The organism is Algoriphagus lutimaris (assembly GCF_017051705.1).
GTDB lineage: Bacteria > Bacteroidota > Bacteroidia > Cytophagales > Cyclobacteriaceae > Algoriphagus > Algoriphagus lutimaris.
Genome location: NZ_JAFIDJ010000002.1, coordinates 57,672 through 268,288 on the forward strand (window position 1 = coordinate 57,672; position 210,617 = coordinate 268,288).

Sequence of the window (210,617 nt, forward strand, 5' to 3'; positions counted from 1 at the left end):
AATATTATTGCCATCCTATTCAAACTGACAATCTGACATTTTAATCCTTATGAATTGCCTGCCAAATCATGTCTTTTAGCTTATCTAAGTTATATTGACTGACAGAAGAAATGAAAACAGAAGGTATTCCTTCCGGTAAATCTTCTTCCATTTCTTTCATTAATTCCTCATCCAACATATCTGCTTTGGAAACTGCCAGTAATCGTTGTTTGTCCAAGAGCTCAGGATTGTACTTCTCCAATTCATTTAATAAAATGGAATACTGTTCTTTAATGCTAGGAGCATCTGCAGGAACCATAAACAGCAAAATTGAATTTCTCTCAATATGTCTCAAAAACCGGATACCAAGCCCTCTTCCTTCAGCTGCCCCTTCAATAATCCCGGGAATATCAGCCATCACAAAGGATTTATCATCCCTATAACCTACTACTCCTAAATTCGGAACTAGTGTAGTAAAAGGGTAATCCCCGATTTCTGGCTTCGCTGCAGAAATAGATGACAGTAATGTACTTTTTCCAGCATTTGGAAAGCCTACCAAACCAACATCAGCGAGTAATTTAAGTTCCAAAATTATCCACTCCTCAATCCCCTCTTCACCTGGTTGGGCATAATGAGGTGCTTGATTGGTAGAGCTTTTAAAGTGATCATTACCTAATCCTCCTCTTCCTCCTCTCGTCAAAATCACTTCCTGACCATCCTCGGTAATTTCAAACCTTTTTTCTCCCGTTTCTGCATCTTTGGCGACTGTACCCAAAGGCACATCGAGAATCATATCTTTTCCATCTGCACCTGACCTTCTACCTCCTTCACCTGCTTTACCTGATTCGGCAATTACATGCTTCTTATATTTCAGGTGAAGCAAAGTCCAGTGCTGAGAATTACCCCTCAAGATAATATGACCTCCTCTTCCTCCATCACCTCCATCAGGACCACCTTTTGGCACATGCTTTTCCCTACGGAAATGAAGTGAACCTGCCCCTCCAGCACCTGACCGGGAACAAAACTTTACGTAGTCTATGAAATTTGAATCTGCCATTGTTTAAAATAAAAAGGCTAAGCATTGAAGCTTAGCCAAATGTGGATTGCAAAATTAGGAAAATTAAGCCAATCAGTAGCTATCAATCACTGAAGTGATTTGATTGAAGATTTCACTGATCTCTCCTACTCCATTGATTTTCTGAAACTTTCCTTGATTTTCGTAATAAGTTGCCACTGGAAGAGTTTCATTCATATATACTTGAATCCTCGTTGTAATCTTCTCGTCATCTTGGTCATCTGCTCTATTAGAGGTCTTTCCTCTTTCTTTAATTCTCTCTCTGAGAATATCCTGAGGCACATCTAAAGCGATCATTCCTGAAATTTCCAATTGATGCTTTGCCAGCATTTTATCCAAAGCCTCTGCTTGAGCGGTAGTTCTAGGAAATCCATCAAAAATAAATCCCTGAGAATCTTTAGTCTCACTTATTTTCTCTTCTACCATCTTAATAACCACCTCATCTGGAACCAAATGTCCCTCATTCATATATTTCTTTGCGAGAAGACCAAGCTCAGTTCCCTCACCGAGGTGTTTTCGGAACAAGTCTCCTGTAGAAAGATGGGTCAGTCCATATTTTTGGATCAATTTTTCACTTTGAGTGCCTTTGCCCGCACCTGGAGGGCCAAATAAAACGATATTGTACATTCCTGATCTTATTAATTAAGGAGTATCAAGTTGATAGATTTCTTTTAAATTTCTGCCTAAACCATCATAATCAAGGCCATAGCCGACCACAAATTTATTGGGAATTTCAAAACAGACATAATCAATCGGGTAATTAAACCGAAAAGCTTCTGGCTTAAACAACAAAGTCACCAAGGAAACACTTGCTGGATTCAAGGCATAAATCTGCTTTAACATGTGATCCATGCTGATTCCTGTATCAATTATATCCTCTACGATAATGACATTTTTATTTTCTAAATTTTCTTGAATACCAAGAAGAGCAGTTACTTTTTCTGAACTTTTAGTTCCTTGATAGGAACTGATTTTAACAAAAGTGCACGAAACTGGTAGATCTATGCTTCGACAGAGATCTGCCATAAACATAAAAGACCCATTCAGTACTCCCAACAAAAGCACCTCTTTTTCCGAAAAATCCTGCGTGATCTGAGCCCCAACTTGGGAAATCTTTTGCTTTAATTGATTCTCATTAATAAAGGGGATAAAAGCTTTGTCTTTAATTTCTACAGTCATGGCTCTTCATTTAAAGTTTCTCCATTAAAATTTTATATAAATCTATCATCGATCTCAAATCAGCCAGTGACACTTTTTCATTAGGGGAATGAACATGATCTTCTGGGGCTCCAATAAAACACCAATCTATTGCATAGGGAGAGAATTGAATTTCTCTTCCGTCACTTCCCCCATAGTTTTCGACCTCTAATTGAAAAGGCAGCTGACTTTCTTTAGCAATCGAAATAATTTTGTCCAAAAACTTTCTTCTTGGGATAAATTTATCGCGAATGGAAATAGCGACACCCTCATGATGCTTTACTCCTTCTGTCACCCAAGTAACATCTGATATCAAAGCTTGCTTGATGGGGGAGTTTTCTTGAATAAATTTTAGTAAAAAGGGCATACTCCCTCCCCCATGCTCTTCATAAGTAGAAAATACAACCCACCCATTTTCAAGGTTTTCGCATAACTTGAGCGCATTATAAACTCCTAGCCTATTATCTAAATAAGCTCCTTCTATAAATTCTGAACCGATACGGATATTCTGTTCAAATGATAAACATGTACCAGGCTCAATACCTCTAGGAAAATCATGGAAAAGACTTTCTTCATCCCCTTGCAGTCTGCACCTGATTGCTCCCAAACTATCTTCGCCCACTAGCCAAGTTCCAGGAATAATTTCAGGGCCACCAACAGGAATCAATTGATTATCGTATCTTGACATAAAACCAATTGTATCTATATGGGCAAAAACAGCAGTCCTTGGGTTGCCAAATTTCAGGAGTAAACAGTCATGAAATTCTTCACCGGAAAATATTTTTGGTGAAACATTCCATATTTTCTTTTGTTTTTCGACATATTTGTATAAGAATTGTGTTGTTGCGGACTCATCTCCAGAAACACCCTTCAACTCTAATAATTGATTTAATAATTTCATTTTGGCATTAAATATGTGCTGTAATTGTCAATAGACTGTAAAAATGTTAAGAATTATTTGATCAGTGGAATTGCGAATTAAATAATTCATCTAGATTTGCAGTAAGTTAAAAGTTTATAAATTTGTAGTCACATCAATCAAACACTTAAAATTTGAACAAAAATTTTTTGTTATGAAAAAACTAATACTCTCAACACTTATGGCTGGAGCTTTGGCATTCAGCGCCAATGCTCAGAAGGAATTCGACAAATGGTCATTGGAAGTTAATGGCGGCTTTAATAAGCCTATGGCGCCTCTATCCCCAGGGTTTCTTTCCCCAACCCTAAATCTTGGTCATGTTGATTTCGGAGCTCGTTACATGTTTAATGAGAAATTCGGCCTTAAGCTTGATTATGGTTTTGGTTCTATGAAAGAGGTTAAGGATGAATCTCCATCGTTCAACACCAAATATTACAGATTGGATCTTCAGGGAGTAGTAAACCTTGGTAGAATTATGAACTTTGAGTCATTCACTAGATCTTTTGGATTGTTATTTCACGGTGGAGCGGGTATTGGTAACGTGAACCCTGAAGAAAATACGTACAATGATTTTACTGACGATGTTTACAATTTCATTTTTGGAGTTACTCCTCAGTTTAAATTAGGCAATGGTGTAGCTTTAGTAGCTGACATCAGTACAATTCTTAATGGTCGTCAGACTGTAACTTGGGATGGTGATGGTGCTTTAAGACCTGCAATTGACAATGGTTTTTATGGAACTAACGGAACTTGGTGGACTGGTACTTTAGGTCTTCAATTCTATTTGGGTTCTGCTGAGCAACATGCTGACTGGTACATCGCAGCTGACAAGTATGCTACTAAAGAGGAATTAGCATCTCAAATCAACGGAATCAAAGATATGTTGAAAGATTCTGACGGTGATGGCATTCCTGATTACTTAGATAAAGAACCAAATACTCCAGCTGGAGCAAGAGTTGATTCTCATGGCGCTACTATGGATTCTGACGGTGATGGTACTCCTGATCATTTGGATAAGTGTCCTTTCCTTCCAGGTCCAGCATCTACCAACGGATGTCCTGTTGAAGAAGTAGTTGAAGAAGTAGATTACCTTAAGAAAGCGATAAATGATGGATATGTAAATGTTTACTATGCATTTGATAGCGCTAAACCACTTGGATATTCTACTAGCTCTGCTAACTATGTAGCTAACTTCATGAAAAAGAATCCAGGAGTTAGTGTTGAAATCAAAGGATATGCTGATGAATTAGGTCCTGAAGATTACAACATGAAACTTTCTGAAAAAAGAGCTAAAGCTGTTTACGACTTATTAATTGCTTCTGGAATTGATGCTTCAAGACTTTCTTACAAAGGTTATGGAGAAGATACTAGCGTTGACAAGTCTTCTGCTGACGCAAGACAAATGGCAAGAAGAGCAAGCTTCGAAGTGAAGTAAGCTTCAATCAATAAAATTTAAAAGCCCGGATGATCCGGGCTTTTTTTTTGCCTTAAAATAATATCAAGAATGGTATGATTTTTTCTAATTTTGTCACACACCCTAAAAATTACACCTTCATGAAAAAACATCTATTGGCTTTCATCCTTTTTAGCCTTGGATTTTCTGCGTTTTCGCAATCAGAATTTAACAAATGGTCTCTTGAAACAAACCTTGGTTTCAATAAACCTATGGCTCCACTTACGCCTGGATTCTACAGCCCAACCTTAAATGTTGGCCATATTGATTTTGGAGTCCGGTATATGATAAATGAAAAATTTGGCTTTAAAGGAGATGTAGGCTTTGGTTCATTTAATGAAGTGAAAAATGAAAGTCCTGAATTCAAAACCAACTATTTGAGAGCCGATGTTCAAGGAGTCGTGAATTGGGGGAGAATTTTGAATTTTGAATCCTTCTCTAGAAGGATAGGCTTATTGGGTCATTTGGGAGCTGGATTTGGTAGAATGAGCTTTAACCAGACGGCTTTAAACCAGGTTCCCGAGTATCAATACAATATAATTACTGGCATTAAACCTCTATTTAAAATTAGTAATCGAGTTGCACTTACTGGTGATGTTTCTGTAATCTATAATGGAAGACAAACCTACACGTTTGATGGGAATGCCTATAATGCCAAAGTTCAGCCTGATGATTTAACCCAAAATCCTTTTGTCCATGCGCCAGGCACATGGTGGACTGGCACATTAGGACTAAATGTTTATTTAGGTTCTGCAGAGGAGCACGCAGATTGGTTTATTGCGGCAGATAAATATGCAACGAAAGAGGAACTTGCTACTCAAATCAACGGAATCAAAGACATGCTAAAAGATTCTGATGGGGACGGTATTCCTGATTATTTGGATAAAGAGCCCAATACTCCTGCCGAAGCTCGAGTTGATTTTCATGGAATCACTTTGGATTCAGATGGGGATGGTACTCCTGACCATCTCGACAAATGTCCTTTCTTGCCAGGCCCTGCTTCAACGAACGGATGCCCTGTGGAGGAAGTAGTTGAACAAATGGATTATCTTAAGAAAGCCATCAATGATGGATATGTAAATATTTATTTTGCTTTCGATAGTGCGACCCCTTTAGCCTATTCTGCTTCTGCCGCGAATTATGTCGCGAATTTTTTAAAGAAAAACCCTGGAGTTTCTCTAGAAGTGAAAGGATATGCGGATGAGTTAGGTCCAGAAGATTATAATATCAAACTTTCTGAAAAAAGAGCAAAAAGTGTTTATGACATTTTAATTTCATCTGGAATAGATGCGAGTCGACTATCCTACAAAGGGTATGGAGAGGATACAAGTGTAAATAAATCCTCTTCTGATGCAAGACAAATGGCAAGAAGAACAAGCTTTGAAATAAAGTAAGTCTAAAAACTTGATAAAGCCCGGTTTCAAAAGAGCCGGGTTTTATTTTATCTTCGTAACATGTTTATACTTTCTGAGACGCCGTCAATTGCAAATCATTTCATCAATGAGCTTCGTGATATTGAAACTCAAAAAGATAGAATGCGATTTAGAAAAAATCTGGAACGGTTAGGAGAATTACTTGCGTATGAAATCTCCAAAGAATTAGAATTTAAAGACATTGAAGTAAAAACCCCATTGGCGATCGCACCATCTAAAACAATCACCTCTGACCTGGTAATCATTACGATATTAAGGGCCTCACTTCCTTTCTACCAAGGTTTTTTAAATTATTTTGATCAGGCAGAAAGTGGTTTTATTGGAGCATTCCGTGAAGAGGAACAGGAAGATGGAGAAATAAAAATCAATCTTGGATATAAAGCGAGTCCCTCTTTGGAAGGCAAAGAAATAATTTTGGCAGATCCCATGCTTGCCACTGGAAAGTCATTTATAAAAACCATCAATGCCCTATTAGTAAATGGCAAACCAAAAAAAATTCACATTGCGGCGGTATTTGCGGCCCCTGAAGGAATTGAATACATTAAAAATAACCTAAAAGAAATTCCATTTTCTATTTGGTTAGGGGTACTAGACCAAAAACTCAACAATTTATCTTATATCGTTCCTGGTTTGGGAGATGCTGGGGACTTAGCATTTGGACCGAAACTTTAAATTCTATGATGGATTACATTCTTTTGGGTCTTGGCCTAGTTATTTTATTATATGGGGGTAAAATTCTTGTAGATGGAGCTGCAGCCATCGCTGTAAAGTTGGGCATGAGCGCAGGGTTGATCGGTCTTACAATTGTTGCTTTTGGAACCTCTGCTCCAGAACTTTTGGTCAGCGTCAATGCAGCATTGAAAGGAAATGGCGATATCTCTATAGGCAATGTAGTAGGCTCAAATATTGCCAACATAGGTATGGTATTAGGCATCAGCGGGTTATTTTACCCAATTTTAATTCGTAAAAGCACGCTAAGATTTGATTATCTCATTACTGTCCTAGTCACTTTATTTTTCTATGCCATAAGCTATAATGGTGAAATCAGCTTATGGGAAGGGATACTTATGTTTTCTCTATTTGTTGGATTCAATATCTATTTATTTAGAAATAGTGACCAAGGAGGCTTAATAGACAGTACGGAAGGTGAAGAGGAAATTGAGCAGGTAAAAGGCTACAGTTGGTTTTTGGCGGTTACCTTATTCCTAGGTGGAATTGTCGGTTTGTATTTTGGGTCGGAATTATTAGTAAACAACGCCATAAAAATTTCTAGAGAATTTGGCGTTTCCGAAAGAGTAATAAGTGTTACAATAATCGCCATTGGCACAAGCTTACCAGAATTAATTACTTCCATCATGGCCGCGCTATCAAAGAAAACCGATATGGCAATTGGAAATATTCTTGGTAGTAACATCATGAATATCCTTTCTATCTTAGGCATCACAGCAATCATTAAACCCATTGCCGTATCTGAAGATTTTTTAAGATCCGATTACCTATGGATGATAGGATTTACTTTGATCCTATTCCCCCTAATTAGAACTAAAATGAGAATCTCATTTATCGAAGGAGCCGTTCTATTTGTTGGATATGGGGCTTATATGTATTTCTTATTATGAGTGACTCTCTGATTACATTTCTTGGAATCTACTTCTTAAGTCTTTTCAAATTCATCGCTGGCCCAGTACTTGGATCAGCAGCTGGATATGGGGTCATAGGATCAATTTTTGTTACCGTAGCAGGAATGATGACAAGCGTGGTCTTATTTACTTTAGTTGGAAATAAGTTTAAAAAATATTTAAAACTCCGTTTTAGTAAAAAGAAACCCATTTTCTCCAAAAAAAACAGAACGCTGGTAAAGATCTGGAAAAAATATGGAGAGGTCGGAATTGCCATCATTACCCCATTAGTATTAACTCCGATAGGAGGCACTTTGATCATGGTTTCTTTTGGGGCAAAAAAAAGGCATATTTATTTAAATATGCTTTTAAGTAGTCTTTTTTGGGCTACGGTATTTTGTTTAAGTATTGATCAATTATTGAATATTCCTTTTTTCAATAAATTACTCGAATGATTCATCGTCAGGAAGGATTTCAATATCTTGAATCAATACCCTTTTGGATATTTCTTGCCCTGTTAAAGTAGCAGCCAAACCTCCCATAGCAGTTTCTTTATACCTACTTTCCATAGATGCTCCAATTTCTCCCATTGCATCTATACATTCATCCACTGGAATTACAGAACTTACATCTGCTATAGCAATCTGGGTAGAGCTGAAGGCAATAGAAGCAGCGCTTGCATTTCTCACCACACAAGGAACCTCCACTAAACCGGCAACAGGATCACAAACTAATCCTAGCATACATTGAATAGTGATGGCAACCGCATTAAAAACCTGATCTGTGGTTCCTCCAAGACAATACACCATGGCTCCAGCCGCCATTGCAGCGGCAGATCCCGTTTCAGCTTGACACCCCCCGACAGCTCCTGCAAGGCTTGCCTTTTCTTCAATAATCAAGGCTATTCCCGCACCTACAAGTAATCCCTCTACTATTTTCTCATCTTCTAACCCATGAATCTCTTGTAATGTCACCAAGGTACCAGGTAAAATCCCAGAAGCACCCGCGGTAGGAGCAGCAACCACTCTACCCATACAGGAATTAACCTCTTTTGCAGCCAAGGCCCGAGCAATTAACTTTTGAAACTCGGGAGAAAGAACTGTCAATGGATGGTTAAAAACTTTTTTCGCTCCATTGTTAATCATGCCAGACCTTGAAGTCATTTCTTCCTCCAAACCGGTCTTTACAGCATCTTTCATTACCTGATAAGCCTTTAGTATTCCTGATTTAATTTGCTGATATTCAGCATTTTTCTGCTCTACTTCATATTCAATTACTGAATCGTGTAGAGTAACTTTTTTTTCTTCACAATAGGCTTTCCAACCTTTGAACGATTCAAAAAGGTAACACATACATCTGTCGGTTAATTTCTAAATTAGTTTACTACCTGCTTAGAAATTGAAATTTATGGTCTGTTTTATCTCAGGATCCAAACTCAATGCTACAGGGCAGGTTCGAGCAGCATTTTTTAACTTTTGGATCATGGCCGGATTAGAAACTGGATTTTCCCAATGAAAATCAATTATTATTTCCTGAATTTTTCTTGGAGAAGCACTCATAATTTTCGTCACCTCCCAAGTTAACCCATTTAATTCCACATTATCCCGGTTCGCTACAATACCCATAATCGTCACCATGCAACTTCCCAAGGCACTAGATACCAAGTCGGTAGGAGAAAACTTTTCCCCTTTCCCATTATTATCAACGGGTGCGTCCGTCATTAAGGTTGTTCCAGATTGAAGATGCTCTGAATTAGTTCTCAAATTTCCTAAATACGAACTTTTTATAGTTGGCATAAACTCTTACTTTTAAAATCAGTTTAAATAATTGTAACCACAAAATAGGGCAATATTTTCGACCTTTTCGAATGACAAAGCTGAAATTACTCCTTCCGCTCCTTTTCATTTTCATTGCGATAGACACTTTCGCACAGAGAGATGATATTGGCAATTATGAATATGACAAAGAATACCTCTTTGGAGTTAACAAGAACACCAATGGTGGGCTTATCGGAGGATTTGTGTTCAAAGTAGGAACAAGGATTACCGACGAACAATTCAGTTTTTGGTCAATTGAGTTATCAAATGTAAAAAACCCAAAAGAAGTCCGGTACAACACGGTTTTGGGCAATAGCTACATTTTCGGTAAATCAAATTACCTCTATTCTATACGTCCCCAATATGGGCGCGAAATAGTTTTATTTAAAAAAGCTCCAAATCAGGGAGTACAGGTTTCTGCCCTGGCAGCAATTGGGCCTTCATTGGGCTTAATAGCTCCCTATTATATTGAATATGCTGTAAATAGGGTAGAAACAGTCTCAGAACAGTATGATCCTGAAGTTCATCAAAGCAGATTTAATATTTTGGGAACCGGTAGATTATTTCAAGGAATTGGACAGTCTGAATTAGCGATTGGAGCCAATGTAAAAGCTGCTTTAAACTTCGAATTCGGAGTTTTTAGAAGTAATGTCACCGGATTGGAACTAGGATACATGCTAGAAGGGTTTACCAAAGAAATACCTTTAATTCCAACAGCAGAAAATAGGCAACTCTTCCAATCTGTTTATTTCACCTTTTATTACGGGTTTAGAAAGTAATACAAATTGGGTTTTACGACCTACTGCTGTAACTTTGCAAAAAATCACAATTCCATGATCGAATTACCTGTTATTTCCGAAGAGGCAACTCGCAGAAAAAAACCTGATTGGTTGAGAGTAAAGCTTCCTATTGGGAAAGAATATGCCAAAGTCAGAAAACTTGTAGACGAACACAAACTTCATACAATTTGTGAAAGTGGTAACTGTCCAAATATGGGAGAATGTTGGGGTGCCGGAACCGCTACTTTTATGATCTTGGGTAATGTATGTACTAGATCATGTTCTTTCTGTGCTGTAGCCACTGGTAGACCACCAGAATACGACACAGACGAACCAAGAAGGGTTGCAGAAGCCATCAAACTGATGGGAGTAAAGCATGCAGTAATTACTTCGGTCAATAGAGATGAACTGAAAGATAAAGGAGCTGAGATATGGTACCAGACTGTAGTTCAGACCAAAGAACTTTCGCCTTCCACCACCATAGAAACCCTAATTCCAGATGTGAAATCTAATTGGGATGCCTTGTATCGAATGATCGATGGTGGTCAGGAAGTAGTTTCCCACAATATGGAAACAGTGGGGAGCCTTTATAGAAGGGTACGTCCTCAAGCCAAATATGACCGTTCTTTGGAGCAGATCAAACTCACCAAGGAGTATGGTAAAAGAACGAAAACCGGCATCATGCTTGGTTTAGGGGAAACCAAAGAAGAGGTCTTTAAAGCTATGGATGATTTGGCCGCCCATGGTTGTGATATCTTAACATTGGGTCAATACCTTCAACCTACCAAGATGCATATTGAAGTAGCTGAATTTATTCATCCAGACATGTTTGACATGTACCGGGAAGAAGGTTTGAAAAGAGGACTTAAATATGTTGAATCAGGTCCTTTGGTGCGTTCATCCTATCATGCAGAAAGACACGTAAACGTTTAATATATATTTTTAAAAACGAATTTATTAAGGCACATTTCTACAATGTGCTTTTTTTTAGACTAACTTTTAAAACTAATTTATTAAAATATTTTTTACGCAAGTAACCAAAAAAATCAGGGTTAACTTCGCAGCGAAAATTAATGGCTTCACATTAGCTGCTATTATTACAATTATAAGAATACCTTATGGGCTTATTGCATTGTCCTTTTTAGTGACAGACCATTCAGAGTTACCTTTTAATAATAGATTCTTTCTTCTTAGCATTATTGCCTCCTATCTTTTTCGGAATCCTTGGATTTCTCTTAGGAGTTCTTTTTACCTGGGTGTACAACCTAGTTGCCAGCAAAGTAGGAAGACTTGAAACGGAATGGATTGAACCCAAGCCTTTCCCTCCTGCTAATTAACAAAAAAAGGCTGCCATTGGCAGCCTTTCCTATAAATTATCAATCTGAACTTATGCTATTTCAGATTCCTCATTTGCATATTCCTCGACAGGGATACAGCTACAAACTAAATTTCTATCCCCGTAAGCAGAGTCAATCCTTCTTACTGTAGGCCAAAATTTATTCTCCTTCACGTTGTCAATTGGGAATACCGCTTTCTCTCTTGAGTAAGGAAGGTCCCATTCTCCTACTAATACCATATTAGCAGTATGAGGAGCGTTTTTAAGCACATTGTTTACCTTATCAGCTTTCCCTTCCTCTATCTCCTTAATTTCAGCTCTAATGGAAATCAAGGCATCACAGAATCTATCCAATTCTGCCTTTGTTTCAGATTCGGTAGGTTCGATCATCAAGGTTCCAGCTACTGGGAAAGATACCGTTGGAGCGTGGAAACCATAGTCCATCAATCTCTTAGCTATATCTTCTACTTCTACTCCAACTTCCTTAAATGCTCTACAATCAACAATCATTTCGTGGGCAGCTCTACCTTTTGTTCCTGTATAAAGGATTGGGTAATGACCACTCAATCTTTCTTTGATATAGTTAGCATTCAAAATTGCCATTTTGGTAGCATTGGTCAAACCATCTCCACCCATCATAGCGATGTAAGCATAAGAAATTGGTAGGATACTGGCACTTCCATAAGGTGCTGCAGAAATAGAAGAAACAGCATCTTTTCCTCCTGTTTTCACCAATGGGTTTCCTGGTAAAAACGGAACTAAATGGCTTGCAACACAAATTGGTCCCATACCTGGTCCTCCTCCTCCATGAGGAATACAGAAAGTCTTGTGTAAATTCAAGTGGCAAACGTCAGCCCCAATGTTTCCAGGGCTGGTTAGTCCAACCTGAGCATTCATGTTTGCTCCATCCATGTATACCTGACCACCATTATCGTGTATGGTAGCACAAATTTCCCTGATCGCTTCTTCGAAAACTCCGTGAGTAGATGGATAGGTCACCATCAAACACGCAAGATCATTTGAGTGAGCTTCTGCTTTTTCTTTTAGATCTTCAAGGTCAATATTTCCTCTTTCATCACACTTCACCAATACTACTTTCATTCCGGCCATCACCGCTGATGCGGGGTTAGTCCCGTGAGCAGATGTCGGAATTAAAGCAATATTTCTATGTGCTTCGCCTCGATCTTGATGGTAGGCTCTGATCACCATCAAACCAGCAAATTCGCCTTGGGCTCCTGAATTTGGCTGAAGGGACGTTCCGGCAAATCCAGTGATTTCAGAAAGCCATCTTTCCAAGTTGGCAAATAGTTCTTGGTAACCTGCTGTTTGTGCCATAGGAGAGAATGGGTGCATCTGACCAAATTCAGGCCAAGTGACAGGAATCATCTCTGCCGTAGCGTTTAATTTCATAGTACATGACCCCAAAGAAATCATGGAGTGAACCAAAGAAAGGTCTTTGGTTTCCAAACGCTTGATATATCGAAGCATTTCATGTTCAGAGTGATAACTATTGAACACTGGGTGAGTCAAGTACTCTGATTTTCTAGTCAAACTTTCAGAGAATTCGACTTCAAGGCTATCAGATTTTTCTTTTAGAGAAACAGGGTCTTTTCCTGCCGCAGAAGCAAATACATTAATTACCTCCTGTGCATCTTTCAATGATTTTGTCTCATCAAAAGCAATATAAACCACATCCTTCGCATATCTGAAGTTCATACCTGCTCCCACTGCTATAGCAGAAAAATGAGCCTGGTCATGAGAGCTTAGTGTTACTTTAATGGTATCAAAAAACTCTTTCTCACTCACTTCAAATCCTAGCTCCTTCAATCCATTTGCAGTAAGTTTTGCAAGACCATGAGTCCTCAATGCAATATTCTGAAGCCCTTTTGGACCATGGTAAACTGCATAAAAGCTTGACATCACAGCAAGCAATACCTGTGCAGTACAAATATTGGAAGTCGCCTTTTCTCTTTTAATATGTTGCTCTCTCGTCTGGAGTGCCATTCTATATGCTTTGTTACCGGCTCTATCCAAAGACACCCCAATAATTCTACCAGGAATCTGTCTTTTGAACTCTTCTTTTGTAGCAAAGAAGGCGGAATGTGGTCCTCCATAACCCATTGGAACGCCAAATCTTTGGGCAGTTCCTACAACCACATCTGCTCCCATTTCTCCCGGAGGAGTTAAAATAGTTAATGCTAATAGATCAGCAGCAAAAGCGGTGTGAACTTTATTTTCTTTGGCTGCAGCTACGATTGCGCTATAATCTCTCACAGTCCCATCAGAATCAGGATATTGGAATAAAACTCCAAATAATTCAGGGTCGGTAACATCTAACTCCTCTACAGAGCCATAGACGATTTCAATACCAATTGGCTCTGCTCTTGTCTCAAGTACCGCTTTCGTCTGAGGGAATACCTTTTCATCTACAAAAAACTTGATGGCAGTTTTTTTCTCTCTTGCTTTTACAGCAAATAGCATCCCCATGGCTTCAGCAGCAGCAGTACCCTCATCCAATAAGGAGGCATTTGCCAATTCCATTCCCGTCAATTCCATTACCACAGTCTGGAAATTAATAAGCGCCTCTAATCTACCCTGAGCAATTTCTGCTTGGTAGGGCGTATAGGCAGTATACCATCCTGGATTTTCCAGTACATTTCTCAAAATCACATTTGGCACAAAAGTGTCATAGTATCCTAAGCCAATAAATGATTTTAGGACTTTGTTTTTGGAAGCAAGCTTTTTGAATTCAACCAAGAAATCTGTCTCTAACTGAGCAGAAGGAAGATTAAGTGGCTTCTCTAACTGGATGGATTTTGGAACAGTCTCGTCGATTAACTCTTCTAATGAGGAAGCTCCGACTTTTTCTAACATCTCGGCGATCTCCGCGTCGGTAGGACCGTTATGCCTGTTTTCGAATTTTACTGCGTTTGAAAGATTGATCTTCATAAAGAACGTAGGGAAGAATGAGTATTTGGGTTAAAACATGCCCTTGTTTTTCAAAGTGCAAAGGTACAATTTATTGAGAGATAAAGCTTTTTAGATTTTCAATATTTTATCAAGCTATTAACTCTTATTTACAGACGGTTGTTTGTAGGGTTAAAAAATTATCTAGTTTTGGATCGAAAAATACTGTAATAAAGGTTTTGGTGGTGATTTTCAGCTTATTTTTGAAATTTCTCGTACCAAAAAAATCTTTTACATAAAACCCTAATTATAATCAAGATGAATAAAAGCTTGTTATTGACTGGTGCTTTAGCTCTCGGGCTTTCGCTTCCGTCTTTGGCTCAAACACCTGTTCAGGTGAAATATGCCAACACCATCACCGTTGCCGACCTTACCAAAAACTTGACTTACCTCGCTTCCGATGAGATGAAGGGCAGAGACACTGGATCAGAGGAACAAAAAATGGCAGCAGATTACATTGTAAATTTCTACAAAAATCTAGGATTGACTGGTCCAGTTGATGGTGGCTACCTTCAAAAAGTGGAATTGGTCAGTACTTCCTTTGAAGAGGTATCCCTAAAAATTGGTAAAAACAAATTGGTCAATAACGAGGACTTTGTTTTTACTGGTGATGGTGACATGAAGAAAGCAGCCAAATCTGAGTTAGTGTTTCTTGGATTAGTGTCTGACGAAAATTTAGCAAAAATAGACGTTACGGATAAATTAGTAGGTATTTGGGCTGTAGGTGTACGCTCAAATGACTTAGTCAAAAAAGTAATGGACGCTGGTGCAGCAGGTATCGTGATCGTATCCATGGAGGGTCAGGCCAACTTTGACCGAATCGCCAATAGATACAAAACATTAGCTAGCAAAGGAAGAATTGGATTTCCTAAAGAAGTAGAGCAAAGACCAATATTCATGGTAAGTTCTGACAAAATGGGAGAGTTATTCGGTACTTCTGTAGAAGAATTGAAAGAAGCTGCTAAATCGAATCCTGAATCCATCAAGTCTCAAAAAGCCAGCTACCAAATCAAAAAGAAAGTAGAAGATGTGGAGTCTTCCAACATCCTAGCTTTCTTGGAAGGAACTGACAAAAAAGATGAAATCGTTGTAATTTCTTCGCACTACGACCACGTTGGGGTTAGTAGCACAGGAGAAGTGTTCAACGGTGCAGATGATGATGGCTCTGGTACTGTTTCTGTGATGGAAATTGCAGAAGCATTTGCTACAGCTGCAAAAGATGGTATCAAACCAAGAAGATCTATTTTATTCTTGAATGTAACTGGAGAAGAAAAGGGGCTTTTGGGATCTGAGTACTATTCCGAAAACCCAATTCTTCCATTAGAAAACACCATTGTAGATATCAATATCGATATGGTGGGTAGAATTGATTACGAATACCAAGATGCAGAAAACAAGGATTTCGTTTATGTAATTGGTTCGGAGATGTTATCTACAGATCTGAAAAAAATCTTGGAATACAATAACATCACTTACAGCAATTTGATCTTGGATTACAGATATGATGCTGAAGACGATCCAAACAGATTCTACTACAGATCTGATCATTACAACTTTGCGAAGCATAACATACCTGTTGCATTCTTCTTTAATGGTGTTCACGATGATTACCACCAAGTGACTGACACAGTGGATAAAATTGAATTCCCTTTGATGGCTAAAAGAGCAAAGCTTATTTTCCATACGGCTTGGGACCTTGCCAATAGGGAAAATAAAATTCGAGTAGACGGTACCAATACAAGAGGAACCAGATAACAAAAAAGCCTCGGGATTAAATTCCGAGGCTTTTTTTTACTTCCCTTTATTGCGTTGATTTTTTTGCTTCAGCTGGTTTCTATTCTTTTTCGCCTTCGAATTTTTATTTCCACGCTTCTTTTCCTCTTTAGCTTTTTCAGTAAAAGGATTCGCTTTTTTTCTTTCCTTCTTTTCGTGAAACGCTCCTTTGTAATTTGGATCATCCCGCTGCTTCAAACGGTCTAATTCCCTTGCATAAGCCTGCTTCTCCTCAAATGGAGTGTTAGTAATATCTACTCCTGAAGGGATCGGTATTTCATCCACCTTCATTCGAATTATTTCTTCAATCCGTTCAAAATGGTACTCTTCAGCAGGATTCACGAATGTGATGGCTTTTCCTTCTTGCTCTGCTCTTCCTGTTCTTCCGATCCGATGTACATAATCCTCATAAATCAAAGGGACATCAAAGTTAATCACATGGGAGACCATACTGATATCCAAGCCTCTGGAAGCTACGTCTGTTGCCACCAAAATCCGAACCTCTCCACCTTTGAAATCTTCCATGGAATTGATCCGGGTATTTTGACCCTTATTGGCATGGATAACACGGATTTCACCAAAATGCCTGCGATCCAAGAAGTGGAAGACTTCTTCCGCATTCTTCCTGGATCTGGTAAAGATGATCGCCCTGTTAACCGTTTCCTCCTCCAAAAGCTTCGCCAAGAGGTTAATTTTGGTTTTGATATTAGGGACATGGTATTTTACCTGACCGATAGTCTCAGCGGTAGTCGCTTGTGGGGTTACTTCCACACGCTCAGGAAATTCTAAAAATTCATGAGCCAATTTCTCAATCCTTCCTCCAAATGTCGCGGAGAAAAGAAGGTTCTGCCTTTTGACAGGAATCACCTCCAAAATAGATCGAATCTGAGGCATAAACCCCATATCCATCATTTTATCTGCTTCATCCAGCACCATGGTTTTTAGATCCTTGGTATAGAGTTCATTTTTTCTATAAATATCCAAGAATCTCCCAGGAGTAGAAATAATGATGTCTACCCCGGCTTTGATGGTTTCGATTTGTGTTTTAGGCCCCAAGCCGCCATACAAACACGCAAGTCGGAGATCAGTATACTTTGCCAACTGCCTTACCACTGATTCTATTTGCATCACCAACTCTCTGGTAGGAGCTAAAATCAGTGCTCTAGGATGCATTCCCTGTGCATATTTTACTTTCATTAAAATAGGAAGTACATACGCTGCAGTTTTACCTGTTCCTGTTTGAGCAATACCCAACACATCATGTCCAGCCAAGGCAAGTGGGATGGATTTCTCTTGAATGGGGGTTGGATTTGTGTATCCAGCCTCAGCAATTGCGTCTAATAATTGACGATTTAGCTTAAATGCTTCAAAACCTAAGGCCTCATTGCTCATGATTCGTTAATTTTAGGGTATAATTTGTAAATGAATCCGATAAATCGATGAAAAGTATTTTAATCACAGGCGCAAATATAGTCAATGAAGGCCGGATAAGTCCGGGTGATGTTTTAGTAATGAATGGAAGAATCGCCAAAATTGGGTCAGACTTAAGCTCTGAGACCGCTGACACCCATATTGATGCACGAGGAAAATATTTGCTTCCAGGATTAATTGATGACCAAGTCCACTTTAGGGAGCCTGGATTAACCCATAAAGCGGAGATATATACGGAAGCAAAAGCGGGAGTTGCTGGTGGAACCACCACCTATATGGAAATGCCCAATACCATCCCTCAATCCACCACAATTGAACTTTTGGAAGAAAAATACAAACGGGCTTCAGAAGTTTCCTTGGCGAATTATTCCTTTTTTTTCGGGGCAACGAATGATAACCTGGAAGAGATCTTAAAAGTTGACCCCACCAACGTCTGCGGTGTCAAAGTCTTTCAAGGTTCCTCTACGGGCAATATGTTGGTGGACAATCCGCATGTACTCGAAAAGATTTTTGAGAAATGTAAAACCTTGATTGCCATTCATAGCGAAAATGACAACATCATTAAAGCCAACCTGGACTCATTCAAAGAAATTTACGGAGAGGATATTCCTGTTAAATTTCACCCAAAAATCAGATCAGAAGAAGCTTGTTACGATGCCTCTAGCAGAGCTGTGGCCATGGCTAAAAAATATGGGACAAAACTCCATATACTTCATATCAGTACTGCCAAGGAATTAGAACTCTTTGATAATTCTATTCCATTGAAAGACAAAAAGATAACCTCTGAAGCATGCATTCACCACATGTGGTTTTCTGAAGAGGATTACGAAGAAAAGGGAAATCTGATCAAGTGGAACCCAGCTGTAAAAACCTCCAAAGACAGAGAGGCAATATTCAATGCCGTTTTAGATGGAACCATCGACGTGATTGCTACAGATCATGCTCCGCATACCTTGGAAGAAAAAGCTCAACTTTATACCAAAGCACCTTCAGGTGGCCCGTTAAATCAACACAGCCTAGTTGCTATGCTGGACTTTTACCATCAAGGTAAAATCAGCTTAGAATTGATTGTTCAGAAAATGTGTCACAACTTGGCCATCCTTTTTGAAATCAAGGATAGAGGATATATTCGTGAAGGATATTTTGCTGATTTAGTATTAGTCGATCTGAATGACCCTTGGACCGTTGAAAAAAGTAATATTCTTTCCAAATGTGGCTGGTCTCCTTTTGAGGGACATACATTCCAATCTAAAGTAACACATACGATCGTTTCTGGACACTTGGCGTACGAAGAAGGAACATTCCATGAAGAGAAAAAAGGGGAGAGAATAAGTTTTTTAAGAAATTATTAACTGTAACCTTGCACTGGAATATCTTAATAATTACTTTTGCAAACCATTTGGAAGACAAGTCTCTCAAATGAAAAATGGTGATTGTAGCTCAGCTGGTTAGAGCGCTGGTTTGTGGCACCAGAGGTCGCCGGTTCGAACCCGGTCTTTCACCCCAAAACCCCTCTTTTCGAGGGGTTTTCTTGTTTTAAGAAGCTCTAACTGGCATAACATTTGTCATTTAGACATTAAACTAAACCAATTTGCTATGTTTACTTTGTTCCAATCTTATCCGAAATTCCCGGTAGTGAAGCGCACCAATGTAAGGATGACTAAAAATTACATTTCAAAATTTGAAGAGTCCCTGAAAAATTTTGAAGAATTCCAAAAAGAGGGGCTTCATTCCTGATTATCTTAAAAAAATCAAAAGGTTATGGAAACATAACCTTTATTTTTTTCTATAATATTTTTCTTATGGATACAAAACTCTATTTTTAAATCTATTCAATGATTTATTATGAGTTACATCCATTTTGATAAAACCCAGCTGATTAATTTAAATTATTCTCTGGACCGTGAAATCATCAGAACCAATAGATCTGGCACCTATACCAGCACTACCATCATAGGGTGCAATACTCGAAAATATCATGGCCTTCTAGTGGTACCCCAACCTCAAATTGATTCCCAGAATCATGTCATGTTGTCTACAGTACACGAAACGGTGATTCAGCATGGGGCTAGCTTCAATTTAGGGATCAGTAAATTTCCTGGCAATTATTCACCCAGAGGCCATAAATATCTGGAAGATTTTGATTCCGAACCGATCCCAAAGCTGACTTACCGAGTTGGAGGCGTTCTACTTCAGAAAGAGCTGATTTTGGACACCAATCGGGATCGCGTAATGATTCGATATACCTTATTGGACGCGCATTCTCCTACCAAGATCCGTGTCGCTCCGTTCCTAGCGTTTAGGCCCTACCATAACTTGATGAAAGCGAATACTTTTATCAACAAAAAGTTCAACAAAGCTCCCAATGGGGTCAAATTTCAATTGTATGAAAAATATGACCCTCTCTACATGCAGCTTTCCAAAAAAGGCGAATTTATACCTGCTCCAGATTGGTATTACAATATAGAATATATCCAGGAACGTGAACGAGGGTATGACTACCAGGAAGATTTATATGTGCCGGGTTACTTTGAGTTTGATATTACCAAAGGAGAGTCTGTAATTCTTTCTGCAGGACTGACAGAAGCTGACCCGAAAACTAGAGAAGCAGCTTTTAAAAAAGAAATTGCAAGAAGAATTCCCAGAAACAACTTTGAAAACTGCCTAAAGAATTCAGCGGGACAATTTATTAGAAAAAGAAATGGAGAAACCAGGATAATAGCCGGATATCCTTGGTTTGGATGGTGGGGAAGAGATACCTTTGTTGCAGCACCTGGCTTAACATTACCCTCAGGTGAATATCAGACATTTTTAGATATTATGGACAGCATGTCCAAAGATCTACATGGACCTCTATTCCCAAATGTTGGAAGCGGAGTTATGACCAATATGAATTCCATCGATGCTCCTATGTGGTACTTCTGGTCATTGCAACAATATGTGATTTACACCAATGACTTAAAGACCATCAAAGATCGGTACTTAGGAAAGATGCAGGGAATCATTGAAGGTTATATTAATGGAACAGATTTCAATATTAAAGTTCAGGAAAATGGATTAGTATATGGTGGGGAGGAAGGAAAAGCACTTACATGGATGGACGCCGTCACCCCTGAGGGCCCCGTTACTCCTCGAATGGGCTGCCCAGTAGAAATCCAAGCACTATGGTACAATGCACTTTGTTTTTACCATGAACTTACTGGAGATGAAAAAATCCTTGCTCTTGCAGAAAAAACGAAAGTCTCTTTTGTGAAAGAGTTTTGGTCAGAAAAACATGGATATTTAGCAGATGTGGTTAATGGAGATCAAAAAGACTGGTCGGTGAGGCCTAATATGGTATTTGCCACCTCACTTCCTTATACCATGCTTAGTGAATCCCAAAATGACCAGGTTTTAGAAATTGTTAAATCCAAATTACTTACCACAAGAGGGCTTAGATCCCTTTCGCCTGACGATTATGCTTACAAGGGATATTATTTTGGTGACCAAATTACAAGAGATCAAGCATACCACAATGGCACTGTGTGGACTTGGCCATTAGGCCATTTTGTAGAAGGATATATAAAACTTCACGGTAAATCTTCTTTTAACTTTATAAAAAAGATAATTAAAGGATTTGATGGGGTAATGACCCAATATGGTGTGGGTACAGTTGCAGAATTATACGATGGAGATCCTCCTCACAGGCCGAAAGGAGCTGTTTCACAAGCTTGGAGTGTAGCAGAATTGCTTCGTATGATGGATTTGGTGAAAAAGATATAATTAGCTTTTTATGAAAGTATTAATGTTTGGGTGGGAATTTCCACCACATATTTCTGGAGGACTTGGAACTGCTTGTTATGGTTTGGTAAAAGGTCTTTGCCACCATAACCAAGATATTATTTTTGTTGTCCCAAAGCTTTGGGGAGATGAAGAACCTATGGCTGATTTTGTTAATGCAAGTGATGTCACCATTGATTATAGAGAAAAGAGGTTCAAATCAATATGGAAGAACTTAACTTATCTAGAAGTCAGCAGTTTTTTGGTCCCTTATTTGGGCCCAGAGGAGTATAAGAAATTCACGGACTATGCCATCCATGATCGAACAGACGTAGATGAAAGTATTTTTTCCACGAAGTACGAATTCAGTGGGAAATATGGCAAAAATCTAATGGAGGAAGTTTCAAGATATGCCTTGACAGGAGCTCAAATTGCCAGAGACAGAAGTGATTTTGAATTAATTCATGCCCACGACTGGCTATCTTTCCCAGCTGGAATTGCTGCTAAGGAAATAAGTGGTAAACCATTAATAGCCCACGTACATGCCACCGAATTTGATAGGTCTGGAGAATCCGTCAATCAAGTGGTTTATGACATTGAGAGAGCTGGAATGCAAGCCGCTGATCATGTGGTCGCCGTAAGTCAGTTAACCAAAAATATCATCATCAGAAAATATGGTATCCCTGCTGAAAAAGTTTCAGTATTGCACAACGCCGTATTGGATGCCAGTATTATTCAATCCACCTTTAAGAAAAAAGTACCTGAAAAGATCGTGACCTTTTTGGGAAGAATTACTTTTCAAAAAGGCCCAGAATACTTTGTGGAAGCTGCCAAGAAAGTCATCGACCGGGACCCAAATGTTCGCTTTGTGATGGCAGGATCAGGGGATTTACTCAATCGAATGATAGATCGCGTAGCTGAATTAAGAATCGCTACCAAATTCAATTTCACGGGGTTCCTTAAAGGAAAAGATGTGGATCACATGTATGCTATCTCAGATGTATATGTCATGCCATCCGTTTCTGAGCCCTTTGGAATCTCCCCTTTGGAGGCCGTGCGACATAATACCCCTGTTATTATTTCAAAACAATCAGGAGTAGCTGAGGTCTTAACCAATGCTATAAAAATTGACTTTTGGGATATTGACGCGATGGCTGACGCCATTTTTGCTCTTTTGCATTATAAGGGTATATCTCAAATGTTTAAAGAGCTCGGAAGTGAAGAATTGAAGAAATTAAAATGGGAACATGTAGCCGCTAAGCTTGTTACCGTATACGAAAAAACTTTATCCCAAAGATCATGAGAACTATTTGCTTTTATTTTCAAGTTCATCAACCCTTTCGCCTTAAACCTTACCGCTTTTTTGACATTGGTGAAGATCATCATTATTGGGATGATTTTAGCAATCGATCCATTATGAGAAAAGTAGCCCAGAAATGCTACTTACCTATGAATGCATTACTTTTGGATTTGATTCATCAGTACAATGGAGCGTTTAAAGTAAGTTTCTCCATTTCAGGTACATTCATGGATCAAATGCAGGCATATGCTCCGGATGTTCTGGAAAGCTTCCAGAAACTTGTCAATACGGGTCACGTAGAACTCCTAAATGAGACGTATTCCCATTCCCTGGCCTCCTTAAAAAGCAAGGATGAATTTAAAGATTTGGTATACAAACATCAGGCAAAAATCAAGGAGTTATTTAATGGCTATACTCCAAGGGTGTTCCGAAATACCGAATTAATCTATTCTGACGAAATCGGAGCCATGGTATCCGAATTAGGTTACGATGCCATGCTAACAGAAGGTGCCAAACATATTCTGGGATGGAAAAGCCCTAATTATGTATATGTGAATAGCATCGAACCAAAACTGAAAATTTTATTGAAAAATTTCCAGCTGAGTGATGACATCGCCTTTAGATTCGGAAATAAATCCTGGGATGATTACCCATTGACTACTGAAAAATTCATCAATTGGATCAATGCGATTCCAAATGAAGAAGAAACTCTAAACCTCTTCATGGATTACGAAACCTTTGGAGAACACCAGTGGGCTGAGACAGGAATTTTTGAATTCATGAAACACCTTCCTGAAGCAGTATTTACGAAAACCAACTTTTCTTTCTCGACTCCTTCAGAAGTAGCTTCGAAAATTCCACCAGTTGGCAAAATCCATGTGCCAATTCCTATTTCCTGGGCAGATGAAGAACGAGATCTAACCGCTTGGCTCGGTAATGATTTACAAGACGAGGCATTTGATCGATTATATGATCTTGAAAAATTGGTCAACACCATAGAGGACGAAGAAATACAAAGGGACTGGAGGTATTTACAGACTTCTGACCATTTCTATTATATGTGTACCAAATTCTTCTCTGATGGAGATATACATTCCTATTTTAGCCCTTATGATTCACCCTATGATGCATTTATCAATTACATGAATGTACTCAGTGACTTTATGATTAGACTAAAAGAGAAATCCGGCGTATCTGTAGAGGCATAAAAGTCCCATTAACCAAAAAAGGCCGGTTAATCCGGCCTTTCATTTTTTCACTCTTAATAACTCTCTGATTCATTGGGGAAATCCCGACTTTTAACATCCTTAATGTAATTGGTAAATGCATCCATCATGACAGATTGCAAATCCGCATATTGTCTCAAAAACCTCGGCTTGAACTCCTGGGTAATCCCTAATAAATCGTGTACCACTAACACTTGACCATCTACATTTCCTCCTGCTCCTATCCCAATGACTGGAATTGACACTGATTCTGCTACTTTTTTAGCCAGAGAGGCAGGTATTTTTTCCAACACAATTGCAAAACACCCACACTCCTCTAATAACTTGGCATCTTCTAGTAATTTTTGAGCTTCTACCGATTCTTTAGCTCGGACACTATAAGTTCCAAACTTATAAATAGACTGTGGAGTCAAACCCAAATGTCCCATTACGGGAACACCGGCACTCAAAATCCGAACTACAGATTCTTTAATCTCAGCGCCGCCTTCAACCTTGATGGCGTGAGCTCCTGATTCCTTCATAATTCGAATTGCAGAACGTAAAGCTTCAGAACTATTCCCCTGATAAGAACCGAAAGGGATATCCACCACCACAAAGGCTCGACTGACAGCCCTCACTACAGAAGAGGCGTGATAGATCATCTGGTCCAATGTAATAGGAAGAGTGGTTTCATGACCTGCCATCACATTGGAAGCAGAGTCTCCTACAAGAATAATATCAATTCCTGCATCATCTACGATTTTTGCCATCGAAAAATCATAGGCAGTAAGCATTGAGATTTTTTCACCACGGTTTTTCATTTCCTGAAGGATATGAGTGGTGATTCTTTTAATATTTGCTGAAGAATGAACAGACATGGTTTAAAGTAAATGGACAGAATATTGCTCACCGGAAAAATCCACCTTGATGTGCTCATTTAGAGTAGTAGAAAGTTCATATCCAGTATAATCCGGTTTGATCGGAAATTGGCCATGGCTTCTATTCACCAACACTGCTATCTCCATCTTATACAATTCTTTGTCTAGAAAAGGTTTCATCGCGTAAGCAAGCGTTTTCCCAGTATTCAACACATCATCTACAAGAATTAATGTTTTTCCGGAAAGCTCGATCTCTTCAGACAACTCAATCTCCTCAGAGTGTAAATTGCTTTTATCCAAGATAACTTCAATTTCCTCAATAGTTAATGGAGAGATAGTTCGTAACTCCTGGGCTAATAAATCAGCTAAAATGGTTCCCATTCCGGTGATTCCCGCAAAAACTACTCCTGCGGAATTGAGATTTCTTTCATAAATCTCAAATGCCATCCGTGTGATTTTTTTCTTGATCTGATGATGATTGAGTACTTCGCTCATAGGATAAAATTGTGATTTGAAAATTAGACCAATTCTCTAAGGTTTCAAAATTAAGAAATGCTTAACGGTAGGAATCCTCCTCATTCAGGATATTGAGATAGCTCTGGTAACGATAAGGATGGATATAACCTTCTTCTACTTTCTTCCGAACGACACAGCCAGGTTCGTTGATGTGTCGACAATTATTGTATTTGCATTCACCGAGGTATTTTCTCATCTCTGGAAAATAATGTGATAACTCGTAGTCCTCCACATCCAAAATGCCAAATTCCTTAATTCCAGGAGTATCGATCAAATCACCTCCCCCCTTCACCGGAAAAAGCTCAGCAAAGGTAGTTGTATGAACTCCTTTAGCACTAAAACCAGAAATCTCTTTGGTGTCTTGTGATGCTTCCGGAACAAGTTTATTCAAAAGCGTTGATTTACCAACCCCAGAATGACCTGCTATCAACGTAGATTTACCTTGAAGTAGGGGGTGAAATTTATCCAATAAATCTTTGTCATTTAAAGCTGAGACCTCTAATACCTGATAACCTAAGGGTTCATAAATCTCATGGATATCAAGCAACCAATCTTCCGCATCCTCCCCTTCCAGAAGATCCACTTTATTCACAACCAAAATAGCCGGAATTCTAAAACTCTCTGTACTAACCAAAAAACGATCAATAAACCCTAAAGAAGTCCGAGGCTTTTTCATGGTAATTACCAGCATCGCCTGATCCAAATTACTGGCAATGATATGCGAGAAATGCTGTTTTCGTGTGGATTTACGAATCACATAATTTTCTCTCGGATGAATCGCTGAAATAATCGCTGTTTCCTGGTTTTCTTCTTTCGACAAAGTAACCCAGTCTCCCACCGCAATAGGGTTAGTTAACTTCAAATCCTCCTGCTTGAACTTGCCCTTCAACCTTGCCGAAATAAATTCCGAATCGGTTTTGACGACATACCAGCTGCCAGTTGACTTTATAACTCTACCTTCCATTGAGTGGATAATTTAACAAAACCCGATTGATTATCTTTTCTGCTGCTCCCAAGTTAGCTGAAACCCACAGATTCGCCGCTTGTATTGCAGACTGATAATACTCCTCTACCTGCATTTTTTCAAATACTTCTTTCAGCTCTTCGGTATTATTTACTGAAAAACCACAACCCTCGTTCACGCTTTGCTCTGATTCAGGGAATTTGGCAGTATTTTTTAAAGAACCGAAAAGTACTGGAATTCCAAATCCCAAAGGTTCTAGAATATTATGCAGCCCTTTTCCAAAAGCTCCTCCCACATAAGCCAAATCTCCATACTGATATAAAGAAGAAAGCATCCCAATATTGTCGATAAACAAGACCTGCTTTCCCCCAAAATTTTTAGTCTCGGAATATTTGATAGAAGGGAGTCGAATGGAATTCGCCCAAGCATCCATTGGTTCAGGTGACAAATCATGGGGAGCTATAATCCATAAATAATCTTCTACCTGATTAATAAGCGGAATGACTATTTTCATATCCTCCTCCCAAACAGATCCCAACACCATGACTTTTTTACCTTGTACCCAAGATTCGATTTCAGGAAAAGTCTTTGGAGAACGGGCCGTTTCCATTACTCTATCAAACCTGGTATCCCCAGCTAAAAGACCTTTAGCGTATCCTATTTGATCTAAAAGATCCAGACTACCTTGATTTTGAGTAAAAATTTGATCCAGTTTGAATAAAATACTTCTGAAGAAACCATCTGACTTAAAATATTCTTGAGTCGGTCTGAAAGAAGCTGAAAAAAGAATGATAGGCACATTATTCTGTGATAACGCTAAAATATGATGATACCAAAGGTCATATTTTGCAAAAAAAGCAATGCTCGGATTCAAAGTTTTTACAAAGTCAAAAGCCCATGATTTTCTATCCAAAGGCAAATAAGTAATATAATCTACATGAACCTGCGTTTTCCTTGTCGCGATGTCATAACCTGATGGGCTAAAGAAACTTACCACAATTAAAACCGAAGGTCTTTCAAGTTTTAATTTGGCAATGACTGGCTTTGCTTGTTCGTATTCTCCCAAAGACGCCACATGAAACCAGGCCAAATTTCCAGAGTTCTTCGATCTAAAAATCAACAGTTTCTTTTGCAGACCCTTTCTACCTTTTAAAAAATGGTTAATCTTTGCACTAAATAAGCCCGCTAAAGGCAATAAATAGGTTATCAGTGCGATCGCTATTCTATACAGCAAATTCATTTGCCAAAAGTAGCCAAACGCTATGACATCTTTAGCATGACACACCAAGGGTTTGAATTAATCCAGTAAAAATGCTTTTATTTTTATTTCGACTAAAAAAAATAAAAAATCTCACGTGCATTTAACCTTAAAATTAAGTACTTTCAAAAGCATCTGTTTTTTAAAAAAAATCGGTCGGAGTTAATAAGATATGATTAGAGTTTTATTTGTTTGTTTAGGTAATATTTGCAGGTCTCCTTTGGCAGAAGCCATATTTGATGCAAAAATCAAAGAGGCGAACCTTCCCGCAACTTTTAAATCAGATAGTGCTGGTACATCAGACTTCCATATTGGTGAGCTTCCTGATGAACGAACTATTTTGATTGGAAAAAAATATGGACTCCCAATTAATCATAGAGGAAGACAAGTCAACCGCACAGATTTTAGGGATTTTGATTATATCCTTGCCATGGATGATAGCAACCTAAGAAACCTTAACAATATGAAAACAAGGTTTGGGTTCCCCGACAAGGAAATTCATCTCATGAGAGATTTTGTCCCTGGATCCGAAGGAAAATCTGTCCCAGACCCCTATTATGGTGGTGAGGAAGGCTTCGAAGAAATCTATAAAATTTTAGATACCGCAATCGATAAGTTTCTTGAGAAAGTAATAGAGACACATCAACTCTATGTATGATTTGAATGATATCTATGAAAAAGTACTTTACCAAAGCCTGGGCCCACAGGTAAAATTAAAATCAGCCTCCTTAGTAGCGGCAGGTAACCACAATCAAGGAATCCGTATTGAAACCAATGATGGAAATTTCTTTCTCAAATTAAACTTTGACCATGAAAAAGACATCCTTAACAAAGAATCTCAAGGCCTAGATTACCTAAGAAAAAACACTTTTCTCCAAATCCCTGAAACATTCGGCTGTGGAAGGGTCGGAGATTACAATTATTTATTATCTGAATTTATCCCCTCTGGAAGATATCAACTCGATTATTGGGAAACCTTAGGCTATGGATTAGCAGATTTACATTTAAAAACCAGCAAATCATTTGGACTCCCAGAGGACAATTACATCGCCACCCTAAGTCAAAGAAATCTACAAACATCCAATTGGGTAGACTTTTACATTGAACAAAGATTGGAGCCCTTACTAGGCAAAGCCTATTTTGACAGGTTAATCCCTCTGGATTTTTTAAAAAAATTCCAATCTATTTACCAAGTAATAGAAAAAATTATTCCCCCTGAAAAACCCTCTTTACTCCATGGAGATTTATGGTCAGGAAATGTTCTATGTAACCCGGAAGGCCAACCATGCTTGATTGATCCCGCAGTTTACTTTGGACATAGAGAAATGGATATTGCTTTTAGCAGACTTTTTGGAGGATTTGATTCTAGGTTTTATCAATCCTATGAGTCTATTATACCATTGGAGCCTGATTTTGAAGCCAGAATGGGCATCTATAATTTATATCCATTGCTCGTTCATTTAAACTTATTCGGAACAGCCTACCTTCCTGGAATTGAAAGAATCATACTGCGATATGTCCGTTGAAAATGAGACAAAGGTTCGTTTTGCCTTGGAAAAAGACTTACTGGCAATCTTGGATATTAATAATCATGAAATCGTCCACTCTACGGTCAATTATGACTATGAGCCAAAAACCCTAGAATTCCAAAACCACTGGTTTCAAGAAAAAGCAAGAGCAGGATTTCCTATTCTGGTTGCAGAACGAGAAAACCAAATTGTAGGCTTCGCGACTTACGGTACATTTAGGCCCAAACCAGCATATCAATTCACCATAGAGCATTCCGTTTATATCCACTCCCAATATAGGGGGAAAGGAATAGGATATTCATTGATGGAAAACCTAATTACCCATGCGAAAGAAAAAGGGTTTCACCTAATGGTTGGAGGAGTAGATGCAAGCAACCTTAACAGTCTCCATTTTCATAGGAAATTAGGCTTTCAGGAAGTGGGGAGATTTAAAGAAGTAGGCCGGAAATTTGATCAATGGCTGGACTTAATATTTATGCAGCGTACGCTTTAATCAATTTATTAGACTAAAGAAATTTTCCTTCCTTCTTTTACTGCTTTATAAATTGCATCAATAATCACCATGTCTTTCAATCCCTCTTCTCCATCAACTGGAACCAAAGGTTTTTTCCCATCCAGAATGATCGCTGCCATTTCATCCATTTGAGTGGTTTGATGCGTGACATGAGGATGGTTTAATGGACCTTTGTGGGTCCTACCTTCTATTGGGCCATAGCCTGTGGAAGGTTGCATTTCTGCAAAACCATTTAAGCCATTCAGGAAAAACTTATCCAAATTATTCATACTATAAGTAGACAGGCAAGACGCTACGGCACCCCCTGGGAACCCCATTTGAAATTGGATCGTTTCATCTACCCCCTCTTTGAATTTTTCTGGATTATTTTTGGTCTCCTGAGCAGTCACCCAAATGGGCTCTTCTCCAATCATGTATCGGGCTCCATTAATGGAATATATACCAATATCCATCATAGCACCTCCCCCAGACAACTCATAATTGAGTCTCCACTGTGTAGGGTCACCAATTATAAAGCCACTAAGTCCTTGAAAAAATAAGATTTTTCCGAATTCCCCATTCATCCTCATCTTAATCACTTCTTGGGTTTTGGCCTCAAAATGCATCCTATATCCAATGAGTAATTTTACACCGGCAGCTTTACATGCGTCCACCATTTCCTTTGCTTCAGAGGCATTCACTGCCATTGGTTTTTCACAAATCACATGTTTACCTGCATTTGCCACCCCAATCGCATGTTTCTTATGGAGTCCATTGGGTGTAATTACATAAACTGCATCAATGTCCGGATTATCTTTAATTTGGGAATAGGTCTCATAATTGTAGCAGTTTTTTGCAGGAATATTGTACTCTTCTTGCCAAGCTTCAATTTTGGAGGGAGTTCCACTGATTACCCCAACTAATTTTGCCCTTTTACAATCTTTCATAGCACGGGCAACACGACTGCCATAACTGCCTAACCCCATGATGGCTACTCTTAAAGGTTTTTCGTCCATTGCATTTATGTTTAATTTTTCATTCGCTCCTAATAGAGGAGAAAAAGGGGAAAGATTCAAAGCTAAAGCTGACATGCCTGCCTTTTGTAGGAAGATTCTTCTGGTTTTCATAAAAATTTGAGGTGGAGGTTATCTTGTTTTTGAAAATACTCAAAATCAGGCAAAAGAACCTGATAAAGACTAATTTTCCACCTTTTTTCTCCTCACTACTTGAATGGTGTTCCGGGTACTTTGTTCTAATAGGACTTCATACCCTTCCAAATGTTCTTTGATGGATATTTGACCTGGATGTAAAATAGTGAGTAATTCCAGTCCCTCATTATACCTGATTTCAAAAAAAGGCTTTAGGTTGGCCAATAACCTCTCAAGCATAAACAATTGAGAATCCATCACCAAAGAAATACTAATTGCAGAAATCTGCAACATATTTACCCTAAGCTTCAGAGCTCTTAACTGCTCATACACCTGATGAATATGCTTCTCTTCAATAAATGTAAAATCTGTCACTTTAAAGCTTACCAGGAGCTGTTTCTCTTTGACAATGTAAGTGGGAACTTGGACCATATGTTCGGTTCGATGAATTTTAGTACCATCAGAATCAGGCTTCAAAAATGATTTGACAAAAAGCGGGATCCCAGCGATCGCCAAAGGCTTGATCGTCTTCGGGTGAATTACCGAAGCCCCATAATAGGTCATTTCAGCAGCCTCTTCATACCCGATTTCCTGAAACAACACCGTATCGGAATACCTCTTTGGATCAGCATTCAACACACCAGGCACATCTTTCCAAATAGTAATTGACTGGGCGTTCAAGGAGGTTGCTAAAATAGCTGCTGAAAAATCAGACCCTTCCCTCCCTAAGGTAGTAGGAAGGCCTTGCTCATTAGACCCAATAAACCCCTGTGTCACGATTGGATACGTTTCCAACAAAGGTTTCAGTTGACTTTGACAGAGAGCTTTCGTCAAAGGCCAATTGATTTTTGCAAATCGATAGTCACTGTTGGTCTTGATAAATTCCCGAGCATCTTTCCATAAAGTAATCATTCCTTCCTGACAGAGATACTCCATTACAATCCTAGAAGACAATAGTTCTCCAAACCCTATTACCGAATCATAATACTCATCATAATTCTCCTTGTTCAAGTCAAATTCAAGTCTTTTCTCCAATGCGATAAATAGGTTTTCTAGCAATAAAAAAACCCGATGTTTATCTGGAAATAATTGAGAACAAATCTGAAAATGGAACCCCTTTAATTTTGTACTATTTAAAGAATAATCATTTCCACTGAGTTTTAATTCTAATATAGACTCTAACGCATTGGTGGTTTTGCCCATGGCAGAAACAACAATTACCATATTTCTTCGCAATCGATTACGGAGAATTTCAGCTAAATTTTTGATTGCTTCAGCATCTTTGACTGAAGCTCCTCCAAATTTATAAACAACCATTTTTGCCATGAATATTTATTCCTAATTTAGTATATGTCAAATCAATTTTTGCACTTTTCTAATACATGAAAATTTCATCATACCAGCCCGATCAAAGCGGCTTAGCTTACTCAGTAGGTACCACACTAGACCGATTTATTAAATTAAAACAAAGTGACTTTCCATTTGCTTCAGGGGAACTCTCTCAGCTATTGAGAGATATCGCCTTAGCCTCAAAGATCGTCAATAGAGAGACCAATAGAGCTGGACTTTCCAACATTGGTGGAGCCTTTGGCCACACCAATGTACAAGGTGAAGAACAGCAGAAACTCGATATCATTGCCAATATTAGATTTATCCGTGCATTAAGTAAAGGAGGCGAAGTCTGTGCCATAGTTTCCGAAGAAGAGGATGCTGTAATAGATTTAAATAATAAATCCGGAAAATATGTGGTTGCGATCGATCCTTTAGATGGCAGCTCCAATATTGATGTCAATATCAGCATCGGTACTATTTTTTCAATCTATCGGAGAAAAACTCCTGTTGGAAGTCCTATTCTTGAGGAAGACATCATGCAGCAAGGGACCGAACAGGTAGCATCTGGATATGTACTTTATGGATCGTCCACCATGTTGGTTTACACCACTGGTTTTGGTGTCAATGGATTTACCTACGAGCACTCACTTGGAGAGTTCTTCCTTTCTCACCCTATGATACAGGCTCCTGAATCAGGTTCTATTTACTCCATCAATGAAGGAACGCAAGAAGATTGGAATCCAGGAATAAAGGAATATATCGACACTTGTAAGACAAAAAAATACTCAGCACGATACATCGGAAGTCTGGTAGCAGATTTTCACCGAAACCTGTTAAAAGGTGGAATTTACATTTATCCTGCCACCAAAAAGAATCCCAATGGAAAATTACGCCTGATGTATGAGGCTAATGCCCTTGCTTTCATCGCCGAACAAGCGGGTGCAGTGGCAACGGATGGGAATAAACGAATTCTTGAAATTCAACCTACCAGCCTTCACCAGAGAACTCCTTTGCTGATCGGATCAAAAAACATGGTAGCTGAGGCCATACGGTTCTCCGAAAAAACCGAATTTTCAACCAATTAAACCAAACCTACGTTTTGAAATCCATTTTAAGATAAACTTATCTTATCTTCATGATTAAATATAAGACTAACTTTATGATCCTTTCAAAATCATTCACCCAAATAGGCGCCTTTGCTTTTGGTACTGCTTTACTTTTTGCTTGCGAACAAAAAGCCACTGTATCAGAAGAAGCCCCCGCTGAACCAATCGATGAAACTTACGCGGTTCAGTCAGATAAATTATTATTCAACGTTGACACGCTTTACACAGAATTTGAAAATCCTTGGGGCATGACCTGGTTAAGTGACGGCACCATGTTGGTCACTGAAAAAAGAGGAGAAATCCTTGTTTTCAAAGATGACCAATTTACTGGTGAAAAGGTCCAAGGTCTTCCAGAGGTATCCACTAAAGGACAAGGTGGGTTATTGGACATTCAAGCTCATCCAAATTATGGTGAAAACGGATGGATCTATATTAGTTATGCCAAGCCAGTAACAGAAGAGGAAACAACTACTGCAATTATGAGATTCAGGCTTGACGGATATAATGCGGTAGATCAGGAAGAATTAACCCAGTCCCAACCTGCTTGGAAAGGTGGCAATCATTATGGAAGTAGAATTGTATTTGACAATAATGGCTATTTATTTTATTCCAGTGGTGACCGGTTTAATCCCGCTATGAATGCCCAGGAATTAACTAACTCTCATGGAAAAATCCATAGAATTCATGATGATGGAAGAATTCCTGAAGACAATCCTTTTGTAGACAGCCCTGGAGCAATTCCTACTATCTGGTCCTATGGAAGCAGAAATCCGCAAGGCCTCTATTTTGACAAAGAAAATAATAGACTTTGGGAATCAGAGCATGGCCCAATGGGTGGTGATGAGTTAAACTTGATCGAAAAAGGTAAAAACTATGGTTGGCCAGTGATCTCTTACGGTAAAAATTATGATGGCTCCATACTAACCGAAATCACCGAAAAAGAAGGAATGGAACAGCCAGTTACTTATTATGTTCCCTCTATCGCAACAGCAGGAATTACCATGGTAACTTCTGACAAATACCCTGCTTGGAAAGGAGATATTTTGATTGGAGCATTAGCGAAAATGCATATCAATAGAGTGGATATGGACGGAGACAAAGCTCTTTCTCAAGAGATCATGCTTCAAGATATAGGTAGAGTAAGACAAGTGAAAGAAAGTCCTGATGGCTATATCTATGCAGTTACTGAAGGCACAGGCTTGATGGTAAAAATTATTCCCATCAGATAACAATTGAAAATCTATCAAAAAAAGTCAATATCGACATTAAAGGGGTATTTCATCAAAAACTGAAGTGCCTCTTTAATATCATAATTTTCAAACAAAACCCGATATAAATATTCGGTGATTGGCGCCCTTAAATCTGCAGTTTCCAAAAATGCTTTTATCACACGAATGGTATTGATCCCCTCTGCCACCTCGTCCATGCTCGCAAGGATTTCATCCAGCTTTTCCCCATTTGCCAATCTAAATCCGACGGTAAAATTCCTGGAATTAACTGAATTACAGGTCGTAACCAAATCCCCTATTCCTGCTAATCCAATCACGGATTTGACACTACCTCCAAGTGCATTGCTGAGATGAACCATCTCCACCATACCTCTTGAAATGAGCAGTCCTTTTGCATTTTCCCCCAGCTTTAAGCCAGCTAAAGCACCAGCAGCAATGGCAATAATGTTTTTCAATACCCCACTTAACTCCACTCCAATAATATCAGAGTTTCCATATACCTGAAACTTCTCAGACCGTAGCAAACTTTGCCCTTCCAAAATTACCTCATTGTATTTACTCGCAATAACTGTGGCCGCAGGTAAACTTTGAGTCAATTCCTTAGAAAGATTTGGACCAGCCAAACAACCTACTCTCACTACCACTGTCTCCTGCAAGATCACTTCGCTCATGGTCAGGATTTGGGACCTTTTTATTTTTTTAACAGAATCCAAAGTCTGACCTTTTTCAAGATTCAGACAAAGCCCCTTTGTTCCATGAATCACCAAATGGTAAGGAAAAAGATAGGGAGCAAAGGACTGGACTACATCTTGAAATCCAGAGGAAGAGATCATCAAAAACAGCACCTCACAAGCTTCGCAGATTTCCTTAGGACTACTTGTTCCTTTGATATTGGGATTTAGTGATTTCCCTTGTGCCGAATGGACGGTGTTTATTTCTAGGACCACCTCCTCTTTTCTAGCATAAACCATGACCTGGTTCTTCTCTGCCAGCATATTGGCTATCACGGTACCGAAGCTCCCCACTCCGATTACCCCAATACATTTTTCTTGAGGTTTAGAAGAGTTTTTCGAGACCATATCCGGTTAATCTATTATGGTAAAAATAAAGTAAGCTCATATCCTCTGTGACGATATCGCCTTCTGAATCCCTAATTAAAGGTCGTTTTGCATGGTACATACCCACGTTATCCAATCCATGAGAAATAATCGCATCCATATCCTGCTGGAGATGTGGAGCTACATTAATCAGTCCTTGACTTTTCAACTCATATACCTGATCCATCACCCGCTGACAATTGACTTTAAACTCTTCATAGGGAATTGTAATATCCTCTTCTGGCAAACGAATCAAATCAAACAAATCCAGTTTATTATTCGAGGCCTTAATCATTTCGAAGGCCGTAAATGCCACTAAATGGGAACTGAAAACCCGGTTGATTTTATGGAATTCCTCCACGATTCTTCTACCAAGCATGTTGGTATACTCCTCTTCCCGCTGATGATCTACGGTTACTTCTCCATCGGAAACAAAATAATCCCGGGTATTGATCTTTCTTCCTTTTTTGTCTAGACTATCCCCGTTTTCATCCACATAATTCCCTAGGACATCCATTGCTTTTCCTATTGAGACAGAAATATCCGATCCTTTGGTAAAGAACTTAAAGAGGAATTTTGAAATCTTATAAGAGTTGGAAAACTCATCATTTTCCTTGTAGTACCGCTCTTGCCCTGTGATACTCAAATAATCCCGGATCAAGCTAGGAGCTTCCAGAACAAAATGATAATTGATCGTGACAGGAACGATGAATACTTTACCGGAAATATCATTTTTCTGCTCTTGGAAATTAGCTCTTTGTGCTTCAATTGCAGTGCTTAGCAGCCCCAGTTTCAAACGCGATTCAATCATTCCACTTCGAGACCTGGTTCCCCCGGGAAAGAATAGGCTATGGCATCCAAACTTAATTGCTTCTTTTGAATAAGTCTTTAAAGTCTCCAGATACAGCAGATTCTTTTTCCGTCGGTCCACTTTATAGGCTCCAAGTGAATCCATAAAATAGGCGAAAATAGAAATGTTGAACAGGTTCAATCCAGCACCATAAATAAAGGGAGGTAAGCCGAGAACTGAAATGGTCCAGCCGATGAGAATACTATCCAAATTGCTGAAATGAGTAGGAACCATCACTACTGTTCCTTTGGTGGCCAAGTCTCTTAACTGGTCTGTTTCTCCAGTGATTTGAATTTTATCCTGAAGGGTGTATTGGTTACTGAAAATAGATTTAAATCCTTTCACCCGTGCTGCATTTAGCAATCTTGAAAAGCCAAAAGTCACCACACTACGGGTAAACTTATAGTGGGTATGTTTGAAATTACTGGCTATTTCTTCAGCATAGCGGGAGGTGATTCTATTTAAAATCGATTTATAACCCTGAAGCCTTTTTTCTTTAGAAAGATCTGTAGAGGTGTTGATTTGGAGTAAAGATGCTTTTACCTCTCCCCAAAAAGACCCTTCATCATCCGGATCAACAACCCAGGAATTTTGCTTAATCCGCAACTTCTCTCTATAAAGAGTTGTTTCCAACTCCTCTTTTAATATATCAGGGTTTTGATCTGCCAGATCGAGAATTCTATCCTCGGCCAAATCTGAAACTTTCTTGACAAACTCTTTACGCTCCCTAGCCAGTTTGACTACCGGCCACTCATTCTTACTAGGAATGATTGGATCGTACTTATGTTTTAGATATTTCTCCTCCAAGTGGAATTCAATTTTAAAAACGCTTCAAAGATAACAAAAGCCCTTAGCTTCAACCCCACTTATTTGTTCATCTCGTCAATGCTTCTTAGATTTTATAAAAATAGCCACAATTGCTGAAGTGATTACCCCCATAATCAAAGCTCCTATGGTAGCTTGAACAATATAACTCTGAAGATTAAACCAATCCTCAGCCTCTTGCTGGGACAACTCACCTGAGCTTACCGAATATTTGATGACATTGGTAAAGTAATCAGGGGTGATGTATTCCAAAGTAATGTATTGAGCAAAAGGCGTCAGTACCATTATAATCACGGAAATAATTAAACCAGACAAGAATGCTTGCAGATATGTAATATCCCCTCTGTAGTAATTCTTCTTCTTATCGCGCAAAGCAAATACAAATACCATGATGGCTGGTATTGCAAAAAAATTTGTGAATACAGCATGCTGATCAATAAGCTCATCATGCCAGCCCAAAGATTTTTCAAGTATCATCCAGGCCAAAGACATGAGAACGAAAATAATCGCCCACTTTATTTCAATGCTTATGTTTTTCATAACAGATAGTATAAAGAGAAGTTATAGCTGTAGTTCAATCTATACAAAATACAAAAAAGTCGAAAAAGTAATACAATCTTCATGAATCTTGGTCTATGCTGAGCATAATCCTTGTCCATGAAAGAAAGGGTATTAATTTTACGACACAATATACCGAATGAAAGCAGACCTCAAACAAATACAAGTTCCCATCGAAGCCGAAATGGCAGAATTCGAACAGAAGTTTCGAGGACTTATGAAAAGTAAGGTCAAACTTCTTGACCATATCATGAATTACATCGTGAAGCGCAAGGGAAAACAGATGCGCCCGATGTTTGTATTTTTAACAGCCGGAGTCACAGGAGACATCAATGAATCCACTCACCGGGGTGCTGCCTTGATTGAACTCTTGCATACTGCTACACTTGTCCATGATGATGTGGTAGATGATGCCAACTACCGAAGAGGCTTTTTCTCGGTGAATGCCTTATGGAAGAATAAAATTGCAGTGCTTGTGGGAGATTACCTGCTCTCAAGAGGACTACTTTTGAGCGTAGACAATGAAGACTTCCACCTTTTGAAAATAGTTTCCAATACGGTCAAGGAAATGTCAGAAGGTGAGCTCCTCCAAATTGCGAAAGCAAGAAAACTTGACATCACGGAAGAAGTTTATTATCAAATCATCAGACAAAAAACTGCGAGCCTTATTGCTTCTTGCTGTGCCGTAGGCGCTTCCAGCAATCAAAGCGATCCCCAAACCATCGAAAAAATGAGAAATTTCGGAGAAAAAGTGGGAATGGCATTTCAGATCAAAGATGACCTTTTTGATTATGGTGAGGATGAAATCGGGAAACCAGTAGGTATAGACATCAAAGAAAAGAAGATGACTTTACCTTTAATTTTTGCTTTGAATCAAAGTGACTGGTTAGAAAAAAGAAGGATTATCAGCTTAATCAGAAACCGAAGTGAGGATAAAAAAGCTGTAAATGAAGTGATCCAATATGTTAAGCAAAGCGGTGGATTGGAATATGCCAAAAAGATCATGAATCAATTTTACCATGAAGCCTTGGACATCTTGAATTCATTCCCTGATTCTGCATACAAAACTTCTCTTGCCAATCTGGTGAGCTATACCATTGAGAGAAAAAAATAATGAGCCTTAATCCAGGCTCATTAGGTACTTTTTAAATTCTTGAAAGTCATTTCCCAAAGGCTCTACTTTCTTTTGACCTGTCATAAATGCTGCCAGTCGTTCCGGTAATTCCAATGATTCTTCTAATGCCTTTTCCACTACATCTCTGAATTTACCAGGATGAGCCGTCTCCAAAAACACACCTTGATAACCCGGGTTTTCAGACATAAAATCCTTTAGCCCCTTGTAACCCACCGCTCCATGTGGATCTAGGGTGTATCCAAGGGTTTTTACTTTTTTCATCACCTCTACTGTTTCTTTATCAGTATAGAAATAACCATTTACTTGTTCTTTCAGGATTTCTTCGCTGTTTCCGTATAAGGCCAATAATCTTGGAAAGTTACTCGGGTTGCCCACATCCATGCTATTGCTAAGGGTTGGAATGGAAGGCATAGCCTCAAATGAATTACCTCTCAAATAGTCAGGAACTACTTTATTTACATTGGTTGCAGCGACAAACTTATCTATAGGCAATCCCATTCTCTGTGCCAAAATACCCGCAGCAATATTTCCGAAATTCCCACTTGGAACTGAGAATACTATTTTTTTATCTGTTTTTGGTAGCCTAGAATAGGCATAGAAATAATATAAAGTTTGGGGAATCCATCTAGCTATATTGATGGAATTGGCAGAGGTCAACAATAATTTCTCATTCAGCTCGGGATCAAGAAAGGCCTCCTTGACCATCTTCTGACAATCATCAAAAACGCCTTCTACTTCCAATGCCTTGATATTCTTTCCAAGGGTAGTAAACTGCTTCTCCTGTAATTCACTCACCTTCCCTTTCGGGAACAAAATAATGACCTCAACCCCATCTACTCCTAAAAACCCATTGGCAACAGCACTCCCAGTATCTCCGGAAGTTGCTACTAACACACGGACTTTTTTATCTGAATCTACCAATAACATGCTCATCAACTTAGAGCAAAACCTAGCTCCAAAGTCTTTGAAAGCCAAAGTTGGCCCATGGAATAATTCCAGACTATATACATCCTCTTCTACTTTGACTATTGGAGCATCAAAAATCAAGGTATGATCCACCAAGTTCTTAATTTCCTCTTTCGCCAGATCTTCGGAAAACAAAGCTTCCATCACCTGATAGCCGATCTCTTGGAAACTCAAGTCTGCAATATGCGCTATAAAATCCTTTGAAAGAGAGGGGATTTTCTCAGGCATATACAAGCCTTGGTCAGGTGCAAGACCTTTGATCACTGCCTTTGCCAAGCTCACCCGGTGCTGCGGATTGTTTGTACTATAAAACTTCATGGTTTAATTCTTTTCTTCGAGCACATAAGCCCCTACTGTATTGATGGCAGAGAAATACACATCCACACCTAGACCTATTCCTTCATAAATTTCTTCTGCAGCTTTGGCCATAGCTGCGGTTTTTTCAGCCCCTTTTGACAAAGCAAAAAGAGTAGGGCCCGAACCGGAAATCCCCATACCAAGAGCTCCTGCTGCTTTCAAGGCTTCTCTAACCTCATAAAATCCCGGAATCAACACTGCCCTGTAAGGCTCAGCAATCACGTCCCGCATAGATCTGGATATTAATTCAAAATCTTCTTGGTATAATCCAGAGACAAATCCAGCTACATTTCCTGATTGGATGGTAGAATGTTTTAAGGGAATAGAATCTCTTAAAACACTTCTTGAATCTGAAGTATTCAACTCAAAATGGGGATGTAATAAAGTGCAAAACAATCCTTCCGGAACATGAAGTTTTATGACATCTAATGGGTGGTAATCACGGATTAACACGAATCCTCCCAATAAACTGGGAGCTACATTATCTGCATGCCCTGCACCACAAGCAGCTTTTTCGGCTACAATTGCAAATGGCAACAAGTCCTTGCGATCAAAAGGGTCTCCTAAAAGCCGATTGGCTGCCACTAAAGCCGCTACTGCACTCGCAGCACTGGAGCCCATTCCAGAGCCTAATGGAAGCCCTTTCCTTAATGCGATATCCATTCCAACTTGCTTTCCGTAGCTTTCGAGCATCGCTTGAATAGCTACGGCACAGGTGTTTTTTTCCACTTCCCAAGGAAGCTTCCCTCCATCATCCTCTATGGAAACCACTCGCAGGCCAGGACGATCTCTCCGAGTCACCTCCACATAATCTCCCATGGCATCGATTGGAAAACCCAAAATATCAAAGCCACAGGAAACATTAGCAACTGTAGCAGGGGCGAAAGCTTTTACAGACCGTATCATTCCCGAGTATAATTTCCGATTCGAATTACATCTGCAAATACACCTGCTGCAGTAACATCCGCACCAGCTCCAGGTCCTCTTATGATCATTGGGAAATCATGATATCTTTCGGTAGTCAACAAAATCATATTGTCACTTCCCTGCAGACTACTAAACGGATGATCTACCTTTAAGGAATTTAATCCTACTTTGGCTGCTCCATTTTCAAGAGTTGCCATAAATCTTAATTTCTCCCCTTTTTCTTGAGCCTCTTTTCTTATCTCTTCAAATTCTTGGTCATGCGCTTTCAACCTCTCAAAAAACTCCTCCACCGAAGCTGTGACCACACAATCGTCAGGTACCATTCCCTCTACTTTCACGGCATCAAACTCTAAAGTTTGCTCAGCTTCTCTACCTAAAATCAATATCTTTCTTGCCACATCCATACCACTCAAATCATCTCTAGGATCTGGTTCGGTGTATCCTTTATCCTTTGCAATTCTTACTACCTCAGAAAAAGAGGCTCCTTTTTCAAACTCGGAAAATATAAAATTCATGGACCCACTCAATACTGCCTCGATTCTGATTACACGGTCACCAGATAGCATTAAGTCCTGAAGCGTGTTGATAACAGGTAAGCCTGCTGCCACATTGGTCTCATAAAGGAATTTTACTCCCCGTTTCTTGGCAATTTTTTTCAATGCCAAATACTGATCCATAGATCCCGAATTGGCTTTTTTATTAGGAGTAACAATTCCAATTTTAGCCTCCAAGATTCTAGAATAGGTATTGGCAACTTCTAGGGAAGCCGTACAATCTACCATCACTGAATTGGAGAAGTTCATGTGTTCCATGGTTTCGATGAATTTATTCAAATCCATCTTTTCGTCACTTTCGCTCAGCTGGTAAGGATTTTTCAAATCAAATCCATCTTCATGGAAAGCCATATATCTGCTATTGGCCAATCCGTGGATTTGGATATCCAGCATACTGTCCTGCTGAAGCTTTTCCTGCTGGGAAGCTATCATTCTGATCAAAGCCTGTCCTATCAAACCTGTTCCAATCAAGAACACGTGCAGCACTTTGTTTTCAGAGAGGAAGAATGCCTCATGCAGTGCGTTTAACGCTTTCTGCAAATCCGCTTGTGGAATCACCGCAGAGATATTCAATTCAGAACTTCCTTGGGCAATTGCAGCAACATTAATGTTATTGCGTCCCAAAGCACGGAACATTCTTCCTGATGCACCTGGGTTATGTTTCATATTTTCACCTACAACCGCCACTGTCGAGAAGCCATGCAGTAAGTTTACTTCCTCCATTTCTCCTGACTTTATCTCATAGTGAAACTCCTTTTCCACGGCCTCTTTTGCCAAAAAGGCCTCGTCTGTTTTGATTGCCAAACAGATACTATGTTCAGAAGAAGCCTGCGAAATCAATACAATATTTACCTCTGCATCTGCTAAGGCTTTGAACACTCTACTGGTTCCAGAAACTGACTCAATCAATCCTGCTCCCTGTACTGTCACAATAGAAATATTGGACATGGAGCTCACTCCTTTGATCAAAGCCTCTTTGGTTACTTCGCTATTGATCTTAGTGCCTGGATTTTCAGGTTCAAAGGTATTTTTGATATAAATCGGAATATTCCGCTTCATGGCAGGTTGCATGGTAGCCGGGAATATTACTTTCGCACCAAAATGAGAAAGTTCCATCGCCTCATTGTAGCTCAATTGAGGAACAGTAAAGGCTGTATAGACCAATCGGGGATCAGAAGTTAACACCCCTGAAACATCAGTCCATATTTCCAAATCTTCAGCTTCTAAAGCTCCTGCAAAAATAGACGCAGTATAATCTGAACCAGACCTTCCCAAAGTAGTGGTTTCACCCTTCGATGTAGAGGCGATAAAGCCAGTAATTACTTTTATACCATCATTTTTACCAAAATAGCTTCTAATCAGCGCATTGGTAGTTTCAAAATCCACCTTTGCTTGACCAAATCGATCGTTGGTCCTAATTACTTCTCTGGCATCTAAAAACTGAGTTTTCAACCCTTTGCCTGCCAATGACTCTGATAAAATAAAGGCAGATAATCGCTCTCCAAAACTGGCTACATAATCCAAAGTTCTGGGAGAATTTTCTTTGATCAAGAAGGTACCATGAAACAAATCTTCCAGTTCTTTGAATCGAACCTTCACATATGTCATGACAGTAGACTGATTTTGGACAGAAATAAGCTGCCTCACCATATCCAAGTGCTTCTCTTCTAAACTTTGAAGCATATCCCTGTATGCTAGATCTCCTTCACGAGCCATTTGGGAAATCTTCAACAGACTCTCCGTGACACCACCAAATGCAGAAAAAACAATGGCTATTTCATGTTTCTTAAGCTTTTCCTGAATAATGGAAAATACTTTCTGGATGTTTTCGGGGTTCGCTACGGATGAACCACCAAACTTGATGACTTTCATAAAGAATCTTGTAATGAGTTATTTTAACTAAAGAGGGCCTATATACGGCCAAGGGGCAGGTACTTATTATTAAAACACGGGATTACCCCGTAATGGTGATGTAAATCCCTGTAGACATGAAAAAAGATGTACGCGCAACTGCTCCACGTAAAATGTACAGGTTGTCTGTTAATGATGTGTTTGCTGCAAATACCATATCCGAAGAATTGACATGACAATCTTAACGCCAAATTTTTGATATGCCAAACAATCCCGTAGAGTTTTTCAAAAAAGTTAATTTTTATTTAAAATTTCGATAAAAAATCAAGCAAGTTGAGCTTTTTTCACTAAGTATTATTTGATTTTTTTAACAAACCCAAAAGAGTATTTGGGCTGAAATTTTTTAAATTGAACATGTAATAATTGAAAATTTTATGAAGGCTTTTAGATCAATCCCCATTTTTTTGTTGGTTTTTATCCTAGTTGAATGCAAGCCAATCCAAAAAACAGCCCTGGACCAGTTAGGAAATGTTACTTGGATTCTTCAAGAGTTAAATGGGAATTCGGCGATTTTAGAATTGTTTCCAGAAGGTCCACCAACTTTGAATTTCAATGATACTGGCACGCTAAGTGGATTCACAGGTTGCAATAATTTTTCTGGAATCTATAGCTTAGAAGAATCAGAGTTGAAATTGGATCCAGGAGCAATGACCAGAAAAGCCTGTTCTGATGTGAAAGAAGACGAATTTTTGCAGGCCTTGGAAATGGTAAATTCCCTTGAGGTGGATCAAAACAAACTTATTTTAAAGAGCCCGGAAGGCGGATTAATGACGTTAGTATCTCAAAATTAGTACACCTCTCCAATCGCTCTTGACTTCCCTCTAAAACTCACCATTTCTCCTTTCGCTTTACCCAGTAAAGCTTGGCCCAAAGGAGAATTTTTACTTAATAGAAACACCTTTTTCCCATCTACCACTAATTCGCCTAAACTGGCGGATATAAATAACAAATCATCTCCCCACTGGAGTAGGGAGCCTTCTATAATTTTATCTGAGTCCTTCGAAGTATTGAGTAAATGTTGAATTTCTTGACGCAATAGCTGGTTCTGCTTGAATTGGTTTTCAACCTTCCCGATTTCTTGCCTCATCATTTCTCTTCCGGTTTCGTATTTATCCCCGGCCGAACTTTTAGTTTCTTCTTTGATGCTTAATTGAAGAGAAGACAACTCATTTGACAACAAGGATTTTCTTTCTTCCAGTAAATCAATAGCGGTCTGGAAAACTTTATTCTTAAAACCCTCCATTTTATTCTACACAGTCTTCTTTTCTTCGAGTATCGATAATGTAGACAATCTTCCATTGTCCTTCAAATTTGACCAATTGAAAAGAGTTCACCCCACAGTGACTGAATTTCTCATTGACATAAAACTGATAGGGTGTCCATGCAGTAGCCATATTTGCATCTACATTGATGATGAAATCCGTCAACCTTTCATCCAAATAGGTTTCTGCTGGCACTGAACCAATACTATTGGCAAATTCGGCTACTGAATTGCTGGCAATCACTGTACCCTCTGGTTTATTTTGTATGGTCTGCATCATCGCATCCTCTGAAAAAGCCGAAATAATCTGCTCCGCATTCTTGTCACGCATGCCGTCAAACAGGGAAATGATCACTTCCTTAACCGCTTCCTCTTCCGATTGTGCCTTGGAAACAAATACAAGTGAAATCAGCAGGCAAAAACTTAATAGTAGCTTCATTTTCATCCATCCAATTATTTAAACTTCTCCGTAGAGCTTGAAGGTCATATTTCGTAAAGCAGATGTATTTACTGCATAATGCATAGCTTCCGCTATTTCATCAGCACGTACCCACTTCGTGAAATCTGCATCTGGCATAGACTTCCTATTCAAAGGAGTATCGATGATGCTTGGTACAAAAACATGGGAACGGATTGGTGAATCTTTAATTTCCTCACCTAGGATTTCGGTAAGGGTGATTACCAGTCTTTTACTCAATGAATAGGCCAGCATATCTGGGGCAGAAGATAGCTCCAAAGCAGGTCTAGCTCCAACAAACAAAAACGTCCCTTTTTGTTGCTTTTTCATGATTGGCAAAAATCCTCTGACCAGATGAAAGGCCGAAAAAAAATTCAGTTGAAACATCTTCTGAATATCTTCCTGACTGGTCTTATCAAACCCTCCCATGGAAAATCCACCAACCAACAAGGCCAAAGCATCTAATTCCCCATATTGAAGTTGAAATTCAGTAACAAATGCCTGTACCTCTTCTTCATTGGTTACATCTACCTCATAGCTATCGTCTGCTTCTTCGATAAATTCATCTTTACTGGGATGGGTCAAAGTAATAATATGGTACCCTTCCCTTTTAAATTTTTCGACCACTGCAGATCCTAGATTCCCGCTTGCGCCTGTAATTATTATATTTCTGCTCATACTTATGAAAATCTCTGTCCGATTATTCCTAAAATTACCCTTAATTTTTAGAATAAGGCATGAATCAACTAAAAACAAGCATTCAGAGTAAAGAGAGCGTAAAAAGGCGAAATTTTGTCTTGAAGCTATTACTGCTGATCTCATTAGACTACATCTACGTGGGTAACACGGTGTTACGCCCATTCTTGGAAAATTATCCAGCCGTTAATAATCTGATTCGAGCGAGTGTTTTTTTACTCAGCGGGAATTTGATCATTTCTCTTGGACGCTTTGCAGCTTTACGTTTTTACCTAAAGAAAACTAAGGATGAAAAAGTACAGCCCAACTTTGTAATTGGAATCGGAAGAATTTCATGGATCCTGAATGTGATCATACTTCTGATTTCACTAATGCTAGCTTTGGGAATTCGCCCCTTGGAATTTTTAACGAGTATTACCATTGTAGCGGCAGCCATCGCCGTACTCACCAAGGATTACATCACCAATATTGCAAACGGGTTAATCATCATGTTCTCGGACCAGCTGGAGATTGGAGACAAAATCCAAATTGGAAAAAATACGGGTTTTATAAGAGATATCACTCTGATCAATCTAGTCCTTAAAAATGAGACCGGAGAAACTATCATTGTCCCTAACTCCATGGTTTTGGCTTCAGAGATTGTCAACTTTAGTAGAAATAATGCACATCAACTGGTTTTTGATTTTGAAGTATCTACTAAATCAGATCTTCCTTTAGAGGAGATTGAAAAGCGATTAATTGGCAAGTTGACACTTTACTCCGATTACATTTACCTCAAAGGGGCTCAGTTAAGCGTTTTGGAGAGGAAATCAGAATACCACTTTATCCGATTTCAATTCCCCATCAAAACAGGAGAAAAGGAAGTAGAATCAAAAGTTAGAAAAACCATCAATCAAGCAATTATTAATTTATTTCATGAAGAACGAGAAGCCTAATTACTTTGACTTGGTGTATCAGGTAGTTCGGGAAATTCCCGCTGGAAGAGCTACCAGTTATGGTACGATTGCCCATTATTTAGGGCTGAAAAGTGGAGCAAGAATGGTGGGGTATGCGATGAATGCGGCCCATTCATTACCCGATGTCCCTGCGCACCGAGTAGTAAACAGGATAGGAATGTTAACAGGCAAACATCATTTCCCTACCCCAACAGCCATGCAAGAGGCTTTGGAAAAAGAGGGAGTGCTAGTCGAAAATGATAAAATCAAGAATTTTGACCAAGTATTTTGGGACCCGGAAAAGGAATTATTAGTCTGATTATTTCTTACGAACCCACCAAAGGCCTAAAAACATCAGCAATCCATTTAAAATCAGGGCTTCAAAGCCAAACTTATATCCCCAGAATAATTTCTCCGAATTGGACGCAATAAGATAGGTCAAAGTAGGAGCAGCTACTGCGATATAAGGCACCCATTTATCATTCACCTGCATTCTTGTAAATAAGCCAAAAGAATACAGACCTAACAAAGGTCCATAAGTATAACCCGCTATTACAAAGACCGAATTAATGACACTTTGATCATTGATCCAATAGAATGCAAGTATCACAAAGTACATGACAAAAGTGAATATAATATGTACTCGCTGTCTTACCCCCACCTGCTTTTCTTTTGGATACTTTTTCTCCAATTCAAGAAAGTCCACACAAAATGAAGTGGTCAATGCAGTTAAGGTAGAATCGGCACTTGAATAGGCCGCTGCCGTAATCCCCAATACAAAAACAATTCCTGCAAATGGAGTAAAATATTGAGTCGCTAATAGAGGGAATAATTCATCTGTTCTTGTAGGCAAAGTAATTCCTTTAGTTTCCGCAAAGAGATATAACATGACTCCCAATCCTAAGAATAGCAAGTTCACAATCACTAAACAGATGGTGAACCAAAACATATTCTTTTGAGCATCTCCAATGTTTTTACAGGTCAAATTCTTCTGCATCATATCCTGATCCAACCCTGTCATGACAATGGTAATGAAAGCTCCTGAAATAAATTGTTTGAAGAAATTGGTACCTTCCTTCCAGTTCCAATTGAAAATAGTGGACCGAGAATCTTCTGAAATCACTTTGAAATATTCGGAAACCCCGGTCAGCTCCAACTCATTCCCAATTAAGATTATACTAACCACCACTGCTGCCAACATAAAAAATGTCTGAAGGGTATCTGTCCAAACAACCGTTTTAATTCCTCCTCGAAATGTATACAGCCAAATCAATCCTACGGTAATCAATACGGAAACCCAGAACGGGATTCCTAAAGAATCGAATAATATCAACTGAAGTACGGAGGCAACCAAGAACACACGCAAAGAAGACCCTACTGTTCTGGAAAGGATAAAGAAGAAAGCGCCTGTTTTATAAGACCAAAAACCAAACCTGTCTTCTAAATATGAGTATATTGAAACGAGATTTAAGCGATAATAAAGAGGCAATAGTACCTTGGCAATCGTGAAATACCCAAGCGTATAACCCAAAACAACTTCGAAATAAAAGAAGTTAGAATTACCTACTTCTCCTGGTACGGAGATAAACGTCACTCCAGAGAGTGAGGCTCCAATCATCCCAAAAGCAACCAAAAACCAAGGAGATTGGCGATCTCCTGTAAAGAAGGTCTCGGCAGTGATTTTGCGGGAAGTAAACCAGGAAATCAAAAAAAGCAGTAAAAAATAGCAGGAAATAACGACTAGAACTACCTGTGAATTCATAAATGCGGTTGGGATTAGCCGCTAATTTGTCCAATATTATTAATTTTGCAAAATGAATCGATTGAACATGACTTATCAATTTGAGGAAGAGACCGATGTATTATTGGAGGAAGCTGTAGATTTAGATTCTTCGGATCTCATCGTTTATAACGACGATGTCAATACATTCGACCATGTAGCTAACATTCTGGTGAAAGTTTGCAAGCATAGCCCAGAGCAGGCTGAACAATGTACTTTGATCATCCATTTCAAAGGAAAGTGTGCAGTAAAAAAAGGAAGTGTAGAAGAGCTTAAGCCGATGTGCGAAGCTATTTTAGACTCTGGAATTCAAGCTGCAATTGTATAATCGAAACTGAGTGAATATCCCTTCCAAATTAATTGAAGATGCTGTCACAGAAATTTCCAGATTACCTGGAATAGGGAAAAAGACAGCTTTGCGATTGGCCCTGCATTTATTAAAACAAAATGAGGTTCATACTGAAGCCCTGACGCTCGCTTTAACTAGAATGAGGCAGGAAATTCAGTATTGTAAAAAATGTCACAACATCGCTGACGCGGAAATCTGCCAGATTTGTGCGAGCATGCGTAGAGACAAAACAGTCATCTGTGTTGTAGAAGACATCAGGGATGTTTTAGCTATAGAAAACACCAATCAGTTTCAAGGAACATACCATGTATTAGGAGGAGTTATTTCTCCAATTCAAGGGATTGGTCCTGAAGAGTTGGCTATTGAATCCCTAATGGTTAGGGTTTCTTCATCCCAAGAAGAAGGTGAAGAACAGATCCAGGAAATCATTTTAGCTCTAAGTGCTACCATGGAAGGGGATACTACCTCCTTTTATTTGGCAAAAAGACTGAAACAAAAAGGAATTAAAGTAAGTACCATCGCAAGGGGAATCCCTGTAGGCGGGGAACTAGAATATACCGATGAGGTAACTTTGGGAAGAAGTATAATGACCAGAATTAATTACTCTACCGAGTAATAATTTATTTGTTCAGTAAAAAGCCCTTTCTATATTTGCAAACCTTTTGGGGGATTAGCTCAGTTGGCTAGAGCGCTACACTGGCAGTGTAGAGGCCACCGGTTCGAATCCGGTATTCTCCACATTAAAGCTTCACAGGAATGTGAGGCTTTTTTGTTTCAAATCCTTTTTATCAACACTATGCCACCGGTTCGTCCCGATAACTATCGCGGACCGGTATTCTCCACATTAAAGCTTCACAGGAATGTGAGGCTTTTTTGTTTCAAATCCTTTTTATCAACACTATGCCACCGGTTCGTTCCGATAACTATCGCGGACCGGTATTCTCCACATTAAAGCTTCACAGGAATGTGAGGCTTTTTTATTTCAAACCCTTTTTATCAACACTATGCCACCGGTTCGTCCCGATAACTATCGCGGACCGGTATTCTCCACATTAAAGCTTCACAGGAATGTGAGGCTTTTTTGTTTCAAACCCTTTTCATCAACACTATGCCACCGGTTCGTCCCGACAACTATCGCGGACCGGCATTCTCCACATTAAAGCTTCACAGGAATGTGAGGCTTTTTTGTTTCAAACCCTTTTCATCAACACTATGCCACCGGTTCGTCCCGATAACTATCGCGGACCGGTATTCTCCACATTAAAGCTTCACAGGAATGTGAGGCTTTTTTATTTCAAACCCTTTTTATCAACACTATGCCACCGGTTCGTCCCGATGAATTTTTAGATTAAAAGCATATTTTTCCAACTTAAAAATTTTTCTATCTCAACAGTTGCTATTCCTTTGCTTTCCACGTAATTAGTTTAAGCATCTGAAAATTCCGTGAAAGCTCATCTCTTTCTATTCATCTGTTCTCTATTCATTTTCTCTTCCTGTCAAAGTGAGTCCCCTTGTGAAACCTTCCAATTGAACCAACCGGTAGGCATTGCCTACCATGAAACCATAACTTTTTGTGAAGTTCCCATTTCTATTACCTTCTCAAAAATCCTGGAAGACTCCCGTTGTCCCGAAAATGTAGTTTGCATTTGGCAGGGCCTGGCCGAATTGGAAGTACTGATTGAAGTAGACGGAAAAGAAGAAGCTTATTTATTAAGTACCTATCCATCTTTTAGAAATATCCCTTCCGAAGTACAAGTGGATGGATATCGCTTCTCTTTAAAAAACGTCAGTCCTTATCCAAACACGACCAAGTCCTATCAAGAAAAAGACTACAACATCCAGCTGCTTGTTGAAAAGGTAAATGAGTAATTGTATCTTGCTCTAAATCTTTTCCCATGAAAAAATCAATTTTCTCGCTTTTTTCGATTTTAATCTGCTTTTGGCTATTTCTTTCATCCTGTTCTTGCAACCCTGAAAACATTGCAAAACTTGCTTTTAAAGGAATGGAAAGTATGATGGGAGAAGGATTTATGCCTTCTGAAGAAATACGCGCAATTGGGGATTTTAGAGGAATGAGTGTAGCACTCAATAGTTCGACAGTCGGTGACCACACAGAATCCACGATTTTTTTAAAACTGGAAAATGGAGATCCTGTGAAATTAGGCAATCAACCTGAAGTGCTTGCAAGAAACTGTGCGGAAATCTACCTACGGGATTTTGAAAACTCTGAAAATTATAGACAGATTACAGTGCAATTTATTCAGACAGACCCCAACAATCCTGAGAATATGGCGATGCAAGAATATACTTTTGATACCAAAGACTTTTAATCTAAACTATTCATCCTATGGAAATGCCACCTGAGTTCAAAAAACCAAAAACCACTTTGGGAGACTGGATCATCTCCGTGATCATCAAAAGGCTTCCATTGATTGGATTTATCATGCTAATTGTTTGGGCCGTGGATAGTAACACGGACCCCGACAAATCAAATTGGGCTAAAGCCGAACTTATCGTGAATCTTATTATTTTCGCAGCTGTCATGTTTTTGATCGCCATTATTGGTTTTGGAGTATTCACCAATTTTGCCGATGAAATAGACTGGTCCCAATTCGATTAACGAAATCGAGCATGTGAATGAAAATTAACCTTACCCAGTGGTATGGTTTGTCAGATTCCATGTGACCTTTCAAAACCGTGCAAAGCCACATGAATATAAAAGCCTTTTGTTCTGATGTTGATGGTACCCTACTCAATTCAGAACGTGACTTATCCCAACGCCTAAAAGCGATAGTAAGTAAATTTCAACCGGAATTCCCTGTCATTCTTGCGAGTTCAAGAATGCCCAACGCCATGCGTCATTTGGTGAAAGATCTTGGAAAGCCTGACCAGCCTTTAGTTAGTTACAACGGAGGTTATGTTTTAAGCGCAGAAGGTGAAATCCTAGATTCTGTCTCCATCACCTTAGGATTGGTAAGTAAGATCTTGGAATTGACCAAAAACACCAACATCCATGTCAGTTTATACCAAGGAGAAAATTGGTATGAAGAAAAAGATGATTATTGGTCTCAGCGAGAGATTAGGAATACCAAAACCAATTGCATTTGGTTACCTACACAAGATGTCCTTGAACTCTGGGCGAAAGACAATTCCGGTGCTCATAAAGTAATGTGCATGGGGGATTCCCAGGAAATCTCATGGCTTTTCGGAGAACTCCATTTCGAGAATTCAGGAGATCTTCATTTGTATCGCTCTAATGACAATTACCTGGAAATAGCCCCCAAAGCAATTTCTAAAGCCACTGGACTGAAAAAAATCCTTGAACATTCTTATGATTTTGGAATGGAATCGGTCATTGCTTTCGGAGACAACTACAATGATATCGACCTATTACAATCAGTAGGCTATGGTGTAGCAGTAGCCAATGCCCGTCCAGAAGTAAAGGCGGTTGCGAAGGAAATCACCCTACACAATAAAGAGGATGGAGTTGCAGTCACTTTGGAAAAATTCTTTTTATAAAATTCCTGAGCCATCTTCCACTTCCTCTACTGCTTTGGAAAGGAATTCCTGAAATGGCCTCATGGTATCAAAAGCAACCAATGCACGTTGGATAAATTGACCATTATTTATTTCCCGGTCTTTTAGGGGAGTTGTCACCGTAAAGCTTTTCAGTTTGAGATACTCAATGAATTCATGATCCGCGTCATAATCGCGCGGGCTGGTTTTCAACTTCTCTCCCTGAATCTCCCCAAATGCTTTCTTAAAAGAAGCCTCATTTTCGATCTTTCTGAGTTCTGTTCCTGAATAATCAATTTCCTTGCGGATTTTTTTCAAGGTTTCTCCCATGGGCATATATATCCCCCCTCCTAAAAATGATTGTCCAGGCTGGATATGCAAGTAATATCCCGGTCCTTCAGACTTTTTCCCCTTGGGTGAAAAATAGGCTGCAAAATTTATTTTATAGGGGTCTTTATTCGCAGAAAAACGCACATCTCGATTTTGCCTAAACACACAATCTTTGGCTTTAAATGCTTCAAAAGCGGGCTCCCATTCTGCCAAACCCTTTAGTATTACAGCTACATCTTCCAAAAACTCCTCCTTGCAAGCCAAATACTGCTTTTTGTGAGCATCCATCCACTCTTTGGAGTTATTTTGAGCAAGTTCTGACAGGAATTCTAAATAAGGTCGCATAGCTTACAAAAGTTTGATTGGTTTATTAACCGAGACTTACAATTTTTGGTTTAGATAAAATCTACCAATCCTTCCAATTTCATTCCTCTACTTCCTTTGATCAGGATCAGATAATCTTCCAATTGACTATCCTGAAGCCAGTTTCTAAAAGAAAAAGGATCTGGAAAGTACAATGCTTTAGGTGCTTTGGTCAAAGCAGACACAATCATTTTCCCGGTAAAACACACTTTATCAATCTGATATTCACTTACGATTTCGCCGAGTTTTGCATGCTCTTCTTCAGAATGATCTCCTAACTCGTACATATCCCCCAAAATGATCATTTTGTGCTTTCTCCCAGTCATCTTCCCGAAAGTGCGGATAGCAACTTCCATACTGGAAGGGTTCGCATTATACGCATCCAGAATGATTAGATTACTACGTTTTTCAATCAATTGAGATCGCATATTGGATGGCTTATAAGCAACCACCGCTTCCACCGCCTGATCCATAGGGACCTCAAAAAACTTTCCTACCGTCAGCGCTGTGGCAATGTTCCCAAAATTATAAGCTCCGATCAAAGAGCTCAAATACTCCTCATTTCCTCCTTCTATAGTAAATTTCACAAACGGGTTGGCCTCCACAAATCCCACCTCACAAAAATCTCCTTTAGCTGGGTATAACACTGGATGATCAAATCGTTTGGCCATATTGGATAAAATCGGATCCTGAGAGTTGATAAAAACCGTCCCTCCATTTACTCTCAAATGCTGGAACAATTCTGTTTTCGTTTTCAATACTCCTTCGGGGCCACCCATCCCCTCCAAATGCGCTTTCCCAATATTAGTGATAAAGCCATGCGTAGGTTCTGCAATATCGCAAAGCTCTGCTATATCCCCCTGCTTGTTGGCACCCATTTCCACAATTGCAATTTCAGCATCTTCTGGAATGGACAGTAAAGTCAAAGGAACCCCAATATGGTTATTCAAATTACCCAACGTGGCTACCGTCTTATACTTTGTTTTCAAGACTGCATTCAACAACTCTTTTGAAGTGGTCTTCCCATTCGAACCAGTCAAACCAATTATTGGGATAGTCAGTTGCTTTCGATGGTAATTGGCAAGATCCTGAAGCATTTTCAAGGCATCCTTTGCCAAAAAGTAACGCTCATCATCCTCCAAAAAATAGGCGGGATCATCTATCACCACCAAAGAAGCTCCCATTTCCAAGGCTTTAGGAGCAAACTCATTGGCATTGAAATTTGGACCTTTCAATGCAAAAAATATATTTCCGGGTTCAATTTTTCGGGTATCGGTACTGACTCCGGTGCTTTTCTTGAATAGCTGATAAAGAATAGAAAGATTCATTTTAAAGGAATTTTGCTCCCAAAATAAACGAATCATTCACATCTTTGAAGTGATACATCCGTATTAATTTTAGATTTCTTTAATTCACGATGCGAAAACCAATATTCTTTCTATTTCTTCTTTTTACCTTTCGTATTCATGCTCAAGAAATTTATTCCTTTGATCATTCTCTGACGGTCAACCAGTCCGGAAATACTTTGGCCTCTCCATTTTCAGGGGGAATTAATTCTGCACAAATCCAAACAATTGACCTGAATGGAGATGAAGTAGAAGAATGGGTGATCTGGGACATCAATTCCCGTCAACTTCAGGTATACAAGAAGTCTGGAGATACTTTTACTCACCTTCCAGAGCTCAGCTATTTCTTTCCATCGGATATTGCTGGGTTTCTAATTTTGGCCGATTTTGATTTCGACGGCAGGAAAGACCTATTCACTTCCACTCCACTAGGTATTAAAGCATATAAAAATACTTCAATAGGGAGTTCTATTTCTTGGGAAGTAGCTCAAAATTTCTTGAAAATTGATAATTCAGGAAATATCCAGGCAAATAATCTGGACACTCCCCTTATTCACGATTTGGATGGGGATGGGGATCTAGATTTGGTCATTTTCAATTTTGCTTCAGGGGACTATTTGGAGTTTTATGAAAATACCAGTGTTGATCGAAAAGGGAATCCTGATATTGATGGGTTTGCATTTCCTAAGACCCACTGGGGCAATTTTGAATTTTGTGGTTGCGGGGACATAGCTTTTGGAGCGACTTGTTCTGGAATTGACTTACGAACCCTTACTGAAGAAAATGACAGAACACAACATGCTGGAGGACATTCTATTCTTTATCGGGATTTTGATGGGGATGACATTTCTGATTTAGTTTTGGGTAGAGACGAATGTAGTACCCTCTACTTCTTACCAAACCAAGGAGATGAAAAAAATGCAGTTTTTACCAATTTCACCAATGAACTCCCTAACTATGGAGGGTTTCCTGAATTTCCCATTTTTCATGCTGCTCAAGAAATAAATGAGGAGTTGATCATTAGCCTGAACACGAATGAATCGGCTATAAATTATGGAATCGACTTCCAGCAATCCATCGTAAAATTGGACCGAAACGGTCAATCAGCGGATGGATTCCTCCAGGATCAAATGATTGATTTGGGAGAAAATAGTAGGCCAATTTATATCGGAAATAAAAACGCAGGTTCCATCTTCGCCTTGTCCAATCAATTGATTAATGGAAAAATTATCAGTAAACAATCCATTTTTGAATTAAATGAAGGCAGTTTTCAAAAACTGGATGTGTTAAATACCCCATTGGATGAATTGGAGCTGATCGATGCCCAAAACATCCTGTTTAATGATTTAGATGGAGTTCATCATAACTTGGTTTCTGGGGTCAGATATATCAATGGAATTCCCTCCCAATCAATCTATGAACTAAACGAAGACCAAAGCCAATTTTTACCAACCGAATGGGAAGGCTATCAACCAAATCGTGGTGATTATTTACAATTTTTCAACTTTGAGGATCAGGACTATCTGCTAGTAGCTGCCCAAAACGGAAGTTTGGATCTCTATCAAATAGATTTTTCAAAAGAAAAAGCAACGCTTATAGAGGAAGATTTTTTAGGTTTTGAAGACAATCCCGCTAATAGAAATTTGACTATTGTAGTGGATGATAAAGCTTTGCCAGACCTGTATGCAGTGGATCAAAACGGCCTGCTAATAAAGATCACCAACTTTATGAACTCCACTGTAAGGGCTGAAATTCTTATCAATATCTCGGGGGAAAACTACCCCACCAGATTAGGCAGAAATACTTGGATAGCCTTGGCACGCCCTATTTTTGATGGAAATCCCGATTTGATCTTAGGCACAAGAGCAGGAGGCCTCATTTATTTACAGGCTGAAGAAAGCTCGAACACACCTGGTGAAAACGAATTCCAAATCAGAATATTCCCCAATCCGAGCGACGGACCAATCAAAATCCTATCCAATTTACCTGCGAAAGGAAGGTTAGTAACCGCTTTAGGGCAAGTACTTTTGGAAAATATTGTGATCATCCCCAATCAAGAGCTGGAAATTCAAAGTAGCTTCCTGACTCCAGCCTTGTACATTTTACAATTAGAAGTGGATGGAAAATTCACTACTTCCAGAAAAATCTGGATGAAGTAATCACTTTGGGTTTTGGTACAAAAAGAGTAGCTTCAGTGTCTTAAAACCCACCCCCTTATGAAACATATTACTTTTTTCATCCTTTTAGGAATTCTAATTCAAGGTTGTTCCAAAAAGGAATCAGCAAATTTGATCATCACCAATGGAAAAATTTACACGGTAAATGAAGCTAATCCCATCGTGGAGGCAGTAGCCATAAAGGATGGTAAAATTCTAGCCTTGGGAAGTAGTGCTGAAATGGCTGATTATATTTCCGAAGAAACCCAACTTGTGGATTTGACGGGAATGACCATGACTCCCGGGTTTATAGAATCCCATGCCCATCTGATGGGAATTGGATACAACAAACTGGAACTGGACCTTATGTACGTTCAATCTTATGATGAATTGGTTGATAAAGTAGCGGAAGCAGTTTCTAAAGCCCAACCTGGAGAATGGATCACAGGACGTGGATGGCATCAGGATAAATGGTTGGAAAAACCTGATAAAATGGTGAAAGGATTCCAAACCAACGATTTGTTGAATCAAGTATCCCCTAACAATCCCGTATTCCTGAGACATGCTTCAGGCCATGCGACTTTTGCTAATGCAAAAGCATTGGAATTGGCGGGTATCAATAACTTGAAAGGAGAAAGACCAGGAGAAGTAGAAGGAGGAGAAATTATTTTAGATGAATTAGGCAACCCAACAGGAGTTTTGACCGAAAGGGCTTCCTCTTTGGTAGGAAAGTTAGTACCGGCAGAAACACCAGAGCGCGCTGAACAAGCCTTAACACTGGCTCTTCAGGAACTGGCAGAAAAAGGAATTACCAGTTTTCATGATGCCGGGAGTGGACAATCTACCATAGACCTGATTGAAAAATTCAAGAAAGAAGGAAAATTAACAGCCAGAATGTATGTGATGCTTGCGGGAAGTGATCCAGAATTATTGGAAAACTGGTATAAACAAGGCCCTAGGATTGATAGTGTGGACCACTTGCTATCGGTAAGATCCATCAAACTATTCTGTGATGGCGCATTGGGATCCAGAGGTGCTTGGTTGTTAGAGGAATATTCGGATCGCCCCGGGCATTTTGGCCATGAAACTCTTCCTATGGAAGTGGTAGGCCAAGTTTCAGAAAAAGCGATCCCAGCAGGCTTTCAAGTAAATTCCCATGCCATTGGAGATCGCGCCAATCGAGAAGTTCTCGACCAATACGAAGGAGCCTTTGGGAAATTCCCCGATAATAATGATCTGAGATTTAGAATTGAACATGCCCAGCATATCGATCCGGAAGACATCCCACGTTTTGGTGAAATGGGGGTCATAGCTGCCATGCAAGCGATTCATTTGAGTTCGGACAGACCTTGGGCCATCGACCGCTTGGGAGAAAAACGAATTGTGGATGGAGCTTATGTTTGGCAAAAACTTCTTCAAACAGGTGCGGTAGTCACCAATGGTACTGATGCTCCTGTAGAGCCTTTAGACCCAATTCCTTCTTTTTATGCTTCCATTACCCGAAAAACACTAGCAGGAACCCCTGAAGGAGGATATGAAGCCAGTCAAAAACTTTCACGGGAAGAAGCCTTAAAAGCCTACACTTTATCTGGTGCTTATGCAGAATTCGAAGAGGGCTTCAAAGGTTCTATTGAGGTGGGCAAAGCCGCTGATTTTACAGTTTTTGATCAAAATATCATGGAGATCCCTGAGGATGAAATCCTAAAAGCAAAAGTCATGATGACTGTAGTCGGAGGAAAAATAGTTTATCAGAAATCAGAATAATAAAATCTGAAGTCTGAATATTTCGACAAAATCGTAAACCTGCTTCGCAAAAAGCAGGTTTTTTTTGTCAAAATTTAAGAACCCCAATAAAATAGAGGTCAAACCTTCCTAGTCCACTAGGCCTACAGGAGAAAAATCATCAATTAAAACTGATAAGCTATTCGACCAAATCAAGCTCGTTCACTTCAGCATTGAAATTCCCTTTTCTTCATTTAACTATTTTAAATCCAAAAAAACTTAAGAACTGCCTCCCATCCACTGGCAACCTCATTACTTCCCATTTTTTTCCTATTTTAACTGCTTAAATATAAATCCAATCCCATGAGAAAAATTTTATCACTTTTTTGGGTGCTGGCTTTTTTGGCTATTAGCACTCATGCCCAAGACCTAAAACCCATCACTTGGAAGGATATCCCCTCCTGGAAGTACCTTAACCGTGGAGGATTTGACGTTTCTCCAGATGGACAATGGGTTGCTTACACCATCGTCCAATTGGAAGGAGATGGAAAACTCCATGTGCAGAAAATCGGAGATGAAGAAAGCAAAAAATCCTATGATATAGGAGGAGTAACCGGGCAACAAGTAGTTTTTAGTAAAGACTCCAAATGGATCGCATTCAAAGAGGCTCCAAAATTTGCGGAAAAGGAAAAAAACAAAAAGTCCAAGGGCAAGCCACTTTCTGACAAATTGCATTTGGTCAAACTTGGAACCGATGAAAAAAAAACCTGGGAAAAAGTCAGTACTTTCTCATTCAACAATGAAGGTTCTTCTTACCTGGCCATCAATCTTCCAAAAGATGGAAATGGAGATGCCAAAGGATCTGATTTATTGATTTACAACCTGAACACGGAAAAAGCTTTAACCTTGGGAAATGTATTGGAATTCTCCTTTAATAAACCAGGAACCTATCTAGCCTATACAGTAGATGCGGCAAATAAGTCTGGAAATGGAATTTACCTATTCAATTTAGCTACAAACAGTACCCAAGTTTTAGACAATGACAAAGCGAGTTACAAGTCTTTAAACTGGACTGAAAAAGGGGATGCATTTGCTGCATTGAAAATGGTCGAGGATAAGAAATATAAGTCTGACCAAGGAAAAGTAATCGGGGTTAAAAATCTTTCCTCCCCACAACTGACGATTTATGATCCGGCAAAAGATTCCACTGGGTTTGATCAGGACTATACTATTAGCCCCAACAGAAGACCCATGTGGTCTGAAGACTTGACGAGATTATTCTATGGAATCCATCCATTAGAATTAGCAAAAAAAGAAGAAGCCAAGAAAGAATTGGATAAGGATTCTGTGGCAAGAGCAGAATCAGAGGCAATGAAAAAGATCATAGCTGACACCTCTATTCATAGCATCAAAGATTTGCAAAAAGCGATTGCCAAGTTGGACACTACCAAAGCCGCTCCAAAAAAAAATGATGCCGACAAACCAGATATGACCATTTGGCACTGGAATGACAGTCGCCTACAATCCAGACAACAAGTGATGGAAAACATGGACAAAAATTACAGTTTTTGGGCCATGTATGATGTAGCTGCGAAAAAACATATAGCACTTCAGGATAGCAGCATGAAGGATCTTAGCATTTTACCAAAAGAACATTATGCGGTCGGCTCTGATATGCAGCAATATGAATTGGACATCAACTTGAACGGTCAAAATTACCGAGACTTTTATCTGGTAAACTTAAAGACAGGAGAAAAGACTACTCTTTTCAAGAACTTCTACTTACCAAGCTATTCTTCCTACCCTAGACCTTCTCCTAATGGTACTAAATTGAATTATGGCTATGATGGCAATTACTATATCTACGACATCGCGAGTGGAGAAGAGAAAAATCTAACTGGTAGCCTACCTGTTACTTTCGTCAATGAGGATGACGACCACAATGTCAAAAAACCTTTGGAAAGCTTTTTGGGCTGGTCCAGTGACAGCAAATATGTGTTCATCAGCGATGGTTGGGACATTTGGCAGATCCCAGTGGAAGATGGTAAAGAACAAGCAATTAATTTAACTCAAGACGGTCGAACTGAAAGTATAAGATACCAATATCGATTCAGACTGGATCCTGAAGAAAAAGGGTTTGACCTAAGTCAGCCACAGTACATCCGTATGTATGGGGAATGGACCAAAAAAAGTGGGATCGCTAAAATCAATCCTGCCAAAAAGAATGGCTTAGCTGCAGGTACTGAAAAACTAATTTGGGAAGACGCCTATATTGCAGGGCTTCAAAAAGCAGACAAAGCGCCTATATATATTTATACCAAAGAAAGATTCAACGAGCCAACGCAATATTATGTAACAGACGCCAGCTTATCGGAAGGAAAGCAGATAACTGAAAACGCTCCAGACTTTGACAAGTATTCTTGGTCTGCAGGTACCAGATTAGTGGATTATGTTTCAGACAAAGGAGTGAAACTTCAAGGCACCCTATTCTTACCAGCTGGCTATGAGGAAGGCAAAAAGTATCCAACCATGATCTACTATTATGAAAAGCTGTCTCAGACCAGACACAATTGGTCCGATCCTAGTTTCAGTGGAACAGGTTGGAACCCTAATGTGTACACCAGCAATGGATTTGCAGTGTTTATTCCAGACATCGTATACACCATGGATGATCCTGGAATGTCTGCGGTATGGTGTGTAATTCCAGGAGTAAAAGCAGCGATTGAAACAGGAGTGATTGATGAAAACAACATAGGAATCCATGGACACTCATGGGGTGGATACCAAACTGCTTTCCTGATTACCCAAACCAATATGTTTAAAGCAGCGGCAGCAGGAGCACCATTGACCAATATGATTTCGATGTATGATTTGATCTACTGGAACTCAGGAGGAGGAAATATGTCCATCTTTGAAGCTTCGCAAGGTAGATTTACCGGAGGTCCTTGGGAAAATTGGGATTCTTATGAACGAAACAGCCCTGTGTACCATGTCAAAAATGTGACTACTCCACTTTTGATGTTACATAATGACAAAGATGGAGCAGTGGACTTTACCCAAGGAATTGAATATTATTCGGCTTTGAGAAGGTTGAAAAAGCCAGTGGTTTTGGTGCAATACAAAGGCGAAAACCATGGTTTAGGTAAACCGGAAAACAGAAAAGACTATGCGGTCAGAATGATGGAGTTCTTTAATCATCACTTGAAAGGTGAAAAAGCTCCCGATTGGCTTTCGAAAGGGATCAACAAATTGGATTTGGATGAACACCTAGAAGAGAGAGCTTTCTAATTTCAACATAATGAAGGAGTCCATTAGGGCTCCTTTTTTTATTATTTCTTGGCAAAACCAGACACAATAACTTTCTTTAAATCCATTTCCAAAAGGATTAAAAATTTCATGAATTCGCCTACCGAGGAGCAAACAGCTTCCTATTCCTCTCCGTACTCTCAACTGCGTTCCATTTGCTATTCAGGGTCAGATCCTAATTACAACGAGCATTTCGAAAAATACATTTATGATCAATCCTTCGATCAGGTTTGGGATACCTATGTTACTATTGATCCAGCCAAGGCTTGGGCAGGCAAGATGATTCATTTCAATCAACTTTATTCTAGAGAAACGGGAGAAGAGGTTTTCCCTGGACAGGAATATTTAGGAGGAATGGGAGTTGGCCAGGTGATTATCCTTAACCTTCACGTATTCTTTGGCGCCATAAAACTCACAGTGGGCCATGAGGTGATGGAAGTGGATAAAAACAAAAAACTGATCCGAATCTGCTATTTGGAAAATTCCAAATCAGAGGGAAGTCAGTTCATTACCTTTAAATCTTTACCAAACGGAAAGACAGAAGTCTCTCATAAAACTTTTTATAGAAGTGGTTCTTGGTTTCGGGACAAAATCATTTACCCATATTTCCATACCAAAGCTATCAATGAATTTCACGGCAATGTGCGGAATGCAATTCCAAAAAAGAAATAGAAACCTTGTACTTCTACCCTTCAAAAAAACAGATTTGGGAGCCAAATTACCATGGCTCCTTTTTTCATGGTCTCATCTTTGTAAATTATAGGAAGATATAATCAGGAAACTGAATCAATTTTTCTATGAAAGACGCAAAAAAACAGACTTTTGATGCCATTATCATCGGTTCAGGCCAGGCCGGAAATCCTCTTGCATTTGCTTTAGCAGAGCAAAATTTGAATGTTGCTCTGGTGGAAAAAGGTAAATTTGGAGGGACTTGTGTCAATACAGGATGTACCCCAACAAAAGCTTATGTGGCAAGTGCTCGGCGCGCCTGGGAACTACAACACGCTTCAGACTTAGGAATTCCAAACCCAAAATTGGATAAAATAGATCTGCGAAAAGTAAAAGAAAGAAAAGACAAAATCGTCACAGGTTCTCATGATGGTTTAGTAGAAGGACTTCGCAAAGAAAATCGGATCAATACTTTTCAAGCAAAAGGATATTTTTTGGATCCAACCACCATTCAGGCTGGATCAGCCATCCTTACTGCCTCAAAAATCTTTATCAATGTGGGTGCAAGGCCTAGAATCCCTGATGGTTTTGAAGATGTAAACTATCTTACCAATGAAAGTCTTCTTGAATTAGAGAAATTACCCGATCATTTAGTAATTGTAGGAGGAAGCTATATCGGACTGGAATTTGCGCAGATCTTCCAAAGGCTTGGTAGCGAAGTTACTGTTATCGAGAAGGGTGATCGGCTGATTTCAAACGAGGATCCTTCCATCTCAGTAAGAATCAGGGAAATTTTGGAATCTGAAGGAATCAAGGTGTTGTGTGATTCCCATTGCCTTGAAGGCAAAAACAACCCCAACGGAGGCATTTCAGTCTTGATGAATTGTGGAGGCGAACAGAAACAGGTATCCGGTTCTCATTTGCTTTTGGCAACAGGGAGACAATCCAATATTGACTTAATCAATCCTTCGGCAGCAGGGATTGAGGTAGAGGAGAAAGGCTTCGTGAAAGTAAATGATATTTTGGAAACGAATGTAAAAGGAATCTATGCATTGGGTGATTGCAATGGGAAAGGGGCATTTACCCATACTTCCTTCCATGATTTTGAAGTGCTCAAGAATCAATTATATGGTGACAAAACAAGAAAAGTGAGTAATCGAATTCTCAATTATGCTTTGTACACCGATCCTCCTCTTGGAAGAGCTGGAATGACCTTGTCAAAAGCCAGAAATTCTGGAAAGAAAATATGGTATGCTGAAATGGAAATGTCGCAAATCAATCGTGCCCGAGAAAAAGGTGAAACCAAGGGGAAAATGGAGGTGATTGTTGATGCATCTACAGAACAAATTCTAGGTGCAACAGTTTTGGGTATAGGAGGAGATGAAATTATAGGTGTTTTTTTAACTGCCATGTATGGGCAATTAAGCTATAAAAACTTGATGAATTCAGTCCAAACTCACCCAACTGTCACGGAGCTAATTCCTACATTACTGAAACAATTGAAACCCTTAAAACCCTAATTATGAAAAAGTCTCATAAACTATATGCTATTCTGAATTTCGTGGTATTACTTTTTGTGATTTTCTGGAATTATTCGGTAGGCGTCAAAGGCTTGAATGGAAATACAGTAGGCTCCTTAAGTTCTGAATATCAAAACTTATTTACTCCTGCCGGATACGCTTTTTCTATCTGGGGAATTATCTTTTTATCGCTTTTGCTTCAATCAATTTTCTTCATTTACAGGGCATTCAATAAAACCAAAGATTCAGATTTCCTTTCGCAAGTTGGACCTTATTTAATTCTGGCAAATATCGGTAATGGGCTATGGATCTACACCTGGTTGATGGAATATACTGGGATCAGTGTGGTCGTCATGTTGGGAATTCTGGCCTCGCTATTGATTGTAGTACTAAATACAAACATGGAAAAATGGGATGCCCCCAGGCCTATCATTTTCTGGCTTTGGTGGCCAATTTGTATTTATAGTGGCTGGATAGGTGTGGCTACTATTGCTAATATATCGGCCTACCTCGCTAAAATGGGATGGACAGGTCCTTTTACTGAGATTACATGGACCATAATCATGATTGGAATAGGAACATTGGTCAACCTATTTATGATCTATGCTAGAAATATGAGGGAATTTGCAATGGTGGGGGTCTGGGCTTTCATTGCTATTGCTGTCAGACATTGGGAAAGTATTCCGGCCATTCAGTGGACAGCCCTGATAGGTGCTAGTGTTTTATTTATTGCAGCAAGTATTCATGGGTACAAAAACAGAGCAACCGCTCCATTCAAACTGAATCAAACTAGATAGGAAGAGTTTTTAAACCAGGAGACTTAAGAAAATCAAAAAGTTTAAAGATTTATAAATCAAAATCCCAGACCTCTTAATTCTGGGATTCCATTTTTAATCCTCACTTACATTCAAGTAAGAATAACCCATCTGGTCTAATGCAATAAACGTAGTTTTAGCAGAGACTGCCATATTTACCATAGAAGTAATACTAGAAGCATCTAGGTTATAGAAGCCCATGCTTTGCCCACATACATAAAACTTCACTCCCACCTCTTCCAAAGCTTTGATGGCTGCTAAATTGGGATTCGGTTGACTATATTTACTCTCATAATTTTCCTCATTTAGGATCGCCTGTACCAAACCTCCATGAACCACCGCAGCAATTTTTATTTTTTCAGAAGGTACTCCATTCGCAATATGGAGATTATAGGTTCTAGCCACTTCCAAAATAACAGGATGAATGGACGTAGAATCCTTGACAGATCCATATAAATCAATTGCTATTTTATAATCCAATGCCGGATTATAGGTCATCACTGGATCTTGAACAGGCATCACTCCTATCCAAGGATGAAAATCCAATACGGGGTAAGTGATCTTTTCCTTAATATGGGGAGGGATATCTCCTTGGGCAAAGCTTTGTAAAGTTGAAACTAGAAACAGGATCAATAATGTGGGGATATACTTTTTCATAAAAATTTGATTTAAAGCTGATTAGAAAAATAGACATAAAAAAGATCAGTTCATCTTATTAAAAACTTCTTTTATAAATTAAATGAAAAATTAATCTAGATTAACTCTATTAAAATTCAAAGAGCCATTGATTTAAATCCATCAATTTAAACCTACTTTTGATCCATAATTCATGTAAAACACCCATTCTAATCATATGATCCTTTCTTTTCTTTTATTGATCATTGGACTACTACTCCTAGTAAAAGGAGCAGATTGGTTAGTGGATGGGGCCTCTGTTTTGGCTAAAAAATACAACGTTTCTGACCTGGCAATAGGCCTGACCATCGTTGCATTTGGAACCTCAGCACCCGAACTAGTCGTAAATTCTGTGGCTGCTTCGGGAGGTTATCCAGACATTGTTTTTGGAAATGTCATTGGTTCAAATAACTTCAATTTGTTCATCATTCTAGGCATTGCGGGATTAATCACGCCACTTTCTGTTCAGTCAAGTACCGTTTGGAAAGAAATTCCTTTTTCGCTATTGGCCGCTATCGTCTTATTGGTATTTGCCAATGATTATTTTTCAAACCCCACCCCTATCTTATCAAGCTTGGATGGATTCATTTTATTGGGATTCTTTGCAGGCTTTCTTTTTTATGTGTTTACACAACTAAAATCTGAAGATTCCATTGAGTCAATTGCACAAAAAGATTACTCAAATCTAAAAATCTGGGGGCTGATTTTTATAGGTCTTGGAGGACTCGTAATTGGAGGAAAACTCGTAGTAGACAATGCTGTCTCCATGGCCCAGTCTTTAGGGGTTAGCGAAAAAATAATCGGATTGACCATTGTTGCTGCAGGAACTTCCCTTCCAGAACTTGCTACTTCAGTGGTAGCATCCATGAAAAAGAATAATGATATCGCCATCGGAAATATTATAGGGTCTAATATTTTCAATCTTTTTTTGATCCTTGGGGTCAGTTCCATTATTAGTCCTCTGGAGTTCAAACAAAGTTTCAATTTGGACATTTACATCCTTTTGGGTGGTACCATTTTTCTTTTTTTAGCAATGTTTACCGGAAAAAGGAAAAACCTTGACAGATGGGAGGCTGCTATCTTGCTTCTAGTTTATTTGGGTTATACGACCTTCCTTGTCTTAAAGGAAATTTCAGGTTCCAATGATCCCCTATTCTAAAATCCTTCTTCATTAGTTTTTCTCAAATTAGAACAGGCTTTCTTTTTATTCTCCTTTCTATCCCTAGTTTTTAGCCTTTGGTCAATTTTTATCTGGAATCCTCACTTATTCAGAATATCTTTTCAACTAAATACCCCAATTCATAATTTGATTTGGGGATACCAAAAACTCAAACCTAGCCTTCTTCTCATGATTACATTCCCAAAATTCAGTTTGGGAAAATCCGGAGCTCTATTTCTCTTTACAATACTTTTAAGCTCAAGCGGGTTTTCTCAACAAAATTTGGCCAAACTCTCAGGAAACATCCAGGAAAAAACTACTGGAAATCCACTTGGGTTTGCCTCAATAGCCATTTATTCAGCTAAAGACAGTTTGGTGGCTGGTGGAATTTCTGAGGAAAATGGAAAATTTTCTATTGAGGTACCGATTGGTGAGTTCTATGCCTTGATTGAATTTATGGGATTTGAATCTTATCAAAGTGAGATGCTAAACTTCTCCATAGAAAACAACAAGATCGATCTGGGAACCATTGAACTAGAAAGTACTGCTGGTGACTTGGATGAAATAGTGGTCCAAGGCGAGAAAACATTGATGGAATTATCCCTCGATAAAAGGATTTTCAACGTAGGAAAGGACCTTGCCAATGCAGGTGGTACTGCAAATGATATTTTGATGAATCTACCTTCTGTGTCAGTGGACCCAGAAGGAAATGTTAGGCTTCGAGGTTCTTCGAATGTCAGAATTCTAATCGATGGCAAACCTTCTGGATTAGTAAGTTTTAAAGGAGGAGCTGGACTTAGGCAGCTTCAAGCCAATATGGTGGAACGAGTAGAAGTAATCACTAATCCCTCCGCTCGTTATGAAGCAGAGGGAATGGCCGGAGTCATCAATATCGTCCTCAAAAAAGATAATAATCAAGGATTCAACGGATCTTTTGAAGTGATTGTAGGTACTCCTCTGAATCTTGGATTTTCAACAAATCTCAATTACCGAAAAAATCGAATCAACTGGTTTATCAATTATAGCCTCGCTCGCAGACACCAGCCAAACGTAAACGAATTATACCAAGAAGTCTACAATGAAGACGGTACAACTTCCATTTTAAATCAAAACAATGCAGGAATTCTTAAAGGATTCAATAACAATATCAGAGGAGGACTTGATTATTATTTTAATGAGAAAAGTATTCTGACTGCATCTTATCTTTGGAGAAGAAGTGATGCGAGACGCATCACCGATATCCGCTATGAAGATTATCTAAATAATTTTGATACTTATTTAGGCTATTCTCTAAGGCAACAAGACGAAACTGAAGCGGAGCCAAATTCAGAAGTGATTGTCAGTTACAAAAAAAGTTTTGAGCAGAAGGGTCATGAGCTCACTACTGCATTTACATATTTGAACTATTGGGAGCGGTCAGATCAGAAATTCACAGAGTCCGCTTACACGCCTGATGATCAACTGATCCCTGGTTCCAATCTCCTTCAGACTTCATTGAACGATGAATATGAAAATCAGTATTTACTTCAATTGGATTATATCAAGCCTTTCGCAAAAGAGGGGAAATTTGAAACCGGTTTGCGTACCAGTTTCCGTGAGATGGAGAATGACTTTGTAGTCTCAGAAGAAAATGAAAGTGGAGAGTTGATCCCACTCCCTGGTTTGGACAATATTTTCCTTTACAATGAAAACATCCTGGCTGCATATGGGATTTTGGGAAATAAAACGGGTAAATGGAGCTACCAAGGAGGCTTGAGAGTAGAACATACCGATGTGGAAACCATCTTAGTGGAAACAAATGAAAAGAACCCAAGGAAATACACCAACCTCTTTCCAAGTGCTCATTTGACTTACAACATTTCCACAGAAAATGCTTTTCAACTGAGTTATAGCAGAAGAGTCCGCAGACCTGTTTACAATGATCTAAGCCCATATGTGACCTTCTCAGATCAACGAAATTTCTTTAGTGGAAATCCGGATTTGAATCCAGAATTCACGGATGCAATTGAATTGGGGCATATCAAATATTTTAAAAAAGGGACACTTTTCTCTACCATTTATTTTAGAAATACAACAGACAAAATCGAACGCATCCGAACCGTAAATGAAGATGGATTTTCTGTTACGGCCCCTTACAATTTAACTGGCGAAAAATCCTTTGGAGTAGAATTCAGTTCAGATTATAGAGTAAACGATTGGTGGAAGCTAGATCTAAATTTAAACTTCTTTCATGCAAATATTGACGGAAGTAATATTGAAGCTGATTTTCAGGCTAAAACCTATAGTTGGCTTTTAAGGCAAACATCCCGATTTACCTTAAGCAATGGACTCGATATTCAAGTTCGCGCAAACTACGATGCAAGGCAGAAAACTGCTCAGGGAATCAGAAAAGGGATTTTCTTTATGGATCTTTCTGCTTCGAAAAGCATCTTTGGGGAGCGGGGTAATCTGATACTGACTGCCAATGATATATTCAATTCTCGCCGAAATCGATATATAATCGAAGGTGAAAACTTCTTTACAGAAGGAAACTCACAGTTTATCCGAAGACAGATAAATCTGACGATGAGCTACCGTTTAAGACAATAAATTAAAAATAAACCCAATACATCTCCCCTGTAAATCATCGATTTACAGGAAAACTATATAACTCATGTGGAAATTCTCATTGTTGGTACTGATACTTTTCATTACCAGTCATTTTCTTCAAGCCCAAAAAATAAACTCCTCCTACCAACTGCATATCCAAAAAGCAAGTTCAGAAATAGTCATTGATGGTGTTTTGGATGAACAGGCTTGGAAAGATGCGGAAGTCGCTACAGACTTTTTTATGATCACTCCTATGGACACTAGTTTTGCCAGAGTGAAAACAGATGTACGAATGACTTATGATGAGGAAACACTCTATCTTATCGTAGTTAATCATCATGCGGTAAAAGGTCCTTACATGGTAGAATCCCTTCGAAGAGATTTCTCATTTGGAAAAAATGATAACTTCCTATTATTCATGGATCCATTTGATGACCAAACCAATGGCTTTTCTTTTGGCGCCAATGCTGCCGGAGCACAATGGGATGGAATAATGTACAATGGTGGAAGCGTGGACTTAAGCTGGGATAATAAATGGAGATCCAAAGTGACGAATTATGAGGATAAATGGATTTTTGAAGCTGCAATTCCATTCAAGTCTATCCGGTACAAAAAAGGAATTACAGAATGGGGTATTAACTTTTCTAGGCTAGATCTAAAAACCACAGAAAAATCAGGATGGGCTCCTGTACCCAGACAATTCCCTTCTGCTTCTTTAGCTTATACTGGTTCGTTAATTTGGGATAAAGCTCCACCACAAACAGGGGCCAATATTTCTGTCATTCCCTATGCTCTGGGAGGATTTAGAACAGATGTAGCTGGTAGTGGAGAAACTGAATACAGAAGAGAAGTAGGGTTAGATGCAAAAATCGGGTTAACCTCTTCGCTCAACCTGGACTTAACGGTCAATCCTGATTTCTCCCAAGTAGAGGTGGATAGGCAGGTCACTAACTTGGATCGATTTGAGCTCTTTTTTCCAGAACGAAGACAATTCTTCCTGGAAAATGGAGACCTTTTCGCAAGTTTTGGCTATGAAACCATTCGCCCTTTCTTTTCTAGAAGAATTGGCTTGAATGCCCCCATTCAATTTGGAGCACGACTTAGCGGAAAAATCAATAAAAACTGGAGAGTGGGTGCCATGAATATGCAAACTGGTGAAGTGAAAGAAGATGCCTTGCCTGCTCAAAACTTTACGGTTCTTTCTGTACAACGACAGGTTGGTGCCAGATCAAATATCACAGGAATGTTTATTAACAAACAGTCCTTGAATTACAATCCTGACCCTGACACCGAAAACCCTATCTATTCTCAATTCAACAGGAATGCCGGAATAGAATATAATTTAGCCTCCTCCAATAATTTATGGACTGGGAAAGCCATGTTTATGAAAAGTTTTGGCCCCGAAAATATAGATAATGGTTTTGTCCATGCGGCCAACCTCAAATATTCCTCTGGTAATTTGACTTGGAACTGGGAACATCAATATGTCTCCAAAAACTATACGGCAGAAGTAGGATATGTACCAAGAAACGGATTTTATAAAATCAATCCGGAAGTCAGCTATTTATTCTTCCCAAAAAGTGATAAGATCCTAAACCATGGGCCAAAGTTTGGAATCAGGTATTTCTTTAATACTGGCGGAGAGAAAACAGATAACACCACTTCTCTTGCCTATAATGTAAAATGGAGAAGTCAAAGTACTTTCCAGGCTTGGGTGGCCACAGATTATGTCAAATTGCAACGCCCTTTTGACCCCACAAATTATAGTGGTGACACCTTGGCTAGAGGTACGGAGCACCAATGGTATGCTGTCGGTGCTGAATTTACTTCCAAACCTCAAAGCGTGTTCACTTATGCATTTACCTCTAGATTTGGAGGATATTATGCAGATGGAAAACGTTACAATGTCACTGCCGATATTGGGTATAGATTCCAGCCTTATGTAAGCATCGCGATGAGTGCCAATTACAATGACATTCATCTTCCAGAACCGTGGAATCGCACCAATTTTTGGTTGGTAGGACCTAGAGTTGATGTCACTATGACCAATACCTTATTTTTCACTGCTTTTGTTCAATACAATGAGCAAATCGAAAATATTAACCTAAATACGCGCTTTCAATGGCGATTTAAACCTGCATCAGATTTATTCTTAGTATACACTGATAATTATCTACCGGCTCCATTTTATACAAAAAACAGATCCTTAGTCCTAAAATTCACCTATTGGTGGAATATATAAGAAAGGATGTATAACATTTGGTTTTCTGGGTATAGCTCGAAAAGAAATGGAAGTAATTTTAAAAGATTTGCCAAAAAGTTATAGTCAAATCAAACTAAAGGACACCGAATTTTAATAGGATAAGGATTTGATTTAGGCAAAAAACAATACTTCTTAAACCAGTAATATTATTTAAAACAGGTCAATCATGACCTGTTTTTCTTTTGGATTAAACTCAAGAGGAAAGTCTACCAATATTATCTTATTTTTAAGACTTCAATTCCACTAAAAAACGCCATGCGATTCTCAAATCAACTCCTTTTCTTAAGTTTTCTATGTTTTATATTCTGCAACCCGGCAATAGCCCAAACCGCTGATTTACTAAACCTGGAAAGAATCTACGCCTCGGGCGAATTTCGCCAGGAGAGCCTACAACCTATTCAATGGATAGAAGATGGAGCCGCCTATGTGACAGTAGAGAACGGAAATGAACTGGCTCGATGGGACAGTAAAACCTTAGAAAAATCTGTCTTTGTCCCTGGGTCTGCTTTAATCTCCAATGGCAATCCAATTCGAATAGAATCTTTTAGCCTTTCGGATGACGGCAGTAAGGTGTTGATTTTTACCAACTCAAGCAGGGTTTGGAGGTCCAATACCAAGGGGGATTATTTTGTTTACGACCTCAATTCCAACTCCCTAAAACAGCTGGGAACTCAATTTGAGCCATCCTCTCTAATGTTTGCAAAATTTTCGGGAGATAATTCACAAGTGGCTTATGTGCAGAAGTTCAATTTGTATCTGGAGGAATTCGAAACCGGAAAAGTCATTCAATTGACAACAGATGGTACCGACAAAATCATTAATGGCACGTTTGATTGGGCCTATGAAGAAGAGTTTGGCAAACGAGATGGCTTTGCCTGGAGTCCAAATGCCAAGTACATTTCTTATTGGCAGATCGATGCTTCTAAAATCGGTACCTTTTATATGATCAATAACACCGACTCGGTTTATTCCAGACCTATTCCTTTGCAATACCCAAAAGTCGGAGAAGAGCCTGCTGGTGCCAAAATCGGATTGATTGATATGGAATCAAAAAAGACCATGTGGATTCCAATCCCTGGAGGTGAAAAAGAAAATTACCTACCTGGAATGCAGTGGATCAATGAAGATTTATTGTTGATCCAACAGATGAACAGGAAGCAAAACCAATTGACCATTTGGACTTATCAGCCATCTAATGCTGATTTGAAAAAGGTTTACGTGGAAACAGAAGAGACTTGGGTTGACTTGGCTTATCCCGATTTGTCTCGATATGGCTGGAGTGATAATAGTTTGCCACTGGTCGATGACGGCAAAGCATTTTTACGCATGACTGAAAATGATGCCTGGAGACATATTTATAAGGTGAATATAGAGTCTGGAGAAAGGACCTTGATTACTCCAGGTGATTTTGATGTAGCCTCTTTTGGAGGGGTTACTGACAAAGAAGTCTATTTCATTGCTTCACCTGATAATCCTACCCAGCGCTATTTATTTGCCATTGACCTTGCAGGAAAAGGAAAGCTTCGGAAAATCACACCTGCTTCTTACTCCGGAGTCAATACCTATAATATTGCTCCAAATGGTCAAGTAGCAGTTCACAACCATCAGAGCACAAAAGATCCACTCACCGTAAGATTAGTAAGCCTTCCAAAACATGAAACCATTAAGACTTTAGTAGAAAACAATGCCTATAAACAAAAGCTCGCATCCCTAGCACTACCGGAAATCAAATTCACTACGGTCACTACATCAGAAGGAGTTACGCTTGATGCACGAGTGATTTACCCTATTGACTTTGATGAAAATAAAAAATACCCAGTGCTTTTCCATGTCTATGGGGAACCTTGGAGTACAGTAGCGACAGATACACAGGTGGGATTATTTAACATCATGCTTGCACAAAAAGGCTATGTGATTATTGACATGGATAATCGTGGTACTCCAACACTTAAAGGAAGTGCTTGGAGAAAAATCATCTATAGAAACATAGGCAAAGTAAATGCTCAAGATCAGGGGTTGGCAGCTAAGGAAATTTTAAAACTTCCTTATTTAGATGAAAACAGAGTAGCTGTTTGGGGTTGGAGCGGCGGAGGCTCAATGACCTTAAACCTGATGTTTAAATTCCCAGAAGTTTATCAAACAGGTATGTCTGTAGCTTCTGTATCAAACCAGTTGATATATGATAATATCTATCAAGAGCGATACATGGGATTACCTCAGGAAAATTTAGAAGATTTTATAGAAGGATCCCCTATCACTTATGCCAAAAACCTAGAAGGTAATCTGTTGCTAGTACATGGAACGGGTGATGACAATGTACATTATCAAAGTGCTGAAATGCTGATCAACGAGCTCATCAAACACAACAAACAATTCCAGGTAATGCCTTACCCGAATAGGTCGCATGGAATCAGGGAAGGAGAGGGAACAAGTCTTCATTTGTATACTTTGCTCACAAATTATTTAATAGAGCATACTCCAGTGAATTAACCAGTCATTAGCTTTTTGGCTAAAAGTTTAGAAGAAGATATCGAATGAATAGTAAAAAAACCTAAAGCGAATGGCTTTAGGTTTTTTATTGTTCTATCGACTTAGTCTCGAAAACTATTATTTTTCCTTCTTCAATTTCAATTCTTAATTCTATTGGATTACAGCAAACCTCGCAATCTTCTATGTATTGTTGTTTGGAAACTGAGGGATCTATCAGCATTGATATTTCAGCGAGACAATAGGGACATTGAAAGAAATGTTCAAGCATTCGAGAAGTTAAAAAAATACTATTGTATCTAAAAACAGTTCTGCTCCATAAAGCAAAAAACCCTCGAAGCCAAAATGCCCGAGGGTTTTTAATCAAATATACTTTCTAATTACACTTCCACAGGAGCATCTATATTTTTAAAATACACCTGCTTATCTGCATCTAAGTCGACCAATACTGCTGAATCATTCTTGACGTAGCCAGAAAGAATCTGCTTTGACAATTCATTCAAAATCAGACGCTGCATGGTTCTTTTCAATGGTCTCGCTCCAAAATTGGGATCAAAACCAACCTCTCCTAAATAATCCAGAACTTCCGTAGTAGCTTCAATTTCAATATTTGCTTCAGCAAGTCGTTTTTGAATCTCTTTCCATTGAATATCCACAATCTTTCGGATGATCTTCTTATTTAATGGCTCGAACATGATTACCTCATCAATTCTATTTAGGAATTCCGGTCGCACAGACTGCTTTAATAAATCAAAAGCCTCCTGTTTGGTTTTTTCCATGATTTCTTCTTTGTTCCATTCCTCAATTTCAGCAAATCGTTCCTGAATCAAGTTGGAACCGATATTGGTAGTCAAAATGATAATGGTATTCTTGAAACTCGCAATTCTACCTTTATTATCTGTCAACCTCCCATCATCCAAGACCTGAAGTAAGATATTGAATACATCTGGGTGTGCTTTCTCAATCTCATCCAACAAGACTACAGAATAAGGCTTTCTCCTAACCGCCTCAGTCAATTGACCACCTTCATCGTATCCCACGTATCCTGGAGGCGCTCCCACCAACCTGCTCACTGCATGTCTTTCTTGGTATTCGGACATGTCAATTCTCACCATGGCATTTTCATCATTGAAGAGGTATTCCGCCAAGGCCTTGGCAAGTTCGGTCTTACCCACTCCTGTAGTACCCATGAAGATGAAGCTTCCAATTGGACGTTTCGGATCCTGTAAGCCTGCTCTACTTCTTCTGACCGCGTCAGACAATGCAGTGATAGCTTCTTTTTGCCCGGCCACTCGCTTGCCTAATTCTTCCTCCAAGTGCAATAATTTCTCTCGTTCAGATTGAATCATTTTTGACAAAGGAATACCAGTCCATTTAGAAACTACTGCGGCAATATCCTCTTGATCTACCTCTTCTTTCAGCAAAGGAGATCCAGATTGCATCTCTGCCAATTGCTTTTTGAAAGACTCTAGTTTTTGCTCTGCTTCGCCAATTTTTCCATATCGGATTTCGGCAACTTTTCCGAAATCACCGGCTCGCTCCGCTTGTTCAGCTTCCAGTTTGTAATTATCGATACGCTCCTTTTCACGTTGGATACCGGTAATCACCGCTTTTTCGCTTTCCCACTTAGCTTTCACACTATCTCGCTTCTCAGAAAGCTCCGCCAATTCCTTACTCAGAACAGTTTCTTTGTCCTTGTTCTTTTCTCTTCGGATCGCTTCACGTTCGATTTCCAGCTGCATGATTCTTCGATTCAGCTCATCGAGCTCTTGAGGCAAAGAATCAATTTCCATCCTCAATTTCGCAGCTGCTTCGTCCATTAAGTCAATAGCCTTATCCGGCAAAAAACGATCAGAAATGTAACGTTGAGACAGCTCTACAGCTGAAATGACTGCATCATCTTTGATTCGAACCCCGTGGTGAACTTCATACTTATCTTTAATTCCCCTTAGAATTGATATTGCATCTGCAGCATCTGGTTCATCAACAATCACAGCTTGGAATCTTCTTTCCAAAGCTTTGTCTTTTTCGATATATTTCTGATACTCTTTCAGAGTCGTTGCACCGATCGCATGCAACTCACCCCTCGCCAAAGCTGGCTTCAACAAGTTGGCTGCATCCATGGCACCTTCTCCTCCTCCACCTGCTCCAATCAGCGTATGAATCTCATCGATGAAAAGAATAATTTCTCCTTCTGCATCTGTCACTTCTTTGATCACAGCTTTCAATCGCTCCTCAAATTCTCCTTTGTATTTAGCCCCAGCTACCAATAAACCCATGTCCAATGAGATCAAGGTTTTGGATTTTAGGTTTTCAGGCACATCACCAGAAACAATTCGCTGAGCCAAACCTTCCACAATGGCAGTTTTACCCACACCAGGCTCACCTAATAAGATGGGGTTATTTTTAGTTCTTCTTGCTAAAATTTGAAGAACCCTTCTAATTTCTTCATCTCGACCAATAACCGGATCTATTTTTCCTTTCTTGGCCATTTCGTTCAGGTTTTTAGAATACTTCTCTAAAGCCTGATATTTACTTTCTGCATTTGGGTCTGTCACTTTGTTACCTTTTCTAAGTTCTTTAATTGCCTCGATCAATGGTTTTTCAGAAATACCCTGATCTTTTAAAATCCTTGAAGCAGGATCCCCTGCCGCCAGAATGCTCAACAGTAAATGCTCAATTGCCACATATTCATCCCCAAAAGTTTTTAAATAATCTTTTGCTTTGGTCAATACTTGGTTGGCGGCATTACTTAAGTAGGGTTGTTGTCCTCCACTTACTTTTGGCAAACGCTCTAATTGTTCATCCAATTTTTGATTGAGCAATTGCTTATTTGCACCGAGTTTTTTGAATAAAAAATCGGTTACATTTTCATCCTCTGAGAAAATTCCTTTCAGTATATGAGCGGGCTCGATATTAGGCTGACCTGCAGCTGATGCCAACTCCACCGCTTTCTGAATCGCCTCTTGGGACTTGATTGTAAATTGTTTGAAATCCATTATAGTTGGTTTTTTTAAGTTTCTAATTTGAACGAGTACCCCAGGAAAATCTCTACATTTCACCTATCCCGGATGTAACACATTTTTTATTTAGCAAATCCAACTCCAAGTATATTTTCAAGTCATTATGACCGATAAATATCCTTTTTATTCAAAAATTCGGATTTTTTGGCAGTAAAATAGGCTAGGTAAATAAAAATGAAGGACAAGTTACCAGCGCCTTATAAACTACTTTTGCTCCTTGGCCACGGTCATGTCTCCAATATCAATTGCTAAGCTAGGATATTCTTCCTCCAATCGACTAACTAACTCCTTGCTCACTTTTGTATTCCACACGTACACACTTTGAAGGCTTTTGATTTGGGCAAGCAAATTCAGTGTAGAATCCCCTATAGATGTATTATAAAGATTGACAGTTTCTAAGTTCTTCAACCCCCCTAATGCAGATGCACCTTGATCAGTAATTGGATTATTATCCAATAATAATTTTGTTAGATTCTGGAAATCCGAGATGACACTTAAGGATTCATCTTTTACATCAGATTCACCCAAGTCTAGCCAAGTGATTTGTTCTCCAATCTCTTTTAACGCCTCAATATTTTCACTTTTCAACTTCCCAATGGCTACTACCTCCAAGAAATTATTTTCTTCGGATAGCGTAGCAATCCTAAACCCTTGCTTCCTCACTTCATTCAAGGTAGCTTCAGGAGCAGCCTCTAACTTCACTTTTTCATAATGAGCCTTTCTTCGCGTAGAAAGTCCATAGGTACTCTCGATCAATTCTTTAATTTCTTTTGGAATCACTTCATCTGTCACACTTAACTTTTGATCAATTCCACTTTCTATCCAATACTTCAATAAGGTTATTTCTCCATAAGAAAGCCCTGCTCCTTTTGGTGGCATAAACTTTTTACTTTCAGGATTCAAGGTCACCCGCTGATACAATTCACTAGTGGACAAAGAGCCCTCCTCAATCGCAGGACCAGTCTCTCCCCCTTCTTTCAAATCCTCTAATGTCATAATGCTCAGTCCTCCCTTTTTTGATTCTCCCTGATGGCATGAGGCACATTTTTGAATTAAAGCTGGCTGGATAATATGTTCGAATACCAAAGTGGAATCTGCATCCTCTGGAAAGGAATAATTGGCTTCTTCTGATTCGCTAATGGAGATAAATCCCTGAATGAAGGACGGGGCATAATCAAAAAGGTATCCTTCACCATGTGTGAGATTTCCTCCCAAATGTCCCGTAATGGAAATACAGATTGCCAGCATCCCCAAACAAAACCCAAGCTGCTTTTTCTGCTTGTTTATTTCTGAATCAAGAAAATGAATATTCAATCTTTCCTTGAGTGGTATTCCAGATGAATCTTTATCAAAAAAGCCTAAGATCAAAAGCAATGAAATTACAGAAATTAAGGCCACCGCAATGCCCATCCATCTGTGCCAGGACAAGGTCCCTTCTGGATACCCTCCTTCGGTGGCAAGAAAAAACCCAAATAACACTGCCAAAATTGCACTTATGGCACTCAATAGTAGGATCAAAGGAAGCGAAGTCATTAAGAATCGAAACTTCTTAAAAAGCGACAAAAGAAAGACAGCAACTCCCAGTAGAATAAAACCAATTGGCAGATGCACTATTAATGAATGAAATCGTCCGAAAAATAAGGTAGAATCTGATTGCAAAAAGATATTGAACATACATTTAAAATTGACTTATTTAAAGATAACATTTGTACCTTACATTTATGTAATACAAATTCTTGTAGATCAAATTAAATTAGGATAATCTTCTTGCCAATGATCAATTTTTTCAAATCATTCATTCTTCTCGGCTCTATTTTTTGTTTTTTAAACTCATGCAATAAGCCAAAGCAAGAGCTAGCATCGAAGTTGTCAGATGATTTTCTTTGGGAAGACCAAACTGATATCTACTTACCCAACACAGCAGAATGGACGAATCGAGTGGAAGCCGCAGACCTAAACAAAGATGGTAAAGTAGATCTGATGTTCGCGAACGGGGGAGATTATTCAGAGCCTGGCAAGTTAGAATCTAGTCGTATTTTTCTCAACCAAGGTCCCAACTCGCCATTTCTTGAAATCACCAAACAAGTTTTTGGCGAAGATAAATTTTATGCCAGAGTGATTAAAGCCAGAGATTTAAACCAAGATGGTTTTACGGATTTGTTGGTAGGCAGCACTTTTCAAACCCAAAGTGAATTATACTTAGGACAGCAAAACGGGCAATTTATAAGAGTAACTGAGACTCATCTTCCCTCTAAAGTAGCTAGTATAGGAGATTTAGAATTTGGGGATGTGGACGCAGATGGGGATCTTGATGTAGTTTTATCAGATTGGGGCCCTGGCTCCAACATGGATAATGAAGGAGGCAAAACCCTGTTATGGCTCAATGACGGATCTGGAAAATTTGAAGATGTCACAGATTCCCATATGCCGGATCTATTAATCCAATTTTCTTGGGATTTGGAATTTTTTGATTTCGATAATGACTTTGACTTAGATATTGCCATATCATGTAAAAGATGTGGTACAAGTCGAGTTTTTGAAAATGATGGCAAAGGTCATTTCATAGACAAAAGGATGTTGCCTGCATATACCAATAATTATGAATTTGAAATTGCAGACATCAATCAAGATGGATTCCTGGATTTAGTTACTGTCAACGATGGAGAAATTGTAGATGGTAAATCATGGTCCAGACGTGAGCATGTTTTTCTAAATGATAGTGCTAAGCGATTTCTTGATGCTACTTCTTCACTATGGTTAGATCAGGACAACATAGGAGAGGATGATAACAATGTCGTATTTTTGGATTTTGATTCCGATGGCGATCCTGATTTTATCCTCAGCTCGCTTACAGGTGAAGACCGCTTGTTGATCAATGACGGAACTGGAAAATTTAAACTTCAACAAAGCATTCTTTCTGGAGATCCCACTCCCCATACTCTTTCCTTGATCTTCGCTGATCTAAACAATGACTATAAAATGGATATCATTATGGGACAAGGAGAAGGAGAAGAATCCATAGAGGAACGCATCTATATCGGTAAAAAAGTCCAAGCAGATACCGCTCCGCCTATTATTTCACATATTGAACAAACATCGTCATCGGATGGGACAAGTAAAGTCTATGCTCGTGTATCGGACAATAAAAGCCCCAGCATGCCCCAAGACTGGAAAGAGGTAGTAGTGGTCTCAGGCTCAAAAAAAATCTCAATGACATGGTACGGAGAATATTTATGGTTTGCCGACTTGTCAAAATTGGAAACTGAAAACCCCATTGAAATTTGTGCCACTGATGCAGCGGGAAACCAAGCCTGTAGAAAGATCGATTGAAAATTTAGCTCAAAATATCCCTGACAACATTTCCTTCCACATCGGTTAATCTGAATCTTCTACCTTGGAATTTATAAGTCAACCGCTCGTGATCCAATCCCATTAAATGAAGTAATGTCGCATTTAGATCATGGACATGAACAGGGTTTTCTACCACGTGATATCCAAAATCATCTGTTCTTCCATAAGTCAAACCCTTTTTCACTCCTGCTCCTGCCAATAGCATGGTATAGGCGTCTGGATGATGATCCCTTCCAAAATTATCCTTTGTCAGCTCTCCTTGCGAAAAACAGGTCCTACCAAATTCTCCTCCCCAAACCACTAAAGTATCTTCCAATAAACCTCTTTGTTTTAAGTCCATAATTAAGGCGGCACTCGCTTGGTCAACTTCCTTGGCACGCTTCGCAATACTTTTAGGCAAATCATTATGATGATCCCAACCTCCATGATACACTTGGATAAATTTCACACCACGCTCCGCTAATCTCCTCGCTAATAAACAATTACTGGCAAAAGTACCGGACTTTTTGCTATCCTCTCCATATTGCTCATAAATGTAATCTGGCTCACCTTTGGTATCAACCACTTCTGGAACAGAGGTCTGCATTCTAAAGGCCATTTCATATTGAGCCATTTTTGCCTTGATAGATGGGTCTTCCCAAAATTCAAAAGCTCCTTCCTGCATTTTTTTCAAATAATCCAACTGTTCTCTCCTAACTGATTCAGTTACTCCAGGAGGATTCGTCAAGTATAAAACAGGATCCTTCCCTCCACGAAATCGAACACCTTGATGCTCTGCGGGTAAAAATGCGCTGGAATATAACCCTGCAAATCCTCCTTCTAACCCTTCGGTTTTCAAGACAATAAACGCAGGTAAATTCTCATTATCAGATCCTAATCCATAGCTAATCCAAGATCCAAAAGAAGGCCTGCCAGGAAGTTCAGATCCGGTATTGGTAAACATCTGCGCAGGTTCATGTTGAACAGATGCCGTATGCATGGATTGAATTTTACACAACTCATCAGTGATTTTTGACATATTAGGCAACAAATCACTCATCCACATTCCACTTTCTCCATGCTGCTTAAAATTCCATCGCGTCCCCACCATGGGAAAAGAATTTTGGGTAGCTGCGGTTCCAGTCAGTCTATCTCCAAATACGCTTGAAGGCAGATTTTCTCCATTCATTTTAACCAACTGTGGCTTGTAATCAAATAAGTCCAGTTGAGAAGGTGCCCCCGCCATATAGAGGTATATGATTCTTTTAGCTTTTGGGACGAAATGAGGTTTATTTCCAAATGCGAAAAGAGAAGAAGGGTCCAGTAAGGAAGCGAGTGAAACAGCTCCTATCCCCAAAGATGTTTTAGTCAAAAACTCTCTCCTAGTCAAAGGTAAATGTATATGATTATGTCCCATAGTTACCTTTTCATATAAGTTTCATCAAAATTTAAAATCGAATTTGCTACTAAGGTTAATGCAGCAGTTTGCGTCTTGTCAAGGGCTTGATCTCTAGGTAATTCTCCTACGGCCAGTAAAGAATCAGCTGACATCGGATTTTCCTGAAAATGCGCATAGGCACTTTCATAATATTCTTTTAGAGTAGCCAGTAATTTCTCATTCGGAGTAACGCCTGTGGCCAATCGAAAACTTAGTTTAAGCTGATCTTCAATGGCCTCTTCCTCTTTAATTACCCGTTCAGACATGAACCTGGAAGCCTCAATAAACTGAGGCCCGTTCAATAAATTAAGCGCTTGAAGGGGAGTATTTGTATTGACCCTTTTCGTAATACAGATCTCCCGGTTTGATGCATCGAACGTAATCATGTAAGGCGCTGGAGAAAATCTTCTGGTAAACGTATAGAGGCTTCTTCTATGGAGGTTACTCCCCGTATCTTGTCTGTATTTATGTAGCTTAAATGAGAAATCTCCCAATTCCTCCCATAATCCTTCTGGCTGATATGGTTTAACACTCGGCCCACCGATTTTTTTATCTAAAATACCACTGGATGCCAATGCATTATCACGGATAAATTCTGCCGGCAGTCTATAACTACTTGACCTGGCGTAATATTTATTTTCAGGATCTGCTTCGTATTTCTCAGGATCTGCAAAAGAAGATTGCTGATAGGTAGCAGACATCACCATCAATTTTAGCATACTCCTCAAATCCCATCCGCTATCCATAAACTCATACGCCAACCAATCCAATAACTCTGGATGAGTAGGTAAGTCTCCTTGAATACCAAAGTCTCCAGAAGTCTTGACAATCCCAGTACCAAAAATCATTTGCCAATATCTATTGATGATCACACGGGAAGGCAAAGGATTCTCTGGATTTATGATCCATTTAGCCAACCCCAATCTATTTTGAGGATAATCTTCCGGAAACGGAAGGACATTTTCTGGAGTACTTGGTAAAACTTTTTCCCCATAATCATTATAAACTCCCCTCTTTAACAAAAAGGTAGGTCTGGGTTCAGGCATATCTTCCATTACCATCACTTCTTGGGTCGTTTCCAAAATCTCCAATTTCGCTTTTCTTAGGGAGCGAATTTCATTCCTAAGCTCTATGGCTTTTCTTTCCTGTGCCAACAGGTATTCCTTAGAGGATTCGGAAGACAATGGCCTGGAAGTATCCCCCACTAAACTTGCCATTTCCAAACTAGTAAGTTCCCTGTCAAAAAGTTTTACCTCATCCATGTATCCTTTATAAATACCAGGATCAAAGGAAAAAAGACGATAGCTTTTTCCTAATCGAAGGGGCAGGGTATCAATTTTGGCAGTGTATTCATCAATGGGTAAAATACTACGCGAAAGCTGATCTGAAACAACTTTCATTTGTTGACTCTCCCCTTCTATATAAAGTGTAACACCTGTTGCTTTTCCTGTTCCATCATAGGAAAACCCTACTTGAGTCCATGCCTCAAATTTCACAGGCTCCTCCGTTTTCACTTCCAGATAATCATCGGGAAGTCTATGAATGAGACGTACAGATAGATGGTTTGTGGAATCTAAGAACATTTCCCATCCTCGGTAGAATCCCAAAAAATTATTGCTGTTCCCAATGATGTTCTGAATATGCCTTTTCTCATTTCCTTGAGGTTTAATCCAAACACTTGCAGAGAATGAATCATATTGATCAAAAAAGCCAACCTTATTCAAACTGACATAATCGTAATCATCATCAAATAATAACCCTTTCCCTTTCCAGCCATTCACCAATTCTACACCTAGCGTTGCCTCAGCATTTTTATTATTATCAAGGATCAAGATTTCCTCGTATTCTTTTTTCTTTTTTTTGTTAGCCTTTTTCAGGGAATCAATTTTAGCTTTTTCCTTTGCGGTTTTAGTCTTGTACTCCTCTGCTTCTTCCTCAGCAAATGGGTTCTTTCTTTTCTTTTCCTTTTTTATCTTTTCAAAAGATTCAAACGAATATGAAGCAATTTCTTTTGGAAGTAACTTATCGGGAGATATTGTCGCCACATAATCCTTGATTTCATTCACTTCATATTCATTTAAAGCCTTCTCCTTTTGCAGAATTAATTGATCCAAGGAGTCCAAACTTTGCCGCTGATGTTCCTTAAAAAGCAACAAAGTGGGAGCTCTATTCAAATCGGTTGGCCCTAATCCAAACTCGTCTATGCTATTGAAAAATGCAGAAAGCTGAAAAAAATTCTTTTGGCTGATAGGGTCAAATTTGTGGTCATGACATCTGGCGCATCCAATTGTCAGCCCCAAAAAAGCAGTACCTGTTGTAGCTGTTCTTTCTGCCACATATTCAACCCTGTATTCTTCTTGAATTGAACCTGCAGAAGCCTCCATGGGATTGAGCCTATAAAATGCAGTGGCCAACTTATCCTCTGTAGTCCCATTTGGCAGCAAGTCTCCAGCAACTTGCTTAGTAATAAAGTCACTGATAGGAATATTATTTTTAAAGGCATTAATTACCCAATCCCGATAAGGCCAAACCTCCCTGTAACCGTCAAAGGAAACCCCATGAGAATCGGCATATCTGGCTATATCTAACCATTCCATGGTCAATCTTTCTGCATGTTCTTGAGAGGCAAGCAGCCGATCCACTACCTTTTCATAAGCACGTTCAGAGTTGTCATTTAAAAAATCATCAATCTGTTGGATGGTGGGTGGAAGGCCTGTCAAATCCATCGTCACTCTTCTCAAAAGTCTTTCCTTGTCTGCTTGAGGATTAGGAGAAAGTCCTTGCCTAAGCAATTCAGCTTGAACAAAATAATCAATCTCATTATTCCTTTTCCAGTCTTCTTTAACTTCAGGGACAGCAGGAGACTCCACTTTCAAGAAAGACCAATGCTCTTTCCACTCCGCTCCTTGCTCCACCCATTTGGCAATGGTCGCGATTTCGGCTGGAGTAAGAGAGAGATTCGATTCCGGAGGAGGCATGACAGTCTCAGGATCTAAACTAATCATCCTGTGGTATACCTCACTACCTCCTAAACTCCCTTTTGAAAATGCCTTATTTCCGGAGGACAACTTCATAAACGCATCTTCCTCAATATCCAATCTCAATCCCGCTTTTCGGGATCCTTCGTCTGGTCCATGACAAGCATAGCAACGATCAGCCAAAATTGGTTTTACATGGAAATTATAATCTATTTTTTCTGGTAAAGTCTCATAAGCCAACTCCACCTCTTCTGGTAATGAAGGCTGACAAGCAAAAACCAAGAGGAGACCAAACAAAGAAAATATAGGGATATGGGCCGCCAAACGAGACGATGAAAAGCTATTTGGGTTCATAAAAAATATTTACATCCAATTTAACAAAATACTCTTAATACACTGAGAAATAGATAAATAATTATCTTAAAAAAATGCAATTAAAAGTATAGTGAAAGGTATTAACTCATAAAAAAAGCCCCCAAAAAGTATCTTCCTTTTTGAGGGCTTTTCATATTTAGAGATTTTATGAATTACTTTCCATCGGACTTCAATAAGATGCTAGCCGGGGGTGCTTTTTTATTTCCCCCATGATCCGGATGAATAAATGTGTGGAAAAATAAACGAAGAAAATACTTTTCCTGTGTCTGAAAAACATTGCTCATTCCATCTGTAATCAAAAACAAATTTTGCAAATCCTGTTCTTCTAACCAATCCTGGTCGAGCGACTTAAACATCCTCTGGTAAGGCACATAAGTACCATCCGATTTTTGTATACTAACCGGATTCACAATTTTCCCATCTTTAACAGTTGCTTTAGCCATGTAGCATTCACTTTTTCCTTGATTGATTACCGTCATCACAGCCTCATGTTCTCCGTCTGAAACTTCATAAGCCCCTCTCTCATGAAAAGAAATATAATAGTTGCTATAGCAACCTTGTACCCCTGAAGCAAAAATACTTTCTGCTCCTTGACTTTGCGAAAAGGATTTGAAAGAAATAAGAATTATTGCCGAAAATAAAATTCTGAATTTCATAAATAAACTGATTAATAAATTACAGGTTTAAATTGGGTAAAAAAATTTAAAAATCAAGCTTAAAAAGAAAATTAGCTCCTCCAAAAAGAGAAGCTAAACTTAAACCGATATTAGGCCTTTAACCTTGAGATTTAGCATATTCCTCCACAGCTCGCCACACCCTAAATATATTCCCTGAACAAATTTTTTGTATATCCTCTTCAGAGTAACCTCTTTTCAATAATTCAGCAATCAAATTGGGATACATAGAAACATCTTTCAATCCGGTAGGCAAGGAATCCCCCACTCCATCAAAATCAGATCCAAGCCCCACATAGTCTATACCTACCAAAGCTACTACATGATCAATATGGTCGGCAACTTTCTGTACGGTGGGAAAAGGATTATTGGCAGCAGTATATTCGGCAATATAAGCCTGAGCGGCAGAATCACTTCTACTGAGGTTATTCTCAGCAAGCCAGTTGACAATATGCTCTCTGACTTTAGCGGAGCCAGCAGCATATGCGGAGTCTATGAAACTACCCCCAAAATTGATCATCATTACTCCACCATTCTTCGCCATGGCTTGGATCAGTTCATCACTCATATTTCTCTCAAATCCAGGAGTGAATTTTCTTACTGAAGAATGCGAAGCTATAACCGGCACTTTGGTCACCTCCAAAGCATCCAAAAATGTTTCATCAGAAACGTGAGAAACATCTACCATAATCCCTACTCGGTTCATTTCTTGAACGACTTGTTTCCCATACTCGCTAAGACCATTGTATAGCCTTACCGTATCGTAACTACTATCTCCAATAAGGTTTGCCTTTCCGTGTGTGAGTGTGATGTATCGAATCCCTCTACCATGAAAATATTCAACATTGGCAATATCATCTTCTAATCCAGCACCATTTTCCATCCCCATAGGAAGAGAAATCTTTCCTGCAGCAAAATTGGCCTCGATGTCTGCTGGGCTATAAGCTATAGCAAATTTGTCAGGAAAAGTCTCTGTCAGTCTTTCGGTCATTAGGATAAGAGAATCCGCCAGGGCTTTGGAAGCGCCAGGGATTTGTTGATTTACTGCTGGGATATAAATAGACATAAAAGGAGCATCTAACCCTCCCTCTTTGGTTCTAGGATAGTCAAAATTCCCTCCATCAGTTCTTACAGAAACATCAAGAATTTCTCTTTGCAAGGTAAATCCGCCTACCTTCATTCGATAAGGCAAATCTACATGTCCGTCTACCATGATCGTTTTATGGGCAATTTCTGTAGCTGCTTGGAGCCGCTCTTCATCGCTCATGCTGGTATAATCAACTGCTACCTCTTTTGGCTGGCATGCCCAGGCCATTAAGCCAATTAATAATAGGGAATAGTTTTTCTTCATATTGGTTGGTGGTTATTAAAGAGAGAAAGATACTTTCTTTTTATGACTACTTTCAAAAAATTCCACTAAAGGCCATTTCAACCTTTTTAGAATTCATATCTTTTCATTTTTCACCCTTGTATTGTTCCATCTAGCAGTTAATCATTAACTTTTAATAGAAAAACCACCTTCAAATGAAAAAACTCATCTACTTAATTTTATTATCAGCGCTATTTTCTTCTTGTAATAGCAATGATGATTTACCGGAAATAAAAATCGAAATAGCCTCTGACCTTAGTCAAGATATTTCTGATGGAAGACTACTCTTGTTTTTCTCAAAAGACGATTCAAGAGAACCCCGCTTTTCTGTTTCCGACAATGTAAATACTGCCCAAGTTTTCGGAATGGATGTAGAGAATTTTGAACCTGGGTCTGTCATTGAGTTCAAAATGGATAGTTTTGGATACCCATTAGAGCAACTTTCTAATTTGGAGGAAGGAGACTATTTAGTACAAGCATTTTTCATCAAGTACGAAACCTTTGACCGAGGGGATGGCCATCAAGTAAAACTAGCCATGGATCAAGGGGAAGGAAGAAAATGGACCAGTACTCCAGGAAACACCTATTCATTGCCTATCTCCATTGAATGGAAGAAAGGAAATGACTACCAGCTAATTATCGATCAAAAAATCCCTCCAGTAGAAGAGCCAGAGGACACTAAGTTCATTAAGCATATCAAGATGAAATCCGAACTTTTGTCCGAGTTCTGGGGTAGGGATATGTTTTTAGGTGCCCATGTCTTATTGCCTGAGGGATTTGATGAAAACCCTAACCAATATTATCCTTTGATGGTATTTCATGGGCATTTCCCAAGTGATTTTGGGGGATTTCGTACCAGTCCACCAGATCCTAATTTAAGTGAAGACGATTTCTCTGCTCGTTTTGGAATCTATGGTTATGAGAAAATCCAACAGCAAGAAGCCTATGATTTTTACCAAAAATGGATATCGCCTGATTTCAAACGTTTTATTATTATCCAGATACAACATGCCAACCCATTTTACGATGACAGCTATGCCGTAAATTCTGCCAACCTTGGACCTTATGGTGATGCCATTACCTATGAACTTATCCCCTATATAGAAAAAGAATTTAGGGGAATTGGCGAAGGTTGGGCCAGGATCCTTTATGGGGGATCCACAGGAGGTTGGGAAGCTTTAGCTGCTCAGGTATTTTATCCAGATGAATATAATGGTTGCTTCGCAGCTTGTCCTGACCCCATTGATTTTAGAGCATTTACTACCATTAACCTTTATGAGGACCAAAATGCCTATTATCAGGATGGGGACTTTAAAAAGATTTTACGTCCTGGACATAGGGATTACCTGGGACATGTTTCTTCCATGGTGAAAGACATGAACCATAGAGAATTAGCAATTGGCGGGGTACAAACCAGATCAGGAGAGCAATTTGACATTTGGCAAGCTGTATATTCCCCGGTAGGACAAGATGGCTACCCGAAACCGATTTGGAATAAGAAAACGGGTGAAATTGATTCCGAAGTTGCTGAATATTGGAAAGAGAATTACGACCTTCGCTATATCATGGAAAGAGACTGGGAAACATTAGGGCCAAAATTAGAGGGTAAGGTGAATATTTATTGTGGAGATATGGATAATTACTATTTAAACAATGCGGTTTACCTCACGGAAGAATTTTTGGAGCAAACTCAAAACCCTTACTACAATGGAGAAGTGGCCTATGGAGATAGGGCTGAACATTGTTGGAATGGAGACCCTACCCTCCCAAATTACATTTCCAGACTCCGATACAATACGATGTACTTGGATAAAATCGAGGACCGATTCAAGGCCTCTGCACCTTCCAATTTTAATCAACAAAATTGGACGATCACTAAAAATTAATAGAATATGAAAAATGTATTAAAACCATGTCTTTACGGCTTGGGAGCTACTTTACTTCTTACTCAATGTAATCCTCAAAAAACAGAAGAATCCAACGAATCTGAAACTATGGTAGTGGAAGATGCCAAAACTCCCACATTAACCATGGTTTGGGAAACACCAGATAGTCTAATCACCTGTGAATCTATTTTATACGACCCTTATACAGGTAAAATCTACGTTTCCAATATTGAAGGAACTCCTACTGACAAGGATGGAAAGGGATCAATCTCCATCATTGATAAAAATGGAACCATCGTCACTCAAGATTGGGTAACTGGCTTAAATGCCCCAAAAGGAATGGCTATATCAGATGGAAAGCTTTATGTTACTGATATAGATCAATTGGTGGAGATTGACATTGAATCTGCTACAATCTCTAATAAATATCCAGTGGAAGGAGCCGAATTCTTAAATGATGTGGCTCAATACGAGGGCAAAATTTACTTCTCAGGAATGAACAAAGGCTTGTTACATGTACTAGATGGAGGCACAGTCACCACCATTTCAGAAGGAAACGCCTCCTTGAATGGAATAGCGATTGATTCGAATGGAACTATTTATGGACTAGATGGATCAGGATTGAAAAGATTTTTACCAGATGGAAGTTCTGAAATCATCAATGGAACAGTGACTGGAGGAGACGGTTTGATTATCTTGGGAGAGGGAAATTACGTCGCTTCAAGGTGGGTAGGAGAAATCTATTTTGTGAGCGGAGATGGGGAAACACTTCTTTTGGATACAAAAGATATAGAATCCAACACAGCGGATATTGGTTTTATTCCCGAGGAGAATTTAATTTTAGTACCAACTTTCTTTAAAAATAAAGTAGTTGCCTATAAATTAGATTACTAACAGGTATTCGAAATTTAGAAAGAGGTTGTATCCTAATTGATGTTTTCACATTTTGACACTGCTCAATGTGACAATATGATTATTGAAACAGCCCCTTTTTTTTTATCTGTCAATAAGGAAACTACTCGAATGTCAAGTTTGAAATCTCCTTATCTGGTTTTTTGTCCGTATCTTGTAGAAGATTTATACGTTAGATAAAATAAGTAACTTTTAATAGCAACTATCTAAAACCGAATCAATCACTTCACCCTAAGAAGTATTATTATGAGAAATATAAAACCAATAGATTACGAGCTGGAGAAAAACATGGAGGTTATCTCCCAATTAGATGACCAGGTGGGAGAGGCTGTTGAAAATATTTTGGTAGATCCGGAAACTTGCTGGCAGCCATCTGACTTTTTGCCTGATTTTGGTAATCCAGATATTCACGACGAAATCAAAGCTTTACAAAAAAGAGCTGAAGGAATTCCCGATACAGTTCTTACCTCTTTGGTAGGAAATATGATCACTGAGGAGGCCCTACCTTCCTATCAAACTTATTTCAATTTATTAGAAGGCATCAATGAGGATAGAAGCTTAGTTTCTCCCTCTGGTTGGGTAAGATGGTCAAAAGCGTGGACTGCTGAAGAAAATAGACATGGGGACCTGTTGAACAAATACTTGTATATGACGGGCCGAGTAGACATGAAAGCGGTAGAAATCACGATCCATAGATTATTGACTAATGGCTTTGACCCGAAATCTGAAAGTGACCCTTACCAGGCCATGATTTATACATCTTTCCAAGAAAGAGCTACTAAAATATCTCATGTAAACACAGGCAAACTTGCTGATAAAGCTGGGGACCCAGTCCTTTCCAGAATTTGTAAAACGATTGCAGGTGATGAAGCAAGACATGAAAAGGCTTATAAATCATTTATGTCAAGCATCTTTGAAATTGATCCTAACGGAGCCATTCTTGCTTTTGAAAAAATGATGAAAAAGCAAATTGTCATGCCGGCAGTATTGATGGGAGAAGGCGGTCCTAATCCATCTATTTATACTAGATTTTCTGAAATCACACAAAAAGTTGGGATCTACACTGGCTGGGATTATGCCAGAATCATCGATCATTTGGTAAAACTTTGGAAAATCGAAAACTTAACTGGATTGAATGATGCTGCTTCCAAAGCGCAAATATATCTCTCCAAATTAGCTGAAAGATACATGAGGGTGGCTGATCGAATGAAAGCACCTGATGAAATCCAACTTGCTTGGTTAAAATAATCAACTCTCAAATTGATAAACCAATTGGGAAAACCTCTTCATTACTGGAGAGGTTTTTTTTTACTTTATCCATAGAAACAAGTAACTTTTTACACCAAACAAATATCGCAGGACAGCAGCCATGAAAAAGATTATCCTACCTTTTCTCTTTTTGATAGTAATAGGAATGACCCAAGCTCAATCCGTTCTAAAAGTCAATCAGGAAAGACTTTTCAATTCTATCCAACAACTTGCTACCTATGGAAAAAACCCAGCCGGAGGTTCAGATCGTGTAGCATACAGTAAACATGATATTGCTGCTAGAGCCTATGTCAAAGAATTGATGATTGGGGCGGGATTGGAAGTAAGTGTGGATTATGCAGGAAACCTGATCGGAAAAAAGGCAGGGAAAAACCCTAACCTGAAACCTATTGCATTTGGGTCACACATCGACGAAGTCCCCAATGGGGGTGATTATGATGGACCTGTCGGGTCTATGAGTGCCATAGAGGTTGTACAAACTCTTTCTGAGAATCAAGTGACCACTAACCACCCTTTGGAAGTCATTTTATTCACCAATGAAGAAGGGGGCGTAGTAGGAAGCCGAGCTTTAGTGGGTCAATTAAGTACAGAAGCTCTACAGGTTAGAAGTTCCAGCGGCTTGACTCAATATGAAGGTATCAAAGCGGTAGAAGGCAACCCAGATCGAATTGAGGACATCAAAAGAAACAAAGGTGATCTCGCTGCTTTTTTAGAATTACACATTGAACAAGGAGGCAATTTGGATCGAGAAGGAGTAGCTATTGGAGTGGTGGAAGGTATTGTTGCAATTCAATGGTATGAATTTACTTTTAAAGGGTTTGCAAATCATGCAGGAACCACTCCAATGAATATGAGAAAAGACCCCATGCTTCCAGCTGCAAGGTTGATTCTTGCTGTAAATGAAATTGTTAATTCATTTGATGGTGCACAAGTCGCCACTGTAGGAAAAATCGAAGCCTTCCCAGGAGCAGGAAATGTAATTCCCGGAGAGGTGAAATTGAATGTAGAAATCCGGGACTTATCTTCTGAAAAAATCCATCAGGTGTACCAAGCTATTGAAAAGAAAGCTCAGATGCTAGCAAAAGAAAGCGGTACCGAAGTCAGTGTCCACCATATTGAAGTAGCCAGTAAACCGGCTTTGGCCAACCCTGAAATTCAAAAAGTTATTGAATCATCCGCTAAGGAATTAGGCCTAAGCAGCATGTACCTACCTAGTGGAGCAGGTCATGATGCCCAAGAAATGGCACGGCTTGCCCCTATAGGGATGATTTTTATTCCTAGCAAAGATGGGATCAGCCATTCCCCTCAGGAATATTCCTCTCCTGAAGATATCGGCAATGGAGCCAATGTATTACTAAGGACCATTTTAACCTTGGATAAACAGCTTCAATAAATCATCAAACACTAAACTTTTTTAATCCCAATTTCATTTAATGTATATACATCAAAAATTTTCGTCATGTCTCAAATCAAGAAAATTCACCCTGCCGAATATAGACCAATAGCAGACCTTATTACTTATAGTCCAATGCCTACCCGGCAGCTTCAACAAATTGATCCTTTTATCTTTTTGAACCACCATGGTTTTCAAACCTATCCTGCTACTAATAATGGTTTGCCTTTTGGCCCCCATCCGCATCGAGGAATGGAAACAGTTACCTTTATTTTGGAAGGAGATATCATGCATTTAGATTCCTCTGGTCATGAATCTGTCATAGGCCCTGGCGGAGTCCAATACATGACCGCAGGGAGAGGATTAATTCACTCAGAAGTCAGCAGTTCAGAATTCAAGAAAAATGGAGGAGATTTAGAAATCCTTCAGCTATGGTTGAATTTACCGGCTAAGTTAAAAATGACTGACCCCTTGTATGTTGGGCTTCAAAAAGAGGAAATCCCCAGCTTTACATTGGACGAGGGAAAAGTAACAGTTCAACAGCTTTTCGGAGAATGGAATGGGGTAAATGGAGCTTTTAAAGAATCCTTTCCTCTTAACATGAGCACTATTTACCTAAAAGAAGGAGGAACCTTCAAAAAACAAATCCCGGCATCAGACAACATCTTTTTCTACATAGTCCGTGGTGAACTTGCCGTAAATGGGCAATCAGTGCCTTTTAGAAATCTGGTAGAATTTAAACTTGGAGAAGTGGAATTGGAAGTCACAGCATCTTCCGATGCCATTTTAATCTTGGGACATGCTCAACCATTTAATGAGCCTATGGTCGCCCAAGGTCCATTTGTCATGAATTCTGAGGAAGAGATTCACCAAGCATATGAAGATTACCGGAATGGTAAATTTGGTTCTTGGAAGCATTAACTATCGATAATATCCTGGGAAATCAACCGATAGATTTCAGCAAAAGACTCATTGTAATTCAAAAATCTATGATGGTTTTCCAGGGTCTCATAATCTTCCCTACTTGCAGGTCCAGTCTGTGCATTTTTAGCTCCTATTTGTAATGCTTTGGATATTTGCTCGATAATTAATGGTTTCAACATTTCAAAGTCTAGCCCCTGTCTTCGCATGATTTCTTCACTCATTCGAATCATATGATTGGTAAAATTGCTTGCAAAAACAGCCGCAACGTGAATAGCCAATCGGTCCTTGGACCTGACATTGTAATAATGGGATTTCATGCTTTTTGCCAACTTCCGAAGCTTTTGGAGGGTTTCTTCATCATCAGATTCCAGCAAAAATGCTACATCCTCAAAATCAATTTTTCTGGATTTGGTAAAAGACTGTAATGGATAAAATATCCCTGTATAAGTCGCCGAACTATAACCTAAAACATCCAAAGGCATAGCACCAGAGGTATGCACCAAAATACTTCCTTCTGGTAAAATCACTGAATCTGCCAACTCTGGTATTGCCTGATCACTCACTGCCAAAATAAAAATTTCTGCCTCAGATTCAGAAAAATCTAATTCATCTTTTGGCTCTGCAGTATATACCCTTTCTGTAATTTTTCTGGCACAAGAAAGATCCCTAGCATACACCTCTGTCACTTCATGCCCTGCATCTTCAATTGCCGGTGCTAAGTGCCAAGCCACATTTCCTGCACCAAGAATGGCTATTTTAAACTTCATAAACGAAATAAGGCAAAAAATAAGCACAATGAAAAGAGTGGGCTTTTTAGATCGATTCTTCTTGTTAATTTGAGCCGATTAGCGACCAAAAAAAAGCCATTCCTTTTGAATAAGGAATGGCGTATAATTTAAGACTTGAATCTCTTAAATATGCAAAGCCCTATTGTCGGTAGCTGCTAAACAGGCTTCTTTGAAAGCTTCAGTATAGGTTGGGTGTGCATGGGACATTCTAGCGATATCCTCTGCTGATGCTCGGTATTCCATCGCTACTACTGCTTCGGCAATCATATCAGCTGTTCTTGGGCCAATCATATGGACACCAAGAATCTCATCCGTTTCAGCATCTGCCAAGACTTTCACCAAGCCATCTGTATCCATAGAAGCTCTTGCTCTTCCAGATGCCATAAAAGGAAATTTACCAGCTTTGTATTTAATCCCTTTCTCCTTCAATTGCTCTTCAGTATATCCTACTGCAGCCACTTCTGGCCAGGTATACACTACCCCAGGAATTAGATTATAATTGATATGTGGTTTTTGGCCTACCAAAGTTTCCGCAACAAAAACTCCTTCTTCTTCCGCCTTATGAGCAAGCATCGCTCCTTTTACCACATCCCCAATAGCATAAATATTTGGCACGTTAGTTTGTAAATGATCATTTACTTCGATCTGTCCACGCTCTGTCAACTTCACTCCTGCTGCTTCTGCATTCAACCCATCGGTATAAGGCCTTCTACCAATAGAAACCAACACATAATCACCTTTCACTTCTACTGTTTCTCCTTTGTCATTATCAGCCTTCACCGTTACTTCTTTGCCTTTTTTCTCAACCGAGGTCACCTTATGCTTCAGGTAAAATTCAAAGCCCAATTTTTTCAAGGATTTTTGAAGCTCTTTGCCCATGGTTTTATCCATCGTTGGGATCAGAGAATCCATAAATTCAATCACTGAAACTTTGGCTCCTAGTCTTGCATAAACAGAACCAAGTTCAAGACCGATCACTCCTCCTCCAATCACAACCAAATGCTTTGGAATCTCTTTCAGGTTCAATGCTTCCGTAGAAGTAATCACCCGATCTTTATCTAATTTAATAAATGGCAGCGAGGATGGCTTCGAGCCAGTGGCAATGATAATGTTCTTTCCTTCAATTTCAGAAGAAGAACCATCATCTTTTGTTACTTTGACGGTAGTTGAATTGACAAAAGAGCCCAATCCTTGATGAACATCAATCTTATTCTTTTTCATCAGGTATTGGATACCGTCCGTATTTTGCTTCACCACATCGTTTTTACGAGTGATCATTTGCTTCAAATTAACCTTCAAATTACTCAGGCCTATTCCGTGAGTTTCAAAAGTATGTGCAGCATTATGATAATGTTCAGAGGAATCCAATAAAGCTTTGGAAGGGATACATCCAACATTTAAACAGGTACCTCCTAAGGTGGAATATTTTTCTATTAAAGCGGTTTTCATCCCTAGTTGCGCGCAACGGATTGCTGCTACGTATCCTCCAGGGCCAGAACCGATAACTATTACGTCGTACATTTTTCTTTAGATTTTAGTAGCAAGTAGCAAGTATCAAAACCTGTACTTCCATTCAATTTATATACTTAAGTACCAAGAGGGGGAATAAACAACGAGCTCTATTGAATTCCCCCATACTTGATACTCTGTACTAGTGACTAGATACTTTTTAAACTCCAAACAACAATCTAGTCGGATCCTCAAGTAGCTCTTTTACTCTCACCAAGAAGCTTACAGACTCGCGACCATCGATAATTCTATGATCATAGGATAATGCTACGTACATCATTGGAAGAATTTTAACCTCTCCATTCACCGCCATTGGTCTCTGCACAATATTGTGCATTCCCAAAATAGCAGATTGAGGAGCATTGATGATTGGAGTAGACATCATGGATCCAAATACTCCACCATTGGTGATGGTGAACGTTCCTCCTGTCATTTCTTCAATAGAAAGTTTATTATCTCTGGCTTTTACTGCCAAACGCACCACTTCTTTTTCAATCTGATCAAAGCTCATTGCCTCAGCATTTCTGATGACTGGAACCACTAATCCTTTTGGAGCAGAAACTGCGATAGAAATATCACAGTAGTCATTAAAGACCATTTCATTTCCATCTATCTTGGCATTCACTGCTGGCCACTCTTGAAGAGCCACGCAAACCGCTTTGGTAAAGAAGGACATGAATCCAAGTCCCACTCCATGCTTCTCTTTAAATTGTTCTTTGAACTTAGATCTCAAATCCATGATCGGTTTCATGTTCACCTCATTAAATGTGGTCAACATAGCCGTTTCATTTTTCACAGAAACCAATCTTTTGGCAACCGTTTTACGAAGAGAAGACATTCTTTCTCTTCTTTCATTTCTAGAGCCAAGCACTGGTGCTGGCGCTTCTGCCGCTGGTGCAGGTGCGGCTTTGGCAGGTGCTGGCGCAGGAGCTGCTTTCTGGGCAGATTGGGCATCCTCTTTTGTGATTCTACCGTCTTTGCCTGTTCCTGATACAGATTCAGCGGAAATACCTTTCTCTGCTAATATTTTTGATGCCGCTGGAGAAGCATGTCCAGTCGCATAATTTGTGGATCCTGAAGCAGCTGCTGGTGAAGCACCTGCAGGAGCACTTGATTCGGCTGCTGCTTTAGGCGCTCCATCTGTCACTTCAATTTTGCAGATCAATCCACCAATTTCCAATACATCTCCTTCTTGAGCTACATGTCTTAAAATCCCTGAAGCTTCTGCAGGTAATTCAAACGTCGCTTTATCAGAGTCTACCTCAGCAATAATTTCGTCCAAGGCAACATAATCTCCATCATTCTTCAACCAATTGGCAAGAGTCACTTCTGTAATAGATTCTCCTACTGTTGGTACAATCATTTCTTTAATTTCCCCAGTAGTGGAAGGCCCTGCACTCTTGGGTTCTTCTTTTTTTGGTGCTTCTGCAGGAGAGGAAGTAGCCGCAACTCCTTCTTCATCGATCGTACAGATAACAGCTCCAATTTCTAAGGTATCACCTGCTTGCGCATTGATTTTTAATATTCCGGTTGCTTCTGCTGGCAGTTCAAAAGTTGCTTTATCAGATTCCAATTCACAAAGGATCTCATCCATCTGAACCTGGTCTCCATCATTTTTAAACCATTGACCAACGGTAACCTCGGTAATGGATTCGCCTACTGCAGGCACTTTAATTTCTTTGCTCATGAGTTTTTCTTTTTTACTCTAACTAACTCAGTAGTGAGAGTTGGAACAAAATGATATGATTATTTCGGATTATTTCAGTTTTAAAGCTTTAGCAACAATTGTTTTTTGCTCTTCCACGTGCACTTTATTGTAACCTGTTGCAGGAGATGCAGATGATTTTCTAGCAACTACATCCATTGGAAGCTCTTTATAAAGCAATCTTAGGATATAATTCCAATATCCCATGTTTTCCGGTTCCTCTTGAACCCAAACCACTTCAGCTCCTTTATATTCCGCCAAAACGTCTATAATCTGCTTCTTTGGAAGCGGGTGAATTTGCTCAATTCTTACAATTGCTACATCTTCTACTTTTTCTTTTTCTCTAGCTTCATCCAAATCATAGTAAATTTTTCCAGAGCAAAGAATAACACGTTTTACCTTTTTGGCATCCACTGCTGAATCTTTAATTACCTCCCGGAATGAGCCCGATGTAAACTCTGCAATAGGAGATACCACTTTTGGGTGACGTAACAAAGATTTTGGAGACATAACCACACATGGTTTTCTAAATTCCCAAGCAAGTTGTCTTCTTAGCAAATGGAAGAAATTGGAAGGCTCTGTAATATTGGCCACGACCATATTGTACTCCGCAGACAACTGTAAGAATCGTTCAGGTCTGGCATTGGAGTGCTCAGGACCCTGACCTTCATATCCATGAGGAAGAAGCATTACCAACCCATTCATTCGTTGCCATTTTGATTCACCAGAAGAAATAAACTGGTCAATCATTGTTTGGGCACCATTCGCAAAGTCTCCAAATTGTGCTTCCCAAATAGTCAATGAGTTAGGATTAGCCATCCCGTAGCCATACTCAAAACCAAGCACGGCATATTCTGAAAGCAAAGAATTATAAATCTGAAACAACCCTTTTCTTTCCTTCATCTCTAATAAAGAGTTGTAAGGTTGATTAGTATTCGCATCATGGATCACCGCATGTCTATGCGAAAAAGTTCCTCTCTGACAATCCTGACCAGTAATTCTTACTTGCTTCCCTTCAGTCAGTAGAGAGCCATAAGCCAATAATTCTGCAGCAGCCCAATTCAATTCTTTGGACTTAAAGAACATATCTTTTCGTTGCTTCATTTGTGCTTCAATCTGCTTGATTGGCTTGAATCCTTTCGGCACAGTGGTCAAAGCATCAGCCACCACTTTTATGGTTTTCTCATCAATCCCTGTTTCGGGAGATTGGTCAAAATCAGCAGGAGTTGATCTACGTAAGTTGCCCCATTCTTGCTCAAACTTGGTAGCTTGATATGGCAATGGTTTTTCTTTGACCATATTCAATCTATCCTGAAGCAACTGACGGAATTCAGCGTCCATTTGAGAGGCAATCTTAGCATCTATATCCCCTCTTTCAGTCAATCTTTTTACATAGATCTCTCTTGGATTAGGATGCTTAGAAATCAAGTTGTAAAGCTCCGGTTGGGTAAATTTGGGCTCGTCAGATTCATTGTGTCCATGACGTCTGTAGCAAACCATGTCTACGAAAATATCTCTGCTGAATTTCTGTCTGAATTCTGCAGCCAGTTTCGCTGCAAAAACCACCTCTTCTGCATTATCCCCATTGACATGGATCACAGGAGCATCAATGATTTTAGCTACATCGGTACAATAGATTGAAGATCTTGCATCATCAAAATCCGTGGTGAAACCCACCTGATTATTGATCACAAAATGTATGGTACCTCCCGTGTTATATCCCTTAAGATCTGCCATCTGGGTTACTTCATACACAATTCCTTGACCAGCCACAGCCGCATCCCCATGAATTAATATAGGAAGGGCTTTTGTCTTATCCCCTTTATGCTCTGTATCAATTTTTGCTCTAATAAATCCTTCTACTACAGGATTGACAGCTTCTAAATGAGAAGGGTTTGGAGCTAATTTCAAATGAACTTTTTTGGAATCTGGAGTCACAATATCACTGGAGTATCCCATATGATATTTCACGTCTCCATCCCCCATTGTCAAATCAGGCTTGGCAGTCCCCTCAAACTCAGAGAAAATTTGTTCATAGGTTTTTCCCATGATATTAGCCAACACGTTCAATCTACCTCTGTGGGCCATACCAATCATCACTTCTTCTACTCCAAGTGAAGCAGCGGTAGTGATCACTGCATCCAAAAATGGAATAGTACTTTCTCCTCCTTCGAGGGAAAACCTTTTCTGACCTAGGTATTTAGTATGAAGGAAGTTTTCAAATACGACCGCCTGATTCAGCTTAAAAAGAATTCTTTTCTTTTCTTCTACTTTTGGATTGAAGGCCAAGGCTTCTTTTTCAACCTTTGTCTTGAACCAATCCAGCATCTCAGGATCACGGATATATAAATATTCAAATCCTATTGGACCTTCATATATCTTCTTCAAAGAATCCACGATGGTGGAAAGCTTAGCTTTACCAATACCAATTTCATTTCCTGCCTGGAACTCAGTATTCATGTCTTCTGATCCCAATCCAAAATATTCTGGATCAATTAGAGCTTTTCTATCTCTTCTTTCCCGTACAGGATTAGTTTTTGATCTCAAGTGGGCTCTAGATCGATACGCATGAATCAAGGCTCTCACCTTAATTTCTTTTGGAAGTTGCTCCATGTCCATGATGGTACCTGGAGTAGCCAAAGCACCATTTTTAGGCTGAGGCTTTCCATTAGAAGAAGAAGCTACATCCGAAGATTCAACATCGTAATTCGTCAATGCAAAATCAAAACCTTCGAAAAACTCTTTCCAGCTAGGATCAATTGAATTAGGTTCGCTTTTGTATGAAGCGTAAAGCTCATCGATATAGGATACATGAGCGTTGGCAATAAATGAAAATTTATCCATGATAGGTTATTCAGATCTCCACAAAACTATGGTGTTACTTTGACATAAAAAAACTGCATATTTGCATTTTCAAATATTCAATTCACTTTCACGAATTTCTTTAATAATCAGACATCTAGTGAATTTAAGAAGGAAATTTTGTAAGAGAATTAACAACATTTGTTTCCCAGCAAATACTTACGTATTAACTTAAAATATCCTAATAATGTTTGGCGATTTAAGTGTCTTCCAATGAAGATTTCTGTGAAAAGCATACCATCTTCAATCAAGCTAAAAAATCTATTAAACTTAATATATGGTTTATAAAAAGGGGGTTTACCAAAAAAATAAAAGTCTTCTGAAATTAGTATGATTACCGGAACTTAAAAAGAGATTTGATTTCAAATACAGATTAAACAAAAAAAAGCGGTGCTAAAATTAGCACCGCTTAATATAAGATACCTCTAATTAGTTAAGAGGAGGAAAAGGCTTTCCAGACTGAGCCTTAAGTGTAACTTCACCAGTTTCACCATCAGAATTCAGCCAAGTGAATACTAATTCTTCTGGAGAGCTGCTTATTACAGTCATAGAATAACTAGCTCCATATTTATCGGAACCAGACATTGTCAAATTACCACAAGCGTCGTTAATTCTAACGTTTCCAGAACCCCAAGAGTCTCCATAGCAATTCCAGAAACCGAAGGTACCATCAGTAATGGTATAAGATCCTGGAGAACTAGCAACTGGAGTAAATGTCGTAGTACCAGAAATAGTACCAGGACAAGACCCGTAGATAGAATCCATATTAGTAGCAGTGAATTCATAAGTACCTCCTAGGTCAGAAGGACAGATCACATTTACAAAATATTGGAAAGGTGAATCATAGAAAGGAGCACCTGACACGTTTCCAGAAACATTTTCTCTATTGAAGGATCTACCTTTATTATCATTCAGAGTTAAGCTGAATTCAAACACATCACCACCTTCAATATCACCTGGGGTAAGCCCCACAGCTGAGATGGCTTCAGAAGCAGAAATTTCAAAAGAAGTTCTTAAGAATCTTGACTCTGTATTAGGAGCAAAATCAGAAGCAGAAAGTGTCTTGATCAATACAGGCTCAGAAGGAGTATACTCCAAACCAACTCCTGTGATCAATCTTCTATGCTGCACTTTAATTTCTACAGTTTCCACTGTACCTCCATCCTCTATATCCACTGCCTCGAGGGTTAAGGCAAACTTCGAACTACCTAAACTAAAGTAGTTGAATGTGGTACTGGTTCTCGCAATGGTTCTCAAGTAAGCCGCAGTATCAAATTCCGAATATGGAATATTTGGTTCTACGAAGTCTCTACATGAGCTTAGGAATACTAAGGCACCGAGCAATAAACCAAAAGTATATTTTAACATTTTCATATTATATCAATTTTTTTGGTTAGTAAACCCAAGAATTACCTGCAGGATTATTATCCCAGAATACTTGTACATCAAGCCCAGACTTTTGAGTTGCATTTGTATTGGTTACCATGTAATTGTTTGGATACAAGAAAGATCTTGGGAAATTACCTGGATTAGCCTCAAGAGCAGGTTGCATATTACCTGGCTCACCAGTTCTCTTGTAAAGATTGTAGGCTTCAACACCATTTCCGAAAAGAGATAACCAGTATTCACGTCCTATGATATACATCTTGTCAGAAGCGTTATCATATTCAGCACCTACATAACCTAAGTATGCTTCGATGTCCTCATCTAATGAAGTATCTTGAGAATCAAAGAAATCATTAATAGCCCCAGCCTCACGAGTACTCAAAGCAAAGCTAGTTACATAGCTAATATGCTTCTCAATACCAGACATCATGAAGTCCTTAGCAGCAGCAGTATTGCCATCTATTTCTAGGGCAGCCTCAGCAAGCATGAAGTCAACATAAGCAGCCAACATAATTGGATATAGACCTTCACCTTGAGCTCCTAAAGCAGGGTTGTTAGTAGGAGAAGCAGAATCATTATCGAATCTACCACCTACAGGATAAATACCCCATACAGTTCTCTTCAAACCATCTGGTGGAACACCGTCTGGATCAAGGTGATCTCTACCCCAATATCCTCTTTCGCCTGGAAGACAGTAAATAAATCCACCAGCTAGGTAATGAGGAGGAGCGATTTGAGCGATACACTCAATTTCATCCACATTGGTTGAATTTACCAATACTTGACGATACCAGTAGAATCTAGCTCTTGGATCATCAAATCCTTTGGCTTCAGTCATATGCCACATGTAATAAGTGGAATGATAAGTACCTCCACCAGAAGTATAGGAACCAGCGAAGTTACCATGTCTAGAATCAGGGTTTGCACTAGAAGTACCGAATCTGAAGATAAAATCATCTCCTGTTTTCAGCATATTATTTTCTGCTTTCAACGCATCAATACCTGCTTTTGCAGCACCTTCCTGAGTCAATCTAAGATTTAAGAAATATCTTAGTTTTAAGGTATTAACCAATCTAGTCCACTTAGTATAATTTCTACCATAGTAGTAATCATTAGGAGAACCGGATCCTGCAGTAGCGAAGTGAGTTTTAGCTTCATCTAATAAAGTAGCAGCAGCTTCGTAAACAGATTGCCCTGGATCAACTTCTGGATTGAAGTTTGCAGCATCAACTGCTTGAGAATAAGGAACATCTCCATAAACATCCACCAAGTGGAATAACACCATTGCTTTAATGGTCTTCGCAATACCTAAATGTTTTTGCAAGTTACCTTCTTCAGCCAAAGGCTCTAAGAAAGCGATATCAGCAAGAATATTAGAGTAAGAATTAGACCACCAACCATTAGTAGACTGCACAGTATAAGCATTTTCATACAACGCGCTACCTTGGTTCACGATTCTTGTCAAAGACATTCCCGTATTTGAAATTCCTTGATAGAAGTCTTTATAATCTAGTTGAATCCTATTAAGTAGGAAATCTGGAGAAGCTGTTGATGCAGTTACCGCATTTGGGTTGTCTAGCAAATCTAAGTCGCAAGACGTCGCAAATAACATGGTTGCTGCACACAACAAACTATATATTAATTTTTTCATAGTAGTTTCAGTTTTGGGATTAGAATGCAAGAGTTACAGTTCCACCAAATCTTCTGGAGCTAGGACCAGTCACAAAGTCGAAACCTAGACCGTTACCAACACCAGTACCCAACACGTCCACATCGTAGTTCATGTTTGGAGGGAAGTTCAATGCTCTGAACCACAAGTTGCTACCACTAACTGCGATAGAAGCTCTCTTGAAAGGAGTTTTCGCCATCAAGCTTGTAGGCAATTCATACCCCAAAGAAAGTTCACGTAGACGAATCATAGAACCATCAAATACGTTTGCTTCATCTGCTCCTAGGTGATAACCACCGAAGAAATAATCAGAAGCGGAGATTTGAATATCGTTAGGAGTTCCATCCTCTTTCACACCTGGCATGATGAATGTCATCTCTCTATCTACCACTGGGTCTTTGGTTACACCTCTAGCCAATGTAGCAGTTACTGTATTAGAGAATACTGCTCCCTTATGTCTGTATTCCAACATTGCATTCAAAGTAAATCCTTTGAAAGTAAATGTGTTAATCCAAGAACCATTCCATCTTGGGTTTGGATCACCTAAGATTTGAAGGTCTGGATCTTGCTTTTGAAGACCGTTAGACAAGATGATTGGCAAACCAGTTTGCTCATCTCTTTCAAATCCAGAACCTTTAATAATGTTGAAAGGCTCTCCTGGAATAGCAAAGTTACCTAAGGTAGTAAAACCAGCTACTACGATTTCTTCCAATCCCTCACCCAATTCCACGGTTACTGATCTGTAAAGACCGAAGTTGACAGTAGAATTCCAAGTAAAGCCTGAAGCTGTAGATACCGGAGTAACTGTAGCTTGGAATTCAACCCCTCTAGTTCTAATCTTACCAATGTTGATATCAGTAGAAGTAAAACCAGTTGCTGGATCAATTGGAGCAGAAGTAATCAAGTCTCTTGTATTCTTCTCATACAATGAAAGGTCAAATCTCAATTTGTTGTTAAACATTACTGCTTCCACACCAAATTCCAATTCTTGCTGAAGCTCTGGCTTCAAGTTAGGGTTACCCAATCTATTACTTACAGAGTGAGTTTGAGTCAGTTGACCACCTCTTAGGAATGCCTGAGGATCTTGTACCAAAATATTTCTTGTTCTGTATGGACTTGGGAAACCAGCAGATGTACCATATCCTAATCTCAATTTCAAGTCATTCAAGGTAGAAGAGTTCCAGTCAAATGCAGTAGTTGGAATGAAGGAAACGGAAGCTCCTGGATACAAGATTCTTCTATTTTCTTTCTCTACAGTAGATGTCCAGTCATTTCTAGCAGAAAGATTGAAATACAAATAATTTGCATAATCAAATGTCAAGTTGGCATAAACCCCCATTCTTCTTTCTTCTTGGTTGTAGTTCAAGCCTCCAGAAGATTGACTTGTGAAGTTAGAGTGATTAAATAACCCGAAAGCCAATTGATTTTGGGATTCAATACCGGTTCTGTTGAATACGTCATATCTTGAGTTCCCACCCAATAATGCACTCATACCGAACTTATCTGAAAAATCTTTCTTCCAGTTTAAGATCAAATCCTGGTTCCAGATCGTATTTACAATATTTGCAGTTTCATAAAGACCAGACTGAATTGCCGCACTACCCGATCCAGCACCTCTGTTATATTTTTTCTCTTGCGTTTCAGAGTAAGTATCCAAACCGATTCTATAGGTAATAGAGAAATCATCAGTCAAATCATAAATTAAAGAGGTAGAGTTGAAGAAACGCTTCACGTCAGAAGTATTTTGATAATACTTCACTAACCACAATGGGTTCACGATATCATTACCTCCTCTATAGTATACAGATCCTCTAGTGATTGGATTTTCAAAAGGAAGTCCACCTAAATCAACTGATCTTGGAGTGTACAACACGTGCGAAAACGCAGATGGAACACCTCCGGATGGTCCTGAACCAAACGCAGCGTTTACTGGAGGAGACTGCAAGTCAGTGATCGCAAACGTAAAGGAAGACTTCACAGATAATTTATCAGAAATCGCTGAATTCACACCCAATCCGAAGTTGTACTTTTTCAATTCGTTACCTGGAGTAAATCCTTCCTCATCGGTGTAACCGAAACTTGCACTGTAACCAGTTCTGTCTGATCCACCCGCAATTTGAACGGAAGTATTACTGATCAAACCAGTTCTAAAGAACACTTCAGATGGATCAGCATATGCTTTGTAATCATACTTGATAGGTGTACCACCTACGATTCCACCTTCCCAAAACTCTGGGAATGCTTCTCTTACAGACGCTACAGAAGAAGAAGCGTAAGGGTGATTTACTTGTCTACCTTCATCCAATCTAGGACCGAAGTTAGAGAAGAAGAATCCTGGAGCTTGCTGGAAACCGTTACCGTAAGTAGTTCCATAAGTTGGCAATGATGCCGCTGTATTAGAGAATACAGACTGGTTAATGGTTACTTCAGCAGCTTTTCTTTTAGATGCACCAGACTTGGTAGTAATCAAAATTACACCATTTCTACCTTGGTCACCATAAAGTACAGTTGCAGAAAGACCTTTCAATACAGACATACTCTCAATGTTGTTTGGATCGATATCCAAGAAACGAGAAGAGGTAGTAGCACCACCTCGGGTAAATCCGTCGGTTGCGTTAGTGCTTGTGTTGAAAGGCACACCATCTACAACGAATAAAGGCTGGTTAGAACCAGTAGCAGAAGAGTAACCTCTGATTACCATGTTCGTACCAGAACCAGACATACCGTTAGTAGAGGTAATGTTTACACCCGGAACTTTACCTTGCAAAACGCGGGCAACGTCTTGCTCAGGACGATTTTCAAGTTGCTCGTCACCTACTGTGGTAACTGCATAACCTAAGGCTTTTTTCTCCCTTTCGATACCGATCGCAGTTACTACCACTTCGGATAGTTGAGCAGCGTCAGTTGTCAGGGTGACATTAATAATGGTTCTATTACCAATCGTCTCTTCAGCAGTCTCAAGACCGACAAAAGAGAAAATCAATACGTCAGAACCCGCAGGAACGTTAATGGAATAATTACCATCCAAATCGGTGGTAGTACCCACTGTCGTACCTTTCACGAGGACGGTTGCACCCGGCAAACCTAGTCCGTCTTCCTCGGAAATTACCGTACCGGTAATTACCCGTTGTTGCGCCGACACCTCATAACTGAGGGCCATGGTGAAAAGCGCAACAACAAAGAGTAAAGCTTTTCTCATAAGGTATTTAGTTTAGTTGATAAGCGTAAAGAAAAATTATTTGATTTTAATTTCAAAATAGTCCTAACGAACAAAAAATACTTCCCAAAGTATAATATTAAATTACAAAATTCACATTAGAGATTTTAAAGTTACTTTAATCCATATTTTTTTATTTTAATTACAATTTTAACGAAAAATTGTCAACTAGCGGTTGATTATTTGTTTTAGCGGCGGCAAACAGTAATAATTTGGTTTATTGTGTCATTTTAACAAATATTAACCGATTTGTAAGCAATAATTGATTTTTTCAAAACATTATTTTGAAAAATCTTAAAAATCAGGTTTCGAAAAAAAAAATAAAGATTGAAAAAAAAATTTTTCTGGAATTTCCAACCTATTTATACTTGATTTTAGGAATTTTTACAATGGCTTACAGATATTTACCAAATTTTATTCTTATTATTTTAATTTAACAAGAGATAAAAACGATATTTCTGTTAAAACCAATCGTCTTGGGTCTAAAAAATTATTTTTCCCACTCTTTTTTTGTCAAAAATTTAAAAACAGGTTTGAAAATCGAGAGATTTCGTAAAATTAGAAGGAATATCTTAAAGTGAAGGCTGTTTCATCCCACCAAAGGTTAGTAAAGTCTTGAAAATTGTACGATGGTTTCCAATCAAGGCTGATAAACCAGTTGGAATGGTCAATATTGTAATCTAGCCCCACGATTAAATCCAATCCAAATGCAGCATAGTCTTCGGTTGCTTTGTAGACCCATGGCGGCTCGCTTTTCCCAACTTTCCACATACCATAATGTCCTCCAGCCCCAACATACCATTCCAACCCTTCAAACTCCCGGATATCCATATGACGCTCATACAACAAATTACCAACCCATCCTTTCCAACGAGTATATACCATCAACTCCACAGCATCACGATCAGTCACAAATCGTTTTGCAGATCCACCTACACTCGTTCCTCCTCTAATTCCAATTGACGTATTATATGCTTTCAATTGGGCCTTTGCAGCCGGAATACCAGTAAAAAAGGCAACAAAAAGTACTGCCGCCACAAACAAGTGTTTCATCATCATCTTAGGTATAGAAATAATAAACTGCTAAAAATTAAAAACTTTTTCGCTAGTTATACAATAATCTAATGGGATATCGTGCGTTTCGGAAGGAATATGAGCTACTGGATCAAAAAAACTCAACCCTACTTTAAGCACCTTCTCATCTAAACCAGAAAGAAAAACATCATAATACCCTTTTCCAAAACCAATCCGATTGCCCTTTATATCAAAGGCCAAAAGTGGTATTAATACTAATTGAATCTTATTTGGACTTATGGGTTTACTGTTTTCGGGAATTGGTATCCCCCATTTATTAATAGCAAACACGGTATTGGAGTCAATCTTTACTGTATCCAATTGAAGTGTTCCTGCTTTTACCACAGAAGTATAAATAGATTTTCCTTTATCCATCAAAAAATCACGAATCAATAACGTATTGATCTCATTTTGATGGGCAATGGGTAAATAAATATGAATATGGAAGATCTCAGGATGTAAATTAAACCAAAATTGAAACTGTCTACATATCAATTGGGAACGCCTCTGAACCTCTTCTATTGAGAGAGACTTCCTTTTATCTCTAAACAATTGCCTGATCCGTTCCTTTTCAGTACTCATAGATCTAAAACCATCATTCTGAAATCCAAGGGATCAAAGCAGGCTAGCAAATCGTCAATAAGTTCAGGAGAGGACAAATAAAACTGCATCATGTTTACCACCCTTTCCTGTGGTGACCCATGTGGCTTTGTAAATGCATAAATGGCCAATGCCCGATCGAGCTGGACTTGCTGTTTCTTTTCCTCCGCCTTCCTTAGTTTACGGCTCATCTGGTCCAAAATCTTTAAAGACCTTACTTTACCTGCCGAAAAAGCTTCCTTCAAACTTCCTTCTAGCAACGCTGCTTCCTCTCCTTTCTTCTCAAACACTGAAGAAATCAAATCTTTTTCTTCCTGGAGTTCCAAGTCTATACTGGCCTCAGAACGAACAAACTCTTTTTTCCAAGAATTATAATCATCAAAGATTTGAGTCTCATCCCATCCCAATTGAGCTATTTTCTTTCTTATAAGAGGAGTTATTAACAAGGCGAAGTTTCTTGGCAATAAGATAGGGAACGGAACCTCAAAATAATCAAACACACCTTTTAGTTGCAACCAATAGATGACTTCCGCCGGCCCGCCCAAATAGGCCAAATTGGGAAGAATTATCTCTTGATATAGGGGCCTTAATACCACATTCGGACTAAAGCGCTCTGGATTTGTCTCAATTAACTTTTCTAGTTCAGGTTTCGAAAACTTTAGCTCGGTATTCAACACCTTAAACTCTTCTCCCGATCGCTCTATTCGCTCTCTTTTCCCTTGATGCAAATAAAAGAAGTTGATTTCTCTTGGGAAAATCTGTCCCTTATACCCTAACTCTTCCAGCTTTTTTGTGGCCTCTTCAGCTTTTTGGTTCGAATTATGAAGGAATAGATCATCCTTGATCACGTCTTTGAATTGACTTTTTAGTGCTGGACTATTCCCATCCAGTATCACCAATCCCTGTTCTTCAAATAGATGATTTACATATTTTCTAACGGCCTCAGCGAGGGTGTTAGATGTGGAGTAGGCTTCCTTAAAAAAATCAGGAGCAAAGGAAACAGTCTTTAAAAAGGATTGAAAAGAATCGTCCAACATAAAATCCCCCACCGCCCCGGTCTGATCAGAATTCCATTGGTATTTTTTCCCATCCAACCTGAAATAGTTGATTTCATCAAAATCATGGTCCTCACTGGCCATCCAATACACAGGAACAAACTTATTTGCCGGATACTTTGCAGCTAATTGTTTTGCCAAATTGATGGTGGATACAATTTTGTAAATGAAATACAAAGGTCCAGTAAATAAATTTAGCTGATGCCCTGTTGTGACAGTAAAGGTTTGATCAAGTGCCAGAGACTGAATATTTACCTTTACTTTCTCACTGATATTAATTCCCCCATATTGAAATAGAAGTTCATTTACCAATGTTTCCCTAGCACTTTTAGAGAAATTCTTATTCTTGATCGCCCCAGAAAAACTTTCCAACTTCGGCTCGAGCGAATAAAAAGGTCTTAACTCCTCCTTCCCATTTAAGTAATCCAAAAAAAAATCTGAAAATTGTCCTGTTTCTTGAAGACTTACACAATGTTTTTTCATGGTTGGATGGGGTGAAGTATATTTTGGGAAGCTAACTTAGTGTATTGAACCAAAGTTCGGTTTTTTTTGTAAAAAAATTTAAAAGCTTCGATTAACGGTAATTTCTTGGGATGATACATTCGAAATATTACTATCCAAACGGAGTTTTAAGCTTTCTGTTTCACCCAATTTCAGGAAAACCTTAGCTTTGCCAGCCAAATAACATGCTACCATACCATCAATTTTTCTTAAACAACGGACTTGAGGTAATTGTCCATGAAGACTCGAGCAGTAAAATGGCGGTCTTTAATTTACTTTATAAAGTCGGGTCCAGAAATGAACAGGTCGGAAAAACAGGACTTGCTCACTTTTTTGAGCATTTAATGTTTGGAAGTTCCAAAAATGTCCCTGTGTTTGACCGGGAATTAGAACGCGTAGGTGGTTCATGTAACGCATTTACCAGTCCTGACATTACCAACTATTACATCACCCTTCCTGCCAGCAATATAGAAACGGCCTTCTGGTTAGAATCTGATCGTATGCTCCAACTCACGTTAAGTGATAAAACTATCGAGACCCAGAGAAAAGTTGTAATAGAAGAATACAAACAACGGTACTTAAACCAACCCTATGGTGACATCTGGCATCATTTAAGGGATTTAGCTTATGAAAAACACCCCTACAGATGGCCTACTATCGGGCAACACCTGACTGATATAGAAAACTATCAGCGTGAAGACGTATGGGATTTTTACCAGTCAAATTACAGCCCAGAAAATGCGATTTTAGTCGTGGGAGGAAATGTTACCAAATCCCAAATCGAACAATTATCAAAAAAATGGTTTGGCCCTATCCAAGCAAAAAAACAAGAATTGTTAACTATAGTTCCTGAACCTAGCCAACAAGAAAAGCGCGTCAAAACAATAGAAGCTAAAGTTCCTACGGATGCACTGTATAAAGCGTACAAAATGCCAGGTAAACTGGCAGAAGGTTATGCAGCCACAGATTTGATATCGGATTTATTAGGTTTTGGCAAATCGTCCATTTTGGAGCAAAAACTAGTAAAAAAAGGAAAACTATTCGCTTCCATTGGTGCTTATGTTTTGGGTTCCGTGGACCCAGGTCTTTTGGTGTTTTCAGGAAAAATGGACTCTGGGGTTTCTTCTGAAGAAGGAGAACAAGCCTTAGAAGAAGAAATCCAGGCTTTTCTCAGCAAGGAAATCACTGAGGGATCCCTTCAAAAAATCAAAAATCAAGGCGAAGCCATGAAATCCTATGAATCTATCCAGCTGCTAAACAGGGTATTTAACCTTGCCTATTATGCATCCTTGGGTAGCCCGGAACTATATATGACTGAGTTTGAAAATAAATCAAAAATTAAGGCGGAGGAAATTTCTAAATGGGCGTCCAAACTCCTAGTGGAAGAAAATTCCAATGTCATACATTATAAATCTCTTCCTTTATGAACACATTTAAAATAGGCATGGGATACGACGTGCATCAGCTGAAAGAAGGTTATGACTTTTGGCTTGGTGGCATCAAGTTAGCACATGAAAAAGGAGCTGTTGGTCACTCGGATGCAGATGTATTAATTCATGTGATATGTGATGCACTTTTAGGCGCAGCAAATCTGAGAGACATAGGCTATCATTTTTCGGATAAAGACCCCCAGTTTAAAGGAATAGACAGTAAAGTACTGTTGAAAGAAGTCATGGAAAAAATCAGGGAGGCTGGATTTGAAGTAGGAAACATAGATTCCACTATTTGTCTTCAAGTGCCGAAAGTAAATCCCCACATTCCAACCATGAAAACATGCTTAGCTGAAGTAATGAAAATTCCTGAAAGCTCAATTTCTATCAAAGCTACCACCACCGAATGGCTTGGTTTCGTAGGCAGAGAAGAGGGAGTTTCAGCATATTGTGTGGCATTAATCTATCATGTATGAGCAGCAAGTTAAAAATCATCACTACCGAAGACGGTTCCCATTCATTATATAATGAAGAGCTCAAAGAAACCTATCATAGCTTTCATGGAGCCCTTAAAGAATCTGTGCATGTCTTCATGCTATATGGGATAGACTCTTGGTTGATGGAAAACCCCAACAAAAAACCCTTACGGATTTTTGAGGTTGGTTTTGGTACAGGCCTCAATGCTTGGCTTACCTTAATTTGGGCAGAACAAAATCAAATCCCTGTTTTATACCATACCATCGAACCATTTCCACTTTCTGAGGAAATATATTCTCAGTTGAACTACGGAGATCTCGACGATGGCTTCTTCCATTACAAGCCATACCTACAAAAATTGCATAAAATGGAATGGGATCAAGGCGCCATAGTTTCGGAATATTTCAACATGAAAAAGGAAAAAACCAGCCTTGAACAAGTCATTTTATACCCGAGCGATGTGGTGTTTTTTGACGCCTTTGCGCCTAGCAAACAACCTGAATTATGGGAAAAACCCTTATTACAGAAGGTTTTTGATTCTATGAACCCAGGTGGAATTTTCACGACCTACTGTGCCCAAGGACAATTAAAAAGAGACTTAAAAGAAATTGGATTGGAAGTGGAAACCTTACCAGGACCTCCAGGAAAAAAAGAAATGACCCGGGGGTGGAAAAAATAACTCCTTATTAGGAATACGCTTTGAAAGATGTGAGAGGAAACCAACCTTATTCATTTAGGAATTTCTACTTCCCTTTCAAATAATTACCCACGTTCCAGTAGCATTTTTTTTTGCAAGGGCATCAAAGCTTACTTTACCAACTTCAAGAAACCAAAAGAAACACTCCCTCCAAGTGGGGAGTGGGCTTTAGCATCCCACCCTTCGCCCGCAGGAAGCTTGGCGATGCAGATAATCGTATAAGACAATGCAATCTTTCAAAAGCTACAATTGAGTGATAGAATTGACCATTCTTCTATTATTTCCGAAAATAGCCAATATAAAACCATCACACTTTCGAAGTAGCAGGATATCCAAAAATTCAAAAATGCATTGACTCAAAAAGGTTAGGAGGTGAATGTATCTAGCCTGGAAAAACGCGAATTTGAATTAGTGACTCTTATATTTTTCATCGGAACGATCACTTTTGGTTGGCTTTTTGTCTGAGATAAGACATCTTCTGGTAGTCCAACACAATTATCTTCCATTCAAATTTCACAGAAAAAAAATGATACTCGGCTTTCTACTATTGATATTATCCCTTACTCCACCCCAATTCACCAAGGCAGGTGAAGCTAAACTGGAACGTATGATCCAAGAACGCGATGCCTTGACCGCAGAATGGAAAAAAAGTGAAAGTAAGAAGTCGGGGATTTTTGGGAACCGCACCAAAAAAGACATGATCGAGACCAATGAATGGCTGGAAAGAATTCTAGCCAAGGACAATCTGATCATGGACGAACTTCGAATGATCGGCGATATTGAAACCACTGTCGCCACTCAAACCGGAGAGGATTATAAAGCAATTACCTTGAAACTGGAGCAGGATGTACAGGCATTGAAAAGAGCATTGGCGGAACGAGACAAAACCATCAACGGAATGCTTGAAACGCGTAGGACATTTGAATGGACTACTGTTATTTTTTTCCTAAGTACACTTGGGCTAGGGTATTGGATTTACAGAATTAAGAAAGGATCCTAATCTACTCTATTAAAAGTCAGATTTAGTTGATGTGCACATATTGCGTAATTAAACTATAATGACAAACAACTACCCTTCTCTTCTTATTTCAATCTTGCAATAGGAGTTCTAGCGCCTTTGGTTTTTTGCTCCAAATCTACCAAAATCTCCGCATCCAAAGGCAGAAACAAATCAACTCTGGATCCGAATTTAATAAACCCGAACTCTCCTCCCTGCTCTAATTCAGAACCAGGCTTTACATACCATTTGATTCTTCTCGCTACAGCTCCTGCAATTTGTCTCACCAAAATCTGAGTTCCTTTAGCATTACGAATCACCATGGTAGTTCTTTCATTTTCGGTACTGGATTTTGGATGCCAAGCTACTAGGTATTTGCCAGGATGGTATTGAAAAAAATCAACCACACCTTTGATTGGGGAACGGTTTACATGAACATTTATAGGAGACATAAAAATAGAAACCTGTCTTCTGTTTTCTTTTAAATATTCTTCTTCAAAGGTCTCTTCTATGACCACTACTTTCCCATCAGCTGGAGCATATACTAAATTTTCATCATTAGGAAGCGGAAAAACCGGATTTCTAAAGAACTGAAGTACCAGCAAATAAATAATAATACTGCCTAACATGGATATGTTTAGCAAAACTATTTGCTCCGGCAAGAAATAATAAAGCAAGTAATTCAACGCTACTAGGATGATCATCATCCAAAAAAGCAAAACTCTACCTTCTCTGTGTATTGTCATATCTGGGTCAAATAAAAGGCGTGGAGTTTAGATCCACGCCTCAAAGATAAACTATTCTATGGATTGATTAAAAATTAGAATCCTCCGCGGTAAGTATAAGTTTTAGCAACTTTATCAATTGCTACAATATAAGCAGCAATTCTCATCGGCACATCATATTTCTGAGACGCCTGATACACATGGTCAAAAGCATCTTTCATTATCCGGTCGGAACGTCTGTTGACACGATCAGCAGTCCATTTATAACCTAATCTATTTTGAACCCACTCAAAGTAAGAGACGGTCACTCCACCAGCATTGGCTAAAATATCCGGCACAGCCATGATTCCTTTATCATTGATAATGGCATCTGCTTTCGCTGAGGTCGGTCCATTGGCACCTTCTACAATCAGTTTGGCTTTGATTTTCTCCACATTGTGGATGGTAATAACATCCTCTACCGCTGCAGGAACCAACACATCTACCTCTAAAAGTAGCAGTTCACCTGGATCAGATAATTTCTCTGCTCCTTTGAAACCTTCCAAGGTTCCGTTATTGGTGTCCCTATATGCCACAGCCTCCTGGATATTTATTCCATTACTATTGTAATAAGCACCGGAAATATCCGATACCGAAACGATTTTCAATCCTCTTTCTTCCAACAACAGTGCGGCCCATGATCCCACATTTCCAAATCCTTGTACCGCACAGGTAGCTTGGAAAGGGTTGATTTTCAATTTTTGCATGGCAGCCATGGCAGAAACCATCACACCACGACCGGTCGCTTCTGTTCTACCCAAAGAACCTCCTAATACCAAAGGCTTTCCAGTTACTACTGCGTTGATCGTCATCCCTTGGGCTTTGGAGTACTCATCCATCAACCAAGCCATCTCCCTTGGGCCTGTCCCCATATCAGGAGCAGGAATATCCTTATCAGGTCCGAATACATCAATCATTGCCAAAGTATAAGCTCGAACTAATCGCTCAATCTCTCCTTTTGACATTTCTCTAGGATTGCAACGAACTCCACCTTTACCACCGCCGTAGGGAATATCCACGACAGCACACTTCCAGGTCATCCAAGCGGCCAAGGCCTTCACCTCGTCCAAATGAACATCCGGAGCGAATCGGATACCTCCTTTAGCAGGACCTAGAATGTTTGAATGAATTACTCTGATTCCTTCGAAAACCTGAATTTTTCCATTATCCATGGTAATCGGCAAGGAAACGATTACTTGTTTAGCGGGATTTTTTAAGACGCTATAAACCTCATCAGAAAGACCAAGTTTTTCGGCGGCAATGTTAAATCTCTCCATCATTGACTCCAATGGATTTTCTTTATCCATTATTGGAGCCGGTTCGATATAAGCCATATTGGGTTTTTATTTAGAATATCAAATTCGACGCAAAATTAAGTAGATTTTCAGTATACAGATGCAGGAATTAGAATATTTTCAAAAACGCGGTAATAAAAGGGGCCGAAAGTAACAATCCGTCAAAACGGTCCATAAATCCTCCATGCCCAGGCAAAATATGACCACTGTCTTTAATTTCTATAGAACGCTTAAACAGGGATTCAATCAAATCTCCATAAGTTCCCGCGATGATAATAATTCCTGCAATAACCAGCCATTTCCAATCTTCAATTACATGAAAATATCTTGCCAACACAAAAGCTACGGCTATGGCTGAAAATGCTCCACCCAAAAACCCTTCCCAGGATTTCTTTGGAGACACACGTTCAAATAACTTTGTTTTACCAAACTTTGTTCCTGCAAAATAGGCCCCGGTATCACTTGCCCATAAAATCAACAAACAGCCAATTAAGATTTCAAAATGGTACACTTGGTCCACAGAAAAGACTGCCAGATTCAATAAAGAAAAGGGAACGGCTACATAAAATATACCCAAATACGTAAATGCGACTCCGGTAAATGGTTTTTTGTCTGTTTTCCTATACAGCTTAATAAATAAGGTTAGGGAAACCAAGGGGAACATGAGATACAGGTACTCATGAGGGAACTGCTCTTTTTCTATCAAAAATGTAAGGGTGAAAATCATGAGCCCCAAAAAGGTCCCAAAACTTTTCAAAGGTAACATTCCATCCAAGCCAGACAGTTTGTAAAACTCCATTTGAGAGAAGCCAAGGATGACTGCAAAAATGAAGAAATAGGTCCAATCTGAATAAATGCTTCCCCCTACAACTACTAAGGCTCCGAAAAATGCGGTGATGGCTCTTTGCCCTAAATTGCTGTAATTATTGATATTAAAACGTGATCTCATTCTGGATTATATTGTTTGCAAGCAGCAGATCTTTCTTCTGTACCAGTACTTCGTAAGTACCAAACACATGATAGATCGTTTCTTTTTTATTTAAAACTACTGCGTTAATTTCATTTTCTTCCAGGACTCCTTTGACTATCTCCGCCCGGACCTGCATGTCACTTTCAAATACTTTAATCCAATTTTCCATTTTCGGGCAAATTAATTTTCTTAAGGTAATAGATTCCTACTACAAGTACCAATAAGCCCAAAAATGCAGCTGAATAAGATACGTCATCAGTAGACTCCAAATCAAAATCAATCATCCCTTGATTGGACAGGTATACCATGATGACAGTAAAGCTATTGTTGAAAATATGGGCTAGAATTGGATAAAGCAGACTTCCGGTAAACAGATATAAATATCCGAAAATCGCCCCTAAGAAAACTCTAGGTAAGAACCCATAAAACTGAAGGTGTATAGCAGAGAAAATAATGGCTGTCATCCAAACTCCCCAATGCCCGGATTTTAGATAGCGGTGCATTTTGGCTTGAACCAACCCTCTAAAAAACATTTCTTCACCAATTCCTGCTAAGACCCCGATGACTAAAATCCCCATGACCAACTCAGGAATCGTCTGGAAATCTGTCAAAAATTTGGTCAATTCCATCAATTGCTCCTCTGTAGATTTCATCCAGGCCTCCAGTTCTGACATGGATTCAGGAAGTGCTAGGTTAGAATTCAAGTAAACCAAGAGAGAATTAAAGAACATTCCGCCAACCGTTATGGCTAGAACAATTAACAAGGCATTCCACTGAAATCTGGAATTTTGAACCTCCCAGTGAAGGTCCGCCTTATCAATAAATCTAATAATCACCCAAGCGGCCACCCAAAATCCAATGCCCGAACCAATTCCTTGAACAAAAAGCATGGCCATTCTACCATTAGGCACATCAAATTCTCCATTTATTAGTCCCAAAAGGTCTTCTACAGGGATATTAAATAAGGCCGGAACAAGAGCCAAAGCGATTCCCTGCAATAAAACTAATACTCCAATAGCAACTAAAACAATGACAATCAGGGATAAAAGCCAGTTTTTCCGTTGAGCTATTTCTGAGTTGGTTTCGTAAATCTCCATATTTGAGGTAAATTTACGCGCAAATTTATAATACAGAAGTGGTTAAGATAGGAAAGTTGGAATTGGGAGAGTTTCCCTTGCTGTTAGCACCGATGGAAGATGTGAGTGATCCGCCTTTCAGAGCCGTGTGTAAACAAAATGGTGCTGATCTCATGTATACAGAATTTATCAGTTCAGAAGGACTGATTCGTGATGCTGCCAAAAGCGTCCAAAAACTCGATATTTTCGATTATGAGAAACCTATTGGGATTCAAATTTTTGGAAATGACATCGAATCCATGCGTGAAGCAGCCGCGATCGCTGCGGAGGCTGGACCGGATATTTTGGACATCAATTACGGTTGCCCGGTCAATAAAGTAGCCTGCAAGGGAGCCGGAGCAGGCATATTGCTGGATATTGATAAAATGGTCTCCATGACAGCCGAAATCGTGAAAGCAGTAAATATCCCTGTTACTGTCAAAACCCGATTAGGTTGGGATAATGACACCATCCGTATCGTGGAAGTAGCCGAACGATTACAAGATGTAGGAATTCAAGCCATCAGCATACACGCTCGTACCAGGAAACAAATGTACAAGGGAGAGGCAGATTGGAGCTATTTAAATTTGGTAAAAGACAATCCTCGACTTCATATTCCTGTCTTTGGAAATGGAGATATTGATTCTCCTGAGAAAGCTCTGGAATATAAAAACAAGTACAATGTGGATGGAATGATGATCGGAAGAGCAGCAATTGGCTACCCTTGGATTTTCGATGAAATCAAACATTTCTTAGCTTCAGGAAAAAAACTGGAGGCACCTACCATTGAGGAGCGAATCGCAGTAACCAAAAAACATTTGGACTTTTCGGTAGAATGGAAAGGCGAGAAGCAGGGTATTTTGGAAATGAGAAGACACTACACCAATTATTTCCGTGGAATGCCCAACTTTAAAACGATACGAACCGAAATGGTCACGGCAGATAGTTACGAGCATGTCTGTCAATTGTTAGACCAAGTGGCAGATCAATATGCTGACTACGTTTTCTAAAAATTATAAAAGGGCTTGAAATTTATTTTTTTCAAGCCCTACTTTTTGAAACAAATATTATTTGGTTTTGCTTCCTTTGTAAGAGCTTTTTAAAGCAGGGCGATCCATGAAAACTACCACCAACGATGAATCTCTGAAAAACTGGGGAATGCTTATCCTTTTGGCATTGGTATGGGGAAGTTCCTTTATCCTTATCAAAAGGGGCTTGGAAGTTTTCTCTCCAGGGGAAGTCGGTGCCTATAGAATTGTAGCGGCAGCGACATTTCTGCTTCCCTTATCACTTCCAAGAATAAAAAACCTCAACAAACATCAGATTATCTATTTAATCATTGTAGGGTTGGTAGGAAGTTTTATTCCTGCTTTTCTTTTTGCCAAAGCACAAACCCAACTTAGCAGCTCCCTGACAGGAGTACTCAATGCCCTTACTCCATTATTTGTTGTGATCATAGGAGCTATTTTCTTTGGTTCCAGGATTACTAGAAGGAATGGAATTGGCTTAGCTATTGCATTTATAGGCGTTTTTATTCTAGTTACCGTCAAAGAAGGGGAAGACTTTAACGCATTCTCTGGTATCAATGCCTATGCATTATTCGTGATTCTAGCATGTATTTGTTATGGGTTCAATTTGAACATCATCAAATTTAAATTTGAACTGTTGAAGCCCATAGAAATTACCGCTATTTCGCTCTTAATGGTCCTCCCAATAGCCTTGGTATTCCTATTTACAAGTACCGATTTTTCATATAAAGTGGTGAACGTTCCTGGAGCATTAACAGCCCTGGGTTTCCTGACTCTCCTAGGAGTTTTAGGAACAGCCTTAGCCCTCATCATCTTCAATATCATGGTAAAGAGAGTCACTCCTGTCTTTGCCAGCTCGGTAACTTACCTCATTCCAATCGTCGCCATTATGTGGGGAGTATTAGATGGTGAAATATTATTAGTTGGCCATTATATAGGAATCGCGGCAGTAATTTTAGGTGTTTGGTATGGGAATAGAAAATAAGACTAGTAGAATTCCTCTCAAATTTTCACAAATGATTTTAGTTTTACCGCTATAACCTCTTTTAAAAATATAAAACCAAATTTACTCTCCATTCATTCTCTTCCTCCAGGCATAAGCCAACATAGGAAGTTGTTGGTAACTTTTCACCCCAGCTTTTACTCCTTGGGATTTCAAAAATATATCATTGGACTTTCGGCTCAATTCATAAGAAATTGGTTGAATAGCCTCGCTGGCTTCTCGGATAGAAAGAATATCTTTTTTCACTCCAAGGTCCAAACTTTGAATAAACACTTTGTAATCCTCAGGATCCATTCGATAATAATCGCGGATTTGATACATCAGTAACCTCAATTGCCCAGAATATTTTAACAGAGGATCATCACTATTTCCACAAATCACCCAAGCGATAAAATTCGCCTCTCCTTCATTGGTCACTCCATAGCTATGGGCCATTTCATGTGCAACTGTGAAGGGTTGCTCCAAGGGATGCAGGGTAGGGTCGATATAACTCTCTCCAGTAAATGGAAAGTAGATTCCCAAAATTCCCATTCTTCGCATGAATCCCGGTGGTGGAAATAATTTGGTTCTAGGCCTACCGGTAAAATTCAATCCCAACATATCCAAATTCTCTCCCATATTGATCCGTACCACCTTTTCCAACTCTGGGTAAGGCAAAATTTCAGTAATGGCAACTGTATCAGTGGTAATCAAACTTCTATATTGCTCTACCAAACGTTGGGTGATCAATACTTCCTCCTTAAGTTTCTCCAAATCCAAAGATTCGGTTTTTAAACCTAATTGCTGGAAAATCGGTGTGCGCTGATAATTGTAGCCCCACAGCACCAAAAAGAAAAATATCAAGGCACCCAATCCATTGGCCAAAGCCCGAAATGAATATAAGTACCTTCTTTTCCAACCATTTTTTTCTCTAAGTCGGTGGATATAAATTCCAAAAACAAGAACTACGGTGATGATAAAAAAATAGACGCTGGGAAATGGCAAATACCCCAGCGTCTGATCTATGACATTCCGAATTACCGGAAAGAACTTTCTTGAATAAATCTCATCTGTTGCCTCTGGGTTGAGAGATGCCAAATATCGAATTCCCAGTGCAATCACACCAAGAATTGCCCAAGACCAATCTCTTTTCCCCATCAGTACAGATTTGCTTAAATTCCTTCTGCCTCCACTTCCTTCACTTCCGGAAGCATTCTAGTCAAAAGGTTTTGAATTCCAGCTTTTAGCGTAACCGTGCTAGAAGGACATCCTGAGCATGAACCTTGAAGCAATACCTTTACCACTCCATCGTGGAATGAATGGAATACAATCGCTCCACCGTCCTGCTCTACAGCCGGCCTGATATATTCATCCAGAATCCCTTTGATTTTCTTCACTACCTCTGAATCATTCTCATCAAATAAAGGATCCTTATCAAAATTTGCTTTTACTACAGGCTGCCCTGATTCTAAATAAGCCTTGATATGATCTCTAAATATATTCTGAACTTCAGACCATTCAACATCTTCAGATTTGGTTATGGTCACAAAATTGGACGCAACAAAAACTCTCCGAACAGCTGCAAAATTAAACAGTTCCTGAGCCAAAGGACTATTTTCTGCACTTGCAGCATCTGGGTAATCAAAACTTACTCCATCTTCGGCCAACATAAAATTAGCTACAAACTTTAGGGAGTTCGGGTTTGGATTAGCCTCCATGTATAAATGGACAGGTCTCGCTTGTGCTTTTAGCATGGTATTCTCTTTTTTGTTTAGAAAACCGAAATCATAGGATTTAGTTCCGGAAGCTGCAAATTTCAACAAGAAATCTCTTATTTCATAGGATGACCTGTAGCGGCATACCAGATCCCTCCATAAAGATGCTTCAAGAAATCAGGATCTTCCCAAGCAGACTCCACGTGTCCCAACGCGGTATAAAATACTCTTCCTCCATCAAATTCATGGTACCAGGCCATTGGGTGGTTTTCGCCATTTCCCTTCGCGACCTTATAAGTACTTTCGTCAGCTTTTACCAAGACTTTGATATCTGGATTGATCTCTCTGAATTCATATAATTCATCTGTCCAGAGCCAGTTTTTAGGCAAATGCCAAGTCGCTGGGTGATTCTGATCCACCACTTCTAATCTTAAGGTTTGTTGAGCTGGGTGAGATAGGAAATAAGCTCCAATCATCTTATTATACCATGGCCACTCGTATTCAGTATCTGTCGCTGAGTGAATCCCAACTACCCCTTTACCACTTTGAACAAATTTCTGGAAGGCCGCTTTTTGTTCCGCGTTGAAGATGGTACCCGTGGTAGTGGTCAGGATCACCACATCGTATTTTGCCAAGTTTTCATCTGTAAATACGCTGGCATCTTCTGTAGTATACACACTAAATACATGCGTTTTCCCCATTTTCTTCAAGGCAACTACCGCATCGGAAATAGATTGATGACGGAATCCAGCGGTTTTACTGAATACCAATGCTCTGAATTGTTGAGCAGGAGCTACTAGAGCAATACTGAAAATCAGCCCTAGTGTGAGCAAAGATTTTTTTAGGTTCATTGGTTCTTAGATTTGATTATAAAGTAATTGATAAATTTTACTTGATGATTTGAAATTTCTCTCCGGCTTCCTTTCTAGAAAATGCATTGAAATGCCACCATTCAGAACCAATTCCCATAAAACCGGAATTAGTCATCACTTTTCGGAGGATTTCTCTATTTGCAATTTGAGCAGAAGTGATCACCCCTTCTTTCAACATCTGGCTTTCCCGATCAGGATAGGCAGCATAGCCAAAGAAATCATAGCCAGTTCCCATATCCAAAGGTTCTGATTTGGAGGTATCAAAAATGGTCAGATCAACTGCTACTCCATAATTATGTAAGCTCCCAACTTTTGGGTCGGCCACATACAAAGGCTTGATACTATCTGGTTTATCCAAGTTGTCCCATAGAATTTGTTGTACGCTGAGAGGACGTGCTCCATCATAAATCAATAGGGTATAATCCGGATATTCTGACTGTAGCAGCTGTTGCGCTTTTTTTAAATTCTCCGCTACTTCTGGCTGCAAATAAGCATGGATTAACTCTCCGTAAACGTCTTTCCCAAAAAAATTGTCTTCAGTAGAATATTTCAATTCCACTCTGACTCCAGGAACTACCTCCTCTACATTGACTAAATTTTGGTCTATCATTTGTCTTTCCAACACTGGAATTTCAGATGATTGGATAGTAGTTTCATGATTGCCAAGTTGCTCAGCAATTTCCTTTTCCAACTCTCCTTCAATCGATCTCAATTCCTTTTGGTTACATCCCAAAAGAATGAGTCCAAACACCAATAAAACAAAAGGGAATCTCACCAAAATCATAGTTTTTTATTCACAATAGTAGAAGAAGCTTGAGCAGTAGGTAAGACTACCACATCAGCAATGACCACATGAGGAGGTCTAGTTACGGCAAATTCCACAATGTCTGCAATATCCTGAGCGAGCAATGGTTCAAATCCCTGATAAACAGACTCAGATCTCTTCTCATCTCCTTTGAATCGAACCAATGAAAACTCAGTTTCCACCAAACCAGGGTGAATAGCTATTACTTTTAATCCAAAAGGATTTAAATCAATTCGCATTCCTTTGGTAATGGCATCTACGGCATGTTTGCTTCCGCAATACACATTTCCATTAGGGTACACTTCTTTCCCTGCAATAGACCCGATATTAATAATGGTTCCGGATTTTCGCTCCGTCATCCCTGGAATGATGGCCTTAGAGACATACAACAATCCTTTCACATTGATGTCCATCATGGCATCCCAATCATCTAGATTTCCGGTCTGAATAGGGTCTAGTCCATGTGCATTCCCGGCGTTATTGATCAATATATCAATGGCTTTCCACTCCTCAGGCAAAGCTCCCAAAATATCCAACACTTTCTCCCGATCCCGTACATCAAACACCAAAGGAAGGTAATTAATGGTATCTGGAAGTTCATGTTCTAATTCCTGAAGTCTTTCTGACCTTCTTCCTGTAGCAATGATATGGTATCCCAATTTGGCTAAAGTGAGGACACAGGCTTTTCCTATTCCTGAAGTAGCCCCAGTGACCAAAGCAATTTTATTTTCCATGCTGAAAGATAATTAGATTTGTATGGATGCTAAAATTCAATCCCAATACAATTCCTAAGGTGCAATAAAAAAGTGCAAACTATCTTTTCACAAAATGAAAAAACCTACTGAAAATTCAAATAAAGGGTAATTGACTTTCTTTTAATGGAAGAAATGGCATCTGCAAGTTCAGGGATCGTATTTTCCCTTCTAAAGGCATTGTTCAAGCCATGGGAAAAACGGATTTCCGGTGCAAATTTGAAGTATTTGAAATAGATCTCGAATCCCATTCCCATCTCCAAAGACACATCCTGTCCAGTGGTCACCAGGTCCTCAATATCTGCTTCATCTTGGGCCTTGGTACGGAAATTATAGCTGGCTCCCCCTAAGAAATACATTCGTGTATTGTTAAATCGCTGTGATCGATATTTAAAAAGTAATGGCAGCTCCACCATAGTAGCTTCTGAGGTAAGCATTTGAGTCCTTGTCGTATTTACCTGTGTATTTTCATCAGGCGTATTAATTAAGGAAGGATCCTCAGCCCCAAAATAACTAACTTCTGTTTTATATTCATAGAAACCTACTTTTGGGGTAAATAGCAACTGAACCTGATCATGAAAGCGTAACATTCCGATAAATCCCAAAGAGAATCCAGGAGAGTATTTAGGAAAGACCGCTCTGACTCCAGCCGAACTCGTAGTGGCAGGATTCATAAAGGCATCTGAATATTTAATTTGGTATGCATTGGTATGCGCTGCCAGAAAAAAACCATAAGACAGTGTCTTATTATCCGAACCAGACCCTGAGGTAAGTCCAAACATTCCTTGCCCAAAAGAGGACAAGCTCATAATCATTATCAAAAAAACTGTCAGGCTTATTTCACGCCCACATAAATGGAGCTGATGCCGAATGTAAGTGGTTTGCATAGAGTACAGGTAAATCCGACCTTATTCAATACAGCCAGAAAATCTTCTCCGTCAGGAAAGGCCTGAACGGATTCAGGAAGATAAGTATAAGCAGAATTGTCTTTGGATACAATTTTACCGATCTGAGGAAGCACAAAATTGGAGTAAAATCCATAAGCCTGCTTCATAGGGAAACTCCTAGGCTTGCTGAACTCCAAAATTACTGCTTTTCCTCCAGGTTTTAAGACCCGATACATATCTGCTAACCCCTTCTCCAGGTTTTCAAAGTTTCTAACTCCAAAAGAAACGATGACAGCATCAAACTTATTATCTTCAAAGAGTAAACCTTCGGAATCTCCAAGTTGAAGATCAATTTTATCATCCAGACCTCTTTTGGTCATTTTCTTCCTTCCTTCGGCAAGCATCCCTTCAGAGATATCCACTCCGATTATCTTTTCAGGATTGAGCGCTAATGCCTCTATGGCAAAATCTCCAGTTCCAGTAGCAATATCCAAAATCAGTTTGGGCTGATCTTGTTTGAGATAGCTGATGGCTTTTTTTCTCCAAATAATATCAATCCCCATGCTGAGCACGTGATTGAGCAGGTCATACTTGCCTGAAATATTGTTAAACATCTCAGCAACCTGAGCTTTTTTAGGGTCTTGCTTATCTTTGTAAGGTACTACAGACATCACGAATCGTTCTTTGAAGGCGCAATAATACTCAAGAAACCCGAGGATTGGAAAATTGTTGCCATTTATGAGAAATACATTCCTAAACTATTATTAGTATTTTTGCCACAAATCCACATTTATGATCCAAAAAGCACAATTTGTAGTCAGTAACACCAACCCCGGAAATTGTCCAAAACCCGATCGGGCGGAAGTAGCATTTATCGGAAGATCAAATGTAGGAAAAAGCTCCCTGATCAACATGCTGACAGGAAAAAATGACTTGGCCAAAACTTCCCAAAAACCAGGAAAAACCCAATTGATCAATCATTTTATGATCAATGATCGTTGGTATTTAGTGGATTTACCCGGATATGGTTTCGCCAAAGTCAATGTGAAAGTGAAACAAGGCTGGGAAAACATGATCAGTACTTATTTGACCAAAAGAGAGAATTTATGTGGAGTATTTGTATTGGTAGATAGCCGTTTGGAGCCACAAAAAATAGATTTGGAATTTTTACTTTGGTGCGGAACGGAAGGCGTTCCTGCTGCTTTGGTCTTTACCAAGGCCGACAAGCAGTCAAAAACCAAAACCGATCAAAATATCCGGAAGTTTCTGAAAAAGATGGAAGAGATTTTTGAGGAAGCTCCTGATTATTTCATTACTTCTGCTGAAAATGGGCAGGGGAAAGAACAATTGACCACATTTATTGAAGAACTGGTACAAGAATATGAATCTGGGAAAATCATTTAATTGATAATCCTATATTTGCAGCCTGAAAAAAACAAACCAATGAATTTTAAAGACATCGCAACAGTAGCCGGAAAGCCGGGTTTATTCAAAGTTTTGAAACCATCTAGATCAGGAGTGATCTTGGAAAGTTTGGATGATAAGAAAGCTAAACTAGTAGCAGGAATGTCTCAGCGCGTTTCTATCCTTAGCGATATTTCCATTTATACTATGACTGAGGAAGGTGCTGAACCATTGGAATCCATCATGAAAAAAATCGAGACTGAATTTCAAGGAGACTTAGGTTTGGATACCAATCCAGATGATTCTGAATTAAGAGCCTTTATGAAACATGTTCTTCCAGAAGTGGATGAATCCAGAGTGTATACCTCCGACATCAAAAAATTGATCTCTTGGTATAAAATCATCAGAGCCCAGGTTCCTGAAACTCTAGAGGAAAGCAAAGAAGACAAAGAAGATTGAATTTACAGCCCTGCCATGCGGGGCTTTTTTGATGTACTATGGCCAACTCACTTATTCAAGAAACCTTTCAGCTACTGGAAAAAGATTTTCAGTTGCCCGAGGCAAAAACTACTTTTGATGAGGTAAAAGCGATTGATTTTCTCTCCAAAGTTATCCGCCAAATGCTGGATAGGGATTTTGAACGCCTCCTCCAAATATGCTATCGAGTCGATTTGGGAGAAGAAAAACTAAAGAGGATTCTACATGAATCCGAACCGGACCAAGTCGCACCTGATCTCGCCCGTGCACTTTGGGAACGACAAAAAATGAAGGTAGAGATCCGAAGAAGGTATTCTTGACTTTTGATTTCGGATATATGAGTTGAGATTTATTAATTTAGAAGTGTACTTTCATTTTTCATTTTAAAATCACCCCTATGGCAAATCCGATTTGGATCATGACATCCGCCTTCGACCAACTCAACCTAGAACAAACCATTGAAAAAGCGACGGAAATAGGCGTGCAAGGTCTAGACCTATGCGTTTTTAGAAAAGACGGTACCCGAGATGATTTTGTGGCTACGCATTTGGACTATGAAAATTTTGGTCCAGAGGAAGCAAAATATCTAATTGAGCAGTTCAACGGAGCTAAACTCCGACTTTCAATTGGAGCTTTTGACAATTTGATAGGTGGTGACCCCGCCCAGCGCATCAAGAATCAAAATCACTTACTTCGTCTGATCCGCATGGCCTATTTGTTAGGCGGAGATGAAAACGATGTAAAAGTGGGAACCTTTGTTGGTTATAACCATGAATTAGGAAATCAAGAAGGGGGATTTGAGAAAAATCTATTAGAATACCAACGGATTTTTGGACCGATCATTCGATATGCCAACAGTTTGGGAGTTACCGTTCTGTATGAAAACTGCCCTATGGAAGGATGGAGAAGTTCTGGACACTTTGGAACCTTCAATAACCTTACAGGGGTTTTGGCAGCACGAAAAATCATGTATGAGTTGGTTCCCGAATCCAACCATGGAGAAATCTACGATCCATCCCATGACATTTGGCAACATACCGATCCAGTTTCTGTCATCCAGCACACAGATATGAATCGGCTTAAAAGAATCCACGTAAAGTCCACTAGAAACAACCCTGATCCTTTCTGGGGAAATATGTACCCCATGCAGGAAGTACAAGCAGAATGGGCAGAGAAGTTGGGAATTCCTTCCAGTACCAACCCATGGGACAGGCACCACTATGAAGCCACCTTGCCAGGTTTTGGTTTAGGCGATTCTATGGACTGGAGGGCCTTTATTAATGTATTGAAAAACCGAGGATTTTCTGGCCCCTTTGAAATCGAAAATGAGGCAGTCCTTTCAAAGCAAACCGGAAACATGGGAGCTATTGTTCAAGGTTGTAAAGCGGCTGTTCAGAATCTCTCCCCTTTGCTATATGAATTAGGAGATGAAGGCTGGCAATATCCGCAATCAGAATATAAACCTCTTTTAGAAGTAAGCCGAGCAGATATTCCACTGCAAACAATGGACAAATTATAAATTGAGAAGTGAGAAGTTTAAAATTTCAGCCTTCTCACTTCTGACTTCCTTACTTTTATCGCTGGCTTTCTTCATACCCTACATCAGCTGGCAAGTTAAAACCTTCTGCCGCTGCCACCGCCAATTGGTCACATCGTTCATTTTCAGGATTACCTGCATGTCCTTTTACCCAAATAAACTTGGGTTTATATTTCAAATGAAGCGGAATATACCGTAGCCACAGGTCTGGATTCTTTTTATCCTTAAATCCCTTCTTTTGCCAACCCCAAAGCCAACCTTTCTCGATGGCATCCACCACATATTTACTATCGGAAAAAATCCTAACAGGAATCCCCGTCACTTTTAAGGCCTGTAGAGCCCGAATTACGGCCAGTAATTCCATGCGGTTGTTGGTAGTCAAACGAAATCCTTCAGAAAGTTCCTTACGGAGAATTTCTCCTTTATTGTTGAAAAGTAAAACAGCGCCATAGCCTCCCGGACCGGGATTTCCTTTGGCTGCCCCGTCTGTATAAATGGTAATCATGTAGCAAAGAAAGATAAAATGCTTGAGAGAACAGGGTTAAATTCCAGATTCTACTATGACAGGAAAGGCATTTGTCTTGAAAATTTTCACAGCTATGGAAAGAAGTATAATTCCGAAAATTCTTCTCAGCACATCCAACCCGGTCTTGCCCAGCTTTCTTTCCAGCCAACTGGTACTTTTCAACACCCCATAGACAAAGATTAAATTCAATAAAATACCTATGGCAATATTGAGCTGGGCAAATTCCGCCTTTAGCGTAAGAATTGTTGTCAAAGTACCTGCACCAGCTATCAATGGAAAGGCAATGGGAACAATGGAAGCTCCTTCAGTAGCATCCGGATCAGGCTTAAAAAGTTCAATGCCTAAAATCATTTCTGCTCCTATCGCAAAAATGATCAATGCACCTGCAATCGCAAAGTCCTCTACCCCGATACCAAAAAGGTTCAAAACTGACTTCCCGCCAATCAAAAACAAGATCATCAATATCCCCGCCGCCAAGGTGGCTTTTTCGGACTGGATATGCCCTACTTTTTTCCGCAAATTGACTATGATCGGAATAGAACCTAGAATATCAATCACTGAAAATAAGATCAGTGATACAGATAAAATTTCCTTGACATCAAACATGCCGCGAAAGTAGTTATTTAACCTTTGAGGTTTTCAAAACCTCGAAGGTTTTTTCTTTGTAAAAGTAACTTGATTGCGCATAAACTAATTAACAGTTAACTATCTAATTGATATTCCACTGGCAAATACTCCTCAACAGAATTTTCATGGATTTTCAAAAATTCAGAGAGTCCTTCAAACCATCCTAAACCTAATTCTTTAGAAATCTTTGAATGGTTATCGGAATAATAAGCGCCAAATGAAGAATATTTCCAATCATTGGTTTTTTTAACTAGACCGTGTTTGATTGGGTTTAAGTGAATATATAGGATAATACGACTTAGATAACTATCATTTTCAATCAATTTTCTTTTGAATTTCCTCTGGAATAGACTACCATTCCTGTCCATTGCTTTATTAAATGCTTTCGCGTAGCTATTAAGAAAATTAGAAAATGATTGTACAATTTCTTTGTCTTCCTGATTCGGTTTTACCCTTACTAAAAAATGAAAATGATTTGGAAGCAAACAATATGCAATTGTTTCAAAACAATCACTGCAATAAAGCCCAAACTTTTCTAAGAAATAGATGTAATTCTCATCACTTAGAAACAAATTCTGATTTCCAATAGATCTGGAATATAGATGGTAGATTCTGTTAGCCTCAAAAAATTCAGAGGAATTTTAAAAAGTCATTTCAGAAGGAAAAATTAGACCTTCGGGGTTTTTAAAACCCCAAAGGTCGTCCTATTAATATTTCGATAAAAAACTCATCAATTTATCCATTTCAGCATTGGTGATGGCTGGAAAATTAGCAATCCTAAAACTGGTTGGTTTTAAGGGTCCATATCCGGATCCTAATTGCATTCCCTCCTTTTCCGCATCTTTCTTAACAGTAGAGACCAACTCCTCTGGACCAGCAACTGCTAAAACAGTCACACTTCTAGTTTCGGAATTATCCACTAGCATCCTGAAAGATTTGGTATGAGCAATACAGCTTTCCAATTGTAGCATACGCTCTCTAAGATTGGCGTCAATGTGTTGGATTTCCTCCAAATCTTTCAAAACCCGGTTCAACAAGTAAATTCCCAATACATTCGGGGTATAATGGGTTTGATAACCAATTGCATTTTCCAGCATAAAACTTAAGCTATTATACCTTCCACTCTCTCCTTTTGACGCACACTTTTCAATGGCTTTAGGAGAAAGAATCAAAATCCCCAATCCTGCTGGTAGGCCAAAGCATTTTTGTACCGATGCGTACCAAACGTCCGCCAAACTGAAATCCAATTCTATCCCTGCCATAGAGGAAGTAGTGTCCACAGCAATCATTTTCTCTGGATATTTTTCTTTGATGGCCTCAATCACTGACATTGGAACTTGAGTAGCATTGGCCGTTTCGTTTTGTGTCAAAGCGATCAAATCAAACTCCTCCGATACTTCAAGCCCTGCTACATCAATCGCTTGATTCGCTTCAATCTTTGTTCCGCCCGTGGCAGGATTGATATGTTTTGCAAAGCCAATCCATTTTTTTCCAAAAGAGCCAGAATAAATATGAAAGCTTGCCTTTTCCACCAAAGACTGTGTGATGATCTCCCAATTTTCGGTTGCACTGGAAGTGAACAATAATTTGTAATCATCTGGCATATGAAGCTTTTCCCGCATCAAAGATTCCGTTTCTTGATACAAATTCATAAATGCCGAACTTCTGTGGTTGGCACTCAAAATCCCCTCTTGATAGGCATCCTGCAGATAAGTTGGCAAAGAATCGTAGACCTTAGAAGGTCCTGGAGCAAAGGTTAACATAGGTTTGTAGGTTTATAGAAAATAGCGGATCCCCAATTCATAGCCCTTCAGTCCAAGCCCTGAAATCATGCCGATACAGGATTTGGAAATGATACTTTTATGACGAAATTCTTCCCGCTTGTAAATATTGGAAATATGCACTTCCAAAGTCGGAGTAGTCACTCCAGCAATGGCATCCGAAATAGCCACAGAGGTATGGGTATATCCTCCCGCATTCAACAAGATGGCATCATAGCTAAATCCAACTTCATGAATCTTATTGATCAACTCTCCCTCCACATTGCTTTGATAATATTCGAGTTGAATCTCAGGAAACATGGCTTTCAAGGTTTCAAAATATTCTTCAAAAGAAGTGCTTCCATAAACCTCTGGTTCTCTTTTTCCCAAAAGGTTTAAATTAGGCCCATTGATGATCAGTATTTTCATGTGTTTATTATTGATTTTCATTCGTCACATAGCCAGTCCCGATTTCTATCGGGAGAATCTCACTTTGATAATAATCATCCCAATGTTTGATTCTTGAGTCATGCTCGATTTCAAAACAATATTCGGTTGGTAAATTTCTACTTAAAGGTAATTAGTTTCTGATTGGAAAGTTAAGACCTTTAAACATTTGAACCTTCCAACTTTCCAACCTAATTTTCCAAACTTTCAAATTTTATTCGCTCCAATGCAAAAAATCTGGGAAAATCATATCAAACAATTCCGCCATTACCTAAAGATCGAGCGGTCTCTTAGTGAAAACTCCATTGAGGCCTATAGCAGGGATGTGGATAAATTGGCGAATTACAGCGAACTGAATTTCCCAGAATTAAGTCCGCTTTCCTTGGAATTGGAACACCTTCGCAAATTCGTGAATGAAATTGCCAAACTTGGGATTTCTGACTACACCCAAGCAAGGATCATTTCAGGTATAAAAGCTTTTTATAGGTTTTTGATGTACGAGGACAAAATTAATGAAGACCCGGCTCAACTTTTGGAGGCCCCAAAACTGGGGAGAAAGCTCCCTGACACCTTGAGCTACCCTGAAATTGAAAAAATGTTAAATTCCATTCCTCTAGGAGAACCAGAAGGGCACCGAAACCGAGCCATGTTGGAAATGCTCTATAGCTCGGGACTTCGGGTTTCCGAACTGATTGAATTAAAAAAGGGGCAGGTTTTTGAAGATGTAGGTTTTCTAAAAGTCGTTGGGAAAGGCAACAAAGAAAGACTGGTACCCATCGGTAAAGACGCTTTAAAGTATTTGAACATCTACAAAGAAGAAGTTCGTGTGCATCAAGCCATCGCAAAAGGCCATGAAGAATATGTATTCTTGAATAGAAGAGGCAAGAAACTTACCCGAGTGATGATTTTTCTAATTATCAAAAAAACAGCTGAAATGGCTGGAATAGAAAAGAATATTTCACCGCACACCTTCCGACATTCTTTTGCCACGCACTTGATAGAAGGAGGAGCTGATCTACGTGCGGTTCAGGAAATGCTAGGACATGAAAGTATTACGACAACGGAAATTTATACTCATCTTGATCGGGATTATTTGCGTCAGGTATTAACTGATTTTCATCCAAGGAAATAAGCCTGCTGAGTGAACAAGAAGCTTTAATCCAATACGAATCTTTTATCGGAATCAATTTCGATTCAGAAAGCATTTTTTCTTAAGTTTCCAATGCTGCATTGATTAACTTTACAAGCTGAAAAGAAAAATCAAGACCGTGTACAAATCCATCCTAAAACCTCTCTTCTTCCTCAAGAACCCGGAAGATGCCCACCATTTCACATTTGATCTTACCAAATTCACATTCAATTTCCCCATTGCCAAATCGATCGTCAAATCTACTTTTCAATTGGAGGATCCAAAATTGGAACGGGAAGTCTTTGGATTGAAATTCAAAAATCCAGTAGGCTTGGCAGCTGGTTTCGATAAAGACGCGAAGTTAATTGATGAAATGGCCATGCTAGGTTTTGGATTTATTGAAATTGGCACCTTAACCCCCAAACCTCAAGACGGGAATCCCCTTCCGCGTTTATTCCGACTTCCTCAGGATGAATCTTTGGTAAACCGAATGGGCTTCAACAACGGAGGGGTAAAAGAGGCAGTAGAACGGTTAAAAAAGAGAAAATCAGACGTAATCGTAGGTGGAAACATTGGGAAAAACAAAGTCACCCCCAATGAAAATGCGGTGGATGATTACCTGATCTGTCTGGAAGAACTTCACCCTTATGTAGATTATTTTGTTGTGAATGTAAGTTCACCTAACACCCCAAACCTTAGGGATCTGCAGGAAAAAGAACCTTTAAAGCAATTGCTTCAGGCAGTTAAAAATGCGAATGATCAAAAAGAGAAACCCAAACCTATCTTATTGAAAATTGCGCCGGATTTGACAGAAGGACAACTGGATGACATTGTAGAAATCGTGCTGGAAACAAAAATAGACGGAGTCATTGCGACCAACACCACCATTGACCGTTCGCACTTGTCTACTCCAGTGGATCAAGTCGAAGCAATCGGTGCAGGAGGAGTTTCTGGAAAAGTTTTGGCAAAGAGAAGTACAGAAGTAATCCGATACCTTGCTGAGAAATCAAACAAAGCGTTTCCTATCATTGGAGTTGGGGGAATCTTCTCTGCTGATGATGCCATTGAGAAGTTGGAAGCAGGAGCAAGCCTGGTTCAAGTATACTCGGGCATGATTTATGAGGGACCTGGGTTGATCAAAAAGATCAAGAAAGGATTATTGGCATATTTTTCTAAGTAATGTGCTAAACTCAATCTATTCATCTTATCTTAAAATCGGATTTTAAAGGAATACATGGCCACGAATTCACCTAGGACCAATACTTTTAGAAAGAAAGGAGAAACTACTAAGAAAAAAACAGCCTCTAAATCAACAGGCTTCAAGTTTTCTTTTGGCAAAATCAAAAGCTCCAAACTGGTATTGACCATGGGAATTTTACTCATGTCCATGGGGATTTTCCTTTTTATAGCCTTTTTAAGTTACTTACTCAATGGGCCAAATGACCAGAGTTTAGTCATGAATGCACCCGTTGATGATGAAATCCGGGAAACTGCGCGAAACTCTACCAATTGGCTGGGCTATTTAGGTGCCCAAGCAGCCCATTGGATGATTTATCGATGGTTTGGAATTGCAGCATTCCTTTTCCCTCCATTTCTGTTTCTTTTAGGATTCAAATGGAGCTTTAAAGTTTCTCTTATTTCTCTAACCAGATACACCACTTTTGCCTTATTCTTTACTTTTTGGCTAGGCTTGTTGACAGGCTATATTGTCATTTTAGTGGAAGGCTATTCCTATTGGAGTTTCCTATCAGGTGGTTTTGGATATGAGCTAGCCAGACTATCTGCAGATTTTCTGAGCTGGGGAACCTTTATTGTTATTGGTGCCGCACTACTGATTTTTGTAATTTTCTTCTTTGACATTGATAAATTGGAGTGGTTTACAGCCAAATCAGAGCTCCCTGACGACTCCTCTGAGGAACAGGAAGAATCCATTTCCACTGGCCAAAATCCATTTGAAAAGGAAAATAAAAAATCAAAGTCGGAAGATTTAATAGAAGAAGAACTGGACGAAGAGGAAGAGTTTGAGGATGATGGAAGTGATTGGATTGTCAAAAATGACGAGGTGGAAATTGTAGATGAACCTAGTCCTGCTCCGCAAGAAGAGGAAGACATTTTCAATATTTCCCATGTCAATTTATTGGATGAAATAGTTGAGAAGCCTTCTAGTCCTATCGATGACAAAAACTTCTCGGTAACCAAAGCTGCAGGAGAAGAGAAAACTGCTTCTGAAGTAGAAAATTTAGATCCTTTTGATCCAACCCTCGATTTACCAAGATATAAATACCCTACCCTGGATTTGCTGAACGAATATGATGTTCAAAAAGTGACTGTTTCGCGCCAGGAACTGGAGGACAACAAAAATAAGATTGTTGAAACCCTGGAAAACTTTAAAATTGGAATCCAGGAGATCAAGGCTACGATCGGTCCTACTGTTACACTTTATGAAATTGTACCAGAACCAGGGGTAAAAATCTCCAAAATCAAGAATTTGGAAGATGACATCGCCTTGAGTTTGGCCGCATTGGGGATTCGTATTATTGCTCCAATTCCTGGAAAAGGAACCATTGGTATTGAAGTACCTAACAAAAACAGGGAATTGGTCCCTGCAAGAGCAGTACTAGGTACAGAAAAATTCATGCGTTCGGATAAGGATCTACCAATCGCTTTAGGTAAAACCATTTCCAACGAAGTCTACGTGGCCGATTTAGCCAAGATGCCACACTTGTTGATGGCTGGGGCTACTGGCCAAGGTAAGTCTGTGGGCTTGAATATGATTTTGGCTTCTTTGATTTATAAGAAACACCCCTCCCAGTTGAAGTTTGTTTTGGTCGATCCCAAAAAAGTGGAATTGACACTTTTCAACAAAATTGAAAGGCATTTCTTGGCCAAACTTCCAGGAGCAGAAGAAGCCATTATTACTGATACCAAAAAGGTCATCTACACCTTAAATTCACTTTGTATAGAAATGGATAACCGCTACAATCTCTTGAAAGATGCGGGAGCAAGAAATCTTAAAGAATACAATGCGAAGTTTATAGGTAGGAAACTCAATCCAGAAAAAGGCCATCATTTCATGCCTTACATTGTTTTGGTAATTGATGAGTTGGCGGATTTGATGATGACTGCAGGAAAAGAAATTGAAGCTCCAATCGCCAGATTAGCCCAATTGGCAAGAGCCATTGGAATCCACTTAGTAGTAGCAACCCAAAGACCTTCTGTCAATGTAATTACAGGTATCATCAAAGCCAATTTCCCTGCAAGACTTTCTTTCCGTGTCACTTCCAAAATCGATAGCCGAACCATCCTCGATGCTGGTGGTGCGGACCAATTGATTGGTATGGGAGACATGCTACTTTCTTTGGGTTCAGATGTTACCAGAATCCAGTGTGCATTTTTGGATACTCCTGAGGTAGATGCTATCTGTGATTGGATTGGAGAGCAAAAAGGCTACTCCGACGCACACCTACTTCCTGAATTTGAAGGGGAGGACGGAGATGGATCCATAGGAGATGTGGATCTTTCAGATAGAGACCCTCTCTTTGACGATGCAGCCAAGCTAATTGTCATGCATCAGCAAGGCAGTACTTCCTTAATTCAAAGAAAGCTGAAATTGGGATACAATCGAGCGGGCAGAATCATTGACCAATTGGAAGCAGCAGGAATTGTCGGTGCATTTGAAGGTTCAAAAGCTAGAGAAGTCTTAGTACAAGATGAAGCTAGTTTGGAACGGTTATTGAATAGCCTATAGTGGCTTTCAAATAGCGTTCTAAAAGCCTAGATTCCATGAAAAAATTTGCCCTAGTATTTACCCTATTTCTTTCTTTATATTCTGCATTTGAAGCTTCTGCTCAAAAAGATCCAAAAGCCAAAGTGGTGCTGGATGGAATGAGTCAAAAGTATCAGAGTATGAAAGGATTTACAGCTAGCTTTGATTTTACCTACTCCGATCAAGCAGGCACAAGCGACCGTCAGAGTGGCGATATTTCAGTAAAAGGAAACCAATACCGATTGAAACTTCCTGATCAAGAAATATTCAATGACGGGAAAACTGTTTGGACCTTTATAGAAACTCCTACTTACAAGGAAGTGACCATCAATGATGTATCCCAAATGGAAGGTGAGTTAACTCCAACCAATATTTACAAAATGTATGAAAAGGGATTCAACTACAAATTGTTGGCAGATAAATCTTACCAAGGTAAACAAGCTAATGTGGTAGAGCTGGATGCCGAAAACTCCAATGCTCCTTTTCAAAAGGTGAAATTAATGATCGATAAAAATACGAAGGACTTATTGGGCTGGGAGATGTTTGACGGTCAAGGAGGTTCATTTACTTATGCCTTCAAAAATTTGAAGCCCGATCCAAGTCTTCCTGATTCCAATTTTGTGTTTGACCCCAAAAAACATGCAGGAGTAGAAATCATAGACCTTAGATAAACTCAGGAGTCAATAGTCTCTATCCAGTTTTGGATGAGCTTTAATCCATATTCAGTTAAAAATGCTTCCGGGTGGTATTGGATCCCCAGAATAGGCAACTCACGGTGTGCAATGCCCATCACCTCTCCTTTCTGAGTTTCCAGTAGTACTTCCAAAATAGAAGGTATATTCTCCACTTGAAGAGAATGGTACCTTGTAACGTTAAATGTATCAGGCAATCCAGTTGTAAAGGGATGAGCGGAAACCTTCTTTACTTGCTGGACTTTCCCATGTACAGGAATGTCATTTTTAACCAAGGCAGCTCCAAAGAACTCGCCAATTGCTTGATGACCAAGACAAACCCCTAAAACAGGCACTTTTTTATAATATTCTTCGAAAATCTCCATTAAGTTACCTGCCTGATCAGGTTTACCAGGTCCAGGGGAAAGAATCATGGCAGAAAACTCTATGGCTTGGATTTCCTCCAGTGAGGTATCGTTTCTTACAATTTTTAATTCTGCACCTGTCTGACGGACCAAGTCGGCCAACATATGGCTGAAAGAATCAAAATTATCAATCAGCAGAATCATTTAATATTTCATCTACGATTTCTTCCAACCTCTCCAGATTCTCCTCTACCTTCGGGAAAAATGGTTCAATAGCCTCTACAATTGCAGGCGCAACCGGTTCTATATATCCCAAATATTCAGATTCTGAGGTCCATTGTTTGGGCAAATCCAATTTAAAAAGACTCGCCTGCCAAAAGAACAAGCTGATAAAAAATGCAGCTTTCACAATTCCCAAAAATACTCCAGCCAAAGAATCCAAAGATCCCAGCAATACCATATCCATCGCTCTTTTCAACACCCAACCGACGCTGTTGATTAGCACTAAGGTGAGTATAAAAATGACAAAAAAGCCAAGGATGGGATATCCTAAATTGAATTCGGTTACATTTTCCTGCAACCAATCTGTCATTGGGTCCATAAAGTAAATCCCCAAGATAATGGCGATTACAAAACCAAAAAGGCCAAGGACTCCCATTAGGAATCCTTGTCTATAACCTTCAAAGGCTCCAAGACCAAGAATGACCAGTAATATGATGTCTACTGTACTCAACTTAGCTATTCAGTAATGCCTTCACCTTATCTGCAATGGCCTTACCATCTGCTTTTCCTGCTAATTGCTTGCTGGCTACTCCCATCACTTTTCCCATCTCTTTTGGGCTGGCTGCTCCAGTTTGGGTAATGATTGCCTGAATCGCCTGGGTTAACTCTTCATCAGTTAAAGCTTTTGGCAAAAACTCCTGAATAATCGAAAGTTCTGCCATTTCCACAGCATATAAATCCTCTCGATTTTGCTCCTTGTAGATATCTGCAGAATCTTTCCTCTGCTTGGCAGCTTTGGTTAAAATTTTCATTTCTTCATCTTCAGATAGCTCGCCGGCCGCTCCTCCTTTTGTCTCTTCCAGTAGGATCAAAGATTTCACAGCTCTCAATGCTCTTAATCTATCCTTATCTTTAGCGATCATTGCAGATTTAATTTCACTATCTACTTTCTGCTTTAAACTCATAAGCCCTAAGTTTGTGTTATTGGTTAAAATCAAACAAAAATACCTTTTTCGACCCGGAAATGACTAAACTAAGCGTAAATATTAATAAGATCGCAACTTTGCGTAATGCAAGAGGGGCAAACAACCCGAATGTTGTCAAAGTAGCTTTGGATGCTGAGCGATTTGGGGCTCAAGGAATTACCGTACATCCAAGACCTGATGAGCGACATATACGACATCAAGATGTGTATGACTTAGCCCAAGTTGTAACGACAGAATTTAACATCGAGGGATACCCCGACAAAAGATTTATGGATTTAGTCAAGGAGGTTAAGCCAGCCCAAGCCACGCTTGTTCCTGATCCACCCAATGCCATTACTTCCAATACAGGTTGGGATACCATCTCAAATCAAGGGATGTTAAAAGACATTGTAGCAGAGTTACAGGAATCAGGTATTCGGGTTTCTATCTTCATCAATCCCGAAGTCAGATATTTTGAACCAGCGAAATTAACTGGGACAGATCGAGTTGAGCTATACACAGAGCCCTATGCCGTAGGATATCCTCAAAACAAAGAGATGGCAGTAAAGCCATATGTGGAAGTTGCAGAGATTGCAAAAGAATTAGGATTGGGGCTCAATGCGGGACACGACCTGGATCTGCATAATTTGGCTTTTTTAAAACAATCCATCCCCTATCTAGATGAAGTATCCATTGGCCATGCCTTAATTTGTGATGCACTTTATTATGGATTGGAAAACACCATTCAGATGTATAGGAGGCAGTTGGAATTTTAATTGGATAACAGACGACTGACGACAGTCCATGGCCGTTAAAAACTTTAATTATTATGGCATTTAAGTTCGAATATTTGAGGGTTTGGAATTTGGAAATTGATCTGAATATGGAAATTAGTTTCCTAATTAAATAGTTCCTACCTGTAGAAGATTTCTAAAGAATTTACAATGCGTATGAAGGGTTTATATAAAAAATACAAGCGGTCAAAAACTCAATTTAGTTCATTAATTAACCACGATCCAACAGTCATCTTTAATCCATGGACTGTTGACTTCAATAAATCAAATGAAATTAAACTTTAAAAAATTAGGCACTGGCAAACCATTAGTGATTCTTCACGGACTCTTTGGTTCCGCCGATAATTGGCTCAGCATTGCCAAAGGTTTAGAAAATCATTTCACCCTATATTTAGTAGATCAAAGAAACCATGGTGATTCCCCGCACGCTGATAAGTGGAATTACCAAGTCATGGTAGAAGATTTAAAAGAGCTTATAAATGACCAGAAACTGGAAATGGTTTATATGATGGGACACTCTATGGGGGGAAAAACAGCGATGAAATTTGCCTGCACCTATCCCGAAAAAGTGGAGAAGTTAATTGTAGCAGATATTTCTCCTAGATATTACTCAGTCCATCACCAAAAAATTTTGGAAGGGTTAAATGCCATTGATCTGTCTTCTATTAAATCCAGAAAAGAGGCCGATGACATTTTAGCAAACTATATTCCGGAACTGGGAATTCGTCAGTTCCTGCTCAAAAGCTTAGGAAGAGACGCCAACGGGTTTGTATGGAGAATTAATTTACCTGTTATCACCAAAAATATTGAGGAAGTAGGAAAAGCATTAGAAGAAGGAGAATTGTATGATGGCAAAACCCTATTTCTTGCCGGCGAAAATTCCAATTATATCCAACAATCGGACTTGTCTGATATTGAACAACATTTCCCGAAATATGAAGTGGAGTTTATTTCCAATGCAGGTCATTGGCTCCATGCAGAACAACCCGAATCAGTCATCGCTGAAGTTCTGAAGTTCTTGATTTAAAAAAAGAGCTGTTCAATTAATGAACAGCTCTTTTAGAATCGGCTCTATTTTACTCGCTTACCATTTTTGATTACCATATCTACATCTTGCAAGAGACTGATATGCTTTAGCACATCACCTCTTACGGCGATAATATCTGCCTTTTTCCCTTCTGAGATTGTTCCTACTTGATCTGAAACTCCCATGGCAACGGAAGGCCAATAGGTTGCGGATTTAATTGCCAACATAGGGTCATACCCAAATTCATTTACCCACACATCCAATTCATTCCACGTGCTTTGGCTATGAAATTTCATTGGAATCCCGCTATCCGTTCCGATTAACATCACTACCCCGCTCTGCTTTAATTGATTGAATTTGCGTTCCAAAGTAGGCTTCCTAACAGGAGTCAATTGAAAATAAGGCATTCTTCCAGGGTATTTCAATGAAGCTTTGATATCTGCGATAATGGAATCCGGAAGATCCAAATGCCAGGATGGATCATCTAATTTCTCTGGATTATCTCTTACAGATTCAAAATTATACAAGCCCTCTACCGTTGGAGTCCAAAACAAAGGCCCCATATTCATTTTGGCAGCTCTTTCTTGAATCATAAGCATAATATCTTCAGGGTATTCCGGTGCAGAAGACAATCCCGTGTGTTCGAAACAATCCACTCCTATTTTAAGACCTATTCTTATTTCCTCAGGCCGATGCGAATGCCCTACTACGGGTAAACCATATTTATGAGCTTCATCTACCACTGCCTGTGCTTCCTCCAATGTCATTTGATCTTGATCAATCAGCTTGATCACATCCACACCGGCATCTGCCAGCTTTTTAACTTTTGCTCTAGCATCTGCCACGCCATTAACTCCCCAACGGAATGCTTCTGTATTAGGGTAAGGGGCCTTTTGAATAAAGGGACCAGAAACATAAATCGTCGGCCCAGGGATTTCTCCTCTGTTGATTCGATCCCTAACATTGATACTGGCTTCCAATGGTGCTCCTAAGTCTCTGGCACTAGTCACACCAGCCAGCAATAACTGATGGGCAGAAGCAGGCATAATTACCGGGTCCAACACATCGATATAAGTACTATCCCAATGCGTATAATCACTATGGCCATTAATCATCAAATGAACATGCATATCCCATAATCCTGGCATCACAGACATTCCTTCCGTCGATATTACTTCCGCTCCATCAGGCACCTCCAAACTTCCTTCCTGCCCCACAGCAACAATCTTTTCATCTTGAATCAAGATCACAGAATTTCGGATCGGGACACCTCCAAACCCATCGATAAGTGTTCCTCCCACCAGCGCTTTCATACTTTGGGAAAAGGAGGAAAAACATATAAGGGCAAATACTGCCGAAAACAAAAACTTCATTCTTTTCATAAAGAGACGATCTTTCTAGTATGCTATTAAGTTAATGAATTTGCCATATTAACCTTACCTTTCGAGCATTATCAGAAAGAATTCAAAAAAATGCCCAAAGGAAAACTTTTTCTAATCCCCAATGTACTCGCAGAAAATACAGCCAATGAAGTGATCAGTCCTCAGATAAAAGAGGTGGTCAAAAACACCAAAGTGTATCTGGTTGAGAATTTAAGGACTGCAAGACGTTATATCAGTAGTCTGAAATTGGGAGTAAACATTGAGGAAATCCATATGGAGATTTTGGATAAAAAAACAAAACCTGAAATGATCAACCGGTTAATGCAACCACTCCTCAATGGTGCCGATGTGGGAATTATTTCTGAAGCAGGATGTCCAGGAATCGCAGATCCCGGAGCTTTGGCAGTAGCGCATGCACATGTAAAAGGAATTCAGGTAGTCCCCCTTTCCGGCCCCAGTTCCATGTTTTTGGCATTGATGGGTTCAGGTTTTTCAGGACAATCTTTTGCATTCCATGGCTACCTTCCTATAGATAGAAAAGATCGGGCTGCTGCATTAAAAGCATTGGAATCCGAATCCTTAAGAGAAAAGAGGGCCCAGATTTTTATGGAAACCCCGTTTAGAAATAATCAAATGCTTGAAGATTGTTTGAGAACACTTTCTTCTAACACCAAACTTTGCATCGCAAAAAACATAACGGCAAAGGATGAACTAATCCTCACCAAAACCATTGGAGAATGGAAAAAACTCCCAATTGACTTACATAAAATCCCTACTGTTTTTATCCTTCAAAGTTTCTAAGACATGTTTACAATAGATGCCCATTTAGACCTGAGTATGAATGCATTGGAATGGAACAGGGATCTGACTCGTCCAGTTTCTGAAATCAATGCCAGAGAAGTTGGATTAAAAGATAAACCTGATCGAGGTAATGCGGTGGTTTCGCTTCCTGAACTTAGAAAAGGGAACATAGGCTTGGTTGTGGCTACCCAAATTGCAAGGTATGTAGCCCCAGACAATTCATTGCCAGGATGGCATTCTCCTGCACAAGCATGGGCACAAACCCAAGGACAATTGGCTTGGTATCAAGCTATGGTGGATCAGGGGGAAATGTCCCAAATCCGAAGCTTGGAGGAATTAAACCAGCACCTAGCTCTATGGGAGAATGGAGAAGACAACTCTACAAAGCCAGTGGGTTTTATCCTATCTCTAGAAGGTGCTGATTCCATCATCGATGTGAGTTATTTGGAAAAAGCCTATGAATATGGGTTAAGAGCCTTAGGACCCGCTCATTATGGGCCAGGAAGATATGCCCACGGGACAGATGCCTCTTCCCCACTGAATCATAATGGAAAAGAGCTACTTCGTAAAATGGATGAATTGGGAATCATTTTGGACGCTACTCACCTTTGCGATCAGGCATTCTGGGAAGCCTTGGATATTTTTCAAGGTCCTGTTTGGGCGAGCCATAATAATTGCCGCGCCTTGGTAGATCACAACCGGCAATTTTCAGATGAAATGATCAAAGCATTGATCGAAAGAGGAGCTGTAATTGGAGGTGCAATGGATGCTTGGATGCTTAGTCCAGGTTGGGAAAGAGGGAAAACCACTCCACAAGAACGCGATGTGACCTTGAATACCGTTTTAGATCATATGGACCATATTTGTCAGGTTGCAGGAAATGCCAATCATATCGGAATTGGCTCGGATTTGGATGGGGCCTTTGGAAAAGAGCAAGCTCCTTATGACTTGAAATCCATCAAAGACTTAGACAAAGTCCCTGAATTACTGAGGTTAAGAGGTTACTCAGACCAGGATGTAGCGAAAGTTATGCATGGAAATTGGTTGAATTTTTTGAAAAAAGTATGGTCTTAATTGGGGAATAATTGAACAATTCCTTTGAGAATATATTGCATTAATACTTCATATTGAATTATTTAGCGAAAGCTAATCGCAAACCACCAATTTATGAAGTGTAAAAATTTACTCACCCTTACCTTATTATTCCTTCTTACCCTTACCTATTCATTTTCCCAAAAAATTCAGATTACTGCTAACCACTCAGATGCTAAGTTCATCCTATTAAATGATTACGATGATTCTGACAAACAGGAACTTGGAACAGGGGCAATCGAGTACAAACTTGAAAAAGACAGTAGAAACAGAATTAAGGTAACCAAGCCAGGTTATGACCCTGTCATCAAGGAATTCAACAAAGACCTGAAATGGGACAAACAGCAATATGTTTCTTTAGACTCAAGAAGAGTAGAGATTACTGCTGAACCCTATGATGCAGAAATCTACGTGGACGGAAGAATGATTGGAACCAAAGCTATTTATCTGATCATTCAAAAAGACCGTTTTCACACGGTAGAGGTAAAAAAACCAGGTTTTGCACCCATTACGAAAAGTTATTACAATTCCCCTGACCGGGAAACACCTCCTTCCAAGGATTATTTTGAGTTGAAGGATCGCCAAGTTAGACTGGAAGTAACTCCTGCAGATGGTGAGGTCACCGCAAATGGAGTTAGCGTTGGCAGAGGAAACCAAGACATTAAAATCCCTTTGAATGATTGTGTGACGGTTACAGTCAACAAAGACGGTTATGTTGAATACACCAAAGTATTCTGTAACAAGCCTGAGACTGATCCAGAACCGCCGGTAAGAGAAATCGCACAATTGGAAGACAGGTTAGTGAAGATTACGACCAACCCAAATGATGCTGCCATTGAAATCGCAGGTAAGAGAGTCGGCACAGGAAGCTATGACCTAAAGGTTCCTAAAAATGGAAGTGTGGAAGTTCGTGTATCTAAAGATGGTTACGTACGCTACATCAAAAATTATTACAACCAAGCGAATATGCAGGAACCTCCTGTTACAGATTTCATAGAAATGAATGTAGATGAGGCCTATACTTCTTCTGTCTCCTCAGACTTGGCAAATGTAAGGATCACTGTTCCTGTTAATACGGAATACACTTCTGAAGAAGCCTGGAGAATTTTAAGTTCTATTATCACCAGGTACTTCGACATATTAGAAACTGTTGACTACAATACGGGTTACCTTACTACTTCATGGCAGGTTCAGAATTTCCAATCCAGTGTCATCAGAACAAGGGTAATTGTGAGTAGTGGAGGAAATTCGGACCAATTGGCCTACGCAATCAAGTTGATCAGCCAAGAGGCCTACCTTGACGGACAAAACGCAGTAACCGTAAAAGACGATGAGAAATTTGAAGATTGGGCCCGTATCCTTAAAAAGTACGAAGGTCTAATCGAAGAAGTACAAGCAAGACTTCAACAGTAAAAAAACCACCACAGAAAACTCAGCTCTACAAGGCTGAGTTTTTTTTGCAACAAACGATAAAATCCTTAGAAATAATTACCGTTCAGGTAAGAGACAGGAAGTAGACTTTCAAAAATGGGTTATATTAAGAATCTAATTTTTCCAATTAAACCCAAAACATATGAAACCTATTGTACAGATCTCTCTGGATCTTACAAACATCGATGAAGCCCTGGAAACAGCTGAGATGGCCATTCGTGCAGGAGTAGACTGGCTAGAAGCAGGAACTCCTTTAATTTTAGCAGAAGGACTTCATGGCGTAAGAAAACTCAGAGAAGCATTTCCAGATGTCCCCTTAGTTGCAGACCTCAAAACAATGGATGGGGGTTACCTAGAAGCAGAGATGATGGCCAAAGCAGGGGCTACCCACGTGGTCGTCATGGCTAGAGCCCATGAGGAAACCATCAAATGTGTGGTACAGGCTGGAAAAGATTTCGGAGTAAAAGTGATGGGCGATAACATGGTCTTTCCAGACATGGTGGAAGGAGCAAAATTTTTAGAAGATTTGGGCTGTGACTACGTGATCCATCACATTGGATACGATGAAAGAAGGGGTATCGCTGCTTCTGGTAGAAGAATGCCAAGTCCTCTTGATCAGCTTCAAGAAGTAGTGGCAGCTGTCAATATTCCTGTTCAGGCAGTGGGAGGACTTTCCATAGAACAAGCCATCAAATGCCCTCAATATGGAGCCCCATTAGTGGTCTTGGGAGCACCATTGACCATTGATGCAGACTCATTTAAAACTGCAAGTGGAGATTTGGAAAGTTCCCTCAAGATGATTTGTGAGGCCATACATAGTCAAGAAACTGTTTCACCTACTAAATCCTAAATCATGTCCAGCACGAAATCCGCAGCAGTAGTAAACTACGCTGAAGAAAAATATTCAGTTGAAATCAGAGAAATCTCCATTCCTGATATTGGAGATGAAGATGTATTACTGGAAGTAGAGAATGTAGGAGTTTGTGGCAGTGACCTTCATCAATGGACTTCAGATCACAGTTGGCCGGTAAACTACCCGGTGGTATTAGGCCATGAATTCGGAGGGAAAATAGCCGCTATTGGAGATAAAGTTTCTGCATGGAAGGTTGGAGATAGAGTAGTCAGTGAAACTGCAGCAGTGATAGACAAGCAGAACCCCATGAGCAAAATTGGCTTATACAATTTAGACCCTACTAGAAAGGGGTTTGGATATGGGGTAAATGGGGCGATGACTCGTTTTGTCCGAGTACCTGCCCGATGTCTTCATACCGTCCCAGAAAACCTTTCCTTTGAAGAAGCTTGTCTGACGGAACCTTGTTGTGTTGCGTATAATGCAGTGGTAGGAAATTCTTCCATAAAACCCGGAGATAGAGTGATTGTCATAGGCCCCGGAACGATAGGGATACTTTGTGCAGCCGTGGCTAGACTGTGTGGGGCCGAAGTAGTAGTAGTGGGGTTGGAGGCTGATAAAGGTCGATTAGAAATTGCCAGAAAGTACGGTTGTGAAGTAATCATAGGAGATGCCGAACATTGGGCTAGAAAAAGAGATGGGTTGGGAGCTGATTTAATCATTGATGCGGCAGGAGTGAGTGCCACTTTACAGATAGCCATGAAATTAGTTCGACCTAATGGCCAAATCACGAAAGTGGGTTGGGGGCCTCAACCCTGTAATTTCTCTTTGGATCCTATCATTCAGAAGAATGTAAGACTTCAAGGAAGTTTTAGCCACAACTGGCCTATTTGGGAGCGGGTGATTGCATTACTTGCCAGTGGATCTTTGGATGTCAAACCTATTATTGGAGGTGTTTGGCCCATTACCGAATGGAAAGAAGCATTTGAAAAAATGCATCATGGTCAAGTAGTCAAATCTGTTTTAAAACCTGTTTAATATGAGACTCAAAGGAAAAGTCATCATCGTCACTGGAAGTACCATGGGTATTGGTAAAGCAATTGCCAAGAAGATTGTGGAAGAAGGTGCAAAAGTCATCATCCATGGATTGGAAGAAGATTTGGGAATTCAAGTGATTGAAGAGATCGGAACTGAACAAGCCAAGCTATACATTGAAGACATCGCTAATGAAGGGGCTGGACAAAGATTAGTCGACTTAGCCATTGCAACTTGGGGACGCTTAGACGCTATTGTCAATAATGCTGCGCTCGTGGCAGCTTCTACTATTCACACCACAGATAAAGCATTTTTAAACCGCATGTTGGATATTAATACATTTGCACCCCTATTCTTGATCAAATCAGCACTTCCATATTTAATTGAAAGTCGTGGTGCAGTCCTCAATATAGGTTCAATCAACGCTTGGAGCGGAGAGGACAATTTATTGGCATACAGTATTTCCAAAGGAGCGTTGATGACCATGACTAGAAATCTGGGAGATTCTTTATTTCGTGAAAACGGGGTACGAGTCAACCAGATAAATCCTGGGTGGGTGCTTACCGAAAAGGAGATTGAACGAAAAAAAGAACATGGACTCGCTGACTCTTGGTACAAGGAATTATCTAAAATGTACGCTCCTGCTGGAAGAATCATTTGGCCAGAAGAAATAGCAGCGGCAACGATTTATTGGCTTTCGGATGAGAGTGGCCCAATCAGTGGTCAAGTGGTTGATTTGGAGCAATTCCCAATGATTGGCAGAAATATTCCAAAGGACTCGACGACTATTCCTCATAAATAAAATTAACACGAAACTCAAATGCCAAAAATAGCCGCCTTCCCAAAAGCATTTATGCAAGCCCTTTGCAAAGATGGATCCATGAAACTTTCCGAATGGATTGATCTTGCCGCTCCCCTAGATATTGATGGATTGGAATGGTATGCTGGATTCTTGGAAATGGAAAACAAGAAAAACTGGCCTATATTCAGGAAGATGGTAGAGGATAAAGGAATGGTAATTCCTATGATGTGCTGCTCTCCAGACTTTACCCATCGTGACAAGGCTTTCCGGGAAAAAGAGATACAAAAACAGAAGCGTTGGATAGAAATGACCGATGAATTGGGAGGAAAATACTGTCGAGTCCTTTCCGGTCAATATAGACCTGAATTGTCAGTCGAAGAAGGAATCAAATTAGCAAAAGACTGTATCGAGACCTGCCTTCCTTATGCTCAATCTTTGGGAATCACATTGATTATAGAAAACCATTACAAAGATGATTTTTGGGAGTACCCTGAGTTTGCACAAAAAAGAGAGGTTTTCACAAAACTGGTTAACAGCATTCACCATCCCAATTTCGGTGTGAACTACGACCCCAGCAATACTTTTTTAGCGGGGGAAGATCCACTGGACTTATTGTATGATGTCTCAGAAAGAGTAGTCACCATGCATGCTAGTGATCGGTATTTGAAATATGGAACCATAGAAGATCTGAGAAAAGAAGAAGGAGGCGCCCAAGGCTATGCCAAAAGACTTAGCCATGGAGAAATCGGCCAAGGCATGAATGATTACGATGCCATTTTTTCTGAATTAAAAAGAGTCGGTTTTGACTCCTGGATCAGTATTGAAGATGGTGTAGATGGGATGGATCAGCTAGAGCGAAGTGTAGGATTTTTGAAGAAAAAAATAGCTCAGTATTGGCATCAATGATTTACTAAATGGGAAATACGTGCTTAAAAGTAAGTTTTGAAGTACTAGAAACTTCAAGAATTTTATCATGATTTCATTCAACTATTTCAACCCAATTTAGCATGAAAACTTACCACTATACCTCTATTCCCTCCCAGTGCTTTCTAGGTGAAGGCCCCTATTGGCATCATGACCGACAAAGCTTTTTCTGGGTTGATATTGAAAATGGAAAACTCTTTGAATATAAAATCAGCTCTGGAAACACAAATTCGATTTCATTTCCTCATCGGCTTACTGTTGTTTTGGAGGGAAATGACGGCAATTTAATTTTAGGATTGGACCGGAAGCTAGCAAGCTATAACCTGGAATCGAAAGAATTGACTTGGCTTTTGGAAGTTGAGCCAGAAGAAAGTCTTCATCGATTCAATGATGGCAAAGTAGACCCAGAAGGCAGGATTTGGATAGGAACTTTAAGCATCAAATTCACCAAAGGAGCAGGTTCACTTTATTGTATTGATCAAGATTTAACTCCTCAAAAAAAACTTCCCGATTTAACCATTTCCAATGGAATGGCCTGGACCAAAGACTCCAAGACTTTTTATTTTATTGATTCCCCAACGCAGCAAATACAGGAATTTGATTTTGACAAAGATACTGGGGCAATTGAATTTAAAAGAATAGCAGTAGAAGTACCTCAAGAAATCGGAACACCAGACGGTATGTGTATAGATCAGGAGGGGATGTTATGGGTTTCTCATTATGGTGGTTCGGGAGTCTACCGATGGAATCCAGTCTCTGGAGAATTAGTAGAAAAAATAGAACTGCCAGTTCCTCACGTGACTTCCTGTTGCTTTGGTGGTAAAAACCTAGACTATTTATTGATTACCACTGCCCAGGAAAATCTGACACAAGATCAGTTAAAAGAATATCCTCAAAGTGGTAATACGTTTTTGGTAAAGACAGAAACAAAAGGCTTCCTACCAAACCGTGCACAACTCAAATAAGTCGGAAATCAATCAGTTTTTGAGCTAAAAAGGTGATTCATTTTTAGAAAATTGGAAAAATATAAAAAATATTGAAGGGATATATTTCTTCATTTCAACTGTATGAAATAGCCCTTTTTGGGGATTCAATACAGTTTCGGGTTGCAGCAGAGTTAAGTCAAACCGATCTATGATATGTTGGGTGCTGTTCCTGATGAAATCCCAATCTTAAATCTCGCTGGTTCCATGACCAGTTTATTAATTCAACCCATTATTGGAGCACTGAGTGACAGTACCTGGTATCCAAGGTTTGGTAAGAGAAAACCATTTTTCTTCAATGGGGCATTGATATGTAGTATCTGCCTTTTCTTCTACCCGTTCAGCAGTAACCAAGGATGGCTGATGGTCTACTTTGGGTGTTAAATACCACCAATAATATAGCCATGGAGAATTATGGTGTCTGGTCGGGAATGTATTTCCTGACGAACAATACAGCAAAGGTTTTCTGACACAAAGTTTTTTAACTGGGCTAGGAATTACACTAGTAAATGCCCTATTATTCGTATTCCAAAAAAACATTCCGGGAATTGCTGGTTCATTGGATGTTTGGGTGTATGTCTCTTTCTTTTTAGAGACGATTGCTCCATCGGTTCAGTGGTTTGAAGTATTTCCAAAACTGTAGATTTCCCTTCATCAGAAAAAGATCTGGCATCCTTAAATGAGAGGAATAAAAACATGTCACACGCTGCCATCCAATTTTTCCTATCTATCCCCCCCTTTTTGGTCAAAAAGCGTGGGATCACTACTGTAAAAGCTCCTCCAAACAATAATTAATTTCTAAAGTCTTATATGGACTTTAGAAATCATAATAAAACAAAATATTTAAGCGCAGTGCATTTCCTTTTTGGCGGTCATTATCCTGACGTTTTCCCCAAATAGCCTCTCCTCCAACTTTTGCCCCCTCAGCAAGGTCCCAAAAAGTATTTACTCGAAAGGAATATCCGTTTTTGTAAGCATTATCCAAGGTGAATTCGTAAGTTTCAATTTGCAACAAGCCTGCTGTGAAATTTGAATAAATATTTTTTCTCCAATTATGTTCATATGTTCCGTATAAGCCCAAAGATAATGGAGACCTGATTTTTACGCCGGGTTCGATAACAAAATCAGAACCTATCCCATCAAGATCATTGAAATATCTTGTGATTGCTTGACCTATTACCCCTTGAAAATACCATTTTCCATTTTTCCATGAATCAATTACGGTGGAACCAGAAATACCCCAGCCTGGCTTTAAGATTAATCTCCCACTAGGACTTCTACCTGATAGCATAGGTATTATTCCTGATAATTGGACAGATCCCCAAGGGTATATCTTATCCAATCTTGATGTAATATCTGGAAAAAGTTGAAAGGTCTGACTGGTAACGGAATCAGGTAAAGCAAGATTTGGGATGATGTACTCTAATCCAACAGCGAGGTTTGCACCTAAAAATGTCTTAGGAACTGAATATCTTGCTTGCGGTGTACGAGTTACGTTAGATCCAGTGGGCCCAGCAAAATCCACCATTGCTGGTAATGCATTAACATGAGAAAATAAGCTCCAAGTTTGCCCAAATAAAAATTGACCAAACTGTCCGTAAGCATGCCTGATCCTAAATCCATTTTCCCCTGCGAAATCAGTCTCCAATCGGATAAAAACATCTCCCATTTCTGTTTTCCTGGTAACTTCAAACCCCAATCTGGTTTGATCTAATCCATTGTAATAATTTGGAAACGCTTTATTTAAGGCTCCTGTTGGAATTTCGTCCGTTCGGAATGAGTTTTTGGAAGACAAATTAAGCAAATCAAAAACACCAAGGTATCTGACCGATCCCAATATCCTCAATTGGATTTTTCCATCTGCTGTTCTAATATATAATCCACGGTCATCTGCAATATCCAAAGGAGCTGTCTCTTGAATCCTAGTTGAATCTCTTTGAATAGAATCAGCGGAGCTCGTCCCTATCATTGTTTTTTGTTGAATGACATCTTGCCCCAAACAAAAAAAAGAGCTTAGAAAACATAAAGTAAAAATAAAAAAAGACCATGAGGTCATTTCCCAAGACTTATGTCGCTGGCGAATACCTGCCTTGCAACTTTGAAATATTTTCATGACTATTTTTGGGCAGTGATAGAATTATTTTAATGGGATTAATGGCCTTATTTAATAGAAGTTCCTTGCTATTCATTCTTTCGGACAAGAAGGCTTCTTTCATTTTTTTAAAATTTAGTAGCCCCGCTAGGAATCGAACCTAGATCTAAAGTTTAGGAAACTTCTATTCTATCCATTGAACTACGGGGCCAGAAAAGGATGCTCATTCGAAGAAACGGATTTTCTCATAAATAGGAAATCCTTTTTTATCCGGATTGGTTAATTAAGCCTCTTGCCAGTCTTTTTTTTGCAAAACAGTCGAATTATACTCAATTCGACTTGCAAGATAAAAGAAACCCTCACTTTCTGGCAAATATTCTTTAGCCAACTTATGGCTTTACAAGGATTTACACTATCTTTGCACTCCAAAATTAGGATGGACGGGTTCCATCCACTCACTAAATACAACAAATTTATGTCAGTAAAAATCAGATTAGCACGAAGAGGTAGAAAGAAAATGGCTATCTACGACGTGGTTGTAGCTGATGCAAGAGCTCCACGTGATGGACGCTTCATCGAAAAAATCGGGTCTTATAACCCAAACACAGATCCTGCTTCTATTAACATCAACAATGAGCGCGCTCTAAAATGGTTGTTGAATGGAGCTCAGCCTACCGATACTGTAAAGGCAATGCTTTCTTACAGAGGTATCATGCTGAAAAAACACCTTCAAATTGGTGTATTGAAGGGTGCAATCACTCAAGAACAAGCAGACGCGAAATTTGAAGCTTGGTTAAGCGAAAAAGACGCGAAAATCGCTGGTAAGACTGAAGGTATCAATAAAGCAAAAGCTGACGCACGTCAGAAAGCTTTGGATGCTGAAGCTGCTAAAAACCAAGCTAGATTGGACGCTATCAAAGCAAGAGAAGAAGAACAAAAAGCTCTTCTAGCTGCTGCTGAGGCTGCAAACAACCCTGCTGCTGAAGAAGCAAGCGAAGAAGAAGCAACTGATGCTCCTGAGGCTTCCGCAGAAGGCGACGAAGCAAAAGCTTAATAAAAAATCTCCCCATGAACAAGGAGCAATGCTTTCAATTAGGCTATGTAGCCAAAGTTCATGGACTTCGTGGAGAAGTGGTCGTGATGTTGGATACAGATAATCCGGAGGATTACGAAGATCTAGAACATCTCTTCCTTGAGCAAAAATCCCGGCTGGTGCCGTTTTTCCTGGAGCACTTTGTACTCCAACCCGGAAATAAGGCATTGGCAAAATTTGAGGATTATGATTCGCTCGATCAGGTAGAAGGATTAGTAGGTTCGGAAGTTTACCTTCCACTCACCGAACTTCCTGAACTGGAAGATGACCAATATTATTTCCACGAGTTGATCGGATTTGAGGTCTTTGATGAGACCAAAGGTTTGATAGGAACTGTCCAGGTTGTTTATGACCTGGAAACACAGGATCTCCTCGGGGTGACACACCAGGGTAAAGAAGTTTTGATACCAATTCAAGATGGAATTATCCAACAGGTGGACAAGACAGCAAAAAAAGTTTTCTGTCAATTACCCGAAGGTTTACTTGAAATTTATCTGGAAGACTGACCCATGCACATTGATATAATCACAGTGGTCCCTGGCTTGTTGGACAGCCCCTTTTCCCATTCTATTCTGAAAAGAGCGGAAGACAAAGGACTGGCGAGCATCCGGGTGATCAATTTAAGAGATTATGCAATGGGCAAGCAAAAGCAAGTCGATGATTATGCTTTTGGTGGGGGAGCAGGGATGGTCATGATGATCGAGCCAATAGCCCGATGCATCGAAGCACTTCAAAAAGAGCGCACCTATGATGAAATCATCTACATGACGCCTGATGGAGCTACTTTTGATCAACCCATGGCCAATGCGCTTTCGCTCAAAAAAAACCTATTGATCCTTTGTGGTCATTATAAGGGAATAGATGAGCGGGTGAGAGAAAAATTCATCACCAAAGAAATTAGCATAGGAGACTTCGTATTGTCCGGAGGAGAATTGGCCGCAGCGGTAGTAGCTGATGCAGTCATTCGGTTGATTCCGGGAGTACTGAATGACGAAACTTCTGCTTTGACAGATTCTTTCCAAGACGGCTTACTGGCACCACCAGTATATACAAGGCCTGCAGAATATGAAGGAATGAAAGTCCCTGATGTTTTGCTGTCAGGCCATGAAGCCAAGATAAATGAATGGAGATTTGAAGCGTCGGTTCGTAGGACCCAAGAAAGAAGACCTGATCTGCTCAGCGGACAGGAATAAGGGAACTTCGATACAGCATCGAACAAGAAGTAATTAAATAAGCCACTGAGATGGCAAAAAGCGAAAGCATAAAAAGATAAAGCTATGAGCGAACTAATTAAAATAGTAGAGGCGGAATACAGCGAGGTTAGAGCTAAGTTCCCTACTTTCAAAGCTGGTGATACCATCAACGTACACGTACGTATCAAAGAAGGTAACAAAGAGCGTGTTCAGCAGTTCCAAGGAACTGTGATCCAGCGTAAAAACCCAAATACCAATGGCGAAACTTTCACAGTAAGAAAGATCTCTAACGGTATTGGTGTGGAGCGTATTTTCCCTATCATCTCTCCAGCTATCGAGCAAATCGATCTATTGAGACAAGGTAGAGTGAGAAGAGCTCGTTTATTCTACTTGAGAGGACGTCAGGGTAAAGCTGCACGTATCAAGGAGAAAATCAGAGTGAAGCACTAAGAGCAATTGCTCTTTCAATAAAAAAGGAACCTAGCAATGGGTTCCTTTTTTATTGCTCAATATTTGAGGTTTTCAAAACCTCGAAGGATTTTATTTTGGTCTCATAACTTTTCATTTTTATACTGGCCTACCTTATTCCAAGTAGCATTTTTACCCAGAAAACTTCCAATGTCCTCGCCTTCTACACTTGCAAAAACGACTTAGATCCAATCCCTTTAGTCAAGCGTAAATGTTTTACTCACCATTTAGTTAAAGCGAAACTTTCAAATGGTCTATAGTAATAGAGCACATCCTGATATGGATAAAAAGACCAAAAGAAAAAACTCTTTCCCAAAATTTTGGTAAAAAATACTAGGATAAGGTCGTTTTAAATACCTTCAAGCACTTTTTGAATCTAAACTGAATTTAACTCGTTTTAAGAATTAAACCATTGACAATCTGACCTATACTATCTAGCTTCAATAAAACTTTTTATCACATGAATTCTTTAAACACCCTAGATCCGGCAAAAGGATTGGCACATGTTGCCATCCGCGTCTTTCAGGTATTATCTGTCTTAATCCTTTGTTTATCGGTGTATTTGATTTATTTATCCTATCTGGATTTATTGCCTGATTGGGAAGTTTCCAACAATTACTCTGGACATCATGATAATTGGTCAAGCAACTCAAGCACTTGGCAAATGCTCATTTTAGCTGTCCCAGGCATCCTTGCCATTGCCTTTTTCTTTCTTTTGGGATATTTGAGAAAGGTTATCCAAAAAGAATAGAACTGATTTTTATTTCATATACTAAAGTATTCATTCCTTTTTCCAGCATTTCCATTCCAAACAAGATTATCCGCAGACCCTTTACGTAAAGGCATACAATTCCCTATCTTTGCAGCCTGAATGAATAAAAAATCCCTGAAACCAAGTTTCAGAAAGCATAATTAGCAAAGCATGAGTAAAGAAGTTCGCGTAAGATTCGCCCCATCCCCTACCGGCCCCTTACATATTGGTGGTGTACGTACTGCCCTTTACAATTACCTTTTTGCCCGCAAAATGGGAGGAAAGTTTTTGTTGAGAATTGAGGATACAGACCAAATGAGATTTGTACCCGGCGCTGAAAAATACATTCAGGAATCATTGGCTTGGTTAGGAATATCCGCTGACGAAAGTCCATGGAAACCTGGTGACTGCGGACCTTACAGACAATCAGAACGAAAAGCTGATTACATGCAATATGCGTTGGACCTAGTAGAAGCTGGCCATGCCTATTACGCCTTCGATACTTCGGAAGAACTGGAAGCAATGCGTGAGCGTTTAACCGCTGCTCGGGTAGTTCAACCCCAATACAATAGCATTACCAGAACCCAAATGAAAAACTCTTTGACACTTCCTGCAGAAGAAGTCAAAGAGCGTTTAGCTTCCGGAGATCCCTATGTCATCCGTGTCAAAATCCCAAGAAAAGAAGAGGTACGATTGAATGACATGATCCGTGGTTGGGTGATGGTCCACTCCAGCACCTTGGACGATAAAGTGTTGATGAAGTCAGACGGAATGCCCACTTACCATTTGGCAAATATCGTGGATGATCATCTGATGGGAATTACCCATGTCATCAGAGGAGAAGAATGGTTGCCTTCCGCCCCATTACACGTATTGTTATATAAATTCTTTGGCTGGGAAGATACCATGCCTCAGTTTGCTCATCTACCCCTTTTGTTGAAACCCAATGGAAACGGAAAACTTTCCAAGCGGGATGGAGATAAGCTAGGCTTCCCTGTTTTCCCTATCAACTGGGAAAATCAGGAAACTGGTGAAACGGCAGCTGGATTTAGAGAGCAAGGATATTTACCTGATGCATTTGTGAATTTCTTAGCATTCCTAGGGTGGAACCCAGGTGATGATCGAGAACTATTTTCTTTAGAAGAATTAGTAGACGCCTTCTCAGTTGAACGAATTGGCAAATCAGGAACCAAGTTTGATATAGAAAAAGCAAAATGGTACAATGAGCAATACTTGAGAGCTAAAAGTGATCAGGAACTTGCCAATTACATCATTGAAGATGCTTCCAAAGAGGGAGTTGAATTAGTACAGGAAGTGGCAGTAAAAGCAGCTGGATTAACCAAAGGCAGGGTAACTTTCCCTCGGGACCTATGGAATGAAAGTAAATTCTTGTTTGTTCCTTTAACTTCATTCGATGAAGATGTTGCTGCTAAAAAGTGGAATGGAGATGCTGTAAAAGTATTGACCCACTATTCAATAGCAATTACCAATTTTGAAGGGACTTTTGATGCTGAAACAGCCAAAACCATGTTGGGCGATTCAGCAGAAGCAGAGGGGATTAAGATAGGAAAAGTAATGCAAGCAGTACGACTTGCAGTAACTGGATCCGGAGCTGGGCCGGATTTGATGGAAGTTTTTGCTATTTTAGGTGCTAAAGAAGTGTCCAACCGTATTCAATTTGCGTTAAATACACTTCCAGTAATTGCCTAAACTATCAGATGATGGCCAAAAAAAAGAAGAAAGATACCGATCCAAAAGTACATGAAGATTTGAAAGGATTCAAAATGGATATTAATTCATTTGGAGAAATTTCATCCAGCTTTTCCATTGATAAAATCAATGAATTCCTGAATAAGAATGTAGAAGATAAGAAGCTGAAAGACAGAGATGATCTGGATACAAATGAAGGTGAAAAAGAATGAAATTTCACTAATAAATTTTAACATAACTAAAAGCTCCTATTTGGAGCTTTTTTGTTTTATTTAGAAAACTAAATTGTCATAATGTTTCGAAATCATCATTTTTTGTCTTCTAGACGAATTTTCTTTTCTATCCCTTTTTTAATTTCTCCTCTTTGTCTTTTCGGACAAAATCTCAACTTCTCAGGTACGGTCACCGATAAATCAACCGGACAAACCCTGAAAGACATTCATGTTTTTGTCCCTAATTCTACCTTTCAAACTTTTTCAGATTCCCTAGGCCGCTTCACTATTCCAAATATGCCTGCTGGAAGGTGGGAAATTGCATTGATCGGTGAAGGTTATGAGGAAATTCAACAAGTCATAGAGCTTAAAAAAACACAGCCAACTAACTTTGACTTTTCACTTTTATCAACCAAAATAAACACTCCTCCTGCATTAAAATTGACGGATAAAAAGAGAGAGAAATTGGTAGAGGATTTTACCTCCCATTTTTTATCCACCAGCAAATATCAGGATCAGCTACGGTTATTAAACCCGGAAGCATTGGTGTTTTTTGAAGAGGATAATTCAAATGAGCTGATGGTCGACACCAATGGATACCTGATTTTCATCAATGATCAAACGGGCTTCCTTTTCACCTTGTATTTTAACCAACCTCAATCTCTTGAAAAGCCAATTTCAACAGATCAACTCCAACTTGCCTTTTTAGATTTAATCAATGAAGTACCTGAATTAATTGAAGCAAGAAATTTAGAGCGGGAAAAGATTTTCTTGAATTCACCCGCTTTCACTTTGAGACAAATGCTGACGGGAGAATTAAGTGCTTCGGACGGATCTGAAGGAATTCAGGTAGCCTTTGGTAAATATCCAGGTGAATACCTTTTAACCTTTACTAAGCCTTTTGTAATCCAAGGAAAAGGATCTATCAGTTATACTGACGACCAGCTGGCCCTCAGGTCTGAAGGGGCTGTGGTTTTTGAAGATCAGCTGATGCTAGAAGGAGGCTTTTCAGAGATTCATCCTTTGGATCAATTGCCAAGAAATTTCAATGGTGAAAAAACACTTCAGTTGGCCAACATTGAAAAAAATGCCCAAGTCATGCAGGAAAAAGTTTTTTTGCAGACGGATCGAAGTCATTACCTAAAAGGGGAGACATTATTTTTCAAAGCCAATATGATCTATGCCAATCCATTGCTAGGTCCGGAACTCAGTAAAGTTCTTCATTTGGAGATTTTGGACACCACAGGGTATCAGGAGTACCATCAGGTTTTTCCCATCAAAGCCGGAAAAGCATTTGGGTCGGTTTATTTACCTGTCGAATTTGATCAGGAAAAATATATTGTCAAAGCCTATACTTCTTGGAGCATCAATTATGGAAATGAAACTTATCTACCAATTCAGGTCCACGATCCTAGTTTAAAACCAGTTGCATCCCTGCCAGAACAGCTTTCAAATGGTGTAACGATTTTTTCTGATAAGCAGAATTATAGCCCAGGCGAGCAAGTTAATCTGAACATCATGGTAAGAGATGGGAATGGAAAACCTGTTGCTTCAGACTTGGCAATCCGTGTTTTAGATCTCGATCAGGCTGCACCTTTAGAAAATAATAAACCCATATCTGAGGCTTTTTCCTTGAATCCAGTCCCAACTGATGCACAATTAGAAGATTTTAAGTATCCGCTGGAAAATAGATTTTCATTAATTGGGCAAATAAAAAACGAAGACGATGAACCTATCCAAGGCAATGTAACAGCTCTAATAAACGGCTTAGAAAATATCGAAAAATTCAAAGTTGATGATAACGGAACCTTCGACATTCCTAACCTCAGTTTTGAAGATGAATTCGAAATTGCGATCCAAGCTAGCGATAAAAAAGCGCTCCCAGTCAGGAATATTTCCTTAAAAATCCAAGACTATCAATCCGTTGAGGATTTACCTTCATTTGAATTTCCAAAATTAGAAACCTCTAAAGCTCCTGCCCTGACGGCCCAAGAAATTCAGGCAAATATGGAAAAAGGAGAGATTTTATTAGAGGAATTTGTACTTGACGAGGAAAAAGATGATCCAGTAGGCCCTATGATTTATGGCTATCCAGATAATTCAGTTGATCCAAGTACACTCCCTTTAAATGGTAGTACCTCGCAGTTCCTTTATCTTCTCTCTGGACAGGTAGCGGGAATGATCGTCACAGGAAATCCTCCTTCTATCAGGTTTAGAAACGGTGGAGAACCTTTAGTAATGATTGATGGTTTTCCGATCAACCCTTCTTCTGGACCTACCATTGGAGGCGGCAGTCCTAGTAGTCGAACCGCCACAGAAATCATCTCAGGGATCAATGTATTTGCCATAAAGAGAGTAGAAGTCATCAAAAGAACAGTCTCCGCACTTGGTGAGGGTGGTAGGAACGGGATTATTTCTATTTTCATGAAGACTGGCGCAGATCTTCAAAAAGCCAATGAAGCTATTATGAATGACTTTACTCCATTTAACCTTTCCGGTTTTCCAAGCCTCAGAAAGTTTGAAGATGTAATGGATGAGCAAGAAAATAATTCTCTGTTGAGGGGGCTTAAACCAACACTCTATTGGAATCCTGAAATAATTACCAATACCGAAGAACTTTCTCAAAAAGTAGAATTTCAAAGTTCAAAAAGCGGAGGCCCCATGTGGGTAGAAATCAAAGGAATTACAGCAGATGGGCAACCGGTAGAAGGTAAATTCGTCATTAATCAACAATAGCTTATTTTTAAAGTTTAAACCCCAACTATAAACAAAGAACATGAAGTTCATTTTAACCACCTTAATTGCATTCCTTGGAATTCACTTTTTGGTTCTTGCCCAATCAGGCACAGTCACCGGAGTTGTTACTGATGCCGAAACAGGTGAAACCTTGCCTTTTTGTAATGTATTTATCAATAATACGACCATCGCTACAGTCACTGACCTAGATGGAAAATACGTTCTTTCTAACTTGGAGCCTGGCCCTTTGGAGATAGGGTTCTCATTTATTGGCTATGTGGCTGAAACAAAAAAAATAACACTCAACCCAGGCGGCACTTCCACAGTCAACTTAAATATGCAACCCTTTGCGCAGGAATTGAGCGATGTGGAAATCAAAGCCTCTCGAGACAAAAGTTGGGAAAGAGACCTTAGAAAATTTGAAAACCTCTTTTTAGGGAATGACGAAATTGCAAGTAAGTCAACAATTGAAAATCCTTGGGTGATCGATTTTCCTGAACCCGAAGAGAAAAACACGTTCCAAGCTACTGCTGGGATTCCTTTAGAAATCACCAATAATTATTTAGGCTACAAAATCAGCTTTGACTTAAAAGAGTTTTTTGACTCCCCCACTAACTATAGAATTGCCGGAGCTGCAAGATTCGAAGAAATGGTTCCAGAAACAGAGGATCAACGTAGTATCTGGGAAAACAACCGAGCGGAGGTCTACAGAAAGTCTCCAATGAATATGTTTCGAGCGATGATCACTGGTGATCAAGAAAAAGAAGGATTCTTTCTCTACGGTGATAAACCAGGAGGGTCTCCATCCATGAATATGCGTTCGGATATTTTTGCAAATGAATTGGGTAAATCCGTAGTGCCTTACAAACCTGATAATTTGGTCACACCTGCACCAAATAAAGAGGGTGAGTATTTGATCAATATGAAAGGAAGAATTGAGATTCACTACCAAAAAGGATATTCTCAAGTCAACACTTATAAGGATGCTCCTTACCCTGTTTCCTGGTTAGAAGTGTATAAAAACACGGTACGTGTCAAGGAAAACGGAATGGTCTTAAACCCTCAGGATTTGGTATTCTCAGGAGATATGGATCGGAAAAGGATCTCTACCCTACTCCCTTTGGATTATGATGCAGAGAAAGCCATCCAACTTCAAGACTTAGAAAAAACAGCTGCAAATTATCAGGAGAAAGTGTTTGTCCATAAAGACAAACCCTATTATTACGCAGGAGATCAACTCTACTTGAAGGCTTATTTTAAATATGGAAATCCGTACTTACGGGATGAGCTTAGCAAGGTATTGTATGTAGAAGTGATTAATCAAAATAGAGACTTGATTATTGAAAAGAAGCTTCCAATACGAGATGGTATTGCTGTTGGAAATTTCTCACTTCCAGATACGCTTTCTCAGGAAAATTATTTCTTAAGAGCCTATACCAATTGGCAAAAAAATTATGGCCCAAACCATTATTTTGTTGAGCCTGTCAGCATACTAACTCCTTATCAAAGGGTAGTAGAATTTGAATCCGGAGAATTTCCAGAACCTTCTGGAATTGCGGTGATGGCCGATAAGGAGGTTTATGAAAAAAAAGAGAAAGTCACGTTAACAATCAAGACGCTTTCCGACAAAGAGATGCCTCTTTCCTCCAATATTTCTGTGGCTGTAGTAGATCAAACACAAGTTTTACCTATTGAGGAAACAAGTAACATCAGTACTGACTTCCAACTTGAATCCATTCCATCCAGTATGGGATTGGACCGATTTACTTATCCGGTAGAAAAATCTCTTTCCTTGGAGGGATTTGTAACCGATGATAAAGGTAAACCCACTTCTGCCTTGATAACGGCCTTTGTCAATGATTTTGAGGGAATGGTGGACCTTGAATCCAATAGAGATGGGGAATTCACGATGGAAGAAATGGAATTTTACGGACCTTTAAAACTTGCGTTTAAAGCCACGGATAAAAAAGGAAATACAGCAGGCACCGTAAAATTAATTGATGATTTAAAGGCACCAGTAGCACTTCCAGCGAATGCATATTTCCCAAAAAAGGAAACTGTATCGACTTCTATAAGACCTGAACCACCATTGGAAGAACAAGAAGTGGCACCCGAGGAAGAAGAAGTTAAGGAAAAAACAGAGAAAAAAGCCCTCTATGGCACTCCAAACTATATTGTACCCGGAGAAAAATTAATGGCCACTGGCAATACCGTTGACTTAGTCAATAGTTTGGCAGGAAATGTACCAAGTATGCGAGTAACCTTAGCAGGAGCCTCTGGCCAACAACAAATCAGGTTGAGAGGAGGTGGTGTTTCAGCAAATGGCAACCTAGAGCCACTAGTGATGGTGAATGGAACAATATTGGGACAAACTGGGGCTACGACGGCCGCAGACAATTTAAGGAGTATTAATGTTCAAGACATTGACCGAGTGGAAGTGGTAACCCGAACGGTGTCTATGCTGGGTGATCAAGGTAGAAATGGTGTAATTGCTGTTTATCTGAAGGAATACGATCCCAATGCAGAAAATCCATCGATGTCAGGAGAGGGCTTAAATACATATACTGTCGAAGGTTATACCACTTACAACCCTATTTATGTAATGGATTATTCACAGGAAAACGATGTTGACCTGATTGACAAAAGACAAACTTTATACTGGAATCCTTATTTAGTTACGGATGATAATGGAACTATAACCATCACCTTTTACACCAATGAGAATGGGGGGGCCATGAGTGTGTATGTAAAAGGCCTTGGGGTAAATGGTCAAGGATTATCCGGTTCTTTTACGATCAATTCCAAATAATTACGAGTGCTAGTTGAATTTCTCTAATTTTGAACATGAACCGAATTATTTTGGTATTGGTCCTTGTGATCAGTTCCTTTTCTCTAAAAGCACAGACAAGTATTGGAATCAAAGGAGGTTATACCACCTCCTCCTTTTCTTATATTCCTTCCTTGAATATCAGAAGCATTTCCGTTGACGGGCTCTCTGCTCCTACTTTCGCTTTTGTCTTCGAACATTTCAATGCAAAAAATGCAGGAATAGAATTGAATATTCAATACCTATCTACGGGGTACAGCCAGAACATTACAGATACCGAAGGGGCTATTTTGACCAATGAAACTCAGCTCGATTACCTGAAAGTCCCCATGATGGCGAGCTTCTTTGTAGGAAGATCCGGAAGATTTCAAATTAAATTCGGACCACATCTTGGTTACTTATTGAGTGCAAATGATATCCAGAGGAATATTGTAGATAGCTCGCCTCCTGAAATCCCTACTTATGGAGGAGCCGATGACAATCCTAAAAAATTAATGTACGGTCTTAGCGCCGGAGCAGGTATTTCTAAACTTTTTGGTAAAAGTACCATAGCAGGTGAGGTACGGTTTGGTTATGATTTTACCAATCCAGAATCCCAAGAAAGGATCTTTGATTTAAATTTCACCACTTTGGAATTCACTCTTGCTTACCTTTTTCAAATCAAGGATGCCAAGGTGAAAGTGACACCAAAATAATTCAGCAGCTAAGAATTGGCTGAAACTTTTTATTTTTTTTAAACCCATTGTCATATATCCCGAATAATATCCGACTAACCTATGTAAATGAATCGCCAGCAACTTGACCATATTCTCCAAACCTACCACAGGGATGCTTACATCTGGGCAAGGCAGTGCTGTTCCTTTGAGGACGAATTAGCCAAGGACGTTCTTCAACAGGTTTATTTGAAAATCTTAGAAGGAAAAGCAAAGCTGAAAAATATTGATAAGGCAAAGACCTGGCTTTTCTCCATTATCCGATATACCTCCATTGATCAATTGAGGGCGTCAGGAAAATTGGTGTGCTTGGAAGAATCCTATGAAGTACCAGATGTGCAGGAGGAAATCGATCATACGGATTATCAAGGGTTAATCAAGAAATTACCCAAAATGCAACAGGAGGTATTACTGATGGTATTTTATCATCAGATGACGATAGAGCAAAGTGCCGAAGTTTTACAAATCGGACTAGGAACTGCAAGAACACATTACGATCGCGGGAAAAAGAAACTCAAGGAAATCATTACAAAAACCCAAACACAGGAGCACTATGGAAGATAACGCAGAGTTGAAAAGGTTTTTTGAAAATATGAAGGAGCAAGATCAGCAATTGGAAATCCCTCCTTACCCAAGCTATAAAACAAAAAAAATCAATTTCTGGATACCGGCAGGGATCGCAGCATCCTTGGCATTGCTGGGCTTGATTATGAACGAGCCTCAACCTATACCTGAAGCCCCGAAAGAAGTTTTGATCATCACACTTCAGGAAGGTGAAAACAATGAACAAGAATTTGTCATTGAAGAAACTACCTATTTGGATGTTTGGGAATCTCCCACTGCCTCTTTACTTACTGACTACTAAACCAACTTATATTATGAAATACCTATTCGTCCTCTTTTTTATCCTAAGTGCCGGAATGGCCCAGGGGCAGGTAGCCACCTCTGTTTATTCCAACCAGGATATTTTTCAAAGGAACCTGTATTCCGCTGACAGAATCATGGGAATGCGAGAAGAATTGGAGCTGACAGATGCTCAGGTCGCCAATATCAAAAAAGCATACAGCAAAAATGCTGGAGAATTCAGCACCCTTAAATGGGACTTAGACGCGGCCACCTTAAAATTGAAAAACCTACTGGATCAAACTAAAATCGATCAAGTTGCAGTTCAAAAGCAAATGGACGAGGTGTTAAAACTAGAAAATCAGTTGAAGAAATTGCAATTGGACAATTTGGTCTCCATTAAAAATGTGCTGACTGAAGAACAGCAAGAAAGCCTTCAGTCTTCCCCTAATTTAATCTTTGGTCGAATTTCCAGTGTCCAGTCGAAAACAGGAGCACAAGGCACTCAATTTGGCCAAAATGGCCTTTCCCAAACAAAAGTGATCGGATATCCCACAGCCACCAGCATCAAGGGAGGAGACGTAGTAAGCCCGAGTGTATCTGTTCGAGTAGCAGGCAGTGCCAAAGATGGTAATGAGCCGATGTATTTTCTGGACACAAAAAACGGAATGAAACAGATTAAAGAAATTAAGGATATCGAACCGAATAACATTGAAAGCATCTCCGTTTTAAAGGGAGAATCAGCTGTAGAAAAGTTTGGTGAGAAAGCTAAAAATGGCGCCATCGTCATCAAACTAAAGAATAATCCTCACTGAAATTTGGTTGATTTTTAACAAAAAAAGGAAGCTCGTTTGAGCTTCCTTTTTTTGTTTCTGAATTCAGATGATTTAATCTAAAAACTTCCAGCTTGCTTTATGATTCTTCTTCAACGGATTGCCGGTTACTTTTGCTCTCAAAATTTCAATTGGCATGGCATTCTGACTTAAAATCAGGTCATGAAATTCTTTTTCTCCCATTTTACCAGAATTGACCACTTCGTCTCTCATAGAGTATATTTCCAACGCTCCAATCATATAGGCAATTTGATAAAGCGGACCATATCTTCCTTCAAAAGATCTTCTGACTTCCGCTTCCGCATTGGCTCTTTCGTGTCCCACTTTATCCACCAACAAGTCAATACATTCTTGTGGAGTCATTTCTTCCAGATGATAGCTCAAGGAGAAGATAATTCTGGCGCATCTATGCATTCTCCAAAACAGCATCCCGATTTTATCTTTCGCATCTCTTGGAAAACCTCTGTCCCAAAGAACAAACTCCCAATACAAAGCCCATCCTTCTGTCCAAAATGGAGTTCTGAACATACGTCTATGTGTCATGTTTCTTTGGTTCATAAACTGCTGTAAGTGGTGGCCGGGAATCAATTCGTGCTGCACTGTGGCTCTGGAAAAATGAGGATTATTTCCTCTCATGCTCATCATTTTATCTTCATGGCTCATCTCAGAGGTAGGATAGGAAATCTGAATGGTTTCACCTCCCAAGAAGAAGGGGCTTACTCGCTGTCTTTCCGCAGAAATCATGGTAGTTCTCCAAGTTTCTTTTGCCATTGGAGGTACGGTCACCAAGTCATTTTTCTCTACATATTCGGTAGCTTCTTCTGCTAATCGAATTACTTCTGCTGGCCATTCTCCAGCGGGCAAATAGGTCTCTTTAACCATCTCCAAAGCAGCCTTCCAATCATCTCCAAATCCCAATTCGTTGGATGCTTTCAGCATTTCTGCCTCACACCATTCAAATTGCTTTTCCGCTTCAGCAATTAATTCTTCCGGACTATAGGCAATCATTTCAAAAGCCAACTGATTCAATAATGCCTCACGACCAATAGGTTTTCCAATAATCCCGCTTCCATCGTCTTTCACTGAATTAGTAAAATGTGCTCGTAAAGCTTTGGCATAAGCCTTCATGCTTTCATCCAGTTTTTTCCAAGGTTCAGGCATCCACCAAGTAAACATGGGATCATAATCATAATAGTAGGAGTAAGCTTCTCCAACTACTCTATTCAAACGTTCAACTGCCTCTGCAGCCAAATCTGCTTTTTGCCAACTGGTATATTTTGGCATACTAGGAAGTGCTGCTAATTGAGCATCTACTTTTTTGGCTACCTCATTCCAGGTAGCTGCCAAGGCTTGGGAATCCGGAGTTTTTGCTCTTCTCCTTCCTACCACAAACTCTTCAAGAGGGGTTCCAAACGCCACCACAGAAGAAATTTCCTCAAAGGCTCTTCGCTCCAGATCTAATTCAGCCAATTCCTTTTCCAAAAAATTTCTAAACAAGACGTAATCAATCTTCCCGTCCTCAGACAAGCTATTGTAATTCAACTTATTTAAATCATTCAAGTAGTTGGTGTTGAATTCTTCAATTCGGTCAAAGTATTCAAGAGACAAGTTATTCGTGTATAACCTCCTCAAAGCACCCCAGTCAGCCTGATAAGTTTCAATGGTCTGAACTAGTTCTGTGGCAGATACCATATTCAAAACCATACTCAATAATACGAGTAGTAGTGTTTTTTTCATTTGGTTGGTGGTTAGGTTAATTCCTTAAATTAATTCATTTGATCCGAATCTCGGGGAATATTTGATAAGCGTCATTTTTTCAGTTTTTAGGAAAAATTTTTCATGTATGATTAAGTCAAAACTGTAGAACTCTAGATGACATGAATTAAAATGAAGCAGACCAACAAGTATACTACCTCTTGATTATGAATGGATTGATGCTTTAAAAGCGAAATAGATACCCACCCAAATCGCTGAAAGTATTAGACCTACGTGTGGAGTCAGAATCCTTCTTTTTAAGATAGGTTTCCCATCCATCCGAATCAGACAATCCAATTTTTACTTCTACCAATTTTTCTTCAGAAAAAGAGTTCATCCCCCTTTTTTCGTCCACCAAACCCAAATAACTATTATCCGATAGACGATATATTTTTGCCCAACCCTGATCTGCAGACAATTCCAAACCGAGATTCTGAGTCATGAAATTTTCCATGGGAAGCATGTCCTTATAATAGAGCCAAGTGATGCTTGCGTAAAAATTAAATTCAGCCCCTAAAGAAGTTGCCAATGGATTGCAACTCTTCAGTTCTGGAATAAATTTTTCATTTTCAGGGTGCATTCGAAACATTTCAAACTCCAATAAATAGCCTTCCGGATCCACCGCTACAAACCCATCATGTGCACCATCTGGCTTAACTTTCAGGGTGTATTTGATCGTTACTTTTTCCTTTTGTAAATGGCTATACCATGGCTCCAAATTATCAGTCAACAAGGCAAGGGCAACAGATTTTACTTCATTCCCTGAATACCCACTTCCCTCCACACTTTTGATAACAAGTCTCGAGTCCCCAGCAATTTGAAAAGTAACGGATTTCTCTTCCTCAGAAAGCATGTTCAACCCCAGCGTCTCGCTGTAAAATTTCTTTGCTGCAGGTAAATCCTTATAAAACCAAATTAATTCTTGAGCAGTAATCCCAAAGTCTCCTAGGTCTCTAAAATCTGAATTCTGAGCTAGCAAATTGTTAATATTCGATTCAGGGTACCCAAGCATTCTTCCGAAAGACCTTGAAACATCTTCCTTCTTTTGACCTGAGTATTCTTTAGAAGCTTCTAATTCATTTACTCTTTTTTTTAGCATTTGATACGCTTCTAAGGATTCTCCTTTATACAGAATTAATACCTCTTTTCCCTGAACCACTGAGGAATCAAACAAACTAGTTCCTATCAGATTAGGCTCTCGAAAAACTGAAATTTCATATTTCTCAGCAATTCTCGTTGCTTCCGGCATAAATAAATCCATTTCAGAGGGACTTAAAGGTTGGCTTAAAGCAATTGGTTTCACACCAGCTTTAACCATTTCAGCAAACGCTTCAAGTGCTCCTGATTCCTTTTTAAATTCAACTTTTTGGCAAGAGTATAGAATCATAATAAAAGAGACCAGAAACAAGGGAGGAAGATAATTTTTCCTAAAGTTCATAAGGGTAGATTCTTTGATTTAATAATCGAGTTTAGGAATAAGTTTCCAAAAAGGAGCAACCACACAGGGAAATCCTGCATCTATTATCAAAGAACTGCGATACTCCTGAACACCTAAACCATTTAAAAACAATTTCTTATATTCCAATAGCAAAAAATATTACTTCCAAACACATGCTTTTCTAGACTTTTTTTAACGATCACTTCAACCCCCAATCAATTTAATATGGAGTTAATTATCAAAAATTTATCAAAGACTTATCCAAATGGAGTAAAGGCTTTGAATGACATTTCTCTCACTATACCACAAGGGATGTTTGGACTACTTGGTCCCAACGGAGCAGGTAAATCCACCTTGATGAGGACTATTGCCACCCTTCAGGATGCCGACAGTGGAAGTATCCAATTGGATGACATAAATGTATTGAAAGACAAACAATCTGTTCGCGAGCGTTTAGGTTATTTACCTCAGGATTTTGGATTATATCCTAGAATCAATGCGGAGGTCATGTTGGACCATATAGCCCAAATGAAAGGAATAGGAAATAAATCCGACCGTAAGATATTGGTCGAGAATCTCCTTCAAAAAGTAAACCTATACGCAGATAGAAAGAAAGGACTTGGAACCTATTCAGGGGGAATGAGGCAGCGATTTGGTATTGCACAGGCACTAGTAGGAAATCCTTCCTTAATCATTGTAGATGAGCCAACCGCTGGTCTTGACCCTTCCGAACGAAACAGATTTTACAATTTGCTATCAGAAATTGGAGAAAACACCATCGTAATCCTATCTACCCATATCGTAGAAGACGTAAATACGCTTTGCTCTAATATGGCCATCATCTGTAAAGGTGAATTATTGATGCAAGGAAAACCAAAAGATGGAATCGCTTCTATTCAGGGTAGGATCTATCAGAAAGCCATTGATAAAACTGAATTAGACACCTATAGAAACGAATACAATCTTATTTCCACCAAATTAATTGAAGGAAGATTAAGTCTAAGAATTGAAAGTGAAACAGATCCTGGTAACGGATTTGAACCAACTCCAGCTGATCTTGAAGATGTCTATTTCAGTCACATTTCAAAAAAAGTAGATCCTATCACTATTTAAGAAATTGACATGTTTTTAGACATTTTCATTTTTGAACTGAGATACCGGTTTAGTCGGCCGGCTACTTATATCTACTTTGGACTATTGCTTATTGTGGCAATGCTATTAATTGGCTTTGGAAACACGCCCGCTTCCGAAAAAGTCTATCACAATGCACCTATCGTGATTGCCAACCTTCAATTATTGATTTCCTTGTTTGGAATCTTGTTGGCCTCTGCAGTAATGGGTGTTCCGCTCTATAGAGATTTAGAACATAAAACAGGTACATTCCTTTTCAGTTACCCCATCTCCAAATTCAGTTATTTCATGGGAAGGTTTTGGGGCTCTTTCGTCACCTTACTTTTCATTTCCTTAGGAAGCCTTATTGGGATTTACCTAGGAAGTATTTTGGGACCTACCTTTGGAACGGACGCCCTTCGATATGGCCCAAACACGCTTTGGAACTACCTTCAACCTTGGCTGACTTTGACCTTGCCAAATCTATGGTTTGCATCGACATTATTCTTTGCATTGATTGTTTTTACCAGAAACATCAAATCCATTTACTCTGGAGGAATCGTGGTATTCATCGCCTATCTATTGGCAAATTTCCTCGCTAGTGATATAGAAAACAAGGATTTAGTACAGCTTTTGGATCCGTTTGGATTAAACACCTTTGATTACCAAACTCGGTATTTAACACCCTTTGAGCAAAACAATTTCATCCTTCCCCTTAGTGGAAACTTGCTTTTAAATAGGATAATTTGGTCAGGGATTGGATTGGCATTTTTCCTAGCTTCCTATTTCAAATTTAGCTTCTCGTATTTCTTCAGTACCATTCAGAAAAAGAGCAAAAAAGAAGCTGAAAAGAGCGAAGCACCCGTATTGAAAAAAGTACTGGCAAAAGCAGATTTCACAGGAAACTATCAATGGAATAGCTTTAAAACACTTACCAAAATAGAAGTACAAAACATCCTCAAGGATGTCTATTTCCGTTCCATTTTATTGGGTGGTTCTGTATTTTTGATTTTAGATTTTTGGATTGGAAATACACTCTATAGCGTACCCAATTTCCCTTCCACATCCTTTTTGATGGAGTACAAAACCTTTGATTATAATATTTTTGTCTTCATCATCATTGTGTTTTTCACTGGAGAAACACTGCATCGTGACAAGTCTTCGGGTTACTCCGTCATCAATGATACTTTTCCTGTAAAAGATGGGGCGGTAATTGCATCCAAATTCTCCGGGATGGCTTTTATCTGCCTTTTATTGACGACTTTGCCCATCGTAGTTGGGATCATTATCCAAACTTTAAAAGGATATTTCAACTATGATTTAGGAGTCTACCTAGTAGATAGTTACCTCATTTCTTTGCCAGATTACCTACAAATGGTCATGTTGGTATTTGCAGTCCATTTGTTAGTCAATAACAAATTCGCAGGGCATGCTGCTGCCATTGGAATTTGGGTCTTGATTATAGTTCTAAGGAATTTCGCCAATTACAATTTCAACATGTTCTTCTTCTCCTATAAACCGGGGTATAGATGGAGTGACATGAATGGATTGGGACACTTTGGAGAGCCTCTATTCTGGTTCAACCTGTATTGGACGGCATTCGGAATATTTCTAATCCTATTTTTCAGCATTTTCTATAGCAGGGGAACTGATAGCTCCACAAAAAGTAGGATTAGCACCGCAAAAAATAAATTGGGTAAAAGGACTGCTTTGACTTTTTATGGGTTTTTGTTTATAGCCCTTCTTTCCGGTGCCTACATATACCAATCGACAGTATATGAGAATGGCTATCAAACTTCAGAGGAAGGCGAAAAAAGACAAGTGGCCTATGAAAAACAACTCAAGCAATATGAGTTTATGGCCCAACCTAAAATCATTAAGGTCAATCTAAAAGCGGATCTTTACCCGCTAGAGAGAGATGCTTATTTTGAGGCTGAAGTAAGCATGGTGAACAAAACTGACGAGCCTATAGATTCGGTTCATTTCAATAGTGCCTCATTAACCGACTTTGAAATTCTTTACAATGGTCAGGAATTGCCCTATCGTTTTCCTCTCGATTACGAGCCAAGAAAGTTTCAAATCTTTGGTAAAAAAGCTGAGAAGGAATGGTATCGAATTACTGCCTTACCTCAAACACTGATGCCAGGGGACACCTTGGACCTGGTGATCAAGAGTAAGGTCATCAATGATAAATTTCCTAACTCAGGTTTTGGAAGAGAGTTAGTTCATAATGGTTCTTTTATTGCTGGAGGAATGCCGGAAATTGGCTATTCATCAAGTATTGAGTTGAGTAGTGATGAAAAAAGAAGAGAATATGAATTGCCAGAAAAGCCAGATGATCTACCTCCACATGATGATCCCTATGGAAAAAGAACTTTGTTATTTCAAGACGATGCGGATTTCATCGATTTTGAGGCAACTGTCAGTACTATTCCGAGCCAAATTGCTGTGGCACCAGGGTATTTGCAAAAGGAATGGATTGAGGGAGACCGACGCTATTTCCATTATATACAGGACAGCCCGATTCAGGCATTCTTTTCAGTTTTGTCAGCAGAATATGAAGTCTTAAGAGACAAAACCAGTTTACCGAATGGACAGAGTATAGATATTGAAATTTATTACCAAAAAGGCCATGAATACAATCTGGATCGATTTGTACAATCCTATAAAGATGGATTGACTTATTTCTCTGAAACGTATGGACCATTTCAATTCAGGCAAATGAGGATTTTGGAATTCCCTCGCTATGCTGGTTTCGCCCAATCTTTTCCTAACACAGTTCCTTTTGCTGAAAGCTTCGGATGGGTAGCAGATTTCTCAGATCCAAACAGCTTTGATTATGTTTATTATGTTACTGCCCATGAATTGGCTCACCAATGGTGGGGACATCAAATCACACCAAACTATACGAGAGGAGCCAATTTGACTTCTGAAGCCTTGGCGGAATTTTCGGCTTTGATTCTATCTGAAAGGAAATATGGAAAAGAAAACATGAAGAGATTCCTCAAGGATGAATTAGATGATTACCTACGTGGTAGATCGAACGAAAGCAAAAAAGAAAATGTGTTTATCAATTGTAATAGACCCTACCAATGGTATAACAAAGGAAGTTTGATTTTATATGGACTTCGGGATTTGATCGGTGAAGATGCTATAGATAGCGCCCTCTATAATTTCAATGCAGAATTTGGTTTAAAAACTACTCCTCCATTCCCTGGAAGTGCTGACCTGTACAGACATTTGGAAGCGTATACTCCCGACAGTTTGAAGTATTATTTGGATGACACCTGGAACAAAATCACTTTGTATGACAACAAAGCCGAGGAAGTAACGGCTACAAAAATTGCCGAGGATGAATATGATGTAACCATCAGAATCCATTCCCAAAAACTTTATGCTGATTCAGCTGGTGAAGAGTCTGATGCCTCTTATGAAGGTGACTATATTGATATTGGCATATTCGCGGCAGAGGACCAGGATGAAAATGGAAAGGATAGAGTAAACCCGCTCTATGTCCAGAAATATAAAATCAAACCTGGAGAAACCACCCTTACGATTCGAGTAAAAGGTGAACCTGTCAAAGCTGGAATTGACCCCTACAATAAATTGATTGATAGAATTCCAGATGACAATACGATCTCTGTCGAAATTTTATAAGGCAAAAAGCCATGTTCTACTTCATAGAACATGGCTTTTTTTATTTAGAAAATCTTTACTTTCTTTTTCTAAGTATAGCAACTAGAATTAGTACAAAAACTGCCACTCCTACTACCCAAACCCAGGTTTGTTGATACCATTCTGGTTCACCGATATTGACATCAATATCCAGCCCTCCATCTTGAGCAAATGATGTAAGACTTGCAGTCATTGCCATCATCAATAAAAACAGATTTTGCGTGTATTTAATCAATTGATTTTTCATGGTTGAAATGATTTATAGTGAATTATTTAAATCGAATATTATAGGTAACAGCCACACCTATACTTTGGACATCAATAGATGGATCTGCTCTAAAAACTTGATTGTAATACCCGAAGATATTCCAGTCATAATTATGATATCCAAGCTGTGGTCTGATATAGGCACCTCCTTCAGCAGAATTAACACTTGTCAAAAACGTGTAACCCACGTCCGTTCCTAAGAAGAATCCTTCAGGTTGAGGGTAATATCGAAACATGATTCCAACTGGAATAGCACCAAACCCATCATTTAAGCCGTCATAATTTTCAGCATTGGATTTTTCAAAATACTTGGTATAGCCAGAGGCGATGCCCAAACCATAATTGTCTGTTCTCATAAACTGAGCAGCTACATCAAGTCCTAAAGTAAAGGAAGAGTAGTTTCCTACATCTCCTACGGGAACTCCTAAATTGACCCCTACTTTCAACCAGGAGTTATCCTCGTTGATTTTATCAAGTTCTCTTACTTGTTGAGCATGAACAGTAAGACCTGCAATCAGCAGTGTAATAGATAAAATAAGCTTTTTCATAGTTGGTTAGTTTTGAACTATGAAAGTCAAAGCAAGTGCCTTACTTCAATAGGGCGTAAAAAATCAACACTTAAATGATTTTAAATAACTGCTTATCAATGCTTTAAGTGGATTTTTTAATTAATTATAACTTAGAGCCATTACTCTTTCCATATCAAAAATAAAAAGCAATGACCCTATTTCGGGGAATTCAGTTCCCTTTGATTGAATCTAATTTAACTTTCTCCAAGACTTTGGAGTTTGATCGGTGAGGCTTTTGAAAGTTTTATTGAAATGGGATAATGTCTGAAAACCTACTTGATAGGAGATCTGTGAAATTCCAAGATCGGTTTCTATCAAAAGTTTTTTGGCCTCGGTGATTCGTAGCTGTTGGAGGTATTGGGTAAATGTCTTTCTGGTTCTCAATTTAAAAAATCTACAAAATGCCTCTTTACTCATAAATGCTTGTTCTGCCACCTCATCCAAAGTAATCGGCCTTGAACTATTTTCCAGAATAAATCGCATGACCTGATCCATTCTTTTCCCATCCCGCTCGGATAGTGACTTAGAAACAGGGATCATGTTTAACGCTTTCAAATCATTGGAATCAAAATCCAATAGTGACAACATATGAAGCGCCCTTTGTAGCTTTTCTAATCCTGACAAGGAGGAGAAGGAATCAAACAGTCCGATAATTGCCTCTTTGGTCTTCCCTTTTATTTTGAAGCACCCATTAATTCGCTCGTTTAATTGAATTAGCTCTTTAAACTCATCCACCTCTCCCAAAGACTTACCAAAAGCTTGAAAATCAAAAAATATAGTATTCCCAGCAGTTGAAAGCTTACTATCATCTTCAAAATACTCCGCATCACTTCTAAATACATGGGGAATACTTTCTCCTAGCAGAAAAACATCGCCTGCTTCAAATCTTCCTACATAGTCCCCTACCAAAAGTTGACCACGTCCCTCTAAAATCACAGTCAACTGGCATTGTGGATGCTGGTGAAGGTTATTATAAAAATACTTTCCTCTATCTTCTTGGTACTGCACAAAGGTCTTCCCTGACTTAGGGATTTGGAAAGAAATTACTTTACTCATAAGCCATAATGGTATTCAATTGCCGCAATTTTAACATTTTTTAGAATATTCCATCAATATAGAGTCATTTTTTACTAATTCAGTGAGCGAATACCATTTCTGTAGCTACTAATTTTGAAATAAAAAACGATATGAACTGGAAAGGCGTATTCCCTGCGGTAACTACTAAATTCCATGCGGACGGAAGTCTTGATATGGATTTGTTTTTCAAAAATATTGATTTCCAATTGGAATCAGGAGTACATGGAATTATCCTTGGCGGAACCCTTGGAGAAAGTTCTGTATTGAGCCAAGAGGAAAAAATCACCTTGACCAAAGAAACGGTGGATTATGTTGCAGGTAAAGTTCCTGTCATCCTAAACATCGCTGAAGGTGCTACCCAAGATGCATTATTCTGGGCTGCTAAGGCAAAAGAATTAGGTGCTTCAGGATTGATGATGCTACCTCCAATGAGATATGCTGCTGATGCCAGAGAAGTAGTTACTTATTTCAAAACTGTAGCAAATAGCACAGACCTACCGATCATGATCTACAATAATCCGGTGGATTATAAAACATTAGTGACGATTGACATGTTTTCTGAGTTAGCAGACTGTTCTAATATTCAAGCGATCAAGGAATCTACTCGTGACATTTCTAATGTTACCAGAATGATCAACAGATTTGGTGACCGTTTCCAATTATTGTGTGGTGTAGATACACTTGCGATGGAAGAATTATTGATGGGAGCTGTAGGATGGGTTGCTGGATTAGTTTGTGCTTTCCCAAAAGAGACCGTTACTATTTTCAATTTAGTCAATGAAGGAAAAATCGAAGAAGCTCGTAAGATTTATCGCTGGTTCCTACCATTGCTAGAACTAGACATCCATCCAAAATTAGTTCAGTACATCAAATTAGCTGAACATCATTGTGGAATCGGATCTGAACATGTTCGTGCACCGAGATTGACGCTAATAGGAGAAGAAAGAGAACGAATTGAAAAAATCATCAAAGACGGAATTGCCAATAGGCCTAGTCTTTAATCATTAAGTTGTAATCGCCAGAATAAAAAGTCAGGGCTTAGGAACAAAAATTGTAACTTAAGCTCTGGCTTTTAGCTTAATGAATTTTCTTATCTGATAACCTTTTCAATTTTAAATTTCTATGAATCTCGATACAATATTTTCCGCAGCTCAAGAAGCATTTCTATCCTATAAAAATTTACCTGCCGGTAAGAAAGCTGATTTCTTGGAAAAAATCGCTGAAATACTGGAGGAAAACAGAAGTGCTATTGTACTGATGGCTGTAAGAGAATCTAACCTTCCGGAAGGAAGAATCAATGGAGAGCTTGGAAGGACTACTGGCCAAATAAAACTTTTTGCATCTCTAGTTAGAGAAGGAAGTTGGTTGGAAGCGACTATCGATCCTGCCGATCCTAATCGAACTCCATTACCTAAAGCAGATATTCGAAGAATGTTAACTCCATTAGGCCCTGTTGTGGTATTTGGAGCAAGTAACTTTCCTTTGGCATTTTCTACCGCAGGAGGTGATACGATTTCTGCATTAGCGGCTGGTTGCCCAGTGGTATACAAAGGCCACCCCGCACACCCTGACACTTCAAAATTTGTAGGAGAATGTATTTCTCAGGCAGTAATAAAATCAGGCCTACCAGCCGGAGTGTTCACACACGTGGAAGGTGGAGTAAAAATGGGACAAGACTTAGTCAAACATCCTTTGGCGAAAGCTGTAGGTTTTACAGGTTCTTATGGTGCAGGAAAATCCCTTTTCAATATTGCCAACGACCGTAAAGAACCAATTCCGGTCTATGCGGAGATGGGCTCTGTCAACCCTATTATTGCCTTTCCTGAGAGACTGGAGAACGAATTAGTACCTATGGCTCAAAACTACGTGAGTTCACTTACTTTAGGAGCCGGTCAATTTTGTACCAACCCAGGATTAATCTTTGTTCCAAGAGCATTGGCATCTAGATTTGAAAATGCAGTCTCTGAAGCCTTGCAAACTGCTGCAGCTGGCCCAATGTTGCACGAGGGGATCGCTTCCTCCTACTATACGGCCATTGAAAACCTTCAAACTCGTCCAGAATTGAAATGGGTAAAAGTTCCAGATGCCAAACACCTTATCAATGTCTGTCCTGCACTGGCAGAAATTAAAGCTTCTGATTGGATTGAAGATGATCTCTTCCAAGAAGAAGTATTTGGTTCCTTTGCCTTAATGGTAGTCTATGAAGATGAAAGTGAACTGATTGAGGTAACCAAAAAACTTCACGGACAATTAACTATCACCCTTTGGGCGGACAAATCTGAGTTGAAAGCTCAATCTGAACTGATCAACCTTCTGGAAGAAAAATGTGGAAGATTGTTGTTTACAGGTGTTCCCACTGGGGTAGAAGTTGGCTATGCAATGCAACATGGTGGTCCTTTCCCTTCTACTACTGATTCAAGAAGTACTTCTGTTGGGGCGCATGCCATCAAGCGTTTTGCTAGACCTATTGCATTTCAAGACATGCCCTCTGAATTGCTTCCGGACGCCCTAAAAGACGACAATCCTTTAGGTATTATGAGACAGGTGAACGGGAAATTCACCTCGGATAAAATTTAATATTCCAAGACATTAGAGAGCGTGTGAAATAGATCAAATTAGCTAATCAAATCCAAACGCTCTCCAACATATAATTTCGCACTAATTCATGTCAACAAGACACACTTTCTCGTGCATTGATGCACATACTTGTGGGAACCCTGTTCGGGTAGTATCAGGAGGTGTCCCATTTCTAAAAGGGGATAACATGTTGGAAAAACGACAGTTTTTCCTTGAAAACTATGACTGGATTAGAACAGGATTGATGTTTGAACCCCGAGGCCATGATATGATGTCGGGTTCCATGCTTTTCCCTCCACACAACCCTGAAAATGATGTTGCTGTATTGTTTATAGAAACTAGTGGATGTTTGGCCATGTGTGGCCATGGAACCATCGGAACAGTCACCATCGCCATTGAGGAAGGATTGATATATCCTAAAACACCAGGAAAACTGAGACTTGAAACTCCAGCCGGATTGGTACTGGTAGAATACAAGCAGGAAGGTAAAAAAGTAAAGTCAGTCAAGCTCACCAATGTCAAAAGTTTCCTAGCCTCAGAAGGCTTGGAAATAGAGTCTGATGAATTGGGAAAATTGACAGTGGATGTAGCGTATGGAGGTAACTTCTATTGCATTGTAGATCCTCAGGAAAACTTTCCAGGACTAGAACATTTCAAGGCGGAACAATTAATCTCAATGGCCCGCTCGCTTCGGAAAAAGATGAATGAGAAGTACGACTTCGTCCACCCTGAACATCCTCAAATCCGAGGATTATCGCATATCCTGTGGACAGGTAAAACTTTAGACCCTACTAGCACTGCCAGAAATGCTGTATTCTATGGAGATAAAGCCATCGATCGATCACCATGTGGAACAGGGACCTCTGCAAGACTTGCGCAATGGTATGCCAAAGGACTATTGAAGCCTGGAGAGGACTTTATTCTTGAAAGCTTTATCGGATCCAAGTTCATAGGAAGAATAGAAGAAGAAACAGAAATTAATGGTAAACCAGCGATCATCCCAAGCATTGAAGGTTGGGCCAAAGTGTATGGGTACAATACCATCCTTTTGGACGATGATGATCCTTATGTACATGGATTCCAAGTAATATAAATTGTACCAAGTACCAAGTACTTGAAGCTAAATTATGAAACCAACTATCATCATTGGAGGCGGAATTACGGGGTTATTTACCGCTTATTTCCTTCAAAAAGAGGGGATCGAAGTTCAGATTATTGATCAAACTGACCTACAGGCCAATTGTTCTACTGGAAATGCAGGGATGATTGTACCTAGTCATATTATCCCATTGGCTGCTCCTGGCATGATCAGCAAAGGCATATCCTGGATGTTTTCTTCCAAAAGCCCTTTCTATATTCAGCCAAGATTGGATGCAAAACTTCTAAAATGGGGACTGCTTTTCTACAAAGCAGCTAACCCTGCCCATGTAGAGCGAAGCATCCCTTATTTGAAAAATCTAAGTCTACTCAGCAAAGCGCTTTATCTTGATTTTAAGGAAGAACATCCGGAATCTGCTATTGCCTTGCAGGAGAAAGGGCTGCTGATGATCTATCAAACCAAAGCTGTGGAAACCGAGGAGGTTGAATTTGCCCACTTGGCTCGCAAAAATGGCTTGGAAGCCGAAATCCTAAGCCCAGAAGATATTCAGAAAATCGAACCAAATCTTGAAGTTAATGCCAGAGGAGCTGTTTTATTCCCTGGAGACGCCCACTTGGACCCTGGAAAGTTATATAGTTTCTTAAAAAGCTATTTAGAAGAGAAAGGAGTTTCATTCCTTTCTAATACGCAGGTTCATGGCTTTGAAAAATCACAAGGAAAAGTACAAGCGGTATTAACTGACAAAGGAAAAATCGAAGCAGAGAAGGTCATTCTTTGTGGAGGATCCTGGTCAGGGGAGTTGGCTAAAATGCTTGGTTTCACTCTTCCAATGATGGGAGGAAAAGGATATTCCTTTATCCAGGAAAACAAACCTGAGATTAAACAAGCTGCTATTTTAACTGAAATGAAGGTAGCTGTAAGTCCTTATGGAGAGCAAATCCGATTCGGAGGCACCATGGAAATAACAGGTACCAATCAAAAAATAAACCTCAATCGAGTTAAGGGGATTTACGAATCGATCAATCGCTATTACCCTGATTTTGAAGCAAAATTCCCAGAAACGGATCAAATTTGGAAAGGCTTGAGACCTTGCTCTCCAGATGGATTACCTTACATAGGTTTCGCCCCAGGATATTCCAATGTGCTGGTAAATTCTGGTCATTCCATGATGGGAGTGAGCTTGGCTCCCGCTTCTGGAAAAGTCACTGCAGAGCTTCATCAACAAAAAGATGCCAGCCTGGAAATCAAAGGATTTGAAGTAGGCAGGTTTAATTGATTCTACCGATCTCTTTAATCTAAAAAAGGCTTCTCAGTGATCTGGGAAGCCTTTTTTTTTAAATTCTATTATATTAAAACTTAGGTAGTATATACAGAATTAAACATCACATAGTCTGTGGTCAAATCACTGCCCCATCCTATGCCTTCTTCCTCACCTGAATTAAGCTCCAATAACACTTGAATTTGACTTTCTCTGAGTAGCTTTTTCATATAAGCTTTGTCAAATTCCAAAGGATTCCCTTTATCCAATACCTGAACAAGATGATTCTGATCGCCAATAAATAAATTAACTTTTTTATAATTGAAAGGAACGCCGGCATTGCCACAGGCCGCTACAATTCTTCCCCAGTTAGGATCTCGACCAAACATGGCTGTTTTCACCAAGGTAGAATCTGATATTGCCCGGATTAGGGTTCTTGCAATTTGTTCTGTTTTGGCTTTGGTTACTTTGTATTCGATGAATTTGGAAGCTCCTTCTCCATCAGACACGATCAGTTTTGCCAAGTGAGTTAAAATCTCCAACAACTTGTTTTGAAACAACTCATAACCTGGATCTTCTTTGCTTGTCACCTTTCTGTTGCCTGCCAAACCATTGGCCATTACAGCTACCATATCATTGGTAGAAGTATCCCCATCTACCGTGATCATATTGAAAGAACGATCTACGCAATAGCTTACCGCTTCTTGGAGTAGATGTTCATCGATATTAAAATCTGTTACAATAAATGCCAGCATAGTAGCCATATTGGGGTGAATCATACCTGAACCTTTGGCTACCCCTCCCATATTGATGGACTCCCCTTCATGTTTGAATTCCACAAAACCTTCTTTGGCAAAGGTATCCGTGGTCAAAATGGCATTTGCAACAAAAGAACCAGCTTTCAGCTCATCACTCAATTTTGGAAGATTTACTTTCAGTCCTTCTACCACATCCTCTGTAGGAAACTCTACACCAATAATCCCGGTAGAAGCCACAATCACATCATCTTCTGGTATCTCCAAAATTTCTGCGGTAGTCTTTACCATTGCCTCCGCACCTTCTCTTCCTTGCTCTCCTGTACAGGCATTCGCATTCCCTGCATTACAGATAATCACCTGGGCTTTATTGTTTTTCAAATGCTTTTCAGTGATTTTGATAGGCTCTGCCCGCACTTTGTTTTGGGTTAATGTCCCTGCTGCTGCTGCGGGAACTTCAGAATATATAATTGCCAAGTCACGCTTCATGGACTTGACGCCGGTATGTGCTCCCCAACATTTAATACCTCTTACATTCGTTATATTCTTGATCATTATTTTTCCTGTTAAGGTTTAAGTGGTAGTTGATTTAGTCCAGTATCCTCAGGTAAATCAAACATTAGATTCATGTTATGAACAGCTTGACTTGCTGCTCCTTTAAGTAAATTATCAATAGCCGAAAGGACGATCACACGGGATGTCCTTGTATCCCAAACAGGGAAAACATCACAAAAATGACTTCCTCTGACATCTTTGATTCCCGGAGCCTGATTCCTAAGTCTGACAAACGGTTTATCCTGATAAAACTCATGATAAATTTTCGTCAGCTTCTCCTGATTCATATCTCCTTTGACTTTGGCATAAGAAGTGACCAAAATACCTCTATCTACAGGTAATAAATGAGGTGTAAACTGTACCGTGGTGGCAGAACCCGCTAAACCACCCAATTGTTCTTCGATCTCAATGGTATGTCTATGCCCTGCAATCCCGTAGGCTTTAAAGTTTTCATTCACATTGGAAAAATGCGTCGTGGCATTCGCTTTGATCCCTGCGCCAGTTAAACCTGATTTTGCATCAATGACAACCGAATCAGCCTCTATCATCCCAAGTGCATAAAGAGGTGCCAAACTTAAAATGGACGCGGTTGGGTAACAACCTGGATTCGCAACTAAATCAGCATCACCAATTTGCTTGGCAAACAATTCTGGCAGACCATACACACTGGTTTTAAATCCGTCAGGATAGGTATGTTTCTTACCATACCATTCTTCATAAACCTCTTTGGAAGAGAGCCTAAAGTCACCTGATAAGTCAATGATTTTTGATCCTTTATCCTTCCATCTGGCTACAAAGTCCATAGAAACTCCGTGAGGTAAGGCAAGAAAAATGATATCCACGTCCACTTTTTCCACCTGATCTGCACTTTCTAAAGAAATATCCAACCTGGAATAAAATTGAGGATGTAAATCAGAAAATGGTTTTCCTACATGAGACTCAGACGTGATCATAGAAATGGTCACATTTGGGTGACTAATTAGTAATCGAGCCAATTCTGAACCTGTAAATCCAGAAGCCCCAACAATGGCAACTTTTAATTTTTGAGGATTCATGTTAGGCGTTAGTTGTAGTTTCAATTAGAATTTCATCCAGTTTATCTAAGAATATCTGTAGCTCTTCCTGATGGATATTAAGGGCTGGAACCAGTCTTAGAATATCTCCTGCGGTGGCATTTGCAACAATTCCCTCTTCCAGCAACCTTTTGACTAAAGGTGCTCCTGAGGACTTTAACTTTACTCCAATCATCAAACCGAGGCCGCGGACAAATTCCATTTCCTCATGCTTATCTATCAGCTCTTCAAGTTTTTCTTTTAACCAAGCACCGGTTTCAGAGGCTTTTTTACACAATTGCTCCTCAGAAATAGTTTCTATTGTGGCAATAGCTGAAGCTGCTGCCAAAGGATTTCCACCAAAAGTGGTCCCATGGTCTCCAAACTGGATCGCATCTGCAACTTTTTCATTGCAAAGCACTGCCCCGATAGGCATTCCTCCACCCAGTCCTTTTGCCAAGGTCATAATATCAGGCTGCACTCCATAATGGTCTTTAGCAAACCATTTTCCAGTCCGCCCTATTCCACATTGGATTTCATCAAAAATTAAAAGTATTCCTCGTTCATCACAAAGCTTTCTAAGTCCTTCAAGGTACGACTTGTCAACTGGTATTACCCCTCCTTCTCCTTGGACTGGCTCTAAGATCACAGCAGCAGTATCTTGATCGATCGCGGAAGCTACAGCGTTTAAATCGTTAAATGGAACCTGAGCAAAACCTGTAGGAATCGGTCCAAACCCATCTTGATATTTCTTTTGCCCGGTTGCTATGGTGGCCAAGGTTCTTCCATGAAAGGAATTTTCCATGGAAATCACCTTCCCTCCTCTACCATGTTTATGGGCATATCTTCTCGCAATTTTGATGGCTCCTTCTACCGATTCAGCACCACTATTGGTTAGAAAAACCCGATCTAAGCCAGAAATTTTAACCAATAATTCACTAAGTGCTACCTGCTGTGGGCTCACGAAGAAATTGGAAATATGCATCAATTCAGCAGCTTGTTTTTGGATCGCAGAAACTACTTTGGGATGGCAATGACCTACATTGTTCACTGCAATTCCCGCCAATAAATCAACGTATTCCTTTCCATCTGCATCCCAAAGCCGGCTTCCTTTTCCTTTGATAAAGGCAATAGGAAACCGGTTAAAGGTCGGTAAATAATTCTCCCTGTCCTGAGTATATAAATCTTGGTTATTCATCATTTATTTGATTGTCAGTGTAGTTCCAATTTGTTTTCCTTTGATCGCATAATCTGCAATTTGTTGAGGTTTCGTTCCATTCAGAATAATGGACTTCTTCACTCCTTCTTTCAATGCCAAAACACAGGACTGAATCTTCGGGATCATACCTCCTTGAATAGCTTTCCCCATGTATTCATTTACCTGAGATTCGTTAAGTTCATGAATGATTGAGTCAGGGTCTGGGTAGTTTAAAAATAACCCATCTACATCCGTCAGTACGATAAATTGATCTGCTTTCACTGCTGCAGCCAATTTTCCTGCAAAAGTATCCGCATTGATATTATAACTTTGACCATCCGAGCCATCAGCGATACATGCTACTACTGGCACATAACCTGCATCACATAAAGTCTCCAGTAATCCCCTATCAATCTCTGTGATCTCACCTACTAAGCCTAAATCCACCAATTCCCCATTGGCGGATGTATGTTGTAGTTTCTTGGCCTGAACCATTCCAGCATCTTTTCCAGATAGGCCAATAGCTTTTAAGTTGTTTTTATTGAGTGTGGAAATAAGGTCGGCATTGACTTCGCCAATCAATGCTTTTTGGATTTCCTCAAAAGCATTTTTCTCCGTTACTCTCAAACCATCCACAAACTGGGTGGTAATTGCTGCTTTCTCTAGCGCTTTATTGATAAATGGACCACCTCCATGAACCATGATGACTTCAAAACCAGCTTGCTGAAGTTTAAAAATTTGCATCGCAATCTCTTCTTGCAAGTCTGAATTGACCATCGCATTCCCACCATATTTGATGAGAATTCTTTGCTTAGACATTTTTACTTTTTTTTATAATAAATTGATCTTTTTCTAAAATGAATTTTCCATTTGAATCCTCATTCCAAAAATCGATCAGAATTGAATTTCTACTGTTTAATAATGAATAACTGATTTTTATGCTATTTTAATAGATTCAGCATAGGCTTTTTGGAACAACCTTCATACCGAAAATTCTCAGTTGTATAAATCAATGGTTCTATAGAAAAAATCAAAGTTCACCATTAGAATAATACAATTACATATTATTATTTCATGAACAATGGTGACAAGCTGTCAGTAAAAACTTAAAAACCTTGTTTAAAACCCCATTCTTTACAAACCAAAATTCCCCAACTTGGGGAAAAAATAGGTCATCGGTTTTATTGGCAAATAATCTCTCCAATTAAAATCTAAATACCGATTGTTAATAAATAGAGCAGTATCTATAAATCTGGTTTTAAATGAAAGCTATAATTATAATTTAAGCTATTCAACTAGAAATTATTTAATCATGATGGATACTGGTTTAAAAAATGCTGGAAAATTATTGGTTCGCCTGAGTGCAGGAGTCATGATGCTCACTCATGGCATTCCCAAGATCAGCAGATTTTTTGGAGAAGGCCCTGTAAGATTTCATGACCCATTTGGCTTTGGTCCAGAAATATCATTAGCCCTGGCAATCATAGCTGAAGTAATTTGTACTGTCCTGATCATGATAGGATTTAAAACAAGGCTTGCTACTATTCCTTTGATCCTTACTATGCTCACCGCCGCATTCTATGCACATGCTGATGATCCCTTTGGCTCAAAAGAAAAACCACTTCTATTTATCGTCGTGTTTATAGCCATCGCTATTATGGGACCCGGAAAATATTCTTTTGATGGGTTAAAAAAGAAAAAACGAAGCCTTTTCTAAGTCTTAGGAAATGCATGTAACTCTTCTACAATTCCTATTAAACCAAAACAATAATTCATTGGAATCTTCTCTTGCTATTGGTATAAAATTATAACTGCTAAGAAACTGCTAGCGTTTTAGCAGAGTAATTTGCCATTGACATAGACAGAAACAGTTAGCCCCCTTTCACAATTTTTTCTAGTCAAAAAAAACGGGGTTGACTCATAATGAGTAGAGAAAAGAAATAAATACAACAAACTCGCCCAAAATTAAGATTATAGTAAATATCAAACGTGAAGTATGTTTGTTATCTGGATTATTTTCAAATCATTATCTTATGTACAGGAAAGCCATCTATGCAAATAATCCCTGATGGATTTCAAGTTTTCAACCCAAAAGCAACCAGATGAAACGTATCCCCCTACTCTTATTCCTTTTAAGCAATGTCTTATTAGCGCAGGTTCCTGAAGGAAAGCAAGTGATCAGCTCTTTATACGTTTATGACCTTCAATCAGGAGAATCCACCTTAATTTTAGAAGAAGAAAGGCACTTTGAAGCTCCCAATTGGTCACCTGATGGAACATTTCTTTTAATAAACAGTGCGGGAAAATTGGAGAAAATCGGATTGGATGGAAAAAATCTAGGTACTTTAAATACCGGAGAAATCCAAAAAGCCAATAACGATCATGGATATACTTTTGATGGGAAAACCCTATTTATTTCCAGCGGAAAACCTGATGTACGGGGAGGTTCATATATCTATAAAGTAGAAGCTGAAGGCGGAGTACCTGAATTGATCACTGAACTGAGTCCATCCTATTGGCATGGAGTTTCTCCTGATGGAAAAGATATCGTTTACTGCGCCCAGAGAAACAATAATTTTGATGTGTATAAAATCAGCACCAATGGAGGTGAAGAAATACGATTGACTTCGGAATCAGGTCTAGATGATGGACCTGAATATTCTCCCGATGGTAAGTTTATTTATTTTAATTCCTATAGGTCTGGAATGATGCAAATTTGGAGGATGAAACCCGATGGTTCCGACCCCGAACAAATGACGTTTGACAATCATTCTAATTGGTTTGCCCATATATCCCCGAACAACAAGGTAGCAACGATCATTACCTACATCGAAGATCAAAAAGAAAGTCATCCTTTTGGCAGGCAGGTAAAACTGAGGTTACTTGATTTGGAATCAAAAGCAGTGAAGGATTTAACAGAGGAATTTTATGGAGGCCAGGGAACCATCAATGTTCCATCTTGGAATCCTGAAGGAACCCAGTTTGCTTATGTACGATATGCGTTGAAGGATATTTAAAAAAGAAAAACGAATCAATATGGATCGGCTTCGTAGTAGAGGGAACAGGACTCTAAAAACAACTATTTTTACAGCGTATTATACAAAAAGGGGATAGGTTTATTTTGCTTATCCAATTTTAAATTTATTTGAATCCTATCATTTAAAAGTGGTTCAAAACGCCCTATAAGCACTTTTGAGGCATTTGGGTTTTGAATGGTCTTTTTTCTTTTATTTAGAATTGAATCTATTTGAATGGTTTTGGATTTTGCTTCATCTCGTACTTTAGTACGTTCCGAGAACACGAAATATAACAATAATCATCAGTTCCTAGATTACAGTTAGTTAACTCAAGCATCTTAAAATATTACTAAATCGATCAGTTGATATTATGACCAATTTTAGAAGACATTTTATTCCAAACCCCGTTTAATCCTTGCATTAAAAAGGTTAATTTCTACCTTGGATATCAAAAAAATAAAGACTTTTTTTCAAATGCTTCCGCCAATATTCCCATTCATGACCACCGGAAAATTCTTCATACTCATGGTTTACTCCCAGTTTCTTAAATTGACTATGGAGTAGACGATTTCCTTCAATCAACTCATCATTCACTCCACAATCAAAGCGGATAGCTGGTAAAGAGTCTACTTTCCTTTTGACCAAATCTATTACATCATTTTCAGTATTCCGAAGCTTATAGGATTCGAGAGATTCTTCTACAAATAAAGACATCTCCGAAAACCTGGTGATGGCACTGTGCGCGGAAATAGCAGAAAAAATCTCAGGATATTGAGCTCCCAATTTCAAAGCTCCATACCCTCCCATAGAAAGCCCCCCTATGCAGATTGGGGATTTTTCACTGGCGTTTGAAATATTCTCTCTGATTGCTTTTGGTACATCCGATACAATCCACTCCGCAAAATCCAGCTCTTGGTGAGCTAAATATCCCGAACCATCTCCCCAAAGTCCATCCGAAGGCATCGCAATAATAGCTGGTCGTATTTCACCACTTTCCATAAGTCGCTTTGCTGTCACATGTGCGCCGCCTTTCATCGCCCATACCCAAGCAGATCCATAAACTCCATGTAGCAAAATGTAGATGGGAAGGTCGGTTAGATTCTTTATCCCTTTTGGCACATAGAGGCAAATATCCCCTCTTCCTTTAAGATTTGGCGTTTTGACCGTCAAAAAACGAAGGCCTGATTGTTCAAACATTTCGTCTGACAATTCTATGGATCTAAAACTGTTCATAGTGTATAGCTTTAAGGAAAAACGATAACTCCTTTGGCATTTACTCCAGCGAGCATATCATCAAATGCAAGTTGTAAATCATCCAGTTCATACTCTTTGCTGATCATTTGATCTAGTTTAAGCTGCCCATTTTTATACAATTGCATAAGAATAGGAAAATCAATCTGAGGGCGGCATTTTCCATAGAGGGGATTGATATATATTTTGTCCCATTCAAAAAGCCGCATGTCTATCGTGATTTCTTCTTCGATCCCACTCACTTGCACTGCTGTCCCTGCATTCCGAATCATGGCCAAGGGAGCAGCACCCAAGGCAGGAATCGCAGTGCATTCAAAAGCATAATCGGCCCCTCTTCCTCTTAGCATCTCTTTTACTTTTAAAGAAGCACTGATCAGCCCGACATCATCTTTTTCAGCCAAAATCACTTTTGTAGCTCCAAACTCCTTCGCCATTTTCAATTTGGCTGGATTGATATCCACCGCTATGATTAGGCTAGCTCCTGAGATTTGACAGGCATTGATCACGTTCAAACCTACTCCTCCGCAACCCAACACCACTACGGAACTTCCAGCTTTTAATTTGGCTGCATTCACAACTGAGCCGTAACCGGTCATCACACCACAGCTGATAATACTGGCAGCAGAAAAATTCAAACTTGGCTCTTCTACCTTCACCACTGCTGACTCTTTTACTAGGGTATACTCGCTCAAAGTACCCAGATTAAATGAGCGCTCAATAGCATTTCCCTCCCACTTGGTACTTCCCAAAGTGGCTTGTCCAGGGGTATGTCCATTTCCTCCTGCGACTACAGGAGAATTGTTTTCACAAATATGTTGATTGCCTTCCTGACATTGAAAGCAATGCATGCATGGCGTAGCCCAGTTCAAAATCACCTGATCACCAGGTTTTACATGAGTTATTTTAGCTCCAACTTTCTCTACTATTCCGGCACCTTCATGTCCCATTATTATGGGTTTGCCCCAGCTTAAGGAGTCATAATCTGTATGGCAAAGCCCAGCAGCCTTCATTTTTACCAGCACCTCATCTGAATCCGGTTCAGAAATACTGACATTACAAATGCTAAAAGTACCATCTCCTTTTGCTACGGCTGATTTTGAAATAATTGACATTGTATGAAATTTTTAAAACTACAGTGAACACAAAGATTGGCCCAGAGGTCACAATATATTTTGCTATTATCAGTAAACTCAAATACTAAGAACCTAACCCTCAGTAAGATTACTAATATTTATGATCAAGTGAGTTTACTTACCGATTGATTTGAGTTCAACTTCAGAATTCTTCAATTTTGCTTTGTCTATCTGTTCTCCACTTTTGATAAATTTGGTACCCCAAACATAAGCTTTCGCAGAATTCACCGCGTCAACTGCCAGCAACTCATTTCCCTTAAAATACCAAATAGAGAAGACCTTTTCTGATTCTTTTCTCAAAATTGCTTCCTCATAACCAGTAGATAAGCCTACCATTTGGAATTTCACTTCATATTGATCAGACCAAAACCAAGGAATCGTATCATAGAAAACATCCTTACTACAAATCGCCGCAGCAGCGATTTTCGCCTGATCCACTGCATTCTGAACACACTCCAGCCGGAGATATCGCTGGTAGTGAGGGTTGAAATGATTGGTACAATCTCCGATCGCATAGATATGCTCATCCGAAGTAAGAGTTGTTAAATCTACTCGTATTCCATTTTCTATTTCCAATCCCGATGCCGAGGCCAATTCAGAATTCACCTGAATACCCACTCCTAGCACTAGCATATCAGCAGAAAAACTGGAACCATCTGCACAAATAATCTGTGTTTTTTCACTTCCTCCCTTTATGGCAGTGACCTTCTTATTGCAGTGAATAGATACTCCGTTTTCCGCATGAAGATTCTCAAAAAACAAAGACAATTCAGGCGCAGTGACACGTGCAAGCACTCTGGATTCCCGCTCCAATACCGTAACTTTTGCTTCTAACTTTCTTAAGGAAGCTGCGATCTCCAGACCGATATACCCACCACCAATGATGACTACTTCCTGACTGAAATTCTGAGAAATTTTATTCCGAATTTCATTGATATCGGCGGCTGTTCGTAACGGATAAACATGTTTTGCTTCGGACAAACCTGGGATAGACGGGATCATCGCCCGAGCTCCAGTGGCAAGGACCAGTTTATCGTAAGCTTGCCATGTTCCATTATCCAGCTGTACTATTTGAGTTTTTCGATCTATTCTCAGCGCTCTGATTTTAAGGAGTAACTGTATGTTTTCCTTGGCATAGCTTTCTGCAGACTTCAAAAGATTTAGACCTATAGCTTCGGCATTGTACAGGTAAGTTTTGGAAAGAGGAGGACGATGATAAGGCAACTCTGGATCTGAGTCCAGTAGTATTATTTTTCCTTCCCACCCTTCCTTTCGCAACGCAAATGCACAATTTACCCCTGCATGGCTTGCTCCAATGATCAAACAGATTTGATTTTTCCCTAAGTTTTCAGACATGAGCAATCTTATTTGGCAACACGAAGTACCAATCCATCAAGCTCCTCACTGATCTGCAACTGACATGAAAGACGACTGTATTGATCCGTATCATCATCCAATTCCAGCATATCTGCTTCGATTTCGCTTGCCTCACCGGTTTTCGATAGATCCTCAGGAGCCACATGAACATGACAGGTGGCACAAGAACATACTCCTCCACAATCACCGTCGATCCCTTTTATTCCATTCTCCACGGCCAATGCCATCACAGAACCTGAATATCCTTCCAAAGTAATTCTTTGCTCATCGCTCGTTATAAAAGTAATTTTTGCCATTTCTTTATTGGGTTGTTGCATTGAATTTCACACTGATTTTATGGTAGCCTACCTTTCGTTGGAATTTGCCCCATTTTTCGATATTCTCTTTCATATCAAGAATGTCTATTGATTTAATTTTCTCCGAAAATTCTTTTACTAGAATTCTCATAATCTGTCGGGCATGTGTAGCTCCAAGGCAATTGTGATGACTAAAACCAAATCCCACGTGCGGATTAATTTTTCGGTCCAAAACTATTTCATTCGGATTTTCAAAAACATTTTCATCCCTGTTGGCAGATGCCCAACATAAAGAAACCCGACTATCTGCTTTTGCTGCATGCTCACAGACAATTGTATTTTCAGTTACTACCCTACCCATATGCGTCAAAGGCGAAAAGTATCTGATCATTTCTTCTACTGCATTAGTAATGATTTCAGGCTCCTTTCTCAGCCTTTCCAAGGATTCAGGATGATCAGCAAAATAGGCGATTGCATTGGTGACTGCATTAATTACTGTATCACGACCCCCGGCGAAAGTCAAAACCATCACCCCTTTTGCTTCTTCTTTGGTCAGCTTTCTCCCATCAAAATCTGACTGCATAAGTACCGAATACAAGTCATCAGATGGATTGGCGATCGCACGATCAAGTTCACGGTCTATATAATCATACAGTACAATGGCTTTATCCGCATCCAAAGCTTCTCCTTCACTACGAAAAACGTGTGTCCCCCAGGATATCCAGATTTCTGACTCTTTGAAAGGCGTATTGAGCAAAAGCGTCAGGGCACGGGACTGTAAGGGAAGCGCAAATTCATTGACCACTTCCAGGGATTCCTTAGCCAACATCTCCTCAATAATACTTGAGACTATCGTAGTCAATGCTTCCTGATAATCCGCATTAATGGGACGCTTAAACCATGCTTCCAAAACTGATCTGTATGCTCCATGTTTTGGAGGATCCACTTCAAATGGAATCTGCCGCGTATCACGAATATTCACTTCAGAGGGAACGACAATCCTTCCAGGAATCGTCTCTGAGGTAAAGGTCTTGTAATTATGTGCAGTCTTCCTGACATCTTTGTGTCGCAGCAACATGGTCACTGGATCATTTTGGTCATCTATAGTCTCATAGCCACATTTGGACCTCTGCGCTGCAAAAGGATCAGGTATTTCACTTTTTTTCATGGAGTTCGGTTTCAGGTTAGGGCCTTGTTTCTTGATTTACAATAATTGCCAAAAAACTCTTCAGATAACTTCCCTATTTTCACCAATAAGTAATCTATTATGTCGCCTATTGATGTTTTTGGATGAAAAATTGATTAAATAGTAAATTTAACCGTACTATCACTACAAGATTTTGAAGCCAATTTTAGAACCCATCCCCTTAGGAAATCAGAAATCTATCTTAGGTTTCTGTTTTGATAAAAAGGATTTTGAAACACCCTGGCATTTCCATCCTCAGCATGAGCTGACCTACATTGAAGAAAGTGTGGGAACCAAATTTATTGGGGACTATGTAGGTGGATACCAGCCAGGAGAATTGGTTTTGTTGCGATCAAATCTTCCCCATTGTTGGAAAAACAACACCTCTCAGGCATCAAACTCCAAATCATACGTAGTACAATGGAATTTGGGGATTTTTCCCGAAGTGCCAGAATTAGACTCAATTCATCAATTGTTAAAGACAGCCTCCAGAGGTTTGATTTTTGACAAGGAGCAGGTGAATCACCTAATTCCTCTGATTAAAACCTTCCCGGATTTGTCAGGGCAAGAGCTTTATATTCAACTTCTGGGCATACTTTCAGCACTTAGTAAAGCATCCTATAACACACTTTCAGCCGCGAGTTTTACAGATGATATTCCCAGCGAATACGGCACACGAATGGCCAAAATCCATGACTTTGTAGGAGAAAATTTTGGGAGGAAAATTTATCTAAAAGAATTAGCGGATTTAGTAAATCTCTCCGAGCAATCCTTTTCAAGATTTTTCACCAAGATGATGGGAAGGCCATTCTTTACCTTTCTGAATGAATATAGAATAAACCATGCAGCGAGGATGCTGTTGGACACGGAGGAGCCCATAGCGCAAATCGCCTATGCCTGTGGTTACGATTCACTTCCTTTTTTCCATAAGAAATTCAACGAATCCTACCAAGTATCGCCTGCCCAGTACAGGAAACAGTTTTTCCAGAAAAGCTAAAATATGATCGCCTATTTTTTTTCCACTGGCTTATACACTCTTATCCACTTCACTCTGAAGGTATGATCCTCTACATTGGCCAATTCTGAATCAGTAGGCGTGTAGGTTTCTGATTGTAAACCTGATTCAGGACTGGATCTCCAGGTTTGATCCTCCACATTGATGATGATATCCATTTCCTAACTCAACCCAGTTCGTGTATCCTTGGCAGTATTCCCGAGCTCTTCAGCATTCGTATAAAATTTTGGATCGATCATATCCTTGCCCAAAACCCTACGAACCAATTCCCCTTCAATTTAATATTCCAAATTCCAAGAATCTTTCCAACTGACGCAATATCGATGAAACGCTTTCCGCTAGGTTGCACCAGCTATGTTTCATGAACCGGAATCTGTAGGCTGATAATCCTAAAAGAGTGTCTTACATGAATCCATTGAACTGAGTAAAAACCGTGTCTCTTTAAAGAAATTAAGACATGATTTGGAGTTTCTAAAGTTTGCCAATTTAAGCCATCTTTTTATTCACTTTCCAAATCTTACTTAGGGTGTTGTGCTTCAAGAATAATAAATTCAGGTTTAAATCCATCATAGATAAATGACTTTAAAGAAAGCGTCAAATTCCAATTTGAGATGAGTCATGGAAATTCAGAGTAATTGAAAAACAATAATTCCAAAGAATAAACTAACCTCTGGAATTTGTTGAAAAGGAAAGTTTAAAATATTAGAAAAAAATGAATCTAAAAGTGGAACAAAATTGACTCATTTGGAATCATTTGGAATTCATCATTACACAAACCGCATCAGAAACCCTATAAAACACAAAAAGCCGATCAAAATTGATCGGCTTCGTAGTAGCGGGAACAGCGCTACATAGATCTTAATCTTATTTAATTGAATTTTTCTAAAAACAGGCCTATAGTAGATATAAACATTATAATGCAATAAAATTAAATTCAGATATCATCAAATATATTAAATTAAAGTGTACCCCAAAGTGTACCCCGACTCAAATTTTGTCTAAATTGAATTGTCCAATCAATTCAAGCAAACATGGCAAAATTCAACTTCTACCTTCGGGACAAGAAAAAGGATGGTGAAACCCCCATACTTTTTATGATCAGTTTCGGATCAATCCGTGTGAAGTATCCATCCCAAAAAAGCATTCATCCCAAATTTTGGAATGAGCGTGACCAACAGGCCAGACAAGTAAGAGAATTCCCCCAAGCAAAAGTCTTCAATAGCACCCTTAAACATTTGAAGGATTCAGCTGAAAAAACCTTGCTCCAACTTGAAACAGAATTGGAAAGGCTACCAACTTCAGAAGAGTTGAAAAATCAATTGGATATTGAGCTGGGTAGAAGTATCCCTTTTGAAGAGGTAGATGAAAAGAAAAACTGGAAACTCCTCGATTACTTTGAGCTATTCATTGAAGAATCCAAGGACGGGACGAGACTCACTCCAAAAGGAAGAAAGTTTGACAAAAGATCAATTCAGAAGTACAATACTGTATTGAGGTCTTTAAGGGAATTCGGACAGACATATCCACTCACCTTTGAATCAATTGACAAATCCTTCTACACGAAATATGTCAAATATTTGAACACAGAAATTTCAGAAAAGAAACCGAATGGGGAAAAAAAGATTATTAAAAAAGCATTCTCCATAAATAATGTTGGCAAATACATACAAGTCATTAAAACCTTCTTAGCATGGGCAACCGAAAATGGAGTGAATCATAACCTCTATTATCGATCTCGACAGTTTAAAGCCCCGAAAGAACCTGGGTTTTCAATATACCTGAACGAGAAGGAAATTGAAGCTATTTATTATCATGATCTAAGTAACACACCGCATTTAGAGCGGATTCGAGATCTGTTTATTGTTGGTTGTTGGACGGGTCTTCGATTCTCCGATTTCACTAATATACAACCTGAAGATATTGAAGGTGATTTTATCAAAATCAAGACATTCAAAACAGAAACTCCTGTTGTGATTCCTGTCCATTGGATGGTTAGAAAAATACTAGAAAAATATGATGGCAAGTATCCAAACAGTTTACCACCTGCCACATCCAATCAAAATATGAACAACGGATTGAAGGAGATTGCAGAAAAAGTGGATTTATTAAAAGTAACTATTTATGAGGAGGGGGTAAGAGGTGGAGTTAAATTTAGAGAAAAAAGCATTAAATGGAAGTATGTGGTAACGCACACCGCAAGAAGATCATTTGCCACAAATGTCTATTTGAGCGGGTTTCCTGCAATCAGCATAATGAAAATAACAGGTCATACTACAGAGAAGGCTTTTTTAGCCTATATTAAAGTCACTCCTGAGGAGAATGCAAAAAGACTTTTAGAACATTGGGCTAAATCATAAAAACAATGAATGAAGAAATAAACAACTCTGTGAATCCGACAAAGGAAGAGCTGTCAAAATCAATTACAGAATTACAAAATTGGATAAAAGAGGAAAAAGTAAAATTCAAACAAAAAATAAAGGTTTTGAAACCAATCCTAAAATCTCAGAATTATGTTTTGCCAACAGGTTGGGAAGAATTATTAGCATCTCAATATTTAGAAAATCCTGAATTCACGGAAAAGTATAAAGGCAAAAAAATCACCCAGATTGATTTTACAACAATTCCTTCTATTTCAAAAAAGCAGATAATTGAATTTGTGAAAAATCATACTGATGAGTTAAAAGAATTATTACAAAAAGAAGATATAATTAGAACCACTTCAAAAAAAAACTTCCCAAAAGCGTCCATTCGATATCAACTAATTCTTGAACTTTTTGAAGTAAAAAAAGAATTCAAAGAATTTTCCTATGAAAAAATGGACCTCCTAATAAGTAAAATACTTTGTGTTCATGAAGACACTGTAAGACATATTCGAGAAAAAAAGCCAAGGTATTTCACGAAAAATATAGATGATAGAACAGCTAAAGAATTAATAAATAAAATAAAAAAGGGGTACTATTTGTAGTACCCCTCCCAATTACCCCCATTAAAATGCGCTCAATCTAAACAACTAAGATATGAGCGAAATCATTTTAACCACTAAAGAAGAGCTAACCGGAATCATCAATCATTCAGTTAAAGAAGCTCTCGAAAAATTCAGGCCAATCCCCAAAGAGGAGCCCAAAACTGAATCCTACTATTCAAGGAAAGAGACTGCCAAAAGGCTACAAACTTCATTAGTATCATTAAGATCCTGGACAAAGGCTGGACTTATCAAGTCACATGTTATTGGAGGCAGAGTGCTTTATAAGGAATCAGATATTGAAGCTGCACTTACTGAAGTAAAAACTGTAAAATTCTAATCCCATGCTGCCAAAAAAGAAAATGGCACATGAGGAATTAGATTCTTCAAGTGCCACTCCTGCAACTGGTATCCAATCAATAGCAGAACATAAAAATACAAAAATCAAGGTCAATATCCCACCTAGATCATCATTAAATCTTAAACCAATTGATCCTAGGATCATTTCCGCAAAATTAGATTTCTCTGAAGAAATTGAGCATCCTCCTGTTTGCCTAAGTATGAATTCAGGGCAAGAGGAAATCCCTTTTGGTACACTAGGCAACTTCACGCTTATCACGGGAAAAGCAAAAAGTAGAAAGACTTTTACTCAATCCCTATTTATTGGAGCAATGATAAGAGGGGAACTTCAAATTCTAAAAGGCTACCTCCCTCTAGGGCAAAACAAAATAATTTACTTTGATACAGAGCAAAGCAGGTTTCATGTACAACTTGTATATAGGAGAATAGCAAAGCTTACAAATTGTAATCCTCCTGAAAACCTTGAAGTTTACTGCCTTAGGCCTTTTTCACCTAGAGAGCGAATTGAAATCATTGACAACGTCATTAATTCATCCCATGATTTAGCTGTAGTAATAATTGATGGGGCGAGAGATTTAGTCAATTCTATTAATGATGAAACAGAATCAACAGAAGTATCAACCTATCTGATGAAATGGACAGAGCAAAAAAACATTCATCTTATAACAGTATTACATCAAAACAAAGGTGATAACAACGCTAGGGGACATCTCGGTACGGAATTGATTAACAAGGCAGAAACAACCTTAACTGTTAGGGTGGATCCTTCAAACAAAGAAGTCTCAATCGTGGAAGCAGAATTCACTCGTGGATTATGCCCAGAACCCTTTGCATTCAGGATTGATGAAAATGGTTTACCACAGATCATTGGAGACTGGGAAGCATCTACTTTATCACCAGACAAAAAACGAAAAGACCCTACCACAATTATCCAATTGAAACATGAAGAGTTTTTAGATTCTACTTTTCAGAACAATAAGATCATAGCTCCTAAGGAATTAATGGATGCTATAAAAAATCAATTCGATCTCGGCGATAGCAAGGCAAAAGAATTCAGGTCCTATTACTTGGATATGAATGTAATAGAAAGATTAGGCAAAGAAACAAGTCCAAAAGCTAAATACAAATACATCCCTGAAAATTGGGAGCGTAAGGAAATGGTTAAAAAATATCAGAAGCTAGTTAGTTAGAAGGTTCTATATGAATACGCCAATAACTAACCAAGTACCCTAACTCAGTTAACTAAGTAAATAACCAAGTATCCAAGTATGAAATCGGTCCTAAATGTTCAGGTCAGCTGTTTTAAAAACTACCGTGAGTCTAAAAATCCCAAGTCGGTTAATTTACTCACTTGGCTAAGTTCTGAGAAATACAGATCCCAAGTAGAGGAAATTCGAGGAATCCATGAGAAGGCGAAGCGGGATGAGCTGAAAGCAACTCTTCCCGCTATGACGCCTAGCGGTTTATTCTCAAAGCGCTGCGAGTCAGGAATTATAGACCATTCGGGTCTGATTCAAATTGATTTAGACCGACAAGACAACCTCCACATTGTCAATTGGGATGATTTAAAATCTGAACTGATCAAACTTCCTGAAATTGCTTACCTAGGTAAATCAGTTTCTGGAACAGGATATTGGGGGTTGATTCCTATACCTCCTGATATATCTAAACACAAATTGTATTTTGATGCAATTCAGGAAACTTTCCAGAACTGGGGAATTGAATTAGACCAGAAACCAAAAAGTGTGGCAAGCCTAAGAGGTTACAGCTTTGATGAAGATGCTTATTTCAACCATAAAGCCAGTCTCTTCAATCGGCCTAAAGAAATCATCATTAAGCCAGTCAGAACAAGTTTTCCAGCTGAGCCTTCAATATTACTAACTTGGTTAATCGAAAAAATGAATTCTGCAGTTCCAGGGGACAGACATTCGACTCGGCTCAAAGTCGGAAGACTTTTGGGAGGCTATATTGCCTCAGGTGTTTTACCTTATGGTTCTGAAGAGCAATTGATTCAAAACTATCTGAGCTATTTTGGATCAGCTGATTCAATCTCAACCCAGAAAAAAGAGATTAAAGCTATCAAAATGGGAGTTTCAGATGGAGTGAAATATCCAATAACTTGAATTGGTCTTTTATGTTAAAATAATGATAGGCATTTTTACATTCAATTCGTAAGTTGAAGTGTTTTTAGACGGAAGGCTTAATCACGTTTTAAGCTTCTTTTAGACCTCTTTTATTAAACCCACTGATTAACAGTAAATAATGAGTAATTCACTCGATAAAACTGATCTAACCTTTTTCACCAATGAAACTGGTCATACTCTACTTAGTCGTTTTAAATCAACATTAAAAGACACCCAGCTTTTTGATGTTTTAGTTGGTTATTTTAGAGCAAGTGGATTTTATCAGTTGTACGACGCTCTAGAGCCAGTAGAGAAAATAAGAATTCTTGTTGGTTTAAGTATTGATAGAGATTCATACGATATGATACAATATCACCAGCAATTGGGAATGATTGATTTCGAATCACATCAAAGAACCAAAAAACAATACCAAGAGAATCTTAAAATTGAGATTGAGAATAGCAATGAGAATGACAATAGCCTAGAGTTAGGAATTCGAAAATTCATTGAATTTCTTCAAACTGATTGCAAAGATATAGCCATGGATCAAGCCTATCATGGCAATGGCAAAAAATTAGAAATTAGAGCTTATCCATCGAAGAATATTCACGCAAAGGTTTACATCGGAAAGTTCAAACCAGATGACCGGGATTATGGATTTGTGATTACAGGTTCTAGTAATTTTTCAGAATCTGGATTTGTGGCAAATCGTGAATTTAACGTTGAACTTCGAACCAAAAGGGATGTGCTTTTTGCGGAAAATCAGTTTAATGCACTTTGGAAAGAGTCAGTTGATATTTCGGACGATTTTATTGATACTATACAGAATAAAACATGGCTCAATGATCAAATCAAGCCGTATGAACTTTACCTCAAACTGATTTATGAATATTTAGAAGAAGACATCAATCTAGCCGATGAGTTTGAACCGTTTTTGCCAGAAGGGTTTATGAAATTGAAGTACCAAAACCAGGCAGCAATTCAAGCCAAGAAAATTCTTGATACCTATAATGGTGTTTTCCTTGCAGATGTTGTAGGCTTGGGTAAAACCTTTGTGACAGCATTGCTTCTCCAACAACTCCAAGGAAGAACTTTAGTCATTTGTCCGCCAGTTTTGAAGGATTACTGGAAAGATTCATTGTTTGATTTTGGAATTAGAAGTTTTGAGGTAGAATCCCTTGGCAAACTGGAGCACATTATCAAAAAAGGGTTGGAGCGTTACGACTATATTGTAGTGGATGAAGCACACCGTTTCAGAAATGAAGGAACTCAATCATATGCCAATTTATTAGACATCTGTCGAGGGAAGAAAGTAATTCTGGTTACTGCCACTCCTTTAAACAACACTGTTGACGATATTTTTGCCCAATTAAAATTATTTCAGGCACCAAAAAATTCAACTATCCCCGGAATTCCAAATCTTGAAAAGTACTTCGCAAATTTCCGAACAAAGTTTTCTAAGCTAGAAAAAACAGATCCGAACTATAAGAAGCTTATCAAAGAGGTTTCTGATGACATAAGAAACAGCATATTACGATATGTAATGGTGCGAAGGACCCGTAAAGATGTAATGACTTATTTCAGTCAAGACATGAAAATGCAGGGTCTTACATTCCCAGACTTGAACAATCCTGAAAAAATAGTTTACGAATACAAAGGTGAATTGGAAATTACTTTTAAAGAAACTATGCTAAAGCTGGCTGGATTCACCTATGCTCGATACACTCCTTTGCTCTATTACATTGGTAACAAAACGTTAAGTGAGTTTGAAAAACAGCAACAACGCAATATTGGAGGGTTTATGAAAGGAATATTGGTGAAGAGATTGGAAAGCAGTTTTCATGCTTTTCGCCAAAGTGTTGAACGTTTCATTATCTCTTATGAAAAATTCATAGAAATGTATCATAATGGCACGATCTACATCAGTAAAAAGATAGATGTCTATGATCTGATCGAAAGTGATAATATCGAAAAATTAGAGGCTTTTGTAGAAGATGAAAAAGCCCATAAATACGATTCAAAAGACTTCAGAAAAGAGTTTATCACAAAGCTTGAATTTGATTTGGAGCTACTAAAAGAAGTAAAAGAGCTTTGGAAGAAAGTGGACACAGACCCTAAATTGGAGCAGTTCATAAAGGAATTAAAAAAAACCTACGCCCTTAAAAAAAATAAGCTAGTCGTATTTACCGAATCTAAAGAAACGGGAGATTACATCTATGACGCTTTGATCGATGAATTTCCCGGCAAAGTTATGTTCTATTCCAGCAATGGGGGGAGGCACACTGATAAGAAACTAACATCCAACAATGTAGTTTCCCGTGATTTAATCACAGCCAATTATGACCCAAATCGAAAACAAAAAGAACAAGCAGATGATTTGAAGATACTCATTGCAACCGATGTGTTGGCAGAAGGAATTAACCTCCACCGCTCCAATGTACTAGTGAATTACGATTTGCCTTGGAACCCAACTCGGGTACTTCAAAGAGCAGGGCGTGTCAATAGATTAGGAAGCAAGTTTCCAAAAGTTCACATTTTCAACTTTTTCCCAACCACCCAATCAGATGAACATTTAGGGTTAGAAGTGAACATAACCAACAAGATCCAAATGTTTCATGACATCTTGGGTGAAGACGCAAAGTACCTCAGCGATGGAGAGGAATTTGGCAGTCAGGAATTGTTTAACACTTTGAACAGCAAGACAGCTTACACAGGGGAAGAAGGGGAAGGTGATTCCGAATTAAAGTACCTCGAATTGATGCGGAAAATAAGAGACGAACAACCAGACTTATTTGAAAAAATCAAAAATCTACCCAAGAAGGCCCGTTCGGGATTTCGAAAAGAGGAATTAACAGCGGACCAATTGGTAACTTTTTTCAGGATAGGAAGACTCAAAAAATTCTATCTTAATAAATCAGGAGCCTCCAATGAAATCAATTTTTTTGATGCAGTGAAAGTCTTAGAATGCAAAGCTGAAACAAAGAGGGCAAACATCCCAAATGAATACTACCATTTATTACAAATCAATAAATCCAGATTTGAACTGGATACAACTGTAGGGGATGAAGTTTCTTCTGGAAACCGTGGTCGTTCAAACGCAAAATACATTGAGAACCGATTGAAGGATAGATCATTTAAGAACTTCAAAGGTTTCACCGATTCTAATGATGAGTTTATCAATGGGGTGAAAGAAATGCTTGCACAAGGAACTATAGCAAAGAAAACAGCCCAAATTATCAAAAAAGACTTGGAGAAAACTATTGACCCACTTCAAGTATTACATATTTTAGAAAGGCATATTCGCTTTGTAGCTGTAGAAGGAGCACAAAATGCCAGAAAATTTCAGAAACGGGAAGTAATTCTTTCAGGGTATTTAACTTACTAATTATGGATAAGAAAGCAGCTCAACAGCTTATTGAGAATACTTTTAATGAAGCTTTTGATGAAGATCAATTCACGATTTTTGCCAAAAACTTACTGAATGATCTAGAGCCGAAAAGCAATTTTTATACTGGTAATCTTATCTGGGATGATTACAAAGAGCATATCAACACCTACAAGCGGATTGGAAAGTATACCGATCCTGAAGGTGAACCTTTGGATGTGTTAATTGTAGAAGTAAAAAGCATCCAAAAGCTAGAACGGGCAAGAACTGCCCTACGGAATTTTGTAATCAAACATTTGAGTAAGTTTGAAAAAGATTATGCTTTGGTGGCATTCTACTCTAAAGAAGATAAAGGGCTGGATTGGCGTTTCTCTTTTATAAAGCTGGAATATCGATCTGAATTGGATGCAGAACAAGGTAAAGTAAAAACAACAAAAGAGTTTACTCCTGCCAAACGCTATTCCTTCCTTGTGGGTAAGTATGAAAAATCCCATACTGCCAAAAATCAGTTGTTGCCTCTGCTACAAAACATTGCTAATAACCCTACCATCGAGGAGTTAGAAGCAGCATTTAGTATTGAAAAGGTTACTGATGAGTTTTTTGAGCAATACAAGTCTCTGTTTGAAAAGCTTTCAAAACATATTGCTGAAAATGATAATATTCAAACTGAATTAGTAAAATCAAATATTGACACTACCCGATTTACCAAAAAACTGCTGGGACAAATCGTGTTCCTCTATTTCTTACAGAAAAAGGGCTGGTTGGGAGTAGCACAAAATGCCAAATGGGGAACTGGTAAGAAGCGTTTTATCCAAGAGCTTTTTGACCAAGCGCAGAGCGAAGGTGTCAATTTTTTCAAAGACAAACTGCAATACTTATTCTATGAAGGTCTAGCCAAAGAACGTGACAATGAGAACTCATTTTACACCAAACTTAATTGCCGGATCCCGTTTCTGAACGGTGGTTTGTTTGAAGCTGATTACGATTGGGAAAACGCCAACATTACGATTCCTACTTCGCTATTTAGAAGTGGTGAAGAAAGAGAAGAAAAACGAACTGGTGTTCTAGATATTCTAGACCGCTACAACTTCACTATCAAAGAAGATGAGCCACTGGATAAGGAAGTAGCAGTCGATCCTGAAATGCTGGGTAAGGTGTTTGAAAACATGCTGGATATTACCGAAAGGAAGAGCAAAGGAGCTTTCTATACCCCCAGAGAAATCGTACACTATATGTGTCAAGAAAGTCTGATCCACTATCTAGACAATTCTCTGAATAATGGTACTGACAGCTATCAGGCTATCGATAGTGATCAGACGAGTATGTTTGCAGGCAATAGTCATAAAAAGGGGAATCTTAAAATAGAGCTTGAACATAAAGGAAAAATACTTGTCCCAAAATCAGATATTGAAATCTATATCCGTGAAGGTCATTTTGCACTGGAAAATGATCAACGGGTTGCCTCCAAAGGCGAAACCAAAACTTACCAATACCAACTACCCGAAAGTATTCGTCAAAATGCTGATCTAATAGACAAAAAGCTAAGCGACATACGAATTTGTGACCCTGCCATTGGTTCGGGTGCATTTCCTGTTGGGCTTCTTCATGAACTGGTAAATGCCATGTTAGTGTTAAAGCCTCATTTTAGCCTGAACTACCTGAAAGACAAACTAGATAAGTTTGGATTTAAGGAAAGAGAGAGCGTAAATGAAAGCCGCTATATCTACCGTCTGAAACGCCACATTATACAGGAAAGCATTTATGGAGTGGATATAGATCCCTCTGCCATAGACATAGCTCGTCTACGTTTGTGGCTCTCATTGGTCGTAGACGAAGATGACCTAGATCCAATTGAAACACTTCCAAACTTGGATTATAAAATTGTTTGTGGGAATTCATTAATTGGATTACCCGCACAGGGAGTCGACAGATATCCCCAGCTGAGCAAAGAATTGGAAGAGTTAAAAGAAAAATTTTATAATGAGACCAATGAACAAGAAAAAAAGAAACTTCGAACTAATATCAATGAAAAGATTCTAACTGTTTTAAAGGCAGCAGAAGATTTCGAAGGCTACAAAATAGACTTTGACTTCAAACTCTATTTTTCGGAAGTGTGGCGAGAGAAAGGTGGCTTTGATGTGGTGATTGGAAACCCACCTTATATTCAAATTTCTAAGCTTGATTTGGAATTAAAGAAGAATCTTGCTAAAATGAATTTCGAAACATTTTCTTCGTCTGGTGACATTTATGAGTTGTTTTACGAGAATGGGAATAGAGTTTTAGCTAAAGGTGGCCATTTATGTTTTATAACATCAAACAAGTGGCTTAGAGCTAATTATGGAACTTCCACTCGGAAATTCTTCCTGACCAACACAAATCCCAAATTACTTTTTGATTTTGGCCAAGAAATGGTTTTTACAACGGCTATTGTTCATAGTAATATCTTGCTTTTTCAAAAAGAAAAGTTTAAAAATGAATTTAAAGGGTGTCAACTTACTAAGGCGAAGCTTAACTCGCTCATTAAATATTTTAATGAAAATTCAATAAGGCTTGACTATTTCAATGAAGAGGTTTGGGCTATTTCTACCCCTGAATTAATTAAAGTAAAATTGCACTTAGAAAAAATTGGGACAAAAATCTCGGATTGGAATATAGATATAAATTATGGATTAAAAACTGGATATAATGATGCATTCATAATAGATGAGGATAAGAAAAACGAACTTGAATCAAAGGATAAGAAAAATAAAGAACTTATTAAACCTATATTAAGAGGCCGTGACACCAGAAAATATTATTGTAATTTCCATAATTACTACTTAATAAACACACACAATGGAAGTAAGAAACAAAGAATTAGCAGAATTGATGTAGTAAAAGAGTATCCTACTCTTTATGAACATTTAAAATACTTTCTCCCAAAAGTATCGATAAGAAGTGACAGGGGTGATCATTGGACCAATTTGCGAAATTGTGCTTATTTAGATGAATTAGAAAAAAATAAAATAGTTTTTTCGGAAATCGTCTCAGAACCGCAATTCTATTACGATACCCAAAAATATTATCCAGAGGCCACCGCTTTTTTAATCACAGGAGAAAATCTTAAATGGCTAACTGCATTCTTAAATTCTGAATTAATTACAGTATTGTTCCGAATTTTTTATGCTGGTGGGGAACTGGTTGGAAAGTATCGCTACAAAAAAGCATTTTTGGAAAACCTTCCAATTCCAGAACCAAATGCGGTTTTTAAACCTGGAATGGAATTGCTTGTAGATTACTTAGGGCTTTATAAGGGTGTTTATAAAGATAAATCAAAAGAAAAGTCTGAATCAGCTTTTTTTGAATCTATTGTAGACTGTTTGGTTTATGAAATTGTCTTCCCTGAAGAAATCAAATCGGCAGGCAAAGAAATCTTAAAGCATTTGAGAGATTTAAAGCCTATCTCAAATGAAATGAGCGAGGAAGAGAAGCTTGCTATTGTTGAAAGTGAGTTTGAGCGTTTGTATGACCCCAATCATCCAGTGCGATTTGCAATTGAAACTCTAGATAGTGTTGAAGAGGTGAGAATTATTAAGGAGGTACTGAAGTAATCTTTACATGTCAAAGTACAAACGGATCAACTATTTTCTTTTTGGTATCAAAAAGCCATAAAGGTAAATTAAATAGATATTAGTTTCTTTTTTTTTAAACACGATATATTTAATACTATGTCCAATTTAACCTTAGCCAAATTACTTCCCGTAAATAGCAGCCAGTTACCAGCACAAAAGCACACCTATATTGGTCTCGATTTTGGAACATCTACCACGGTGGTTAGCCTTTTTGGAGACGGGCATTCATCAGAAGTGGTGTCCCCAATCCAAATTTCTCAGCAATACCAAAGCGGCGCCGTTATTCAGGATACCAGAATTCCAACATGTCTTGCCTACAGCAAAAAATACGATGAATTGTATTTTGGAGCCGGAGCTTATGAAGCTCGATTCAACCCTCTCCTGGAATTGGGTAAGAACGTATGGTTTGAATTTAAAACGCTCCTTGGAGAGGACGTTGGTCCGAGGTATCACAATACCGTTTTGGATGGAAAAGATGGACGTTTAAAGCTCGAAACTGCTGTTGACGCAACAGCTATTTTTTTAGGGAATATTCGTGAAGAGGTAGAAAAGGAAATTGAAAAAAAAAGACTACCAAAAAAAATCATGTGGGCGGTAAGTGTCCCTGCATCATTTGAAGCAAACCAACGAAAGGATTTGATTGAAGCATTAAATCGGGCAGGAATTGCTAACATCGGAGAAAGTATGCTCATAGATGAGCCCAATGCTGCATTTTTGAGTTATGTCGATCAATCTGCAAGGCTAGCTGGCCAAAAACCCCTTGTAGTACCAGATGGCAAACCCATTTCAGTCCTTGTATTTGATTTTGGAGCAGGGACTTGTGACATATCAATTTTACAATTTCAGCAGGATGATTTCTCTGGAGTAAAATCCAAAAATGTTGCTATTTCACATTACACTGAGATCGGAGGGAAAGACATCGATAAGATGATAGCGGACAAATTTGTTGAAGAATTATTGCCGCTAGAATCATCTACTCCTCAGGTATCGGATATCCCGATGCGTGTTAAAGAGAGATTAAGCCACCAGCTTTTAAGGATTGCAGAGCAGGTAAAGATTGAGTTATGTAAACAGGTAATGTTCCATCAAACCAATTCCAGAAACACGGATATCGACTCTCTCTTTTCAACATTTGGAATATCTCCTGAAGTCAAGGACCATCAAAACCGGATCTATCAGCTACCTAAGGTCAAGCTTACCTATCAGGACATGACTGGGATAATTAAAAAATTTACAACTGAAAGGTCACAGAAAAGTATAATCAGTCCAATAAAGTCAGCATTAAAATCAGCTGGATTGAAAGCAAAGGATATTGATTATGTCTTATTCGTTGGTGGAAGTTCTAAAAATCCATGGATTCAAACAGCTGTGAAAGACTATTTTCCAGAGTCTGATTATTTGTTCCCTGAGGATATGCAAACCTTAGTTTCTGAGGGAGCTGCAATTCATAGTTATTACTTTAATGGGTTAAATCATAAGCTAATCAATCCCATTACTGGCCCTACCATAAACCTAAGAATGTCTAATGGACTAATGAAGGTTTTGGTGCCTTCAGGTACAGAAATTCCTTTTGAGGGAGATGAAATCAATGATTTGAGACCGCAAAGAGAGAACCAAGAAGCGATAGAACTTCCGATCTGTTTGACTTCTGAGTCCCATATTTTACAAAACTTAAAAATTGAACCATTAGGCAAGCGTGGCTTCTCACTATCTGACAAGATATCCTTGAAGGTTAAAATAACCGCTGACAAAACTTTGCACGTAGCTGCTAAAGTGTCAACCGGTGAAGCAGTTGTTACCCAGCTAAATCCATATTCATCCAGAGCTTTATCAACAAGAGAAAGGATTGCGGCAGAAGGAAGAAAAAGATTCAATCAGGCAATCAGAAGAAATGCTGGGAACCCAACAGCGTCAGCATTTATAAATCTTTCAGAGGCTTTAAAAAAAGCAGAACAAAGAAAAGAAGCCGCAGAAATGATGGAAGAGGGATATCAAATTGATAAAGGAAGAGTAGATCTAAATAGTTTGGCCGTTGCTTGGCATAATGCAGGAAATATTACAAAAGCAAAAGAATTTTACAACCTAGCTATTGAGCAAGGGGATGTGTATGCATGTGCCAATCTAGCAAACGCAATTAGATGGACAGAACCAGAAGAATATAGAAAATTATTAATCAAAGCATTTTCAATGAACCCAAGTAATGACTGGGTCCTCTATAATTATGGTGAAATGCTGAAGAGTGAAAATAACGAAGAATGGCAAAAACATTGGAAGACCTGTCTACGAATTTATTTAAATCGGCTTAATTCCAAGACTTTAAAAAAAGATGATGTTGATAGAGCATTGGTTATTTCAAAAGCATTAAATGAACCACAAACAACAGCCCTAATAAATGAATATTCTTCAACCATTTCCAGTGAAAATCAGGTGTTCAATGAAAATAATACGGTCACTTCCAATTCAAAACAAATTGTAAAAAACTCGTCCATAAACCCCTTAATTAATTGATATGCCTACAGCACATGCAAATAAATGGTTCGTTGAATATGAATCACTGGATAGCGACCAGAAAAAACTGGTTAATGGATTAGTTTTTGAAAATGGGAAAACCGTTGGATTAATTAGCGGACCTGCAGGATCAGGAAAAACCATTATCCTAGTAAATGCACTTTCTAAATCAAATTCAAATAATATTGCCTTTGTCTCATATACTAGGTCATTATTAAATTTGGCAGACCAAGGGCTACCTTCAAATGTTAGAGCTATGACATATTTTAAGGCGCTAAAAGAATATGCCAATTACGATCTTGTTGTTATTGATGAGGTACAAGATGTCCCTGCAGAAGCACTTAATATTATTATTTCAAGATCAAAAAAAACACTTTTAGCTGGAGACAACTTTCAGAAAATATTTGAAAATGGTGCGGATTCAGCAACACTTAATTCTGTAAGTAAAGGTAATGTCCATAAACTCACCCGTACTTATAGGTTAACTCCACGAGCATTTGCGGCAGCGTCCAAGATTTACCCAGGAGCTTTGGAAGGTGTTTCTCCAAGTGGGAAAGCTGTAGTACCTATTGAATTATACAATACAGATTTGAATGATGAAGGAGATTTTCTCTCTTACGATATAGCAAAAAGAGAGTCGGAAAAACGAAGAACTTCCGCCATATTATTACCAAAAAAAAACAGTATTGTTGAGTTTGCAAATAAAATATTGGCGAAGCAGGGAAAACCTAGGTGGATTGTTGTAAAAAACAGCTATTCAAAGGAAGACTTTGGATCTTTAAACAGGCATTTAAGGAATAATCAGGTAAAACTCCACGTAGTTCAAAACAGCTATGGTGATTTAAATGAAGCTTTTGAAAACAATGAAGTTGTGATCCAAACTTATCATAGCGCAAAAGGATTAGATTATCAAGTGGTATGCCTACCAAATTTAAGTGTAGAAGAGGCAACCAGTACCTCAGAGTTACAAAGATCATTATTTTATGTAGCCATAACTAGAGCAAGTGGCGCTTTGATTATTACACAAAATAAAAACACCTCCTCTTCTTATTTAAAGACAATTGAAGAGTTTTGTACAAAAATGGACGCAAGTCGAATAGTAAAAGAAGATGATAATGAAGATGAATTCTAAATACGCATATCTATTTTTCGATCCAGAATATTTGGTGGATCTTTTAAGAGCTGGAGGTAGATTTTCTATTACGCAATCTTTCTTAATACCCTCGGCTTATTCACCTCAATCTGAAATAGTAGAATTCGTTGAAAAAAGTTTTCCTACTTTAAGTGAGGAGCGTTACGAAATCTGTTTAAAATTTCGTTTACCAGAAGACAAGTCTAATTTATGGTTTTCACTAGAAGAAATAATAAGTGCACATTTCTACAGTAAACATAGACAGGAGGCTGTTTCGGAAGGGGTATTACATACCTTAAATGTATATGGAATACCAGTTTTGGAGCCTTTGGATAAGAACATTGAACATGTGATAGAGGTATATGATTCGACTATCAGAGAGCATACGGCTAGAATGATTAATAGAGCCTGGTTTCCAGATGTTAAAATATCGAATGAGTTTATTTACCAACTAAAACTTGGATATAAGTACCAGCAATCCCCTGCTCCAGAACAATTGCCTCAAATTCCCTCAGAGTACATTTGGGCCCATTTGGTAGCCTATAATCCTGGACTTCGGAAATTTGAAGAAAGACCTAAAGTTTTATGGCTCCAAGATATTCAGGAGGTAATCAAACGAACTGATTCCAGTTTCAAACAAGAACTAAAATCAATTGGAGAAAAATATAACTCCAAGTTTTCAGATATTTTAGATTCTGCCGAAAAAGGAAATGGGCCTTCAAAATGGATAGTTGAAAAAAATAAGAATGAAAAAAGCTATTTTTCTGAATTGAATAGGTTTTTAAGTCATTCGGCCAAACAACAAAATTTCTTCTATACTGCCTTGCTTTATCTTAATTGGAGGGAAAGTGTTTTAAACCATGACTATTCTGGAAAATTATCAGACCATAAAGAAGTTAGTGCCTTTCTAAACCTTTCAAAAGATAATCCCATACGGAAAGCTATTGCAGAGGCATTGTTTACTATCGTTTTTGCAGGTGGCCCTAAAGTTTTTCAAAAAGCGCTGATAGAAGCAAGAAAGAAAATATTGGGGATACAAGAACCAAATCAACCAAATATTCATAAAACTCCAAATAGCCCGATTAAGCCAACTACGAAGCCAAAAGGTTTGAAACTTTTTGAAGACCTCAAAAATTTATTTGGAAAAATATTTGGTAGGAGGTATGATGAATCAAGCGCCACAAAAAAAAAAGAAATTCAAAAAGACATAAAGAAAATCGGTAGCACAATAACCAAAATAAAAAAGGGAGAATTTGACTATGAGCAATACCTTACCCTCTGTTTACTATTTGAAATTCAAGCAGAGCCATTTGATGATTATCCTAAAAATGAGCCAGATAGGTCTAATACGACAGACTATCCAAATGAAATAAATAAGGATACAGGTAATCAATCAATGGTAGAATCAGCAACAGAAGAGGATTCATCCGATAATAAAGATAAAACGGCTACTGATTCTGACCAACCCGATAAAAAAGGGGATTTGATTGACGATTCAACTGCACCATCAGACAAAACAGATGCACCACCAAGTGATACTGAAAACAAGCATTCTGAGGAAGATCAATCAGATATAAATAAGGATACAGCTAATCA

182 protein-coding genes and 3 tRNA genes are annotated in these 210,617 nt (G+C 39.1%); 101 read left to right on the forward strand and 84 right to left on the reverse strand.

Annotated elements, in window-relative coordinates; translation table 11 throughout:
• Positions 1-40: 40 nt before the first annotated feature.
• From obgE to JYB62_RS11075, 4 genes are all read right to left on the reverse strand, one after another.
• Positions 41-1,036 carry a GTPase ObgE gene (gene obgE, locus JYB62_RS11060; RefSeq protein WP_205645508.1) on the reverse strand — a complete coding sequence of 332 codons (996 nt, stop codon included), beginning with the start codon at positions 1,034-1,036 and terminating at the stop codon, positions 41-43.
• A 72-nt stretch (positions 1,037-1,108) separates the two neighbouring features.
• A complete protein-coding gene (locus tag JYB62_RS11065) occupies positions 1,109-1,681 on the reverse strand; it encodes an adenylate kinase (protein WP_205645509.1) in 573 nt (190 codons plus the stop codon).
• 15 nt (positions 1,682-1,696) lie between these two features.
• Entirely contained in the window at positions 1,697-2,233 is a 537-nt protein-coding gene (gene hpt, locus JYB62_RS11070) for a hypoxanthine phosphoribosyltransferase (RefSeq protein ID WP_205645510.1), read from the reverse strand.
• Positions 2,234-2,243: 10 nt separating this feature from the next.
• Positions 2,244-3,152 carry a M20/M25/M40 family metallo-hydrolase gene (locus tag JYB62_RS11075; protein ID WP_205645511.1) on the reverse strand — a complete coding sequence of 303 codons (909 nt, stop codon included), beginning with the start codon at positions 3,150-3,152 and terminating at the stop codon, positions 2,244-2,246.
• A 172-nt stretch (positions 3,153-3,324) separates the two neighbouring features.
• Between JYB62_RS11075 and JYB62_RS11080 the strand changes: the two genes are divergently transcribed.
• The 5 genes from JYB62_RS11080 (at position 3,325) to JYB62_RS11100 (ending at position 8,130) form a co-directional block, all read left to right on the forward strand.
• Complete coding sequence (locus tag JYB62_RS11080; protein WP_205645512.1) at positions 3,325-4,605, forward strand: OmpA family protein; 1,281 nt, start codon at positions 3,325-3,327, stop codon at positions 4,603-4,605.
• Positions 4,606-4,724: 119 nt separating this feature from the next.
• Entirely contained in the window at positions 4,725-6,017 is a 1,293-nt protein-coding gene (locus JYB62_RS11085) for an OmpA family protein (RefSeq protein ID WP_205645513.1), read from the forward strand.
• A gap of 60 nt (positions 6,018-6,077) precedes the next feature.
• Positions 6,078-6,728 (forward strand): uracil phosphoribosyltransferase, encoded by a 651-nt coding sequence (gene upp / locus JYB62_RS11090; RefSeq protein WP_205645514.1) that lies wholly within the window; start codon positions 6,078-6,080, stop codon positions 6,726-6,728.
• 8 nt (positions 6,729-6,736) lie between these two features.
• Positions 6,737-7,675: a calcium/sodium antiporter gene (locus JYB62_RS11095; protein WP_205646616.1), complete on the forward strand. Its 939-nt coding sequence runs from the start codon at positions 6,737-6,739 to the stop codon at positions 7,673-7,675.
• Complete coding sequence (locus tag JYB62_RS11100) at positions 7,672-8,130, forward strand: hypothetical protein (RefSeq protein ID WP_205645515.1); 459 nt, start codon at positions 7,672-7,674, stop codon at positions 8,128-8,130. Before JYB62_RS11095 ends, JYB62_RS11100 begins: the two co-directional genes overlap by 4 nt.
• On the opposite strand, the gene sdaAA is transcribed toward JYB62_RS11100, so the two are convergent.
• Together sdaAA and JYB62_RS11110 are read right to left on the reverse strand one after the other, a co-directional pair.
• Positions 8,119-9,027, reverse strand: coding sequence for an L-serine ammonia-lyase, iron-sulfur-dependent, subunit alpha (gene sdaAA, locus JYB62_RS11105; protein WP_205645516.1), 909 nt, complete (start codon positions 9,025-9,027; stop codon positions 8,119-8,121). The genes JYB62_RS11100 and sdaAA overlap by 12 nt on opposite strands.
• Before the next feature lie 39 nt (positions 9,028-9,066).
• Positions 9,067-9,471, reverse strand: coding sequence for an OsmC family protein (locus JYB62_RS11110; RefSeq protein ID WP_205645517.1), 405 nt, complete (start codon positions 9,469-9,471; stop codon positions 9,067-9,069).
• Between the two features lie 71 nt (positions 9,472-9,542).
• Here JYB62_RS11110 and JYB62_RS11115 point away from each other — a divergent pair, with 71 nt between their 5' ends.
• Together JYB62_RS11115 and lipA are read left to right on the forward strand one after the other, a co-directional pair.
• Complete coding sequence (locus JYB62_RS11115) at positions 9,543-10,271, forward strand: hypothetical protein (protein WP_205645518.1); 729 nt, start codon at positions 9,543-9,545, stop codon at positions 10,269-10,271.
• 54 nt (positions 10,272-10,325) lie between these two features.
• Complete coding sequence (gene lipA, locus JYB62_RS11120; RefSeq protein WP_074225291.1) at positions 10,326-11,204, forward strand: lipoyl synthase; 879 nt, start codon at positions 10,326-10,328, stop codon at positions 11,202-11,204.
• Positions 11,205-11,658: 454 nt separating this feature from the next.
• On the opposite strand, the gene gcvP is transcribed toward lipA, so the two are convergent.
• The gene (gene gcvP / locus JYB62_RS11125) at positions 11,659-14,556 is read right to left on the reverse strand and encodes an aminomethyl-transferring glycine dehydrogenase (protein WP_205645519.1); all 2,898 of its coding nucleotides are present in this window, start codon (positions 14,554-14,556) and stop codon (positions 11,659-11,661) included.
• A 276-nt stretch (positions 14,557-14,832) separates the two neighbouring features.
• Here gcvP and JYB62_RS11130 point away from each other — a divergent pair, with 276 nt between their 5' ends.
• On the forward strand, positions 14,833-16,329 hold the full coding sequence (locus tag JYB62_RS11130; RefSeq protein ID WP_205645520.1) for a M28 family peptidase: 1,497 nt from the start codon (positions 14,833-14,835) through the stop codon (positions 16,327-16,329).
• A gap of 36 nt (positions 16,330-16,365) precedes the next feature.
• On the opposite strand, the gene JYB62_RS11135 is transcribed toward JYB62_RS11130, so the two are convergent.
• Positions 16,366-17,739: a DEAD/DEAH box helicase gene (locus JYB62_RS11135; protein ID WP_205645521.1), complete on the reverse strand. Its 1,374-nt coding sequence runs from the start codon at positions 17,737-17,739 to the stop codon at positions 16,366-16,368.
• 47 nt (positions 17,740-17,786) lie between these two features.
• Here JYB62_RS11135 and JYB62_RS11140 point away from each other — a divergent pair, with 47 nt between their 5' ends.
• The 5 genes from JYB62_RS11140 (at position 17,787) to JYB62_RS11160 (ending at position 24,045) form a co-directional block, all read left to right on the forward strand.
• On the forward strand, positions 17,787-19,130 hold the full coding sequence (locus tag JYB62_RS11140) for a dihydroorotase (RefSeq protein ID WP_205645522.1): 1,344 nt from the start codon (positions 17,787-17,789) through the stop codon (positions 19,128-19,130).
• Between the two features lie 77 nt (positions 19,131-19,207).
• A tRNA-His gene (locus JYB62_RS11145) sits at positions 19,208-19,284 on the forward strand.
• A gap of 339 nt (positions 19,285-19,623) precedes the next feature.
• Positions 19,624-21,540: an amylo-alpha-1,6-glucosidase gene (locus JYB62_RS11150; RefSeq protein ID WP_205645523.1), complete on the forward strand. Its 1,917-nt coding sequence runs from the start codon at positions 19,624-19,626 to the stop codon at positions 21,538-21,540.
• Between the two features lie 10 nt (positions 21,541-21,550).
• Complete coding sequence (locus JYB62_RS11155) at positions 21,551-22,840, forward strand: glycosyltransferase family 4 protein (RefSeq protein ID WP_205645524.1); 1,290 nt, start codon at positions 21,551-21,553, stop codon at positions 22,838-22,840.
• Complete coding sequence (locus JYB62_RS11160) at positions 22,837-24,045, forward strand: glycoside hydrolase family 57 protein (protein WP_205645525.1); 1,209 nt, start codon at positions 22,837-22,839, stop codon at positions 24,043-24,045. Before JYB62_RS11155 ends, JYB62_RS11160 begins: the two co-directional genes overlap by 4 nt.
• A gap of 53 nt (positions 24,046-24,098) precedes the next feature.
• On the opposite strand, the gene panB is transcribed toward JYB62_RS11160, so the two are convergent.
• From panB to JYB62_RS11180, 4 genes are all read right to left on the reverse strand, one after another.
• Positions 24,099-24,920: a 3-methyl-2-oxobutanoate hydroxymethyltransferase gene (panB, locus tag JYB62_RS11165; protein ID WP_205645526.1), complete on the reverse strand. Its 822-nt coding sequence runs from the start codon at positions 24,918-24,920 to the stop codon at positions 24,099-24,101.
• Between the two features lie 3 nt (positions 24,921-24,923).
• Positions 24,924-25,415, reverse strand: coding sequence for a phosphoribosyltransferase family protein (locus JYB62_RS11170; RefSeq protein ID WP_205645527.1), 492 nt, complete (start codon positions 25,413-25,415; stop codon positions 24,924-24,926).
• A 61-nt stretch (positions 25,416-25,476) separates the two neighbouring features.
• Complete coding sequence (gene rsgA / locus JYB62_RS11175) at positions 25,477-26,400, reverse strand: ribosome small subunit-dependent GTPase A (protein WP_205645528.1); 924 nt, start codon at positions 26,398-26,400, stop codon at positions 25,477-25,479.
• The gene (locus JYB62_RS11180; protein ID WP_205645529.1) at positions 26,390-27,640 is read right to left on the reverse strand and encodes a 3-deoxy-D-manno-octulosonic acid transferase; all 1,251 of its coding nucleotides are present in this window, start codon (positions 27,638-27,640) and stop codon (positions 26,390-26,392) included. The genes rsgA and JYB62_RS11180 overlap by 11 nt, the downstream gene beginning before the upstream one ends.
• 190 nt (positions 27,641-27,830) lie before the next feature.
• Here JYB62_RS11180 and JYB62_RS11185 point away from each other — a divergent pair, with 190 nt between their 5' ends.
• From JYB62_RS11185 to JYB62_RS11195, 3 genes are read left to right on the forward strand one after another with little or no spacing between them, the layout of a single operon-like run.
• A complete protein-coding gene (locus tag JYB62_RS11185) occupies positions 27,831-28,316 on the forward strand; it encodes a low molecular weight protein-tyrosine-phosphatase (protein ID WP_205645530.1) in 486 nt (161 codons plus the stop codon).
• Positions 28,309-29,184, forward strand: coding sequence for a fructosamine kinase family protein (locus JYB62_RS11190; RefSeq protein ID WP_205645531.1), 876 nt, complete (start codon positions 28,309-28,311; stop codon positions 29,182-29,184). Before JYB62_RS11185 ends, JYB62_RS11190 begins: the two co-directional genes overlap by 8 nt.
• Positions 29,174-29,680 (forward strand): GNAT family N-acetyltransferase, encoded by a 507-nt coding sequence (locus tag JYB62_RS11195; RefSeq protein ID WP_205645532.1) that lies wholly within the window; start codon positions 29,174-29,176, stop codon positions 29,678-29,680. The genes JYB62_RS11190 and JYB62_RS11195 overlap by 11 nt, the downstream gene beginning before the upstream one ends.
• Positions 29,681-29,688: 8 nt before the next feature.
• On the opposite strand, the gene JYB62_RS11200 is transcribed toward JYB62_RS11195, so the two are convergent.
• Both JYB62_RS11200 and JYB62_RS11205 read right to left on the reverse strand, forming a co-directional pair.
• The gene (locus JYB62_RS11200; protein WP_205645533.1) at positions 29,689-30,807 is read right to left on the reverse strand and encodes a Gfo/Idh/MocA family protein; all 1,119 of its coding nucleotides are present in this window, start codon (positions 30,805-30,807) and stop codon (positions 29,689-29,691) included.
• Between the two features lie 69 nt (positions 30,808-30,876).
• Positions 30,877-32,154: an aspartate kinase gene (locus tag JYB62_RS11205; RefSeq protein ID WP_205645534.1), complete on the reverse strand. Its 1,278-nt coding sequence runs from the start codon at positions 32,152-32,154 to the stop codon at positions 30,877-30,879.
• Positions 32,155-32,210: 56 nt separating this feature from the next.
• On the opposite strand from JYB62_RS11205, the gene fbp reads away from it, so the two are divergent.
• Together fbp and JYB62_RS11215 are read left to right on the forward strand one after the other, a co-directional pair.
• Positions 32,211-33,245 carry a class 1 fructose-bisphosphatase gene (gene fbp, locus JYB62_RS11210; RefSeq protein WP_205645535.1) on the forward strand — a complete coding sequence of 345 codons (1,035 nt, stop codon included), beginning with the start codon at positions 32,211-32,213 and terminating at the stop codon, positions 33,243-33,245.
• A gap of 50 nt (positions 33,246-33,295) precedes the next feature.
• A complete protein-coding gene (locus JYB62_RS11215; RefSeq protein WP_243431543.1) occupies positions 33,296-34,495 on the forward strand; it encodes a PQQ-dependent sugar dehydrogenase in 1,200 nt (399 codons plus the stop codon).
• 14 nt (positions 34,496-34,509) lie between these two features.
• On the opposite strand, the gene JYB62_RS11220 is transcribed toward JYB62_RS11215, so the two are convergent.
• From JYB62_RS11220 to JYB62_RS11230, 3 genes are all read right to left on the reverse strand, one after another.
• Entirely contained in the window at positions 34,510-35,574 is a 1,065-nt protein-coding gene (locus tag JYB62_RS11220) for an NAD(P)H-dependent glycerol-3-phosphate dehydrogenase (protein WP_205645536.1), read from the reverse strand.
• Positions 35,552-37,249: a 1-acyl-sn-glycerol-3-phosphate acyltransferase gene (locus JYB62_RS11225; protein WP_205645537.1), complete on the reverse strand. Its 1,698-nt coding sequence runs from the start codon at positions 37,247-37,249 to the stop codon at positions 35,552-35,554. The genes JYB62_RS11220 and JYB62_RS11225 overlap by 23 nt, the downstream gene beginning before the upstream one ends.
• 75 nt (positions 37,250-37,324) lie before the next feature.
• Positions 37,325-37,807 (reverse strand): DUF4199 domain-containing protein, encoded by a 483-nt coding sequence (locus JYB62_RS11230; protein ID WP_205645538.1) that lies wholly within the window; start codon positions 37,805-37,807, stop codon positions 37,325-37,327.
• Positions 37,808-37,964: 157 nt separating this feature from the next.
• Between JYB62_RS11230 and JYB62_RS11235 the strand changes: the two genes are divergently transcribed.
• Positions 37,965-38,939, forward strand: coding sequence for a polyprenyl synthetase family protein (locus JYB62_RS11235; RefSeq protein ID WP_205645539.1), 975 nt, complete (start codon positions 37,965-37,967; stop codon positions 38,937-38,939).
• 6 nt (positions 38,940-38,945) lie between these two features.
• Here the strand turns inward: JYB62_RS11235 and thrC are convergent, their stop codons facing one another.
• The 3 genes from thrC to thrA are packed head-to-tail and all read right to left on the reverse strand — an operon-like array spanning position 38,946 to position 43,636.
• Entirely contained in the window at positions 38,946-40,244 is a 1,299-nt protein-coding gene (gene thrC, locus JYB62_RS11240) for a threonine synthase (protein ID WP_205645540.1), read from the reverse strand.
• A gap of 3 nt (positions 40,245-40,247) precedes the next feature.
• A complete protein-coding gene (locus tag JYB62_RS11245; RefSeq protein ID WP_205645541.1) occupies positions 40,248-41,189 on the reverse strand; it encodes a homoserine kinase in 942 nt (313 codons plus the stop codon).
• Positions 41,186-43,636 carry a bifunctional aspartate kinase/homoserine dehydrogenase I gene (gene thrA, locus JYB62_RS11250; RefSeq protein ID WP_205645542.1) on the reverse strand — a complete coding sequence of 817 codons (2,451 nt, stop codon included), beginning with the start codon at positions 43,634-43,636 and terminating at the stop codon, positions 41,186-41,188. Before thrA ends, JYB62_RS11245 begins: the two co-directional genes overlap by 4 nt.
• Positions 43,637-44,049: 413 nt before the next feature.
• Here thrA and JYB62_RS11255 point away from each other — a divergent pair, with 413 nt between their 5' ends.
• Positions 44,050-44,466: an META domain-containing protein gene (locus JYB62_RS11255; protein ID WP_205645543.1), complete on the forward strand. Its 417-nt coding sequence runs from the start codon at positions 44,050-44,052 to the stop codon at positions 44,464-44,466.
• Here the strand turns inward: JYB62_RS11255 and JYB62_RS11260 are convergent.
• Genes JYB62_RS11260 through JYB62_RS11270 form a run of 3 tightly spaced genes read right to left on the reverse strand, consistent with a single transcriptional unit; the run spans position 44,463 to position 46,071 of the window.
• Positions 44,463-44,918, reverse strand: a complete 456-nt coding sequence (locus JYB62_RS11260; RefSeq protein WP_205645544.1) for a hypothetical protein — start codon at positions 44,916-44,918, stop codon at positions 44,463-44,465. The genes JYB62_RS11255 and JYB62_RS11260 overlap by 4 nt on opposite strands.
• A 1-nt stretch (position 44,919) precedes the next feature.
• The gene (locus JYB62_RS11265) at positions 44,920-45,381 is read right to left on the reverse strand and encodes a nuclear transport factor 2 family protein (protein ID WP_205645545.1); all 462 of its coding nucleotides are present in this window, start codon (positions 45,379-45,381) and stop codon (positions 44,920-44,922) included.
• A gap of 12 nt (positions 45,382-45,393) precedes the next feature.
• Positions 45,394-46,071: an SDR family NAD(P)-dependent oxidoreductase gene (locus JYB62_RS11270; RefSeq protein ID WP_205645546.1), complete on the reverse strand. Its 678-nt coding sequence runs from the start codon at positions 46,069-46,071 to the stop codon at positions 45,394-45,396.
• Positions 46,072-46,130: 59 nt separating this feature from the next.
• On the opposite strand from JYB62_RS11270, the gene JYB62_RS11275 reads away from it, so the two are divergent.
• Together JYB62_RS11275 and JYB62_RS11280 are read left to right on the forward strand one after the other, a co-directional pair.
• Positions 46,131-47,024: a mechanosensitive ion channel family protein gene (locus tag JYB62_RS11275; protein ID WP_205645547.1), complete on the forward strand. Its 894-nt coding sequence runs from the start codon at positions 46,131-46,133 to the stop codon at positions 47,022-47,024.
• Positions 47,005-47,343: an MGMT family protein gene (locus tag JYB62_RS11280; protein WP_205645548.1), complete on the forward strand. Its 339-nt coding sequence runs from the start codon at positions 47,005-47,007 to the stop codon at positions 47,341-47,343. Before JYB62_RS11275 ends, JYB62_RS11280 begins: the two co-directional genes overlap by 20 nt.
• On the opposite strand, the gene JYB62_RS11285 is transcribed toward JYB62_RS11280, so the two are convergent.
• A complete protein-coding gene (locus tag JYB62_RS11285; RefSeq protein ID WP_205645549.1) occupies positions 47,344-48,786 on the reverse strand; it encodes a sodium:solute symporter in 1,443 nt (480 codons plus the stop codon).
• Between the two features lie 52 nt (positions 48,787-48,838).
• Between JYB62_RS11285 and JYB62_RS11290 the strand changes: the two genes are divergently transcribed.
• The 7 genes from JYB62_RS11290 (at position 48,839) to JYB62_RS11320 (ending at position 52,672) form a co-directional block, all read left to right on the forward strand.
• Complete coding sequence (locus JYB62_RS11290) at positions 48,839-49,132, forward strand: ATP-dependent Clp protease adaptor ClpS (RefSeq protein ID WP_243431545.1); 294 nt, start codon at positions 48,839-48,841, stop codon at positions 49,130-49,132.
• A 10-nt stretch (positions 49,133-49,142) separates the two neighbouring features.
• Entirely contained in the window at positions 49,143-49,769 is a 627-nt protein-coding gene (gene recR / locus JYB62_RS11295; RefSeq protein WP_205645550.1) for a recombination mediator RecR, read from the forward strand.
• A 48-nt stretch (positions 49,770-49,817) separates the two neighbouring features.
• Positions 49,818-49,891, forward strand: a tRNA-Ala gene (locus JYB62_RS11300).
• A 789-nt stretch (positions 49,892-50,680) separates the two neighbouring features.
• Positions 50,681-51,022 (forward strand): hypothetical protein, encoded by a 342-nt coding sequence (locus tag JYB62_RS11305; protein WP_205645551.1) that lies wholly within the window; start codon positions 50,681-50,683, stop codon positions 51,020-51,022.
• 26 nt (positions 51,023-51,048) lie between these two features.
• Positions 51,049-51,483, forward strand: a complete 435-nt coding sequence (locus tag JYB62_RS11310; RefSeq protein ID WP_205645552.1) for a hypothetical protein — start codon at positions 51,049-51,051, stop codon at positions 51,481-51,483.
• A gap of 17 nt (positions 51,484-51,500) precedes the next feature.
• Positions 51,501-51,773 (forward strand): hypothetical protein, encoded by a 273-nt coding sequence (locus JYB62_RS11315; RefSeq protein WP_205645553.1) that lies wholly within the window; start codon positions 51,501-51,503, stop codon positions 51,771-51,773.
• 89 nt (positions 51,774-51,862) lie between these two features.
• Positions 51,863-52,672 carry a Cof-type HAD-IIB family hydrolase gene (locus tag JYB62_RS11320; protein ID WP_205645554.1) on the forward strand — a complete coding sequence of 270 codons (810 nt, stop codon included), beginning with the start codon at positions 51,863-51,865 and terminating at the stop codon, positions 52,670-52,672.
• Here the strand turns inward: JYB62_RS11320 and JYB62_RS11325 are convergent.
• Both JYB62_RS11325 and JYB62_RS11330 read right to left on the reverse strand, forming a co-directional pair.
• Entirely contained in the window at positions 52,667-53,344 is a 678-nt protein-coding gene (locus JYB62_RS11325; protein WP_205645555.1) for a DUF2461 domain-containing protein, read from the reverse strand. The genes JYB62_RS11320 and JYB62_RS11325 overlap by 6 nt on opposite strands.
• Before the next feature lie 50 nt (positions 53,345-53,394).
• Entirely contained in the window at positions 53,395-54,690 is a 1,296-nt protein-coding gene (locus tag JYB62_RS11330) for a UDP-N-acetylmuramoyl-tripeptide--D-alanyl-D-alanine ligase (RefSeq protein ID WP_205645556.1), read from the reverse strand.
• Between the two features lie 89 nt (positions 54,691-54,779).
• On the opposite strand from JYB62_RS11330, the gene JYB62_RS11335 reads away from it, so the two are divergent.
• The 6 genes from JYB62_RS11335 to JYB62_RS11360 all read left to right on the forward strand — a co-directional run bounded on the left by JYB62_RS11335 (position 54,780) and on the right by JYB62_RS11360 (position 64,878).
• A complete protein-coding gene (locus JYB62_RS11335; RefSeq protein ID WP_205645557.1) occupies positions 54,780-56,867 on the forward strand; it encodes a T9SS type A sorting domain-containing protein in 2,088 nt (695 codons plus the stop codon).
• A 57-nt stretch (positions 56,868-56,924) separates the two neighbouring features.
• Positions 56,925-58,628 (forward strand): amidohydrolase, encoded by a 1,704-nt coding sequence (locus JYB62_RS11340; protein ID WP_205645558.1) that lies wholly within the window; start codon positions 56,925-56,927, stop codon positions 58,626-58,628.
• 321 nt (positions 58,629-58,949) lie between these two features.
• Positions 58,950-61,874, forward strand: a complete 2,925-nt coding sequence (locus tag JYB62_RS11345) for a S9 family peptidase (RefSeq protein ID WP_205645559.1) — start codon at positions 58,950-58,952, stop codon at positions 61,872-61,874.
• Between the two features lie 108 nt (positions 61,875-61,982).
• Entirely contained in the window at positions 61,983-62,564 is a 582-nt protein-coding gene (locus tag JYB62_RS11350) for a hypothetical protein (protein ID WP_205645560.1), read from the forward strand.
• A gap of 125 nt (positions 62,565-62,689) precedes the next feature.
• Complete coding sequence (locus JYB62_RS11355; RefSeq protein ID WP_205645561.1) at positions 62,690-64,081, forward strand: mercuric reductase; 1,392 nt, start codon at positions 62,690-62,692, stop codon at positions 64,079-64,081.
• Positions 64,082-64,083: 2 nt separating this feature from the next.
• Entirely contained in the window at positions 64,084-64,878 is a 795-nt protein-coding gene (locus tag JYB62_RS11360; protein WP_205645562.1) for a hypothetical protein, read from the forward strand.
• A 93-nt stretch (positions 64,879-64,971) separates the two neighbouring features.
• On the opposite strand, the gene JYB62_RS11365 is transcribed toward JYB62_RS11360, so the two are convergent.
• Complete coding sequence (locus JYB62_RS11365; protein ID WP_205645563.1) at positions 64,972-65,553, reverse strand: DsrE family protein; 582 nt, start codon at positions 65,551-65,553, stop codon at positions 64,972-64,974.
• 196 nt (positions 65,554-65,749) lie between these two features.
• Here JYB62_RS11365 and JYB62_RS11370 point away from each other — a divergent pair, with 196 nt between their 5' ends.
• The 4 genes from JYB62_RS11370 (at position 65,750) to JYB62_RS11385 (ending at position 74,072) form a co-directional block, all read left to right on the forward strand.
• Complete coding sequence (locus JYB62_RS11370; protein ID WP_205645564.1) at positions 65,750-66,730, forward strand: calcium/sodium antiporter; 981 nt, start codon at positions 65,750-65,752, stop codon at positions 66,728-66,730.
• Positions 66,731-66,919: 189 nt separating this feature from the next.
• Positions 66,920-69,319, forward strand: a complete 2,400-nt coding sequence (locus JYB62_RS11375; protein ID WP_205645565.1) for an outer membrane beta-barrel family protein — start codon at positions 66,920-66,922, stop codon at positions 69,317-69,319.
• 64 nt (positions 69,320-69,383) lie between these two features.
• Positions 69,384-71,561, forward strand: a complete 2,178-nt coding sequence (locus JYB62_RS11380) for a DUF5916 domain-containing protein (protein ID WP_205645566.1) — start codon at positions 69,384-69,386, stop codon at positions 71,559-71,561.
• Between the two features lie 276 nt (positions 71,562-71,837).
• A complete protein-coding gene (locus tag JYB62_RS11385; RefSeq protein ID WP_205645567.1) occupies positions 71,838-74,072 on the forward strand; it encodes a S9 family peptidase in 2,235 nt (744 codons plus the stop codon).
• An 85-nt stretch (positions 74,073-74,157) separates the two neighbouring features.
• On the opposite strand, the gene JYB62_RS11390 is transcribed toward JYB62_RS11385, so the two are convergent.
• The 3 genes from JYB62_RS11390 to JYB62_RS11400 all read right to left on the reverse strand — a co-directional run bounded on the left by JYB62_RS11390 (position 74,158) and on the right by JYB62_RS11400 (position 78,766).
• Positions 74,158-74,340: a CPXCG motif-containing cysteine-rich protein gene (locus JYB62_RS11390; RefSeq protein WP_205645568.1), complete on the reverse strand. Its 183-nt coding sequence runs from the start codon at positions 74,338-74,340 to the stop codon at positions 74,158-74,160.
• Positions 74,341-74,449: 109 nt separating this feature from the next.
• Positions 74,450-77,068, reverse strand: coding sequence for an ATP-dependent chaperone ClpB (gene clpB / locus JYB62_RS11395; protein ID WP_205645569.1), 2,619 nt, complete (start codon positions 77,066-77,068; stop codon positions 74,450-74,452).
• A 228-nt stretch (positions 77,069-77,296) separates the two neighbouring features.
• Positions 77,297-78,766 carry a c-type cytochrome domain-containing protein gene (locus JYB62_RS11400; protein ID WP_317194664.1) on the reverse strand — a complete coding sequence of 490 codons (1,470 nt, stop codon included), beginning with the start codon at positions 78,764-78,766 and terminating at the stop codon, positions 77,297-77,299.
• A 99-nt stretch (positions 78,767-78,865) separates the two neighbouring features.
• On the opposite strand from JYB62_RS11400, the gene JYB62_RS11405 reads away from it, so the two are divergent.
• The gene (locus JYB62_RS11405; RefSeq protein WP_205645571.1) at positions 78,866-80,422 is read left to right on the forward strand and encodes an FG-GAP repeat domain-containing protein; all 1,557 of its coding nucleotides are present in this window, start codon (positions 78,866-78,868) and stop codon (positions 80,420-80,422) included.
• Between the two features lie 4 nt (positions 80,423-80,426).
• Here the strand turns inward: JYB62_RS11405 and JYB62_RS11410 are convergent, their stop codons facing one another.
• The 4 genes from JYB62_RS11410 to JYB62_RS11425 form a co-directional block, all read right to left on the reverse strand.
• Positions 80,427-81,839 (reverse strand): DUF1501 domain-containing protein, encoded by a 1,413-nt coding sequence (locus JYB62_RS11410; RefSeq protein WP_205645572.1) that lies wholly within the window; start codon positions 81,837-81,839, stop codon positions 80,427-80,429.
• A gap of 2 nt (positions 81,840-81,841) precedes the next feature.
• Positions 81,842-85,192, reverse strand: coding sequence for a DUF1553 domain-containing protein (locus JYB62_RS11415; RefSeq protein ID WP_205645573.1), 3,351 nt, complete (start codon positions 85,190-85,192; stop codon positions 81,842-81,844).
• A 173-nt stretch (positions 85,193-85,365) separates the two neighbouring features.
• Positions 85,366-85,869 (reverse strand): hypothetical protein, encoded by a 504-nt coding sequence (locus tag JYB62_RS11420; protein ID WP_205645574.1) that lies wholly within the window; start codon positions 85,867-85,869, stop codon positions 85,366-85,368.
• Positions 85,870-85,987: 118 nt separating this feature from the next.
• Positions 85,988-87,238 carry a dipeptidase gene (locus JYB62_RS11425; RefSeq protein ID WP_205645575.1) on the reverse strand — a complete coding sequence of 417 codons (1,251 nt, stop codon included), beginning with the start codon at positions 87,236-87,238 and terminating at the stop codon, positions 85,988-85,990.
• A 173-nt stretch (positions 87,239-87,411) separates the two neighbouring features.
• On the opposite strand from JYB62_RS11425, the gene JYB62_RS11430 reads away from it, so the two are divergent.
• The 5 genes from JYB62_RS11430 to JYB62_RS11450 all read left to right on the forward strand — a co-directional run bounded on the left by JYB62_RS11430 (position 87,412) and on the right by JYB62_RS11450 (position 93,637).
• Positions 87,412-89,142, forward strand: a complete 1,731-nt coding sequence (locus tag JYB62_RS11430) for an alpha/beta hydrolase-fold protein (protein ID WP_205645576.1) — start codon at positions 87,412-87,414, stop codon at positions 89,140-89,142.
• 6 nt (positions 89,143-89,148) lie between these two features.
• On the forward strand, positions 89,149-90,036 hold the full coding sequence (locus JYB62_RS11435) for an SMP-30/gluconolactonase/LRE family protein (RefSeq protein ID WP_205645577.1): 888 nt from the start codon (positions 89,149-89,151) through the stop codon (positions 90,034-90,036).
• 264 nt (positions 90,037-90,300) lie between these two features.
• A complete protein-coding gene (locus JYB62_RS11440; protein ID WP_205645578.1) occupies positions 90,301-91,302 on the forward strand; it encodes an acyl-ACP desaturase in 1,002 nt (333 codons plus the stop codon).
• A gap of 121 nt (positions 91,303-91,423) precedes the next feature.
• Positions 91,424-92,716, forward strand: a complete 1,293-nt coding sequence (locus JYB62_RS11445; RefSeq protein ID WP_205645579.1) for a M20 family metallo-hydrolase — start codon at positions 91,424-91,426, stop codon at positions 92,714-92,716.
• Positions 92,717-92,782: 66 nt separating this feature from the next.
• Positions 92,783-93,637, forward strand: a complete 855-nt coding sequence (locus JYB62_RS11450; protein ID WP_205645580.1) for a pirin family protein — start codon at positions 92,783-92,785, stop codon at positions 93,635-93,637.
• On the opposite strand, the gene JYB62_RS11455 is transcribed toward JYB62_RS11450, so the two are convergent.
• The 10 genes from JYB62_RS11455 to bshC form a co-directional block, all read right to left on the reverse strand.
• The gene (locus tag JYB62_RS11455) at positions 93,634-94,407 is read right to left on the reverse strand and encodes a Rossmann-like and DUF2520 domain-containing protein (RefSeq protein ID WP_205645581.1); all 774 of its coding nucleotides are present in this window, start codon (positions 94,405-94,407) and stop codon (positions 93,634-93,636) included. The two genes, JYB62_RS11450 and JYB62_RS11455, sit on opposite strands and share 4 nt — an antisense overlap.
• Positions 94,408-94,551: 144 nt before the next feature.
• Positions 94,552-95,949 (reverse strand): dihydrolipoyl dehydrogenase, encoded by a 1,398-nt coding sequence (gene lpdA, locus JYB62_RS11460; RefSeq protein ID WP_205645582.1) that lies wholly within the window; start codon positions 95,947-95,949, stop codon positions 94,552-94,554.
• A gap of 148 nt (positions 95,950-96,097) precedes the next feature.
• Positions 96,098-97,624 carry a 2-oxoglutarate dehydrogenase complex dihydrolipoyllysine-residue succinyltransferase gene (gene odhB / locus JYB62_RS11465; protein WP_205645583.1) on the reverse strand — a complete coding sequence of 509 codons (1,527 nt, stop codon included), beginning with the start codon at positions 97,622-97,624 and terminating at the stop codon, positions 96,098-96,100.
• 69 nt (positions 97,625-97,693) lie between these two features.
• Positions 97,694-100,486 carry a 2-oxoglutarate dehydrogenase E1 component gene (locus JYB62_RS11470; protein WP_205645584.1) on the reverse strand — a complete coding sequence of 931 codons (2,793 nt, stop codon included), beginning with the start codon at positions 100,484-100,486 and terminating at the stop codon, positions 97,694-97,696.
• Positions 100,487-100,933: 447 nt separating this feature from the next.
• On the reverse strand, positions 100,934-101,878 hold the full coding sequence (locus tag JYB62_RS11475; RefSeq protein WP_205645585.1) for a hypothetical protein: 945 nt from the start codon (positions 101,876-101,878) through the stop codon (positions 100,934-100,936).
• Positions 101,879-101,897: 19 nt separating this feature from the next.
• On the reverse strand, positions 101,898-103,541 hold the full coding sequence (locus JYB62_RS11480) for a SusD/RagB family nutrient-binding outer membrane lipoprotein (RefSeq protein WP_205645586.1): 1,644 nt from the start codon (positions 103,539-103,541) through the stop codon (positions 101,898-101,900).
• 19 nt (positions 103,542-103,560) lie between these two features.
• Positions 103,561-106,758: a SusC/RagA family TonB-linked outer membrane protein gene (locus tag JYB62_RS11485; RefSeq protein ID WP_205645587.1), complete on the reverse strand. Its 3,198-nt coding sequence runs from the start codon at positions 106,756-106,758 to the stop codon at positions 103,561-103,563.
• A gap of 576 nt (positions 106,759-107,334) precedes the next feature.
• Positions 107,335-107,832 carry a hypothetical protein gene (locus JYB62_RS11490; protein WP_205645588.1) on the reverse strand — a complete coding sequence of 166 codons (498 nt, stop codon included), beginning with the start codon at positions 107,830-107,832 and terminating at the stop codon, positions 107,335-107,337.
• A 27-nt stretch (positions 107,833-107,859) separates the two neighbouring features.
• On the reverse strand, positions 107,860-108,432 hold the full coding sequence (locus tag JYB62_RS11495; protein WP_205645589.1) for a 5-formyltetrahydrofolate cyclo-ligase: 573 nt from the start codon (positions 108,430-108,432) through the stop codon (positions 107,860-107,862).
• Positions 108,429-109,988 (reverse strand): bacillithiol biosynthesis cysteine-adding enzyme BshC, encoded by a 1,560-nt coding sequence (gene bshC / locus JYB62_RS11500; RefSeq protein WP_205645590.1) that lies wholly within the window; start codon positions 109,986-109,988, stop codon positions 108,429-108,431. Before bshC ends, JYB62_RS11495 begins: the two co-directional genes overlap by 4 nt.
• A gap of 203 nt (positions 109,989-110,191) precedes the next feature.
• Between bshC and JYB62_RS11505 the strand changes: the two genes are divergently transcribed.
• The 4 genes from JYB62_RS11505 (at position 110,192) to JYB62_RS11520 (ending at position 113,610) form a co-directional block, all read left to right on the forward strand.
• The gene (locus tag JYB62_RS11505) at positions 110,192-111,433 is read left to right on the forward strand and encodes a M16 family metallopeptidase (RefSeq protein ID WP_205645591.1); all 1,242 of its coding nucleotides are present in this window, start codon (positions 110,192-110,194) and stop codon (positions 111,431-111,433) included.
• Complete coding sequence (gene ispF, locus JYB62_RS11510) at positions 111,430-111,912, forward strand: 2-C-methyl-D-erythritol 2,4-cyclodiphosphate synthase (protein WP_205645592.1); 483 nt, start codon at positions 111,430-111,432, stop codon at positions 111,910-111,912. Before JYB62_RS11505 ends, ispF begins: the two co-directional genes overlap by 4 nt.
• Positions 111,909-112,592 (forward strand): tRNA (5-methylaminomethyl-2-thiouridine)(34)-methyltransferase MnmD, encoded by a 684-nt coding sequence (gene mnmD / locus JYB62_RS11515; RefSeq protein ID WP_205645593.1) that lies wholly within the window; start codon positions 111,909-111,911, stop codon positions 112,590-112,592. The genes ispF and mnmD overlap by 4 nt, the downstream gene beginning before the upstream one ends.
• A gap of 544 nt (positions 112,593-113,136) precedes the next feature.
• On the forward strand, positions 113,137-113,610 hold the full coding sequence (locus JYB62_RS11520) for a Clp protease ClpB (protein WP_205645594.1): 474 nt from the start codon (positions 113,137-113,139) through the stop codon (positions 113,608-113,610).
• An 83-nt stretch (positions 113,611-113,693) separates the two neighbouring features.
• Here the strand turns inward: JYB62_RS11520 and JYB62_RS11525 are convergent, their stop codons facing one another.
• From JYB62_RS11525 to JYB62_RS11545, 5 genes are all read right to left on the reverse strand, one after another.
• Positions 113,694-114,353 (reverse strand): phosphatidylserine decarboxylase family protein, encoded by a 660-nt coding sequence (locus JYB62_RS11525; protein WP_205645595.1) that lies wholly within the window; start codon positions 114,351-114,353, stop codon positions 113,694-113,696.
• A gap of 74 nt (positions 114,354-114,427) precedes the next feature.
• Positions 114,428-115,705, reverse strand: coding sequence for a Glu/Leu/Phe/Val family dehydrogenase (locus tag JYB62_RS11530; RefSeq protein WP_205645596.1), 1,278 nt, complete (start codon positions 115,703-115,705; stop codon positions 114,428-114,430).
• 70 nt (positions 115,706-115,775) lie between these two features.
• Complete coding sequence (locus tag JYB62_RS11535; RefSeq protein ID WP_074225374.1) at positions 115,776-116,615, reverse strand: phosphatidate cytidylyltransferase; 840 nt, start codon at positions 116,613-116,615, stop codon at positions 115,776-115,778.
• Positions 116,599-116,805, reverse strand: coding sequence for a putative signal transducing protein (locus tag JYB62_RS11540; RefSeq protein WP_074225375.1), 207 nt, complete (start codon positions 116,803-116,805; stop codon positions 116,599-116,601). Before JYB62_RS11540 ends, JYB62_RS11535 begins: the two co-directional genes overlap by 17 nt.
• On the reverse strand, positions 116,789-117,733 hold the full coding sequence (locus JYB62_RS11545) for a CPBP family intramembrane glutamic endopeptidase (protein ID WP_205645597.1): 945 nt from the start codon (positions 117,731-117,733) through the stop codon (positions 116,789-116,791). Before JYB62_RS11545 ends, JYB62_RS11540 begins: the two co-directional genes overlap by 17 nt.
• A gap of 38 nt (positions 117,734-117,771) precedes the next feature.
• Here JYB62_RS11545 and dusB point away from each other — a divergent pair, with 38 nt between their 5' ends.
• Together dusB and JYB62_RS11555 are read left to right on the forward strand one after the other, a co-directional pair.
• Positions 117,772-118,761 (forward strand): tRNA dihydrouridine synthase DusB, encoded by a 990-nt coding sequence (gene dusB, locus JYB62_RS11550; protein ID WP_205645598.1) that lies wholly within the window; start codon positions 117,772-117,774, stop codon positions 118,759-118,761.
• Positions 118,762-118,867: 106 nt separating this feature from the next.
• Positions 118,868-119,764, forward strand: coding sequence for a DMT family transporter (locus tag JYB62_RS11555; RefSeq protein ID WP_243431547.1), 897 nt, complete (start codon positions 118,868-118,870; stop codon positions 119,762-119,764).
• A gap of 81 nt (positions 119,765-119,845) precedes the next feature.
• Here JYB62_RS11555 and JYB62_RS11560 read toward each other — a convergent pair whose 3' ends face one another.
• From JYB62_RS11560 to ubiE, 7 genes are all read right to left on the reverse strand, one after another.
• A complete protein-coding gene (locus JYB62_RS11560) occupies positions 119,846-120,919 on the reverse strand; it encodes a DUF3810 domain-containing protein (protein ID WP_205645599.1) in 1,074 nt (357 codons plus the stop codon).
• Between the two features lie 14 nt (positions 120,920-120,933).
• Positions 120,934-121,515 carry a NifU family protein gene (locus JYB62_RS11565; protein ID WP_205646620.1) on the reverse strand — a complete coding sequence of 194 codons (582 nt, stop codon included), beginning with the start codon at positions 121,513-121,515 and terminating at the stop codon, positions 120,934-120,936.
• Positions 121,516-121,592: 77 nt separating this feature from the next.
• Positions 121,593-122,327 carry a ThuA domain-containing protein gene (locus JYB62_RS11570; protein ID WP_205645600.1) on the reverse strand — a complete coding sequence of 245 codons (735 nt, stop codon included), beginning with the start codon at positions 122,325-122,327 and terminating at the stop codon, positions 121,593-121,595.
• 37 nt (positions 122,328-122,364) lie between these two features.
• A complete protein-coding gene (locus JYB62_RS11575; RefSeq protein WP_205645601.1) occupies positions 122,365-123,132 on the reverse strand; it encodes a M15 family metallopeptidase in 768 nt (255 codons plus the stop codon).
• A complete protein-coding gene (locus tag JYB62_RS11580) occupies positions 123,129-123,887 on the reverse strand; it encodes an SDR family NAD(P)-dependent oxidoreductase (RefSeq protein WP_205645602.1) in 759 nt (252 codons plus the stop codon). The genes JYB62_RS11575 and JYB62_RS11580 overlap by 4 nt, the downstream gene beginning before the upstream one ends.
• A gap of 104 nt (positions 123,888-123,991) precedes the next feature.
• Complete coding sequence (gene porT / locus JYB62_RS11585; RefSeq protein WP_205645603.1) at positions 123,992-124,792, reverse strand: type IX secretion/gliding motility protein PorT/SprT; 801 nt, start codon at positions 124,790-124,792, stop codon at positions 123,992-123,994.
• Complete coding sequence (ubiE, locus tag JYB62_RS11590) at positions 124,741-125,463, reverse strand: bifunctional demethylmenaquinone methyltransferase/2-methoxy-6-polyprenyl-1,4-benzoquinol methylase UbiE (protein ID WP_205645604.1); 723 nt, start codon at positions 125,461-125,463, stop codon at positions 124,741-124,743. The genes porT and ubiE overlap by 52 nt, the downstream gene beginning before the upstream one ends.
• A gap of 121 nt (positions 125,464-125,584) precedes the next feature.
• Between ubiE and yihA the strand changes: the two genes are divergently transcribed.
• The 4 genes from yihA to JYB62_RS11610 all read left to right on the forward strand — a co-directional run bounded on the left by yihA (position 125,585) and on the right by JYB62_RS11610 (position 128,192).
• On the forward strand, positions 125,585-126,196 hold the full coding sequence (gene yihA, locus JYB62_RS11595; protein ID WP_205645605.1) for a ribosome biogenesis GTP-binding protein YihA/YsxC: 612 nt from the start codon (positions 125,585-125,587) through the stop codon (positions 126,194-126,196).
• Between the two features lie 39 nt (positions 126,197-126,235).
• The gene (locus JYB62_RS11600; protein WP_205645606.1) at positions 126,236-126,655 is read left to right on the forward strand and encodes a DUF5606 family protein; all 420 of its coding nucleotides are present in this window, start codon (positions 126,236-126,238) and stop codon (positions 126,653-126,655) included.
• A gap of 38 nt (positions 126,656-126,693) precedes the next feature.
• A complete protein-coding gene (locus JYB62_RS11605; RefSeq protein ID WP_205645607.1) occupies positions 126,694-126,993 on the forward strand; it encodes a hypothetical protein in 300 nt (99 codons plus the stop codon).
• A gap of 77 nt (positions 126,994-127,070) precedes the next feature.
• On the forward strand, positions 127,071-128,192 hold the full coding sequence (locus tag JYB62_RS11610) for a sugar phosphate isomerase/epimerase family protein (protein ID WP_205645608.1): 1,122 nt from the start codon (positions 127,071-127,073) through the stop codon (positions 128,190-128,192).
• 55 nt (positions 128,193-128,247) lie between these two features.
• Here JYB62_RS11610 and JYB62_RS11615 read toward each other — a convergent pair whose 3' ends face one another.
• The 5 genes from JYB62_RS11615 to aroQ form a co-directional block, all read right to left on the reverse strand.
• Positions 128,248-128,715 carry a ribonuclease H family protein gene (locus tag JYB62_RS11615; RefSeq protein WP_205645609.1) on the reverse strand — a complete coding sequence of 156 codons (468 nt, stop codon included), beginning with the start codon at positions 128,713-128,715 and terminating at the stop codon, positions 128,248-128,250.
• A 36-nt stretch (positions 128,716-128,751) separates the two neighbouring features.
• Positions 128,752-129,342: a MarC family protein gene (locus tag JYB62_RS11620; RefSeq protein ID WP_205645610.1), complete on the reverse strand. Its 591-nt coding sequence runs from the start codon at positions 129,340-129,342 to the stop codon at positions 128,752-128,754.
• A gap of 95 nt (positions 129,343-129,437) precedes the next feature.
• Entirely contained in the window at positions 129,438-129,935 is a 498-nt protein-coding gene (locus JYB62_RS11625; RefSeq protein ID WP_243431549.1) for a transposase, read from the reverse strand.
• Between the two features lie 135 nt (positions 129,936-130,070).
• Positions 130,071-131,126, reverse strand: coding sequence for an aminotransferase class V-fold PLP-dependent enzyme (locus tag JYB62_RS11630; protein ID WP_205645611.1), 1,056 nt, complete (start codon positions 131,124-131,126; stop codon positions 130,071-130,073).
• A 12-nt stretch (positions 131,127-131,138) separates the two neighbouring features.
• Complete coding sequence (aroQ, locus tag JYB62_RS11635) at positions 131,139-131,552, reverse strand: type II 3-dehydroquinate dehydratase (RefSeq protein ID WP_205645612.1); 414 nt, start codon at positions 131,550-131,552, stop codon at positions 131,139-131,141.
• Positions 131,553-131,796: 244 nt separating this feature from the next.
• Here aroQ and xerD point away from each other — a divergent pair, with 244 nt between their 5' ends.
• Together xerD and JYB62_RS11645 are read left to right on the forward strand one after the other, a co-directional pair.
• Positions 131,797-132,702 carry a site-specific tyrosine recombinase XerD gene (gene xerD / locus JYB62_RS11640; RefSeq protein WP_205645613.1) on the forward strand — a complete coding sequence of 302 codons (906 nt, stop codon included), beginning with the start codon at positions 131,797-131,799 and terminating at the stop codon, positions 132,700-132,702.
• A gap of 136 nt (positions 132,703-132,838) precedes the next feature.
• The gene (locus JYB62_RS11645) at positions 132,839-133,879 is read left to right on the forward strand and encodes a quinone-dependent dihydroorotate dehydrogenase (RefSeq protein ID WP_205645614.1); all 1,041 of its coding nucleotides are present in this window, start codon (positions 132,839-132,841) and stop codon (positions 133,877-133,879) included.
• 29 nt (positions 133,880-133,908) lie between these two features.
• Here the strand turns inward: JYB62_RS11645 and JYB62_RS19865 are convergent, their stop codons facing one another.
• Positions 133,909-134,082: a hypothetical protein gene (locus tag JYB62_RS19865; protein ID WP_243431550.1), complete on the reverse strand. Its 174-nt coding sequence runs from the start codon at positions 134,080-134,082 to the stop codon at positions 133,909-133,911.
• Between JYB62_RS19865 and JYB62_RS11650 the strand changes: the two genes are divergently transcribed.
• Both JYB62_RS11650 and JYB62_RS11655 read left to right on the forward strand, forming a co-directional pair.
• Entirely contained in the window at positions 134,066-136,447 is a 2,382-nt protein-coding gene (locus JYB62_RS11650; protein WP_243431552.1) for an FtsK/SpoIIIE family DNA translocase, read from the forward strand. The genes JYB62_RS19865 and JYB62_RS11650 overlap by 17 nt on opposite strands.
• 35 nt (positions 136,448-136,482) lie before the next feature.
• Positions 136,483-137,136 carry a LolA family protein gene (locus JYB62_RS11655; RefSeq protein WP_205645616.1) on the forward strand — a complete coding sequence of 218 codons (654 nt, stop codon included), beginning with the start codon at positions 136,483-136,485 and terminating at the stop codon, positions 137,134-137,136.
• 2 nt (positions 137,137-137,138) lie between these two features.
• Here JYB62_RS11655 and JYB62_RS11660 read toward each other — a convergent pair whose 3' ends face one another.
• The 3 genes from JYB62_RS11660 to JYB62_RS11670 are packed head-to-tail and all read right to left on the reverse strand — an operon-like array spanning position 137,139 to position 138,688.
• Positions 137,139-137,705 carry an anthranilate synthase component II gene (locus tag JYB62_RS11660; RefSeq protein WP_205645617.1) on the reverse strand — a complete coding sequence of 189 codons (567 nt, stop codon included), beginning with the start codon at positions 137,703-137,705 and terminating at the stop codon, positions 137,139-137,141.
• Positions 137,689-138,234 (reverse strand): CvpA family protein, encoded by a 546-nt coding sequence (locus JYB62_RS11665; RefSeq protein WP_205645618.1) that lies wholly within the window; start codon positions 138,232-138,234, stop codon positions 137,689-137,691. The genes JYB62_RS11660 and JYB62_RS11665 overlap by 17 nt, the downstream gene beginning before the upstream one ends.
• A gap of 1 nt (position 138,235) precedes the next feature.
• Positions 138,236-138,688, reverse strand: a complete 453-nt coding sequence (locus JYB62_RS11670; RefSeq protein ID WP_205645619.1) for a GatB/YqeY domain-containing protein — start codon at positions 138,686-138,688, stop codon at positions 138,236-138,238.
• A 59-nt stretch (positions 138,689-138,747) separates the two neighbouring features.
• Between JYB62_RS11670 and JYB62_RS11675 the strand changes: the two genes are divergently transcribed.
• Both JYB62_RS11675 and JYB62_RS11680 read left to right on the forward strand, forming a co-directional pair.
• Positions 138,748-139,464, forward strand: coding sequence for a pyridoxine 5'-phosphate synthase (locus tag JYB62_RS11675; RefSeq protein WP_205645620.1), 717 nt, complete (start codon positions 138,748-138,750; stop codon positions 139,462-139,464).
• Positions 139,465-139,750: 286 nt separating this feature from the next.
• The gene (locus JYB62_RS11680) at positions 139,751-140,509 is read left to right on the forward strand and encodes an alpha/beta fold hydrolase (RefSeq protein WP_205645621.1); all 759 of its coding nucleotides are present in this window, start codon (positions 139,751-139,753) and stop codon (positions 140,507-140,509) included.
• A 44-nt stretch (positions 140,510-140,553) separates the two neighbouring features.
• Here the strand turns inward: JYB62_RS11680 and JYB62_RS11685 are convergent, their stop codons facing one another.
• A complete protein-coding gene (locus JYB62_RS11685) occupies positions 140,554-141,822 on the reverse strand; it encodes an amidohydrolase family protein (RefSeq protein WP_243431553.1) in 1,269 nt (422 codons plus the stop codon).
• Positions 141,823-141,981: 159 nt separating this feature from the next.
• Here JYB62_RS11685 and JYB62_RS11690 point away from each other — a divergent pair, with 159 nt between their 5' ends.
• The 8 genes from JYB62_RS11690 (at position 141,982) to JYB62_RS11725 (ending at position 149,791) form a co-directional block, all read left to right on the forward strand.
• Entirely contained in the window at positions 141,982-142,692 is a 711-nt protein-coding gene (locus tag JYB62_RS11690; protein ID WP_205645623.1) for an SAM-dependent methyltransferase, read from the forward strand.
• 3 nt (positions 142,693-142,695) lie between these two features.
• Positions 142,696-143,766: a dipeptidase gene (locus tag JYB62_RS11695; protein WP_205645624.1), complete on the forward strand. Its 1,071-nt coding sequence runs from the start codon at positions 142,696-142,698 to the stop codon at positions 143,764-143,766.
• Positions 143,767-143,859: 93 nt separating this feature from the next.
• Positions 143,860-145,197, forward strand: coding sequence for a PEGA domain-containing protein (locus tag JYB62_RS11700; RefSeq protein WP_205645625.1), 1,338 nt, complete (start codon positions 143,860-143,862; stop codon positions 145,195-145,197).
• A 160-nt stretch (positions 145,198-145,357) separates the two neighbouring features.
• On the forward strand, positions 145,358-146,065 hold the full coding sequence (locus tag JYB62_RS11705) for an orotidine 5'-phosphate decarboxylase / HUMPS family protein (protein WP_205645626.1): 708 nt from the start codon (positions 145,358-145,360) through the stop codon (positions 146,063-146,065).
• A 3-nt stretch (positions 146,066-146,068) separates the two neighbouring features.
• Positions 146,069-147,103: a zinc-binding dehydrogenase gene (locus JYB62_RS11710; RefSeq protein WP_205645627.1), complete on the forward strand. Its 1,035-nt coding sequence runs from the start codon at positions 146,069-146,071 to the stop codon at positions 147,101-147,103.
• A 1-nt stretch (position 147,104) separates the two neighbouring features.
• The gene (locus tag JYB62_RS11715; protein WP_205645628.1) at positions 147,105-147,902 is read left to right on the forward strand and encodes an SDR family NAD(P)-dependent oxidoreductase; all 798 of its coding nucleotides are present in this window, start codon (positions 147,105-147,107) and stop codon (positions 147,900-147,902) included.
• A gap of 18 nt (positions 147,903-147,920) precedes the next feature.
• On the forward strand, positions 147,921-148,808 hold the full coding sequence (locus JYB62_RS11720; RefSeq protein ID WP_205645629.1) for a sugar phosphate isomerase/epimerase family protein: 888 nt from the start codon (positions 147,921-147,923) through the stop codon (positions 148,806-148,808).
• Between the two features lie 101 nt (positions 148,809-148,909).
• Positions 148,910-149,791, forward strand: coding sequence for an SMP-30/gluconolactonase/LRE family protein (locus JYB62_RS11725; RefSeq protein ID WP_205645630.1), 882 nt, complete (start codon positions 148,910-148,912; stop codon positions 149,789-149,791).
• 237 nt (positions 149,792-150,028) lie between these two features.
• Here the strand turns inward: JYB62_RS11725 and JYB62_RS19870 are convergent, their stop codons facing one another.
• The 3 genes from JYB62_RS19870 to JYB62_RS11740 all read right to left on the reverse strand — a co-directional run bounded on the left by JYB62_RS19870 (position 150,029) and on the right by JYB62_RS11740 (position 152,112).
• On the reverse strand, positions 150,029-150,349 hold the full coding sequence (locus tag JYB62_RS19870; protein WP_243431554.1) for a hypothetical protein: 321 nt from the start codon (positions 150,347-150,349) through the stop codon (positions 150,029-150,031).
• A 277-nt stretch (positions 150,350-150,626) separates the two neighbouring features.
• On the reverse strand, positions 150,627-151,778 hold the full coding sequence (locus JYB62_RS11735; RefSeq protein ID WP_205645632.1) for a DcaP family trimeric outer membrane transporter: 1,152 nt from the start codon (positions 151,776-151,778) through the stop codon (positions 150,627-150,629).
• 262 nt (positions 151,779-152,040) lie between these two features.
• Positions 152,041-152,112: transfer RNA gene (locus JYB62_RS11740), tRNA-Arg, on the reverse strand.
• Positions 152,113-152,376: 264 nt separating this feature from the next.
• On the opposite strand from JYB62_RS11740, the gene JYB62_RS11745 reads away from it, so the two are divergent.
• The 13 genes from JYB62_RS11745 to JYB62_RS11805 all read left to right on the forward strand — a co-directional run bounded on the left by JYB62_RS11745 (position 152,377) and on the right by JYB62_RS11805 (position 165,262).
• Complete coding sequence (locus tag JYB62_RS11745) at positions 152,377-152,955, forward strand: 30S ribosomal protein S16 (protein ID WP_074226123.1); 579 nt, start codon at positions 152,377-152,379, stop codon at positions 152,953-152,955.
• A gap of 14 nt (positions 152,956-152,969) precedes the next feature.
• Entirely contained in the window at positions 152,970-153,500 is a 531-nt protein-coding gene (rimM, locus tag JYB62_RS11750) for a ribosome maturation factor RimM (RefSeq protein ID WP_205645633.1), read from the forward strand.
• Between the two features lie 3 nt (positions 153,501-153,503).
• Positions 153,504-154,187 (forward strand): tRNA (guanosine(37)-N1)-methyltransferase TrmD, encoded by a 684-nt coding sequence (gene trmD / locus JYB62_RS11755; RefSeq protein WP_205645634.1) that lies wholly within the window; start codon positions 153,504-153,506, stop codon positions 154,185-154,187.
• 84 nt (positions 154,188-154,271) lie between these two features.
• On the forward strand, positions 154,272-154,637 hold the full coding sequence (gene rplS, locus JYB62_RS11760) for a 50S ribosomal protein L19 (RefSeq protein WP_008198488.1): 366 nt from the start codon (positions 154,272-154,274) through the stop codon (positions 154,635-154,637).
• 478 nt (positions 154,638-155,115) lie between these two features.
• Positions 155,116-155,406, forward strand: coding sequence for a hypothetical protein (locus JYB62_RS11765; protein ID WP_205645635.1), 291 nt, complete (start codon positions 155,116-155,118; stop codon positions 155,404-155,406).
• A gap of 171 nt (positions 155,407-155,577) precedes the next feature.
• The gene (gltX, locus tag JYB62_RS11770; protein WP_205645636.1) at positions 155,578-157,116 is read left to right on the forward strand and encodes a glutamate--tRNA ligase; all 1,539 of its coding nucleotides are present in this window, start codon (positions 155,578-155,580) and stop codon (positions 157,114-157,116) included.
• Positions 157,117-157,127: 11 nt separating this feature from the next.
• Positions 157,128-157,328, forward strand: a complete 201-nt coding sequence (locus JYB62_RS11775) for a hypothetical protein (protein ID WP_205645637.1) — start codon at positions 157,128-157,130, stop codon at positions 157,326-157,328.
• 102 nt (positions 157,329-157,430) lie between these two features.
• Entirely contained in the window at positions 157,431-160,064 is a 2,634-nt protein-coding gene (locus tag JYB62_RS11780) for a carboxypeptidase regulatory-like domain-containing protein (protein ID WP_205645638.1), read from the forward strand.
• A gap of 40 nt (positions 160,065-160,104) precedes the next feature.
• On the forward strand, positions 160,105-162,873 hold the full coding sequence (locus JYB62_RS11785; protein ID WP_205645639.1) for a TonB-dependent receptor: 2,769 nt from the start codon (positions 160,105-160,107) through the stop codon (positions 162,871-162,873).
• A gap of 35 nt (positions 162,874-162,908) precedes the next feature.
• Positions 162,909-163,586, forward strand: a complete 678-nt coding sequence (locus tag JYB62_RS11790) for an outer membrane beta-barrel protein (RefSeq protein ID WP_205645640.1) — start codon at positions 162,909-162,911, stop codon at positions 163,584-163,586.
• 87 nt (positions 163,587-163,673) lie between these two features.
• The gene (locus tag JYB62_RS11795; RefSeq protein WP_205645641.1) at positions 163,674-164,168 is read left to right on the forward strand and encodes an RNA polymerase sigma factor; all 495 of its coding nucleotides are present in this window, start codon (positions 163,674-163,676) and stop codon (positions 164,166-164,168) included.
• Positions 164,158-164,469: a hypothetical protein gene (locus tag JYB62_RS11800; protein ID WP_205645642.1), complete on the forward strand. Its 312-nt coding sequence runs from the start codon at positions 164,158-164,160 to the stop codon at positions 164,467-164,469. The genes JYB62_RS11795 and JYB62_RS11800 overlap by 11 nt, the downstream gene beginning before the upstream one ends.
• A 13-nt stretch (positions 164,470-164,482) precedes the next feature.
• Entirely contained in the window at positions 164,483-165,262 is a 780-nt protein-coding gene (locus JYB62_RS11805; RefSeq protein WP_205645643.1) for a Spy/CpxP family protein refolding chaperone, read from the forward strand.
• A gap of 72 nt (positions 165,263-165,334) precedes the next feature.
• Here the strand turns inward: JYB62_RS11805 and JYB62_RS11810 are convergent, their stop codons facing one another.
• A complete protein-coding gene (locus JYB62_RS11810; RefSeq protein ID WP_205645644.1) occupies positions 165,335-167,017 on the reverse strand; it encodes a DUF885 family protein in 1,683 nt (560 codons plus the stop codon).
• A 202-nt stretch (positions 167,018-167,219) separates the two neighbouring features.
• Positions 167,220-168,422 (reverse strand): VOC family protein, encoded by a 1,203-nt coding sequence (locus tag JYB62_RS11815; protein WP_205645645.1) that lies wholly within the window; start codon positions 168,420-168,422, stop codon positions 167,220-167,222.
• A gap of 276 nt (positions 168,423-168,698) precedes the next feature.
• Here JYB62_RS11815 and JYB62_RS11820 point away from each other — a divergent pair, with 276 nt between their 5' ends.
• Positions 168,699-169,586 (forward strand): ABC transporter ATP-binding protein, encoded by an 888-nt coding sequence (locus JYB62_RS11820; RefSeq protein ID WP_205645646.1) that lies wholly within the window; start codon positions 168,699-168,701, stop codon positions 169,584-169,586.
• A gap of 9 nt (positions 169,587-169,595) precedes the next feature.
• Positions 169,596-173,240, forward strand: coding sequence for an ABC transporter permease/M1 family aminopeptidase (locus tag JYB62_RS11825; protein ID WP_205645647.1), 3,645 nt, complete (start codon positions 169,596-169,598; stop codon positions 173,238-173,240).
• Positions 173,241-173,295: 55 nt separating this feature from the next.
• Here JYB62_RS11825 and JYB62_RS11830 read toward each other — a convergent pair whose 3' ends face one another.
• The 3 genes from JYB62_RS11830 to JYB62_RS11840 form a co-directional block, all read right to left on the reverse strand.
• Complete coding sequence (locus tag JYB62_RS11830) at positions 173,296-173,505, reverse strand: hypothetical protein (protein WP_205645648.1); 210 nt, start codon at positions 173,503-173,505, stop codon at positions 173,296-173,298.
• Positions 173,506-173,527: 22 nt separating this feature from the next.
• Positions 173,528-174,073, reverse strand: coding sequence for a hypothetical protein (locus JYB62_RS11835; protein ID WP_205645649.1), 546 nt, complete (start codon positions 174,071-174,073; stop codon positions 173,528-173,530).
• A gap of 210 nt (positions 174,074-174,283) precedes the next feature.
• On the reverse strand, positions 174,284-175,150 hold the full coding sequence (locus JYB62_RS11840; RefSeq protein ID WP_205645650.1) for an AraC family transcriptional regulator: 867 nt from the start codon (positions 175,148-175,150) through the stop codon (positions 174,284-174,286).
• A gap of 131 nt (positions 175,151-175,281) precedes the next feature.
• Here JYB62_RS11840 and JYB62_RS11845 point away from each other — a divergent pair, with 131 nt between their 5' ends.
• The 4 genes from JYB62_RS11845 to JYB62_RS11860 all read left to right on the forward strand — a co-directional run bounded on the left by JYB62_RS11845 (position 175,282) and on the right by JYB62_RS11860 (position 180,123).
• Entirely contained in the window at positions 175,282-176,172 is an 891-nt protein-coding gene (locus tag JYB62_RS11845) for a dihydrodipicolinate synthase family protein (RefSeq protein WP_205645651.1), read from the forward strand.
• Positions 176,173-176,293: 121 nt separating this feature from the next.
• Positions 176,294-177,748, forward strand: coding sequence for an aldehyde dehydrogenase (NADP(+)) (locus JYB62_RS11850; RefSeq protein ID WP_205645652.1), 1,455 nt, complete (start codon positions 176,294-176,296; stop codon positions 177,746-177,748).
• 88 nt (positions 177,749-177,836) lie between these two features.
• The gene (locus JYB62_RS11855; protein WP_205645653.1) at positions 177,837-178,841 is read left to right on the forward strand and encodes a 4-hydroxyproline epimerase; all 1,005 of its coding nucleotides are present in this window, start codon (positions 177,837-177,839) and stop codon (positions 178,839-178,841) included.
• A gap of 34 nt (positions 178,842-178,875) precedes the next feature.
• A complete protein-coding gene (locus JYB62_RS11860; RefSeq protein ID WP_205645654.1) occupies positions 178,876-180,123 on the forward strand; it encodes an NAD(P)/FAD-dependent oxidoreductase in 1,248 nt (415 codons plus the stop codon).
• Positions 180,124-180,203: 80 nt separating this feature from the next.
• Here JYB62_RS11860 and argJ read toward each other — a convergent pair whose 3' ends face one another.
• Genes argJ through argB form a run of 4 tightly spaced genes read right to left on the reverse strand, consistent with a single transcriptional unit; the run spans position 180,204 to position 184,484 of the window.
• Positions 180,204-181,415 carry a bifunctional glutamate N-acetyltransferase/amino-acid acetyltransferase ArgJ gene (gene argJ / locus JYB62_RS11865; RefSeq protein ID WP_074225435.1) on the reverse strand — a complete coding sequence of 404 codons (1,212 nt, stop codon included), beginning with the start codon at positions 181,413-181,415 and terminating at the stop codon, positions 180,204-180,206.
• 11 nt (positions 181,416-181,426) lie between these two features.
• On the reverse strand, positions 181,427-182,470 hold the full coding sequence (gene argC, locus JYB62_RS11870; RefSeq protein WP_205645655.1) for an N-acetyl-gamma-glutamyl-phosphate reductase: 1,044 nt from the start codon (positions 182,468-182,470) through the stop codon (positions 181,427-181,429).
• A gap of 1 nt (position 182,471) precedes the next feature.
• A complete protein-coding gene (locus tag JYB62_RS11875; protein ID WP_317194667.1) occupies positions 182,472-183,668 on the reverse strand; it encodes an aspartate aminotransferase family protein in 1,197 nt (398 codons plus the stop codon).
• Positions 183,669-184,484 carry an acetylglutamate kinase gene (gene argB / locus JYB62_RS11880; protein WP_205645656.1) on the reverse strand — a complete coding sequence of 272 codons (816 nt, stop codon included), beginning with the start codon at positions 184,482-184,484 and terminating at the stop codon, positions 183,669-183,671. It lies immediately after the preceding gene.
• Positions 184,485-184,977: 493 nt separating this feature from the next.
• On the opposite strand from argB, the gene JYB62_RS11885 reads away from it, so the two are divergent.
• Together JYB62_RS11885 and JYB62_RS11890 are read left to right on the forward strand one after the other, a co-directional pair.
• Entirely contained in the window at positions 184,978-185,382 is a 405-nt protein-coding gene (locus tag JYB62_RS11885) for a DoxX family protein (protein WP_205645657.1), read from the forward strand.
• 385 nt (positions 185,383-185,767) lie between these two features.
• The gene (locus JYB62_RS11890; RefSeq protein WP_205645658.1) at positions 185,768-186,682 is read left to right on the forward strand and encodes a TolB family protein; all 915 of its coding nucleotides are present in this window, start codon (positions 185,768-185,770) and stop codon (positions 186,680-186,682) included.
• Positions 186,683-187,111: 429 nt separating this feature from the next.
• Here the strand turns inward: JYB62_RS11890 and JYB62_RS11895 are convergent, their stop codons facing one another.
• The 5 genes from JYB62_RS11895 to JYB62_RS11915 form a co-directional block, all read right to left on the reverse strand.
• Entirely contained in the window at positions 187,112-187,915 is an 804-nt protein-coding gene (locus tag JYB62_RS11895) for an alpha/beta hydrolase (RefSeq protein WP_205645659.1), read from the reverse strand.
• An 11-nt stretch (positions 187,916-187,926) separates the two neighbouring features.
• Entirely contained in the window at positions 187,927-189,045 is a 1,119-nt protein-coding gene (locus JYB62_RS11900; protein ID WP_205645660.1) for an alcohol dehydrogenase catalytic domain-containing protein, read from the reverse strand.
• 135 nt (positions 189,046-189,180) lie between these two features.
• On the reverse strand, positions 189,181-190,422 hold the full coding sequence (locus JYB62_RS11905; protein WP_205645661.1) for an NAD(P)/FAD-dependent oxidoreductase: 1,242 nt from the start codon (positions 190,420-190,422) through the stop codon (positions 189,181-189,183).
• A gap of 8 nt (positions 190,423-190,430) precedes the next feature.
• Entirely contained in the window at positions 190,431-190,739 is a 309-nt protein-coding gene (locus JYB62_RS11910) for a 2Fe-2S iron-sulfur cluster-binding protein (protein ID WP_205645662.1), read from the reverse strand.
• 4 nt (positions 190,740-190,743) lie between these two features.
• Positions 190,744-191,907, reverse strand: coding sequence for a cytochrome P450 (locus tag JYB62_RS11915; protein WP_205645663.1), 1,164 nt, complete (start codon positions 191,905-191,907; stop codon positions 190,744-190,746).
• A 172-nt stretch (positions 191,908-192,079) separates the two neighbouring features.
• Between JYB62_RS11915 and JYB62_RS11920 the strand changes: the two genes are divergently transcribed.
• Positions 192,080-192,922, forward strand: a complete 843-nt coding sequence (locus tag JYB62_RS11920) for an AraC family transcriptional regulator (RefSeq protein ID WP_205645664.1) — start codon at positions 192,080-192,082, stop codon at positions 192,920-192,922.
• An 11-nt stretch (positions 192,923-192,933) separates the two neighbouring features.
• On the opposite strand, the gene JYB62_RS11925 is transcribed toward JYB62_RS11920, so the two are convergent.
• Positions 192,934-193,098: a hypothetical protein gene (locus tag JYB62_RS11925; RefSeq protein ID WP_205645665.1), complete on the reverse strand. Its 165-nt coding sequence runs from the start codon at positions 193,096-193,098 to the stop codon at positions 192,934-192,936.
• A gap of 873 nt (positions 193,099-193,971) precedes the next feature.
• Between JYB62_RS11925 and JYB62_RS11930 the strand changes: the two genes are divergently transcribed.
• The 10 genes from JYB62_RS11930 to JYB62_RS11975 all read left to right on the forward strand — a co-directional run.
• Entirely contained in the window at positions 193,972-195,297 is a 1,326-nt protein-coding gene (locus tag JYB62_RS11930) for a site-specific integrase (protein ID WP_205645666.1), read from the forward strand.
• A 5-nt stretch (positions 195,298-195,302) separates the two neighbouring features.
• Complete coding sequence (locus JYB62_RS11935; protein ID WP_205645667.1) at positions 195,303-195,905, forward strand: hypothetical protein; 603 nt, start codon at positions 195,303-195,305, stop codon at positions 195,903-195,905.
• Between the two features lie 52 nt (positions 195,906-195,957).
• Positions 195,958-196,242 (forward strand): helix-turn-helix domain-containing protein, encoded by a 285-nt coding sequence (locus JYB62_RS11940; protein WP_205645668.1) that lies wholly within the window; start codon positions 195,958-195,960, stop codon positions 196,240-196,242.
• Between the two features lie 4 nt (positions 196,243-196,246).
• Positions 196,247-197,452: a P-loop NTPase family protein gene (locus tag JYB62_RS11945; RefSeq protein WP_205645669.1), complete on the forward strand. Its 1,206-nt coding sequence runs from the start codon at positions 196,247-196,249 to the stop codon at positions 197,450-197,452.
• Positions 197,453-197,530: 78 nt separating this feature from the next.
• The gene (locus JYB62_RS11950) at positions 197,531-198,385 is read left to right on the forward strand and encodes a BT4734/BF3469 family protein (RefSeq protein ID WP_205645670.1); all 855 of its coding nucleotides are present in this window, start codon (positions 197,531-197,533) and stop codon (positions 198,383-198,385) included.
• A gap of 139 nt (positions 198,386-198,524) precedes the next feature.
• Positions 198,525-201,770, forward strand: coding sequence for an SNF2-related protein (locus tag JYB62_RS11955; RefSeq protein WP_205645671.1), 3,246 nt, complete (start codon positions 198,525-198,527; stop codon positions 201,768-201,770).
• Positions 201,771-201,772: 2 nt separating this feature from the next.
• The gene (locus JYB62_RS11960; protein ID WP_205645672.1) at positions 201,773-205,360 is read left to right on the forward strand and encodes an Eco57I restriction-modification methylase domain-containing protein; all 3,588 of its coding nucleotides are present in this window, start codon (positions 201,773-201,775) and stop codon (positions 205,358-205,360) included.
• Between the two features lie 117 nt (positions 205,361-205,477).
• Positions 205,478-207,889, forward strand: coding sequence for an Hsp70 family protein (locus JYB62_RS11965; protein WP_205645673.1), 2,412 nt, complete (start codon positions 205,478-205,480; stop codon positions 207,887-207,889).
• Between the two features lies 1 nt (position 207,890).
• Positions 207,891-209,021 (forward strand): 3'-5' exonuclease, encoded by a 1,131-nt coding sequence (locus tag JYB62_RS11970; RefSeq protein WP_205645674.1) that lies wholly within the window; start codon positions 207,891-207,893, stop codon positions 209,019-209,021.
• Positions 209,005-210,617, forward strand: a 1,613-nt coding sequence (locus JYB62_RS11975; protein WP_205645675.1) for a hypothetical protein, incomplete at its 3' end; no start/stop codon positions are given. The genes JYB62_RS11970 and JYB62_RS11975, both read left to right, overlap by 17 nt.

Coding starts and splice junctions, on each gene's coding strand:
- obgE (WP_205645508.1), bottom strand. CDS start 1,036: ATGGCAGATTCAAATTTCATAGACTACGTAAAGTTTTGTTCCCGGTCA.
- JYB62_RS11065 (WP_205645509.1), bottom strand. CDS start 1,681: ATGTACAATATCGTTTTATTTGGCCCTCCAGGTGCGGGCAAAGGCACT.
- hpt (WP_205645510.1), bottom strand. CDS start 2,233: ATGACTGTAGAAATTAAAGACAAAGCTTTTATCCCCTTTATTAATGAG.
- JYB62_RS11075 (WP_205645511.1), bottom strand. CDS start 3,152: ATGAAATTATTAAATCAATTATTAGAGTTGAAGGGTGTTTCTGGAGAT.
- JYB62_RS11080 (WP_205645512.1), top strand. CDS start 3,325: ATGAAAAAACTAATACTCTCAACACTTATGGCTGGAGCTTTGGCATTC.
- JYB62_RS11085 (WP_205645513.1), top strand. CDS start 4,725: ATGAAAAAACATCTATTGGCTTTCATCCTTTTTAGCCTTGGATTTTCT.
- upp (WP_205645514.1), top strand. CDS start 6,078: ATGTTTATACTTTCTGAGACGCCGTCAATTGCAAATCATTTCATCAAT.
- JYB62_RS11095 (WP_205646616.1), top strand. CDS start 6,737: ATGGATTACATTCTTTTGGGTCTTGGCCTAGTTATTTTATTATATGGG.
- JYB62_RS11100 (WP_205645515.1), top strand. CDS start 7,672: ATGAGTGACTCTCTGATTACATTTCTTGGAATCTACTTCTTAAGTCTT.
- sdaAA (WP_205645516.1), bottom strand. CDS start 9,027: ATGTGTTACCTTTTTGAATCGTTCAAAGGTTGGAAAGCCTATTGTGAA.
- JYB62_RS11110 (WP_205645517.1), bottom strand. CDS start 9,471: ATGCCAACTATAAAAAGTTCGTATTTAGGAAATTTGAGAACTAATTCA.
- JYB62_RS11115 (WP_205645518.1), top strand. CDS start 9,543: ATGACAAAGCTGAAATTACTCCTTCCGCTCCTTTTCATTTTCATTGCG.
- lipA (WP_074225291.1), top strand. CDS start 10,326: ATGATCGAATTACCTGTTATTTCCGAAGAGGCAACTCGCAGAAAAAAA.
- gcvP (WP_205645519.1), bottom strand. CDS start 14,556: ATGAAGATCAATCTTTCAAACGCAGTAAAATTCGAAAACAGGCATAAC.
- JYB62_RS11130 (WP_205645520.1), top strand. CDS start 14,833: ATGAATAAAAGCTTGTTATTGACTGGTGCTTTAGCTCTCGGGCTTTCG.
- JYB62_RS11135 (WP_205645521.1), bottom strand. CDS start 17,739: ATGAGCAATGAGGCCTTAGGTTTTGAAGCATTTAAGCTAAATCGTCAA.
- JYB62_RS11140 (WP_205645522.1), top strand. CDS start 17,787: ATGAAAAGTATTTTAATCACAGGCGCAAATATAGTCAATGAAGGCCGG.
- JYB62_RS11150 (WP_205645523.1), top strand. CDS start 19,624: ATGAGTTACATCCATTTTGATAAAACCCAGCTGATTAATTTAAATTAT.
- JYB62_RS11155 (WP_205645524.1), top strand. CDS start 21,551: ATGAAAGTATTAATGTTTGGGTGGGAATTTCCACCACATATTTCTGGA.
- JYB62_RS11160 (WP_205645525.1), top strand. CDS start 22,837: ATGAGAACTATTTGCTTTTATTTTCAAGTTCATCAACCCTTTCGCCTT.
- panB (WP_205645526.1), bottom strand. CDS start 24,920: ATGTCTGTTCATTCTTCAGCAAATATTAAAAGAATCACCACTCATATC.
- JYB62_RS11170 (WP_205645527.1), bottom strand. CDS start 25,415: ATGAGCGAAGTACTCAATCATCATCAGATCAAGAAAAAAATCACACGG.
- rsgA (WP_205645528.1), bottom strand. CDS start 26,400: ATGGAAGGTAGAGTTATAAAGTCAACTGGCAGCTGGTATGTCGTCAAA.
- JYB62_RS11180 (WP_205645529.1), bottom strand. CDS start 27,640: ATGAATTTGCTGTATAGAATAGCGATCGCACTGATAACCTATTTATTG.
- JYB62_RS11185 (WP_205645530.1), top strand. CDS start 27,831: ATGATTAGAGTTTTATTTGTTTGTTTAGGTAATATTTGCAGGTCTCCT.
- JYB62_RS11190 (WP_205645531.1), top strand. CDS start 28,309: ATGTATGATTTGAATGATATCTATGAAAAAGTACTTTACCAAAGCCTG.
- JYB62_RS11195 (WP_205645532.1), top strand. CDS start 29,174: ATGTCCGTTGAAAATGAGACAAAGGTTCGTTTTGCCTTGGAAAAAGAC.
- JYB62_RS11200 (WP_205645533.1), bottom strand. CDS start 30,807: ATGAAAACCAGAAGAATCTTCCTACAAAAGGCAGGCATGTCAGCTTTA.
- JYB62_RS11205 (WP_205645534.1), bottom strand. CDS start 32,154: ATGGCAAAAATGGTTGTTTATAAATTTGGAGGAGCTTCAGTCAAAGAT.
- fbp (WP_205645535.1), top strand. CDS start 32,211: ATGAAAATTTCATCATACCAGCCCGATCAAAGCGGCTTAGCTTACTCA.
- JYB62_RS11215 (WP_243431543.1), top strand. CDS start 33,296: ATGATTAAATATAAGACTAACTTTATGATCCTTTCAAAATCATTCACC.
- JYB62_RS11220 (WP_205645536.1), bottom strand. CDS start 35,574: ATGGTCTCGAAAAACTCTTCTAAACCTCAAGAAAAATGTATTGGGGTA.
- JYB62_RS11230 (WP_205645538.1), bottom strand. CDS start 37,807: ATGAAAAACATAAGCATTGAAATAAAGTGGGCGATTATTTTCGTTCTC.
- JYB62_RS11235 (WP_205645539.1), top strand. CDS start 37,965: ATGAAAGCAGACCTCAAACAAATACAAGTTCCCATCGAAGCCGAAATG.
- thrC (WP_205645540.1), bottom strand. CDS start 40,244: ATGAAGTTTTATAGTACAAACAATCCGCAGCACCGGGTGAGCTTGGCA.
- JYB62_RS11245 (WP_205645541.1), bottom strand. CDS start 41,189: ATGATACGGTCTGTAAAAGCTTTCGCCCCTGCTACAGTTGCTAATGTT.
- thrA (WP_205645542.1), bottom strand. CDS start 43,636: ATGAAAGTCATCAAGTTTGGTGGTTCATCCGTAGCGAACCCCGAAAAC.
- JYB62_RS11255 (WP_205645543.1), top strand. CDS start 44,050: ATGAAGGCTTTTAGATCAATCCCCATTTTTTTGTTGGTTTTTATCCTA.
- JYB62_RS11260 (WP_205645544.1), bottom strand. CDS start 44,918: ATGGAGGGTTTTAAGAATAAAGTTTTCCAGACCGCTATTGATTTACTG.
- JYB62_RS11265 (WP_205645545.1), bottom strand. CDS start 45,381: ATGAAAATGAAGCTACTATTAAGTTTTTGCCTGCTGATTTCACTTGTA.
- JYB62_RS11270 (WP_205645546.1), bottom strand. CDS start 46,071: ATGAGCAGAAATATAATAATTACAGGCGCAAGCGGGAATCTAGGATCT.
- JYB62_RS11275 (WP_205645547.1), top strand. CDS start 46,131: ATGAATCAACTAAAAACAAGCATTCAGAGTAAAGAGAGCGTAAAAAGG.
- JYB62_RS11280 (WP_205645548.1), top strand. CDS start 47,005: ATGAAGAACGAGAAGCCTAATTACTTTGACTTGGTGTATCAGGTAGTT.
- JYB62_RS11285 (WP_205645549.1), bottom strand. CDS start 48,786: ATGAATTCACAGGTAGTTCTAGTCGTTATTTCCTGCTATTTTTTACTG.
- JYB62_RS11290 (WP_243431545.1), top strand. CDS start 48,839: ATGAATCGATTGAACATGACTTATCAATTTGAGGAAGAGACCGATGTA.
- JYB62_RS11310 (WP_205645552.1), top strand. CDS start 51,049: ATGAAAAAATCAATTTTCTCGCTTTTTTCGATTTTAATCTGCTTTTGG.
- JYB62_RS11315 (WP_205645553.1), top strand. CDS start 51,501: ATGGAAATGCCACCTGAGTTCAAAAAACCAAAAACCACTTTGGGAGAC.
- JYB62_RS11320 (WP_205645554.1), top strand. CDS start 51,863: ATGAATATAAAAGCCTTTTGTTCTGATGTTGATGGTACCCTACTCAAT.
- JYB62_RS11325 (WP_205645555.1), bottom strand. CDS start 53,344: ATGCGACCTTATTTAGAATTCCTGTCAGAACTTGCTCAAAATAACTCC.
- JYB62_RS11330 (WP_205645556.1), bottom strand. CDS start 54,690: ATGAATCTTTCTATTCTTTATCAGCTATTCAAGAAAAGCACCGGAGTC.
- JYB62_RS11335 (WP_205645557.1), top strand. CDS start 54,780: ATGCGAAAACCAATATTCTTTCTATTTCTTCTTTTTACCTTTCGTATT.
- JYB62_RS11340 (WP_205645558.1), top strand. CDS start 56,925: ATGAAACATATTACTTTTTTCATCCTTTTAGGAATTCTAATTCAAGGT.
- JYB62_RS11345 (WP_205645559.1), top strand. CDS start 58,950: ATGAGAAAAATTTTATCACTTTTTTGGGTGCTGGCTTTTTTGGCTATT.
- JYB62_RS11350 (WP_205645560.1), top strand. CDS start 61,983: ATGAATTCGCCTACCGAGGAGCAAACAGCTTCCTATTCCTCTCCGTAC.
- JYB62_RS11355 (WP_205645561.1), top strand. CDS start 62,690: ATGAAAGACGCAAAAAAACAGACTTTTGATGCCATTATCATCGGTTCA.
- JYB62_RS11360 (WP_205645562.1), top strand. CDS start 64,084: ATGAAAAAGTCTCATAAACTATATGCTATTCTGAATTTCGTGGTATTA.
- JYB62_RS11365 (WP_205645563.1), bottom strand. CDS start 65,553: ATGAAAAAGTATATCCCCACATTATTGATCCTGTTTCTAGTTTCAACT.
- JYB62_RS11370 (WP_205645564.1), top strand. CDS start 65,750: ATGATCCTTTCTTTTCTTTTATTGATCATTGGACTACTACTCCTAGTA.
- JYB62_RS11375 (WP_205645565.1), top strand. CDS start 66,920: ATGATTACATTCCCAAAATTCAGTTTGGGAAAATCCGGAGCTCTATTT.
- JYB62_RS11380 (WP_205645566.1), top strand. CDS start 69,384: ATGTGGAAATTCTCATTGTTGGTACTGATACTTTTCATTACCAGTCAT.
- JYB62_RS11385 (WP_205645567.1), top strand. CDS start 71,838: ATGCGATTCTCAAATCAACTCCTTTTCTTAAGTTTTCTATGTTTTATA.
- JYB62_RS11390 (WP_205645568.1), bottom strand. CDS start 74,340: ATGCTTGAACATTTCTTTCAATGTCCCTATTGTCTCGCTGAAATATCA.
- clpB (WP_205645569.1), bottom strand. CDS start 77,068: ATGGATTTCAAACAATTTACAATCAAGTCCCAAGAGGCGATTCAGAAA.
- JYB62_RS11400 (WP_317194664.1), bottom strand. CDS start 78,766: ATGTTCAATATCTTTTTGCAATCAGATTCTACCTTATTTTTCGGACGA.
- JYB62_RS11405 (WP_205645571.1), top strand. CDS start 78,866: ATGATCAATTTTTTCAAATCATTCATTCTTCTCGGCTCTATTTTTTGT.
- JYB62_RS11410 (WP_205645572.1), bottom strand. CDS start 81,839: ATGGGACATAATCATATACATTTACCTTTGACTAGGAGAGAGTTTTTG.
- JYB62_RS11415 (WP_205645573.1), bottom strand. CDS start 85,192: ATGAACCCAAATAGCTTTTCATCGTCTCGTTTGGCGGCCCATATCCCT.
- JYB62_RS11420 (WP_205645574.1), bottom strand. CDS start 85,869: ATGAAATTCAGAATTTTATTTTCGGCAATAATTCTTATTTCTTTCAAA.
- JYB62_RS11425 (WP_205645575.1), bottom strand. CDS start 87,238: ATGAAGAAAAACTATTCCCTATTATTAATTGGCTTAATGGCCTGGGCA.
- JYB62_RS11430 (WP_205645576.1), top strand. CDS start 87,412: ATGAAAAAACTCATCTACTTAATTTTATTATCAGCGCTATTTTCTTCT.
- JYB62_RS11435 (WP_205645577.1), top strand. CDS start 89,149: ATGAAAAATGTATTAAAACCATGTCTTTACGGCTTGGGAGCTACTTTA.
- JYB62_RS11440 (WP_205645578.1), top strand. CDS start 90,301: ATGAGAAATATAAAACCAATAGATTACGAGCTGGAGAAAAACATGGAG.
- JYB62_RS11445 (WP_205645579.1), top strand. CDS start 91,424: ATGAAAAAGATTATCCTACCTTTTCTCTTTTTGATAGTAATAGGAATG.
- JYB62_RS11450 (WP_205645580.1), top strand. CDS start 92,783: ATGTCTCAAATCAAGAAAATTCACCCTGCCGAATATAGACCAATAGCA.
- JYB62_RS11455 (WP_205645581.1), bottom strand. CDS start 94,407: ATGAAGTTTAAAATAGCCATTCTTGGTGCAGGAAATGTGGCTTGGCAC.
- lpdA (WP_205645582.1), bottom strand. CDS start 95,949: ATGTACGACGTAATAGTTATCGGTTCTGGCCCTGGAGGATACGTAGCA.
- odhB (WP_205645583.1), bottom strand. CDS start 97,624: ATGAGCAAAGAAATTAAAGTGCCTGCAGTAGGCGAATCCATTACCGAG.
- JYB62_RS11470 (WP_205645584.1), bottom strand. CDS start 100,486: ATGGATAAATTTTCATTTATTGCCAACGCTCATGTATCCTATATCGAT.
- JYB62_RS11475 (WP_205645585.1), bottom strand. CDS start 101,878: ATGAAAATGTTAAAATATACTTTTGGTTTATTGCTCGGTGCCTTAGTA.
- JYB62_RS11480 (WP_205645586.1), bottom strand. CDS start 103,541: ATGAAAAAATTAATATATAGTTTGTTGTGTGCAGCAACCATGTTATTT.
- JYB62_RS11485 (WP_205645587.1), bottom strand. CDS start 106,758: ATGAGAAAAGCTTTACTCTTTGTTGTTGCGCTTTTCACCATGGCCCTC.
- JYB62_RS11490 (WP_205645588.1), bottom strand. CDS start 107,832: ATGATGAAACACTTGTTTGTGGCGGCAGTACTTTTTGTTGCCTTTTTT.
- JYB62_RS11495 (WP_205645589.1), bottom strand. CDS start 108,432: ATGAGTACTGAAAAGGAACGGATCAGGCAATTGTTTAGAGATAAAAGG.
- bshC (WP_205645590.1), bottom strand. CDS start 109,988: ATGAAAAAACATTGTGTAAGTCTTCAAGAAACAGGACAATTTTCAGAT.
- JYB62_RS11505 (WP_205645591.1), top strand. CDS start 110,192: ATGCTACCATACCATCAATTTTTCTTAAACAACGGACTTGAGGTAATT.
- ispF (WP_205645592.1), top strand. CDS start 111,430: ATGAACACATTTAAAATAGGCATGGGATACGACGTGCATCAGCTGAAA.
- mnmD (WP_205645593.1), top strand. CDS start 111,909: ATGAGCAGCAAGTTAAAAATCATCACTACCGAAGACGGTTCCCATTCA.
- JYB62_RS11520 (WP_205645594.1), top strand. CDS start 113,137: ATGATACTCGGCTTTCTACTATTGATATTATCCCTTACTCCACCCCAA.
- JYB62_RS11525 (WP_205645595.1), bottom strand. CDS start 114,353: ATGACAATACACAGAGAAGGTAGAGTTTTGCTTTTTTGGATGATGATC.
- JYB62_RS11530 (WP_205645596.1), bottom strand. CDS start 115,705: ATGGCTTATATCGAACCGGCTCCAATAATGGATAAAGAAAATCCATTG.
- JYB62_RS11535 (WP_074225374.1), bottom strand. CDS start 116,615: ATGAGATCACGTTTTAATATCAATAATTACAGCAATTTAGGGCAAAGA.
- JYB62_RS11540 (WP_074225375.1), bottom strand. CDS start 116,805: ATGGAAAATTGGATTAAAGTATTTGAAAGTGACATGCAGGTCCGGGCG.
- JYB62_RS11545 (WP_205645597.1), bottom strand. CDS start 117,733: ATGGAGATTTACGAAACCAACTCAGAAATAGCTCAACGGAAAAACTGG.
- JYB62_RS11555 (WP_243431547.1), top strand. CDS start 118,868: ATGAAAACTACCACCAACGATGAATCTCTGAAAAACTGGGGAATGCTT.
- JYB62_RS11560 (WP_205645599.1), bottom strand. CDS start 120,919: ATGGGGAAAAGAGATTGGTCTTGGGCAATTCTTGGTGTGATTGCACTG.
- JYB62_RS11565 (WP_205646620.1), bottom strand. CDS start 121,515: ATGCTAAAAGCACAAGCGAGACCTGTCCATTTATACATGGAGGCTAAT.
- JYB62_RS11570 (WP_205645600.1), bottom strand. CDS start 122,327: ATGAACCTAAAAAAATCTTTGCTCACACTAGGGCTGATTTTCAGTATT.
- JYB62_RS11575 (WP_205645601.1), bottom strand. CDS start 123,132: ATGATTTTGGTGAGATTCCCTTTTGTTTTATTGGTGTTTGGACTCATT.
- JYB62_RS11580 (WP_205645602.1), bottom strand. CDS start 123,887: ATGGAAAATAAAATTGCTTTGGTCACTGGGGCTACTTCAGGAATAGGA.
- porT (WP_205645603.1), bottom strand. CDS start 124,792: ATGCAAACCACTTACATTCGGCATCAGCTCCATTTATGTGGGCGTGAA.
- ubiE (WP_205645604.1), bottom strand. CDS start 125,463: ATGTCTGTAGTACCTTACAAAGATAAGCAAGACCCTAAAAAAGCTCAG.
- yihA (WP_205645605.1), top strand. CDS start 125,585: ATGATCCAAAAAGCACAATTTGTAGTCAGTAACACCAACCCCGGAAAT.
- JYB62_RS11600 (WP_205645606.1), top strand. CDS start 126,236: ATGAATTTTAAAGACATCGCAACAGTAGCCGGAAAGCCGGGTTTATTC.
- JYB62_RS11605 (WP_205645607.1), top strand. CDS start 126,694: ATGGCCAACTCACTTATTCAAGAAACCTTTCAGCTACTGGAAAAAGAT.
- JYB62_RS11610 (WP_205645608.1), top strand. CDS start 127,071: ATGGCAAATCCGATTTGGATCATGACATCCGCCTTCGACCAACTCAAC.
- JYB62_RS11615 (WP_205645609.1), bottom strand. CDS start 128,715: ATGATTACCATTTATACAGACGGGGCAGCCAAAGGAAATCCCGGTCCG.
- JYB62_RS11620 (WP_205645610.1), bottom strand. CDS start 129,342: ATGTTTGATGTCAAGGAAATTTTATCTGTATCACTGATCTTATTTTCA.
- JYB62_RS11630 (WP_205645611.1), bottom strand. CDS start 131,126: ATGTTAACCTTTGCTCCAGGACCTTCTAAGGTCTACGATTCTTTGCCA.
- aroQ (WP_205645612.1), bottom strand. CDS start 131,552: ATGAAAATACTGATCATCAATGGGCCTAATTTAAACCTTTTGGGAAAA.
- xerD (WP_205645613.1), top strand. CDS start 131,797: ATGCAAAAAATCTGGGAAAATCATATCAAACAATTCCGCCATTACCTA.
- JYB62_RS11650 (WP_243431552.1), top strand. CDS start 134,066: ATGGGAATTTTACTCATGTCCATGGGGATTTTCCTTTTTATAGCCTTT.
- JYB62_RS19865 (WP_243431550.1), bottom strand. CDS start 134,082: ATGAGTAAAATTCCCATGGTCAATACCAGTTTGGAGCTTTTGATTTTG.
- JYB62_RS11655 (WP_205645616.1), top strand. CDS start 136,483: ATGAAAAAATTTGCCCTAGTATTTACCCTATTTCTTTCTTTATATTCT.
- JYB62_RS11660 (WP_205645617.1), bottom strand. CDS start 137,705: ATGATTCTGCTGATTGATAATTTTGATTCTTTCAGCCATATGTTGGCC.
- JYB62_RS11670 (WP_205645619.1), bottom strand. CDS start 138,688: ATGAGTTTAAAGCAGAAAGTAGATAGTGAAATTAAATCTGCAATGATC.
- JYB62_RS11675 (WP_205645620.1), top strand. CDS start 138,748: ATGACTAAACTAAGCGTAAATATTAATAAGATCGCAACTTTGCGTAAT.
- JYB62_RS11680 (WP_205645621.1), top strand. CDS start 139,751: ATGAAATTAAACTTTAAAAAATTAGGCACTGGCAAACCATTAGTGATT.
- JYB62_RS11685 (WP_243431553.1), bottom strand. CDS start 141,822: ATGAAAGCGCTGGTGGGAGGAACACTTATCGATGGGTTTGGAGGTGTC.
- JYB62_RS11690 (WP_205645623.1), top strand. CDS start 141,982: ATGCCCAAAGGAAAACTTTTTCTAATCCCCAATGTACTCGCAGAAAAT.
- JYB62_RS11695 (WP_205645624.1), top strand. CDS start 142,696: ATGTTTACAATAGATGCCCATTTAGACCTGAGTATGAATGCATTGGAA.
- JYB62_RS11700 (WP_205645625.1), top strand. CDS start 143,860: ATGAAGTGTAAAAATTTACTCACCCTTACCTTATTATTCCTTCTTACC.
- JYB62_RS11705 (WP_205645626.1), top strand. CDS start 145,358: ATGAAACCTATTGTACAGATCTCTCTGGATCTTACAAACATCGATGAA.
- JYB62_RS11710 (WP_205645627.1), top strand. CDS start 146,069: ATGTCCAGCACGAAATCCGCAGCAGTAGTAAACTACGCTGAAGAAAAA.
- JYB62_RS11715 (WP_205645628.1), top strand. CDS start 147,105: ATGAGACTCAAAGGAAAAGTCATCATCGTCACTGGAAGTACCATGGGT.
- JYB62_RS11720 (WP_205645629.1), top strand. CDS start 147,921: ATGCCAAAAATAGCCGCCTTCCCAAAAGCATTTATGCAAGCCCTTTGC.
- JYB62_RS11725 (WP_205645630.1), top strand. CDS start 148,910: ATGAAAACTTACCACTATACCTCTATTCCCTCCCAGTGCTTTCTAGGT.
- JYB62_RS19870 (WP_243431554.1), bottom strand. CDS start 150,349: ATGTTTTTTTGGAATACGAATAATAGGGCATTTACTAGTGTAATTCCT.
- JYB62_RS11735 (WP_205645632.1), bottom strand. CDS start 151,778: ATGATAGGGACGAGCTCCGCTGATTCTATTCAAAGAGATTCAACTAGG.
- JYB62_RS11745 (WP_074226123.1), top strand. CDS start 152,377: ATGTCAGTAAAAATCAGATTAGCACGAAGAGGTAGAAAGAAAATGGCT.
- rimM (WP_205645633.1), top strand. CDS start 152,970: ATGAACAAGGAGCAATGCTTTCAATTAGGCTATGTAGCCAAAGTTCAT.
- trmD (WP_205645634.1), top strand. CDS start 153,504: ATGCACATTGATATAATCACAGTGGTCCCTGGCTTGTTGGACAGCCCC.
- rplS (WP_008198488.1), top strand. CDS start 154,272: ATGAGCGAACTAATTAAAATAGTAGAGGCGGAATACAGCGAGGTTAGA.
- JYB62_RS11765 (WP_205645635.1), top strand. CDS start 155,116: ATGAATTCTTTAAACACCCTAGATCCGGCAAAAGGATTGGCACATGTT.
- gltX (WP_205645636.1), top strand. CDS start 155,578: ATGAGTAAAGAAGTTCGCGTAAGATTCGCCCCATCCCCTACCGGCCCC.
- JYB62_RS11775 (WP_205645637.1), top strand. CDS start 157,128: ATGGCCAAAAAAAAGAAGAAAGATACCGATCCAAAAGTACATGAAGAT.
- JYB62_RS11785 (WP_205645639.1), top strand. CDS start 160,105: ATGAAGTTCATTTTAACCACCTTAATTGCATTCCTTGGAATTCACTTT.
- JYB62_RS11790 (WP_205645640.1), top strand. CDS start 162,909: ATGAACCGAATTATTTTGGTATTGGTCCTTGTGATCAGTTCCTTTTCT.
- JYB62_RS11795 (WP_205645641.1), top strand. CDS start 163,674: ATGAATCGCCAGCAACTTGACCATATTCTCCAAACCTACCACAGGGAT.
- JYB62_RS11800 (WP_205645642.1), top strand. CDS start 164,158: ATGGAAGATAACGCAGAGTTGAAAAGGTTTTTTGAAAATATGAAGGAG.
- JYB62_RS11805 (WP_205645643.1), top strand. CDS start 164,483: ATGAAATACCTATTCGTCCTCTTTTTTATCCTAAGTGCCGGAATGGCC.
- JYB62_RS11810 (WP_205645644.1), bottom strand. CDS start 167,017: ATGAAAAAAACACTACTACTCGTATTATTGAGTATGGTTTTGAATATG.
- JYB62_RS11815 (WP_205645645.1), bottom strand. CDS start 168,422: ATGATTCTATACTCTTGCCAAAAAGTTGAATTTAAAAAGGAATCAGGA.
- JYB62_RS11820 (WP_205645646.1), top strand. CDS start 168,699: ATGGAGTTAATTATCAAAAATTTATCAAAGACTTATCCAAATGGAGTA.
- JYB62_RS11825 (WP_205645647.1), top strand. CDS start 169,596: ATGTTTTTAGACATTTTCATTTTTGAACTGAGATACCGGTTTAGTCGG.
- JYB62_RS11830 (WP_205645648.1), bottom strand. CDS start 173,505: ATGAAAAATCAATTGATTAAATACACGCAAAATCTGTTTTTATTGATG.
- JYB62_RS11835 (WP_205645649.1), bottom strand. CDS start 174,073: ATGAAAAAGCTTATTTTATCTATTACACTGCTGATTGCAGGTCTTACT.
- JYB62_RS11840 (WP_205645650.1), bottom strand. CDS start 175,150: ATGAGTAAAGTAATTTCTTTCCAAATCCCTAAGTCAGGGAAGACCTTT.
- JYB62_RS11845 (WP_205645651.1), top strand. CDS start 175,282: ATGAACTGGAAAGGCGTATTCCCTGCGGTAACTACTAAATTCCATGCG.
- JYB62_RS11850 (WP_205645652.1), top strand. CDS start 176,294: ATGAATCTCGATACAATATTTTCCGCAGCTCAAGAAGCATTTCTATCC.
- JYB62_RS11855 (WP_205645653.1), top strand. CDS start 177,837: ATGTCAACAAGACACACTTTCTCGTGCATTGATGCACATACTTGTGGG.
- JYB62_RS11860 (WP_205645654.1), top strand. CDS start 178,876: ATGAAACCAACTATCATCATTGGAGGCGGAATTACGGGGTTATTTACC.
- argJ (WP_074225435.1), bottom strand. CDS start 181,415: ATGATCAAGAATATAACGAATGTAAGAGGTATTAAATGTTGGGGAGCA.
- argC (WP_205645655.1), bottom strand. CDS start 182,470: ATGAATCCTCAAAAATTAAAAGTTGCCATTGTTGGGGCTTCTGGATTT.
- JYB62_RS11875 (WP_317194667.1), bottom strand. CDS start 183,668: ATGATGAATAACCAAGATTTATATACTCAGGACAGGGAGAATTATTTA.
- argB (WP_205645656.1), bottom strand. CDS start 184,484: ATGTCTAAGCAAAGAATTCTCATCAAATATGGTGGGAATGCGATGGTC.
- JYB62_RS11885 (WP_205645657.1), top strand. CDS start 184,978: ATGATGGATACTGGTTTAAAAAATGCTGGAAAATTATTGGTTCGCCTG.
- JYB62_RS11890 (WP_205645658.1), top strand. CDS start 185,768: ATGAAACGTATCCCCCTACTCTTATTCCTTTTAAGCAATGTCTTATTA.
- JYB62_RS11895 (WP_205645659.1), bottom strand. CDS start 187,915: ATGAACAGTTTTAGATCCATAGAATTGTCAGACGAAATGTTTGAACAA.
- JYB62_RS11900 (WP_205645660.1), bottom strand. CDS start 189,045: ATGTCAATTATTTCAAAATCAGCCGTAGCAAAAGGAGATGGTACTTTT.
- JYB62_RS11905 (WP_205645661.1), bottom strand. CDS start 190,422: ATGTCTGAAAACTTAGGGAAAAATCAAATCTGTTTGATCATTGGAGCA.
- JYB62_RS11910 (WP_205645662.1), bottom strand. CDS start 190,739: ATGGCAAAAATTACTTTTATAACGAGCGATGAGCAAAGAATTACTTTG.
- JYB62_RS11915 (WP_205645663.1), bottom strand. CDS start 191,907: ATGAAAAAAAGTGAAATACCTGATCCTTTTGCAGCGCAGAGGTCCAAA.
- JYB62_RS11925 (WP_205645665.1), bottom strand. CDS start 193,098: ATGGATATCATCATCAATGTGGAGGATCAAACCTGGAGATCCAGTCCT.
- JYB62_RS11930 (WP_205645666.1), top strand. CDS start 193,972: ATGGCAAAATTCAACTTCTACCTTCGGGACAAGAAAAAGGATGGTGAA.
- JYB62_RS11935 (WP_205645667.1), top strand. CDS start 195,303: ATGAATGAAGAAATAAACAACTCTGTGAATCCGACAAAGGAAGAGCTG.
- JYB62_RS11940 (WP_205645668.1), top strand. CDS start 195,958: ATGAGCGAAATCATTTTAACCACTAAAGAAGAGCTAACCGGAATCATC.
- JYB62_RS11945 (WP_205645669.1), top strand. CDS start 196,247: ATGCTGCCAAAAAAGAAAATGGCACATGAGGAATTAGATTCTTCAAGT.
- JYB62_RS11950 (WP_205645670.1), top strand. CDS start 197,531: ATGAAATCGGTCCTAAATGTTCAGGTCAGCTGTTTTAAAAACTACCGT.
- JYB62_RS11955 (WP_205645671.1), top strand. CDS start 198,525: ATGAGTAATTCACTCGATAAAACTGATCTAACCTTTTTCACCAATGAA.
- JYB62_RS11960 (WP_205645672.1), top strand. CDS start 201,773: ATGGATAAGAAAGCAGCTCAACAGCTTATTGAGAATACTTTTAATGAA.
- JYB62_RS11965 (WP_205645673.1), top strand. CDS start 205,478: ATGTCCAATTTAACCTTAGCCAAATTACTTCCCGTAAATAGCAGCCAG.
- JYB62_RS11970 (WP_205645674.1), top strand. CDS start 207,891: ATGCCTACAGCACATGCAAATAAATGGTTCGTTGAATATGAATCACTG.